Annotated in this window: 233 protein-coding genes, 2 tRNA genes and 8 pseudogenes (2 of these 243 only partly in view); 94 read left to right on the top strand and 149 right to left on the bottom strand. The window is 63.4% G+C overall.

Going from position 1 to position 219861, the window contains the following annotated elements; genetic code table 11:
* The 5 genes and pseudogenes from U5A82_RS07245 to U5A82_RS07225 all read left to right on the top strand — a co-directional run.
* A protein-coding gene (locus tag U5A82_RS07245) for a LysR family transcriptional regulator (protein WP_326289781.1) crosses the window boundary here: on the top strand, positions 1-701 show its 3' portion. Its footprint begins 169 nt before the window's first position; the window shows 701 of its 870 coding nt (coding positions 170-870); the start codon falls outside the window, past its left edge; the stop codon is at positions 699-701.
* Positions 698-1852, top strand: coding sequence for a TDT family transporter (locus U5A82_RS07240; RefSeq protein WP_326289779.1), 1155 nt, complete (start codon positions 698-700; stop codon positions 1850-1852). Before U5A82_RS07245 ends, U5A82_RS07240 begins: the two co-directional genes overlap by 4 nt.
* Positions 1853-1937: 85 nt before the next feature.
* Positions 1938-3188, top strand: a complete 1251-nt coding sequence (locus U5A82_RS07235) for a molybdopterin-dependent oxidoreductase (RefSeq protein ID WP_326289777.1) — start codon at positions 1938-1940, stop codon at positions 3186-3188.
* An 11-nt stretch (positions 3189-3199) separates the two neighbouring features.
* A complete protein-coding gene (locus U5A82_RS07230) occupies positions 3200-3676 on the top strand; it encodes a hypothetical protein (protein WP_326289775.1) in 477 nt (158 codons plus the stop codon).
* A 292-nt stretch (positions 3677-3968) separates the two neighbouring features.
* Positions 3969-5378: pseudogene (locus tag U5A82_RS07225) on the top strand (IS1182 family transposase).
* A gap of 252 nt (positions 5379-5630) precedes the next feature.
* Here the strand turns inward: U5A82_RS07225 and U5A82_RS07220 are convergent.
* The 7 genes from U5A82_RS07220 to U5A82_RS07190 form a co-directional block, all read right to left on the bottom strand.
* Positions 5631-6869 carry a tyrosine-type recombinase/integrase gene (locus U5A82_RS07220; protein WP_326289773.1) on the bottom strand — a complete coding sequence of 413 codons (1239 nt, stop codon included), beginning with the start codon at positions 6867-6869 and terminating at the stop codon, positions 5631-5633.
* A 49-nt stretch (positions 6870-6918) separates the two neighbouring features.
* Positions 6919-7089 (bottom strand): hypothetical protein, encoded by a 171-nt coding sequence (locus U5A82_RS07215; RefSeq protein WP_326289772.1) that lies wholly within the window; start codon positions 7087-7089, stop codon positions 6919-6921.
* Between the two features lie 12 nt (positions 7090-7101).
* Positions 7102-8127, bottom strand: coding sequence for a phytanoyl-CoA dioxygenase family protein (locus U5A82_RS07210; RefSeq protein ID WP_326289770.1), 1026 nt, complete (start codon positions 8125-8127; stop codon positions 7102-7104).
* Between the two features lie 111 nt (positions 8128-8238).
* Entirely contained in the window at positions 8239-9858 is a 1620-nt protein-coding gene (locus U5A82_RS07205; RefSeq protein WP_326289767.1) for an NAD(P)/FAD-dependent oxidoreductase, read from the bottom strand.
* Positions 9859-10019: 161 nt separating this feature from the next.
* Complete coding sequence (locus U5A82_RS07200; protein WP_326289765.1) at positions 10020-10328, bottom strand: hypothetical protein; 309 nt, start codon at positions 10326-10328, stop codon at positions 10020-10022.
* Between the two features lie 10 nt (positions 10329-10338).
* The gene (locus tag U5A82_RS07195) at positions 10339-12360 is read right to left on the bottom strand and encodes a TonB-dependent receptor family protein (protein ID WP_326289763.1); all 2022 of its coding nucleotides are present in this window, start codon (positions 12358-12360) and stop codon (positions 10339-10341) included.
* Between the two features lie 119 nt (positions 12361-12479).
* Positions 12480-12899 (bottom strand): DUF2946 family protein, encoded by a 420-nt coding sequence (locus tag U5A82_RS07190; protein WP_326289761.1) that lies wholly within the window; start codon positions 12897-12899, stop codon positions 12480-12482.
* Positions 12900-13005: 106 nt separating this feature from the next.
* Here U5A82_RS07190 and U5A82_RS07185 point away from each other — a divergent pair, with 106 nt between their 5' ends.
* Together U5A82_RS07185 and U5A82_RS07180 are read left to right on the top strand one after the other, a co-directional pair.
* Positions 13006-13416 carry a MerR family transcriptional regulator gene (locus U5A82_RS07185; protein ID WP_326289759.1) on the top strand — a complete coding sequence of 137 codons (411 nt, stop codon included), beginning with the start codon at positions 13006-13008 and terminating at the stop codon, positions 13414-13416.
* A 50-nt stretch (positions 13417-13466) separates the two neighbouring features.
* Entirely contained in the window at positions 13467-15269 is a 1803-nt protein-coding gene (locus tag U5A82_RS07180) for an acyl-CoA dehydrogenase C-terminal domain-containing protein (protein WP_326289757.1), read from the top strand.
* Between the two features lie 85 nt (positions 15270-15354).
* On the opposite strand, the gene U5A82_RS07175 is transcribed toward U5A82_RS07180, so the two are convergent.
* On the bottom strand, positions 15355-15501 hold the full coding sequence (locus U5A82_RS07175) for a hypothetical protein (protein ID WP_326289755.1): 147 nt from the start codon (positions 15499-15501) through the stop codon (positions 15355-15357).
* A 444-nt stretch (positions 15502-15945) separates the two neighbouring features.
* On the opposite strand from U5A82_RS07175, the gene U5A82_RS07170 reads away from it, so the two are divergent.
* Complete coding sequence (locus U5A82_RS07170) at positions 15946-17250, top strand: amino acid permease (RefSeq protein ID WP_326289753.1); 1305 nt, start codon at positions 15946-15948, stop codon at positions 17248-17250.
* A 94-nt stretch (positions 17251-17344) separates the two neighbouring features.
* Here U5A82_RS07170 and dnaJ read toward each other — a convergent pair whose 3' ends face one another.
* Together dnaJ and dnaK are read right to left on the bottom strand one after the other, a co-directional pair.
* Positions 17345-18490, bottom strand: a complete 1146-nt coding sequence (gene dnaJ / locus U5A82_RS07165; protein WP_326289751.1) for a molecular chaperone DnaJ — start codon at positions 18488-18490, stop codon at positions 17345-17347.
* A gap of 137 nt (positions 18491-18627) precedes the next feature.
* Positions 18628-20529, bottom strand: coding sequence for a molecular chaperone DnaK (gene dnaK, locus U5A82_RS07160; protein ID WP_326289750.1), 1902 nt, complete (start codon positions 20527-20529; stop codon positions 18628-18630).
* Between the two features lie 174 nt (positions 20530-20703).
* Here dnaK and U5A82_RS07155 point away from each other — a divergent pair, with 174 nt between their 5' ends.
* The 4 genes from U5A82_RS07155 to U5A82_RS07140 are packed head-to-tail and all read left to right on the top strand — an operon-like array spanning position 20704 to position 22214.
* Positions 20704-21192 carry a copper chaperone PCu(A)C gene (locus U5A82_RS07155; RefSeq protein WP_326289748.1) on the top strand — a complete coding sequence of 163 codons (489 nt, stop codon included), beginning with the start codon at positions 20704-20706 and terminating at the stop codon, positions 21190-21192.
* Positions 21189-21647 (top strand): vgr related protein, encoded by a 459-nt coding sequence (locus U5A82_RS07150; protein WP_326289746.1) that lies wholly within the window; start codon positions 21189-21191, stop codon positions 21645-21647. The genes U5A82_RS07155 and U5A82_RS07150 overlap by 4 nt, the downstream gene beginning before the upstream one ends.
* 31 nt (positions 21648-21678) lie before the next feature.
* Positions 21679-21921 carry a type II toxin-antitoxin system ParD family antitoxin gene (locus U5A82_RS07145; protein ID WP_326289745.1) on the top strand — a complete coding sequence of 81 codons (243 nt, stop codon included), beginning with the start codon at positions 21679-21681 and terminating at the stop codon, positions 21919-21921.
* A complete protein-coding gene (locus U5A82_RS07140) occupies positions 21918-22214 on the top strand; it encodes a type II toxin-antitoxin system RelE/ParE family toxin (protein WP_326289743.1) in 297 nt (98 codons plus the stop codon). Before U5A82_RS07145 ends, U5A82_RS07140 begins: the two co-directional genes overlap by 4 nt.
* A gap of 53 nt (positions 22215-22267) precedes the next feature.
* Here U5A82_RS07140 and sdhA read toward each other — a convergent pair whose 3' ends face one another.
* The 3 genes from sdhA to sdhC are packed head-to-tail and all read right to left on the bottom strand — an operon-like array spanning position 22268 to position 24866.
* The gene (gene sdhA / locus U5A82_RS07135) at positions 22268-24082 is read right to left on the bottom strand and encodes a succinate dehydrogenase flavoprotein subunit (RefSeq protein WP_326289741.1); all 1815 of its coding nucleotides are present in this window, start codon (positions 24080-24082) and stop codon (positions 22268-22270) included.
* Positions 24079-24471: a succinate dehydrogenase, hydrophobic membrane anchor protein gene (gene sdhD, locus U5A82_RS07130; protein ID WP_326289739.1), complete on the bottom strand. Its 393-nt coding sequence runs from the start codon at positions 24469-24471 to the stop codon at positions 24079-24081. Before sdhD ends, sdhA begins: the two co-directional genes overlap by 4 nt.
* A complete protein-coding gene (gene sdhC, locus U5A82_RS07125; RefSeq protein WP_326289737.1) occupies positions 24471-24866 on the bottom strand; it encodes a succinate dehydrogenase, cytochrome b556 subunit in 396 nt (131 codons plus the stop codon). Before sdhC ends, sdhD begins: the two co-directional genes overlap by 1 nt.
* A gap of 238 nt (positions 24867-25104) precedes the next feature.
* Between sdhC and U5A82_RS07120 the strand changes: the two genes are divergently transcribed.
* Genes U5A82_RS07120 through U5A82_RS07110 form a run of 3 tightly spaced genes read left to right on the top strand, consistent with a single transcriptional unit; the run spans position 25105 to position 28183 of the window.
* Complete coding sequence (locus U5A82_RS07120; RefSeq protein WP_442802206.1) at positions 25105-26397, top strand: methyl-accepting chemotaxis protein; 1293 nt, start codon at positions 25105-25107, stop codon at positions 26395-26397.
* 38 nt (positions 26398-26435) lie between these two features.
* Positions 26436-27446: a 50S ribosomal protein L11 methyltransferase gene (locus U5A82_RS07115; RefSeq protein ID WP_326289733.1), complete on the top strand. Its 1011-nt coding sequence runs from the start codon at positions 26436-26438 to the stop codon at positions 27444-27446.
* A gap of 20 nt (positions 27447-27466) precedes the next feature.
* Complete coding sequence (locus U5A82_RS07110; RefSeq protein ID WP_326289731.1) at positions 27467-28183, top strand: dienelactone hydrolase family protein; 717 nt, start codon at positions 27467-27469, stop codon at positions 28181-28183.
* A 61-nt stretch (positions 28184-28244) separates the two neighbouring features.
* On the opposite strand, the gene ruvC is transcribed toward U5A82_RS07110, so the two are convergent.
* The 5 genes from ruvC to U5A82_RS07085 all read right to left on the bottom strand — a co-directional run bounded on the left by ruvC (position 28245) and on the right by U5A82_RS07085 (position 30532).
* Entirely contained in the window at positions 28245-28736 is a 492-nt protein-coding gene (gene ruvC / locus U5A82_RS07105) for a crossover junction endodeoxyribonuclease RuvC (RefSeq protein ID WP_326289729.1), read from the bottom strand.
* 37 nt (positions 28737-28773) lie between these two features.
* Positions 28774-29517: a YebC/PmpR family DNA-binding transcriptional regulator gene (locus U5A82_RS07100; protein WP_326289727.1), complete on the bottom strand. Its 744-nt coding sequence runs from the start codon at positions 29515-29517 to the stop codon at positions 28774-28776.
* 69 nt (positions 29518-29586) lie between these two features.
* Positions 29587-29913, bottom strand: a complete 327-nt coding sequence (locus tag U5A82_RS07095; protein ID WP_326289726.1) for a heavy metal-binding domain-containing protein — start codon at positions 29911-29913, stop codon at positions 29587-29589.
* A gap of 26 nt (positions 29914-29939) precedes the next feature.
* The gene (locus U5A82_RS07090) at positions 29940-30182 is read right to left on the bottom strand and encodes a DUF2312 domain-containing protein (protein WP_242931271.1); all 243 of its coding nucleotides are present in this window, start codon (positions 30180-30182) and stop codon (positions 29940-29942) included.
* 50 nt (positions 30183-30232) lie between these two features.
* Positions 30233-30532 carry a DUF1244 domain-containing protein gene (locus U5A82_RS07085; protein ID WP_326289723.1) on the bottom strand — a complete coding sequence of 100 codons (300 nt, stop codon included), beginning with the start codon at positions 30530-30532 and terminating at the stop codon, positions 30233-30235.
* 119 nt (positions 30533-30651) lie between these two features.
* On the opposite strand from U5A82_RS07085, the pseudogene pyk reads away from it, so the two are divergent.
* Positions 30652-32108: pseudogene (pyk, locus tag U5A82_RS07080) on the top strand (pyruvate kinase).
* Between the two features lie 287 nt (positions 32109-32395).
* Here the strand turns inward: pyk and ykgO are convergent.
* Entirely contained in the window at positions 32396-32521 is a 126-nt protein-coding gene (gene ykgO, locus U5A82_RS07075; RefSeq protein WP_004210176.1) for a type B 50S ribosomal protein L36, read from the bottom strand.
* Between the two features lie 212 nt (positions 32522-32733).
* On the opposite strand from ykgO, the gene U5A82_RS07070 reads away from it, so the two are divergent.
* Both U5A82_RS07070 and U5A82_RS07065 read left to right on the top strand, forming a co-directional pair.
* Positions 32734-33348: a DUF4136 domain-containing protein gene (locus U5A82_RS07070; protein ID WP_326289721.1), complete on the top strand. Its 615-nt coding sequence runs from the start codon at positions 32734-32736 to the stop codon at positions 33346-33348.
* Complete coding sequence (locus tag U5A82_RS07065) at positions 33345-34475, top strand: M14 family metallopeptidase (protein ID WP_326289719.1); 1131 nt, start codon at positions 33345-33347, stop codon at positions 34473-34475. The genes U5A82_RS07070 and U5A82_RS07065 overlap by 4 nt, the downstream gene beginning before the upstream one ends.
* A 35-nt stretch (positions 34476-34510) precedes the next feature.
* Here U5A82_RS07065 and U5A82_RS07060 read toward each other — a convergent pair whose 3' ends face one another.
* The 6 genes from U5A82_RS07060 to U5A82_RS07035 all read right to left on the bottom strand — a co-directional run bounded on the left by U5A82_RS07060 (position 34511) and on the right by U5A82_RS07035 (position 39204).
* Positions 34511-34789, bottom strand: a complete 279-nt coding sequence (locus tag U5A82_RS07060; RefSeq protein ID WP_326289717.1) for a DUF2218 domain-containing protein — start codon at positions 34787-34789, stop codon at positions 34511-34513.
* 2 nt (positions 34790-34791) lie between these two features.
* The gene (locus tag U5A82_RS07055; protein ID WP_326289716.1) at positions 34792-35421 is read right to left on the bottom strand and encodes a PadR family transcriptional regulator; all 630 of its coding nucleotides are present in this window, start codon (positions 35419-35421) and stop codon (positions 34792-34794) included.
* Between the two features lie 299 nt (positions 35422-35720).
* On the bottom strand, positions 35721-36962 hold the full coding sequence (locus U5A82_RS07050) for a threonine synthase (protein WP_326289715.1): 1242 nt from the start codon (positions 36960-36962) through the stop codon (positions 35721-35723).
* Between the two features lie 93 nt (positions 36963-37055).
* On the bottom strand, positions 37056-37610 hold the full coding sequence (grpE, locus tag U5A82_RS07045; protein ID WP_326289714.1) for a nucleotide exchange factor GrpE: 555 nt from the start codon (positions 37608-37610) through the stop codon (positions 37056-37058).
* Positions 37607-38650, bottom strand: coding sequence for a heat-inducible transcriptional repressor HrcA (gene hrcA, locus U5A82_RS07040; RefSeq protein ID WP_326289713.1), 1044 nt, complete (start codon positions 38648-38650; stop codon positions 37607-37609). The genes grpE and hrcA overlap by 4 nt, the downstream gene beginning before the upstream one ends.
* A gap of 41 nt (positions 38651-38691) precedes the next feature.
* Positions 38692-39204, bottom strand: a complete 513-nt coding sequence (locus U5A82_RS07035) for a DUF6438 domain-containing protein (protein WP_326289712.1) — start codon at positions 39202-39204, stop codon at positions 38692-38694.
* 144 nt (positions 39205-39348) lie between these two features.
* Here U5A82_RS07035 and rph point away from each other — a divergent pair, with 144 nt between their 5' ends.
* Positions 39349-40065, top strand: coding sequence for a ribonuclease PH (gene rph / locus U5A82_RS07030; protein ID WP_326289710.1), 717 nt, complete (start codon positions 39349-39351; stop codon positions 40063-40065).
* An 87-nt stretch (positions 40066-40152) separates the two neighbouring features.
* A complete protein-coding gene (gene rdgB / locus U5A82_RS07025; protein WP_326289708.1) occupies positions 40153-40782 on the top strand; it encodes an RdgB/HAM1 family non-canonical purine NTP pyrophosphatase in 630 nt (209 codons plus the stop codon).
* A gap of 18 nt (positions 40783-40800) precedes the next feature.
* Here the strand turns inward: rdgB and U5A82_RS07020 are convergent, their stop codons facing one another.
* Both U5A82_RS07020 and U5A82_RS07015 read right to left on the bottom strand, forming a co-directional pair.
* The gene (locus U5A82_RS07020; RefSeq protein ID WP_326289706.1) at positions 40801-41571 is read right to left on the bottom strand and encodes a hypothetical protein; all 771 of its coding nucleotides are present in this window, start codon (positions 41569-41571) and stop codon (positions 40801-40803) included.
* Positions 41572-41632: 61 nt separating this feature from the next.
* The gene (locus U5A82_RS07015; protein ID WP_326289704.1) at positions 41633-42343 is read right to left on the bottom strand and encodes a CAP domain-containing protein; all 711 of its coding nucleotides are present in this window, start codon (positions 42341-42343) and stop codon (positions 41633-41635) included.
* On the opposite strand from U5A82_RS07015, the gene hemW reads away from it, so the two are divergent.
* Positions 42342-43517, top strand: a complete 1176-nt coding sequence (gene hemW, locus U5A82_RS07010) for a radical SAM family heme chaperone HemW (protein WP_326289702.1) — start codon at positions 42342-42344, stop codon at positions 43515-43517. The two genes, U5A82_RS07015 and hemW, sit on opposite strands and share 2 nt — an antisense overlap.
* A gap of 41 nt (positions 43518-43558) precedes the next feature.
* Here hemW and U5A82_RS07005 read toward each other — a convergent pair whose 3' ends face one another.
* From U5A82_RS07005 to U5A82_RS06970, 8 genes are all read right to left on the bottom strand, one after another.
* Positions 43559-45280 carry a M56 family metallopeptidase gene (locus U5A82_RS07005; protein ID WP_326289700.1) on the bottom strand — a complete coding sequence of 574 codons (1722 nt, stop codon included), beginning with the start codon at positions 45278-45280 and terminating at the stop codon, positions 43559-43561.
* Positions 45277-45645, bottom strand: coding sequence for a BlaI/MecI/CopY family transcriptional regulator (locus tag U5A82_RS07000; protein WP_326289699.1), 369 nt, complete (start codon positions 45643-45645; stop codon positions 45277-45279). Before U5A82_RS07000 ends, U5A82_RS07005 begins: the two co-directional genes overlap by 4 nt.
* A gap of 482 nt (positions 45646-46127) precedes the next feature.
* Entirely contained in the window at positions 46128-46457 is a 330-nt protein-coding gene (gene grxD, locus U5A82_RS06995; RefSeq protein WP_326289697.1) for a Grx4 family monothiol glutaredoxin, read from the bottom strand.
* A gap of 56 nt (positions 46458-46513) precedes the next feature.
* On the bottom strand, positions 46514-46747 hold the full coding sequence (locus tag U5A82_RS06990) for a BolA family transcriptional regulator (RefSeq protein WP_326289696.1): 234 nt from the start codon (positions 46745-46747) through the stop codon (positions 46514-46516).
* A gap of 13 nt (positions 46748-46760) precedes the next feature.
* Positions 46761-47084: a DUF1476 domain-containing protein gene (locus U5A82_RS06985; protein WP_326289695.1), complete on the bottom strand. Its 324-nt coding sequence runs from the start codon at positions 47082-47084 to the stop codon at positions 46761-46763.
* 56 nt (positions 47085-47140) lie between these two features.
* Entirely contained in the window at positions 47141-47746 is a 606-nt protein-coding gene (gene leuD, locus U5A82_RS06980) for a 3-isopropylmalate dehydratase small subunit (protein ID WP_326289694.1), read from the bottom strand.
* A 109-nt stretch (positions 47747-47855) separates the two neighbouring features.
* Positions 47856-49307 carry a 3-isopropylmalate dehydratase large subunit gene (leuC, locus tag U5A82_RS06975; protein WP_326289693.1) on the bottom strand — a complete coding sequence of 484 codons (1452 nt, stop codon included), beginning with the start codon at positions 49305-49307 and terminating at the stop codon, positions 47856-47858.
* A gap of 99 nt (positions 49308-49406) precedes the next feature.
* Positions 49407-50093 carry a glutathione S-transferase family protein gene (locus U5A82_RS06970; protein ID WP_326289691.1) on the bottom strand — a complete coding sequence of 229 codons (687 nt, stop codon included), beginning with the start codon at positions 50091-50093 and terminating at the stop codon, positions 49407-49409.
* A 292-nt stretch (positions 50094-50385) separates the two neighbouring features.
* Between U5A82_RS06970 and U5A82_RS06965 the strand changes: the two genes are divergently transcribed.
* On the top strand, positions 50386-52194 hold the full coding sequence (locus U5A82_RS06965; RefSeq protein ID WP_326289689.1) for a DUF885 domain-containing protein: 1809 nt from the start codon (positions 50386-50388) through the stop codon (positions 52192-52194).
* A 330-nt stretch (positions 52195-52524) separates the two neighbouring features.
* Here U5A82_RS06965 and U5A82_RS06960 read toward each other — a convergent pair whose 3' ends face one another.
* On the bottom strand, positions 52525-54117 hold the full coding sequence (locus tag U5A82_RS06960) for an isocitrate lyase (RefSeq protein WP_326289687.1): 1593 nt from the start codon (positions 54115-54117) through the stop codon (positions 52525-52527).
* 172 nt (positions 54118-54289) lie between these two features.
* Between U5A82_RS06960 and U5A82_RS06955 the strand changes: the two genes are divergently transcribed.
* Positions 54290-55702 (top strand): helix-turn-helix domain-containing protein, encoded by a 1413-nt coding sequence (locus tag U5A82_RS06955; RefSeq protein WP_326289685.1) that lies wholly within the window; start codon positions 54290-54292, stop codon positions 55700-55702.
* Between the two features lie 132 nt (positions 55703-55834).
* Here U5A82_RS06955 and U5A82_RS06950 read toward each other — a convergent pair whose 3' ends face one another.
* The 7 genes from U5A82_RS06950 to U5A82_RS06920 all read right to left on the bottom strand — a co-directional run bounded on the left by U5A82_RS06950 (position 55835) and on the right by U5A82_RS06920 (position 63388).
* Positions 55835-56029 (bottom strand): hypothetical protein, encoded by a 195-nt coding sequence (locus U5A82_RS06950; protein WP_326289683.1) that lies wholly within the window; start codon positions 56027-56029, stop codon positions 55835-55837.
* 37 nt (positions 56030-56066) lie between these two features.
* A complete protein-coding gene (locus U5A82_RS06945) occupies positions 56067-57005 on the bottom strand; it encodes a right-handed parallel beta-helix repeat-containing protein (RefSeq protein WP_326289682.1) in 939 nt (312 codons plus the stop codon).
* A gap of 94 nt (positions 57006-57099) precedes the next feature.
* Positions 57100-57534, bottom strand: a complete 435-nt coding sequence (locus U5A82_RS06940) for a DUF488 domain-containing protein (RefSeq protein WP_326289680.1) — start codon at positions 57532-57534, stop codon at positions 57100-57102.
* Positions 57535-57671: 137 nt separating this feature from the next.
* Positions 57672-60272 carry a methionine synthase gene (metH, locus tag U5A82_RS06935; protein ID WP_326289678.1) on the bottom strand — a complete coding sequence of 867 codons (2601 nt, stop codon included), beginning with the start codon at positions 60270-60272 and terminating at the stop codon, positions 57672-57674.
* 98 nt (positions 60273-60370) lie between these two features.
* Entirely contained in the window at positions 60371-61417 is a 1047-nt protein-coding gene (locus tag U5A82_RS06930) for a homocysteine S-methyltransferase family protein (protein ID WP_326289677.1), read from the bottom strand.
* Between the two features lie 97 nt (positions 61418-61514).
* Entirely contained in the window at positions 61515-62420 is a 906-nt protein-coding gene (gene metF / locus U5A82_RS06925) for a methylenetetrahydrofolate reductase (protein WP_326289675.1), read from the bottom strand.
* Positions 62417-63388, bottom strand: coding sequence for an ArsR/SmtB family transcription factor (locus U5A82_RS06920; RefSeq protein ID WP_326289673.1), 972 nt, complete (start codon positions 63386-63388; stop codon positions 62417-62419). The genes metF and U5A82_RS06920 overlap by 4 nt, the downstream gene beginning before the upstream one ends.
* A 229-nt stretch (positions 63389-63617) precedes the next feature.
* Between U5A82_RS06920 and U5A82_RS06915 the strand changes: the two genes are divergently transcribed.
* Together U5A82_RS06915 and U5A82_RS06910 are read left to right on the top strand one after the other, a co-directional pair.
* Positions 63618-63833, top strand: a complete 216-nt coding sequence (locus tag U5A82_RS06915) for a circumsporozoite protein (RefSeq protein ID WP_326289672.1) — start codon at positions 63618-63620, stop codon at positions 63831-63833.
* Between the two features lie 76 nt (positions 63834-63909).
* Positions 63910-64149, top strand: coding sequence for a hypothetical protein (locus tag U5A82_RS06910; RefSeq protein ID WP_326289671.1), 240 nt, complete (start codon positions 63910-63912; stop codon positions 64147-64149).
* Positions 64150-64223: 74 nt separating this feature from the next.
* Here the strand turns inward: U5A82_RS06910 and U5A82_RS06905 are convergent, their stop codons facing one another.
* On the bottom strand, positions 64224-64667 hold the full coding sequence (locus U5A82_RS06905) for a glycine zipper 2TM domain-containing protein (RefSeq protein WP_326289670.1): 444 nt from the start codon (positions 64665-64667) through the stop codon (positions 64224-64226).
* Positions 64668-64837: 170 nt separating this feature from the next.
* On the opposite strand from U5A82_RS06905, the gene U5A82_RS06900 reads away from it, so the two are divergent.
* The gene (locus U5A82_RS06900) at positions 64838-65845 is read left to right on the top strand and encodes an esterase-like activity of phytase family protein (protein ID WP_326292871.1); all 1008 of its coding nucleotides are present in this window, start codon (positions 64838-64840) and stop codon (positions 65843-65845) included.
* Between the two features lie 298 nt (positions 65846-66143).
* Here the strand turns inward: U5A82_RS06900 and rpmB are convergent, their stop codons facing one another.
* Entirely contained in the window at positions 66144-66437 is a 294-nt protein-coding gene (gene rpmB, locus U5A82_RS06895; protein ID WP_326289669.1) for a 50S ribosomal protein L28, read from the bottom strand.
* Positions 66438-66603: 166 nt separating this feature from the next.
* Between rpmB and U5A82_RS06890 the strand changes: the two genes are divergently transcribed.
* Both U5A82_RS06890 and U5A82_RS06885 read left to right on the top strand, forming a co-directional pair.
* A complete protein-coding gene (locus U5A82_RS06890; protein ID WP_326289667.1) occupies positions 66604-66825 on the top strand; it encodes a hypothetical protein in 222 nt (73 codons plus the stop codon).
* A gap of 53 nt (positions 66826-66878) precedes the next feature.
* Complete coding sequence (locus U5A82_RS06885; RefSeq protein WP_326289665.1) at positions 66879-67337, top strand: nucleoside deaminase; 459 nt, start codon at positions 66879-66881, stop codon at positions 67335-67337.
* Here U5A82_RS06885 and U5A82_RS06880 read toward each other — a convergent pair.
* Positions 67299-69197 carry a hypothetical protein gene (locus tag U5A82_RS06880; RefSeq protein ID WP_326289664.1) on the bottom strand — a complete coding sequence of 633 codons (1899 nt, stop codon included), beginning with the start codon at positions 69195-69197 and terminating at the stop codon, positions 67299-67301. The two genes, U5A82_RS06885 and U5A82_RS06880, sit on opposite strands and share 39 nt — an antisense overlap.
* A 44-nt stretch (positions 69198-69241) precedes the next feature.
* On the opposite strand from U5A82_RS06880, the gene U5A82_RS06875 reads away from it, so the two are divergent.
* On the top strand, positions 69242-69658 hold the full coding sequence (locus U5A82_RS06875) for a GtrA family protein (RefSeq protein WP_326289663.1): 417 nt from the start codon (positions 69242-69244) through the stop codon (positions 69656-69658).
* Here U5A82_RS06875 and U5A82_RS06870 read toward each other — a convergent pair whose 3' ends face one another.
* The 5 genes from U5A82_RS06870 to U5A82_RS06850 all read right to left on the bottom strand — a co-directional run bounded on the left by U5A82_RS06870 (position 69659) and on the right by U5A82_RS06850 (position 72920).
* On the bottom strand, positions 69659-69940 hold the full coding sequence (locus tag U5A82_RS06870; protein WP_326289661.1) for a type II toxin-antitoxin system RelE/ParE family toxin: 282 nt from the start codon (positions 69938-69940) through the stop codon (positions 69659-69661). It lies immediately after the preceding gene.
* Positions 69937-70215 (bottom strand): CopG family ribbon-helix-helix protein, encoded by a 279-nt coding sequence (locus tag U5A82_RS06865; protein WP_326289660.1) that lies wholly within the window; start codon positions 70213-70215, stop codon positions 69937-69939. The genes U5A82_RS06870 and U5A82_RS06865 overlap by 4 nt, the downstream gene beginning before the upstream one ends.
* A gap of 58 nt (positions 70216-70273) precedes the next feature.
* Complete coding sequence (locus tag U5A82_RS06860) at positions 70274-71074, bottom strand: LytR/AlgR family response regulator transcription factor (protein ID WP_326289658.1); 801 nt, start codon at positions 71072-71074, stop codon at positions 70274-70276.
* Positions 71071-72183, bottom strand: coding sequence for a sensor histidine kinase (locus U5A82_RS06855; RefSeq protein ID WP_326289657.1), 1113 nt, complete (start codon positions 72181-72183; stop codon positions 71071-71073). The genes U5A82_RS06860 and U5A82_RS06855 overlap by 4 nt, the downstream gene beginning before the upstream one ends.
* Positions 72184-72437: 254 nt before the next feature.
* Positions 72438-72920, bottom strand: coding sequence for a winged helix-turn-helix transcriptional regulator (locus tag U5A82_RS06850; RefSeq protein WP_326292870.1), 483 nt, complete (start codon positions 72918-72920; stop codon positions 72438-72440).
* Positions 72921-73030: 110 nt separating this feature from the next.
* On the opposite strand from U5A82_RS06850, the pseudogene U5A82_RS06845 reads away from it, so the two are divergent.
* A pseudogene (locus U5A82_RS06845) lies at positions 73031-75135 on the top strand (RelA/SpoT family protein).
* A 46-nt stretch (positions 75136-75181) separates the two neighbouring features.
* Here U5A82_RS06845 and U5A82_RS06840 read toward each other — a convergent pair.
* The 3 genes and pseudogenes from U5A82_RS06840 to U5A82_RS06830 form a co-directional block, all read right to left on the bottom strand.
* On the bottom strand, positions 75182-75610 hold the full coding sequence (locus U5A82_RS06840) for a protein tyrosine phosphatase family protein (RefSeq protein WP_326289656.1): 429 nt from the start codon (positions 75608-75610) through the stop codon (positions 75182-75184).
* Between the two features lie 369 nt (positions 75611-75979).
* Positions 75980-77750 (bottom strand): annotated as a pseudogene (gene recQ / locus U5A82_RS06835) (DNA helicase RecQ).
* 415 nt (positions 77751-78165) lie between these two features.
* Positions 78166-78486 (bottom strand): hypothetical protein, encoded by a 321-nt coding sequence (locus tag U5A82_RS06830; protein WP_326289654.1) that lies wholly within the window; start codon positions 78484-78486, stop codon positions 78166-78168.
* A 37-nt stretch (positions 78487-78523) separates the two neighbouring features.
* Here U5A82_RS06830 and U5A82_RS06825 point away from each other — a divergent pair, with 37 nt between their 5' ends.
* Complete coding sequence (locus U5A82_RS06825) at positions 78524-79645, top strand: serine hydrolase domain-containing protein (RefSeq protein WP_326289653.1); 1122 nt, start codon at positions 78524-78526, stop codon at positions 79643-79645.
* Between the two features lie 116 nt (positions 79646-79761).
* Here U5A82_RS06825 and U5A82_RS06820 read toward each other — a convergent pair whose 3' ends face one another.
* From U5A82_RS06820 to U5A82_RS06790, 7 genes are all read right to left on the bottom strand, one after another.
* A complete protein-coding gene (locus tag U5A82_RS06820) occupies positions 79762-80556 on the bottom strand; it encodes a PhzF family phenazine biosynthesis protein (RefSeq protein WP_326289651.1) in 795 nt (264 codons plus the stop codon).
* Between the two features lie 307 nt (positions 80557-80863).
* Positions 80864-81946 carry a chorismate synthase gene (aroC, locus tag U5A82_RS06815; RefSeq protein WP_326289649.1) on the bottom strand — a complete coding sequence of 361 codons (1083 nt, stop codon included), beginning with the start codon at positions 81944-81946 and terminating at the stop codon, positions 80864-80866.
* Positions 81943-82296 carry a DUF2442 domain-containing protein gene (locus U5A82_RS06810; protein ID WP_326289647.1) on the bottom strand — a complete coding sequence of 118 codons (354 nt, stop codon included), beginning with the start codon at positions 82294-82296 and terminating at the stop codon, positions 81943-81945. The genes aroC and U5A82_RS06810 overlap by 4 nt, the downstream gene beginning before the upstream one ends.
* Entirely contained in the window at positions 82289-82528 is a 240-nt protein-coding gene (locus U5A82_RS06805; RefSeq protein ID WP_326289645.1) for a DUF4160 domain-containing protein, read from the bottom strand. Before U5A82_RS06805 ends, U5A82_RS06810 begins: the two co-directional genes overlap by 8 nt.
* A 4-nt stretch (positions 82529-82532) precedes the next feature.
* Complete coding sequence (gene fabI / locus U5A82_RS06800; protein ID WP_326289643.1) at positions 82533-83339, bottom strand: enoyl-ACP reductase FabI; 807 nt, start codon at positions 83337-83339, stop codon at positions 82533-82535.
* 17 nt (positions 83340-83356) lie between these two features.
* On the bottom strand, positions 83357-84301 hold the full coding sequence (locus tag U5A82_RS06795; RefSeq protein ID WP_326289641.1) for a YihY/virulence factor BrkB family protein: 945 nt from the start codon (positions 84299-84301) through the stop codon (positions 83357-83359).
* Between the two features lie 15 nt (positions 84302-84316).
* Positions 84317-85237 carry a J domain-containing protein gene (locus U5A82_RS06790; protein ID WP_326292869.1) on the bottom strand — a complete coding sequence of 307 codons (921 nt, stop codon included), beginning with the start codon at positions 85235-85237 and terminating at the stop codon, positions 84317-84319.
* Positions 85238-85374: 137 nt separating this feature from the next.
* On the opposite strand from U5A82_RS06790, the gene pdxH reads away from it, so the two are divergent.
* Positions 85375-85962, top strand: a complete 588-nt coding sequence (pdxH, locus tag U5A82_RS06785) for a pyridoxamine 5'-phosphate oxidase (RefSeq protein WP_326289639.1) — start codon at positions 85375-85377, stop codon at positions 85960-85962.
* A 166-nt stretch (positions 85963-86128) separates the two neighbouring features.
* Complete coding sequence (locus U5A82_RS06780) at positions 86129-87460, top strand: dicarboxylate/amino acid:cation symporter (RefSeq protein WP_326289637.1); 1332 nt, start codon at positions 86129-86131, stop codon at positions 87458-87460.
* A gap of 68 nt (positions 87461-87528) precedes the next feature.
* Here the strand turns inward: U5A82_RS06780 and U5A82_RS06775 are convergent, their stop codons facing one another.
* Positions 87529-88413, bottom strand: coding sequence for a bestrophin family protein (locus U5A82_RS06775; protein WP_326289635.1), 885 nt, complete (start codon positions 88411-88413; stop codon positions 87529-87531).
* A 132-nt stretch (positions 88414-88545) separates the two neighbouring features.
* Between U5A82_RS06775 and U5A82_RS06770 the strand changes: the two genes are divergently transcribed.
* Positions 88546-89151 carry a Pr6Pr family membrane protein gene (locus U5A82_RS06770; RefSeq protein WP_326289633.1) on the top strand — a complete coding sequence of 202 codons (606 nt, stop codon included), beginning with the start codon at positions 88546-88548 and terminating at the stop codon, positions 89149-89151.
* Here the strand turns inward: U5A82_RS06770 and U5A82_RS06765 are convergent.
* From U5A82_RS06765 to U5A82_RS06740, 6 genes are all read right to left on the bottom strand, one after another.
* Positions 89129-89704: an NADPH-dependent FMN reductase gene (locus U5A82_RS06765; protein WP_326289631.1), complete on the bottom strand. Its 576-nt coding sequence runs from the start codon at positions 89702-89704 to the stop codon at positions 89129-89131. The two genes, U5A82_RS06770 and U5A82_RS06765, sit on opposite strands and share 23 nt — an antisense overlap.
* 102 nt (positions 89705-89806) lie before the next feature.
* Positions 89807-89989 carry a hypothetical protein gene (locus tag U5A82_RS06760; protein WP_326289630.1) on the bottom strand — a complete coding sequence of 61 codons (183 nt, stop codon included), beginning with the start codon at positions 89987-89989 and terminating at the stop codon, positions 89807-89809.
* A gap of 5 nt (positions 89990-89994) precedes the next feature.
* Entirely contained in the window at positions 89995-91284 is a 1290-nt protein-coding gene (locus U5A82_RS06755; RefSeq protein ID WP_326289628.1) for an adenylosuccinate synthase, read from the bottom strand.
* 145 nt (positions 91285-91429) lie between these two features.
* Positions 91430-92560, bottom strand: coding sequence for an ATP phosphoribosyltransferase regulatory subunit (locus U5A82_RS06750; RefSeq protein ID WP_326289626.1), 1131 nt, complete (start codon positions 92558-92560; stop codon positions 91430-91432).
* A gap of 179 nt (positions 92561-92739) precedes the next feature.
* Positions 92740-94320, bottom strand: coding sequence for a phosphoglycerate dehydrogenase (gene serA, locus U5A82_RS06745; RefSeq protein WP_326289624.1), 1581 nt, complete (start codon positions 94318-94320; stop codon positions 92740-92742).
* Positions 94321-94446: 126 nt separating this feature from the next.
* On the bottom strand, positions 94447-95607 hold the full coding sequence (locus U5A82_RS06740) for a phosphoserine transaminase (RefSeq protein WP_326289622.1): 1161 nt from the start codon (positions 95605-95607) through the stop codon (positions 94447-94449).
* A gap of 158 nt (positions 95608-95765) precedes the next feature.
* Between U5A82_RS06740 and U5A82_RS06735 the strand changes: the two genes are divergently transcribed.
* From U5A82_RS06735 to dapD, 4 genes are all read left to right on the top strand, one after another.
* The gene (locus tag U5A82_RS06735; RefSeq protein WP_326289620.1) at positions 95766-96458 is read left to right on the top strand and encodes an extensin-like domain-containing protein; all 693 of its coding nucleotides are present in this window, start codon (positions 95766-95768) and stop codon (positions 96456-96458) included.
* A gap of 78 nt (positions 96459-96536) precedes the next feature.
* Positions 96537-97409 carry an LOG family protein gene (locus tag U5A82_RS06730; protein ID WP_326289619.1) on the top strand — a complete coding sequence of 291 codons (873 nt, stop codon included), beginning with the start codon at positions 96537-96539 and terminating at the stop codon, positions 97407-97409.
* A 109-nt stretch (positions 97410-97518) separates the two neighbouring features.
* A complete protein-coding gene (locus U5A82_RS06725; protein WP_326289618.1) occupies positions 97519-98190 on the top strand; it encodes a pyrimidine 5'-nucleotidase in 672 nt (223 codons plus the stop codon).
* A complete protein-coding gene (gene dapD / locus U5A82_RS06720) occupies positions 98187-99026 on the top strand; it encodes a 2,3,4,5-tetrahydropyridine-2,6-dicarboxylate N-succinyltransferase (RefSeq protein WP_326289617.1) in 840 nt (279 codons plus the stop codon). Before U5A82_RS06725 ends, dapD begins: the two co-directional genes overlap by 4 nt.
* Before the next feature lie 94 nt (positions 99027-99120).
* Here the strand turns inward: dapD and U5A82_RS06715 are convergent, their stop codons facing one another.
* The 12 genes and pseudogenes from U5A82_RS06715 to U5A82_RS21705 all read right to left on the bottom strand — a co-directional run.
* Positions 99121-99699, bottom strand: coding sequence for a LuxR C-terminal-related transcriptional regulator (locus U5A82_RS06715; protein ID WP_326292868.1), 579 nt, complete (start codon positions 99697-99699; stop codon positions 99121-99123).
* A 108-nt stretch (positions 99700-99807) separates the two neighbouring features.
* Complete coding sequence (locus U5A82_RS06710) at positions 99808-100401, bottom strand: nitroreductase family protein (RefSeq protein ID WP_326289616.1); 594 nt, start codon at positions 100399-100401, stop codon at positions 99808-99810.
* Positions 100402-100466: 65 nt separating this feature from the next.
* Complete coding sequence (locus U5A82_RS06705) at positions 100467-100649, bottom strand: hypothetical protein (RefSeq protein ID WP_326289614.1); 183 nt, start codon at positions 100647-100649, stop codon at positions 100467-100469.
* Between the two features lie 191 nt (positions 100650-100840).
* Entirely contained in the window at positions 100841-101323 is a 483-nt protein-coding gene (locus tag U5A82_RS06700; RefSeq protein WP_326289612.1) for a MarR family winged helix-turn-helix transcriptional regulator, read from the bottom strand.
* A 113-nt stretch (positions 101324-101436) separates the two neighbouring features.
* The gene (locus tag U5A82_RS06695) at positions 101437-104490 is read right to left on the bottom strand and encodes a UDP-N-acetylmuramoyl-tripeptide--D-alanyl-D-alanine ligase (protein ID WP_326289610.1); all 3054 of its coding nucleotides are present in this window, start codon (positions 104488-104490) and stop codon (positions 101437-101439) included.
* Positions 104487-105674, bottom strand: coding sequence for a beta-barrel domain-containing protein (locus tag U5A82_RS06690; RefSeq protein WP_326289608.1), 1188 nt, complete (start codon positions 105672-105674; stop codon positions 104487-104489). The genes U5A82_RS06695 and U5A82_RS06690 overlap by 4 nt, the downstream gene beginning before the upstream one ends.
* Positions 105671-107839, bottom strand: a complete 2169-nt coding sequence (locus U5A82_RS06685; RefSeq protein ID WP_326289607.1) for a type I secretion system permease/ATPase — start codon at positions 107837-107839, stop codon at positions 105671-105673. Before U5A82_RS06685 ends, U5A82_RS06690 begins: the two co-directional genes overlap by 4 nt.
* A complete protein-coding gene (locus U5A82_RS06680) occupies positions 107836-109167 on the bottom strand; it encodes a TolC family protein (RefSeq protein WP_326289605.1) in 1332 nt (443 codons plus the stop codon). Before U5A82_RS06680 ends, U5A82_RS06685 begins: the two co-directional genes overlap by 4 nt.
* Before the next feature lie 117 nt (positions 109168-109284).
* Positions 109285-114486: a BapA/Bap/LapF family large adhesin gene (locus U5A82_RS06675; RefSeq protein ID WP_326289603.1), complete on the bottom strand. Its 5202-nt coding sequence runs from the start codon at positions 114484-114486 to the stop codon at positions 109285-109287.
* Positions 114483-118070 (bottom strand): annotated as a pseudogene (locus tag U5A82_RS06670) (Ig-like domain-containing protein); the annotation flags it as partial. The pseudogene U5A82_RS06670 and the gene U5A82_RS06675, both read right to left, overlap by 4 nt.
* A gap of 38 nt (positions 118071-118108) precedes the next feature.
* A complete protein-coding gene (locus U5A82_RS06665) occupies positions 118109-119620 on the bottom strand; it encodes a hypothetical protein (RefSeq protein WP_326293018.1) in 1512 nt (503 codons plus the stop codon).
* A 142-nt stretch (positions 119621-119762) separates the two neighbouring features.
* Positions 119763-119978, bottom strand: a pseudogene (locus tag U5A82_RS21705) (BapA/Bap/LapF family prefix-like domain-containing protein); the annotation flags it as partial.
* On the opposite strand from U5A82_RS21705, the gene U5A82_RS06660 reads away from it, so the two are divergent.
* Entirely contained in the window at positions 119883-120125 is a 243-nt protein-coding gene (locus U5A82_RS06660) for a hypothetical protein (RefSeq protein WP_326293017.1), read from the top strand. The pseudogene U5A82_RS21705 and the gene U5A82_RS06660 sit on opposite strands and share 96 nt — an antisense overlap.
* A 245-nt stretch (positions 120126-120370) precedes the next feature.
* Here the strand turns inward: U5A82_RS06660 and U5A82_RS06655 are convergent.
* Positions 120371-120460: transfer RNA gene (locus U5A82_RS06655), tRNA-Ser, on the bottom strand.
* Positions 120461-120584: 124 nt separating this feature from the next.
* Between U5A82_RS06655 and hspQ the strand changes: the two genes are divergently transcribed.
* The 4 genes from hspQ (at position 120585) to U5A82_RS06635 (ending at position 124004) form a co-directional block, all read left to right on the top strand.
* Positions 120585-120956: a heat shock protein HspQ gene (gene hspQ, locus U5A82_RS06650; RefSeq protein WP_326289602.1), complete on the top strand. Its 372-nt coding sequence runs from the start codon at positions 120585-120587 to the stop codon at positions 120954-120956.
* Positions 120913-121701 carry a GDSL-type esterase/lipase family protein gene (locus U5A82_RS06645; RefSeq protein ID WP_326289601.1) on the top strand — a complete coding sequence of 263 codons (789 nt, stop codon included), beginning with the start codon at positions 120913-120915 and terminating at the stop codon, positions 121699-121701. The genes hspQ and U5A82_RS06645 overlap by 44 nt, the downstream gene beginning before the upstream one ends.
* A gap of 121 nt (positions 121702-121822) precedes the next feature.
* The gene (locus tag U5A82_RS06640; protein ID WP_326292866.1) at positions 121823-123763 is read left to right on the top strand and encodes an OPT family oligopeptide transporter; all 1941 of its coding nucleotides are present in this window, start codon (positions 121823-121825) and stop codon (positions 123761-123763) included.
* 79 nt (positions 123764-123842) lie between these two features.
* Entirely contained in the window at positions 123843-124004 is a 162-nt protein-coding gene (locus tag U5A82_RS06635; RefSeq protein WP_326289599.1) for a DUF3606 domain-containing protein, read from the top strand.
* Between the two features lie 75 nt (positions 124005-124079).
* On the opposite strand, the gene U5A82_RS06630 is transcribed toward U5A82_RS06635, so the two are convergent.
* A complete protein-coding gene (locus U5A82_RS06630) occupies positions 124080-126893 on the bottom strand; it encodes a TonB-dependent receptor (protein ID WP_326289598.1) in 2814 nt (937 codons plus the stop codon).
* A gap of 180 nt (positions 126894-127073) precedes the next feature.
* On the opposite strand from U5A82_RS06630, the gene U5A82_RS06625 reads away from it, so the two are divergent.
* The gene (locus U5A82_RS06625) at positions 127074-128150 is read left to right on the top strand and encodes a phytase (protein WP_326289596.1); all 1077 of its coding nucleotides are present in this window, start codon (positions 127074-127076) and stop codon (positions 128148-128150) included.
* A gap of 136 nt (positions 128151-128286) precedes the next feature.
* Here the strand turns inward: U5A82_RS06625 and U5A82_RS06620 are convergent, their stop codons facing one another.
* Positions 128287-130938, bottom strand: a complete 2652-nt coding sequence (locus tag U5A82_RS06620) for a M1 family metallopeptidase (protein ID WP_326289595.1) — start codon at positions 130936-130938, stop codon at positions 128287-128289.
* A gap of 267 nt (positions 130939-131205) precedes the next feature.
* A complete protein-coding gene (gene queF / locus U5A82_RS06615; protein ID WP_326292865.1) occupies positions 131206-131643 on the bottom strand; it encodes a preQ(1) synthase in 438 nt (145 codons plus the stop codon).
* A gap of 111 nt (positions 131644-131754) precedes the next feature.
* On the opposite strand from queF, the gene U5A82_RS06610 reads away from it, so the two are divergent.
* The 7 genes from U5A82_RS06610 (at position 131755) to U5A82_RS06580 (ending at position 138232) form a co-directional block, all read left to right on the top strand.
* Positions 131755-132546 carry an LPXTG cell wall anchor domain-containing protein gene (locus U5A82_RS06610; RefSeq protein ID WP_326289594.1) on the top strand — a complete coding sequence of 264 codons (792 nt, stop codon included), beginning with the start codon at positions 131755-131757 and terminating at the stop codon, positions 132544-132546.
* Positions 132516-133025, top strand: coding sequence for a hypothetical protein (locus U5A82_RS06605; protein ID WP_326289593.1), 510 nt, complete (start codon positions 132516-132518; stop codon positions 133023-133025). The genes U5A82_RS06610 and U5A82_RS06605 overlap by 31 nt, the downstream gene beginning before the upstream one ends.
* A gap of 97 nt (positions 133026-133122) precedes the next feature.
* Positions 133123-133968: a sulfurtransferase gene (locus tag U5A82_RS06600; protein ID WP_326289591.1), complete on the top strand. Its 846-nt coding sequence runs from the start codon at positions 133123-133125 to the stop codon at positions 133966-133968.
* Positions 133965-135194, top strand: coding sequence for a cystathionine beta-lyase (gene metC / locus U5A82_RS06595; RefSeq protein WP_326289590.1), 1230 nt, complete (start codon positions 133965-133967; stop codon positions 135192-135194). Before U5A82_RS06600 ends, metC begins: the two co-directional genes overlap by 4 nt.
* 61 nt (positions 135195-135255) lie before the next feature.
* Positions 135256-135777: a sterol desaturase family protein gene (locus U5A82_RS06590; protein WP_326289589.1), complete on the top strand. Its 522-nt coding sequence runs from the start codon at positions 135256-135258 to the stop codon at positions 135775-135777.
* A gap of 534 nt (positions 135778-136311) precedes the next feature.
* A complete protein-coding gene (gene lgt, locus U5A82_RS06585; RefSeq protein ID WP_326289588.1) occupies positions 136312-137178 on the top strand; it encodes a prolipoprotein diacylglyceryl transferase in 867 nt (288 codons plus the stop codon).
* Positions 137168-138232 carry a class I SAM-dependent methyltransferase gene (locus tag U5A82_RS06580; RefSeq protein WP_326289586.1) on the top strand — a complete coding sequence of 355 codons (1065 nt, stop codon included), beginning with the start codon at positions 137168-137170 and terminating at the stop codon, positions 138230-138232. Before lgt ends, U5A82_RS06580 begins: the two co-directional genes overlap by 11 nt.
* A 50-nt stretch (positions 138233-138282) precedes the next feature.
* Here U5A82_RS06580 and gmk read toward each other — a convergent pair whose 3' ends face one another.
* The 4 genes from gmk to U5A82_RS06560 all read right to left on the bottom strand — a co-directional run bounded on the left by gmk (position 138283) and on the right by U5A82_RS06560 (position 141475).
* Positions 138283-138948 carry a guanylate kinase gene (gene gmk / locus U5A82_RS06575; RefSeq protein ID WP_326289584.1) on the bottom strand — a complete coding sequence of 222 codons (666 nt, stop codon included), beginning with the start codon at positions 138946-138948 and terminating at the stop codon, positions 138283-138285.
* An 89-nt stretch (positions 138949-139037) separates the two neighbouring features.
* Complete coding sequence (locus U5A82_RS06570) at positions 139038-139385, bottom strand: hypothetical protein (RefSeq protein WP_326289582.1); 348 nt, start codon at positions 139383-139385, stop codon at positions 139038-139040.
* A 49-nt stretch (positions 139386-139434) separates the two neighbouring features.
* Positions 139435-140820 (bottom strand): class II fumarate hydratase, encoded by a 1386-nt coding sequence (gene fumC, locus U5A82_RS06565; RefSeq protein WP_326289581.1) that lies wholly within the window; start codon positions 140818-140820, stop codon positions 139435-139437.
* Positions 140821-140998: 178 nt separating this feature from the next.
* Positions 140999-141475, bottom strand: coding sequence for an SspB family protein (locus U5A82_RS06560; protein WP_326289580.1), 477 nt, complete (start codon positions 141473-141475; stop codon positions 140999-141001).
* Between the two features lie 85 nt (positions 141476-141560).
* Between U5A82_RS06560 and hisB the strand changes: the two genes are divergently transcribed.
* The 8 genes from hisB to U5A82_RS06520 all read left to right on the top strand — a co-directional run bounded on the left by hisB (position 141561) and on the right by U5A82_RS06520 (position 146144).
* Entirely contained in the window at positions 141561-142148 is a 588-nt protein-coding gene (hisB, locus tag U5A82_RS06555; protein ID WP_326292864.1) for an imidazoleglycerol-phosphate dehydratase HisB, read from the top strand.
* Between the two features lie 21 nt (positions 142149-142169).
* On the top strand, positions 142170-142454 hold the full coding sequence (locus tag U5A82_RS06550) for a YciI family protein (protein WP_326289578.1): 285 nt from the start codon (positions 142170-142172) through the stop codon (positions 142452-142454).
* The gene (hisH, locus tag U5A82_RS06545; protein ID WP_326289576.1) at positions 142451-143062 is read left to right on the top strand and encodes an imidazole glycerol phosphate synthase subunit HisH; all 612 of its coding nucleotides are present in this window, start codon (positions 142451-142453) and stop codon (positions 143060-143062) included. Before U5A82_RS06550 ends, hisH begins: the two co-directional genes overlap by 4 nt.
* 31 nt (positions 143063-143093) lie before the next feature.
* Positions 143094-143831, top strand: a complete 738-nt coding sequence (gene hisA, locus U5A82_RS06540; RefSeq protein WP_326289574.1) for a 1-(5-phosphoribosyl)-5-[(5-phosphoribosylamino)methylideneamino]imidazole-4-carboxamide isomerase — start codon at positions 143094-143096, stop codon at positions 143829-143831.
* Positions 143832-143931: 100 nt separating this feature from the next.
* Entirely contained in the window at positions 143932-144696 is a 765-nt protein-coding gene (gene hisF, locus U5A82_RS06535; protein WP_326289573.1) for an imidazole glycerol phosphate synthase subunit HisF, read from the top strand.
* Positions 144697-144871: 175 nt separating this feature from the next.
* Entirely contained in the window at positions 144872-145129 is a 258-nt protein-coding gene (locus U5A82_RS06530) for a PEP-CTERM sorting domain-containing protein (RefSeq protein WP_326289570.1), read from the top strand.
* A 41-nt stretch (positions 145130-145170) separates the two neighbouring features.
* Positions 145171-145491: a phosphoribosyl-ATP diphosphatase gene (locus U5A82_RS06525; RefSeq protein WP_326289568.1), complete on the top strand. Its 321-nt coding sequence runs from the start codon at positions 145171-145173 to the stop codon at positions 145489-145491.
* Positions 145492-145568: 77 nt separating this feature from the next.
* Positions 145569-146144 carry a hypothetical protein gene (locus U5A82_RS06520; protein WP_326289567.1) on the top strand — a complete coding sequence of 192 codons (576 nt, stop codon included), beginning with the start codon at positions 145569-145571 and terminating at the stop codon, positions 146142-146144.
* On the opposite strand, the gene U5A82_RS06515 is transcribed toward U5A82_RS06520, so the two are convergent.
* Complete coding sequence (locus tag U5A82_RS06515; protein WP_326289565.1) at positions 146141-147037, bottom strand: histone deacetylase family protein; 897 nt, start codon at positions 147035-147037, stop codon at positions 146141-146143. The genes U5A82_RS06520 and U5A82_RS06515 overlap by 4 nt on opposite strands.
* 57 nt (positions 147038-147094) lie before the next feature.
* Here U5A82_RS06515 and U5A82_RS06510 point away from each other — a divergent pair, with 57 nt between their 5' ends.
* From U5A82_RS06510 to U5A82_RS06500, 3 genes are read left to right on the top strand one after another with little or no spacing between them, the layout of a single operon-like run.
* A complete protein-coding gene (locus U5A82_RS06510; protein WP_442802159.1) occupies positions 147095-148543 on the top strand; it encodes a L,D-transpeptidase family protein in 1449 nt (482 codons plus the stop codon).
* A gap of 3 nt (positions 148544-148546) precedes the next feature.
* Positions 148547-148861 (top strand): hypothetical protein, encoded by a 315-nt coding sequence (locus U5A82_RS06505; RefSeq protein ID WP_326289563.1) that lies wholly within the window; start codon positions 148547-148549, stop codon positions 148859-148861.
* 53 nt (positions 148862-148914) lie between these two features.
* Positions 148915-149607 (top strand): murein L,D-transpeptidase catalytic domain family protein, encoded by a 693-nt coding sequence (locus U5A82_RS06500; RefSeq protein WP_326289561.1) that lies wholly within the window; start codon positions 148915-148917, stop codon positions 149605-149607.
* A gap of 21 nt (positions 149608-149628) precedes the next feature.
* Here U5A82_RS06500 and U5A82_RS06495 read toward each other — a convergent pair whose 3' ends face one another.
* The 8 genes from U5A82_RS06495 to U5A82_RS06460 all read right to left on the bottom strand — a co-directional run bounded on the left by U5A82_RS06495 (position 149629) and on the right by U5A82_RS06460 (position 155642).
* The gene (locus U5A82_RS06495) at positions 149629-150363 is read right to left on the bottom strand and encodes a hypothetical protein (RefSeq protein WP_442802205.1); all 735 of its coding nucleotides are present in this window, start codon (positions 150361-150363) and stop codon (positions 149629-149631) included.
* A 211-nt stretch (positions 150364-150574) separates the two neighbouring features.
* A complete protein-coding gene (locus tag U5A82_RS06490) occupies positions 150575-151267 on the bottom strand; it encodes an ATP12 family chaperone protein (RefSeq protein WP_326289557.1) in 693 nt (230 codons plus the stop codon).
* Positions 151264-151521 (bottom strand): hypothetical protein, encoded by a 258-nt coding sequence (locus tag U5A82_RS06485; RefSeq protein WP_326289555.1) that lies wholly within the window; start codon positions 151519-151521, stop codon positions 151264-151266. Before U5A82_RS06485 ends, U5A82_RS06490 begins: the two co-directional genes overlap by 4 nt.
* The gene (locus tag U5A82_RS06480) at positions 151518-152177 is read right to left on the bottom strand and encodes an HAD-IA family hydrolase (protein WP_326289554.1); all 660 of its coding nucleotides are present in this window, start codon (positions 152175-152177) and stop codon (positions 151518-151520) included. Before U5A82_RS06480 ends, U5A82_RS06485 begins: the two co-directional genes overlap by 4 nt.
* A gap of 13 nt (positions 152178-152190) precedes the next feature.
* Entirely contained in the window at positions 152191-152808 is a 618-nt protein-coding gene (locus U5A82_RS06475; protein WP_326289552.1) for an FMN-binding negative transcriptional regulator, read from the bottom strand.
* Between the two features lie 10 nt (positions 152809-152818).
* Positions 152819-154240, bottom strand: coding sequence for an RluA family pseudouridine synthase (locus tag U5A82_RS06470; RefSeq protein WP_326289551.1), 1422 nt, complete (start codon positions 154238-154240; stop codon positions 152819-152821).
* Entirely contained in the window at positions 154237-154623 is a 387-nt protein-coding gene (crcB, locus tag U5A82_RS06465) for a fluoride efflux transporter CrcB (protein WP_326289549.1), read from the bottom strand. Before crcB ends, U5A82_RS06470 begins: the two co-directional genes overlap by 4 nt.
* Before the next feature lie 44 nt (positions 154624-154667).
* Positions 154668-155642, bottom strand: coding sequence for a DMT family transporter (locus U5A82_RS06460; protein WP_326289547.1), 975 nt, complete (start codon positions 155640-155642; stop codon positions 154668-154670).
* Between the two features lie 124 nt (positions 155643-155766).
* On the opposite strand from U5A82_RS06460, the gene U5A82_RS06455 reads away from it, so the two are divergent.
* Positions 155767-156921: a DUF2157 domain-containing protein gene (locus U5A82_RS06455; RefSeq protein ID WP_326289545.1), complete on the top strand. Its 1155-nt coding sequence runs from the start codon at positions 155767-155769 to the stop codon at positions 156919-156921.
* Positions 156918-157460, top strand: a complete 543-nt coding sequence (locus U5A82_RS06450; RefSeq protein WP_326289544.1) for a GDYXXLXY domain-containing protein — start codon at positions 156918-156920, stop codon at positions 157458-157460. Before U5A82_RS06455 ends, U5A82_RS06450 begins: the two co-directional genes overlap by 4 nt.
* Here U5A82_RS06450 and U5A82_RS06445 read toward each other — a convergent pair.
* From U5A82_RS06445 to lepA, 5 genes are all read right to left on the bottom strand, one after another.
* Positions 157457-158140, bottom strand: a complete 684-nt coding sequence (locus tag U5A82_RS06445) for a hypothetical protein (RefSeq protein ID WP_326292862.1) — start codon at positions 158138-158140, stop codon at positions 157457-157459. The two genes, U5A82_RS06450 and U5A82_RS06445, sit on opposite strands and share 4 nt — an antisense overlap.
* Positions 158141-158305: 165 nt before the next feature.
* Complete coding sequence (locus U5A82_RS06440) at positions 158306-158692, bottom strand: PH domain-containing protein (protein WP_326289543.1); 387 nt, start codon at positions 158690-158692, stop codon at positions 158306-158308.
* Between the two features lie 124 nt (positions 158693-158816).
* Entirely contained in the window at positions 158817-159896 is a 1080-nt protein-coding gene (locus U5A82_RS06435) for an alpha/beta hydrolase (RefSeq protein ID WP_326289541.1), read from the bottom strand.
* A gap of 162 nt (positions 159897-160058) precedes the next feature.
* Positions 160059-160535 (bottom strand): hypothetical protein, encoded by a 477-nt coding sequence (locus U5A82_RS06430; protein ID WP_326289540.1) that lies wholly within the window; start codon positions 160533-160535, stop codon positions 160059-160061.
* A gap of 4 nt (positions 160536-160539) precedes the next feature.
* On the bottom strand, positions 160540-162348 hold the full coding sequence (lepA, locus tag U5A82_RS06425) for a translation elongation factor 4 (RefSeq protein ID WP_326289538.1): 1809 nt from the start codon (positions 162346-162348) through the stop codon (positions 160540-160542).
* Between the two features lie 177 nt (positions 162349-162525).
* Between lepA and U5A82_RS06420 the strand changes: the two genes are divergently transcribed.
* A complete protein-coding gene (locus U5A82_RS06420) occupies positions 162526-163296 on the top strand; it encodes a CsgG/HfaB family protein (protein WP_326289537.1) in 771 nt (256 codons plus the stop codon).
* A 57-nt stretch (positions 163297-163353) separates the two neighbouring features.
* Here the strand turns inward: U5A82_RS06420 and U5A82_RS06415 are convergent, their stop codons facing one another.
* The 28 genes from U5A82_RS06415 to rpsL form a co-directional block, all read right to left on the bottom strand.
* Entirely contained in the window at positions 163354-164397 is a 1044-nt protein-coding gene (locus tag U5A82_RS06415; protein ID WP_326289535.1) for an acyltransferase family protein, read from the bottom strand.
* Positions 164398-164657: 260 nt separating this feature from the next.
* Positions 164658-165314 (bottom strand): adenylate kinase, encoded by a 657-nt coding sequence (locus tag U5A82_RS06410; protein WP_326289533.1) that lies wholly within the window; start codon positions 165312-165314, stop codon positions 164658-164660.
* Between the two features lie 42 nt (positions 165315-165356).
* On the bottom strand, positions 165357-166721 hold the full coding sequence (secY, locus tag U5A82_RS06405; protein ID WP_326289532.1) for a preprotein translocase subunit SecY: 1365 nt from the start codon (positions 166719-166721) through the stop codon (positions 165357-165359).
* 207 nt (positions 166722-166928) lie between these two features.
* Positions 166929-167462 carry a 50S ribosomal protein L15 gene (rplO, locus tag U5A82_RS06400; protein WP_326289531.1) on the bottom strand — a complete coding sequence of 178 codons (534 nt, stop codon included), beginning with the start codon at positions 167460-167462 and terminating at the stop codon, positions 166929-166931.
* 366 nt (positions 167463-167828) lie between these two features.
* Positions 167829-168008, bottom strand: coding sequence for a 50S ribosomal protein L30 (gene rpmD / locus U5A82_RS06395; protein WP_066560520.1), 180 nt, complete (start codon positions 168006-168008; stop codon positions 167829-167831).
* 5 nt (positions 168009-168013) lie between these two features.
* Positions 168014-168736, bottom strand: a complete 723-nt coding sequence (gene rpsE / locus U5A82_RS06390; protein WP_056691670.1) for a 30S ribosomal protein S5 — start codon at positions 168734-168736, stop codon at positions 168014-168016.
* Between the two features lie 2 nt (positions 168737-168738).
* Positions 168739-169092 carry a 50S ribosomal protein L18 gene (rplR, locus tag U5A82_RS06385; protein WP_066606453.1) on the bottom strand — a complete coding sequence of 118 codons (354 nt, stop codon included), beginning with the start codon at positions 169090-169092 and terminating at the stop codon, positions 168739-168741.
* A 1-nt stretch (position 169093) separates the two neighbouring features.
* Positions 169094-169627, bottom strand: coding sequence for a 50S ribosomal protein L6 (gene rplF / locus U5A82_RS06380; RefSeq protein WP_326289528.1), 534 nt, complete (start codon positions 169625-169627; stop codon positions 169094-169096).
* Positions 169627-170022, bottom strand: a complete 396-nt coding sequence (gene rpsH / locus U5A82_RS06375) for a 30S ribosomal protein S8 (protein WP_066606458.1) — start codon at positions 170020-170022, stop codon at positions 169627-169629. The genes rplF and rpsH overlap by 1 nt, the downstream gene beginning before the upstream one ends.
* Before the next feature lie 12 nt (positions 170023-170034).
* Positions 170035-170340 (bottom strand): 30S ribosomal protein S14, encoded by a 306-nt coding sequence (gene rpsN / locus U5A82_RS06370; protein ID WP_088184262.1) that lies wholly within the window; start codon positions 170338-170340, stop codon positions 170035-170037.
* Between the two features lie 52 nt (positions 170341-170392).
* Entirely contained in the window at positions 170393-170968 is a 576-nt protein-coding gene (gene rplE, locus U5A82_RS06365; protein WP_224550562.1) for a 50S ribosomal protein L5, read from the bottom strand.
* A complete protein-coding gene (gene rplX / locus U5A82_RS06360; protein ID WP_326289523.1) occupies positions 170968-171279 on the bottom strand; it encodes a 50S ribosomal protein L24 in 312 nt (103 codons plus the stop codon). The genes rplE and rplX overlap by 1 nt, the downstream gene beginning before the upstream one ends.
* Entirely contained in the window at positions 171279-171647 is a 369-nt protein-coding gene (gene rplN / locus U5A82_RS06355) for a 50S ribosomal protein L14 (protein ID WP_056691686.1), read from the bottom strand. Before rplN ends, rplX begins: the two co-directional genes overlap by 1 nt.
* Before the next feature lie 166 nt (positions 171648-171813).
* Positions 171814-172077 carry a 30S ribosomal protein S17 gene (gene rpsQ, locus U5A82_RS06350; RefSeq protein WP_006960320.1) on the bottom strand — a complete coding sequence of 88 codons (264 nt, stop codon included), beginning with the start codon at positions 172075-172077 and terminating at the stop codon, positions 171814-171816.
* Between the two features lie 12 nt (positions 172078-172089).
* Positions 172090-172293: a 50S ribosomal protein L29 gene (rpmC, locus tag U5A82_RS06345; RefSeq protein WP_326289522.1), complete on the bottom strand. Its 204-nt coding sequence runs from the start codon at positions 172291-172293 to the stop codon at positions 172090-172092.
* 4 nt (positions 172294-172297) lie between these two features.
* Positions 172298-172729, bottom strand: a complete 432-nt coding sequence (rplP, locus tag U5A82_RS06340) for a 50S ribosomal protein L16 (RefSeq protein ID WP_056691692.1) — start codon at positions 172727-172729, stop codon at positions 172298-172300.
* Positions 172730-172750: 21 nt separating this feature from the next.
* A complete protein-coding gene (gene rpsC, locus U5A82_RS06335; RefSeq protein ID WP_326289520.1) occupies positions 172751-173446 on the bottom strand; it encodes a 30S ribosomal protein S3 in 696 nt (231 codons plus the stop codon).
* Between the two features lie 4 nt (positions 173447-173450).
* A complete protein-coding gene (gene rplV / locus U5A82_RS06330) occupies positions 173451-173837 on the bottom strand; it encodes a 50S ribosomal protein L22 (RefSeq protein ID WP_004208717.1) in 387 nt (128 codons plus the stop codon).
* Positions 173837-174112: a 30S ribosomal protein S19 gene (gene rpsS, locus U5A82_RS06325; protein WP_007707899.1), complete on the bottom strand. Its 276-nt coding sequence runs from the start codon at positions 174110-174112 to the stop codon at positions 173837-173839. The genes rplV and rpsS overlap by 1 nt, the downstream gene beginning before the upstream one ends.
* A gap of 6 nt (positions 174113-174118) precedes the next feature.
* Positions 174119-174955 (bottom strand): 50S ribosomal protein L2, encoded by an 837-nt coding sequence (gene rplB / locus U5A82_RS06320; RefSeq protein WP_066606476.1) that lies wholly within the window; start codon positions 174953-174955, stop codon positions 174119-174121.
* A 1-nt stretch (position 174956) separates the two neighbouring features.
* Positions 174957-175274 carry a 50S ribosomal protein L23 gene (locus tag U5A82_RS06315; protein WP_326289516.1) on the bottom strand — a complete coding sequence of 106 codons (318 nt, stop codon included), beginning with the start codon at positions 175272-175274 and terminating at the stop codon, positions 174957-174959.
* Positions 175267-175890 (bottom strand): 50S ribosomal protein L4, encoded by a 624-nt coding sequence (gene rplD / locus U5A82_RS06310; protein ID WP_326289514.1) that lies wholly within the window; start codon positions 175888-175890, stop codon positions 175267-175269. Before rplD ends, U5A82_RS06315 begins: the two co-directional genes overlap by 8 nt.
* Before the next feature lie 3 nt (positions 175891-175893).
* Positions 175894-176649 (bottom strand): 50S ribosomal protein L3, encoded by a 756-nt coding sequence (rplC, locus tag U5A82_RS06305; protein ID WP_326289512.1) that lies wholly within the window; start codon positions 176647-176649, stop codon positions 175894-175896.
* A gap of 271 nt (positions 176650-176920) precedes the next feature.
* Positions 176921-177229: a 30S ribosomal protein S10 gene (gene rpsJ, locus U5A82_RS06300; RefSeq protein WP_007686587.1), complete on the bottom strand. Its 309-nt coding sequence runs from the start codon at positions 177227-177229 to the stop codon at positions 176921-176923.
* 209 nt (positions 177230-177438) lie between these two features.
* Positions 177439-178629 (bottom strand): elongation factor Tu, encoded by a 1191-nt coding sequence (tuf, locus tag U5A82_RS06295; RefSeq protein ID WP_326289510.1) that lies wholly within the window; start codon positions 178627-178629, stop codon positions 177439-177441.
* A gap of 137 nt (positions 178630-178766) precedes the next feature.
* Positions 178767-180839, bottom strand: coding sequence for an elongation factor G (fusA, locus tag U5A82_RS06290; protein ID WP_326289509.1), 2073 nt, complete (start codon positions 180837-180839; stop codon positions 178767-178769).
* 162 nt (positions 180840-181001) lie between these two features.
* On the bottom strand, positions 181002-181472 hold the full coding sequence (gene rpsG, locus U5A82_RS06285; protein ID WP_056691721.1) for a 30S ribosomal protein S7: 471 nt from the start codon (positions 181470-181472) through the stop codon (positions 181002-181004).
* Positions 181473-181485: 13 nt separating this feature from the next.
* Positions 181486-181857, bottom strand: coding sequence for a 30S ribosomal protein S12 (gene rpsL / locus U5A82_RS06280; RefSeq protein ID WP_088184308.1), 372 nt, complete (start codon positions 181855-181857; stop codon positions 181486-181488).
* 484 nt (positions 181858-182341) lie between these two features.
* Here rpsL and U5A82_RS06275 point away from each other — a divergent pair, with 484 nt between their 5' ends.
* Together U5A82_RS06275 and U5A82_RS06270 are read left to right on the top strand one after the other, a co-directional pair.
* The gene (locus U5A82_RS06275; RefSeq protein ID WP_326289506.1) at positions 182342-183514 is read left to right on the top strand and encodes a M23 family metallopeptidase; all 1173 of its coding nucleotides are present in this window, start codon (positions 182342-182344) and stop codon (positions 183512-183514) included.
* Positions 183495-183878 carry a bactofilin family protein gene (locus U5A82_RS06270; RefSeq protein ID WP_326289504.1) on the top strand — a complete coding sequence of 128 codons (384 nt, stop codon included), beginning with the start codon at positions 183495-183497 and terminating at the stop codon, positions 183876-183878. Before U5A82_RS06275 ends, U5A82_RS06270 begins: the two co-directional genes overlap by 20 nt.
* A 193-nt stretch (positions 183879-184071) precedes the next feature.
* On the opposite strand, the pseudogene U5A82_RS06265 reads toward U5A82_RS06270, so the two are convergent.
* Positions 184072-184572, bottom strand: a pseudogene (locus tag U5A82_RS06265) (magnesium chelatase subunit ChlI family protein); the annotation flags it as partial.
* Between the two features lie 56 nt (positions 184573-184628).
* Between U5A82_RS06265 and U5A82_RS06260 the strand changes: the two are divergent.
* Positions 184629-186245 carry a recombinase family protein gene (locus U5A82_RS06260; protein WP_326289502.1) on the top strand — a complete coding sequence of 539 codons (1617 nt, stop codon included), beginning with the start codon at positions 184629-184631 and terminating at the stop codon, positions 186243-186245.
* Between the two features lie 85 nt (positions 186246-186330).
* Here the strand turns inward: U5A82_RS06260 and U5A82_RS06255 are convergent, their stop codons facing one another.
* Positions 186331-186516: a hypothetical protein gene (locus U5A82_RS06255; protein WP_326289500.1), complete on the bottom strand. Its 186-nt coding sequence runs from the start codon at positions 186514-186516 to the stop codon at positions 186331-186333.
* 205 nt (positions 186517-186721) lie between these two features.
* Between U5A82_RS06255 and U5A82_RS06250 the strand changes: the two genes are divergently transcribed.
* A complete protein-coding gene (locus tag U5A82_RS06250; protein ID WP_326289498.1) occupies positions 186722-187051 on the top strand; it encodes a hypothetical protein in 330 nt (109 codons plus the stop codon).
* Positions 187052-187366: 315 nt separating this feature from the next.
* Positions 187367-187777 (top strand): hypothetical protein, encoded by a 411-nt coding sequence (locus tag U5A82_RS06245; protein ID WP_326289496.1) that lies wholly within the window; start codon positions 187367-187369, stop codon positions 187775-187777.
* Positions 187778-187803: 26 nt separating this feature from the next.
* On the opposite strand, the gene U5A82_RS06240 is transcribed toward U5A82_RS06245, so the two are convergent.
* Together U5A82_RS06240 and U5A82_RS06235 are read right to left on the bottom strand one after the other, a co-directional pair.
* Positions 187804-188106, bottom strand: coding sequence for a Flp family type IVb pilin (locus U5A82_RS06240; RefSeq protein WP_326289495.1), 303 nt, complete (start codon positions 188104-188106; stop codon positions 187804-187806).
* 81 nt (positions 188107-188187) lie between these two features.
* On the bottom strand, positions 188188-188361 hold the full coding sequence (locus U5A82_RS06235) for a Flp family type IVb pilin (RefSeq protein ID WP_326289493.1): 174 nt from the start codon (positions 188359-188361) through the stop codon (positions 188188-188190).
* A gap of 217 nt (positions 188362-188578) precedes the next feature.
* On the opposite strand from U5A82_RS06235, the gene U5A82_RS06230 reads away from it, so the two are divergent.
* A complete protein-coding gene (locus tag U5A82_RS06230) occupies positions 188579-188917 on the top strand; it encodes a DUF2958 domain-containing protein (RefSeq protein ID WP_326289492.1) in 339 nt (112 codons plus the stop codon).
* Positions 188918-189012: 95 nt separating this feature from the next.
* On the opposite strand, the gene U5A82_RS06225 is transcribed toward U5A82_RS06230, so the two are convergent.
* Together U5A82_RS06225 and U5A82_RS06220 are read right to left on the bottom strand one after the other, a co-directional pair.
* A complete protein-coding gene (locus U5A82_RS06225; protein ID WP_326289491.1) occupies positions 189013-189477 on the bottom strand; it encodes a hypothetical protein in 465 nt (154 codons plus the stop codon).
* A gap of 116 nt (positions 189478-189593) precedes the next feature.
* Positions 189594-190010 (bottom strand): hypothetical protein, encoded by a 417-nt coding sequence (locus tag U5A82_RS06220; RefSeq protein WP_326289490.1) that lies wholly within the window; start codon positions 190008-190010, stop codon positions 189594-189596.
* A gap of 289 nt (positions 190011-190299) precedes the next feature.
* Between U5A82_RS06220 and U5A82_RS06215 the strand changes: the two genes are divergently transcribed.
* Genes U5A82_RS06215 through U5A82_RS06195 form a run of 5 tightly spaced genes read left to right on the top strand, consistent with a single transcriptional unit; the run spans position 190300 to position 191668 of the window.
* A complete protein-coding gene (locus tag U5A82_RS06215; protein ID WP_326289489.1) occupies positions 190300-190656 on the top strand; it encodes a hypothetical protein in 357 nt (118 codons plus the stop codon).
* Positions 190653-190895 carry a hypothetical protein gene (locus U5A82_RS06210; protein ID WP_326289488.1) on the top strand — a complete coding sequence of 81 codons (243 nt, stop codon included), beginning with the start codon at positions 190653-190655 and terminating at the stop codon, positions 190893-190895. Before U5A82_RS06215 ends, U5A82_RS06210 begins: the two co-directional genes overlap by 4 nt.
* Positions 190892-191146: a hypothetical protein gene (locus U5A82_RS06205; protein WP_326289487.1), complete on the top strand. Its 255-nt coding sequence runs from the start codon at positions 190892-190894 to the stop codon at positions 191144-191146. Before U5A82_RS06210 ends, U5A82_RS06205 begins: the two co-directional genes overlap by 4 nt.
* Positions 191143-191370, top strand: a complete 228-nt coding sequence (locus U5A82_RS06200) for a hypothetical protein (protein WP_326289486.1) — start codon at positions 191143-191145, stop codon at positions 191368-191370. The genes U5A82_RS06205 and U5A82_RS06200 overlap by 4 nt, the downstream gene beginning before the upstream one ends.
* 19 nt (positions 191371-191389) lie before the next feature.
* Positions 191390-191668, top strand: coding sequence for a hypothetical protein (locus U5A82_RS06195; RefSeq protein ID WP_326289485.1), 279 nt, complete (start codon positions 191390-191392; stop codon positions 191666-191668).
* Positions 191669-191798: 130 nt separating this feature from the next.
* On the opposite strand, the gene U5A82_RS06190 is transcribed toward U5A82_RS06195, so the two are convergent.
* Together U5A82_RS06190 and U5A82_RS06185 are read right to left on the bottom strand one after the other, a co-directional pair.
* Positions 191799-192248 (bottom strand): hypothetical protein, encoded by a 450-nt coding sequence (locus U5A82_RS06190; RefSeq protein WP_326289483.1) that lies wholly within the window; start codon positions 192246-192248, stop codon positions 191799-191801.
* Between the two features lie 618 nt (positions 192249-192866).
* Positions 192867-193661 (bottom strand): hypothetical protein, encoded by a 795-nt coding sequence (locus U5A82_RS06185; protein ID WP_326289481.1) that lies wholly within the window; start codon positions 193659-193661, stop codon positions 192867-192869.
* A 167-nt stretch (positions 193662-193828) separates the two neighbouring features.
* Here U5A82_RS06185 and istA (U5A82_RS06180) point away from each other — a divergent pair.
* Both istA (U5A82_RS06180) and istB (U5A82_RS06175) read left to right on the top strand, forming a co-directional pair.
* Positions 193829-195349, top strand: a pseudogene (gene istA, locus U5A82_RS06180) (IS21 family transposase).
* The gene (istB, locus tag U5A82_RS06175; protein WP_326289479.1) at positions 195339-196118 is read left to right on the top strand and encodes an IS21-like element helper ATPase IstB; all 780 of its coding nucleotides are present in this window, start codon (positions 195339-195341) and stop codon (positions 196116-196118) included. Before istA (U5A82_RS06180) ends, istB (U5A82_RS06175) begins: the two are co-directional and overlap by 11 nt.
* A 66-nt stretch (positions 196119-196184) precedes the next feature.
* Here the strand turns inward: istB (U5A82_RS06175) and U5A82_RS06170 are convergent, their stop codons facing one another.
* On the bottom strand, positions 196185-196712 hold the full coding sequence (locus tag U5A82_RS06170; RefSeq protein ID WP_326289477.1) for a hypothetical protein: 528 nt from the start codon (positions 196710-196712) through the stop codon (positions 196185-196187).
* Positions 196713-197160: 448 nt separating this feature from the next.
* Between U5A82_RS06170 and U5A82_RS06165 the strand changes: the two genes are divergently transcribed.
* Positions 197161-197496: a GrlR family regulatory protein gene (locus U5A82_RS06165; RefSeq protein WP_326289475.1), complete on the top strand. Its 336-nt coding sequence runs from the start codon at positions 197161-197163 to the stop codon at positions 197494-197496.
* A 115-nt stretch (positions 197497-197611) separates the two neighbouring features.
* On the opposite strand, the gene U5A82_RS06160 is transcribed toward U5A82_RS06165, so the two are convergent.
* On the bottom strand, positions 197612-197776 hold the full coding sequence (locus U5A82_RS06160) for a DUF5818 domain-containing protein (protein ID WP_326289473.1): 165 nt from the start codon (positions 197774-197776) through the stop codon (positions 197612-197614).
* Positions 197777-198453: 677 nt separating this feature from the next.
* On the opposite strand from U5A82_RS06160, the gene istA (U5A82_RS06155) reads away from it, so the two are divergent.
* From istA (U5A82_RS06155) to U5A82_RS06135, 5 genes are all read left to right on the top strand, one after another.
* The gene (istA, locus tag U5A82_RS06155; RefSeq protein ID WP_326287824.1) at positions 198454-200007 is read left to right on the top strand and encodes an IS21 family transposase; all 1554 of its coding nucleotides are present in this window, start codon (positions 198454-198456) and stop codon (positions 200005-200007) included.
* Positions 200008-200049: 42 nt separating this feature from the next.
* Complete coding sequence (gene istB / locus U5A82_RS06150) at positions 200050-200799, top strand: IS21-like element helper ATPase IstB (RefSeq protein ID WP_442802142.1); 750 nt, start codon at positions 200050-200052, stop codon at positions 200797-200799.
* 139 nt (positions 200800-200938) lie between these two features.
* Complete coding sequence (locus U5A82_RS06145) at positions 200939-201820, top strand: nucleoid-associated protein (protein WP_326289471.1); 882 nt, start codon at positions 200939-200941, stop codon at positions 201818-201820.
* Positions 201775-202803 carry a GTP pyrophosphokinase gene (locus U5A82_RS06140; RefSeq protein ID WP_326289469.1) on the top strand — a complete coding sequence of 343 codons (1029 nt, stop codon included), beginning with the start codon at positions 201775-201777 and terminating at the stop codon, positions 202801-202803. The genes U5A82_RS06145 and U5A82_RS06140 overlap by 46 nt, the downstream gene beginning before the upstream one ends.
* Before the next feature lie 145 nt (positions 202804-202948).
* Positions 202949-203296, top strand: a complete 348-nt coding sequence (locus U5A82_RS06135; RefSeq protein WP_326289467.1) for a polyhydroxyalkanoic acid system family protein — start codon at positions 202949-202951, stop codon at positions 203294-203296.
* 356 nt (positions 203297-203652) lie between these two features.
* Here U5A82_RS06135 and U5A82_RS06130 read toward each other — a convergent pair whose 3' ends face one another.
* Positions 203653-204303 carry a hypothetical protein gene (locus U5A82_RS06130; RefSeq protein ID WP_326289466.1) on the bottom strand — a complete coding sequence of 217 codons (651 nt, stop codon included), beginning with the start codon at positions 204301-204303 and terminating at the stop codon, positions 203653-203655.
* A 259-nt stretch (positions 204304-204562) separates the two neighbouring features.
* Between U5A82_RS06130 and U5A82_RS06125 the strand changes: the two genes are divergently transcribed.
* Positions 204563-204898 carry a hypothetical protein gene (locus U5A82_RS06125; protein WP_326289464.1) on the top strand — a complete coding sequence of 112 codons (336 nt, stop codon included), beginning with the start codon at positions 204563-204565 and terminating at the stop codon, positions 204896-204898.
* Between the two features lie 141 nt (positions 204899-205039).
* Here the strand turns inward: U5A82_RS06125 and U5A82_RS06120 are convergent, their stop codons facing one another.
* On the bottom strand, positions 205040-206098 hold the full coding sequence (locus U5A82_RS06120) for an HNH endonuclease (RefSeq protein ID WP_326289462.1): 1059 nt from the start codon (positions 206096-206098) through the stop codon (positions 205040-205042).
* A gap of 299 nt (positions 206099-206397) precedes the next feature.
* Here U5A82_RS06120 and U5A82_RS06115 point away from each other — a divergent pair, with 299 nt between their 5' ends.
* The 5 genes from U5A82_RS06115 to U5A82_RS06095 all read left to right on the top strand — a co-directional run bounded on the left by U5A82_RS06115 (position 206398) and on the right by U5A82_RS06095 (position 209468).
* Positions 206398-206811, top strand: a complete 414-nt coding sequence (locus tag U5A82_RS06115) for a hypothetical protein (protein WP_326289460.1) — start codon at positions 206398-206400, stop codon at positions 206809-206811.
* A gap of 21 nt (positions 206812-206832) precedes the next feature.
* Positions 206833-207084 (top strand): hypothetical protein, encoded by a 252-nt coding sequence (locus U5A82_RS06110; RefSeq protein ID WP_326289458.1) that lies wholly within the window; start codon positions 206833-206835, stop codon positions 207082-207084.
* Entirely contained in the window at positions 207081-207725 is a 645-nt protein-coding gene (locus tag U5A82_RS06105; protein ID WP_326289456.1) for a hypothetical protein, read from the top strand. Before U5A82_RS06110 ends, U5A82_RS06105 begins: the two co-directional genes overlap by 4 nt.
* Before the next feature lie 233 nt (positions 207726-207958).
* A complete protein-coding gene (locus tag U5A82_RS06100; protein WP_326289455.1) occupies positions 207959-208753 on the top strand; it encodes a hypothetical protein in 795 nt (264 codons plus the stop codon).
* Between the two features lie 16 nt (positions 208754-208769).
* Positions 208770-209468, top strand: coding sequence for a recombinase family protein (locus tag U5A82_RS06095; RefSeq protein ID WP_326289453.1), 699 nt, complete (start codon positions 208770-208772; stop codon positions 209466-209468).
* Between the two features lie 100 nt (positions 209469-209568).
* Here the strand turns inward: U5A82_RS06095 and U5A82_RS06090 are convergent, their stop codons facing one another.
* A complete protein-coding gene (locus tag U5A82_RS06090; protein ID WP_326289451.1) occupies positions 209569-209850 on the bottom strand; it encodes a DUF427 domain-containing protein in 282 nt (93 codons plus the stop codon).
* 117 nt (positions 209851-209967) lie between these two features.
* Between U5A82_RS06090 and U5A82_RS06085 the strand changes: the two genes are divergently transcribed.
* Positions 209968-210306 carry a hypothetical protein gene (locus U5A82_RS06085; RefSeq protein WP_326289449.1) on the top strand — a complete coding sequence of 113 codons (339 nt, stop codon included), beginning with the start codon at positions 209968-209970 and terminating at the stop codon, positions 210304-210306.
* A 44-nt stretch (positions 210307-210350) separates the two neighbouring features.
* On the opposite strand, the gene U5A82_RS06080 is transcribed toward U5A82_RS06085, so the two are convergent.
* Positions 210351-210434: transfer RNA gene (locus U5A82_RS06080), tRNA-OTHER, on the bottom strand.
* A 333-nt stretch (positions 210435-210767) separates the two neighbouring features.
* Positions 210768-212330 (bottom strand): reverse transcriptase domain-containing protein, encoded by a 1563-nt coding sequence (locus U5A82_RS06075; protein WP_326289448.1) that lies wholly within the window; start codon positions 212328-212330, stop codon positions 210768-210770.
* Positions 212331-212724: 394 nt separating this feature from the next.
* On the opposite strand from U5A82_RS06075, the gene U5A82_RS06070 reads away from it, so the two are divergent.
* The gene (locus U5A82_RS06070; RefSeq protein ID WP_326289447.1) at positions 212725-213156 is read left to right on the top strand and encodes a DUF1810 domain-containing protein; all 432 of its coding nucleotides are present in this window, start codon (positions 212725-212727) and stop codon (positions 213154-213156) included.
* A 68-nt stretch (positions 213157-213224) separates the two neighbouring features.
* Complete coding sequence (locus U5A82_RS06065) at positions 213225-213470, top strand: hypothetical protein (RefSeq protein WP_326289446.1); 246 nt, start codon at positions 213225-213227, stop codon at positions 213468-213470.
* Positions 213471-213532: 62 nt separating this feature from the next.
* Here the strand turns inward: U5A82_RS06065 and U5A82_RS06060 are convergent, their stop codons facing one another.
* From U5A82_RS06060 to U5A82_RS06050, 3 genes are read right to left on the bottom strand one after another with little or no spacing between them, the layout of a single operon-like run.
* Positions 213533-214426 carry a plasmid partitioning protein RepB C-terminal domain-containing protein gene (locus tag U5A82_RS06060; RefSeq protein WP_326289445.1) on the bottom strand — a complete coding sequence of 298 codons (894 nt, stop codon included), beginning with the start codon at positions 214424-214426 and terminating at the stop codon, positions 213533-213535.
* Positions 214423-215316 carry a plasmid partitioning protein RepB C-terminal domain-containing protein gene (locus tag U5A82_RS06055; RefSeq protein WP_326289443.1) on the bottom strand — a complete coding sequence of 298 codons (894 nt, stop codon included), beginning with the start codon at positions 215314-215316 and terminating at the stop codon, positions 214423-214425. Before U5A82_RS06055 ends, U5A82_RS06060 begins: the two co-directional genes overlap by 4 nt.
* On the bottom strand, positions 215313-216884 hold the full coding sequence (locus U5A82_RS06050) for a recombinase family protein (protein WP_326289442.1): 1572 nt from the start codon (positions 216882-216884) through the stop codon (positions 215313-215315). Before U5A82_RS06050 ends, U5A82_RS06055 begins: the two co-directional genes overlap by 4 nt.
* Before the next feature lie 58 nt (positions 216885-216942).
* On the opposite strand from U5A82_RS06050, the gene U5A82_RS06045 reads away from it, so the two are divergent.
* On the top strand, positions 216943-217329 hold the full coding sequence (locus U5A82_RS06045; RefSeq protein WP_326289440.1) for a hypothetical protein: 387 nt from the start codon (positions 216943-216945) through the stop codon (positions 217327-217329).
* A 510-nt stretch (positions 217330-217839) separates the two neighbouring features.
* On the opposite strand, the gene U5A82_RS06040 is transcribed toward U5A82_RS06045, so the two are convergent.
* Positions 217840-219861, bottom strand: the 3' portion of a protein-coding gene (locus tag U5A82_RS06040) for a PriCT-2 domain-containing protein (protein ID WP_326289438.1). The gene runs 507 nt beyond the window's last position; the window shows 2022 of its 2529 coding nt (coding positions 508-2529); its start codon lies off the right edge, out of view; it ends in the stop codon at positions 217840-217842.

Genomic DNA, 219861 nt, shown 5'->3' with positions numbered 1-219861 from the left:
TGACCGAGGCGGGTCGCATGTTCCTCGACGAAGCACGCGCTGTCCTTGGCCGCGCCGCAACGGCGGAACTGACGCTTGCCGAGTTCGGTGGTCTGAAGCGCGGAACCCTTCGCCTTGTCGCCAGCCAGACCATAGCCAGCTACTGGCTGCCCTCACGCCTGGCCCAATTTCATAGCCGGCACCCCGCGATCCGCGTCGAATTGGCAATCGACAACACCGAAGGTGCGGCAGCGCGGGTACTGGATGGCCGCGCGGAACTGGGCTTTGTCGAAGGTTCGATCGACCAGCCCGCACTCGCCCACTGGAAAGTCGGCGAGGACCGGATGCTGCTGATCTCGGGGCAGGCTGTTGATACCATCGACGAGGACTGGGTGCGCGGCGCCAACTGGATTGTGCGGGAGCACGGATCCGGCACACGATCGAGTTTCGAGGACGTCCTGCGACAGCGAGGCATCGATCCGGCAGGCCTCAACATCGCCATGACACTGCCGTCCAACGAAGCGGTTCGTTCTGCTGTCGAGGCCCGCGCTGGCGTCGCGGTCCTGTCCGAACTGGTGGTGCGCCGCGCGCTTGCAGCGGGGCATCTTCACGAATTGCCGCTCGCGATGCCTGCCCGTCCATTTGAAGCGTTACGCCACAAGGAGCGGTATCGCACTCGGGCGGCCGACGCGCTGACCGAACTGGTCAAGGAGTTTGGATGATGACCACGGATATCAAGCCCATCCTCGAAGGGATGCGCCCACTCAGCCGGCTCGATCACCCGCGCGAGATGATCCGCCAGTTCACGCCCAACTGGTTTGCGGCCACCATGGGCACCGGCATTCTCGCGCTGGCTCTGCCGCAGGTGCCGGGCATCGGCGCTTCGCTCAAGCCGGTGGGAGAAGTGCTGTGGTTCTTCAACATCGGGCTCTTCAGCCTTTTCACCGCGCTCTATACCGCCCGCTGGATCCTGTTCGGCCACGAAGCGCGGCGCATCTTCGGGCACAATACCGTATCGATGTTCATCGGCACGATCCCCATGGGCCTCGCCACGATCATCAACGGCTGCCTCGCATTCGGTATCGCGCGGTTTGGCGAGGTCATCGTGCCTGTCGCCACGGTCTTGTGGTGGATCGACGCCGCCATGGCGGTGAGCTGCGGTGTGCTGATCCCGTACTTCATGTTCACGCGCCACCAGCATTCGCTCGACGGCATGACGGCGGTATGGCTGCTGCCGGTCGTGGCCGCCGAAGTGACCGCTGCCAGCGGAGGACTGTTGGCGCCGCATCTGGCGCAAGGCAGCGCGCAGTTCGGGATGCTCGTCACGTCCTACATCCTGTGGGCCTATTCGGTCCCGGTAGCTTTCAGCATCCTGGCATTGCTGATCCTGCGCATGGCGCTACACAAGCTGCCGCATGAGGGCATGGCCGCATCAAGTTGGCTGGCACTTGGCCCGATCGGCACCGGCGCGCTGGGCATGCTGGTTTTGGGCGGCGATGCCCCTGCGATCATGGCTGCGCATGGGCTGGCAGATGTCGGCGCTGTCGCTCAGGGTATCGGCACAATCGCCGGCCTGTTGCTCTGGGGGTTTGGCCTCTGGTGGCTGGCACTCGCCTCGCTCATCACCTGGCGCTACTGGCGGGCAGGTATCCCGTTCAACCTTGGCTGGTGGGGCTACACCTTCCCGCTAGGCGTCTTCAACGTCGCAACCTTTCGCCTTGGCACGACCCTGCACCTTGCCTTCTTCGGTATCGTCGGCACCGTTCTGACCCTGGCGCTCGCCCTGATGTGGATGGTGGTCGCCGCCAAGACCCTGATTGGCGGATGGCGCGGCAATCTGTTCGTATCGCCCTGTATCGCCGCCACAAACTGATCGGGCATTGCGATCAGTCACAGCGTTCTGATCGCTTGCTTCTCACAGCAGCACCCGCCACCATTTTGCCCGAGAGGATACGACCATGGACAGACTGGATGCCGAGCTCGCGGCCGAAACAAGCCGCCGCCGTTTCCTGCAGAATGCCGCTCTCGGCGGGGCAGCTATCGCCGCCGCGCCCGCTCTGGCGCAAGGCATCACGCAGGGGCTTACCGACTTGCATCTGCCCGGCGGCAATGCGCAGCGCCCGATGACGAGCGCTTTTCCTGGCAAGGGCAGCATGATCCTCCAGCGCGTCCATCCGCCGTTGCTGGAAACGCCGATGGATGTGTTCGACCGAGATGTGTTCACCCCCAATGACCAGTTCTTCGTGCGTTGGCATTGGGCGGACATCCCGACCTCGATCGACGTCGATGCCTTCCGCCTCAACGTGCGAGGTCATGTCAATAAGCCGATCGCGATCAGCCTCGAACAGCTTATGCGCCTGCCACGGGTCGAGATGGCCGCCGTGAACCAGTGCTCGGGCAATTCGCGCGGGCTGTTCCAGCCCCGCGTCCCCGGCGCGCAGTGGGGCAACGGGGCGATGGGCAATGCCAAGTGGCTCGGCGTGCGCCTGCGCGATGTGCTCGATCTGGCCGGGGTGAAGGCGGGGGCGGTCCAAGTCCGGTTCGGGGCGCTCGATCAACCTGTGGTCGTCGGTGCCCCGGACTTCGAGAAGGCGCTCGATATCGATCATGCCCGCGACGGCGAAGTGATGATCGCCTTCGGCATGAACGGCACGCAGTTGCCGCTCCTCAACGGTTTTCCGATCCGGTTGATCGTGCCGGGCTGGTACTCGACCTATTGGGTCAAGATGCTGAACGACATCGAGGTCCTGCCCGGGCCTGACGATGAATACTGGATGGCCAAGGCCTACAAGATCCCGGCAACGCCCGGCGCCAATGTAAAGCCCGGCGCCAAGGACTTCCCGACCGTTCCGATCAACCGCATGATCCCGCGTTCGTGGGTCACCAGTCTGGGCGAAGGTCAGCGGATCGCACACGAGGCCTCGATCCCGCTCGGCGGCATCGCCATGGGCGGCGACTGCGCCGTGGCACGAGTCGATGTGTCCACCGACGGCGGTCGCCACTGGTTCGCGACGAAGCTGGGTCCGGATCATGGCAAATACAGTTTTCGCCGGTGGGACGCGCAGGTTCCCTTGCCCGGCCCCGGACAGACTGCGCTCATGTCGCGCTGCTGGAACGCGGCAGGCGTTGCACAGCCGATGGCACCGATCTGGAACCCCGGCGGTTTCATGCGCGGCAACATCGAAACCACCACCATCGTGACGGCATAAGGAGCTTTGGCATGAAAGCGCCAACCCCAGGCATGCTGGCCGCCGGACTGCTCGGCGTCACTGTCTTCACCCTCATGATGGTGGGCCCTCCCGGCAGCTACACCCCGCCGCCCGAACCCCAATCGACTGGCCCTGCGTCCAGCAGCATTTCCGTGAACGGCTTTACCCTGACCTCCGATACTGTCGATCTTCCTATTGATGAGCAGCAATATCCCGATGGCCCTCATGCCGATGTCATCAATGCGAACTGCACGTCCTGCCATTCGGCCAGCATGGCGATGACCCAGCCCGTGCTTTCAGCGGACCAGTGGAAGGCCACGGTCACCAAGATGAAGGATGTCTACAAGGCTCCCGTCGCGGAGAAGGACATTCCGGCTATCGTCGACTATCTGACGGCGATGAGTGCAGCGCAGGATAGGGTGCCGATCGGAAAGGATCAGAATACTGCGCCCGGCACCGCGCCGGATGTTTCTGGAGGAACCGGTTGAGGCGCAAAACTGCATAACATCTGCTTTCGGGCGCTACCCTCGGAGCATTGAGCGGCGGGAATGGGCGCGCAGCTGCCCGGCCGTTCAGTAGAATGGTAATGGCGGGTTTCGGCACGCGAGGTCATTCAGATGCGCGCCGGTGAGCGGCAAGAGTTGGTCGACAGCCGCCGGAATAGCTGCCGGTCCGCACCTGGGGACCGACAATCGCCCTCTGAACGGCGACAAAGGGTCGAGGCTGTGTAAAAACGCCCATTTATGGTAGAGTTTTTCCTGGGTTTCGGGAGGCTTTGAGATGGGCCGTTTCGTTGAAGGGGAAGATCCGCGGCAGGGTTTTTTACTGCCTGCATCAATTGACGATTATGTTTCTGAGGACAATCCAGTGCGGGTGGTCGAGGCCTTTATTCATGAGCTGGACCTAGCGGCTCTGGGCTTTAAAGGCATGGAGCCAGCGACGACAGGACGGCCTGCCTATCATCCGTCCACGATGCTGAAAATCTACCTGTATGGTTATCTCAACCGCGTTCAGTCGAGCCGTCGGCTGGAGCGGGAGGCAGGCCGCAACATCGAGCTGATGTGGCTGACGGGTCGGCTGGCTCCCGACTTCAAGACGATCGCGAATTTCCGGCGTGACAACGGCGCTGGCATTCGGGCGGTTTGCGCACAGTTCGTGCTGCTATGCCGGGGCATGGGCTTGTTCACCGGCGCCATGGTCGCGGTGGATGGCAGCAAGTTCAAGGCCGTGAACAACCGGGATCGCAACTTCACGGCGCATAAGGCGGCCAAGCGGATCGAACAGGTCGAGGCCAGCATCGACCGCTACCTGGTCGCGCTTGATCGCGCCGATCGTGAGGACAGCGACGTCCCTGAGATGCGGACCAATAAAATCCGGGAGAAGATCACCGAGCTGCGGTGCCAGATGCAATATCTGAAGGATATGGAGGCCAAGGTGAATGCTGCCCCCTAATGTTTGATGGCTACCACCGGCCGTGGCACTGGGATAGTCGGCTATAATGTGCAGGCGGCGGTCGATACAGAGCATCACCTCATCGTCGCGCATGAGGTGCTGAACGAAGGGCATGATCGTACCCAGTTGGCACCGATGGGACGCGCTGCACTGGAGGCTACAGGTTCTGACGAGCTGACGGTCTTGGCGGACCGGGGCTACTTCAACGGTGAGCAGGTGCTGGATTGCGAAGGCACTGGCGTCCTGCCTTGCGTGCCAAAGGTCGATACCTCAGGCCGGGCGAAGCACGGTCACTTCACAAGACCCGACTTCGTCTATGATGCCATCCATGACCATTATATCTGCCCGGCGGGCGCACATCTGACCCGAGGAAGGGTCCGCGTCGATCATCATGGGGATATCGACCAGTATCGCAACCTGACCGCCTGCCCTGACTGCCATCTCAGGCCACGCTGTACACCCGAAAAGGTAAAACGGGTAAAGCGATGGACGCACGAGGCGGTGCTCGACGCTATGCAACAGCGGCTCGACCAACTCCCTGATGCGATGGGTCTGCGCCGACAGACCGTCGAGCATGTCTTTGGCACGCTCAAGGCCTGGATGGGCAGTACGCCCTTCCTCACCAAGACCCTCAAAAACGTCAGAACGGAGATGAGCCTGGGCGTTCTGGCCTATAATATGAAGCGCATGATCCAGATCTTCGGCGTCCAGCCTCTCATCCAGTTGATCCGGGCCTGATCGTCCTATGCCGCCTAGCCGGCGCTGCTATTTGGCAGCCCTGAAATCGCGTTTTTACACAGCCTCGGTCGCCTGATGCCGGGCAGCTATCCCACCCGGAACCGGACAGGCGGCATAGTGGGTACGCGGATCGATATTTGTGCCCGGCACGGTGGCGACGGATGGGTAGCGGAATGTCCGCTGCCGGTTAGCAGTCGCCAGAAAGCGGCCAGCAGTTTGGGCGTTTACAGACTTGATGCTGCGCTGCCAGTTTCACAAGACTGCCCTCTCAATCAGAAAAGCTGCCCAACTATCAAGCAGCGCCCGCCTCATCTCCAGAAAGTTCGTACGCTTATAAGCCGCCACCACTTTGTCCGGCACGGTGTGCGCCAGCGCAGCTTCCGCGACGGCGTCGGGAATATGAGACATCTGTTCGGCCGCCCAATCCCGGAAGGTCGAACGGAAGCCGTGCGGAACATAGGGCAGCTTTGCATCCCGCATGACCTTCGACACGGTCATATCAGACATCGCCTTGCCGGAAGGCGACGGAAACACCAGCGCATCCTCTTCGTCTGATCGCCTGTGATGCTTCGCTCTTCCAAGGATCACCAGCGCCTGTTCGTTCAGCGTGACAGTGTGGGATTCTCGACTCTTCATGATCGTCGCTGGTCGGTTCCATAGCTTGCGATCAAGATCGATCTGCCCCCAACACGCCTGGCGAACCTCGCCACTACGCGCAGCCGTTGTGATCACGAACATGAGCGCAAGCCGGCCCATGGTTTCCGCTGCGTCCGACAACTCCTGGAAATAAACGGGAACATCCGCATAGGGCATGGATGGCATGTTGCCGCCCTTCCGCTGTTTGCCCAGCAGCAGCGACAATTCTTTGCTCGGCGCTTCGGAAAGCCGCCATTTTTTCACCTTGGCGTAGTTCAGGACCTTCACGATCCGCTGCCGAACCTTTCGTGCCACTTCGGGCTTGTCGGTCCAGATCGGTTTGAGCGCGGCGGCAATGTCATTTGCATCGATATGATCCACCCGACGCTTGCCCAGGCTCGGATTGGCGTGCTGCTTCAGCGATGCAAGGAAAGCATCAGCCTCTCGCTTGCCCCAGTTGCCCTCTAGCGCCTTATGGGCCTTCGTCACGGCAACAGAGAAGATCGGGGATGCAGCGCGATCCTTATCCCGCTCGGCTACCGGATCGCGCCCGGCTTTGGCAACACGGCGGAGCAGCAGCGCTTTCTCCCGCGCCTCACCCAAAGTCAGCAATGCCCGTTCCATGACGGTCAGGTCGTCGCCAATAAGACCTTTCGCCGTGTCAGCTTTCAACCGTTCCAGCTTAGTCGACACATCAACGCCGCCCAATCCGATGTCCCGACGCTGGCCGGCATATTGCACGCGCAGAACCCAGGACCGCGCGCCGCCAGGCTTGACCATCAAATATAGTCCATCACCATCGGCATGCCTTCCCGGCCCTGCCGCTTTGACGATAGCTGGCGTGAGCTTGCCCATTTTTGTTCCCTCAGCTGTTCCCACACTTTTACACGGACAACTGCGATTTTCAATGGATAATGGCGGAGAGAACAGACGGAGAAAACACTGTTAATTCTGCTGATTTATGGAAGTTGGCGAACAACCCTGAACAAGTGGTTACGCTCCTTGTCGGGCATCCAAATCCACCCATCGCCGCTTCACTGATCTCCGCGAGCCACGCCTTATCGGTGATCTGCATGGGCGAAGCGGATCAATCCTCGCCCGGTCTTACGATCCCCCGCTTCGCCCATGGCTGGCCCATGATCGCGCTCGCCATGTCGCGCAGGCGCCAGCGCAGGTCGATGCGGCGCTCCGCGATGCCGGGCAGGCTCCACAGGTCGCCGCCGGTCATCACGCGGAACGGATTGCGGCGGCCATAGGCCCATAGTTCGATACGCGTGCTGCGTTGGGCGCTCTCGCCGCGCGCGTGAAAGCCGAACGTATCGGCAATGACCAGCGTATTGGCAGGCACGGCGAACGCCGTCGGTGCGGGCAGCCCCATGGCGACCAGTTCATGGGACTGGACCCGCAGCGATCCGCGGGCCGAGAGACGACATGGCCCGTCCCGGACCGTCAGGCTGCGGCGATGCTCCCAATCCAACCGCTCGGGCGTCAGGCGATGGGAACCTGCGACATAAGTGAACGGCCCGGAATCGAGATCCACATCCTCCAGAAACAGCCACGCCTTCATCGACGGGTGGAAGGTGTCGGCGTGCAGATCCACCTGCGGATCGGGTGGCGCGTCGTGGCGGTGGGTCAGGATCGACTGGATGTAGAGCAGGGGTTCGACATTGAAGCCGGTGACGTAGCGCGCGATGGCCCGCCAGCGCGCGTGGCGGCGGAAGGCGGCCAAAGCGGGTATCCGCTGGAGCGCATCGGGACCGACCGCGTAGCGCCGGGTGATGGTATGGCCCTGCACCGTTTCGCGCGCTTCGCCGGCATAGGCCATGACGCCATCGCGCAACTGCGTGAACATCTCTGGCGGCAGGAAGTCGCGAATTTCCACATAGCCGTTACGATCGAACTCTTCGCGATCGGCCGCCTTTACGGCAGACGCCAGACGGGCGCGGCGACGGGCAGACATCGCATGGGCGACGCGCACACGGGCACGGTGAAGTCCCCAGCCATTCAGCCGTGTCGATCCGATGAAGAGATTGTCGCGAAAGGATTTTTCGCCGGTGAACAGCTGCGCGAACGCCCAGGGCAGCAGCATCATGCGCGTAGCGAATCGGACCATGCGCCGCTTTTAGGTGAGCAGGTGCAACATGCCAGCACCAATCTGATGCAAAAGCGATGCGTTCGCGATATGGTAGGCCGAACCGACCGGTTATTCAGTCGAGCGGGCGCGTCAGCGCAACAGTCCCTGGGCCACCGCCTCCGCCACTTTGATGCCGTCGATCGCGGCGGAGAGAATGCCGCCTGCATAGCCCGCGCCCTCCCCCGCCGGATAGAGTCCCGCAACGTTGAGGCTTTGAAAAGCCTTGTCGCGGGTAATCCGTATCGGCGAGGATGTCCGCGTTTCCACCCCGGTCATGACGGCGTCGGGATGGTCATAATGGGCGATCTGGCGGCCGAAAGCGGGCAGCGCTTCATGGAAGGCCTCCACCACATAGTCAGGCAGGCAGCGGGACAGGTCGGTAGGAGTCACGCCCGGTTTGTAAGAGGGAACGACCTCACCCAGCCGGGTCGAGGGACGGCGCGCGAGGAAATCGCCCACGGTCTGGCCCGGCGCCCAGTAGGAGGAGCCACCCGCGACATAGGCCAGGCTTTCCCAATGGCGTTGCAGGTCGATCCCGGCGAGTGGGCCATCGGGATAGTCGCGCGCCGGATCGATGCCGACGACCAAACCCGAATTGGCGTTGAATTCGGCGCGGCTATACTGGCTCATGCCGTTGGTGACGACGCGCCCTTCCTCCGACGTGGCGGCGACGACGCGGCCGCCCGGACACATGCAGAAGCTGTAGACGGTGCGGCCATTGGCGCAGTGATGGGCGAGGCTGTAGGCCGCCGCGCCCAGATCGGGATGGCCCGCGCAATTGCCGTAACGGGCGCGATCGACCCAGCTTTGCGGATGTTCGATCCGCACGCCGATAGAGAAAGGCTTGGGTTCGATATGGACGCCGCGATCGTGGAGCATGGCGAACGTTGGGCGGGCGCTGTGGCCGACGGCCAGGACGACATGATCGGCGTCGATCACGCCGCCATCCTGCAGCACCAGTCCGCGCAGTTGCTGTACGCCCTCTCCCGAGCGTTCGAGCACCAGATCGTCGACACGGCTTTCCCAGCGATATTCGCCGCCCAGCGCCTCTATCTGCCGACGCATGGCTTCAACCATCGTGACGAGGCGGAAGGTGCCGATATGGGGATGCGCTTCCCAGAGGATGTCGTCGGGCGCGCCGGCGGCGACGAATTCCTCCAGCACCTTGCGGCCCAGGAAACGCGGGTCCTTCACCCGGCAATAAAGTTTGCCGTCGGAGAAGGTGCCTGCCCCGCCCTCACCGAACTGGACGTTGCTGTCCGGGTTCAGTTCCGCGCGCCGCCACAGGCCCCATGTGTCCTTGGTGCGTTCGCGCACCGGCTTGCCGCGATCGAGGATGATTGGGCGGAAACCCATCTGGGCGAGGATCAGCCCGGCGAACAGGCCGCACGGCCCCGCGCCGATCACGACCGGTCGCTTGCCCTGCCAACCGTCGGGGGCATGGGTGACGAAGGTGTAACGGGTGTCGGGTGTCGGGCGGACATCATGGTCGTTCGCGAAGCGGGCCAGCACCGCCGCTTCGTCCGCGACGTCGATATCGAACGTATAGACCAGCTGGATGGCGGAACGGCGGCGCGCATCATTGCCGCGCCGCACCAGGCTGTGCCCGCGCAGCGCTTGCGGTTCCAGGCCGAGGCGGGCGCAGATGGCGACGGGGATCGCCTCGGCCGGGTGGTCGAGGGGGAGTTTCAGGCCGGACAGACGGATCATGGGATCGCCCATAAAGGCTGCGGGCGGAAATGGGAAATCCTCCGTTCGGTTCGCGTGGGGCTGAGAGGCTCCAGCAAAGCTTCTCGACAGGCGCGAACCGAACCGAGGTGAGTGGCTAGACCCGCCGCATTCGCGCCACTAGCCGTTGCCAGTCGGGCCGGTCAGCGCCAGGCTGGGCAGATCCTTGACCTTTTCATGAGGCCGCCTTGGCGCATCGTGCCGTCAAATGCGTCAACGAAGTAGACAGTTGTTTCGCTATTTTCACCTTTGCTGTTGCCCCGCCAGCTATCGTTGCGATTGGCGGGAATCAGCGGTTGCGTGGCCGGATGAGCGCATATCATTTCGATATCGTAATGATATGCGCTGATGACAGCGTGGGCGCGTCCGGCGGTGCGGCGATCCGCACGGGATAGGGCCACGCCTCGACCTCCGGCTTGTAGAGATAGAGCCTTCCGTTCGTCCTGGATCATCCTCCTGCGGTCAGAAGTGCGCGCGGACGCCGCCATAGATGGCGCGGCGTTCGATGGGGTAGACGATGGCCTGTCCGGCCGGGGCAAGCCGGGCGTAATCGACGACGGCGCTGATGTCTCCGATCGCGCGGCGGGCGGCAAGGTTGCGCGCGTCGAGGAAAAGCGTGACGGCGTCACCCACCTGCGCCTGCGCACCGAGGTTGAGCAGCGCATAACGGCCGACGCGTTTGCTGTTGGCATAGTCGACGAACGCACCCTGCGGCAGCCATTCGACCGAAGGGGACAGGCTGAACCGGTCGGTGCCCAGCCGGAGTTCCGCGCGGTAGACGTGGCGCGGGACCACGGGCAGGCGGTTGTCGCCGAACTGCCGGTCGTCGCGAAAGCGGAAGTCGCTATATTGATAGACCTGCCGCAGCATGGCCCATGGCGCAAGGGTGAGGTCCAGCCCTGCCTCGATCCCCTGATGCCGGGTGCGATCCGCGTTGAAGGTGGCGGCGGGAATGACGCCCGCGACGACGCTATATTGCAGCATCTCCCCCTTGATGTCGGCGCGATAGAGGCTGATGTCCCAGGCGGCGATGCCCAGACGACCGCGGGTGCCGATTTCGGCCGTCCATGCCCTTTGCAGCCCGACCGGCGTGAAGCCGGGCGCGCCGCCTGCGGGCGTCTGGCTCAGTTCGCCGAAGCCGGGCATTTCGACCGAGCGGCTGTAGTTGGCGTAGAACTGCATGGTCTGGACCGGTTGATAAAGCAGCCCCAGCTTGGGCGAGACACTGTCGAAGCGGGCGTCGCCGCTGCGCGCGGGGATCAGGCGATTGGCGATCCGTCGCTCGCCATGGCTGTAGAGGCCGCCGACGATCAGCCAGAGGTTCGCCAGCGGGGCGATGCGGGCTTCGCCATAGCTATTGATCGTCTGCGCCTTTTGCAGCGCGTTGGCGGTCAGTGCGCCCGGCCTGCCGTTCAGGTTGACGAACTGGCGCGCGACCGTTCGGCCGAAGCGCGCCTGGCTGCCCAGCGTCAGTTCGACCGACATGCCACCCAGTTCGCCCGCAAGGTCGAGACTGGCGAAGACGCCGCGATCCTCCGACCTCTGGTCGATCAACTGGTAGATCGGATGGGACAGCGACTTGGCATTGTAGAAGAGGCCGAAGGCAAGCGCGCCGCCGCCAAGATCGATCGTGGTGCGATTTTGCAGGCGGATGGAATCGATGTCGCGGGCCTGATTGCCTATGGCGTTGCCCTTGGCCGGGTTGGTGAGGGCATCGCGTTCGCTGAGGGCGCCAGCCAGATGCTGGCGGATCGTCTGGGCGCTGGCATAGAAACGGGTTTCGACGCCCTCCCCCAGTGCCAGCCCGACATTGCCGTTGAAGCGCAGCGCCTTGCGATCGCCATGAGCGCGGTCGCTGTCGGAACGGTCGGCGGTGATCGCGGCATAGGCGTCGCCATGATCGTCAGCATAGCCATAGGCGATCTTGCCGCGCTGAGTATCGAAGCTGCCGCCGTCCAGGCGCAGTTCCGTGCCCGGGTCGCTGCGGCCGGTCGGCGTCACCGCATTGATCGCGCCGCCCAGCGTCGATCCGCCCAGGCGCAGCGCGTTGCCGCCGCGATAGACCTCCAGATGCTGGAAGACCTGCGGGTCCAGTTCCTGGAAATCGCCATTGTCGTCGGCCGCGTTGATGGGGATGCCATCCTGCAGGAGGGTGAGGCCGCGCATATGATAGCCGCGCGACAGGCCGGACCCGCGGATCGATATCCGCACCTCCTGCCCGAAGCGTGGCTGGGTATAGACGCCCGGCGAAAAAGCCAGCGCATCGCGCAGGGACACGGCGAGGCGGCTTTCGAATTCGCGCGCGGCGACGACATCGACGCCGCCGGGGGTGCGCTGGACACGGGCGGCGGCCGCCTCGATCACGGGGCTGGCGGTGACGATGATCGCGCTCTGGTCGGCATCTTCGGCAAAGGCGTGCGTGGCGGACAGGGCGAGGATGAGGGCGCACAGCGGCAGGCTGCGCGCGGCATGGAAATGAAGCATGGATGGAGCAACTTTTCTGAAAACAGGCAGGACGGTCGCGCCTGACGGCGGCGACGGCACGGCGCATCCTATCCTTTCGTTCGCAGCGAGCCCGAACGAGGAGAGGCAGCGATATCGTTTCAGTGGGTCGCAGGCGGTCCGGATGAAGGCGGCGGTGGCGCGGCCAGACGGGCGATGACGCCGGTCTTGAGCGCGAAAGCGATGGGGCCGAACGCCAGTTGCCAGGCGGGCAGCGGCAGGTCGGCCGCCACCAGCGGAGGCACGACCGGCTGGACCGCTGCGGCGAAGGGGCAATGTTGCTGGCCGGTCATGCCGTCGTCGGGACGATCGCTGGAATGGCCATTGCCTTCGGGCGCGTGGCCGCGCGGGACCACGACGTTGACCGCGCCCTGCCCGGTACATAGCGTCACCACGACGCCGCGTTCGGTCCGCACCGGCATGAAACCGGACGGCGCGATCAGTTGGATGGCGAGGACGAGCAGGGCCAGCGCCGCCAGCAGGCCACGCGCGCCATCCGATTGTCTGATCGCCCCCATCATTCCTTTTCCCTAGCGGCGACGAAGCGACCTGTCATCCGGTCAAAAGGTCCACGCACTGCCCCGCATCACCTTGACGTAAACGTAAAGCGCTATTACATCCTATGGCATGGACAAGCGCAGCAGCATCGCCGGCATCGAACTGCCCGACCATAGCGAACGGCAGAGTTACAGCATCACCGACCTTTCCGAAGAGTTCGGCGTTACCGCGCGCGCGCTGCGCTTCTATGAGGATGAAGGGCTGATATCGCCCGAACGGCAGGGATTGGCCCGTATCTATTCGCGGCGGGACCGCGCGCGGCTCGCCTGGATCCTGCGTGGCAAGCGGGTTGGGTTCAGCCTGACCGAGATTCGCGAGATGATCGACCTGTACGACGCGGACGAAGAGCATGAGGAACAGCGGCGCGTGACCGTGGCCAAGTGCGAGGCGCGTATCGACCTTCTGACCCGGCAGAAGGACGATATCGATGCCGCCATCGCCGAGTTGAACGCGTTCGTGGACACCATTGCCCAGAAATAGGCGCGCGATGCCGCCCCTACCCCATCGATAAATATATTCAGGAGAAGATCATGCCCAGCTACGCCGCCCCCGTCCGTGACACTCGATTCGTGCTGGATCATGTCCTTGGGCTGGACCGCTACGCCAACCTGCCCGGCTTCGAGAACGCCACCCCCGACCTGGTCGAGGCGATCCTGACCGAAGGCGGCAAGATGGCGGCCGAAGTGCTGTTTCCGCTGAACGCGGTGGGCGACAAGGAAGGCTGCACCCGGCATGCCGATGGCAGCGTGACGACGCCGACCGGTTTCAAGGCGGCGTTCGACCAATTCGTCGCGGGTGGCTGGACCACGATCCACAGCCCGGTCGAATTTGGCGGACAGGGCCTGCCCAGCGTGGTGGCGACGGCGGTGGACGAATATGTGCTGTCAGCAAACCAGGCGTTCGAAATGTATCATGGCCTGACGGCCGGCGCGGTGGCGGCGCTGATCGCCAAGGGCAGCGCCGAATTGCAGCAGCGCTATATCCCCAAGATGGTGTCGGGCGAATGGACCGGCACGATGAACCTGACCGAGCCGCATTGCGGCACGGATCTGGGCCTCATCAAGACCAAGGCGGTGCCGCAGGCCGATGGCAGCTTCACCATCACCGGCACCAAGATCTTCATTTCGGCGGGCGAGCATGACCTGTCGGACAATATCATCCATCTGGTCCTGGCCAAGACGCCCGACGCGCCCGAGGGCAGCAAGGGGATTTCCTTGTTCGTGGTGCCGAAATTCATGGTCGGCGACGACGGATCGGTGGGCGATCGCAATGCGGTGTCGTGCGGATCGATCGAACATAAGATGGGCATTCACGGCAACGCGACCTGCGTCATGAATTATGACGGGGCGACCGGCTGGATCGTGGGCGAGGAGAATAAGGGCCTGGCCGCAATGTTCATCATGATGAACGCGGCGCGGCTGGGCGTGGGCCTCCAGGGGCTGGGCCAGGCGGAGATCGCGTTCCAGAATGCGGTCCATTATGCGAAGGATCGCCGTCAGGGCCGCGCACTGACCGGGCCGAAGGAGCCGAACGAGAAGGCCGACACGCTGTTCGTTCATCCCGACGTGCGCCGCATGCTGATGGAGGCCAAGGCGATCACCGAGGGCCTGCGCGCCTTCATCCTGTGGGGCGCGTTGCAGGTCGACCTGTCGCACCATGCGGCGACCGAGGAGGAGCGGCAGACCGCCGACGACCTGATCGGGCTGCTGACCCCGGTCATCAAGGGCTATGGCACCGACAAGGGGTTCGACGTGGCGGTGGCGTGCCAGCAGGTGTTCGGCGGCCATGGCTATATCTGGGAAAATGGCGTCGAGCAGTATGTGCGCGACGCGCGCATCGCCCAGATTTACGAAGGCACCAACGGCGTGCAGGCGATGGACCTGGTCGGTCGCAAGCTGCCGATGAATGGCGGGCGCGCGCTTCAGGCCTTCCTGAAGATCGTGGCCGAGGAAGTGGCCGACGCCAAAGGGCATGAGAAGCTGAGCGGCTTTGCCGAGGCGTTGGAAAAAGCCAGCGGCCAGTTGGGCGCGGCGACCATGTGGCTGATGCAGAACGCCATGAAGAACCCCGAACATGCCGGGGCCGGCGCGCATCACTATATGCATATCCTGGGCATTGTCGCGACCGGCCTGATGTGGCTGCGCATGAGCAAGGCCGCAGTGACGCTGCTGGATGCGGGCGAAGGCGACACTAAGTTTCTAGAAGCCAAACTGGTGACGGCGCGCTTCTTCGCCGAGCGGATCATGCCAGACGCCGGATCGCTGCGTCGCAAGATCGAAGGCGGCGCGGACGCGCTGATGGCGCTGGACCCGGACATGTTCCTGGCAGCCTGATCGGATCGAGCCGAGCAGACAAGCGAAGGGCGGCCGTAATGGCCGCCCTTTATGCTTTGGGGCAGGCCGCGTGCGGCCTCGCCAATCAGGCTGCGAGCGGCAGGCGCTCTTCTTCATGAACGGGCGTCACATCGTCAGCGACGGGTTGCGTCGACAGGCCAACCATATAGCGTTCGGCGGTAACGACGTCACGGCGATAGGCGAAATAGAGCGAAAGCAGGGAAAACATCATAGACCTCAATTGATTTTGCTGCGTTGCAGCATCGAAATCCATTTGGGCTTTCGTGCGGTTTTTCGCAAATGCAATGCGGGTTGGGGCAATTGCAGAAAATGTATCGTTCGTCGTGCCGCAGGGGACCAGAGTGCAGGTTCAGATTTGGCTGAAGGCGTCCGAAGGCCTCGTTCAGGTTATGTGTTTGCGTTCTGGAAAGATGCCTCTTTAACCGTCACCCAGCGCAGGCTGGGGTCTCAGGCAATGTCGAGATGTCTTAAATAGGCATGCCCAGTTCCGCCGGTTCGCACCATCGCCTGAGATGCCAGCCTTCGCTGGCATGACGATCCGGGGTGACTTTCGTGCAAATTCTGCTGCCAACTCCCAACCCAAACGGGCTGCCCTCCTCGTCACAGGGCGACCGCAATCTAGCAATCGCGCGGACGCGCCACTAGGGTTTCGCCGATGAGCCATTCGTCAAACGAAGCCGTCGCGGCACAGCCCATTCCCGCCGCCGCCCGCACATTGGGCCTGACCGCCTGTATCGCGCTCGTCATGGGCAATATGATCGGTTCGGGCGTGTTCCTGTTGCCCGCGTCGCTCGCGCCCTTCGGCTGGGATGCGGTCGCGGGGTGGGTCTTCACCATCGCGGGGTCACTGGTGCTGGCCTTCGTGATCGCGCGGCTTACCGTTGCCCTGCCCGACGCCAACGCCTCGCAGATGATAACGCGCGCCTATGGGCCGCTGGCGGGCTTTGCTATCGGCTGGATCTATTGGCTGTCGATCATCATCACCAACGTCACCATCGCGGTGGCGGCGACCGCGAACCTGAGCAGCGTGATACCGGTGCTGGCCAAGCCGGGGATAGGCGCCGCCTGTTCCATCGCGTTCCTGTGGGCGATGACGGGCGTCAACCTGATCGGCGCGCGCGCGGCGGGCCTGACGCAGATCGTTACGACGTGCATCAAGCTGGTGCCGATCGCCGTGGTGCTGGTGCTGCTGGTGGTCATCCTGGGCAGCGGGGAGGCGCAGGTCGCGCCCTTCCCGGCGCAGGGATTGACCGAGGCGGGCATCACCGCGTCGGCGGCGTTGACGCTGTTTGCATTGCTGGGCTTCGAATCCGCCAGCGTCGCGGCCGACAAGGTGCGTGATCCAGCGCGCACCATCCCGCGCGCGACGCTGATCGGCACGGCAGCGACGGGGCTGATCTATCTGCTCGTCTGTTCCGGCATTGCCCTGACCCTGCCCGCGGCGGAGACGCAGACCGGTTCGCCCTTCGGCGCGTTCGTCAGCCATTATTGGTCGGCGGGACCGGCCCGCTACATCGCCATTTTCATTGTGGTGAGCTGCCTGGGTGCGCTGAACGGCTGGACCCTGTTGCAGGGGGAAGTCCCGCTGGCGATGGCGCGGGCGGGCGAATTGCCGCGCTGGCTGGCGGTCACGAATGCCAAGGGAACGCCGGTGCGTGGGCTGATCCTGTCGACCGTGCTGGCGAGCCTGCTGCTGGTCGCCAACAGCTTGCAAGGGCTGGTTGCGCTGTTCACGGCGATGGCGCTGCTGGCGACGTCGGCGACACTGTGGCTCTATGTCGGTTGCGCGCTGGCGAGCCTGCGCTTCCGGCTGGTCATGCCAGCGGCGATCGTAGGGCTGGGCTATGCGCTGTGGACGCTGTGGGGCGCGGGCGTAGTGGCGAGCGGGTCCAGCATCCTGCTGATGGCCGCGGGGCTGCCGATTTATTGGTGGGCGCAGCGGGAGCGAAAGGCCTTATAAGATCCGTTCGGTTCGAGCCTGTCGAGAACTGTTCTCGATACGCCTTCTCGACAAACTCGAAGGCTACTCGAACCGAACGGTATTTTTAAAATGGTCAATCCGCCCACAAATCCTTGAGCTTGGAGAAGAAACCGCTCGTCTGCGGGCATTCCTCGCCCGTTTCGGTCTCGCGGAAGGCTTCAAGCAATTCCTTTTGCTTGGCTGTCAGCCGGGTCGGCGTTTCCACCTCGACCTGGATCACGAGGTCGCCATGACCACGACCGTTCAGCACCGGCATGCCGCCGCCACGCTGGCGGATCTGCTTGCCCGACTGGATGCCGACCGGGATCTTGATCTCATGCCGGACGCCATCGAGGCCGGGCACTTCGATCGATCCGCCGAGCGCGGCCGTCGTGAAGCTGACCGGTGCGCGGCAGAAAAGCGTCGTGCCGTCGCGCTCGAACAGGGAATGGCGCTTCACATGCAGGAAGATGTAGAGGTCGCCGGCCGGTGCGCCGCGTGCGCCCGCCTCGCCTTCCCCCGACAGGCGGATGCGCGTGCCTTCATCGACGCCGGCGGGCACATTGACCGACAGCGTCTTGGGCTTGTCCACGCGCCCTTCGCCCCGGCAAGAGCGGCAGGGGCTTTCGATCACCTGGCCCGCGCCATGGCAGGACGGACAGGTGCGTTCGACCACGAAGAAGCCCTGCTGCGCACGGACCTGGCCATGGCCCTTGCAGGTGCCGCAGGTCTTGACCCCGGTGCCGGGCTGCGCGCCCGACCCTTCGCAGGTGTCGCAGGCGGCGGAAACGTCGATCTGGATCTCGGTCTTCTTGCCGTGATAGGCTTCGTCGAGCGTGATTTCCATGTCGTAGCGCAGGTCCGCGCCGCGACGATTGGCCTGACGCCCGCCGCCGCCCTGTCCGCCGAAGCCGGACTGGCCGAAGATCGTCTCGAAAATATCGCCAAGGTCGGAAAAGCCGCCTGCGCCGCCTTGGAAACCACCGCCACCACCGCCGCCCGATTGGGCATTGGTATAGGCCGCATGCCCATAGCGGTCATAGGCCGCGCGCTTTTGCGGATCTTTCAGGCAGTCATAGGCCGCCGATACGGCCTTGAACTTGGCTTCGCTGTCGGCACAGCCCCCGGTTTTGTCCGGGTGATATTTCATCGCCATCTTGCGATAAGCGCTCTTGATCGACGCGCCGTCAGCGGTGCGCTCGATTTCGAGCAGTTCGTAATAGTCGATTTCGGTCGTCATTAAAAAGCCCTCTTCCCGTCAGGGAAGAGGGCTGGAAAAGCGGCGTGGCTGGATCGCTGAATAATCACCGTCGTCACCACCGCCGCTAAACCCCTCTCCCCGGCCCTCTCCCCGGACGGGGAGAGGGAGGGAGGTGTTTACGCCTTGTTGTTTTCGTCGACTTCCGAGAATTCGGCGTCGACCACGTCGTCGTCAGCCTTGGGCGCGTCGGCGCCCGGAGCCGCCGCATTGGCCTGCTCCTTCTCGTAGATCGCCTGGCCGAGCTTCATCGCGACGGTCGCGAGTTCCTGCGCCTTGGTCTTCATCGCTTCGGCGTCGCCACCTTCGATCGCCGTCTTGGTATCGGCGATCGCGGTTTCGATCTCGCTCTTCAGGCTCGCATCGACCTTGTCGCCATGTTCGGCCAGCTGCGCCTCGGTCGTGTGGACCAGGCTTTCGGCATTATTCTTGGCTTCGGCCAATTCGCGACGCTTCTTGTCGTCTTCGGCGAAGCGTTCGGCATCCTTGACCATCTGATCGATGTCGGCGTCCGAAAGACCACCCGACGCCTGGATGCGGATCTGCTGCTCCTTGCCGGTGCCCTTGTCCTTGGCCGACACGTTGACCAGGCCGTTGGCGTCGATGTCGAAGGTGACTTCGATCTGCGGCACGCCGCGCGGTGCGGGCGGGATGCCGAGCAGGTCGAACTGGCCGAGGATCTTGTTATCCGCCGCCATTTCACGCTCGCCCTGGAACACGCGAATCGTCACCGCTTGCTGATTGTCGTCGGCGGTCGAATAGACCTGGCTCTTCTTGGCAGGGATCGTCGTGTTGCGATCGATCATGCGGGTGAACACGCCGCCCAGCGTTTCGATACCCAGCGACAGCGGGGTCACGTCGAGCAGCAGCACGTCCTTGACGTCGCCCTGGAGCACGCCCGCCTGGATCGCCGCGCCCATGGCGACGACTTCGTCGGGGTTCACGCCGGTATGCGGTTCCTTGCCGAAAAATTCCTTCACGGCTTCGCGTACCTTGGGCATGCGGGTCATGCCGCCGACCAGAACGACTTCGCTGATCTCGCTCGCCGAAACGCCTGCGTCGGCCATCGCCTTCTTGCAGGGCTCCATCGTGCGCTTGATGAGGTCGGCGACCAGACGCTCCAGATCAGCGCGCGTGATCGTCTTCACCAGATGCTTGGGACCATTCTGGTCGGCGGTGATGAAGGGCAGGTTGACTTCGGTCGTCTGGGCCGAAGACAGTTCGATCTTCGCCTTTTCAGCCGCTTCCTTCAGACGCTGGAGCGCCAGCTTGTCCTTAGTGAGGTCGATGCTCTCGGCCTTCTTGAAGTCTTCGGCCAGATACTGAACCAGCTTGGCGTCGAAATCTTCGCCGCCCAGGAAGGTGTCGCCGTTGGTCGACTTCACTTCGAACACGCCGTCGCCGATTTCGAGGATCGAAATGTCGAACGTGCCGCCGCCAAGGTCATAGACAGCGATCGTCTTCCCGTCCTGCTTGTCGAGGCCATAGGCCAGCGCCGCTGCGGTCGGTTCGTTGATGATGCGCAGCACTTCCAGGCCGGCGATCTGGCCGGCGTCCTTGGTCGCCTGACGCTGGGCGTCGTTGAAGTAAGCGGGAACGGTGATGACCGCCTGCGTGACCGTTTCGCCCAGATAGGACTCGGCGGTTTCCTTCATCTTCTGAAGCGTGAATGCGCTGATCTGCGACGGGCTGTAATCCTCGCCACCGGCCTTGACCCAGGCGTCGCCATTGGGACCCTTGGCGATGTCGTAGGGGACGAGCTCCATGTCCTTCTTGGTCAAGGGATCGTCGAAGCGGCGGCCGATCAGGCGCTTCACCGCGAAAATCGTGTTGTCCGGGTTGGTGACAGCCTGACGCTTGGCCGGCTGGCCGATCAGACGCTCTCCATCCTTGGCGAAGGCGACGATCGAAGGCGTCGTGCGCGCACCTTCCGCATTTTCGATGACCTTGGGCTTGCCGCCGTCCATGACAGCAACGCAGCTGTTGGTGGTGCCCAGATCGATACCGATAACTTTTGCCATCTTTTCCTCTTGTAACCCCAAATATACTCAGCGGTTGACGGCCCCATACCTCACTAAAGCGCCAAGGCAAGGCCAGTCTGCAACGGGGATATAGGCGCGCTTTCGCTTGGCACAAGAAGCTGTGGCGTTTACCTGATGGATCGACCGGAAACGAGACAGTCATGGAGCCAAGTCATGCGCGCGCCCTTCCCCCTTTTCGCCCTGGCCGCGTCGCTGGTGCTGCCGATGGCGCTGAGCGCATGCGGCGACCCCGCGCCATCCTATATCGACCAGGCCTGGGTGCGCCTGTCGCCAAACAAGGAAACGCCTTCGGCCGGCTATTTCGTCATCCATGGCGGGGACGCGGGCACGCAGTTGCGCGGGGTGCTGACCGACTATGCGCTCAAGGTCGAGATGCATGAGAGCATCGACAAGGACGGGATGATGACGATGGAGCGGCTCGACCGCGTCGACGTGCCGCCCAAGGCGCAGGTGGCCTTCGCGCCGGGGGGCAAGCATCTGATGATCTGGGGCGTCAACGACACCGCGATCAGCCGGGGGAAGATGCAGTTCACCTTCCTGATGGGCAATGGCGACCGGCTGCTGGTCGACGCGGTGATCCGCAAGCCGGAAGCGGCGGGTGCGCCTGCCACGGCCAAGCCGGAAGGGCATGACGGCCATTGAGCAGCCGGGCGCTGACGGCGGCCGAGGTCGCGCTGGCGCGGGGCGTGTTCGGGCGGGCGATCGATTATGGCCGGGTGCGAGTGCATGAGCGCAAATGGTGGCCGTTGCAGCCGCGCAATGTGACGATAGCCCCGGACGGCGACCTGTGGTTTCACCCCTACGGCGGCCTGTTCTGCGCGGATTTTTGTGAGGAGCCGCTGCATCTGCAGGGACATTTCATCCATGAGATGACCCATGTGTGGCAGGCGCAACGGTCGGGAAAGTGGTGGCTGCCGCTGATGCGGCACCCTTTCTGCCGCTATGGTTATGACGTCGTGCCGGGGCGGCCGTTCGCGCGCTATGGGATCGAGCAGCAGGCAGAGATCGTGCGGCATACGTTTTTGTTGCGGCGGGGCGTCGCGGTGGCGGGGAAGCCTGGGCTGGCGGTTTATGAGGGGTTGTTGCCGTTCGGTTGAAGCGGTTACCAATATTTGGTAGCGTTGGACCATGAGCAGCAAGACCACCTCCATCGCCCTCAGCGATCATTTCCGCGAATTTGCCGAGCGCAAGGTCAGTGAGGGCCGTTATGGATCGACTAGCGAGGTCGTTCGCGCAGGCCTTCGCTTGCTGGAGGCGGAAGAGCAAAAACTGGAGCAATTGCGCGCGGCACTGATTGAGGGCGAGGAAAGCGGTTTCCTTTCCGACTTTGACATGCGGGCATGGATTGATCGCCGGTTTTCTGAGGCGTGACCGTTACCGTCAGGTTCGCCGCTGCGGCCGAACGCGATCTGGCTGAAATTGCGACTTATACGGAAGCTGAGTGGGGGCCATTACAAGCCAGAGCCTATCTGGTTGCGATTGCCGATGCCGTTGATCGGATCGCCGCCTTTGCGGGCATTGGTAGCCCGATCGGGGATGTTCGCAGCGGATATCGCAAGCTCCGTGTCGAGCGGCACAATATATATTATCGCCACCAGGGGACAGGGATAGAAATCGTCCGCATTCTGCATCAACGCGCAGAGCATCTACCAAAGTTGCAATAAAAAAGGCGGACCTTAAGGCCCGCCCTCTTTACTTCTTGATCCCGCTCGCGCGCCTAGTAAACGCGCGCCTTGGGCTTCACATATTCCGCTTCGTCGGTCATCGTATAGTCGTGGACCGGCCGGTAATCGAGCGTCACCTTGCCGCCCGACCCACCCCAGCCTTCGAACCAGCTGATGGTGTGCTTCATCCAGTTTTCGTCGTCGCGGTTCGGGAAATCCTCATGCGCATGGGCGCCGCGCGATTCCTTGCGGGCTTCGGCGCCTTCCATCGTGCAGATGGCCTGGCTCATGAGGTTGTCGAGTTCCAGCGTTTCGATGAGGTCGGTGTTCCAGATCAGCGAGCGATCCGTGACCTTGACGTCCTGGAGCCGCTTGTTGACGGCCTGCATCTGGCTGACGCCTTCGGACAGGAGCGCGCTGTCGCGGAACACGGCGGCGTGCTTCTGCATGGTGCGCTGCATGTCGAGGCGGATGTCCGCCGTCGGGGTCGAGCCATTGGCGTTGCGATAATGGTCGAGGCGGCTGAGCGCCAGGTCCGCCGCGCCCTCCGGCAAGGCGCGATGCGGCGCGTTGGGCTTGAGATTGTCCTTGAGGAACAGGCCCGTGGCGCGGCCGAACACGACAAGGTCGATGAGGCTGTTGGAGCCGAGGCGGTTCGCGCCATGGACAGACACGCAGGCCGCTTCGCCAACCGCGAACAGACCGGGGACGACGACTTCGGGATCGTCGCCCACCTTGGTCACGACCTGACCATGATAGTTACAGGGGATGCCGCCCATATTGTAATGGACGGTCGGCGTGACGGGCAGCGGTTGGCGGGTGAGGTCGACGCCCGCGAAGATCTTGCCGCTTTCGGTGATGCCGGGCAGGCGTTCAGCCAGCACCTTGGGATCGATATGATCGAGGTGCAGGAAGATATGATCCTTATGCTCGCCGACACCGCGCCCTTCGCGCATTTCCATCGCCATCGAGCGCGATACGACGTCGCGCGACGCCAGATCCTTGGCCGACGGGGCATAGCGTTCCATGAAACGCTCGCCTTCCGAGTTGGTGAGGTATCCGCCCTCGCCCCGTGCGCCTTCGGTGATCAGCACGCCCGCGCCGTAGATGCCGGTCGGGTGGAACTGCACGAACTCCAGATCCTGGAGCGGCAGGCCCGCGCGCAGCACCATGCCGCCACCGTCGCCGGTGCAGCTATGCGCCGAAGTGGCGGAGAAATAGGCGCGGCCATAGCCGCCCGTCGCCAGCACGACGGCATGGCTGCGGAAGCGGTGGATGCTGCCATCCTCCATGCAGATGGCGATGACGCCGCGGCATTCCTTGCCGTTCGGGCCATCTTCCATGATGAGGTCGATGGCGAAATATTCGATGTAGAAGTCCGCGTCATATTTCAGCGACTGCTGATAGAGCGCGTGCAGCATGGCGTGGCCGGTACGGTCGGCCGCGGCGCAGGTGCGCTGCACCGGCGGGCCGGCGCCCATATTCTGCATGTGACCGCCGAAGGGACGCTGGTAGATGGTCCCGTCCTCGTTGCGGCTGAACGGCACGCCGGCATGTTCCAGTTCGATCACGGCGGCGGGCGCTTCGCGCACCATATATTCGATCGCGTCCTGATCGCCCAGCCAGTCGGACCCCTTGACGGTGTCGTACATGTGCCAGGTCCAGTGGTCGGGCGAATTATTGCCCAGCGACGCGGCGATGCCGCCCTGCGCCGCCACGGTGTGCGACCGGGTCGGAAACAGCTTGGTGATGCAGGCGGTCTTGAGGCCCGCTTCGGCGCTGCCCATGGTCGCGCGCAGGCCGGAGCCGCCCGCGCCCACGACGACCGTGTCGTAGGTGTGGTCGATGATCTTATAGGCTTCGGTCATGGCTTGACGACCCCAATGAAGGCGATCTTGGCGATCGCGAAGACGCCCGCGGCCGCGCCGCCAAAGGCATAGAAATTGAGCAGGAGCATGGAGAAGAAGGCCAGACCCTTGTCATGGACATAATCCTCCAGCATCACCTGCATGCCCAGACGCAGATGCCAGAAGATGCTGACGATCATCAGCATCAGCGGCACGGCGACCAGCGGGTTGGCAATCCAGCCGACGACGCTTTCATAATCCAGGCCGGGCAGGCTGAGCAGGCTGAAGAGCAGCCACAGGGTCAGCAGCAGATTGCCGACGGCCGTGTAGCGCTGCGCCAGCCAGTGATGGGCGCCGTGACGCGCCGAACCCAGGCCACGGACGCGGCCGATACCAGTACCGTTGCCCATTAGAAGGCCTTTCCGAAGATGAAGAGCCAGACAAGGCCGGTGACGAGCAGCGAGGCGACGAAAGTCGCGAGCGACCACATCTTGTTATTCTTCAGCTCATAACCCGCGCCCATATCCAGCACGAAGTGCCGCAGACCCGAGAAAAGATGCTGGAAGAAGAACCAGCTGAGGCCGATCATCACCAGATAGCCGATCGGCGAGGTCGCGCATTTCACGAAGGTCGCATACGCTTCCGGCCCGGTCGCGGCGGCCATCAGCCACCAGATGAGGCCGAGCGCGCCGGCGGTCGCCAGCCCGTTGCCGGTTACGCGGTGCATGATGGAGACGGCCATGGCCGGTCCCCATTTCCAGATCGTCAAATGCGGCGAGAGCGGCCGGCTGTTGGAACGCGCCATGTCTACCCTAGTCCTTAGCTACTTACCCTGAGTCCGCCCCCCTTAAGAGCGATACGTCCATAGGGCAAGAAGCGGAGCGTAGAGATTGCCCCGATCGCTTTCGACCATCCTGCCCGCCAAGCATAAGAAGTGATTAACCAACCGGCGTTAAGATCAGGCCCGAACCGATCACGTCATCAGCAAGGGCCGACCCCGCATGCCGTTCAGCCTATCCACCGCCGTCGCCACATCCGACTATATGGCGGAAGTCGATCCTAGCGGCGCGATCGCCCGTAACGCCCGTGAAGTGGGCGAATTGATCGGGGACGATCTGGGCAGCGTGGGCGCGGCCTTCTTCGCCAGCTATATGCAGGAAACCGGTTTGAAGGACCGGCTGGGCAGTGCGATCATCGCGCGGATCGAGCGGGAAGCGGACAATTATGTGCGCGAAAAGCTGCTGCATTTTGCGGAGGGGCGCTGGGCGCGGTCCGCCGCCGACTGTGTGCGGCATGCGCGCAAGCACGACGTGTCGGTGCGCGCGGTGCTGAACGCGGTCGCCGCCGCCAACGAACGCGTCACCGACCTGATCTGGGAACGGTGCCATGCCGATGACGCGCGTTGCCGCCGATTGCTGCGTATGATGCTGCAGGTCGCGATGATCGATTCGGGTTTCATGAGCAATGTGCTGGCGAACGACCTGGCCGAGGCGCAGCGCATCGAGCGCCAGCGCTATGGCACTTTGTTCGAACAGCGAATCGTCGGCGAGATCGACGGCGCGTCCAAATTGGGCGAATCGCTCCGCGAACAGGCCAAGGACGCGTCCGCCGCCACGCGCGGCATGCTGGGCAAGGCGTCCGAAGTCGCCGCTGCCGCCGAACAGTCCGCGCTCGCCATGCGCGAAGCCGCCCGCACCTCCGCCGGCCTCATCCGCGCGATCGAGGACGCCCGCACCGAAGTGGAAAGCGCGGCCGAAGTGGCCCAGCGCGCCTCCACCCAGTCGGGCGACGCGGTGTCGATGTCGTCCACTTTGTCGGACCACGCCAAGTCGATCGAATCGATCCTGGGCCTGATCCGCGACATTGCCGGGCAGACCAATTTGCTGGCGCTCAACGCCACGATCGAGGCGGCGCGCGCCGGGGACGCGGGACGCGGCTTCGCCGTCGTCGCGCAGGAAGTGAAGAGCCTGGCGAACCAGACCGCGCGCGCGACGGACGAGATTGCGGGCAAGATCGCCGACATCCAGGCGTCGACGCGCCAGTCGGTGGAAACCAACGAGCGTATCCGCGATACGGTGGGCGAAGTGAAGGCGAGCGCCGAACGCATCCGCCACGCCATGGACGCGCAGGCGCAGACCGTCACGATGATCACCGCCGCCGTGGACGAAACCGCGCTGGCGGCCGATTCGATGTCGACCACCATTTCGGCGATCCGCCAGGATACCGAGGTCGTGGCGTCGGAAATCGACCAGCTGGAGCGCGGCTTCGTGAGCGTGGAGGGCAAGCTCGCCAGCCTGCGCAACGCGTCGTCGGACTTCGGGCGCCAGGTGGCCTGACGCTTCCCCTGCCCCGTTCGCTGGGGTAAAGGCGCGGGATGAACGATGTCGCATCCCCCAATCTGACTAATCCAGCACAAAGCTGGAAAGTCACCCTGCCCTGCACCCGCGCCGAAGCCGAAGCGCTCGACGGCGATATCGCGGCTTTCGCGATGATGGAGCATCCGCCGGTGCTGATGACCAGCGAGGCGACGCCCGACGACGACACGATGTGGCAGCTCGACGCCTATTTCGAAGGCGAACCAAGCCCTGCAGCGATCAAGCTTCTCAAGACGCTGGCGCCCAGCGCGGCGCGGATCAAGCCGGTGGTCGAGGCGCTGCCCGAACAGGATTGGGTTACGCTGAGCCAGCAGGGGCTGGAGCCGGTGACGGCAGGGCGCTTCCACGTGCGCAATATCGCCAGCGATCCGGAACTGCCCGGCCACGTCAACCTGCTGATCGAGGCGGGCCGCGCCTTTGGCACCGGGCAGCATGAAACGACCGCAGGCTGCCTCGCCATGCTGGACCGGATGCGCCGCGTGGGCATGCGCTTTCGCCATGTTGCCGATATCGGCACCGGCACCGGACTGCTTGCCTTCGCCGCGCTCAACCTGTGGCCCCACGCCCATGCGATCGCGTCGGACATCGACGCCGTCGCGGTGGAAATCAGCGCCGACAACGCCCGCGCCAACGGCGTCGCGCTGGGCGATGGGGCGGGGCGGCTGGCGCTGGTGACGGCGGCGGGTGGCAATCACCCGGCGCTGATCGGCCGCGCGCCCTACGACCTGCTGATCGCCAATATCCTGGCCGGGCCGCTGATCGAACTGGCGCCGACGCTCTGCGCGCTGGTGGAGGATGGCGGCACCATCGTGCTGGCCGGGCTGCTGAACCAGCAGGCCGACGCGGTGATCGCCGCCTATCGCGCGCAGGGCATGCGCCTGGCCGAACGCAGCGACCGCGGCGAATGGCCGACCCTGCGCCTGCGCAAGCGGCCAAGCATCGGGTGGAAGCGGCCCAAACGCATCGACGCCGGCGCGCGGGGTGAAGCGCCCGGTTTCGGCAGCATCTGACCTTCACCAAGGAATTGATCATGACCATCACGCGCACCGTCATCGTTCAGGACATGGGCGGCGAACCCTTCGAGCATGTCGCCATATCGGATGACGCCGCTGGCGCGCGCCCCGGCATTCTGCTCTTCCCCAATGTGCTGGGCGCCAAGGAAGCCGATTTCGTCTATGCGGAGAAAGTCGCGGCGCTGGGCTATGCGGTGCTGGTCGCCGACATGTTCGGCCAGGGCAAGCGCTCCAGCCGCGCCGATGCCGATGCGGCGCGTTATATGAACCTGCTCAACGCCGACCGCGCACTGCTGCGCGACCGGGTGAACGGCGCGCATGCGGCGCTCAAAGGGTTGGCGCAGGTCGATGCCAGCCGAACGGCGGCGATCGGCTTCTGCTTCGGTGGCAAGTGCGTGCTCGACCTGGCGCGATCAGGCGCGGACATCGCAGGCGGCGTCAGCTTCCATGGTGTCTATGATGCGCCGCCCTTCCCCTCTGCGACGATCGGCGCGAAGCTGCTGGTCTGTCACGGTTGGGACGATCCGATCGCGCAGCCGCAAGCGACGGTCGGGCTGGCGAAGGAACTGACGGAAGCGGGATGCGACTGGCAGATCCACGCCTATGGCCATACCGGCCACGCCTTCACCGACGAAGCCGTCAACATGCCGGGAAAGGGGCTGGCCTACAGCCCCGACGCCGACCGGCGCAGCTTCCGGTCGATGGTGGATTTTCTGGGCGAAGTGTTCGGGTAACAGGGGAACATCAGTTGCCGAAATCGGTTCGGGCCATACCGGATAGGAGGTCGGCTGACTTTTAGCGTGTCGGGATGCGGCGCGCGCTCGCCAGATGATGGGCGTGGGTGATCGCCACGGCCAAGGCGTCCGACGCGTCCGGCCCCGCGATCTTCGCGCCGGGCAACAGGCGCTGCACCATGGCATGGACCTGATCCTTCGACGCGTTGCCGACGCCCACGACCGATTTCTTGACGAGACGGGCGGCATATTCGCCCACTTCCATGCCCGAACGCGATGCGTTGAGCAGGATCACGCCGCGCGCCTGACCCAGTTTGAGCGTCGATTGCGGATTGACGTTGACGAACACCTCCTCGACCGCCGCGCCATCGGGCCTATGCTCCAGGATCAGGTCCGTCAGCGCCAGGTCGAGCGCCAACAGGCGCGTCGCCAGCGCCATTGCGCTGTCCGTCTTGATCTGGCCATTGGCGATATGGGTCAGCCGATTGCCGTCCGCCGCGATCAGGCCCCAGCCGGTCGTGCCGAGGCCGGGGTCGAGCCCAAGAAGGATCATGATCTATCCTCTCCCCCAAAGGGAGAGGGCAAGATCATCAACCCAGTTTCTCCATCACGTCGTCGGACACTTCATAATTGCCCCAGACGGTCTGGACGTCGTCGTCATCCTCCAGCGCGTCGACCAGCTTGAGCAGGGTCGCGGCGTTGGATTCATCGACTTCCATCGTGGTCTGCGGCTTCCAGGCGAGCTTGGCGCTGTCGGCAGCGCCGAGCGTGGCTTCCAGGCCCTTGGCGACTTCGTGCAGTGCGTCCATCGCGGTCCAGATTTCATGCTCGTCCTCGTTGGACGACACATCTTCCGCGCCCGCTTCCAGCGCGGCTTCGAAGATCGCGTCGGCGTCCCCGGCGCTGGCGGGATAGGTGATCAGGCCCACCCGGTCGAAGCCGTGGCTGACCGCACCCGACGCACCCAGATTGCCACCATTTTTCGAAAAGGCGGTGCGGACATTGGTCGCGGTGCGGTTGCGATTGTCGGTCAGCGCCTCGACGATGATGGCGATGCCTGCGGGACCATAGCCCTCATAGCGCACCTCTTCATAATTCTCGCCGCCCGCCGCGTTCGCCTTGTCGATCGCGCGCTGGATATTATCCTTGGGCATGGACTGGGCCTTGGCGGCGTTGACCGCCAGGCGCAGACGCGGATTCATGTCCGGGTCGGGCATGCCCATCTTGGCCGCGACGGTGATTTCGCGGCTGAGCTTGGAGAACATCGAGGAGCGCTTCTTGTCCTGCGCGCCCTTGCGATGCATGATGTTCTTGAATTTGGAATGGCCGGCCACGGCCTTCTCCCCAATATTTCTGTGAAAGCGAAGGGCGCTCTCTAGCGAGCAGCGCCCGTTCGCGCAACTTTAGACGAGGATCGCCGTGCCGGACGCCGACACCATCAGCATCGATCCGTTGGAACCGATCACTTCATAATCGAGGTCGACGCCGACTACGGCATTGGCGCCCAGGGCGGCGGCGCGGGTGCGCATTTCACCGATCGCCTGTTCGCGGGCGCGTTGCAGCACATCTTCATAGGCGCCCGATCGCCCGCCCACGATATCGCGGACGCTGGCGAACAGGTCGCGGAACAGGTTGGCGCCCACGATCACCTCTCCGGTGACGATGCCGAGATAGTCCTTCGCAGGTCTCCCCTCCAGACGGCTGGTCGTGCTGACGATGACTTCGGCCATGGGCGCTTCTCCTGCTATATCCAATATTATTCCATACCCAGGGCAGAAAGATACGTCTGGAGGATGGCTTCCATTTCCTGCCGGTCATGCGGCTGCATCTTCCGCAGGCGAATGATCTGGCGCATGATCTTGGCATCATAGCCGGTCGCCTTGGCCTCCAGATACACGTCCTTGATATCGTCGCCGATACCCTTTTTTTCCTCTTCAAGACGCTCGATGCGCTCGATGAGAAGACGTAGCTGGTCGGCGGCGACATTGGGTTCGCTCATGGGAATCTCCGTGTAAAAAGTGCGAATATGAATCGGGCTGGCGGACGCCTCTAATGCCTGTCCGCGTTCTTCGCCACACTCTCCTGCATCTTTGCGATCTGCTGTGGCGTCGCTTCACCCTGATAGCGTTCTTTCCACTGTGCAAAGGGCATGCCGTGGATGATTTCGCGCGCCTGATCGCGGGTCAGATCGCCATCCGCTTCGGCGATCCAGTCGGCCAGGCAGTTGCGGCAAAAGCCCGCCAGACCCATCAGGTCGATATTTTCCACATCCGATCGATGCTGCAAATGCATCACCAGACGGCGGAAGGCGGTTGCGGCGACCGCATCTGTGACTATGGTGTCGGTCATCGGTGGGAGGAGCCTTTCACTGATCTACATCATCCTGTCGTGCAGCACGGATAACCCATAACGACGCACTGGCAAGGCCCATGGCCCGCCGGTATCGATCATGACGGCCAGGAGAAGACATGACCAAGTTACCGCCCCGTTCGCGCAAGGTTCGCATCCTGGCGACCCTTGGCCCCGCGAGCGATACGCATGAAATGATTCGGGCGCTGTTCGTCGCCGGGGCCGACGCCTTCCGCATCAATATGAGCCATGGCGCGCATGAGGATCATGCCGCGCGCATCGCCACCATCCGCGAACTGGAAAAGGAATTTCATCGGCCCACCACGATCCTGGGCGACCTGCAAGGCCCCAAGCTGCGCGTCGGCACCTTCGAAAAGGGCCTGGCCATCCTGGAAACGGGGGCGCGCTTCATCTGGACCGGGACGAGACGCCCGGCGACGCGCGTCGCGTGAACCTGCCCCACCCGGAAATCTACGCCGCCCTGATGCCCGAAACCCGGTTGCTGCTGGACGACGGCAAGCTGGTGTTGCGGGTAAAGGCCGTGGGCGAGGATCGGATCGACACGATCGTGGAGGTCGGCGGCACGCTGTCGAACCGCAAGGGCGTCAACGTGCCAGACGTGGTGGTGCCGGTGCCTGCGCTGACCGACAAGGACCGGCGCGACCTGAGCTTCGCCATGCAACAGGGGTGCGACTGGATTGCCTTGAGCTTCGTGCAACGGCCCGAGGATCTGGCCGAAGCGCGCAAGCTGATGGGCGGCTATGGCGCGTTGATGGCGAAGATCGAGAAACCGTCGGCCGTGCAACGGTTGGAGGAGATCATCGAACTGGCCGACGGCGTGATGGTGGCGCGCGGCGACCTGGGCGTCGAATTGCCGCCTCAGGCGGTGCCGCCGCTCCAGAAGCAGATCGTCGCCACGGCGCGGCGCATGGGCCGCCCGGTGGTGGTCGCAACGCAGATGCTCGAATCGATGATCAAGTCCCCCTCCCCCACGCGCGCCGAAGTGTCGGACGTGGCGACGGCGGTCTATGACGGCGCGGACGCGATCATGCTGTCGGCCGAGACGGCGGCGGGCGACTGGCCGGTCGAGGCGGTGGCGATGATGGACAGCATCGCCAACAGCGTGGAGCGCGACCCGGGCTATCTGGGCCGCCTTCACTATACCGAAACGAAGCCTGATCCGACGACGGCCGACGCGCTGGCGGAAGCTGCTGGCAATATCGTCGATGTCGTGGGGGCCAGCGTCATCACCTGCTTCACATCATCGGGCAGCACGGTGCGCCGTGTGGCGCGTGAACGGCCTTCCGCGCCGATCCTGGCGCTGACGCCGCGATCGGACACCGCGCGCAAACTGGGCCTCACCTGGGGCGTCCATGCGATCCGCACCAAGGATATCGGCACGTTCGAGGAGATGATCGGCAAGGCGCGCCGCATGGCGCTGCGCCACGACATGGCGCAGAAGGGCGGCAAGATCGTCGTGCTGGCGGGTGTTCCGTTCGGTACGCCGGGATCGACCAACGTTCTGCATGTCACGGCGATTCGCGGCGATGAATTGAAGGGCCGCGACGAGGGGTGAGGCGCGCTGCGAGGAGGCATGCGCCTCCTCGCCCGTCCGGGCCGTTCGAGCGAACCACTTACCTGGCCTGAAATATAGGCAGGCCCGCTCTGTCCTTGCCACCCTAGCAGGAAAGGCCAGCCCCCTTCGACTGCCTGTCAGCAGCAATCGCTCAAGACGAACGGGGCACAGACCCGTGCACGAATCAGCACATTGAGGCCAACGCGGAAAAGCGCCCGATCATCGATCGAGCGCTTGCCACGCTGTATCAAGACCTGTCGCCCCGAACAGGGCGGCAGCGTCGGCTTTTAGCCTTGGCGGGCCTTGAAGCGACGGTTGGTCTTGTTGATGACATAGGTACGGCCGCGACGACGGATCACGCGGTTGTCCCGGTGGCGGCCCTTGAGCGACTTGAGCGAGTTGCGGATCTTCATGGCTATGGGCCTTCGATAAGTCTGGTGTTTGCGAATTTGGAAGCGCAGCCCCTATGGGCAGGGCAGGCCAAAGTCAAGGGTGGGGCCTGCTCTTTTGCCGTCGTTCACATTCCATGCAGCAAGTTCGTGCCTTCACGCGTTTGAAGGGATTATGTTCACCACACCGTCTTTACGGTGCCGTCCCTACGGTGAATGCCCGTTGGAGTTGAACCATGTCGAAGCGTCTCTTTCTGCTCGCTGCCCTCGCCCTTCCCTTGAGCGCCTGCGCGACCGCCGCGCCGCGCGTGGAGGTGACGCAATTCCATCTGGGCAACCCCGCGCGGTCCGGCACCGTGGCGGTCGAGGAAATGCCCGGCAACCCGGACATCAGCCTGGAGTTTCGCACCTATGCCGACGCGGTGTCACAGGAATTGCAGCGCGTGGGCTTCAGCCCGGCGAACGGCGCGCCAAGCGATTATGTGGCGCAGGTCAGCTTCAGCCGCAGCTTCCGCCCGTCGGGCGTCGATCGCAGCAGCGACCGGCCGGTCAGCGTCGGCGTGGGCGGCGGCTTTGGCAGTGGCGGCGGTCGGCGCGGCGGCAGCTTCGGGGGACTTGGCCTGGGCATCGGGATCAACCTGTCGGGCAAGCCCAAGGATATCGTGACGACGCAGTTGCACGTGCAATTGCGCCGCCGGTCCGATTCGCAGGCGATCTGGGAAGGACGCGCATCGACCGAGGCGAAACAGGGTTCGCCCGCCGCGCAGCCTGCCGCAGCCGCGCAGAAACTCGCCGCCGCACTGATCGGGGGCTATCCGGGTGAATCGGGGCGCACTATAATGGTCAAATGACCATCAGCATCTCAAGCGGCTTCGACAGCGGCAACATTCGCGTCCTTTCCATCACCGATACCCCGGACGGCGTCCGCGCCGAACTGGAGATCGTGACCGATCACCAGAGCGACTTCTATCAATGGTTCCATTTCCGGGTCGCCAATGCGGCCGGACGGGCAGTGGAACTGCGAATTGTCAATTGCGCCCGGTCCGCCTATCCCGATGGCTGGACGGGCTATAGCGCGCGGGTCAGCGAGGATCGCGAGAATTGGCTGCTGGCCGACACCAGCTATGCCGACGGGACGTTGACCATCCGCGTGGAGCCGGACAGCGGTGCCGTGTGGGTCGCCTATTTCGCGCCCTATTCGATGGAGCGCCACCATGACCTGATCGCCTGGGCGGCCAGCCAGCCGGGCGTCGCGCATCGCGAACTGGGGCTGACGCTGGACGGCCAGCCGCTCGACCTGCTGACGATCGGCGAAGGGCCCAAGCAGGTCTGGCTCTATGCGCGCCAGCATCCCGGCGAATCGATGGCCGAATGGTGGATGGAAGGCGCGCTGGAGCGGCTGTGCGATGACGAGGACGCCGTCGCCCGCCTGCTGCGGCAAAAGGCGACGATCCATCTCGTGCCCAATATGAACCCGGACGGCAGCCGTCGCGGCCACCTGCGCACCAATGCGGTCGGCGTGAACCTGAACCGCGAATGGCATGAACCGACCGCCGACCGCAGCCCCGAAGTTCTGCTGGTGCGTGATGCGATGGACGCGACGGGCGTGGACTTCGCGATGGACGTGCATGGGGACGAAGCGATCGCCGCCGTGTTCATCGCGGGGTTCGAGGGGATACCCTCGATCACCGATCGGCAGGTCGCTCTCTATCACCGCTATCGCGACACGCTGGCCGCGCGCACGCCCGATTTCCAGACGCGGCTGGGCTATCCGGTGGCAGGCGCCGGGCGCGCCAACCTGTCCATGTCCACCAACCAGGTCGCCGAACGCTTCGGCGCGGTGGCGATGACGCTGGAAATGCCGTTCAAGGATAATGACGACCTGCCCGACACCGATTTCGGCTGGTCCCCCGCCCGGTCGATCCAGTTGGGCAAGGATTGTCTGGCGGTGCTGGCGGAGATGATCGGGGATATTTAGGTCTTACATGTTCCCGCGAAGGCGGGAACACGGGACTATTTCCAGTCGAACGACAGCGGCGCTTCCTTGAATGCGAAGCGGTCGAGGTGATCGGCGACCACCTGCTTGAACCGCTCCACATCGGCATCCGGCGTCGGTTCGATCGTCACGACCAGCGCCTGCGGCTGCGCCGCCATGCGTATCGGTCCCATGGGAAAGGCGATCTCGCCCTTCTCCGCATCGAAATCGACTGCGAATTTGTGGCTCCAATGCTTGCAAAGCTGCTGGAGATAGCGGCTGCCGTTAGTGGTCGGCACTGTGGCGGTCAAAGTCATGGTCAGAGCCTTTCGATCTTGTTGACGGCTTCGTCGATCAGGGCGGCGATGTCGAACAGGGTCTGGTTATCCGCCCCGTCCTTTTCAAGCCGCTGCTGCACGGCGAAGCGCAGATTATGCATCGCGCGGCGAACCGGACCGGCGTCGACCCGTTCCGCCTTCTGCGCCAGCCCCGCCAGCCGCTCCAGCGCCAGGTCGAGCGCGGCCTGCCGTTCGGCGATCTGGGCCTGGCCCGCTTGCGTGATGGCGAAACGCTTGCGGCTGCCTTCGCTCGGCTCCTCGACGATCAGGTCCATGTCCGACAACAGGGTCAGCGTGGGGTAGACGACGCCGGGGCTGGGCGCATAGACCTCGCCCGACAGCGCCTCGATCGCGCGGATCAGTTCATAGCCGTGACGCGGCGCGTCGGCGATCAGCTTGAGCAGGATCAGCCGCAACGTTTCATTGTCGAACAGCCGCCGACGACCACCGCCGCCGCGCCCGCCCCGGCCACCGCCGCGGGGGCCATCTTCGCCGAAGGGATCGTCGCCGAATCCGCCGCCACGACCAGAGCCGTCACGCGAACCAAATCGGCCAGCGCCGGGATGATGACCGCCATGGCGGCCGCGATGAGAATGGAAAAAATGCATCATTGAGTCTTTCATATATGTCATGATGCATTGCGATATATCTTAAAAATACTCACTGTCAAGAGTTACGATAGATCTTAAGTGCATCAATCTGTATCTCAGAGTGCCGCCGGATGTAGAGATAGATGGGTTCCCGCCTGCGCGGGAACACGGCATCTAACATTATAATGCGTGATGCTGACCCATAAGGCGGTTCCCCGGCGTAGGCCGGGGTCCAGTTCTAAGCGCGCGACTGGACCCCGGCCTACGCCGGGGAACAACGGGCTATGGGTTCCTATCAATGCAACTTAGCATCACCATATTCAGAGCGCGGCGAAATCGATGGGCGCGTGGCGGTCCAGCGTTCGGCTCTGGTCTTCCAGCGGATATTTGAGGCCGCTTGCGCAGTTGAACAGCACCGCGCGTTCGTCGCGTCCGATCAACCCTTCCTCCAGCGCGCGGCTATAGGCCGCCAGCGTTGCCCCGCCCTCCGGACATAGCAGCAGCCCGTCGTCCCGCGCCACGTCGCGCACCGCCGCTGCGATAGCATCATCCGACACGGCGAGCGCCGCGCCGCCGCTTTGCCGGACGGCCCGCAAAATCAGGAAATCGCCCACCGCGCGCGGCACGCGGATGCCCATGGCGATGGTGTGGGCGTCCTCCCAGCGCTCGGCGAACTCGACGCCCTGCTCAAACGCCCGGACCATCGGTGCGCAGCCCTCTGCCTGCACCGCGAACATCTTGGGGCGTTTGGAGCCGATGAAGCCGATCTTTTCCAATTCATCGAACGCCTTCCACATGCCGATCAGGCCGGTGCCGCCGCCGGTGGGGTAGAAGATCGCGTCGGGCAATTCCCAGCCAAGCTGCTCGGCCAGTTCCAGACCCATCGTCTTCTTGCCCTCGATCCGGTACGGCTCCTTGAGGGTCGAGAAGTCGAACCAGCCGCGCGCCTTCGCGCCCTGCCCCACGATCGCCCCGCAATCATCGATCAGCCCGTTGACGCGATAGACGCGCGCGCCTTGCGCCGCGATTTCCCGCACGTTGATGTCGGGCGTGTCGTCGGGGCAGAAGACGATCGCCTCCATGCCCGCGACCGCCGCATAGGCGGCCAGCGCTGCACCCGCATTGCCGTTGGTCGGCATCGCGACCTGCGTCACGCCCAGTTCCTTGGCCATGGACACCGCCATGACGAGGCCGCGCGCCTTGAACGATGCGGTGGGCAGGCGGCCTTCATCCTTGGCCAGGAGGTGCGCCCCGCCCAGCCGCGCCGCCGTGCGCGGCAAGGGGATGAGCGGCGTCGCATTCTCGCCCAGGCTCACGATATTGGATGTCTGCCGCACAGGCAGCAATTCGCGCCAGCGCCACAGGTCCATCGGCCGCTGCGCCAAGGCCTCCTTGGTCAGGGTCGCGCGCACACCATCCAGATCATAGCGGACCAGCAACGGCTTTCCCGCCGCAGACAGGCCATGCAACTGGTCCGCCGCGTAACGCTCACTAGTCAGCGAACATTCGAGATGAGTGACGAAGGTGGGGCGATCGGTGGTGAGGTTGAGGTCGTGGCGCACATGCAATCCCCGTTCGCCCCGAGCCTGTCGAAGGGCTTCACTTCCTGAAGAAAGAAAGGGCTTCGACAGGCTCAGCCCGAACGGGTGAGAGCGTTATTCCGGCTTCTTCGCCACGCTAACCATGGCGGGGCGCAGCAGGCGATCCTTGATCATGTAGCCGGCCTGCATCTCGATGAGAATGGTCCCCGGTTCGGCGTCGGCCGAGGGGACTTCCATCATTGCCTGATGCTTGTTGGGGTCGAGCGGCTGGCCGACCAATTCGATCTTCGTGATGCCATTGCGGCCGAACACGCTGTCCAGTTCACGCCCAGTGGCTTCCAGGCCAACGACCAGCCCCTTGAACTTCTCATCCTCGCGCAGGTCCGCGGGGATGGCGGCGAGCGCGCGGCTCAGATTGTCGGCGACCGACAGGACATCGCGGGCAAAGGCCGTGGCGGCATAGGCGCGGGTGTCGGCCAGTTCCTTTTCCAGCCGCCGACGCACATTCTGCGTGTCGGCATGGGCGTAGAGAATGTCCTGCTTGGCGGTGGCGAGTTCCGCCTCCAGCGCGGCGACCTTCTCCGCCACGGCATCTCCCACGGGAGCCGTATCTTCCGGCAGGGCGTCCACGACTTCGGTGTTTTCGATAGTGTCTTTGTTTTCGCTCATCTCATCAATCTCGATAGCGTCTGTGCTGTGAAATCCACCATGGGGATCACCCGCGCATAGTTCAAGCGTGTGGGGCCGATCACCCCGACCACGCCGACGACCCGGCCGTCCGCGCCACGGTAGGGGGCGGCTATGACCGAAGAACCCGACAGGGAAAAGAGCTTGTTTTCCGAGCCGATGAAGATTTTGGTCGCGCTGCCCGCCAGCGCGCTTTCCAGCAGGCGCGAAATTTCCTGCTTCCCCTCCAGATGCTCCAGCAATTGCCGCACCCGTTCCAGGTCGGCGGCGGTGCCGTCATCTATCAAATGGGCCTGCCCCCGCACGATCAGCACCGGCCGGTCGTCGGCGTCATGCGACCAGATGGCGATACCGCGTTCCACCAGTTCGCGCGCCGCGCCGTCCAACGCACTGCGCTCCGCCTCCATCTCCCGCGCCAGATGATCGCCCGCCTGGCGCAGGGTCATGCCCGCAAAGCGCGCCGACATGAAATTGGCCGCCTCGTTCAGCATCGATGGCGTGACGCCGGGCGGCAGGTCGAGCACACGATTTTCGACCGACCCGTCCTGCCCCACCAGCACCGCCAGCGCCTGCCTGTCGTTCAGGGGCACGAAACCGAACTGCCGCAGCACCGGTTCGCGGCGGGGCACCATGACGATCCCCGCGCAGGCCGACAGGCCGGAGAGCGCAGCGGTCGCGGCGGACAGCGCTTCTTCGATCGGGCCGCTTTCGACCAGCCCCGCCTCGATCGCACGCCGTTCCTCGATCGAGGGTTCGGCCGCCTGCATCATGCCATCGACGAACAGGCGCAGGCCCGTCTCGGTCGGCATGCGCCCCGCCGAGGTATGCGGCGCGGCGAGCAGGCCCAGCTCCTCCAGATCCTGCATGACGTTGCGAATCGACGCCGGCGACAGGCTGAGCGTCGCCAGTTTGCTGATCGTGCGCGATCCCACCGGCAGGCCGGTGCCGAGATAATTTTCCACCACAAGGCGAAAGACGTCGCGCGCGCGATCGTTGAGTTCGGAGATCGGGGTGACCGACATGCCGTCTATCTAGGCACGCCGGGCCACAGGCTCAAGCCAGCTCATTTCTTCGCAGCCGGGGCTTTGAGCATCTTTTCGATCTCCAACAGCTTGGGGATGGCCGCGATCGCGGTGCGCAGGCGGCCATAACGCGGGTCCATGCAACCGGACTGGAAATTCAGCCGGGTCGTCTTGCCCGGCATGCCGCCGGTCCATTCGACCGCGTAGGTCGGCATGTCGGTGGCGAAGCGGGTGCAGTTTTCATTATGCCCGATCCGTTTTTCCGTCCCCGTTTCGGGACGATAGGGCGCAAGCGACGCGCGCAGCTTGCGATACTGCAACGGCGTCACGGTGAAGCGCGTCGGCCCCGGCACGGCGGTGAACTTTTCCGGCTCCAGCAGCCCCGACCCGTCCGGCGTCACGCGCAGGCTATAGGCCGGGCAGGCGCCGAAGCAGCGCCCCGCCGTAAAGCGGATCGTCTCGCCGGGCGCCTTGGGCGTCTCCAGTTCGGTATCGGCAGCGGTGCAGCCTGTCAGCAACAGCAGGCTTGCCGCGATCATCATTCGCATCGTCATGCCCCCCTCTTATCGCCTTATTGTCGCCGTGACACTGGCAAGAAACGTCTTGCGGCGCTAAGCGGCCAATTAAATGTGCCGTCTGGCGCATTGGTGGCGCCCGCGACGGCGACGCTGCCGCCTGAACGTTTCGGAGTAAAAATTATGCGTCCTTCCGGCCGCGCGCCCGACCAGATGCGCGACATCACCATGGAGCCTGGCTTCACCATCCATGCCGAGGGCAGCTGCCTGATCAGCTTCGGCGACACCCGCGTGCTGTGCACCGCATCGATCGAGGAAAAGGTGCCGCCCTTCCTGCGTGGCAAGGGGGCGGGCTGGGTCACGGCCGAATATGGCATGCTGCCCCGCGCCACCCACACCCGCGGCAGCCGTGAGGCGGCCAAGGGCAAGCAGTCGGGCCGCACCCAGGAAATCCAGCGCCTGATCGGCCGGTCGCTACGCACCGTCGTGGACCTGAAGAAACTGGGCGAACGCCAGATCGTGGTCGATTGCGACGTGATCCAGGCGGATGGCGGCACGCGCACGGCGGCTATTTCGGGCAGCTGGGTCGCGCTGCGCATCGCGGTGGACAAGCTGTTGGCGTCGGGGGCGCTCAGCGAAGACCCGATCATCCAGAAGGTCGCGGCGATCAGCTGCGGCATTTTCGAAGGTACGCCTGTCCTCGACCTCGACTATGCCGAAGACAGCAATGCCGAAACGGACGCCAACCTGATCCTGACCGGCGACGGCAAGTTCGCCGAAGTGCAGGCGACGGCCGAAGGCGCAGCCTATGACGAGGAAGAACTGCTCCGCCTGCTCCGCCTCGCCCGCATCGGCTGCGCTAAGATTTTCGCGGCGCAGGATGTGGCGACGGGACGTTAAGCACAACCGTTCGGTTCGAGCCTGTCGAGAACCATTTCTTGAAACCGCTTCTCGACAAGCTCGAAGTGAACGGAGATAGTAACCTGCATGAGTGACGATTTCGGACAGGAACAGGCGATCCGCAGGCTGAAGCCGGGCAAGCTGGTCATCGCCAGCCATAATCCCGGCAAGGTGCGAGAAATCGCGGCGCTGCTCGGCCCTTATGGTATCGAGCCGATCTCCGCCGCCAGCCTGGACCTGCCCGAACCGGAGGAAACCGGCACCACCTTCATCGCCAATGCGGAATTGAAGGCGATGCAGGCGGCCGACCTGTCCGGCCTGCCTGCGCTGGCCGACGACAGCGGTCTGTGCGTCGAGGCGCTGGGCGGCGATCCCGGCCTGTTTTCCGCGCGCTGGGCCGGACCGACCAAGGATTTCGGCTTCGCCATGCAGACGGTGTGGGACGGGGTTCAGGCCAAGGGGCCGGACGCCAGCCACAGCGCCCATTTCGTCTGCGCCCTGGCCCTCGCATGGCCCGACGGCCATGTCGAGGCATTCGAAGGCCGGATCGACGGCACGCTGATCTGGCCGCCACGGGGCGACAAGGGCTTCGGCTACGATCCGATGTTCGTGCCGCTGGACCACGATATCAGCTTCGGCGAGATGGACCCGGACGCCAAACATGCCATGAGCCACCGCGCCAAGGCCTTCGAAAAACTGGTGGCGGCGGTTATCTGATGCCGGTGCGCCCGTGCCTTATCGCACGGGCACCGGCTTCAGCTTCGCCTGGCCGATATGCCAGCGCAACTGGCTGGCCGACGCGCCATCCACATCATTGACCCGCCGCACGACATAATCGCCGACGAAGCGCTGGCGGGTGCCGTCCTGTAGCTGCGAATCCACCGTCACCGGCACCGTCTGGTAGATCGACCCGGCGCCGCCGCTGCCCGGTTCCAGCCTGCCGATCGTCACGCGCGTCGAGCGCGTATCGGCAAAGCCTGCCTCGAATGTGTCCAGCGGCTGATTGGGTGGGCCATCGTCGCCCCATTGCTGCCAGGCCGTGCCATAGTCGCGGGCGTTGAGCGCCGCATAATAACGCTGCACCACGGCAGCGGCGGCCTCCATGCTCTTGGGCGCGGGATCGCATCTCTGCATCGGTTCGCCCTTGCCGTCGAACAGGGCGCAGCTCCGCGCAATTTCGTCATCGATCATTGCGCAGCTGTTGGCGACATTGCAGGGCGGATGGGTGGCGGGCGACACGTTGCGGCAGATGGCGACGCGCCTGGCGGCGGCGGCCGAGCCGATATCGGCGGCACAGGACAAAGGCGTCGCCGACGGGGCGTCCGCAACAGGCGGCGCAGCGGGCAGCGGGCTTTGCGCGCTGTTGCTGGCGGATGCCATCGGGGCTGGGGCCGCTGCATTGCCGGTTGCGTTGTCGGCCTTGGGCTGTGTCGGTTGGCCGCAGGCCGCAAGGCTTATCAGCGCGCAACCCGACAGGGCCAGTGTCATCAAGCGGCAGCGCATCATGTCTCTCCTTCGGCGGGGCTGTCTGTCCAATGCCCATCACCCGAAGAAATATCCCTGCACCCTATCGCGCGACGCTCGCCACCTGGGTGCCGCCGATCGCCGTCGGCGCATCGTCCGCGTCCAATGGCCCCTTGCCGAACGCGTTGCCGGCCGGGAAATAACGACAGACCAGATAGTCGGCATTCGTCCCCTCGCCTAGCGCGCAGCCGACCTTGCGCGTGCCGCGCCAGATCATCTGGGTATAATGGCCCACATCCTGCCAGCGGCCCGTGCGGCTGAGATCCGGCAATTTGCCCTCGATCCTCGTCAATGGCTTTTCGTCCAGGAACGATCCCACCATGACCTGATAGCCATAGAGGCGGCGCGGCCCCATCCAGAGATTCTCGCCGCTTGGGATGACCCGGCTGGTCCGCGCGGAATGGCGGAAGAGGCCGGTGCGCGCCATATCATCGGCGTAGCGCGCGGCGTCGGCCGCCAGCGCATCGTCCCAATCGAGCCGCGGCAAGCCCAGCGACGCCCGTTCGCCATTATGCGCGTCCAGCATCACGGCGCGCAGCAGCGCCGTGCCACGGGGCGCTTCGCTCATGCCATAATAGGCCGCTGGCATCACTGCGCCCACAGCGGCGGCTGAGGCAGGGGCAAGCGCCGACGATGCGGTCGGCCCGTCGCTGTCCGACGTCGCCCGTGCGCTTCCCGCCATCGACAGCATCGCCGCGCATAGCGGCGCCCATAGCGTCGCGCACAAAAACCCTTTAGGGCTGCCCCCAGCCATGTCGTCCCAAACCCCCGAAAGTCCGTCGATCACCGCCGACGCCCAAGCCTTATATATCCATTGGCCCTTTTGCGTTTCCAAATGTCCTTATTGCGATTTTAACAGTCATGTTCGCGACGGCGTGGACGTCGCAGCCTGGGAGAAGGCGCTTCTGGCCGACATGATGCATGAGGCGGCTCTCACGGCAGGCCGTCCCCTTGCCTCCATCTTCTTCGGCGGCGGCACGCCATCGCTGATGCCGCCTGCGCTGGTCGAAACGCTGATCGCGGCGGCGCAGCGTCATTGGGGCTTCACCCCGGACATAGAGATTACGCTGGAGGCCAATCCCAATTCGGTCGAAGCGGCGCGCTTCGCCGATCTGGCCGTCGCCGGCGTCAACCGCACGTCGCTTGGCCTCCAGGCGCTCGACAATCAGGCGCTGCATTTCCTCGGCCGCGCCCATGACGTGGACGAAGGGCTGGCCGCGCTCGATACGGCGCAACGCGTGTTCGACCGGGTCAGCTTCGACATCATCTATGCGCGACCGGACCAGAGCGAGGCGGACTGGCAGGCAGAACTCGCCCGCGCCCTGTCGTTCGGCACCGGGCATCTTTCGCTCTATCAGTTGACGATCGAGCCGGGCACGCGCTTCGCCACGCTGGTGGCGCAGGGCAAGCTGACGCCCGCCGATCCGGACCATGGCGCGACCCTCTATGAACTGACCCAGGCGATGACCGGCGCGGCGGGCATCCCCGCCTATGAGATCAGCAACCATGCCCGGCCGGGACAGGAAAGCCGCCATAACCTGACCTATTGGCGTTATGGCGATTATGCCGGGATCGGGCCGGGCGCGCATGGACGGCGCGGCGGCATGGCGACCATGCGCCACAAGAAGCCCGAAAACTGGATGGGCGCGGTCGCGCGCAACGGCCATGGCGCGCAGAGCGAGATGCCGCTGTCCGGCGAAGACCGCGCGCGCGAAGCGCTGTTGATGGGATTGCGCCTGGGCGAAGGCGTGGATTTGGGGCGCATCGCTGCCCTGTCGGGGATCGTCATCGACCGCCTGATCGATCAACGGGCGATCGATCAATTGACTGGCCTGGGCCTTGTCCACCTGACCGGCAGCCGGTTGCAGGTGGCGCCTGCGGGCATGTTGCTGCTCGACGCCATCCTGCCGGAAGTGGTGGCGGTTTAGGCCGAAACCCGCGCCCCTTTGCGCAGGCAAATGCAGGGACGTCAGGGCTGGTCGCTGTCCAACTGGGCGATGGATGCATCGATTGAACGCAGCGCCTGTGCGCGGGCAAAGGCCGGCATGGACGTATTGCGGGTGATCCGGCCGCGCGCGGTGCGAAGACCGTTCAATGCAGACATATGGTGGGTGCGTGCCGCACGTTCGGCGCGGGCTTCGGCCATGTCCGCCTGCTGCTCTGCCTGATCCGCCTGCAGGCTTGCGGCCCGTGCCGAACGCTCCGCCGCCCGTTCGGCGCGCGCCCCGGCGAGTTCGGCCTGCCGCGCGGCCCGCTCCGCTTGCAGGCTCGCCAGATCGGCGGAACGCTGCGCCGCCCGATCGATCGCCGCGTTGCAGATGCGTACGCGAATATGGCGGCGGCCATCGGCATCCACCGTCTCGCGCTGGGTGGTGACGCCCTTGCCACCCTCACACCCGTCGCGCACATCGACCACCGGCACCATGCGGGCGATGTCCGCCTCGGTCGGAATGCGGTGCGTTTCCACCCGGCCGTCGGCATAGGTGACGGTGATGCGGTTGTTCACCGTGCGCACGGTGACGGGCGGCACGGGTGGAATTGGGGCAATCATGTCGGCGGCCGGCGCGATCGGCGCAGACGGCGCGGCGGGTGCAGACGGCGCGGTGGGCGCTGCCGGTGCCCATCTTTCGGACGCCGCCTTTACCGCAGGCGTTGCAGGCACGGCCGGAACCGACTGAACGGGCGCGACCGGGGCCACGCTGACGGCGGCAGGCTTTGTCACCAGATCGGACAGGCGGGTGAAGTCGGCGCTTTCCACCTTTTCGGTGATCGCCGCCATCTGTTGCGCGGCGCGGCTACCTGATGCGGTGAGCGCAAGGCCCGCGGCGGTGACAACCGCGACGGCGGCCATGCCCCAGCTGATGCGCTGGAGCGACAGATCATGGTTGGACAGCATTTTCAGCCTCCCCTTGAGCGTGGTGATGCGGGTGAGATGGCAGGCGCCGGCAAATTGCCGCCCGCCCGCCGCCTTCAATATGGCGCGGCCATAGATATGGGCCTGATCGCGGCCGTAGAGCGACAGGACGCGCGCGTCGCAGGCGGTTTCTTGGTCGGCGCGATAGGCGCGATAGGCGATCCAGGCGAGCGGGTTGCACCAGTGGATCGCCAGCAGCAGCAGCGCGGTCATGTTGGCGGCCAGGTCCCCGCGTTCATGATGCGCCCGTTCGTGGGCGATCGCCATATCCTGTTCCTGCGCGTCGTAGCGGATCGCGAAATCGGCGGGCAGAACGATGTACGGGCGTAGCACGCCGAAGGCGAGCGGTCCCGACGCATGCGGGCTGGTGACAAGGCGGATGCGCCCTTCCTCCCCGATCGGGGTCGCACCATCCAGCATGTGACGGCGAAACCGGGCGTAGCCGACGGCCTGGATCAGCAGGAAGAGCATCATCCCGGCAAACCAGAACGACAGGCCGATTTCCAGCCAGGGGATCGACGGGGCAGCCTCCGCCACCGCCATAGTCGGCTGCGCCGCCAGCAATTCGGCCAGTCCGGCCTGGTCGACCGCGACGTGCAATGGCGAGGGATCGACGTCGCTCGGCAGCGCGGGCAGCAGCATCCGCATCAGCGGCAAGGCCCAGAGCCAATAGGCCGCTCCCGCCCCCAGCCAGCGCGCAACCGGCCGCCGCACCATCATGACCATCGCCATCAGCAGGGTGGTTGCGATCAACGTTTCGGCCAGCCAGACGCTCATGATTTCAGCCCTTTCAGGATGGCCTCAAGCTCGGCGATATCGTCCGCCGTCAATTGATCCTGCTCCGCCAGTTGCGCGACCAGCGGCGACACCCGCCCCCCGAACAGCCGCTTGACCAACCGCCCGGATTTGCCCGCGACATAGTCTTCGCGCGCCACCAGGGGGCGATAGATGAAGCGGCGGCCATCCTGGTCGGCAGCGATGATATCCTTGGCCATCAGCCGCGACAGCAATGTCTTGACGGTCTGGAGGCTCCAGTCGCGTTCCGGGGCGACCCGATCGGATACATCGTTGGCGGTCTGCGGCGCAGCTTCCCACAGCGCCTCCATCACCACCAGTTCCGCTTCGCTGATCTTCTCGCTCACGTGGTTCAACCCGACTCGCATGTTTAACAACTACAGACGTAGTCGCATCGATTACAGATGTAGTCAATGGCATTATGTCGGTATCGGAACAGAACCTTCATGGTTGAAAACAGCCGATATGTCGGGAATTTTGACAAGATGGTTGCGGCGGCGTCGTGCGTTAACCTTTGAAACAACCGCTTTCCCGCGATCGCGCCATATTGGCACGGCGATTGCGACCTTCATCACGTTCCCACCGTTCAACTATCGGGGGATGCAGGCCGTCTCCGCCAGCATCCCCCACCCGGTGAACCTTTTCCCTCATCACATCTGGCCGGACGCGACGCCGCGACAACCCACCCGCTGCGACTAACGCGCTTCCTCGCGCAAGTCTCGCTGCCCCTCCCGCCTGCGGGAGGGGAATGGCAGGAAGCCACCCCAACCAGACACGAAAAAGGGCGGCCCGACACCGGACCGCCCTCCCCATTCGCAATTCGTGCGCCTTAGCTGGCAGCGACGTTCTGGTCGGCCATCAGCTGCTGCAATTCGCCCGCTTCATACATTTCCATCATGATGTCGCTGCCGCCGACGAATTCGCCCTTTACATAGAGTTGCGGGACGGTCGGCCAGTCGGAGAAGGCCTTGACGCCCTGACGAATAGCCTGGTCCTGCAACACGTCGACCGTGTCATAGGCCACGCCCAGATGCTCCAGGATCGCGATGGCGCGGCTGGAAAAGCCACATTGCGGGAAGAGGGGCGTGCCCTTCATGAACAGCACCACATCATGGGCGCCCACAAGTTCGGCAATCCGCTGGTGCACGGCGTCGGTCATGTCAAAGTCCAGTTCTGTCTGGCGCCCCGTCCACGGAGCGCAAATCCATCGACGTGTTAATTAGGAATGGCGGTGGTGAGTTGCAAGGCGTGGAGCACGCCCCCCATCCGTCCGCCCAGCGCCGCATAGACGGCGCGCTGCTGCGCGACGCGGCTCATGCCCCGGAAGCTTTCCGCCACGACGCGCGCGGCATAATGATCGCCGTCCCCGGCCAGGTCGGTGATTTCGACCTGCGCATCGGGAATGGCGGCGCGGATCATGTCCGCAATATCGTCGGCTGCCATCGGCATGGAATATACGACCTTATTGGGGTTCGATGAACATGCGGCGGGCGATCACCGCCTGTTCGTCCAGCGCGGCGCGCACACCCGCTTCGTCGATGTCGATCCCGGCGGAGGTCATGTCGCCCACCAGCTTGCGGATGACATCCTCGTCGCCCGCTTCCTCGAAATCGGCCTGCACGACCGCCTTGGCATAGGCGTCGGTTTCCTCTGGCGTCAGCCCCATCTTCACGGCCGCCCATTCGCCCAGCAGCCGGTTGCGGCGCGCCTGGATGCGGAATTGCAATTCCTGGTCGTTGGCGAACATATTCTCGAACGCACGTTCGCGATCGTCAAAGGTGGTCATGCGTCAAAGCCCCGCTGAAATACCGTCTGGCAACAATAGTAGGAAGAAGCGCGCCGTTACGCAACGGTAGCAAGAGGGGCTGGCACGATCCAGGGGCGATCCTGCGCCTGGTGGGCTTCATATGTGTCGATCACGTCCGACTGGTCCAGCGTCAGGCCGATCTCGTCCAGACCGCCGAGCAGGCAATGCTTGCGGAACGCATCGATCTCGAACGCGAAGCGGTCCTGGAACCGGGTGGTGACGGTCTGCGATTCCAGATCGACATGGATCGGGTCCGTCGTGGCGACGTCCAGCAACCGGTCAACCGCATCCTGCGGCAACACGACAGTCAGGATGCCGTTCTTGAACGCATTGCCCGAAAATATGTCGGAAAAGCTGGGCGCGATCACCACTTTGACACCCATGTCGCCCAGCGCCCAGGCGGCATGTTCGCGGCTGGAGCCGCAGCCGAAATTGTCGCCCGCGATCAGGATCGGGCTGCCGACATAGTCGGGGTCATCGAAGACATTGCCCGGTTCCTTGCGCAGCACCTCGAACGCGCCGCGACCCAGGCCGTTGCGCGAAATCGTCTTGAGCCAATGCGCCGGGATGATGATGTCGGTGTCGACATTCTTCATCCCGAACGGATAGGCCCGGCCGTCGACGGTCGTCAGCTTGTCCATCAATGAACCTTCTTGGCGGCGGCTGGCGGCGTATCTTCGGCGCGACCCAGGCTGGCGGCCATCGCCGCGCTGGCCAGCGCGCCCAGCGTCAGCAACCAGAAAATCTTCTTCACAGCGCCATCCCCTCTTCCTTATTCAACAATTCACGCACGTCCGTCAGCCGACCGGTGATCGCCGCCGCCGCCGCCATGGCCGGCGACACCAAATGGGTGCGCGCGCCCGGACCCTGACGACCCATGAAATTGCGGTTGCTGGTCGATGCGCAGCGCTCGCCCGCAGGCACCTTGTCCGGGTTCATGCCCAGGCACGCCGAACAGCCCGGTTCGCGCCATTCGAACCCGGCGTCCAAGAAGATACGGTCCAGCCCCTCTTCCTCCGCCTGACGCTTGACCAGGCCCGAACCCGGTACGACCATCGCATGCTTGATCCCGCTGGCGACATGCCGCCCCTTCAGCAGCGAGGCGGCAGCGCGCAGATCCTCGATCCGGCTGTTGGTGCAACTGCCGATGAAAATATGTTCGATCGCGACATCGGCCAGGCGTTGCCCGGCGGTCAGCCCCATATAGTCGAGCGACTTCTGCGCCGCCGCCTGCTTGGACGGATCGGCGAAGCTTTGCGGATCGGGCACCACGCCGGTCACGGCCACGACGTCTTCGGGGCTGGTGCCCCAGGTGACGTTGGGGACGATGTCGGACGCGTCGATGACCACCGTCTTGTCGAACACCGCGCCTTCATCGGTGACCAGCGTCTTCCACCAGGCGACCGCAGCATCGAAATCCGCGCCCTTGGGGGCCATCGGGCGGCCCTTGATATAGGCGAAAGTCGTTTCGTCGGGCGCGAACAGGCCTGACCGCGCGCCCGCCTCGATCGACATGTTGGCGACGGTCAACCGACCCTCGATCGACATGTCGCGGAAAACCGAGCCGCGATATTCCATGACATAGCCGGTGCCGCCCGCCGTGCCGATCGTGCCGCAGATCGCCAGCGCGACATCCTTCGCCGTGACGCCGGGCGCCAGTTCGCCATCGACCACGACCGCCATCGTCTTGGACTGTTTCAGCAACAGCGTCTGGGTCGCCAGCACATGTTCGACCTCGGACGTGCCGATGCCGAAGGCCAGTGCGCCCAGCGCGCCATGCGAACTGGTATGGCTGTCGCCGCACACCAGCGTCGTGCCAGGCAGCGTGAAACCCTGTTCCGGGCCGACGACATGGACGATGCCCTGCTCCACATCAGCGTCGCCGATCAGGCGAACGCCAAATTCCGGCGCGTTCTTTTCCAGCGCGGCCAGTTGCTGCGCGCTTTCGGGGTCCGCGATCGGAATGCGATTGCCGTCCGCGTCGCGGCGTGGCGTGGTGGGCAGATTATGATCCGGCACCGCCAGCGTCAGATCGGGCCTGCGCACTTTGCGTCCCGCAAGGCGAAGCCCCTCGAACGCCTGCGGACTCGTCACTTCATGGACGAGATGCCGGTCGATATAGATGAGGCAGGTGCCATCGGGACGCCGTTCGACGACGTGCGCGTCCCAGATTTTTTCGTAGAGGGTGCGAGACTGAACCATAGACCCCACCCCCTAGACCCGTACGGCCGATCGGAAAAGGGGTGAGCGACCGAAATCAGCTGTTTTTACCATCAGGCGGGCAAGAATGTTACGGGGCGGTCAAAGCGCCCGATAGTCCGCGACGATCTTTCCGGCCGCGCCGATCTCCGCCTCATGACTATCCTCTCGCCATGTTTCGGCGAGCGCTTCCGCCTCCCACTGCCGCATGGCGGGGTGAGCGAGCATATGATCGACCCATATCTGCGCGGTAGGCCCGACATCCAGGCCGTAGGTGCGGACGCGAAAGGCGACCGGCGCGTAGAAGGCGTCCAGCGCGGTAAAGTCGGCGCCGGCCAGGAAAGGCCCGCCGAAGCGATCCAGCCCTTCCTCCCACAATTCGCGCAGACGCGCGATATCGCGGCCCAGAGCGGGCGAATGGAGGTGCGGTTCGACCCGGACGCCGATATTCATGGTGCAGTCGTTGCGCAGGTTCGTAAAACCGCTGTGCATTTCCGCCACCGCACATTGGGCGAAGCTGCGCGCATCCTCATCCGTCGGCCAGACGCCGGGATGGCGGTCGGCAAGATAGAGGATGATGCCCAGCGAATCCCAGACCGTGCGTGCCCCGTCGATCAGTGCGGGCACCTGACCCGTCGGCGAAAAGCTGCGGAAGGCGGCATAATTGGCGGCGGACGCGAAGGGTTCGATCCGATCGTCGAACGGGATCCCCAGCGCCGTCATCAGCACCCAGGGGCGCAGCGACCAGCTGCTGTAATTGCGGTTGGCGGTGATGAGCGTGTAGGACATGCGGTTCCTCCCTTGGCGATGGTTGGGCGACTTACCGTATCGCGTGGCGGCGATACAGCCGCAACGATCCGGGCAGCTTACAAGCTGGGCTTATCAGACAAGAGATCCGTTCGGTTCGAGCCTGTCGAGAACCCTGCCCCGTTCTCGACAAGCCTGTCCTGAGCGTGTCGAAGGGCTCGAACCGAACGGAGGTTGCGAGTGGGCCTAGCCAAGATGTTGAACGCACGTCAAAAGAACGCATCACGGGCGACGCCCCCTTGCCGCCCTTCCCAGATCCATGGAGCCTCATGTCGTGAACCGACGCCAATTCCTCGCCACCAGTGGCGCATCCGCTGTCGCCGCCGCCACGCCCAACGCCTTTGCCCAGTCGGGTAGCGCCGACGTCCGCTTCCGCGCGATGCTGGACGATTTCTTCTACGGACGCCTCGCCGAATCGCCCGAAAGCGCGACGCGCCTGGGTCTCGACACCGGCGCGCGCGCGGCGTTGCGAGGCAAACTGTCCGACACCAGCGCGGCGGGGGCAGCGCGAGACCTGGCCCGGACCAAGGCCCAGGTGCAGCAGCTCAAAAGTGTCGATCGGGCGAAACTCAGCCAGGCGAGCCAGCTTGATTATGACGTGGTCGCCTATCAGCTCGACCGGGCGGTCGGCGGCGAACGCTTCGGCTATGGCGAAACGGCGGGGCGGTTCGCACCCTACATCCTCTCGCAACTGACCGGCAGCTATCGCGAAATCCCGGACTTCCTCGATTCGCAGCATCGGGTGAAGGACGCGGCCGACGCGGACGCCTATCTGTCGCGCCTGGAAGCCTTCCCTGCGGCGCTGGACGGCGAACTCGACCGACAGAAGGCCGACGCGGCCAAGGGCGTGTTCGCGCCCGACTATATCCTCGACACGGTGATGAAGATGCAGGCGTCGCTGCGCGACCAGCCCGCCGCGCAGACCGTGCTGGTTGCCTCCTTCGTGAAAAAACTGGCCGCCGCAGGCCTGCCGCCAGAGCGCGCAGGACAGGCGGAAAAGATCGTGGCGGAAAAAATCTTCCCGGCCGTCGATCGCCAGATCGCGCTGGTGCAGGAATTGCGCGCGAAGGCCAGCCATGACGCGGGCTGCTGGCGCCTGCCCGATGGCGACGCCTTCTACGCCGCCGCGGCCGAAGCGGCGACCACCACCCGGTTGACCGGCGATGAAATCCACACGCTGGGCCTCGACCAGGTCGCCGATATCTCCAGCCGGATCGATACCATCCTGAAGGCCGAAGGGATGAGCCAGGGGAGCGTCGGCGACCGGCTGGTCGCGCTGAACAAGCGGCCCGACCAGCTGTTCCCCAATACCGATCCCGGCCGCGAGGCGCTGCTGGCACAATTGAACAGCCAGATCATCGCGATGAGCAAGCGCCTGCCCGAAGCGTTCAACACCGTGCCTAAGGCTCCGGTCGAGGTACGCCGCGTACCGGTGACGATCCAGGCGGGCGCGCCGGGCGGCTATTATCAGAACGCCTCGCTCGACGGGTCGCGCCCGGCCATCTACTTCATCAACCTGCGCGATACGTTCGATCGGCCGAAGTTCGGCCTCGCCACGCTGACCCATCATGAAGCCGTGCCGGGCCATCATCTGCAGGTGTCGGTGGCGCTGGAATCCGACGCCATCCCCATGATCCGCCGTCGCGGATTCTACAGCGGCTATTCCGAAGGCTGGGCGCTCTATTCGGAGCAATTGGCCGACGAGATGGGCATGTATGACGGCGATCCGCTGGGCCAGGTGGGGTATCTCCAGTCGCTCCTCTTCCGCGCCACCCGCCTTGTGGTGGATAGCGGCATGCACGCCAAGCGCTGGAGCCGGGAGAAGGCGACCGATTATCTGATCGCCACCACCGGCATCGCGCGCGGCCGCAGCCAGGGCGAGATCGATCGCTACACCGTCTGGCCGGGCCAGGCGTGCAGCTACAAGATCGGCCATACGGTGTGGACGCAGCTGCGCGACGAGGTGAAGGCAAAGCAAGGCGCGCGGTTCGACCTCAAGGCCTTTCATGACGTGCTGACGCTGGGCGCGATGCCGCTGGATATATTGAAACAGACGGTGCGGCAGCGAATGGGGATTGCCTGAGCGACTGCTGCAAGCAGGCAGTCGAAGGGGGCTGTCCCTGTTGCAGAAGAAAGCTGGGCTTCGAAAAGCTCAGCCCGAACGGGTCGAGGAGTAAGCACCAAGAACAAAAAACGACCCGGCGGTGTGCCGCCGGGTCGTCCAGTTTCTTCCACCCAAATCGCGGAGCGCTCTGCACGCGCCCGCGAACTGGCTCGGTAGCGGCCAAGGCCACAAAGTTCGTCAGCTATCAAATCCGTTCGCCCTGAGCATGTCGAAGGGCTTCTCTTCTCACAGAAGAGTGCAGGGCTTCGACAGGCTCAGCCCGAACGGATTTGAATTTCCCGCTATATATCACGCCGCAAACTGGTTCATCGTATTGTGCGCGCCGCCGGCCTTGAGCGCGGCTTCCCCGGCGAAATAATCCTTGTGATCGTCGCCGATGTCGCTGCCGGACATATTCTGGTGCTTCACGCAAGCGATGCCCTGGCGGATTTCCTTGCGCTGGACGCCTTCGACATAGCCCAGCATCCCGGCCTCGCCGAAATAGTCCTTCGCCAGATTGTCGGTGCTGAGCGCGGCGGTATGATAGGTCGGCAGGGTGATGAGGTGGTGGAAAATCCCCGCCCGCGCCGCCGCATCCTTCTGGAAGGTGCGGATCTTCTCGTCCGCTTCCAGACCCAGATCGGTCGCGTCATAGTCCGCGCTCATCAGCTTTGCCCGGTCATAGGCGCTGACATCGCGGCCCGCATCGACCCAGGCGTCGAACACCTGTTGGCGGAAGTTCAGCGTCCAGTTGAAGCTGGGCGAATTATTATAGACCAGCTTGGCGTTGGGCACGACGTCGCGGATACGATCGACCATCGACGCGATCTGCTCGATATGCGGCTTTTCCGTCTCGATCCACAGCAGGTCCGCGCCGTTCTGAAGGCTGGTGATGCAGTCGAGGACGCAGCGGTCCGCGCCCGTGCCTTCGCGGAACTGGAACAGGTTGCTGGGCAGGCGCTTGGGCCGCAGCAGCTTGCCATCGCGGTTCAAGATGACATCGCCATTCTTCGCCGTCGCCGGATCGATTTCCTCGCAATCGAGGAAGCTGTTATATAGGTCGCCGATGTCGCCCGGCTCCTTGCTGACCGCGATCTGCTTGGTCAGGCCCGCGCCCAGCGAGTCCGTCCGCGTGACGATGATGCCGTCATCGACGCCCAGTTCCAGGAAGGCGTAGCGGCAGGCGCGGACCTTCGCCAGAAAGTCCTCGTGCGGCACGGTGACCTTGCCGTCCTGATGCCCGCATTGCTTCTCGTCGCTGACCTGATTTTCGATCTGGAGCGCGCAGGCGCCCGCCTCGATCATCTTCTTGGCCAGCAGATAGGTCGCCTCCGCATTGCCGAAGCCCGCGTCGATATCCGCGATGATCGGCACGACATGGGTTTCATAATTGTCGATAGCGTGGGTCAGGCGCTGTGCCTCGACTTCGTTGCCCGTTGCCCTCGCCGTGTCGAGATCGCGGAACAGCATCCCGAGTTCACGCGCATCTGCCTGCTTGAGGAAGGTGTAGATTTCCTCGATCAGCGCCGGGACGCTGGTCTTTTCGTGCATCGACTGGTCGGGCAGCGGACCGAAATCGCTACGCAGCGCCGCGATCATCCAGCCGGACAGATAGAGATATCTGCCCTTGGTCGTGCCGAAATGCTTCTTGATCGCGATCATCTTCTGCTGGCCGATGAAGCCGTGCCAGCAGCCCAGCGACTGGGTGTAGCGCGCCGGATCGGCATCATAAGCGGCCATGTCGGCGCGCATGATCTTCGCGGTGTAGCGCGCGATGTCGAGACCGGTGTGGAAACGGTTCTGGGTCCGCATCCGGGCCACGGATTCCGCGGCGATGCCGCCCCAATTGGCTTGGGCAGCGATCAGGTCGTCGGCCTTCGCGATGGCGCTTTGATAAGTCATATCGTCAGTCCTTAGTGGGGCGATGGCCGTTGGTCGGCCGTGGCCTTCGTGCGGGAATGGACAGCGAAGTAGACAGGTGAATCGCTTTTTCGCACCCCTGCCGAAGTCCAGTTGTCGATCTTTACAAGAAACTGGTGTAAAGTTGTCATACCTGCACAGGAGCACATGATCGATGGCCAAGGATCGCCCGGTTTACATGGGGCCGCGCCTGCGGCGGTTGCGGCGCGACCTGGGCCTGACGCAGGCGGACATGGCCGCCGACCTGGATATCTCCGCCTCCTATGTCGCGCTGCTGGAACGCAACCAGCGACCGCTCACCGCCGACATGCTGTTGCGTTTGGCGCGCACCTACAAGCTGGACATGGCGGAAGTCGCGGGCGACGGCGGCGCGGAACAGACGGCGCGGTTGCAGGCGGTGCTCAAAGACCCGATGTTCGCGGACATCGACCTGCCGACCCTTGCCACCGGGGACATGGCGGTCAATTATCCCGGCATCACCGAAGCGCTGCTGCGGCTCTATACCAGCTATCGTGAGGAGCATCTGGCGCTGGCCGACAGGGGGGCCTATCCTGGCGCCGACCTGGACCAGCAGAAGGACGCCGCCGCCGATCCCGTGGCCGAATCCCGCCGTTTCCTCGCCGCTCGGCGCAACAGCTTCCCGCTGCTGGACGATGCGGCGGAAAAGCTGGCGGCGGAGGCGCAGGTGGAGGGCGGCCTGACCGGCTGGCTGAAATCGCGGCACAATTTGCGCGTCCGCCGCCTGCCCTCCGATATCATGGCCGGTTCCATGCGGCGGCTCGACCGCCATCGTGATGCGGTGCTGCTGGACGATACGCTCGACGGGGCGAGCTCCGCCTTCCAACTGGCGCTCCAGATCGCTTATCTGGAGATGCGCAAGCTGTTCGACGCGATCCTGAACGAGGGCCAGTTCACCGGCGCGAGCGGCCGCAGCCTCGCCCGCCGCGCGCTGGCGAGCTATGGCGCGGCGGCGATCCTGATGCCCTACACCGCCTTTGCCAAGGCGGTCGAAGCGCGCCGCTATGATGTGGAGGCGATCGCCCGCCAGTTCGGGACCAGTTTCGAACAGACCGCGCATCGCCTGACCACCTTGCAAAAACCGGGGCAGGAACGCGTCCCCTTCTTCTTCCTGCGCGTCGATCCGGCGGGCAATGTGTCCAAGCGGCTGGACGGGGCAAGCTTCCCCTTCGCCCGCCATGGCGGCTCCTGTCCGCTCTGGTCGGTGCATCGCGTGTTCGAAACCCCGCGCGAGGTGGTGACGCAATGGCTGGAACTGCCCGACGGGGAGCGTTTCTTCTCGATCGCGCGCACGGTGACGGCCGGCGGCGGCGGCTGGGGCGCGCTGCGGGTGGAGCGCGCCATCGCGCTATGCTGCGCGGCAGACCATGCCCATCGGCTGATCTATACGCAGGATGCGGCGACGCCCGCGCCCACGCCGATCGGCGTCACATGCCGCCTGTGCCACCGCGCCCAGTGCATGGCCCGATCCGCCCCGCCGATCGGCCGCGACATGCTGCCCGACGATTATCGGGGAACGCGCGCGCCTTTCGGTTTTGCGGATGGGTGAGGGTCGACTGTCCTATTGCGCCCCGGCACGATAGGATCGTTCGCACTCACTATCTGGCGCAACATGATTTCCAACTATCGTAACACAATGTCGAAACTTGCGGGAAATGTGCGAAGTTAAGCGGCCCGGTTCCTATTCCTCGATCAGGTCGAGATAGGCGACGACGTCATTGTCGGTCGCCAGATACAGGCCGTCCTGTACCTCCGCCGGCTGCTGATCGGCGACGCGCAACGCTTCGGATAGGGGGCCGTACATCAGGGTCGTCGCCCCGCCATCGTCGCCCAGATGGTAGAGGCGGACGGTCGCGCTGTCATAGGTGGTTCGCATGGCGGCGACTATCGCGCCGGGGCGCCGCTATGGCAAGTCAGCGCCGGTCCTTGACCTTCATCGATGGGGCCAGTTCGTTCGCGCCGATCCGCACCGCGTCGTCGGTGAAGTTGGCGACAAAGGTGGAGCCGCGCTCCACGCCGGGGACGAAGCCCGCCTTGTTGCCTTCTATCACCAATCCTGCGCTGCTATGCTCGCGACCTTCCGGCGCGACGGTGATGAAGGCGGACCAATTATCCTTGTCCTTGCCCTGCACCATTTCATTGCCGGTGATCGTGCCGGTCGCGCCGTTGGACAGGTCGATCATATAGTTGGTCAGATGGCCGCCGCTGTCGTCGAAGCTGTTGCCGCTGATGGTGACGCGGGCGGTGCGGGTTTTCAGATAATGGCCGCCATCGCCCTGGTCGAAGCGGCTGTTGGTGACGCTCAGGCTGGCGAGGCGGCCGATATAGACGCCATGCGCGCAATCGAGGTCGCGGTCGCAGCGGCCGAGCTTGCGGAAGGTCGATTTGTCGATGACGACCTGCCCGCCATCAAAGTCGCCGGTGAGGATGCCTTCCTCGCTGTTGCGGAACAGGCTGTTGCGGACGGTGAGGTTGCCATTCTCCAGCCGGATGCCCGCGCCATTGCCGTCGGGCACGCGGATATTCTGGAAGATGATGCCATCGACGGTGCTGGACCGGCCCCGCAGCACCAGCGCGCCCTTGCCCTCGCACGGGACGCCATCGAAGATGACCGTACCGGGCGTCGCCGCACGGATGGTGACGTCGCCGCCCTGCTGCACCGCGCACTGGCGATAGCTGCCCGGCGCGACCACCACCGTACCGCGCCCGTCGCCGATAGCCCCGATCGCGTCGCCCAGCGCCGCATAGCTGCGCCCCGTTTCGGCGACGGTGAAGGGCGCGCCGCTGCCCTGGGCAAAGGCGGTGGCGGTGATCGCTACGGAGAGCAGGAGAGTCGTGGAGAGGATGCGCATACATGCTGGATAGGCGCGTCCGACGCCTTGACCAAGGCGCGGGCGGGATCAATCGCGCGATGGCCCGTTATGGGACAAAGACGGAGCGCTTCCTTTACGCGGGGAAGAGGTCGATGCGTTCGGCGTCAGGCAGGATCGCGTCGAGCAGCAACGAGCGGTGACAGCCCGACGGATCGCGCTCGAAACAGAGCAGCGCGGTGGGGGTCTCGGCCGCCATGTCCTTCAATCGTTCGGCCTGGACGATGGCTTCGGGCAGGTCCAGCTGGCGACCGTAGATTTCAGCCAAGCGGGCATGCTGATGCTTGCGCGCGGCTTCCCGCCCCTCCGCGGGGGTGCCGAGCGCTTTCAGACCGACATAGTCTATCCCCGCCTCGCGCAGGCCGGCCGCCAGGATATTCTTGGAAAAGCCGGGGCGGCGCGACAGCGGCACCGCGCGGACATCCGCCAGCAGGCGCACGCCTGCCTGGACGAGCGTGGCGATCAGCGCGTCCTGGGTCGTGCCTTCATAGCCGATGGTGAAGATCTTCATGGGGGAGTAGATGGGGTGTCGATGGGGCGTTTACAGCGGCCCACGCTTTTGAACCGTTCCCCGGCGCAGGCCGGGTCCAGGATTGCACCCGCCGCACCCAAAATCCTGGACCCCGGCCTGCGCCGGGGAACATGTTCTTAGTCCAGGTTGGGCCGCAGGTAACGCTCCGCCGTGTCCAGGTCGATGCCGCGCCGTTGGGCATAATCTTCCAGCTGGTCGCGGCCGACGCGCGCGACACCGAAATATTCGGCCTGGGCATGGCCGAAATAGAAACCGCTGACCGCCGCCGTCGGCAGCATCGCGAAGCTTTCGGTCAGGGTCGCGCCCGTGGCATGATGCGCGTCCAGCATCTCGAACAGGATCGGTTTCAAACTATGTTCCGGGCAGGCGGGATAGCCGGGCGCGGGACGGATGCCGCGATATTGTTCTTTGATGAGCGCTTCGTTGGTCAGCTGCTCGCCCTCCGCATAGCCCCAGAGCGCGGTGCGGACATAATGGTGCAGCCGTTCGGCGAAGGCTTCGGCGAGGCGATCGGCCAGCGCTTTGAGCAGGATGTCCGAATAGTCGTCGATGGCGTTCTTGAAGCGGGCCAGATGCGGTTCGATGCCGTGGATCGACACGGCAAAGCCGCCCATCCAATCGCCGTCATGGCTGATGAAATCGGCCAGGCACATATTGGCGCGCCCTTCCCGCTTCTGGATCTGCTGGCGCAGCATGGGGAGGGTATAATGTTTCTCGTCCTCGACATGGACGATGATGTCGTCGCCTTCGCGGCGGCAGGGCCATAGGCCCGCCACGCCGCGCGCGGTCAACCATTTGTCGGCGACGATCTTGTCCAGCATCGCCTGCGCATCGGCGAACAGGCTCGACGCGCTTTCGCCGACCACTTCATCGGTCAGGATCGCGGGATAATTGCCCGCCAGTTCCCAGGCGCGGAAGAAGGGCGTCCAGTCGATATAGGGCACCAGATCCGCCAGATCCCAGTTTGGAAAGCGATGCACGCCGGGCAGGCGCGGACGCGGGGCCTTGAGGCTCTCGTCGATCTCGAACCCGTTGGCGCGGGCATCCTCGATCGGCACCAGCGCGCTCTGCCCCTTGTTGGCGCGGGCGACGCGGACATGTTCATAATCGTCCTTGGTCTTGCTGACGAAGGCGTCCTTCTGCGTTTCGGAGACCAGCGCGGTGGCGACGCCCACGGCGCGGCTGGCGTCCAGCACATGCACGACCGGCCCGGTAAAGGCCGGATCGATGCGCAGTGCGGTGTGGACGCGTGAGGTGGTCGCCCCACCGATCAGCAACGGCATCGTCATGTTGGCGCGCTGCATTTCCTGCGCGACCGTCACCATCTCGTCCAGTGACGGCGTGATAAGGCCGGACAGGCCGATCATGTCGGCGTCATTCTCGTTCGCGGCCTTGATGATGTCCTGCCAGGGGACCATCACGCCCATGTCGATGACATCGAAGCCGTTGCACTGGAGAACCACGCCGACGATATTCTTGCCGATGTCATGGACGTCGCCCTTGACCGTCGCCATGATGATCTTGCCCTTGCCCTTGGCGCCCGGTTCCTTGGCGGCCTCGATATAGGGCAGAAGGTGCGCGACCGCCTTCTTCATGACGCGGGCGGACTTCACGACCTGGGGCAGGAACATCTTGCCCGCGCCGAACAGGTCGCCCACCACGTTCATGCCGTCCATCAACGGCCCTTCGATCACCTGGATCGGCTTTTCGGCGGACAGGCGGCATTCCTCCGTATCCTCCACCACATACATGTCGATGCCCTTGACCAGCGCATGTTCCAGCCGCTTGGCGACCGGCCAGCCGCGCCATTCCTGCGCCGCCTTCTCGACCGCCGCATCCTTGCCGCGATAGCTTTCGGCCAGGGTGACGAGGCGCTCCCCGGCGTCGGGATCGCGGTTCAGCAGCACGTCTTCGCACGCCTGACGCAGCGCGGGGTCGATGGCGTCATAGACGTCGAGTTGCCCGGCGTTGACGATCGCCATGTCCAGCCCGGCGGGTATCGCATGGTAGAGAAAGACGGAGTGCATCGCCCGCCGCACCGGCTCATTGCCGCGGAAGGAGAAGGAGAAGTTGGACAGGCCGCCCGAAATATGGACATGCGGGCAGCGCTTCTTGATCTCGCGGCAGGCTTCGATGAAGTCGACGCCGTAATTATTATGTTCCTCGATCCCGGTCGCCACCGCGAAGATATTGGGGTCGAAGATGATGTCCTCAGGCGGAAAGCCGATGGTCATGAGCAGCTTGTAGGCGCGCTCGCAAATCTCGACCTTGCGCGCCTGCGTGTCGGCCTGACCCGTCTCGTCGAAGGCCATGATGACGGCGGCGGCACCATAGGCCATGCATTTGCGGGCGTGGCCCAGAAAGGCTTCCTCGCCCTCCTTCATGCTGATCGAATTAACGATCGGCTTGCCGCTGACGCATTTCAATCCCGCCTCGATCACATCCCATTTGGAACTGTCGATCATCACCGGCACGCGGCTGATGTCCGGTTCCGACGTCATGAGCTTGAGGAAGGTCGTCATCGCCTCGACCGCGTCGAGCAGGCCTTCGTCCATGTTGACGTCGACGATCTGCGCGCCATTCTCCACCTGCTCGCGTGCGATGTCGATCGCGGCGGCATAGTCGCCCGCCATGATGAGCTTCTTGAACTTGGCGGAGCCCGTGACGTTGGTCCGTTCGCCGATATTGACGAAGGTGGCGGTGGAGGTCTTGGTCATTTTGCGTTCGTCACCCCAGCGAAGGCTGGGGTCTCCCGATTTAGAGCGCGCGCCAAGAGGCACGAGATCCCAGCTTTCGCTGGGACGACGGTTATGGATCAGGCCGCGATATGCATCGGCTCCAGCCCGGCAAGGCGCGTAACCACCGGCAGGTCCGGCACGATGCGTGGGCGATGCCCTTCCAGCGCCTTGGCCACCGCACCGATATGGGCGGGCGTGGTGCCGCAGCAGCCGCCGACCATATTGACCAGCCCCTCGTCCACCCAGTCGCGGATCAGCCGCGCGGTGGTTTCGGGCAGTTCGTCATATTGCCCCAGTTCGTTGGGCAGGCCCGCATTGGGATAGGCCAGGATCAGCGTGTCGGCATTTTTCGACAATTCGCTTAAGTAAGGCCGCAACAGGTCCGCGCCGAACGCGCAGTTCACGCCGATGGTCAGCGGCTTCAAATGACGCAGCGAATACCAGAAGGCGTTGATCGTGTGGCCCGACAGGTTGCGGCCCGACATGTCGGTGATGGTGAAGCTGAGCATCAGCGGCACGGAGCGGCCCGCCGCTTCCTCCGCCTCGCGCGCGGCCATGCCTGCGGCCTTGGCATTGAGCGTATCGAAGCAGGTTTCGACCAGCAGGAAGTCCACCCCGCCCGCGATCAACGCCTCGCACTGTTCGCGATAATCGGCCTTGAGCGTGTCGTAGTCGACCTCGCGATAGGCGGGGTCGTTGACGTCGGGCGAGATCGAGAGCGTCTTGTTCGTGGGGCCGATGGAGCCGCATACGAAACGCGGCTTGCCGTCTTTGGCGGTCGCCTTTTCGCACGCGCTGCGGGCCAGCTTGGCGGCCGCGATGTTGATGTCCCACACCAGATGTTCGCAGCCATAATCGGCCATCGCGATCTTGGTTGAGCTGAACGTGTTCGTCTCGATCATGTCCGCGCCCGCTTCCAGATAGGCGCTGTGAATGCCCTCCACGATATCCGGGCGGGTCAGGCAGAGCAGGTCGTTATTGCCCTTCTGGTCCTTGAACAGGTCCAACTGCCCCCGATAATCGGCTTCGGTCAGGCCGTGTTTCTGGATCGACGTGCCATAGCCGCCGTCAAAGATCAGGATCTTGTCCGCCGCCAGGGCGCGTAATTGGGCTTCGGCCGTCATAATCTTTCCTCTCGTTCCGTTCGGTTCGAGCCTGTCGAGAACCCTCGCGCGACCGGTTCTCGACAGGCTCGAACCGAACGGAGGGGATGGTGCAATATCAAGCGTCAACTGTCGCCTTGGCTCTCAAACCCAGCAGATGGCAGATCGCAAAGCTGAGTTCCGCCCGGTTGAGCGTGTAAAAATGAAAGTCGCGCACGCCACCGACATAGAGGCTGCGGCACAGGTCCGCCGCGATCGTCGCCGACACCAGTTGCCGTGAGGCGGGGTGATCGTCCAGCCCGTCGAACAGGCGCGCCATCCAGTCAGGGACCTGCGTGTTGCACATGGCGGCCATGCGCCGGGTCGCGGCGAAATTACCGATGGGCATGATCCCCGGCACGATGTCCGCGGTGATGCCCGCCGCCGCCGTCTTGTCGAGAAAGCGGAAATAGGCGTCGGGCGAGAAGAAGAATTGCGTGATCGCGCGGGTCGCCCCGGCGTCCAGCTTGCGCTTGAGATTGTCGAGGTCGCTTTGCGCGCTGGCCGCTTCGGGGTGAACCTCCGGATAGGCGGACACCGAAATCTCGAAGGGGTGACGCTTCATGAGGCCCTCGACCAGGTCGGCCGCGCCCGTATAGCCTTGCGGATGCGGCTCGAACTTGCCGCCCACTTCGGGCGGGTCGCCGCGCAGCGCGACGATGTGGCGTATGCCCGCGTCCCAATAGGCGTCGGCGATCTCTGCAATCTCGTCCTTGCTCGCGGCGACGCAGGTCAGATGCGCGGCGGCGGCCAGCGGCGTTTCCTGTGCGATCCGCGCCACCGTATTATGGGTGCGCTCCCGCGTGGAGCCGCCCGCGCCATAGGTGACGGACACGAATTGGGGCGCCAGGGGCGCCAGCGTCTCGATCGCCGACCAGAGCTGCGCTTCCATCTTTTCCGTCTTGGGCGGGAAAAATTCGAAGCTGACGCGGGCGTCACCCGCCAGATCCGCGTAGAGCGGCGCTGCTGGATCATGGAATGTCATGCGGAAATCCGTCCTTCGATCGGTAGGACATTGGCGTTCCGACGCCGTCCCAGCCACAATTGCACCGTCAATTCCTGGCCGGGCAACGTCTCCACCGCCTCCAGCGCAAGCCCTGCCTGCGCAAACCAGCTGTCTATCTGTTCGTCGGAAAAGCCCAGTCGCGCATGTTGATCGCGCAACCGCAACTCCTCCCGTTCATGCGCCGCGAAATCGGCGATCAGCACCCGGCCGTTCGGCGCCGTCACGCGCGCGGCTTCGGCGATAACCAGTTCGGGGGCCTGCGCATAATGCAGCACCTGGTGCAGCAGCACGGTGTCGGCACTGCCCGGCTCCAGCGGCAAGGCGGAAAAATCGCCCAGCAGCAGCGCATATTTGTCGCCCGCATCCTGCGGCAGCTTCGCGCGCGCCAGGCGGAGCATGTCCGGGCTGCGATCCAGCGCCGTGACCTGACGCGCCGCATCGCCGAACAGCTCGATCATGCGCCCGGTGCCGGTGCCGATGTCGAGCAGATGGCCGACCGGTTCGGATGCAAGCAGTGCTACCATGGCGGATTCCACCTCCGCTTCGGCGACGTGGAGCGACCGGATCGCATCCCATTCCTCGGCATGTTCGGCGAAATAGACCTCCGCCGCGCGCGCCCGGTCCGCGCGCACCGCCGCCAGCCGTGCCAGATCGGCGGCCTGCCACAATGCTTCGCCTTCCGACGGCTCCAACTGGTCGAAAAGGGTCAGGAATGGGGCGACCGACCGCGCCTTCCCCAGGCGCAAGAACACCCAATTGCCTTCCTTGCGGCGATCCACCAGACCGGCCTCCGCCAGGATGCGGACGTGACGCGACACGCGCGGCTGGCTCTGCCCCACGACCTGCGCAATTTCCCCGACGGCCAGCTCCATCGCCCGCAACAGGTACATGATGCGCAGGCGGGTCGGGTCGCCAAGTGCCCGTATGATATCAAGTGCCGCATGCATGGGAGCATCATATAAAGAAATCTTTATATGCGTCAAGGACGGTCATTTTTCCGGGCGCTTTTCGATGAGGACGCGACGAAATGGCGCACATCCGCCCTTTAATCCGCAGGAATGGGATTGCCTTGCCCGGCCCAACTCATTACGAATCGGCGCGCAGGCGCAATGGGGGGTGAGCTTTTCTCCGAGAGTGGTCTGCATTTTTATTTTTCTCAGAGAGGGGTTTTAACCCATGACCAAGTCGATTGCTCTTTCGCTCGTTCTCGCCGCTTCGCTCGGCCTGGCTGCTTGCTCGGGCGGCGCTGAAAATGCCGCCAACAACGCCGCCAACTCGGCCGAGAACGCGTCGAACGCTGCCGACAACGCTCTGAACGCTGCGCTGAACGCAGCCGACAATGCCGCGAACGCTGCGTCGAACGCGACCAACAACGCGTCGAACGCGATGTAATTTTCGCGTAAGCGAAGATGTTCGAAGGGGTCGCACCGGCAACGGCGTGGCCCCTTTTTGTTTTGGAGGGGCTTTGATGATCCGCACCACTATTGCGCTGGCTTCCATCATGATGCTGGCGGCCTGCGGATCGGGATCCCAGGATGGCGTGGGCGGGGTGAGCGCGGGGGAGGCGCAGGCGCTGAACGACGCGGCGGCCAGGCTCGATGCGCAGACGGGGGCAGCGACGCGTGCCGATCCCGGCCTCAATCCCGCAGCGGTCACGGCGGCGCAGGCCAACCGAAACCGGACTGCGCCGAACGCACCAGCGCCGTAATCACTGCGGCGGCGCATAGAAAAAGGGCCGCCCCACAGGACGGCCCTTTCCGTTATATTCAGTTTGTCGATCGCTTAGCAGTTGCGATCGATCGCCCGGCCGGCAAGGGCGCCTACGCCCGCGCCGATGATGGCGCCGGTCGTGCCGTCGCCACGGCGGCCATAACGGCCCGAACCCCGGCCGACTTCATTACCGAGCAGGCCACCGGCGATCGCGCCGATAATGGTGCCGCCCGTGCCATTGTCCCGGCAGCGATAACCGCCGCGATAGCCACGATAGCCATTGTTGCGGTAATAGCCGTCACCGCGATAGCCGCGGTCGTAACCGCCACGATAATAGCGGTCCCCGCGATAACCCCGGTCATACCCACCGCGATCATAGCCACCGCGATAATAGTCGCCGCGGTCGTAGCCGCGATAATAGCCGTCACGCGCCATCGCCGGGGTCGCCGTGATAGCCATGGAGGCTGCGCCCATCGCCAGCGCCGCGCCCAGATTTACAAGAAATTTCGTCTTCATGGCGTTACTCCTCCAAAAGCCATCCTCTTGGGTGTCACCCGTCGATTAAGCCCTTTATGGACGAGTCGCCTTGAGCCGAGCCTGAATGGCGCTGACAGCCGCCGTTCAGATGCAAACGGTCCGGCACTGCGCTGCTGCGCCCTGACGGATTATGTCCTATGGCAGGCACGATGCAGCAAATCCTGATCGTCCTTGTCCTTGCCGTCCTGTTGCTGCCCGCGCCCCATATGAGCAAGCCGGAGGCAGTTCAGGCCGGGGCGCTGCTGGTCACGGCCCGCGCGCTGCCGCTTAGCAGCATCGATCCACAGCTGAACCATGTCGGCACTCTCTCCTATCTGGGCGGATGGGAACTGACGAGCGCGAACCCGGGATTTGGCGGCATTTCCGCCCTGCTGCTGTCCCCGGCGGGCGATATGCTAGGCCTGAGCGATTCAGGCATTTTGATGGGCTTCCGCGTCGGGCCGGGCGATGGCGACGGGCACCCCTTCATCGCGCCGCTCCCCATTCGTGCGAAGGACCGCCACCGCCCCTGGTGGGCGTGGGATTCGGAATCGATGACCCACGATCCGACGACGGGTCGTTATTGGGTGGGGTTCGAGCTGCAACAGGCAATCTGCCGCTACGCCCCCGGTTTTTCGCGGGTGGAGGCGTGCCGGACCTGGCCGGAGATCATGGCCTGGCCCAAGACCGGTTCGATCGAATCGTTGGCGCGCCTGCCCGACGGGCGGTTTCTGGCGATCGGCGAGATGGGCATGACCCCGGACGGGCGGCACGACAGTCTGCTCTTTGCCGGCGATCCGGCGGAGGCCAGCACGCCAGCGCCGATGCATCTGCGCTACACGCCACCGCCCGGCTATCGGCCGACCGACGTGGTGGCGCTGGACGATCGGCACCTGCTGGTGCTGAACCGCCGCCTGACACTGGAGCGACTGTTCACCACGACGATCGCGATTATCGACCTGCCCGAACGGTTGGAGCCGGGCGCGGAGCTCAAGGCGCGCATCCTTGCCCGTCTGGCTCCGCCGCTGCTTACCGATAATTTCGAGGGGCTGGCGGTGAGCCGCGAAAAAGGGCGGCCGATCGTCTGGATCGTGTCCGACGACAATCACGAATTCTTCCAGCGGACGCTGCTGTTGAAATTTGCGATGGATGAGGCGGCGACTGCGAAGGGGCGTTGAGACGGACACGGCCGTTCATGCTTCGATCTTGCATGTCTAAATCCAGCATCCCGCCGTCACCCCAGCGAAGGCCGGGGTCTCAGGCGACGGCAGAATATGATAGGTCCGCGCACGAAATTCTGCCGGTGCGCGCCTTCGCCAAAGATGCCAGTCTTCGCTGGCATGACGATATTCTAAAGCGGCATTGGTGCGAAAATCCTGCAATGCGGATGGCCTGGCTACCGACCCATGCCTCGACCAACGCAAAAAAGCGGCCCGGTTAGGGGCCGCTTCTTATGCCGAAACGAATCGGGGAAAATCAGGCTGCGACGGCAGCCTTCTTCTTGACGATGTCGCGCTTCAGGCGGCGAGCCTTGAGCGACAGCTTGTCGTCGCTGGTCTTGACCAGCCAGTTGTCCAGGCCGCCATTATGCTCGACCGAACGCAGACCATGGGTCGACACGCGCAGCTTGATGCTGGTTTCCAGGGTTTCGGAGATCAGCGACACGTTCTGCAGGTTCGGCAGGAACACGCGCTTGGTCTTGTTATTGGCGTGGGAAACATTGTGACCCACCTGGCGACCCTTGCCGGTCAGCTCGCAAATGCGCGACATAGTCAATCAACCTTTGAATTCGGGTTCGTTCGGAAAGCCGCGCCGATAAACAGATTCGCGGCCAGCGTCAACCACGCGCGTAAATTTGGCCGTGCCGATCGTGGCACTTGCGCAACCATTTTGTCGCGCCCGGCGTTCAATCCCCCAACGGACAGAGGAGGATATCATGCGTTTCATCGGCGGACTGTTGCTCATCGCGCTTATCGTCGTGGGCGTCGGCATTGCAACCGGATTCATCGACCTGCAACGGACGAGCGAGGGCCGTCTGCCCGAAATCGCGGTCAAGGAGGGCGCTTTGCCCAAATATGAGGCGAATGTCGCCAAGGTGGAGGTCGGCACCCGCAACGAAACGGTCGAAGTGCCGACCGTCGCGGTGAAGAAGCCCTAAGCCCGGTTTGGCGTGCCTTTCGCAGGCGCGCGCTATCCTGTAACGGCGGTGCCATGGCACCGCCCTTCCCCCTGCCCGCGCCCATGCGCCGCGCCCTCGACCTTGCGCGCATGGCGCAGGCGGCGGGCGAGGTGCCGATCGGTGCGGTCGTCACGAAGAACGGCGCGATCATGGGCGAAGGCGAAAATCGCAATCGCCGCGATAAGGATCCGACCGCCCATGCCGAAATCGTCGCGATGCGCGCGGCGGCCATCCATCTGAACGACTTCCGCCTGACCGGCTGCGACCTGTGGGTTACGCTGGAGCCGTGCCCGATGTGCGCGGGCGCCATCTCTCACGCGCGGATCGCCCGGCTCTATTATGCGGTGGGCGATCCGAAAGGGGGCGCGATCGAACAGGGACCGCGCCTCTTCGCGCAGCCACAATGCCTGCACCGGCCGGATGTCTATGGCGGCCTAGCCGAAGCGGAAGCTTCAGCGTTGCTGCGCGACTTTTTCGCCGCCCGGCGCTGAGTAATCGATCCGATAGAGCTGATAGGGGAGCGTCATCCCGGTCCTGAGCGTCACCGGCGCCAGCCAGGCCGGTATCGTCCCACGCATCAGCCCGGCATAAAAGCCCTGCGGGCTGCGCGACTGGTAGATGGTGCCTTCGGGGAAATTGGGGCAGACCAGCAGATAGGTGGCGTGATGCTTCGCCGCGATCGGGCGGAAGGCGTCGGCCGGGCCGTCATAGGCGTGATGCATGTCCAATATGGTCGCGCCATTGCGGTGATAGGGTCCGGCGAGCGCGCTGTGGTGCGTAGTCGCGATCAGGCGCGGTCCGAGGTCGACCATGGTGAAGATGGTCGCCGGCGGCAACTGGTCCAGCACCTCCAGCGCGGGCAAGGTGCGACAGCGCCCGTTCGCCTTCTTGATCGCATCGTTGCGCGCCACCGCCGATGGCCGCCACGGCTTTGGCCTGGTGCCGGTGGCGTTCTGATAGGCTTTCACGATCTGCGGATAGAGCGGATAGGCAAAGGCGATCGCGGCCAGCACCGCCACGCCCGCACCCGCCGCGATCCGCACCCGGCGCGTGCCGGTCAGGATGGCGGCGATCAGGCGATGCGCGGCCCAGGCGGCGGGCGGGATCGCCAGCAATTGCGCGGCCGGGCCAGCGCGCAGCTGCCAGAACAGCAGCGCGGTGGAAAAGACCATCATCAGGCCGACCGTGGCCCAGGCCCAGAGCCGCTCGCCATTGCGGCGTGCATCCCACAATGCCCAGAGGAGGCCGATCAGCCCCGCCGCCGGGATCGCCAGCAGCGGCACGACCATGCTCTGCGCCTGCGCCGTGATCGGCTTGGCCTCGCGAATGTTGGCGAGCCACAACCGCTCCAGCTCAGGCGAAATCTGATAGGGGGACAGGCATTGCGGCCAGTTCATGTAAAAAAAGATGGCGACAGCGCCGCCGACCACTGCGCCCGCCGCCAGCCGCGCCGCCCAGCCGCGTAAGGGGGCCAGCGACAACAGCACCATGCCTGCGCCCGCCGCCCCGAACACCGCGACCCAGATGGGCGACAGGGCGTCGCAGACCATCTCTCGATTGGCGGTGCTGGCGAACAGCAGATAACAAAGCGACGTCGCACCCGCGAGGCTCAGCGCATAGGGCAGCATCCGCCGTTCCGCCCCTTCGCGAAAGACCCAGCGCAGCGCGATCAGACCGCCGCCCGCCGCCAGATAGACGATCATCTCCATGCCGATCGCGATCGACAGCGCGCTGCTGACCCCCGCCATCACGCCGCCACGCAGCCGGTTGGTGTCGATCACCCCGGCCAGCATGGTCACGGCCAGCGCCAGTTGCCAGCCATGATGATCGATCCGCATCGGCGCATACATGCCCAGCCCCATCTGCGCGGCGAGCGGGGCGAGGATGGCGAAGAACCAGCCGTTCGGCCCGGCCAGCCGCCGCCCGATAAAGCCTAGGCTCAGCATCAGCAGCAGGAGCGGTAACAGTGGCGCGATGCCGCAGGCCAGCCGATCGGCCAGCCCCTGGTCGACGAAGGCGCGGAAGAACAGGATCAGGCCCGCGAACGGCAGGTCGACCAGCCGCGACCAATGGATGTTCGCGCCGCCCGGCGGATCGAGCCTGTATTGGCGCAGATCATACCAGCCCTGCCCGGCCAGCCAGTCCTTCACCTGCACATAGCGGATATTGTCGTCGGTATCGCTGAGCACCAGCCAGTGGATGGCGGGCCAGCGGGTAACGACGAAGACGACCGCGATGACGATCCAGATCAGGAAGGTCAGCCATTTCCAGTGCCGCTGGCTGTAGGTCGTCAGCAACGCGGCCCAGTGGAGGGCGCGGGCGCGCAGGGTATCGCGGCTATGCAAGGTCATGATGGTCGATTAGACGCTCCGCATCAAAGCGCAACGGGGTGCCCATGAAAATCCTGTCCCGACTGACATATGAGCAGCAGGCCCTGTTGTGGCAGATCGTCCGCTATGGCGTGACCGGCCTGTTCGTGACCGCGTGCCAGGCGGTGATCTACTGGACCCTCGCCGCACCGATCGGCCTGCATCCGCAGACCGCAAATTTCATCGGCTATGTCGCGGCGGTCGTGATCGGCTATGTCAGCCACAGCGCCTTCACCTTTCGCGGCCAGGGCGGGCGCGACACCCATGGCGCACGCGGCGTGAAGTTCGTGGCCGTCTCGCTCATCAGCTATGCGCTCAATGCGCTGTGGGTCTATCTGTGCGTCAGCCATATGCGATGGCCGGAATGGTCGCCCATCCCGGCCATGATCTTCGTGACACCGGCCGCGGTGTTCGCGCTCAATCGGCAATGGGTGTTTCGGTAGTTAACGAACAGGTGGCCAAAGGCGCATGGCGTGGACCAGCGTCAATATCCAGACCGTGTCGCCATCCACTTCATAGACCAGACGATAACCGGGATGTGGTGTCAGTTCCCGCGTGCCCGGCATTGCACCTTCATGGCCAAGCATCGGAAAGTCCGCCAGCCGCGCTACAGCGACGCTGAACTGCTCGTCCATCCGCATGGCAGCGCATGGATCAAGCGCAACCAGATAATCCCAGATGTCCGATCGGTCCTGCCGCGCCTCCGGCGTCCAACGGACGATCACGCCCGATCGGCAACCCGCGCACGTCGCGCGGCGAATTCCGCCTCGACCGCGTCATGGGAAAAACCCTGCCCAGACTGGACGGATCTTCGCGCCACCCCAACCTTCTGCTCCAGAAAGTCTGCGTGGTCGCGCGCATGGCGCTGCCGATCGACAAAGTCCCGCATCAGTTCACGCACAAGCTGCGATGCCGGGCGATGCAGGGCATCGGCCTCCGCCATGAACTCGTCGCGCAGGTCTGATTCCAGTTTCATCGTAAAGACTGCGGCTTTGACCATATTATCTCCGGGGATAGTGACGATGTATATACGTCGTCACTATCCCCGTATCAATGTGTCAATGCACGAACCGGGCGACGACGTCGCGATAGGAGCGGCTGACCTTCACCTGCGCGCCGCTTTCCAACACCAGGAAACATTCGCCATTGGTGTGGGGCTTCACCTGCCGCACCTGGGACAGGTTGACGATGGTCGAACGATGGACGCGCTGGAAGTTGCGGGGGTCGAGCCGCTTTTCCAGATCCTTCATCGTTTCGCGCAGGATCAAAGAATTGTCGGCGGTATAGATGCACATATAGTCGCCTGCCGCGTCGATCCGCTCAATCGAATCGACATCGACGCGGAAGATCTGACCGCGATCCTTGATGTTGATGAGCTTTTCGAAGCGGTTTGACGCGGGTGCATCATCGTCGTTGGCGAAATCGGTCATCGCCTGGGGCGCGACTTCGGCCAGCACTTCGCGCAGCTTCTCCACTTCGTGCACCTGCCGCTTTTCGTTCAGGCGCTGGCGCACCCGGTCAAGTGCGTCGGCCAGTCGGCCTTCATCGACCGGCTTCATCAGATAGTCGACCGCCTGCGCTTCGAACGCGCGGATCGCATGGTCGCTATAGGCGGTGCAGAAGATAACGAGCGGCGGCTCCACCTCCATCAAACCCTGCACGACGGAAAAGCCGTCGAAGCCGGGCATTTGAATATCGAGGAACACAAGGTCGGGTTTATGCGTCTTGATCGCGCGGATCGCTTCACGGCCGTTGGTGCAGGTTTCGATAATGTCGACATCCTCATGCGCTTGCAGACGCAGCTGGAGGCCCTGAATGGCCAGGCTTTCGTCGTCGACGAGGATTGTTCTGATGGTCATGCGGCCACTTTCGATGTTTCATCCATATTCAGCGGAATTTCGATGATGACCGAAAATCCGCCCGGCGTGGAACGCGTCTCGAAGCTCTGTCGTTCCCCGAAAGCCTGAATTAACCGGTCCCGGATGTTTGGCAGGCCGATACCGGTCCCCTCGCTGACGGGGATGTGCGGCCTCATTCCGCTTTCATTCAATCCCGGTCCGCTGTCCGATACGACGATCCGGACATTATCCCCGGCAGGCTGCGCGCTGACTGCGATTTCCGCGCCTTCCTCCTTGGGCGTCACCGCATATTTGATGGCATTTTCGACCAGCGGCTGAAGCAGGAGCGAAGGCAGGCGCGCCTGCGCGACCGCCGGATCGATGGTGAAGGACGGGCGCAGCCGCTCCTCGAACCGCATCTTCTCTATTTCCAGATAGAGTTTGAGCGTCTCTATCTCCTGCTCGATCGTCACCTGCGCGGTCGGCTCGTTGATGAGGGTGTAGCGCAGGAAGGAGGACAGGCGCGAGAGCATCGCATTGGCGCGATCCGTCTGCTTGAGCAGCACGAGGGTCGAGATGGAATTCAGCGTATTGAACAGGAAATGCGGGTTGAGCTGATAGCGCAGCATCGCCAGTTGCGCGTTCGCCGCCTGGTTTTCCAACCGCAGGAGCTGGTCCGCCTGTTCCTCCACCGTCAGGTAGAAGTTGATCGCGTAATAGAGCGCGGACCAGGCGCCCAGCAAGGTGGTCGACAGGTAGAAGGCGCCCAGGAAGAGTTGCAGGCCCGCCGTCTCGCTCGCCCGGTTCTGAGTAGAGAAGACCCAGGCGTCGATGAAGGCGACCAGGCCCGCCGCCGCGACGACGGTGACGATCGACACGCCCCAGGTCACGATCGGGCGCTTTTTGACCAGGAAACGGAACATCACCGCGATCAGCAGCGTCACCGAATAGCCGGTAACGGTGGAGATCAGCACCGGCACCAGGCTGGAAAGCGGCTGGCCATTGGCGATGGTGGACGATCCGCGCAGCAGGAACGCCCCGGCCCATCCGACCGACTGGAGGTTCCAGAAAGCGCGGTTCTTGTCAGCGAAAAAGGGCTGAGGCTTGATGCGGGGCACGGTGACGGACATTGCGTGCAGGCTTAAGCGATTTGCGCCGTTGGTCAAAGATGCTTTGCGTCCGGGTGGCTCGGATCAGCTGAGCGCTTCGCGTTAAGCAGGGTCGCGCAGGATGGTGGCTTCTTTAAATTGTGGGCAGCCCTGAACTGCGTCACCCCGGGCTTGACCCGGGGTCCCGCTAACTTCTCAAAGCGAGGGTAGGAAGAAAAGCGGGATCCCGGGTCAAGCCCGGGATGACGATATCGCTTCTAGCCAACCCCAACCGCTCAGGCCGCCACAGCCGACTCCTCGGCCCTTGAGGTCACTTCGTCGGTGCAGAGCCAAACCAGGTCGGCCAGTTCCAGCGTGCGGCCGTCATGCGCCACGATGCCGATCGGGCGGATCGGCTGGCCGTCGCGCTTGTCCGCCAGCACCTGGCAGGCGGGCGTGCCGCAACCCCATTTTTCGCCCCATTGGCGCAGGGCGATCATGGCGGGGGCCAGGCCCTGCCCTTTTTCGGTCAGCCGATATTCCACCTTGCGCCGGTCGCACTGCATCGGCTGGCGCACCAATATCTCGTTTTCCACCAGCCGGGCGAGCCGGTTGGCCAGGATGTTGCGAGCGATGCCCAAGGTCGACTGAAATTCCTCGAAATGGCGGATGCCCGACAACGCGCCGCGCAGGATGAGGAAGGACCAGCGTTCACCCATCATCTCCAGCGCGCTGGGCAGCGCACATTGTTCAAGATCCTGAGCAAGATTATATGTCATGGTCGCCACGCATAGCGCAAAGCCTCCGGCGTTGCAAAATCGCCACCTTATTCACGTAAATGGGATTTTTTTGTTGCACGACAAGGCTGTTCCAACACAATCGGGACAGGATGCTACGCCAATATGAACTTGTCGAACGGGTAAAGCGCTACGATCCGCATGCGGATGAAGCGATGATCAACCGCGCCTATGTCTTTTCCGTCCAGAAACATGGCAGCCAGAAACGCGCCAGCGGCGATCCCTATTTCAGCCATCCGATCGAGGTGGCGGGCATATTGACCGACTTCAATCTGGACGACCAGACGATCGTGACCGCGCTGCTGCACGACACGATCGAAGATACGCTGGTCACCTATGAGGAGATCGAGAGCGCGTTCGGCAAGGATGTCGCGCGCATGGTCGACGGCGTGACCAAGCTCAGCAAGATCGAGGCGATGAGCGAGAATGAGCGGGCGGCGGAAAATCTCCGCAAATTCCTGCTCGCCATGTCGGACGATATCCGCGTGCTGCTGGTGAAGCTGGCCGACCGGCTGCACAATATGCGGACGCTGCATTTCATCAAAAATCCCGACAAGCGCCGCCGCATCGCGCGCGAGACGATGGATATCTACGCGCCGCTGGCCGAGCGGATCGGCATGTATGATTTCATGCGCGAGATGCAGCTGCTGTCCTTCCGCGAGATCGAACCGGAAGCCTATGCCAGCATCACCAAGCGGCTGGAGCAGTTGAAGGAAGGCGGCCATGACAAGGTCGACCGGATCGGCGCCGAGCTGCAACTGCTGCTGGCGGGCAAGGGCATGTCGGTCAGCGTGTCGGGCCGGGAAAAACATCCCTTCTCCATCTGGAAGAAGATGCAGGAACGGCACATCAGCTTCGAACAGCTGACCGACGTCATGGCGTTCCGCGTCATCACCGACAATCATGAGGATTGCTACCGCGCGCTGGGCATCATCCACCAGACGTTCAAAATGGTGCCGGGGCGGTTCAAGGATTATATCTCCACGCCCAAGCGCAACGGCTACCAGTCGCTGCACACCACGGTCATCCATCAGGACAATGCCCGGATAGAGGTGCAGATCCGCAGCCGCGACATGCATAACGACGCCGAGCTGGGCCTCGCCGCGCACTGGGCCTATAAGCAGAAGGGCGACGCTACCGACCATCATGCGGCCTGGCTGCGCGATCTGGTCGAAATCCTGGAGCAGAGTCAGGATGCGGACGAACTGCTCGAACATACGCGCATGGCGATGTACCAGGATCGCATCTTCGCCTTCTCGCCCAAGGGCGAACTGCACCAGATGCCCAAAGGGTCGACCACGGTCGATTTTGCTTACGCGGTGCACACGTCGCTGGGCAACCAGACGGTCGGGGCCAAGGTCAACGGGCGGGTCGTTCCGTTGCGCACCACATTGGAAAATGGCGATCAGGTCGAAATCCTGAAATCCGAGGGGCAGGAGCCGCAGCCCGGCTGGCTGACCTTTGCCATTACCGGCAAGGCGCGCGCCGCGATCCGCCGCTATATCCGGCAGAAGCAGCGCGGCGAAGAGATCAAGCTGGGCGAAAAGCTCTATGAAGAGATCGTCGGCCGCTTTTCCCGGACCTGGCCAAGGAATTGGGCGACAAGGCGCTGACCGCCGCGATCAAGCGGTTGAAGCTGGAGGATCGCGCCGCGCTGATGGTCGCGATCGCGACTCATCGCCTGCTCAATTCAGAGGTGATGGAGGCGCTGATGCCCGGCTCCACCAGCGCGGAGGGCATGGCGGAGGCGCATCCGCGCCAGCATGAGCCGGTGTCGATCCGTGGCCTGACGCCGGGTATCGCCTATAACCTCGGCGATTGCTGCCATCCCGTGCCCGGCGACCGGATCGTGGGGGTGCGGCGGACCGGCGAGCCGATCGAGGTGCATACGATCGATTGCCGTTCGCTGGAGGTCGATCAGGATGACGACTGGGTCGACCTGAGCTGGGACAGCAAGTCGAAGGGCGGCACCGCGCGCCTCTCCGTCATCGTCAAGAATCAGCCCGGTGCGCTGGCGGCGGTCGCCAACCTGTTCGGCGCGACCAAGGCGAATATTTTGAACCTGCAATTGGTGAACCGCGAAGGCCCGTTCCACACCGACGTCATCGACCTGGAAGTGGCCGACGCGCAGCATCTCAACCGGATATTGTCGGCGTTGCGGGCGATCGATGTCGTGGTGCAGGCGGACCGGGTTTAGGGCTGCGACGCACGAAGCGCCGTAGGCGTTCCGGCAAAACCTGACGTCACTGTCCCGCGAGCGCGTCCATGATCTGGCGGACGGGGGCGATGTCGTAGCCGGCGGCGGCGGCCTGCGCGGCCAGGACGTCGCCATTATCGCCAGCCCGTGCGCGGGTCAGCGCCCAGAGCAAGGTGCTGCGCGTGCCCGAGCGGCAATAGGCGAGCAGCTTGCCGTCCCCTGCCTGTTCCAGCGCCTGCGCCATGTCGTCCAGCTGCCAGGGGGCAAAGCCGCCATGGGCGACCGGCACGGCGAGATAGGCGATGCCCGCCGCCTTGGCCGCGGCTTCGATCTCGGCCCCGTTCACTTGGCCCGGTTCTTCGTCGTCGGGGCGATTGTTGATGATGAGGGTGACGCCCTGCGCCTTCGCCTCTGCGACCTGATCAACGCTGATCTGCGGGGATACGAGAATGCGGTCGGTCAGCTTGCGGAACATGAGATGCGGTCTCCTTCGGCGCGAGCCATGCGCGCTGGCCGCGCCGGTTTCAAGATATTTGGTGCGCGCAGAGGCGCAAAGGACGCAGAGGAAAATAGGATTTGCATCGCTTAACTTCCCACATTTCCCGCCAGTTAAGACATTAACTTTCCTATTCCCGACATATCGTTACCCTGGATCACGCTGATGATATTGCAGGGCACCCCTTGAACGTTCCCCGGCGAAGGCCGGGGTCCAGGCCCGCACTCTCAACTGGACCCCGGCCTTCGCCGGGGAACAGCTGTTATCAGCGCGATGATGCCCTGCCCACCTCTCGACCTGACGATCATCCTAGCGGCGTGACAGATGATAGGACACATGTAAGCCTGGTCAAAGATAGGGCCGGATCGTCACCAGAAACGCGTCGCCCCAGGCGTCCAGCTTCTTCTGGCCGATGCCGCTGATATGGCTCATTTCGCGGATGGTCGAGGGGCGCTGTTCGGCCATTTCGCGCAGCGTCGAATCGTGGAAGATGACATAGGGCGGCACGCCCGCTTCCTGCGCCAGTTCGCGGCGGCAGGCGCGCAAGGCGTCGAACAGCGGATCGCCGACCGGATTGGCGTCCGCGCCGTTGCGGGCATTGCGGCCACGTCGTTCGCGCTTGGGCGGCATGAGGATGCGGACCTCCTCCTCCCCCGAAGGATCGTGCGGGCATTGGGGCCGAGCATCAGCCCGCCATGTTCGGTCGTCTCCAGCGCGTCGCGCACCAGCAGCGCGCGCGACACCGGGCGTAGCAGCGCGGTTTCATCACCCGATACGATGCCATGGACGGAAATCTTGTCATGGCCGCGTTCGCGCACCTTGTCGTTCGCCGCGCCGGTCAGCACCGCTTCGATATGGCCCGCGCCGAAACTCTGCCCGGTGCGATAGACGGCGGAGAGATATTTGCGCGCCACCTGCGTGGCGTCGACGCTGGCGGGGGCGAGAGGCAATTGTCGCAATTGCCGCAGGTGGCGGGCGGGTCTTCGCCGAAATGGCGCAGCAGGATCGCGCGGCGACAGGTAGCGGTCTCCACCAGCGCGCCCAAGGCGGCGATGCGGGTGCGTTCACCCTGCTGGCGGCTCTGCTCCAGTTCGGCGATGCGCATGCGGGCGCGGGCGAAATCCTCCGCGCCCCAGAAGAGATGCGCGACCGCCGGTTCGCCGTCACGGCCCGCGCGGCCCGATTCCTGATAATAGCCCTCGATGGATTTGGGCAGGCCCGCATGGGCGACGAAGCGCACATCGGGCTTGTCGATGCCCATGCCGAAGGCAACGGTGGCGACCATCACCATATCTTCGCTGGCGATGAAAGCGGCCTGATTACGCGCGCGCACCGCCGGGTCCAGCCCGGCATGATACGCGCGCACGGCGCGGCCGCCCTTGCCCAGCGTTTCGGCCAGCTTCTCGGTCGCGGCGCGGGTTTGGGCATAGACGATGCCGGGACCGGGATTGGCGGCGACGAGGTCGTTCAACTGGCGGGTGAGGCCGTCACGCGGGTAGACGGCGTAGCGAATATTGGGCCGGTCGAAGCCCGAGATGATGAGGCCGTCGCGCGGGATGCCGAGCTGGACGAGGATATCCTCGCGCGTGTGCGCGTCGGCTGTCGCGGTGAGCGCCAGGCGCGGGACATCGGGAAATTCGTCCAGCAGCGGGCGCAGCAGGCGATAGTCGGGGCGGAAATCATGGCCCCATTCGGAGACGCAATGGGCTTCGTCGATGGCGAACAGCGCGACCTTGGCCGCGCGGAGCAGGTTGCGGAACGGTTCCTGGCTGGCGCGTTCGGGCGCGACATAGAGCAGGTCGAGATCGCCGTTGCGCAGGCGGTCCTGCGTCTCGCGCCAGTCGGCGTCGACGCTGGTCAGGCTGGCGGCGCGCAGGCCCACGGCATTGGCCGCGCGCAACTGGTCGTGCATCAGCGCGATCAGCGGCGAGACGACGACGCAGCAGCCATCGAGCGCGGCGGAGGGCAATTGATAGCAGAGCGACTTGCCCGCGCCGGTCGGCATGATCGCCAGCGTCGGTCGCCCCGCCATGACGCGGCCCACCACCTGTTCCTGCACCCCGCGAAAAGCGGTGAAACCGAATATGTCGTGGAGAAGCGTGGGAATGTCGGGCCGCATGGGGGAGCCTTAGCGGTTGGGGGGTGGTGGGGCTAGGGGGTTGGACGATGTTGACGGGAGACTGGGTGGAGGCGCCTTTCCATGAAAGCCGTCTTCACATCTCGTCATGCCAGCGAAGGCTGGCATCTCAGGCAGAGGCGCGCGACGGTATAATATCAAGTTGCATCGATAAGAACCTATAGTCAGTTGTTCCCCGGCGCAGGCCGGGATCCAGTTTTGAGCGCGGGACTGGACCCCGGCCTGCGCCGGGGAACTGCTCTATGGGTCAGCATCATCGCGTTTTGATATAAGTCGCTGCGCAGCCTGATCGCATCTCGCCGGCGCCTGAGACCCCAGCCTTCGCTGGGGTGACGACCAAGCGGCACTGTGAGGACGGCTTAGAAGGCAAGCAGGCGTGGCGCGTGAGACCTTCCCATCACTCCACCGGATCGAGCAAACACCCCCAGCCGGGCTTGAACCGCGCGGTGCGGCTGGCGAGCAGGGGGACGCTGCCTTCCACGGCGCGCTGGTCGGGCAGGTCGGTCAGGCGCACTAGGCCCATGCCCGGTTCCTTGTCGTCGTTGCAGCTGCCCATGGCGCGCCCTTCGACATAGCGGCACGAACAGCCGATGCGTGCCCCATAGGCCGCACCAAGCTGCGCGCGGGCGTTGAGGCTCGTGCCTTGCCACGCGACAAGCGCGAGTAGCGCCAGAACGAGCAGCCCGGCCAATATCCACCATTTGCGTCGAACCACCATGGCCCTTTTCATTCCCATTTAGTAAGGGCGCCGGCTTATGCAGATCGATAGCCGAATCGTAAAGCGTCTTGGACTGGCGCTGGGCGCAGCCTGCGTCGTGGGGGCAGGCACGCTGGTCGTGCGTGCGGCGCCGACGGCCGACCCCGTCTATGCCGTCGCGCGCGACGCGGCGGTGGGCGAAGGCGCGCTGCGCGCGGCGATCGATCCGCTGTTTACCGACGATATGGGCGACACCCGCGCGCTGCTGGTCATGCGCGACGGGGAGGTGATTGCGGAACGCTATGCGCCGGGCTTTGGCCCGGACAGCAAGCTGCTGTCCTGGTCGATCGCCAAGAGCGTGACGGCGGTGCTGGTGGGACTGATGGTGGCGGACGGGCGGCTGGCGCTCGATTCGCCGGTGCCTGTCGCGGCGTGGAGCCAGCCGGGCGATCCGCGCGGGGGCATCACCCTGCGACAATTGTTGCAGATGCGGTCGGGGCTGGACCATGTCGAGGATGGCGAGCCGATCACAAGCGGCGACACGCCGCGCATGCTGTTCATGGGCGGCGCGCAGGACATGCGCGCCTATGCCGAGGCCAAGCCGCAGGCGCATGCGCCGGGCGCGGTCTTTTCCTATTCGACCGGCAGCAGCATCATCCTGTCGGACCTGATGACCCGGATGCTGACCGGCAGCGCCGATCCCGACGTGCGGCGGCGCGCGATGCAGACCTTCATTGACGGGCGGCTGAAGGCGCCGGGCAAATTGCCCAGCCTGACGCCCGAATATGATGCGGCAGGCACGATGATCGGCGGCAGTTTCCTGCACATGACCGCGCGCGACTATGGGCGCTTTGGCGAATTGTTGCGCAATCATGGGCGGTCGCCCAACGGGCACCAGATATTGCCGGAAAAATGGGTCGATTTCATGCGATCCCCCTCCCCGCGCAATCCCGCCTATGGCGCGCATCTCTGGCTGAACCGGGAGGGGGGCGAAAGCGCGTTGATGCCCGAGCTAGCCCCCGCCAGCCTGTTCGGCTGCATCGGGCATAATGGGCAATATATCCTGATTTCGCCGTCGCAGCGGTTGACGGTGGTGCGGATCGGCATGTCGCCGCGCAAGGAACAGCGCGCGGCGGTGCGCGGGGCGCTGGCGCGGTTGATCGGGTTGTTTCCGGGTTAGGGAGACGGCCCCAACCCTGTACCCGTTCGGGCTGAGCTTGTCGAAGCCCAACACCTCTCCCAGTGCAGGAAGAGAAAAAAGGCCCTTCGACAGGCTCAGGGCGAACGGAATTGGGGTTAGAGGTGGAAACGACCCTCGATCACCGTGCGGCATGCGCCGGTCAGGACGACGCGATCACCGGCGAGCGTGCAGCCCAGGCGGCCGCCCCGCGATGATGCCTGATAGGCGCTGAAGTGCGTCTTCCCCAGCCGCGCCGCCCAGAAGGGGGTGAGCAGGCAATGGGCCGATCCGGTGACGGGATCTTCGTTCACGCCGCCGCCGGGCACGAAGACACGGCTGACGATGTCGCTATCTTCTCCGGGTGCGGTGGCGATCAGCATCGTGTCGCCCAGCACCTTGAGCGCGGCATAATCGGGCGTCAGCGCCCGCACGGCGGCGGCGTCGGGGAAGAGGAAGAGGCTGTAGCCACCGTCGCGCCAATGCAATTCGGCCGGATCGCCCCCCAGCCCCGCTGCCAGATCCGGCAAAGATTTGGGCGCCATGTCCCAGGCGGGCAGCGACAGGGCATAGCCGTCCGCTTCGCGCGTGACGGTGAGGATGCCGGCGTGGCGCGTGCGGAAACGGATGCTGTCGCCCCCCTTTTCCGCCATCAGCACATGGCCGCTCGCCAGCGTCGCGTGGCCACACAGCCTCACCTCGACTGCGGGCGTGAACCAGCGCAGCGCATAGTCGGCGTCGGGATCCTCCGGGGTCGGCACGGTGAAGGCGGTTTCGGACAGGTTGTTTTCCTCGGCGATCGCCTGAAGCATCGCGTCGTCGAGCCAGGCGTCGAGCGGCATCACCGCGGCCGGGTTGCCGGTGAAGGGGGCGTCGGCAAAGGCGTCGACCTGAGTGAAAGGCAGGCTGGTCATGGGGCAATCCTATGCGATGGTGCAGCCTCGATGCGCCATCCCCTGCTTTCGACATAGGGCCGCGCGCGCCGGATTGGCCCTCAAGCGGACACGAAATGGGCCAGCCATGGGGGACATGGCTGGCCCGTGTCGCGGCTTTGAGGGGACGTTTTGACCGTCAGTCCGCGCGTGATGCGTGGTGACGCTCCCCAGGCTTACGCTCTGCCGCTCGCCCACCCGCGGGCGATGAAAAGCATATTATCCTAATGCATGCGAGTCGTCTTGGCCTGCGGCGGCGTTGAGCGCACGATTGGCGCGGTTCGGCGCGTCAGTCCTCCGTCAACTCGCCACATTGGGCGCGGTGGAGCAGTTTCTGGTCGGCCAGCACCAGCGCCATCATCGCTTCGACGACCGGCACGCCGCGAATGCCGACGCAGGGATCGTGGCGGCCCTTGGTGATGATGTCCGATGCGGCCCCTTCGCGCGTGACGGTTTCGACCGGGATCAGGATCGAGCTGGTCGGCTTGAACGCGACGCGAACCTTGACCGGCTGGCCGGTGGAGATGCCACCGGCGATGCCACCGGCATGGTTGGCGAGGAAGACGGGGCCGTCATTTCCGGGTCGCATGGGGTCTGCATTCTGCTCGCCGCGCAGGCGGCCGGCTGCGAAACCGTCGCCGATCTCCACGCCCTTGACCGCGTTGATGCTCATCATCGCGGCGGCCAGTTCGCTGTCGAGCTTGGCGTAGAGCGGTGCGCCCCAGCCGGCGGGGACGCCGCTGGCAACGCATTCGACCACGGCCCCGAGCGACGAGCCTTCCAGACGTGCGCCGTCAACAAGCGCTTCCCAGCGCGCGGCGGCTTGCGCGTCGGGGCAGAAGAAGGGGTTCTGGCCAATCTGCGACGGGTCGAAATGGGCATAATCGATCGCATCGCCGCCGATTTCGCTGACATAGGCGAAGATATCGACCTGCGGGATGACAGCGCGGGCGACCGCGCCCGCCGCAACCCGGCTGGCGGTTTCGCGCGCGGAGGAGCGCCCGCCGCCGCGATAGTCGCGGAAGCCATATTTGGCGTCATAGGCATAGTCGGCGTGGCCGGGGCGATAGGCCTTGGCGACGTCGGAATAGTCCTTCGACCGCTGGTCGGTATTCTCGATCATCAGGCTGATCGGGGTGCCGGTGGTGCGCCCTTCGAATACGCCCGACAAGATGCGGACCTCATCTGCCTCACGCCGCTGCGTGGTGAATTTCGAAGTGCCGGGCTTGCGCAGATCGAGCCAGGGCTGGATGTCGGCTTCGCTTAAGGGCAGGCCGGGAGGACAGCCGTCGACGATCGCGCCGATGGCAGGACCATGGCTTTCGCCCCAGGTGGTGAAGCGGAATATGCGACCGAAACTGTTGAAACTCATTCTGCTGCTTCACTATCCCAATCGGAGCCGAACCGCTGCGCCATATAGCGCACACTACCGAAACGGCCAGCCATCAAGCCTTCGACGGTCAGATCGGCGTCCAGTTCCTCCCAATGCAGACCAAAGCCTGCGCCAGCGATTTCGACTTTTTCAAGTTGATCCGCGCTCGCCTGCTCCAGACCTTGCGCAAGGTTGGCCGGGAAGGAAAAGGTCGCGCCGCTGACCAGGTCGATCACGATATGGCCGATTGCCCGATCATAACGGGCGGCGCGGGCGCGCGGCCTGATCGCCAGATCATGCGCGCCGCGCTGCACGGCCTCGTCAAATTGGGACTGGGTCAGCTCACCCATGAATGGCCTTCCACCTTTCGAGCAGATAATCGCGCTTTTCTCGCACGATTTGCAGCGCGCGTCGACTCTCGCGCCGGTCGGCGCCCACGATCCGCACTACATCCGCGCCGCCTTCCGGTGCGAGAAGGGCGATCTTGGTTTCGCCCTCCCCGAACACATGGACGTGGGGCGGTGGGTGGTCGTCCGTATAAATCACAACCCGCAAATTGCCTTCACGCAGGACCGTGGGCACGCGATCACTTATCCAGCGCGATATCCGGGGCGTCTTCGGCCTTCATGCCGATGACGTTGTAGCCTGCATCGACATGGTGGATTTCGCCGGTCACGCCCGACGCGAGGTCCGACAGCAGATAGAGGCCCGCGCCGCCGACATCCTCGATCGTCACGTTGCGGCGCAGCGGGGAGTTCAGTTCATTCCACTTCAAAATATAGCGGAAATCGCCGATGCCGCTGGCGGCCAGCGTCTTGATTGGGCCGGCGGAGATCGCGTTGACGCGGATATTTTCCGGACCCAGGTCCATCGCCAGATATTTGACGCTGGTTTCCAGTGCCGCCTTCGCCACGCCCATGACGTTATAATGGGGGATGACCTTTTCCGCGCCGTAATAAGACAGCGTCAGGATACTGCCGCCGTTCGGCATCAAAGCGCGGGCGCGCTTCGTCATTGCCACAAAACTGTAAGCAGACACGTTCATGGTCAGCAGGAAGTTTTCCAGGCTCGTGTCGACGTAGAGGCCGCGCAGTTCGTTCTTGTCGGAAAAGCCGATGGCGTGGACGACGAAATCGAGCGTGCCCCAGCGGGCTTCGATTTCGGCGAAGGCCGCGTCGAGCTTGTCCATGTCGGTGACGTCGCAGTCGATCAGGAAGTCCGAGCCGACCTGTTCCGCGAGTGGCCGCACGCGCTTAGCCAGCGCGTCGCCCTGGTAGGAGAAGGCCAGTTCCGCGCCCTGTGCGTGCAATTGCCGGGCAATGCCCCAGGCGAGCGACTTGTCGTTCGCCAGCCCCATGATGAGGCCGCGCTTTCCTGCCATCAAGCCGTTCATATCGTCTTTCCGTTCCCTTAAGTCTTCGTCGCTTCGTCCAGTTCCTCTTCGGGAAATTCCGCCAGCGCCGCATTCAATTCCGCGCCAATTACCACGCCAAGCCCCACGAGAAAGAAAAAAATGAGGGTAATCATCACGCCCGCCAGGCTGCCATAGGTCCGACCATAGCCGCCCAGTAGCGACAAGGTGGGCGGCAACAACAGGACGGTGGCGTACCACCAGAGCGAGGTCGCCACCGCGCCGGGCCATTTGGGGAAGCGGCGCGCCTTGTAGGCGGTGGGCGTCAGCGCCGCGAACAGCGACCATAAGGCGAGGCAGGTTATCCCCATCGGCACCAGCTTGGCAGAGGCGACCAGACCGATGGCTTCGTCCGCCCAGGGCAGGATATTGTGGAGAAACTGGTCGAGGCCGGTGATCGCGACCTGCAAGGAGAAGGCGAACATCAGGGCGAAGACGCTGGAAAGCGTGATGCCGATCGCGCCCAGGCGGTAGCGCCAGAAGGGCTTGGTGCTTTTCGTGCCATAGGCGCGGCGCAAAATGTCGCGGATGGTTTCGATGAGGCTGCCCACGGTCCAAAGGCCGACCAGGCCGCCCAGCCACAATAATGGCCCGCTGCGCGCGGTCAGGACGTCGCCGATCGGCTGGCGCACGACGTCGGCCACACCGCGCGGCACGGTGGTGAGGAAGGCGTTGACCGCCTGAACGCCATCATGGGTGCGGCCGAAGATGCTCGCCACCGCCGCCGCCACGATGAAGAAGGGGAACAGCGTCATCAGCGAAAGATAGGCGAGATTGCCCGCGTGGATGAAGCCGTCGCTATAGGTGCCGACCGCGACGCGCTTCACCACCTCGAATATCTGCGATCCCGGCCGCACCCGGTCCATCTGCCGATTGAACCGCGCGCGCGCGCCATGGCCCACCTGACGACGGGATTCGGGCGACAGGGGCGAAGGCATGGGCATCGGCGGGCTAACGCATCACACGCCCAGATGGGCGCGCACAGGCCGTTCGTCCTGCCAATTTTCCACCAGCGCTTTGATCGCGGGATCGTCGGCCGGCACGTCGATCTGGAGCGTGACGAGCTGGTCGCCACGCTGACCGTCCTTGCCGGTGAAGCCCTTGCCGCGCAGGCGCAGCGTCTTGCCCGATGTCGCGCCTGCGGTGACGCCCAGCATCACCGGGCCGTCGACGGTCGGCACCTTGACCTTGCCGCCCTTCACCGCCTCATCCAGCGTGATCGGCAGGTTAAGCAGGACATTGTCGCCATCCCGGGTGAAATAGGCATGCGGCTTTACGTCGATCGTGACGATCGCGTCGCCCGCCCCGCCCGGTCCCGCCTGCCCCTTGCCCGACAGGCGCATCTGCGTGCCGTTTTCCACCCCGGCGGGCAGTTTCAGGTCGATGGTCTTGCCATCCTGCAAGGTGATCCGCTGCGGCGCCAGCGTCGCGGCGTCCACGAACTGCACGGCCAGACGATAGGCGACGTTCGCGCCCTTTTGCGGTGGCGCCTGTCGGCCGAACCCGCCGCCAAAGCCCGCGCCCCCGCCCCCGCGACGACCCGCGCCGCCGAACAGACCTTCGAAAATATCGCCGAAATCCGCGCCGCCGGATTCGAAGCCGCCACCATGGCCGCGCGGACCACCGCCACCGCCACCAAAGCCGAAGGGCGCGGCCGGATTGCCGTCGCCATCGATCTCGCCCCGGTCGAAACGGGCGCGCTTGTCCTTGTCGGACAACAGGTCGTAGGCGTTGGTGGCGGCGGAAAATTTCTCCGCGGCCTTGGGATTATCCTTGTTCTTGTCGGGATGCAGCTCCTTGGCGAGCTTGCGATAGGCGGATTTGATCTCCGCCTCGGTTGCGCTGCGGGTCACGCCAAGAATGGAATAGGGATCGGCCATCATCTTACCTGTTGCACAAAAGCATCACTTGACGACTATGTGGACGATGCTGCGCCGACATTCAAGACAAGTCGACCGTCGTCCCCGGCGGAAGGCGGCTTATCGACAGCGACGCGGCCACCGCCTAAAGACCGGGGATGACCGATCCCTTTGCCTTGTTCGACGAATGGTATGCGCAGGCGCGCGAAACCGAGATCAACGATAGCAACGCCATGGCGCTGGCCACGGCGGACGCGCGCGGGCGGCCCTCCGTGCGCATGGTGCTGCTGAAAGGGCATGGCCCGGACGGCTTCCTGTTCTACACCAATTTCGAAGGGCGCAAGGCGGGCGAGTTGATCGCGAATCCGCACGCCGCGCTGCTGCTCCACTGGAAATCGCTGCGCCGCCAGATCCGTGTCGAAGGATCGGTCGGCCCGGTCGACGACGCTACGGCCGACGCCTATTTCGCCACGCGCGGCCGCGACAGCCAGCTGGGGGCCTGGGCGTCCGACCAGTCCCGCCCCCTGCCCGACCGACAGACCTTCATGGACCGGTTCGATCAGGCGAGCGCCCGGTTCGAAGGCGGCCCGGTGCCGCGCCCGCCCCATTGGTCGGGCTTTCGTCTGACACCCGAGAGGATCGAGTTCTGGCAGGATCGCGAACATCGGCTGCACGAACGGCGCCTGTTCGCACGCACCTTCGAAATATCCGGAACGGACTGGTCCGAAGGTCTGCTCTACCCCTGACGATCGGCAGGCGGGGCGTGGAAAGACGGGGCTGCTTCGTCTTCCCTTATACGACCGACCCCAAGCGACGGGATGCGCGCCGATTGCGGGCTTCCCCAGCGCCTGTTAGGTGTCGGCTGCCTAGACGATTAACGGAACGGGCGCGGATGCGGCCCGGAGGAACTTGATGCGAAATAGACTGACAGCCTTCATCCTCATCGGCATGGTCATGGGGGTCCTGACCGGCTTCGTGGCCAATCTCTGGGTCGGCGGCGACGAAACGCTGGCAAAGGATGTGGCGGGATATTTCCACCTGCTGGCCGACATCTTCCTGCACCTCATCAAGATGATCATCGCGCCGCTGGTCTTTTCCACGCTGGTGGCGGGCATCGCCCATATGGGCGACAGCGCGGCGCTGGGGCGGATCGGCGGGCGGGCGCTCGCCTGGTTCATCATCGCCAGCCTGATATCGCTGACACTGGGCCTGATCTTCGTCAATTTCTTCGCGCCGGGCGAAGGGCTGAACCTGGTCCGGTCGGGCGCGGACGCAGGCGTCAATACCGAAGCGCTCAATTTCCGCGACTTCATCCTGCATGTCTTCCCGACGTCGATGATCGGCGCGATGGCCGAAAACCAGATCCTGCAAATCGTCGTCTTCTCGCTGTTCGTGGGCGTCGGCCTGACCGCGATCGGCGAGAAGGGCAAGCCGATCATCACCTTGATCGAGGCGATGGTCGAACTGATGTTGCAGGTGACGGGCTATGTCATGCGCGTTGCCCCCTTCGCGGTGTTCGGCGCGCTCGCCTCGTCGGTGACGGTGCAGGGGCTGGGCGTGCTCAAGACCTATGGCGCGCTGGTGGGCGAATTCTACATCGCGCTCTTCTGCCTGTGGCTGCTGCTGTTCGGCGCGGGATCGATTTTCCTGGGCAAGCGGATGTTCACGCTGATCCGCTATGTTCGTGAACCGATCCTGATCGCCTTTTCCACCGCCTCGTCCGAGGCCGCCTATCCCAAGATGCTGGAGCAGCTCGATCGCTTCGGCATCCCGCGCCGCATCTACAGCTTCGTGCTGCCGCTGGGCTATTCGTTCAACCTCGACGGGTCGATGATGTATTCGACCTTTGCGACGATCTTCATCGCGCAGGCCTATGGCATCGACCTGCCGATCGCGACGCAGATCACCATATTGCTGGTCCTGATGGTGACCAGCAAGGGCATCGCCGCGGTGCCGCGCGCGTCGCTGGTGGTGGTCGCCGCGACACTGGGCCAGTTCGATCTGCCGGTCGAGGGTATCGCCTTCATCCTGGCGGTCGACCACTTCATGGACATGGGCCGCACCGCGACCAACGTGCTGGGCAATGCGATCGCCACGTCGGTCATCACCAAATGGGAAGGAATGCTGGAGGTCGAGGAGCCGATCGACGTGCCCCATCCCAAGGCCCCGGCGCATAGTGTGGCGCAGGGTCGTGCGGGCCTGGAACTCGCGCCCGACATGGTGGACGACGACCGGAAGGCGTGACGGCGCGCGCTCTTAGGAGTTCGTCGCCATGACCCCGGGGCAAGCCCGGGGTGACGGTGGAAGGTTGGCTACCAGAGCACCCCACGTGCGGGCGTGACGGGGTCGGGGGACGGGTCGCCGATCGACTGGAGCAGGTCGATCTCGATCGTGCGGCACATGGCGGTCAGGGGCACGTCGTGCACCGTGTTGGCGAAGGGATCGGTCAGATCGTCGCCGATCCGCAGGACCGCCAGAAACATCAGCCCCGCGACGGTTGAGCCGAGCGGCGTCGCCAAGCCCAGCGTCTCGACCAGGCCGATCGGCAGGAACAGGCAGAAGAGGTGGGTGAAGAGGGTCGGCAGATAGCGATATTGCACGGGCAGCGGCGTATTTTTGAGCCGCTCCATGCCGCCCTGCGCGTTGGAAATATCGATCAGCACCGCTTCCATCTGCGCCTGCTGGATGGTGTCGATCCACCCTTCGCGCCGGGCGATGTCGATCCGTCGACCGGTGCTGTCGAGCAGGCCGTTGGCCGCATTGGTCCGCGCGAGGGCATGGGTCTTGTCCCGCTCCTCCAGGAATTTGGTCACCTCTTCGCCGATCGGTTGCCGCCGCAACTGGCTGCGCAACGCATTCACATAGGCGATCTGGCGCTTGACGATTTCGCGTTTCAGATCGCGCGCTTCCGGATCGGGCAGGAAATTGCGGGTGGCGCGCGCCAGGCTGCGCGACGCGTTGATCATCGCGCCCCATAATACGCGCCCTTCCCACCAGCGCTGATAGGCGCTGTTCGACCGGAACCCCAGGAACAGCGCCAGGGCCGTACCGAATATGGTGAGCGGAAGGGACGGCGCCTTGAAGGGCAGCAGATAGTAAGTGATGGTGACGACGCAGTCCCAAATGAACAGGACGCTCAGCGGCTTCCACACTTCGGACGCCATCCGACGCAGGCTGGGAACGGGGTCGACGATCATGCAAGTCTCCGCAAATCAGGACTGGGGCAACGCACCCGGGCGGCAAATGCTCCGTTAGCGAAACGAAATATTGCACTGCACGCAACCCACCGGATCGCAAGTCGTTGAATGGCGACAGAAGGGGAGATGGGGATGACGGGAAAGCGGATCGCGGCGGCGGTGGTCGCGCTGGTCAGTCTGGCGGGGCTGGTGGTTCAGTTCGACGCCACGCTGGGGCAGACCGGATCGATCGCGGAGACGCTTTGGACGCTGCTGCGCTTCTTCACCATATGGGCGAATATCTTCGTCGTCCTGACCCTGGGCGCGATCGCGCTGGGTCGCGCGGTGTCGTCCCGGCGGGTGGGCGGCATGCTGCTGTCCATCCTGCTGGTCGGCATCATCTACGGACTATTGTTGCGCGGGCTGCTGTCCTTGAGCGGCGGCGCGCTGCTGGCCGATACGCTGCTGCACAAGGTGACGCCGCTGCTCGTGCCACTCTGGTGGATCGCCTTCGCGCGCAAGGGGCGGCTGGGATGGCGCGATCCGTGGCTGTGGGCGATCTTTCCGGCCGCCTACCTCCCCTACGCCCTCCTACGCGGGACGGCCGAAGGGCATTATGCCTATCCCTTCATCAACGTGGCAAAATTCGGGATTGGACAGGTTGCGCTCAACGCCGCGCTGATCGCGATCGGTTTCGCTGCCGCGGGGCATGCGCTGGTCTGGATCGACCGGCGGCTTAGCGCTCGCGCGCGGCCTTAGCCGCTTCCGCCCACCAGATCAGGCTTTTCGCGAAACCGGCAAAGCCGCGCTCCAGCGCCGCCCCGCCCTCGCCCTGCGGCTGGGCCGCTTCGTCCAGCGTCTGGCCGATCTGACCGACGCTCAGCCGTTCGGGCACCACCGCCATGCCCATGGCCGACAGCGTCACCGTCCAGTCGGCATGGCTGTTGACCCCGGCAAAGCGCCCCATCGAATAGCTGGCGATGGCGGCCGGGCGGCGATCAAATTCCTTGAGATAATGATCGACCAGATTTTTAAGGCCCGGCTGCATGCCGCGATTATATTCGCCCGCGACGAAGACGAAGGCATCGGCAACGCTCAGCCTTTGCGACAGCCAGGCCATGGCGGCAGGCGCTTCACCCGGCGGATAATCGCTGTAGCGCAGGTCGAGCATGGGCAGATCGATCGCCTTCGCATCGACCAGTTCGGCCTTGTGGCCCAGCCCTTCGAAACCCCGGACCATATAGTCGGCCAGGCGGATGCCCAGTCGGCCGCGTCGATAGGAGCCGTAGAGGACGAGAATGTCGAGCGCCATGCGAAGCCTTCCAATATTATACCAGAGCTTTTCGCATCGCCGTCGGTTGCCGTCCAGCCCCTGTGGCGTGGATCTGGACCCCGGCCTTCGCCGGGGAACAGGTCAGCGCAGTTTGGCGATGTTCAGCCCGTCTTCCTTGGCTCTGGCCTTGACCGATTCCTCAGTGCGGGTCAGCGCCTTGGCTATGGCCTTGAGGCCCATGCCCTTCTTCGCCAGCGTGTGCAGCTTCTGGACCTCATCCTGGGTCCAGGGCTGCTTGTGGCGTTCGAAGCGTTGCTCGGCCATCGTCGTTAATCCGCGAAGGGATCGCGGACGAGGATGGTGTCGTCGCGTTCCGGCGAAGTCGACACGAGCGTGACCGGGCAGCCGATCAGCTCTTCGATCCGGCGGATATATTTGATCGCCTGCGCAGGCAGATCGGCCCAGCTGCGCGCGCCGGCCGTCGTGTCCTGCCAGCCTTCGATATCTTCGTAGATCGGCTGCGCCTTGGCCTGGTCCTGCGCATGGGCGGGGAGGTAATCGAACGTCTGGTCGCCGATCTTGTAGCCGACGCAGATTTTCAGCGTGTCGAACCCGTCCAGCACGTCCAGCTTGGTGAGCGCGATGCCGGTGACGCCCGACACGGCGACCGACTGGCGCACCAGCACGGCGTCGAACCAGCCGCAGCGGCGCTTGCGGCCAGTGACGGTGCCGAATTCATGGCCCCGCTCGCCCAGCCGCTGGCCGGTGGCGTCCTCCAGCTCGGTCGGAAACGGGCCGGAGCCGACGCGGGTGGTGTAGGCCTTCACGATCGCCAGCACGAAGCCTGCGCCATTGGGGCCAAGGCCGGTGCCGCTGGCCGCCGTACCTGCCACCGTGTTGGACGATGTCACGAACGGATAGGTGCCATGGTCGATATCGAGCAGCGTGCCCTGCGCGCCTTCGAACAGGATGCGCTTGCCGTCCGCCTTCGCCTTGTTCAGCGTCAGCCAGACGGGCTTGACGAAGGGCAGGATGAAGTCGGCGATCTCGGTGAGTTGCGCGACCAGCGCGGCACGGTCGATCGGCGCTTCGCCAAAGCCGGCGCGCAGCGCGTCGTGATGCGCGGTCAGGCGATCGATCTGGAGGTCGAGATCGTCCAGATGGGCCAGGTCGCACACGCGGATGGCGCGGCGACCGACCTTGTCCTCATAGGCGGGGCCAATGCCGCGACGGGTGGTGCCGATCTTGCCCGCGCCCGATGCGTCTTCGCGCAGGCCATCGAGGTCGCGATGGAAGGGCAGGATCAGCGGGCAGGTTTCGGCGATCTGGAGATTGTCGGGCGTGATGGTGACGCCCTGCGCGGCCAGCTTGGCAACCTCGTCACGGAAGTGCCAGGGGTCCAGCACCACGCCATTGCCGATGACGCTCAGCGTGCCGCGCACGATGCCCGAGGGCAGCAGCGAGAGCTTATAGACCTTTTCGCCTACCACCAGCGTATGGCCGGCATTATGGCCGCCCTGGAAACGGGCGACGACATCGGCGCGCTCCGACAGCCAGTCGACGATCTTGCCTTTGCCTTCGTCACCCCATTGGGCGCCGATCACGGTCACATTTGCCACAGATACAGTCCTCCGCCCGCCGCGCGGACCGGCCATGCCCTTCGACGGGACTCGGCATGCCGGTGGGATCAAGCGGGCGCGCGCTATCGTTGCGGGCGCCCTGTTACGGGGCGCGCGTTAGCCGCGCTGCCCCGGTGAAGTCAAGTCAGTAGGCGCGTGGCTCTGCGCCATCCAGCCAGTGGGAACAGCGCTGGGCCGCGCCATCCTCCCCTTCGGACAAGGCGGCGACGCTGTGCCAGCCTTCGGCCCGCAACGCGGCGGCGCGGGCGGCGTCATGCCCCAATGGCAGGAACAGACGCCTGGGCGCTTCCCCACCGAAGCCCGCGTCGATCAGCGGATCAGGATAGAGGGAAAAGCCCATGGCCGGTTCGTCCGCCCCGTCGGCGCGGGCGATAGCGTAGCTGCCGCCCCGGCCGATCTCGCCCACGAAGCCTTCGGCGAAGATGGAGAAGCCGAACCAGTTCTGAAATTCGAACCCATGCCGTTCGGTCGGATCGAGCGTGAGGGTGATGTCCCAGCCGATCGGCCTGGCGATGGCGCGCAACCCCACGATGCGGCTGGCGATCGCGCCGCCCAGCCGCGCGTCGAACGCCTCCAGCCGATCCATCGCCGCGTGGAACGGGCCGGTCGCCTCTATGAGCGGCAGATAGGCGGCAGCGCCCTCGCCGATCGCGGCGAGCGCGCCGGCATCCTTGGCGTCCAGCGCGGCGCGGACGGCCTCCAGTTCCTGCGATCCCAGCGGCAGCGGCCCCGCCGCCAGCGCGTCGATCAGGTCGGGCAAGGTGAAATCGATCGTGATGCCGGTGACGCCCGCCGCCTGGAGCGCCTCGATCGCGACGTTGACGATCTCGACCGCGGCGGCGACGCTGTCGCTGCCGATCAGCTCCGCACCCAGCTGCAATGTCTCACGCTCGGGCCGCAGCTGGCTCGCCTTCTGGCGGATGACCGGCCCGGCATAGGACAGGCGTAGCGGGCGCGGGGCGGTCGCCATGCGGGTGGCGGCGATGCGGCCGACCTGTGCGGTCATGTCCGGGCGGAAGGCCAGGCTGCGCTGCGACACGGGGTCCACGGCGCGGACCAGATCCTGCGCCCGCATGGATTTCAGCCGCTGGGTCAGCGTATCCTCGAACTCCGCGAGCGGGGGCATGACCCGTTCATAACCATGGGTCGCGACCGTATCGAGCACATGGCGCGTCAGGCGGGCGGACGCCTGCGCCTGCGGCGGCAGGCGATCGGACAGGCCTTCAGGCAGGAGGCTGGGCGGGATGGTGGTCATGGGACAGGCCCTTTAGCGGAAATTTGGGGCTAGGCCATCCCCATCCGCCGTTCGGTTCGAGCGTGTCGAGACCTGTTCTCGACGACGCTTCTCGACTTCGCTCGAAGCCTGTCCTGAGCGCCTGCCTTGCAGGCAGTCGAAGGGCTGCTCGAACCGAACGGTTTATGTTCTGACCTAGATCAGGCGAAGCGCAGCAGCTTCACCTGCTTCACGCCGGTGAGGTTGCAGATTTCCCAGCGCAACGGTTCGGTGACGGTGCCGTCCACCGACAGCAGCAGAACGGCTTCGCCGCCCTGGTTGCGACGGCCCAGATGGAAGGTGCCGATATTGACCTCCGATTCGCCAAGCTTGCTCCCCAGGCGACCGATAAAGCCGGGCGCGTCCTGGTTGACGATATAGAGCATCGACCCGTCGAGATCGGCCTCCACCTTGATGCCGAACAGTTCGACCAGGCGCGGCTGGGCATGGCCGAACAATGTGCCCGCGACCGACTTGTCGCCATTTTCGGTCGTCACGGTGACGCGCACCAGCGTCTGATAGTCGCCTTCGCGGTCGTGCCGGACTTCGCGGACGTCCAGGCCCCGCTCCTTCGCCAGGAAGGGCGCGTTGACCATGTTCACCGTGTCCGAATAGACGCGCATCAGGCCCGCCAGCACGGCGGCGGTGATGGGCTTCTGGTTCAGTTCGGCCGCATGGCCCTCGACCTCGATCGCGACGCCGGTGATCTGGTCGCCTTCCAGCTGACCGATCAGGCTGCCCAGCTTTTCGGCCAGCGCCATATAGGGCTTGAGCTTGGGCGCTTCCTCGGCGCTGAGCGAGGGGACGTTGAGCGCATTGGTGATGCCGCCGTCGAGCAGATAGTCGGACAGCTGGTCGGCAACCTGCAACGCGACATTGACCTGCGCTTCGTCTGTCGAAGCGCCCAGATGCGGGGTGCAGATGAAGCCCGGCGTACCGAACAGCGGCGACTCCTTGGCCGGTTCGGTCTGGAACACGTCGAGCGCGGCACCTGCGACCTGGCCCGAATCCAGCGCGTCCTTGAGCGCCGCTTCATCGATCAGGCCGCCACGCGCGCAGTTGATGATGCGCACGCCCTTCTTGGTCTTGGCGAGGTTTTCCTTGCTGAGGATGTTGCGCGTCTGGTCGGTCAGCGGCGTGTGCAGCGTGATGAAGTCGGCCTTCGCCAGCAGCGTGTCGAGATCGGCCTTTTCCACGCCCATTTCGATGGCGCGTTCGGGGGTCAGGAACGGATCGAAGGCGACGACCTTCATCTTGAGCCCGAGCGCGCGGGTGGCGACGATCGAGCCGATGTTGCCGGCGCCGATCAGGCCCAGCGTCTTGCCGGTGACTTCCACGCCCATGAAGCCGTTCTTGGGCCACAGGCCCTGCTGCGTCTGGGCGTTGGCTTCGGGCAGCTGGCGGGCGAGCGCGAACATCAGCGCGATGGCATGTTCGGCGGTGGTGATAGAGTTGCCGAACGGCGTGTTCATGACGATCACGCCCTTGGCCGAGGCCGCCGGGATATCGACATTGTCGACGCCGATGCCGGCGCGGCCGATGACCTTGAGGTTGGTGGCGGCGTCCAGGATCGCCTTCGTCACCTTGGTCGAGCTGCGGATGGCGAGGCCGTCATAGTCGCCGATGATGGCGATCAGTTCTTCGGGGGTCTTGCCGGTGATTTCGTCGACTTCGACGCCACGTTCGCGGAAGATCGCGGCGGCGCGGGGATCCATCTTGTCGGAAATAAGGACTTTGGGCATGACGAATTGCCTTTCTGTGCAATTCGTCATCCTGACGAAGGTCAGGATCTCAGGCGGCTGGGTCGTACCTAGGGGCCTGAGATCCCAGCTTTCGCTGGGATGACGGGTATGTAAGGGAGAGGTTGGTTAGGCAGCCTTGGTCTGGGCATAGGCCCAGTCGAGCCACGGACCCAGCGCTTCGATGTCCGCCGTTTCCACGGTCGCGCCGCACCAGATGCGAAGGCCGGCCGGGGCGTCGCGATAGCCTGCGACGTCATAGGCCGCGCCTTCCTTTTCGAGGAGGGCAGCGAAGGCCTTGATGAAGGCTTCGTCGGCGCCCTCGACCGTCAGGCAGACGCTGGTCTTCGACCGCGACGTCGCGTCGGTGGCGAGATGGCCGAGCCAGTCGCGCTCCGCGACGATCTTGTCGAGCGCGGCGGCGTTGGCGTCGCTGCGCGCGATCAGGCCGTTGAGGCCGCCCAGCGATTGGCCCCATTCCAGCGCGAAGATCGCATCTTCGACCGCCAGCATGGAGGGGGTGTTGATCGTCTCGCCCTTGAACACGCCTTCGGCGAGCTTGCCCTTCGCCATCAGGCGGAAAACCTTGGGCAGCGGCCAGGCGGGTGTGTGGGTTTCGAGCCGTTCGACCGCGCGGGGGCCGAGGATCAGCACGCCATGGCCGCCCTCGCCGCCCAGCACCTTCTGCCAGGAAAAGGTGGCCACGTCGATCTTGGCCCAGTCGATGTCATAGGCGAACACAGCGCTGGTCGCGTCGGCGAAGGTCAGGCCTTCGCGATCCGCAGGGATGAAGTCGGCATTAGGGACGCGCACGCCCGACGTGGTGCCGTTCCAGGTGAACAGCACGTCGGTGCTGAAATCGACCGTGGAAAGGTCGGGCAGCTGGCCATAATCGGCGCGGATGACGGTGGGGTCGAGCTTTAACTGCTTGACCGCGTCCGTCACCCAGCCTTCGCCGAAGCTTTCCCAGGCAAGCGTCGTGACAGGCCGGGCGCCCAGCATCGTCCACATCGCCATTTCGAAAGCACCGGTGTCGGAGCCGGGCACGATGCCGATACGGTGGGTGTCGGGCAGGTTCAGCAGCTCACGCATCAGGTCGATGCTGTAAGCAAGGCGGGTCTTGCCGATCTTGGCGCGGTGCGAACGGCCGAGCGAGTTGGTCGCCAGCTTGTCGGCGCTCCAGCCCGGGGGCTTGGCGCAGGGACCGGAAGAGAAAAAGGGGCGGGCCGGACGGCTGGCGGGTTTTGCGACAGGCGCAAGGGTGGCGTCAACGGCAGTCAAATCAGTCATGTAGCGTCTCCTTACAGAGAGCAGCGCGGCGTTGGGACCGCGTGGCCCGTCGGCGGCCCTAGAGATTTCGGCGGGCCTGTCAAGCGCGCCCGAAAAATCGGACGAAGCGAATGCGCCGTTAACCTTCGTAAATATTCGCCCTGCTAACATCCCGACTCATGAGCATTGGGTCGACAAAGATGCGGGCGGCGCGCGGCGCCGGTCTGGCCGTGCTGACGGCAATGGCGTTGAGCGCCTGTAGCGGCGATCTGGTCCCACGCGGCCGGGTGGCACGCGCACCGACGCCCCCATCCCGGCCCGTTCGCGCCCCTGCCCAACCGGCGATGGAGACGCGACAATGTTTCGCGAAACTGGAAAGCCAGGCGGTGGCCTTCACCCCCCTGCCCGACCGGAATTTCGGCGGTGGGTGCAGCGCGGTCAACAGCGTCAAGCTGATCGATATCGGCGTGCCCGCGACCAATCTGGGTGCGATGACCTGCAACCTGGCTGCCAATTTCGCCGCTTGGGCGCGCTATGGGGTGCAGCCTGCCGCCCGCCTGGTACTGGGCGCGGAAATCGAGAGGATCGAGACGTTCGGCACCTATAATTGCCGCCCGATCGCGGGTAGCGGCAAATTGTCCGAACATGCCCATAGCAATGCAATCGACGTATCCGCCTTCGTCCTGTCCGACGGCCGGCGAATCAGCGTGCAAAAGGGGTGGGAGGGCGACAAGCAGACCCGCCAGTTCCTGAAGGTCGTGCATGCCAGCGCGTGCAAGCGGTTCAATACCGTGCTGAGCCCCGATTACAACGCGGCCCATTACGACCATTTCCATTTCGACATGGGCGGGCGTGGCGGGTTTTGCCGCTGAGAAGGTTTAAGCGCTACAGGCGGATTTTGCGGGCAAGCAGACTTGGTTTTGTCATTGCCCCGCACTAAGTTGGTGCAAATGACGAAAAAAGAAATCGAAGAACGCAAATTCCGCCCGGCCCGCCAAGAGGCCGATGATGCCAAGAAACAGGTCGGAACCCCCCAAACACAAAGCGCCGCTTACAAGCTCGCCTTCCAGGATAGCGAATTCCTGCTGCGCGAAGACCTGCGGCCGGTGCGGTTCCAGCTGGAATTGCTGAAACCCCAATTACTGATGGACGAAGCGAAGATCGAATCGACCTTCGTCTTCTATGGTTCCGCCCGCATTCCCGAACCCGACCAGGTGCAGGCACGGATCGACGCCGCCACCACGCCCGAACAAAAGCGCATCGCGGAAAATCTGGGCGCGAAGGCCCATTATTATGAAGAAGCGCGCAGGCTCGCGCGGATCGCGGCGCAATATCCGGTCAATGCGAATGGCGACCGCCATTTCGTGGTCTGTTCGGGCGGCGGCCCGTCGATCATGGAAGCGGCCAATCGCGGTGCGGAGGATGTCGGCCAGACCACCATCGGCATGAATATCGTCCTGCCGCACGAACAGGCGCCCAATCGCTTCGTCACGCCGGAACTCAGCTTCCAGTTCCACTATTTCGCGCTGCGCAAGATGCATTTCCTGCTGCGCGCCCGCGCGCTGGCGGTCTTTCCCGGCGGCTTCGGCACGTTCGACGAGATGTTCGAACTGCTCACGCTGATCCAGACCGGCAAGATGAAGCCCATCCCGATCCTGTTGTTCGGGAAGGATTTCTGGAACCGGGTGGTCGATTTCGAGGCGCTGGCCGACGAAGGCGTGATCTCGCATTCGGACCTCAACCTGCTGACCTGGGTCGAAAGCGCCGAGGATGCGTGGGACGCGGTGCAGGCCTTCTATCAGGACGACAAGGCAGTAGCATAGACCCACTCCTGTGGGGACGAGGGTTTCGTCCTGCCCCCTCTTCCAACTTGACCGAGGAAGGAGGGGTTATTGGGTTGCCCTTCCCTGCCCGCCGGATTAGGGCGCGGCCATGCGCGCGGATATGGCCCATGTCGACACCTGGATCTTCGATCTGGACAACACGCTCTATCCGGCGAAGGCGGACCTGTTCGCGCTGATCGACGTGAAGATGGGCGAGTTCATTCAGGGCCTGCTGGGTTGCGACCCCGTCATCGCGCGCCAGACGCAGAAACGCTATTTCATCGAGCATGGCACGACCCTGTCGGGCCTGATGCATCATCATGGCATCGAACCGCGCGCCTTTCTGGACTATGTTCACGATATCTCGATGGACCGGCTGGAGATCGACGCGGCGCTCAACGCGCATATCGCCGCGCTGCCCGGCCGCCGCCTGATCTTCACCAATGGCGACGCCGCCTATGCGGCACGCGTACTGGCGAAGCTGGGCCTTGCCGACGCGTTCGAACTGATCCACGACATCCACGCCTGCCAATATATCCCGAAGCCCGATCCGTCGGGCTATGCCGATCTGTGCCGGGTGCATGGCGTGGACCCGACCCGCGCCGCCTTTTTCGAGGACATGGCCCGCAACCTGAAGCCTGCCAAGGCGATCGGCATGACGACCATCTGGGTCAATAATGGCTCGGAAAGCGGCGATCATGACCATCATCCCGACTTCATTGATTTCGAAACCGACCATCTGACGCCATTTCTGGCGACCATAATTGGGGAAACTGCATGACCGCCGACCTGCAAGCCACCATCGACGCCGCCTGGGAAGACCGCGCCAATGTCAGCCTGACCACGCAAGGCGCCGTGCGCGACGCGGTTGCACAGGCGCTCGCGTTGCTCGACAGCGGCAAGGGTCGTGTCGCCGAGCCGACCGAAAATGGCTGGCAGGTCAACCAGTGGCTCAAGAAGGCGGTGCTGCTGTCCTTCCGCCTGAACGACAATGCGCTGATCGAAAACGGTCCCGGCAACGGCTTCTGGTGGGACAAGGTGCCCAGCAAGTTCGCAGGCTGGGGCGAGGCGGAGTTCCGCGCCGCCGGTTTCCGCGCAGTTCCGGGCGCCTTCGCCCGCGCCGGCGCGCATATCGCGAAGAATGCGATCCTGATGCCCAGCTTCGTCAATATCGGCGCCTTCGTCGATGAAGGCACGATGGTCGACGCCTGGGTGACGGTGGGCAGCTGCGCGCAGATCGGCAAGAATGTCCATCTGTCGGGCGGCGTCGGCATCGGCGGCGTGCTGGAACCGTTGCAGGCCGACCCGGTCATCATCGAGGATGACTGCTTCATCGGCGCACGGTCCGAAGTGGTGGAAGGCGTCCGCATCGGCAAGGGTTCGGTCCTGTCGATGGGCGTCTTCATCGGCCAGTCGACCAAGATCATCGACCGCACCACCGGCGAAATCTTCATGGGAGAAGTGCCGCCCTATTCGGTCATCGTCCCCGGCAGCCTGCCCGGCAAGCCCCTGCCCGACGGCACGCCCGGCCCCAGCCTCTATTGCGCCGTGATCGTCAAGCGCGTCGACGCGCAGACGCGGTCCAAGACCGGCATCAACGACCTGTTGCGCGACTGATCTGTCAAGAACGGGACGGGCGTCGCGTGTCGCAGCGCCCCGCCCGTCCCCTGGGGTGAGCGGGGGTGGTCCCCTTACGCCATCTTGGGGAGGCCTAAAGCCCCGCCTCTATTGCAAGGCGAATCGCTTCCGCCATGCTGCGCACGCCCAGGGCACGCAGCATGGCCGCGCGATGCATCTTCACCGTGCGTTCGGTGAGGCCCAGTTCATAGGCGATCTGCTTGTTGAGCCGTCCGTCCGCCATGCCCGCCAACACGGCCCGCTGGCGCTCTGTCAGCGTGTCGATCAGGGCGGCGGCCGCATCCCGGCGGCGCTCGCCCCCATGCTCGACCGCCATTTGCGACCCGAGATACCATTCCAACGTGCCGTCCGGGCCAAAGATCGGGGCGATCATCACGGCATTGCGGAAGGCCGAGCCGTCCTTGCGATGGTTGCGCAATTCCACCAGCACCGGCCGCCGGTCGCGCAGGGCGGCGCGGATCATGTTCGTCCCCGCATCCTCCGTCTCAGGCCCAGACAGGAAACGACAATTGCGCCCGACGACCTCCTCCCGCGTGTAGCCGGTCAGCGCCAGGAACGCGGCATTGCAATCCACGATCGGATTGTCCGGCAGGCGCGGATTGGTGACGACCGCGGGCACGGTGCTGTCGGTGATCATTTCGGTCAGGGACATGGACGGCAGGCACTCGATGAATATAGGGAACAACATCAACGCGATGTTCCTTACCCATCGTGGACCATATCGTTCCTCCACTGCAAGGCGAAGGAACGACTTGCCGGTTCAGCCCACGAAATTGCCCTGATGGGCGAACGCTTCGATGGGCTTGCGATCGCTGGGTTCCTCGCGCGCCTGCAAGGCTTCGGGCAGGATGCTCTTGTCGCCCTGCCGACCGATCGCGACCGCCGCTTCGATGCGGAAGCGGTCGGGCACCGCCAGTTCGACGCGCGCCTTGTCGAAATCGACGCCGGTCATGCCATGGGTGTGATAGCCCAGCCGCGTCGCCTGCAAGGCCAGCAAGGCCCAGGCCGCACCCGCGTCGAAACTGTGGCTGTAGGACGGCTTGAAATCGTCCGATCCCGGCGCGGCGGTCAGCGTGTCGGACAGGACGAACAGCACGACGCCCGCATGTTGGACCCAGCTCTGGTTGAAGGGCAGCAGCAGGTCGACGAAGCGCTGCCAATCCGCGCCATCGCGATGGGCGTAGAGGAACCGCCAGGGCTGATAATTGAACGCCGAAGGCGCCCAGCGTGCGGCATCAAGCATAGTGTCCAGGTCGGCCTGTGGAATGGCCGAGGAGTCGAAGGCGCGGGGCGACCAGCGTTCGAGAAACAAGGGGTCGACGGCACGAACCGAGGCGCGAGGATTGCTGGCCATGATATCTCCTGGGAAAATAGAGCGAAGCTGGAAATGGTCGGACTATCGCAAAGGCGCGCCGCCTGTCAGTTGATTATTTCGCACGATGGCGTCTCTGGCGTCCGCCCGGACGGATCGGCTGTTGTATCGGCGTCACGATCGATCAGCACCACGGACGCATCGCGCAGCAGGGTTTGCGCCAGACGCATGCGCCAACGCCCGAACAATCCATGAGGATAGTCCCCGGCCTGCTCCTGAAAATCCTGCATAGCTGCTCCGCGCCGACTCATGCGCGATATCTACCGATAGAATAGACTATCGTCGTGCAAGCAATGCTGGGACAGGCGACAGAAATTTTTGGATCGGCGGGAGATCGGCAAGGATCATGCGCACACCCCTTCGATGATGTTGAACATTGCTGGCGATATATATGCGTATTCCCTGCTGCCGCGCCTTCGGCTCAGGAACGGTCGCGCAGGTCGTCATTGGGCCGACGCGGGGCAAGGGGGACGAATGTCACGGGCTTGACCGGCTGGTCGGCCTTCGACGCGGCCTCGCCCACTTCGAACAGATGGTGCAGGAAGGACACCATCGCCGCCCGGCCCTTTCCGCTCAGTTCCACCAGCATCCGGCGATGGTCGACAGGATCATAGCGTCGCACGATCAGCTTGGCTTCCTCCAGCCCCTCGATCCGGCGTATCGTGCCGGTCGCGCTCTCCCCGGAAATCGCCATCGTGTCCTTGACGCACATCCTGCCCCCTTCTTCGGCCACGATGAACAGTTCCAGCATGATGTCCCAGGCGGAATCGCGGAACACATTCTTGGGGAAATGCTGGGAACAATTGATCCGCGCCTGCTGCGTTTGCCGGGCAAGGGACAGCAACGACGGATCGGCGAAATTCTGTGCCGATACTTCCAATCTGCGTCCATCGCGCGAGGCCATGCCATCATCCTTGCGTTGCTGGGGAGAGCTGAAAGGCTGCCCTCCCGATCTTAACGAATTGTAAAAACAAACCTATTCTTCGGGTCGTAGGATCGGAACCGTCTTCATAATGGTCATGATATCTGCCGGGCATCGGCCTTCAACTGGTCGACCAGTTGATGCACCGCGCTGCCATGCGAGCCTTTGATCAACAGCACATCGTCATCCTCGATCATGTCTTTGAGACAGGTGCGTAACTGCCCGACATCATCGGCGTAAAGCCCCCGACGCGCTCTGGGCAGACCGGCCCATAGCTGTGCATAATGTTTGCCCACGACATGGACGCGATCGATGCCATGGGCGTGGATCAGCGGTTCGAGCGCGCTGTGATAGCGCGTCGCTTCCGGACCCAATTCCAGCATTTCGCCCAGCACAGCGACGCGCCGCCTGCCCCGTCGCGCGCCCAGCAGCGCCAGCGCGGCGGCCATGGATTCGGGGTTGGCATTATAGGCGTCGTCGATCAGGCAAAGCCGTCGCCCCTCGATCGTCAGAGCCAGTTCCTCGCCACGCCCCGCCAGCGGACGGAAGTCGGCAAGCGCATCCAGCCCCCTGCCCGCGTCCAGCGACAGGACGGACAGCGTCGCCAGCACGGCGACGCTGTTGAGCACCATATGTTGTCCGGGCGCCGCCAGCCGATAGTGCAGCGCGCCGCCCGGCGTCTGCACCATGATCGCACCCTCGCGCCGATCGATCAGGCGGAAATCCGCCTCGGGCGACAGGCCATAGGTGACGACGGACAGGTCACGGGCCTGCGCCAGCGCCCGGACGCTGGCGAGTTGCTGCATGTCCGCATTCAGGATGGCGACGCCGCCCGGCGCCATGCCCTGGAAAATCGCACTCTTGCGCCGCGCGACCGTGGTCAGATCATGATGATATTCCAGATGGGCTGCGGCGATGTTGGTGAAAACCGCGATATCGGGACGGGTGAGCATCGCATTCTGCCGCATGCGGCCGATCGCCAGTTCCATCACGATATGGGGCGTATTCCAGGGGATGGACGCCAGGTTCCACCCGATTCCATGGGGCAGGTTCGCGTTCAGGCGCGTCTCGCCGACATCACCCCAGGGGCGCAACGCGCGCGCCAGCATGGCGACCATCGTCGTCTTGCCCGCGCTGCCGGTCACGCCGATCAGCTTGCCGGTCATGGCCGCGCGCGCATATCGACCCAGCGCCAGTATCGCATCGTCATTGTCCTGCACCGCCAGCACGGGAAGGCCGCTGGCTGCGAAACGCTCCGGCGCGCTGGTGATGATGGCGCTGGCGCGCGGCTTCACGCTGTCGATCGCCCGCGGCGCGATGCCGCGCTCGCCTTCCCGTCCCCGCACGACGACCATATCGCCCGGGCGCTGGCTGAGCGGGAAGATGCACAGGCCCTGCGCGCTCCAGTCGGCGGGCGGCGGCGCTATCCAGCGCCCGCCGGTCGCCTGCGCCACGCTGCGCGCGGTCCAGCCGCTTTCGGGCGGGGACACAGGGGCCTGCACCTGACGGTCCAGCAGGTGACGACGATAGGCGATAAGGCCCGACAGATAATGTTCGACATCGTCGATCCGCACGCGGAAGCCATGGTGGCGGATGAAGAAACTGCCGACGATCCGGCGTGGATTGGCGAAGAACATCGCCAGTTCGGGCCAGAAATGGCCGTTGAGCAGATAATGGGCGCGGGCATGCAGCGCCCGATCGAAATGGACGAGATCGATGCTGTCCAGCAGATGGCTGTGGTCCGGGTCGGCGGCCAGGCGCGCGATCATATGCTGCGCCGCCATCATCAGTTCCAGCAAAGTGGGGAAGGTGGTGATGCGCCTTTCCACGAAGTCGAGATAGTCGCGAATAGTGTCCAGCCCGAAGCGATACCAGGTTTCGCTGGGCTGGTGCCGGGTCAGCTCGTTCGCGCAATAGCCCAGCCAATGATCGTGCGCCGATGCATGGCCCGCCGCGATGAAATGGTCGAAGGCCAGCGTCACCGCCGCGATCCAGCGCGGATCGCGGGTTAGGCCGTATAGCCGCATCAGCCCGAACGCCGCTTCGCCATCATAATAGATGATCCGAAATTCCTGCTTCACCGCCAGGGTCGGATAATCAAGGACATGGACGAAGCGGCCGGTCGCGGCGTCCTGCATATACAGGATGCCCGTCGCCAGCCGATCGAGCAGCACGCGATAGCGATCGGTCGCCATCAGTTCGCTATATTTGACCAGCGCCAGCAGGCAGACGGCATTGCCGCCCAGCTTGATCTCGTTGCCCGGATCGATCAGGAACGCCGCCGGCGTCCCGTTCGGCAGATCGACCGACGCGATGAGAACGCGCTCCAGATAGGTCAGCGCCCGCTCGATCGCGGCCAGCAGATCCGGATCGCGCGTCACCTCCCAGCTTTCCAGCATCGCATAGGTGCTGCTGGCATGGCGCAGGCTGTTATAGGCGGCGATCTCCCTGTCGAAACAGGGGTGCCAGCCATAATGGAATCGTCCATCGGCCCGCACCTGCGACGCCAGATAGGCGCTGCCGTCATCGATCAGGCGCAGCAGCAGGTCCGGGTCCAGCCGATCCACCGTCCGTCGCCCGGCATTGCGCCCCTGCCCGCCGATCGTATGAACGACGCCATCCTCGCCCATGAACAGGCCCCCGGTCGAAAAGAGCCAGACAGGCGCATCGTCGCCGAAGTCGATCGCGCCTGCACAGTGGCGCAGCCGGGCATAGCGGCGGATATTGCCTTCGTTGACGATGGCGGTCGGATGCCCCTGGCCGCCGTAGAACATGGCGTTGGCGTTGATCTCCGTTTCCAGGAAAGCCCGTTCCAGCCGCGCGTCGAGCGCTATGCCAAGCCGGAAATAGTTGCGCTTGGTCGCGCCCAGACGCTGGCGCAGGCTGCGCCAGTCGCTCTGTTCGACCGCGCGGACCCAATCGACCCGCAGCCAACGCAACTGATCCGCCGCCGCCATCAATATCGGCACTGCCGACCGCCAGCAGCTTGACCCGTCCGGGCCCGACAAGGTGATCGTCCGCGCCCGCGCCGTGCCGTCGGTGAAGGACAGGAACAGGATCGTGCGTGGCGCGCCGTCGATCGTCACGCTCGGGGCCTGCGCCACCTTTTCCGCGATCGCGGACAGTTTCTGGTCGATCATCGCGTTCATCGCTCGCGCAGTCCTTCACGGGCACGGTTCAGGGGTTTCAGCAGATATTGCATCACCGTCTTGCTGCCGGTGTGGATGTCCACCGTCGCGATCATGCCCGGCACGATCGGGAAATGTTTGCCCGCCTTGTTGACCAGCGACACCGATTTGGTTCGCACGAACACCCGGTAATAATAGACGTCCGGGTTCACCTCATCCCTGATCGTGTCCGGCGATATGCTCGCCACTTCGCCTTCCAGGCCGCCATAGATGGCATAGTCATAGGCGGTAATCTTGACCGTCGCGCGCTGGGCGGGATGAATGAAGGCGATGTCGCGCGGCGCGATCCGCGCCTCGATCAGCAACTGGTCGTCCAGCGGCACGATCTGCATGATCTCGCCATTGGGCGTCACCACGCCGCCGATGGTGGAAACCTCGATGCTCTTCACCACGCCCCGCACCGGCGACCGCAGCGTCAGGCGCTGGAGCGTGTCGGACCGGCCGCGCACGACCGGGGCCAGCGCCTCCACCTCTTCGCTGACCTTCGCCAGATCCTGTTGCGCCTCGACCAGATATTGGGACCGCAGATCGGCTTTCTTGAGCGCGAGTTCGGCGCGCTGCCGTTTCAGTCGCAGCACTTCGACATTGCTCGCCGCGCCGACCGCGATCAGCGATTCGCCGATGGCGACTTCCTTGTTGATCAGCGCCAGTGATTCATCGATCAGTCTGTCCGAACTGGCCAGGCTCTGCCGCCGGTCCTGGTACAGCCGCGCCTCGGCGGCCTTGAGATCGGGATAATCGTCCAGTTCGGAGGGGAAGGCGATGGCGGTCCCGCTGACTTCCGCCCGCAACCGCGCCGCGCTGGCCAGCGCGGCGCGATATTTGGCGGCGCTTTCATCCACCGTCGATCCCGCCTGGGTGGGGTCGAGCTGGGCCAATATCTGCCCCGGCTGCACGATGTCGTCCCGACGAACCAGCAGTTTCGCCATGATGCCGCCTTCGAGCGACTGGATAATCTGTTCCCGGCTGGTCGGCACCACGCGCCCGCTGCCGCTGGCGACCTCATCCAATTTGGCGAACCAGGCCCAGGTGAAGGCGACCACGAATAGCGCCGTCACCAGCCACAGCAGCCGCTTGGCGCCCGTCAGGCGGCTGCGGCCTTCGTCGTCGAACTGCCATTCGTCGTCCATCGCCGCCGCGTTCATGCCACCCTCGCCTTATTGGCCTGCATGGTGCGCAGCGCCGCATCCCTGGGCTGGTCGAGCAGGATCGTGCCATTGTCGATCACGATCACCCGGTCGACCAGTTCCAGCACGCGCATCCTGTGGGTCGCGATCACCAGCGTCCGGTCCTGCGCCCATGTCTTGAGGCCGTCGATGAAGTGTCGTTCGGATACCTCGTCCATCGCCGCGGTCGGCTCGTCCAGCAGCGCGACCCGCGGATGCCGCAGCAGCAGCCGGGCCAGCAGCAACGACTGGATCTGCCCGCCCGACAGGCTCTGCCCGCCTTCCAGGATGACATGCTCCAGCCCGGCGCGCAGGCGGCGGACGAACTGGATGGCCCCGGTCATCGCCAGCATCGAGAGTATTTCCTCGTTCGACACGTCGGGCGCGCCCAGTGTCAGATTTTCGCGGATGGTCCCGTGGAACAGGCGGCTATGCTGCGACAGGAAACTCACGTCGCGGCGCAGGTCGTTGGGGTCGATATGACCCAGCGCCAGATTGTCGACCAGCACTTCGCCCGACACCGGCTGCAACATGCCCGACAGCGCCTGTAACAGGGTCGATTTGCCAGCGCCATTGCGGCCGAGCAGCGCGATCTTCTCACCTGCCGCGATCTCCAGTTCGGGCACGGTCAGGGCGGGCGGGCTGTTCGGGTCGGCATAGCTGAACACGCCCGAATGGATCGTCATCGCGCCCGCAATCGCGTTTACCGAAATACGATGTTCGGCGTGGGGCCGATCGACCGGCAGCGCCATGATCTGGTTGAGGCTGCCGATCGCGACCTTCGATTGCTGGAAACGGCTGAGCAGCGCCGTCACCTGCGACATCGGCGCCATCATCCGCGATCCCAATATGGACGATGCGACCAATGCGCCGGTCGTGATGTCGCCTGCGATCACCATCGGCGCGCCGACGCACACGATCCCGGCATAGACGCCATTTTGCACATTCTGCGTCCAGACCGTCAGGCTGTTGGTCAGGCCGCGTAGCTTCAACTGCGCCTCGCCCGCTTGCGCATTGTAGCGGTTCCAATGCTGCTGGAACCGTTCCTCGGCCTGCAACGCCTTGATATCCTCTATGCCCTGCACCGCCTCCACCAGCATCGCATTACGCAGCGAGGATTCGCGCATCGACGCGGTGGCATAGGTGCGCAGCCGTCGCTGCGCGAGCAGGCCGGGCACGATCAGCAGGAAAAGCGCCGCGATCGGCACCAGCACCAGCGGCCCGCCGATGAACCACAGGATGACGAGGAAGATCAGGAAGAAGGGCAGGTCCGCGATCGCGGCCACGGTGGTGGAGGTCAGCAGTTCCCGCACTTGGTCCAGGTCGCGCAATTGCGCGATGAAGGTGCCGGTGGAAGTCGGTCGCGCCCGGTTGCGCACGCGCAGAGCATGGCCGAACACCTTGTCCGACATGCGCAGGTCCGCCCGCTTGCCCAGCACATCGACGATGTTCATCCGCAGCCGCCGCAGCAGGAAGTCGAAGCCGATCGCCAACGCCACGCCCAGCGCCAATATATAGAGGGTGGGATAGGATTCCGCCGGGACCACCCGGTCATAGACCTGCATGGAAAAGATGACGCCCGACAGGCCCAGGACGTTGGCAATGCACGACGCCACCATCACATGGCCGTAAGAGCGCGCGTCCTGATAAAGGATACGCCGCAGCCAGTTATCCTGATGTTGATGAATATAAGGGTCCACCCGCGCATCGGGTGCCGCGCGCACCGGCCGGGCGATCGCCAGCAGGGTCGCGCCCCGCGCGATGTCAGCCATCGGCATATGCGCACGCAGTCCGCCTTCGCCCGCCAGCGACAGGGTCGCCTCGCCATCCTCCGATATGGCCGTCACCAGCGCCAGCGCGCCGTCGCTCATCCGCACGATCATCGGCAGCCGCCATCCCGACAGCCGCTCCCCGACGCCGGGCACCTTGAACCGGACGGACAGACCCAGCGCGCGCGCCATGCCGCGGACCTTCGCCTGCTCCCCGTCCATCCCGGCCCATAGACCCGCGAGCCTGGCGCCCTGTTCGCTATTGGGCAGACCATAATGATGCGCGACCTGTTGCAGCAATTCCAGCCAGGCGTCGATCGTCCCCGCACTGACGGCCGGGCGGACGGTCGGACGGACCGGCGGCATCATGTTCATAGCGTCACCCCGCGCACGACCGTGCCGGTCAGGCGGAAAGCCGCCCGCATGCGGCCCGAATGATAGAGGCAATCCATCTGGAGCCGCCGCAGGTCGTGGGTGGCGTTGGTCGCTTCGAAGCGGACCTGCTGGAACTCCTGCTCGGCGTTGAGCAGGTCGACCAAGGTGCGGGTGCCCATCTCCAGATATTGCAGGCGATACAGCTTGCCCGTCTCGTTCATATTGTCCTGCCGCGATGCCAGGGTCTTGCGCAGCGCGGCCAGACTGTCGATCTGCTGCTGCGCTTCGGCCAGGCGCTGGGCGGTTTCGTTGCGCGCGCGTTCGGTCGCGGCATCGGCGGCGTCCAGTGCATAGGCCGCGCCGCGCACCCGCGCCTTGGTGATGCCGCCGCCGAACACATTGTTCGTCACGTTGAAGCCCAGCGAATAGGCGCTGCGCCGGTCGGACAAGGGATTGGACACGTCGATCGTGCCCGTGCCGCCGATGGAGATGGTCGGTTTCTGCTCCGCCTTGCTGCGGCGCAGGTCCGCGACCGCGCGATCCCTCTGCGCCTCCGCCCGCATGACTGCGGGCACCATGTCCCAATCGGGCGGGGGTTGCCGACATGCGGCCATCAGCCACCCGGGCACGTCCGCATCGACCTGCGTCGGCGGCGCCGACCGGCCCAGAAGATAAGCAAGATTGCTCGACCAGCGGCGACGCGCCGCCTCGATCTGCGACAGGGTGGCGATCACCGCTTCCACCCGTGCCTGCGCCTGTAGCCCGTCGGACCGGGTCGCCGCGCCTTTGCCGACGCGGCTGTCCACCAGATCGCTGATGGCGCGGACACGCTCCAGCTGTTCCAACGCCACCTGGTGCAGGGCTTCGCCGCGTTGCGCCTCGATCAGCGCATAGCCGATGTCGCGGATCAGGCCATCGATCGCCAGAAGCATGTCGGCAGCGCCGACCCGCGTGCCCGCCTCCGCCGCATCCACGGCGCTGCCGACCTTGCCGAAATCGTAGATCATCTGCGACGCGCTGACCTGCGGGCGCGGACGCCAGTCGCCGGTCAGGCGACTGTCATAGCCTGTCGCCAGGCCTGCGCTGATCTGCGGCGAATAGCCGGCACGCGCGACGTTGACGTCTTCCCCGCGTGCATTGAGATCGCCTGCCGCCTGCGTCAGCGCAGGGTGCCAGGCGATGGCTTCGCGCGCCGCGCTCTCCAGCGTAACCGGCCCGGCGGGATCAACCGTCGCTCCGGTCTGCGCAAACGCAGACGATATCAGCAGGCTGCCTGCCATGAGGAGACAGCCAGTGCCGCTATGGAACCCTTTTTCCATCCCGGTCATACCTTTCAGTCATGACCAGGATGGGTGGCATTGGTTACGAACATACTAATGTTAAGATGTTGTTATGATATTGTCATGATTATGAATTTCATCGTTCTCTATTGTTACAGTGATTGACTATAACACATGAGTATTACTTATGTTATGTTTTTCGATATCATCCGATGTGGACAGATATCCTAGCGGATCCTGCGGTGCATCAATAGGTGTCAGGTCGATGCTGTCCGTTACAGACGCCGCTGTTGCGGTGAGATCGACATGTTCCGGCAATGGCTGGCGATCGAGATAGGCGGACAGCACATCCTCCAACATGCCCTGTCCTTCGAACATCTGATAGGCCAGCTCGCCCAGCACGGCGTCGGACACCGTCGTAGCCGCCGGTTCGGCGCCCGTCGCCACGGGATCGTCCGCCGCCGCCGCCACGAGCGTGTCGGGTTCATGCGCAGGCTCGGTCATCGTCGCAGGCTCCGATGCCGTGGCGACCGCCGGTTCGGACGCTGACCGCGCCAGATGATGCGGTTCGTCGCTGACCGCCGCCGCATCGTCAAAGCGCAAGGTGGCATCCTCCATCGCCATCAGCGACGATATCGTGCCGGTACCGACATTGATCGTCACATCGAGCGTCGCCGTGGCGGCCACCCCATTGGGCTGCACCACCTGATAGGTGAAGCTGTCCACCAGATTGACCGTGGAATGCGCGATATTGGTGTTCGGCGTGTAGCTGTAGTGGCCGGTTTCGTTCACCGTCAGTCGGCCATAGACACCCGTGATGGTAATCGGCGTCTCGCCGACCTCCACGAAGCCGCTGCCGGTGCCGACCTTCACCACCGGGAAGGCCGTGCCGGTCACGTCATTGGCCAACAGTTCGCCCTGCGTGCCAGTGACGCCCGATACGGTGAACTGGTCGAAATGGGTGATCGACTGACCGATATAGACGTTCGATACATAGCTCGCACCCAACGCGTTGGCGCTGGATACGGTGTAGGTATAGGTGCCGGACGGCAGATCGTTGAACGTGTGCGTGATGCCCGACCCCAAGGGAAGCCCGGCAACGGATGTGGCCGAATAAGTGCCGACCGTCACGTTGGCCGCATTCTTCACCGTGATCGTATAGTTGGGCAAAACGCTCAGCAAACCGGTGCGGATAACGGTGAATGTGATGTCCGACTCGCTGTTTGCCGCAACGGTGAAACTGTTCGACTTCGATCCCACGCCGGGATTGAGAAGTATGGCCCCGGCTGTCGTGAACGTCCCGTCCAGCGCGGCCGACACGGTCTGCACCACATTCTGGTAGCGCACGGATGCGGTTGCCGTGTCGTGATTGGCGACCGGCGCGGCCGTGATGTCGGGGCTGCCGATGGCAATGGACAGGGTGGCCGTCTCCGTCTCGCCATCGCTCCGGTCGACCAGCGTATATTGGAACACGTCTGTTTTGCCGATCGCCGCGGCGCTGGCCGACGGCGTATAGCTGTAGCTGCCGTCCAGGTTGATGACTAGGCGGCCGAACGCGCCATTGACCACCGTGCCATTCGCATTGACCGCCGTCGTCACGCCGTTGACGGTCACGCTCTGGATCACGGTTTGCGGGCTGACGATGTCAACATAACCGCCCGGGCTGGGATCGGTGATGACATTGCCCTGGATCTGCTGCGGCACGATCCCGCCGATATCGGTGAAATCGGAATCGGTCCCCGCTACGTTGAGCGCCCCGAGCAGGCCCACGCCCAATGTGCCATCGAACGTCACGAAGGCGCGATACTGGCCGGGCGCCAGCGTTTCAGTGCTGACCAGATCCCCGTTCAGCAGGCTCAGTTGCAGCACGGATGCCCCGCTGCCACCGCCCACGGCCACCCATTGGGTGCCGTTCCAACGCTGCACGCCCACGGAATAGCCGCTCAGAACGCCGATGCTGAGCAGCGCATCGTAGGTGAAGACGGCGTTCAGACTGTGTCCGTCGGCCACGGTGAACTGCACATTGGGGGTCGCCAGCACCTGCGCATCCAGGTTGAGCGCCCCTAGCGACACCAGCGCCGTATAGGTGGCGGTGCCATGATTGACGCTTGTCGACACCGGCAGCAGATCGACCAGCGCGATGGTGCTGTTGTCGAACGCGGCGATATCGAACGGTGCGCCAACGGCGGCTGGAATGGACTGGTTGCCTGCCGCGTCGGTCAGGGTGACGGTCAGATTCTGGCCGCCGATCTGCGGACTGCCCAGCGTGATCGAGAAGCGACCATCCGGTCCCACCAGTCCCGAGCCGATCACCGTACCCGTTCCATCCCGCACCTGGGCCGTGGTCCCGGCTTCGCCGATGCCCGTCAGCGTGGTGCCGGTGCCGTTGACGGCCAGGTTCGCTGGCGCAGACGGCGCCGTGATGTCGGGCGCAAGGACGCTGGTGAGGGTCGACGCATTGCCCGCCGGATCGGTCTGGAAGACCCGCACGGTTTCGCCATTGGCTTGTGCCTGGCTCAGTGTCACCGAATAGGTGCCATTGGCCGCGACCAGCGCGCTGCCGATCGCGACGCCCGCGGCGTTCGTCACCGTAACGGTGGCACCGGCTTCACCTGCACCCGTCACGACTGTTCCGGTAGGGGAAACGGTCGCCGTCGGGGCATTGGGCGCGGTCTGATCGGGCGCGGTGATAGCGATGTTCGGCGAACTGTTGCCGGCCCCGTCCGTCTGCCTGACGGTCAGTTGCTCGCCATTGAGCTGAGCGGGGCTGAGCGTTGCCGAATAGGTGCCGTTGGCCGCGACGATGGCGGTGCCCAGAACGGTGCCACCGGCATTTCTGACGGTAATCGTCGCCCCAGCCTCACCCTGTCCGTTCACCGATCCGCCATTGGCGGCGATGGCGGCGGTCGGCGCCGGGGGTGGCGTCGTATCGGGCGCGGTCAGGGGCACCTGTGGCGACACATTGCCTGCGGGGTCCGCCTGGACCAGCGTCAGCCGCTCGCCATTGGTCTGCGGACTGGACAGCGTCGCACTGTAGGTGCCGTCGCCTGCCACCAGCGCCGTGCCCAGCGTGACGCCGGCCGCATTGGTGATGCGGATGGTCGCGCCGGGTTCGCCACGGCCGGTGACTTCGACACCACCGGCAGCGACCGTGCCGGTCGGCGCGAGTGGCGCGGTGGTGTCGGGCGCAAGCGTCGTGGCCTGCGGCGACACATTGCCCGCCGCATCGGCCTGCCTGATGCCCAGCGTCTGTCCGTTGGTCTGCGCCGTGGTCAACGTCGCGCTATAGGTGCCATTGGCGGCGACCGTGGCGATGCCGATCACCGTCCCGCCCGGATCGGTGATCCGGATCGTCGCGCCCGCCTCACCCGTGCCGTTCACGACCGTCCCGTCGGACGTCACCGTGCCCGTAGGCGCGACAGGCGGCGTGCTGTCAGGCGCGATCGTCGGCACCCGTGGCGACACATTGCCCGCACCATCCGTCTGGGTGATGCCCAGCGTCTGGCCGTTGGTCTGCGCCGTGGTCAACGTCGCGTTATAGGTGCCGTCCCCGGCCACCAGCGCAGTCCCGATCACCGTCCCCGACGGGTCCGTGATGCGGATCGTCGCACCCGCTTCGCCCGTGCCGGTCACAGTCGTGCCGCTGGCCGACACCGTTCCTGTCGGTGCGAGCGGCGCGGTGGTGTCGGGCGCGATGGCATTGACCTGGATGGAGGGATTGTTGGCGGCGTCGGTCTGTACGATGCCCAGCGTCTGGCCATTCAACTGCGGCGGCGTGAGCGTCGCGACATAGCTGCCATTGGCGACTACCACCGCCGTGCCGATCACCGTACCAGCCGGATCGGTGATCCGGATCGTCGCGCCCACTTCGCCCGTGCCGGTCACGGTCGCGCCATTGGACGTCACCGTGCCCGTAGGTGCTGCAGGCGGCGTGATGTCGGGCGCGGCGATCGGCACCTGTGGCGACACATTGCCCGCCGGATCGGCCTGAACCAGGGTCAGCGCCTGGCCATTCGCCTGCACCGGGCTGAGCGTCACGCTATAGCTGCCGTCGCCAGCGACCACCGTCGTGCCCAGCACCGTGCCGGCCGCATTGGTGATCCGGATCGTGGCCCCGGCCTCGCCCGAGCCACTGATCGACGTACCATCGCCGGTGATGACGCCGGTCGGCGCGACAGGCGCAGTGATGTCGGGGGCGATGGCAGCGACCTGTACCGATGGATTATTGGCAGAGTCCGTCTGGACGATCCCCAGCGTCTCGCCATTCACCTGCGCTGGCGTCAGTGTCGCGACATAGCTGCCATTGGCGGCCACGATCGCCGTGCCGATCACCGTGCCTGACGGATCCGTGATGCGGATCGTCGCACCGGCTTCGCCCGTGCCCGTCATCGTCGCGCCATCGGACGTGACCGTGCCTGTAGGTGCAGCGGGCGGCGTGATGTCGGGCGCCGTGATCGGCACCTGCGGCGATACATTGCCTGCCGGATCGGCCTGAACCAGGGTCAGCGCCTGGCCATTGGCCTGCGCCGGGTTCAGCGTCACGCTATAGCTGCCGTCGCCAGCGACCAGCGCCGTGCCCAGCACCGTGCCGGCGGCATTGGTGATCCGGATCGTAGCCCCGGCCTCACCCGAACCGCTGATCGACGTGCCATCGCCGGTGATGACGCCGGTCGGTGCGACAGGCGCGGTGAAGTCCGGCGCGATGGCATTGACCTGCACCGACGGATTGTTGGCCGCATCGGTCTGGACGATGCCCAGCGTCTCGCCATTCACCTGCGGCGGCGTCAGCGTCGCGACATAGCTGCCATTGACCCCGACAGTGGCGGTTCCGATCTGCGCTCCTGACGGATCGGTGATGCGGATCGTCGCGCCAGCTTCGCCGGTTCCCGTCATCGTCGTACCATCCGACGTGACCGTGCCCGTGGGCGCAGCAGGCGGCGTAATGTCGGGCGCCGTGATCGGCACTTGCGGCGACACATTGCCTGCCGGATCGGCCTGGACCAGGATCAACGCTTGGCCATTGGCCTGCGCCGGGTTCAGCGTCACGCTATAGCTGCCGTCGCCGGCGACCAGCGCCGTGCCAAGGACCGTTCCGGCCGCATTGGTAACGGTGATCGTCGCGGCAGCTTCGCCCGCGCCGCTGATCTCCGTCCCATCACCCGTTATGACGCCGGTCGGGGCGATCGGCGCGGTGAAGTCCGGCGTGGGAAGGATTGCTGGACCGGACTCATTGCCCGCGCCGTCGGTCTGCGTCACGCTGATCGGCACGCCATCAATTTGCGGCGCAGCGAGCGTGATCGCAAAATGGCCCTGACCATCGACGGTCCCCGTGCCGATGGTCGTTCCATCGGTATCCCGCACCGTCACCGTCGCGCCCCGCTCCCCGAGCCGGTCACGACAGCGCCGGTCTGATCGATCTGCGCGATCGGTATGCCGGGCGCCGTTATATCCGGCGCGATCACCAGGACGGGCACCGAACTGAAGCCATCGACATCGGTCTGCACGGCCACCAATGTTTCGCCATTGCGCTGCGGCGGGTTGAGGTCGACGCTATAGTCGCCGTTCCCATCCACGATCGCGGTGCCGAGCAGAAGCCCGCCCGGCCCCCTGATGCTGACGGTCGCGCCGATCTCGCCGGTCCCGGTGACGGTTTCGCCATTGCCTGAAACCGTGGCAGTCACGGGGTCGGGCGCATCCGGGCCGTTCAGATTGGGCGCATTGACCTGAAGCTGCGGCGAATCATTCCCCGCACCATCGCTTTGTATCACGCCGAGCGGCTCGCCATGCGTCTGCGGCGGCACGAGCGTCGTCTGCCAGGTGGAATCTTCCCCGACCGTCGCGGTGCCGATCTCGAAACCGGTCGGATCGGTGATGGTAACGGTCGCGCCCGGTTCGCCCGTACCGCTGATGGATGCGCCATCGGGCGCAACGGTGGCGAACGGCACATCGGGTGGCGTGAGGTCCGGCGCGGTTATGTTGGTCGGGCCGGACACATTGACGCCATCGGACTGGGTGACGGTCAACGGCTCGCTGTTGATCTGTGGCGGCGACAAGGTGACGGTGTAATTGCCCCGCGCATTGACGATCGCGCTGCCGAGCGGCGTGCCATCGGTCGCACGCACCGCGATGATCGATCCCGCAACGCCCGTGCCCGTCACGACCCGCCCGGCGTCGTCTATATCGGCTGTCGGTACCGGTGGAGCCGTATAGTCGGGCGCCGTCACGCTGACGCTGGGCGAGGGATTGCCCGCTGCATCGCTCTGGATGACGCTGACGACCTCCCCATCGATCAAGGGCGTATCCAGCGTGACAAGATAATCACCGTTCACGTCCACCTGGGCCGTACCGATCGGCGTCCCCGCAGCGTCGGTCACGGTGACCGTCGCGCCGACCTCACCCCGGCCGCTGATCGTCGCACCATCGAGCGTGATCGTCGCGCTGGGGGCCGCAGGTGGCGTCAGGTCCGGCGCCGTAATTGGTGTGGGCACAGACGGATTGCCCACTTGGTCCAGCTGCACCACGCCCAGCGGTTCGCCATCCACCTGCGGCGTGTCCAGCCGAACCGTGAAATTACCCTGCGCATCCACCACGCCCGTGCCCAGCACCGTGCCATCGGCCGCACGGACCTCGATCACGGACCCGGCAACACCCGTGCCGCTGACGACCGACCCGGTCACCACCGATCCCGTCCCGTCGATCATCGCGGTCGGCGAGGGCGGCGGCGTATAGTCGGGTGCGGTCACGCTGGTGCCAAGCGAGGGATTGCCAGCCGCATCGCTCTGGATGACGCTCACCACCTCCCCATTGATCAAGGGCGTATCCAGCGTGACAAGATAATCACCGTTCACGTCTACCTGCGCCGTGCCGATCGGCGTTCCTGTCGCGTCGGTCACGGTGACCGTCGCGCCGACCTCACCCCGGCCGCTGATCGTCGCGCCATCGAGCGTGATCGTCGCGCTGGGCGCAGCAGGCGGCGTCAGGTCCGGCGCGGTGATCGGCGTCGGCAGCGACGGATTGCCCACCTGGTCCAGCTGCACCACGCCCAGCGGTTCGCCATCCACCTGCGGCGTGTCCAGCCGAACCGTGAAATTACCCTGCGCATCCACTACGCCGGTGCCCAGCACCGTGCCATCGGCCGCGCGCACCTCGATCGTGGACCCGGCAACGCCGGTGCCGCTGACGACCGATCCGGTCACCACCGATCCCGTCCCGTCGATCATCGCGGTCGGCGAGGGCGGCGGCGTGTAATCGGGCGCCGTCACGCTGGTGCCGAGCGAGGGATTGCCCGCAGCATCGCTCTGGATGACACTGACGACTTCCCCGTCGATCAAGGGCGTATCCAGTTCGACCAGATAGTCGCCATTGGCGTCCACCTGCGCCGTGCCAATCGGCGTCCCCGCAGCGTCGGTCACGGTGACCGTCGCGCCGACCTCACCCCGGCCGCTGATCGTCGCACCATCGAGCGTGATCGTCGCGCTGGGGGCAGCAGGTGGCGTCAGGTCCGGCGCTATAATTGGTGTGGGTACAGACGGATTGCCGACCTGGTCCAGCTGCACCACACCCAGTGGTTCGCCATCCACCTGCGGCGTGTCCAGCCGCACCGTGAAATTGCCTTGCGCATCGACCACGCCGGTGCCCAGCACCGTGCCGTCGGCGGCGCGCACCTCGATCATGGACCCGGCAACGCCGGTACCGCTGACGACCGACCCGGTCACCACCGACCCCGTCCCGTCGATCATCGCGGTCGGCGACGGCGGCGGCGTGTAATCGGGTGCCGTCACACTGGTGCCGAGTGAGGGATTGCCCGCCGTATCGCTCTGGATGACACTGACGACCTCCCCGTCGATCAATGGCGTATCCAGTTCGACCAGATAGTCGCCATTGGCGTCCACCTGCGCCGTGCCGATCGGCGTCCCCGCAGCGTCGGTCACGGTGACCGTCGCGCCGACCTCGCCCCGGCCGCTGATCGTCGCGCCATCGGACGCGATTGTCGCACTGGGCGCAGCGGGTGGCGTCAGGTCCGGCGCGGTGATCGGCGTGGGCAGCGACGGATTGCCTGCGGGGTCCACTTGAATGACGGTCAAAGCCTCGCCATCGATCAAGGCGGGCGTCAAGGTCACCGTGTAGCTGCCGTCGGGCCGTACGACATCGCTGCCGATCACAAGCCCCTGCGTATCGCGCACTTCGACTACGGCACCTGCCTCACCGCTGCCGGTCACGATGGAGCCATCGGGGGAGATGCTGGCCCCGGGCATGGCGGGCGCATCACTGTCCGGCGCGGTAAGGCTGGCGGGGAGGGATAGATTGCCTGCCGCGTCCGCCTGCGTCGCGGTCAGCGCCTGGCCGTTGGTCTGCGCGACGTCCAGCGTGGCTGAATAGGTGCCATCGCCCTGGACCGTGGTCGTTCCGATCAGCAGGCCGCCCTCATCATAGATACGAACCGTCGCGCCCGCTTCGCCGGTGCCCGTGACGGTCAGCCCGTCATCGGCGATCGTAGCGACCGGCGCATCGGGCGCCGTTCCGTCAGGCGCGGTCAGATAGGCGGGTTGCGATCCGTTGCCCGCAGCATCGGTCTGAGTAACGCTCAGCGTCTCCCCATCATTCTGTGGCGTGCTGAGCGACACGATATAGCTGCCATCGCTCCCAACCTGGCCCGTGCCCAGCACGGTACCGGCGGCATTTTTGACGGTAACCGTCGCACCGGCTTCGCCGGTTCCCACGACGCTGCTCAGCGTATCAAGAACTGCTGTAGGCGCTTGGGGTGCGGTAAAATCAGGCGCGAAAGCGAGCGTAGGGGGCGACACATTGCCCGCCGCATCGATCTGCGTGACACGCACCGTCTCGCCGTTGGTCAGCGGCTCGGCCAATGCAATGGCATAGCTGCCGTCCGCCTCGGCCGTACCGCTGCCGATCAGATTGCCATCGACATCGCGGATCTCGACCGTGGCGTTGGCCTCCGCCGTACCGGAACAGACCGATCCCTGCGCGTTCAGGCTGGCCGTCGGTGGCGCAGGCTCGTCGACATCGGCGTCCGCATCGGCATCGGCATCAGCATCAGCATCAGCATCAGCATCCGCATCAGCGTCAGCGTCAGCATCGGCATCAGCATCAGCATCCGCATCTGCATCTGCATCGGCATCCGCGTCAGCATCAGCATCCGCATCAGCGTCAGCGTCAGCATCAGCATCCGCATCTGCATCTGCATCTGCATCGGCATCCGCGTCAGCATCGGCATCAGCATCGGCATCAGCATCAGCGTCAGCGTCAGCGTCAGCGTCGGCATCAGCATCTGCATCAGCGTCAGCGTCAGCATCGGCATCAGCATCGGCATCAGCATCAGCATCGGCATCAGCATCTGCATCGGCATCAGCATCAGCATCCGCGTCAGCATCCGCGTCAGCATCGGCATCCGCATCCGCATCCGCATCCGCATCCGCATCAGCATCTGCATCTGCATCAGCATCAGCATCAGCATCAGCATCAGCATCTGCATCCGCGTCAGCATCAGCATCGGCATCGGCATCAGCGTCAGCATCAGCATCAGCATCTGCATCTGCATCTGCATCCGCATCAGCGTCAGCATCGGCATCAGCATCCGCATCGGCATCGGCATCGGCATCGGCATCTGCATCTGCATCGGCATCAGCGTCAGCGTCAGCGTCAGCGTCAGCGTCAGCGTCAGCATCGGCATCCGCATCAGCGTCAGCATCAGCGTCTGCATCCGCATCGGCATCGGCATCAGCGTCAGCATCAGCGTCTGCATCGGCATCGGCATCTGCATCAGCGTCTGCATCCGCATCGGCATCGGCATCGGCATCGGCATCGGCATCAGCGTCAGCATCTGCATCTGCATCTGCATCTGCATCTGCATCTGCATCTGCATCAGCATCCGCATCCGCATCCGCATCAGCATCAGCATCCGCGTCTGCGTCTGCGTCTGCATCGGCATCAGCATCAGCATCTGCATCTGCATCGGCATCGGCATCGGCATCGGCATCAGCATCTGCATCAGCATCAGCATCTGCATCAGCATCAGCATCAGCATCAGCATCTGCATCCGCATCCGCATCCGCATCCGCATCCGCATCAGCATCAGCATCAGCATCTGCATCTGCATCTGCATCTGCATCTGCATCAGCATCTGCATCTGCATCTGCATCCGCGTCAGCATCAGCATCAGCATCTGCATCTGCATCTGCATCAGCATCTGCATCTGCATCTGCATCAGCATCAGCATCAGCATCAGCATCAGCATCTGCATCCGCGTCAGCATCAGCATCGGCATCGGCATCAGCGTCAGCGTCAGCATCAGCGTCAGCGTCAGCATCAGCGTCAGCGTCAGCATCAGCATCAGCATCAGCGTCAGCGTCAGCATCCGCATCAGCGTCAGCGTCAGCGTCAGCATCCGCATCAGCGTCAGCATCAGCGTCTGCGTCAGCATCAGCATCAGCGTCAGCGTCTGCATCAGCGTCAGCATCAGCATCAGCATCTGCATCTGCATCCGCGTCCGATGCGCTTGCAGTCGCCACGCCAGCAACGCCTACGCCGCCGATGATGGCCGGCAATATCAGGGACGATCCCGCTGCACTGCCGCCGCTCGCAGCGCCAATGAGTTCGTCGAGGTCGTTCAACAAGGAAAAGCGCGGGAAGCGGCTTCCCGATCGGGCCAGCCACTGGTTGCCGTCGGTGTCGCGCAGCACCAGATCGTTCGTGCTGCCGTCGATCCGCTCGTAAAAATTGCCAACACGGATGATGTTGCCATCTTGCAACCGGATGATCAGATCATCGCCATTCTGCTCCAGCGCAACAATGGCCTCTCTGTCCAATTGCAGGCGGACGACGCTTGGCTCGTTCAACATGATGGCATCGACAGGGGCCTCGGCAGTGGCGCCGGTCACTTTATCGATTATTTCGGCCGCCATCGTCGATCCCTTTCGATCTGCCCTGCCGTCATGGCGCTCACCCTGGATGTGGAGAGGGCGCGCGAAGGGCTACGCAGCCGATAGAACGGACTTTATTTGATGGGCGGTACAAGGATTCCGAATTCGGATGTGATTTCACGCATTTGGCCCATGTGGCCGCACATAATTCGACGCGAAGACGGGCGCGACCTGCCATGATGTGAAAAAGGGATACTCGGCCTTATGGCGGATGCCCCTATCGCCCATGATAGCGGGCGCGGAAGGCTCAACCAAGCTTGCCGATCGACAGCGATCTGGTCATGTTCGTTTGGGATTATTTCAGGAAGAATTGGCGGAGAGGGAGGGATTCGAACCCTCGGTACCCTCTCGGGCACGCCGCATTTCGAGTGCGGTGCATTCGACCACTCTGCCACCTCTCCGCAGAAGGGTCGGCATGGCGCCGTCCCGGTCGAGGGGCGGCCATTAGCGAATGAAATCACCCTTGCCAAGCGCCCTTTCCGGTATTTTTCTTGTGTCGGCGCAAGACGCTCCTAAATTGGATGTATGAGAGACACGATTCAGATTTTCGGCGCTGGCGTCACCGCCCCGCCGATCGTCCATGCCTGCTTCAGCATCGGCGATGTGGTGCAACACCGGATGTTCGGTTTTCGCGGCGTCGTGTTCGATATCGACCCGGTCTTCGCCAATAGCGAGGAATGGTATGAAGCGATCCCGGAAACCGCGCGGCCCGACAAGGACCAGCCCTTCTATCACCTGCTCGCCGAAAATGGCGAATCCAGCTATGTCGCTTATGTCAGCCAGCAGAATCTGGTCGCCGACGACAGCGACGAGCCGATCGACCATCCCGCCATCACCGGCCTGTTCGGCGCCTATGCGGACGGCAAATATCGCCTGCGCCCGCTCCACCGCCATTAAGGGCACGGCGCCTCGCCCGCGCGCGCGCTTCGCGGCGTTGCTACTCGCCTGCGCGATGCCGACCGCCGTTCTGGCGGCGCCGCCGCCCGCCGCGATCCCGCCTGCCCGTGCGCCCAATGCCGATCCGACCTTCCCCTTCGCCAATGAAGTGGAAGCTTTTGCCAGGGCTAACAGCGCCGGAGCGCCGGTCCGCAACGCCACGCTGTTCCTGGGCAGTTCCAGCATCCGGCTGTGGGACATAGCGGGCAGCTTCACCGATATCGGCACGGTCAATCGCGGTTTCGGCGGGGCGACAACCGCCCATGTGCTGCATTATTACAAGCGCCTGCTGCCGCCCGTCCCGCCCCGCTCCGTGGTCGTCTATGTAGGCGAGAATGATCTGGCCGCCGGTACGACGCCGCAGGCCGTCTCCCGCGATATCCTGTCGCTGCTCAAGCAGCTGCGCGCCGATTATCCGCGCGCGTCGATCGCCTGGCTGTCGCTCAAGCCCAGCCCGATGCGCTGGACGCTGTGGCCCAAGATGGCGCAGGTCAACGCCGCCATCGCCGCGCGGGCAAGTTCGGGCAGCTTCGATTATATCGATGTCGGCACGGTGTTGCTGGCGCCGGACGGCTTGCCCGACGCGTCGCTGTTCCGCCCCGACGGGCTGCATATGAACGCGCGCGGCTATCAACGCTGGACCAGCCTAGTCGATGCCTGGCTGGACCATCTGCCGCCGACCGCGTCGGCGCGAAACGCCTCCTGACCCACTTTCCGATTGATCCACGACCCGGCAACATTATTACCAGTCGTTTAGGACAAATACCAAGCCAAGGGGATAAAGGGTGACAAGCGACGTGACGGGCCAGGGGGCACAGACCCATGGCATGGCCGAACTGACGCTGCGCGGGGTCATCCTTGGCGCGCTCATCACCCTGATCTTCACGGCGGCGAACGTCTATCTGGGGCTCAAGATCGGCCTGACCTTCGCCACGTCGATTCCCGCCGCCGTCATCTCCATGGCGGTGCTGCGGCTGTTCGCAACCGGCACGATCCTGGAAAACAACATCGTCCAGACCATCGCGTCGGCCGCGGGCACGCTGTCGGCCATAATCTTCGTGCTGCCGGGCCTGGTCATCATCGGCTGGTGGCAGGGCTTTCCCTATTGGCTCTCCGCCTGCACTATCGCGCTGGGCGGCATATTGGGGGTCATGTATTCGGTGCCGCTGCGCCGCGCGCTCGTGACCGGGTCCGACCTCCCCTATCCCGAAGGCGTCGCGGCCGCCGAAGTGCTCAAAGTGGGCGCCGGATCGCGCGAGGGACTGGAAGAGAACAGGCGCGGCCTGGCCGCCATCGTCGCCAGCGCGATCGCGGCCGCTGGCTTCTCCATCATCGCCAAGACGCGTATCCTGGCGGAGGAAGCCGCCACCTTCTTCAAGTTCGGGGCGGGCGCGACCTCCGTCTCCACCAGCTTTTCGATGGCGCTGATCGGCGTGGGTCATCTGGTCGGCCTGTCGGTCGGCGTCGCGATGTTCATCGGCCTGCTCATCAGCTGGGTCGGCCTGGTCCCCTATCTCACCGCTCCCTTGCCGACGGGCGCAGAGCTGTCCGATATCGTGGGCACCGCCTTCCGCATGAAGGCGCGCTTCATCGGCGCGGGCACGATCGGCGTGGCGGCGATCTGGACCCTGCTCAAAATACTCGGCCCGATCGTCAGCGGCATCCGCTCCGCGCTGGTCGCCAACGCCACCCGACGGTCCGGCAACGCCGCCAGCCTCGACATTACCGAGCGCGACCTGCCCATCTCCATCGTCGGCGGCACCATATTGGCCGCCCTGCTCCCCATCGGCGTGCTGCTCTGGATCTTTGCGCAGGGCGGCCCGATCGCCGCCAATCCGGTGCCGGTCATCGGCCTGACGCTGGTCTATGTGCTGGTCGCGGGCATCGTGATCGCGTCGGTCTGCGGCTATATGGCAGGCCTGATCGGCGCGTCGAACAGCCCGATTTCGGGCGTCGGCATCCTCGCCGTGCTGGGCGCGTCGCTGATGCTAGCCGCGATCTACGGATCGGGTAGCAATGATCCGTCGCAGACGCAGGCGCTGGTCGCCTATGCCCTGTTCACCACCGCGATCGTGTTCGGCATCGCCACCATCTCCAACGACAATCTCCAGGATCTCAAGACCGGGCAGCTAGTCGGCGCGACGCCGTGGAAGCAGCAGATCGCGCTCATCCTGGGCGTGTTGTTCGGTGCGCTGGTGATCCCGCCGGTGCTGGACCTGCTCAACAGCGCCTTCGGTTTCGCCGGAGCGCCCGGCGCGGGCAAGAATGCCCTGCCCGCCCCGCAGGCCGCGCTGATTTCGGCGCTGGCCAAGGGCGTGCTGGGCGGCGATCTCGACTGGGGCCTGATCGGCATCGGCGCGGGGATCGGTGCGGTCGTCATCCTGATCGACGAACTGCTGGGCCGCTCAGGCAAGTTGCGCCTGCCTCCGCTCGCGGTCGGCATGGGCATCTATCTGCCGATGGCACTCACCCTGCTGATCCCGGTCGGCGCGGTGGTCGGCCATTTCTACAATCGCTGGTCGCTGCGCCAGTCGAACCCCGAATTTGCCGAGCGCATGGGCGTGTTGATGGCGACCGGCTTCATCGTGGGCGAAAGCCTGTTCGGCGTCGCCTTCGCAGGGATAGTCGCCAGCACGGACAGCGACGCGCCGCTGGCGCTGGTCGCCGAAAATCCTTGGGCGGTGCCCTTATCGGTGCTGATCTTTGCAGGCGTGATCGCGGGCCTCTATGCAAAGCTCAAAAACTGGGCGAGCAGCCCGCTGGCCTGATAGATATGGCCTGACCTGTCCTAAAGGGAAGCGGAAAAGCGCCGCCATCTGTGCCTTCTAACTGTCTATGAGACAGGACATGCAGGACCGGGATGCCGATCGGGTCGATCTGAACAGCGAAGCGGCGATCCTATACTGGACCTACCGCTTCGACGTTTCGCCGGAAGAGTTGGCGGAAGCCGTCGATATCGTCGGCGACAGCATAGACGCAGTCGCTGCCTATCTGAATATGGGTCGATAGGCTCGTCTGACTCTGCAATAAAAAGGGCCGCGCACTGCGCGGCCCTTGTCTTTTGAAATGTCGTTGGGGATCGGATCAGAAATTGAACCGGATGCCACCTGTGTAGCGGCGGCCGAACCGTTCCCATTCGATCGTCTGGTTGCTGGTGCCGCCATTAGGCGTACCGGCCGCAGCCAGCAGGCTGCCCGGATCGGAGAAACGACGACCCGGATGGTTGAGCAGGTTCGACGCGTCGAAATAGATTTCGAAATTCTTCGTCACGGTATAGCGCGCCGAGAAATCCAGTTCGTCGTCATTATCCCAATAGGTATCGCCAGCATCGACCAGCGTGTCCGCAATGCTGTCCAGCCACTTGCTGCGATTCTGATATTGCAGGCGCAGCGACACGCCATATTTTTCATAATAGGCGCCGACATTATACACATAGTCGGACGTGCCGGGCAGCCGCACGTTGCGGCGCGGAACCACGACCACCCCGTTTGTGACCACGTTGGGCTTTTCGACCTTGCTATCGTTCAGGGTGATATTGGCCGAGATGCCAAAGCCACCCATGAAGTCGGGCAGGCCCAGTTCCTGCGTCCACGGCTCCAGCTGCAACTGCGCCGCCGCTTCCAGACCGACGATGCGACCGCTGCCGCCATTGACGATGCCGCTATAGGTATAGTCCGACCGATCGAAGCCGTTGCTGTTGAGTGCGGGCGAATTGAACGTGCGCGACGAGGTGTAGAGCACATCCTCGATCTTCTTGTAGAAGGTGCCGATCATCAGATAGCCCTGCGGCCGCAAATACCATTCGAAATAGGCGTCGACGCCATAGGCACGCTCCGGCTTCACCGCCGGGTTGCCACCCGAAATGCTGCCGGCCGTGTCGTTGATGACCACATTGGGACGCAGTTGGTCATAGTCGGCCCGCGCCGCGCCGCTGTTGAACGACAGGCGCAGCTTCTTGGTGTCATCGACATTATAGTTGACGTGCAGGCTGGGGAAAGCGAGCGTCTGCGATGCTTCGGCGACGATCAGGCCTGGCGTGGTGCCGACCGTACCGATGGCGCGACCCATATTCTTGATATGCTCGACACGTACGCCGCCGACGACCGAACCCCAGTCGTACCGCACCGTCCCCATCAGGAAACCGGCGAACACTTCCTCGCGCACATTGTAATTATTGCCGGTGTTGGGCGTGAAGGCGTAGGCCTGCTGCGCGGCTTCCGACGCGGCCCGCATCTTGTCCAGATCGAAATAGCGGAAAGTATAGCCCATCGGAATTTCGCCGAGGAATTTCTGCCCGGTCGAAAACTGGTTGTAGTCAGCGGGCAGGATCGTTGCCGCTTGCGCGGCGTTCAACGAAATCTGGTTCTCGTCGGCGATCTTGTTGCGGCGGTCATATTGGAAACCGGCCTTGAGCGTCGCATTGTCCAGTTCACGGGTCAGCACCAGCTTGCCGGTATAGGCCTTGGTCGTGTCGACCGCGTCCAGCACGGTGAAGCCGGTCGGCGTCTTGGCGAAATTGTCCACCGCCGTCACCTGATCGCCGGCCGTGTAGCGCGTCGCTGCGCCGGTCCCGGTCACGAGCGTGCGGAACAGGGTCAGGCGCGACCGGTTGGGGTCGGTGAAGTCATAGGCCACCGTCGGGCGCAGGTTACGCGCGGACGGGCTTTCATAGCTCGCCTCGCCCGTGACCGATCGGTCATCCTTCGATTCGGTATAATTGCCGACCCAGTTCAGTTTCCAGCCGTCGGCAAATTCATGGCTGCCTTCCAGCGTGTTGGTGAACACCGACTGGCGGAACGCGCGCAGCGTCGAACGCTGGCGGATGTCGATGCCGTAGATCGTGCCCTTCTGCGGCGTGTTGCCTGCGCAGATATCCGCATAGCCCGACGTCGTGTTGGCGGTGCTGGCGCCGCAAGCAGCGGTGCTGCTGACGAGATCGCCTTCCTTGTCGTCCAGATCGAAACGATAATTGTCGCGAGCTTCGTCGTCGGTGAAGATGGTGTAGATCGACCGCGCCGAAATCATGTTCTGATCGTCCGGCTTCCAGTCCAGACGGCCCGACACCGACCAGTTCTTGCGGGTCAGGCGATAGAGCTTATTCTCGGTTTCATGCGCCCAGAAACGCGTGCCGTTGCCGGGACGGCGGTCGCCGGTGGTCACACCATTGCCGACGCGCTCATAATCATTCTCGAAATTGTCGGTGATCATGTTGCGTTCGTAATAACTGCCCGACAGCAGCACGCCGATTTCGCCGATACCGGTGTCGAACCGGTTCGACACGATCAGATTGCCTTCATATTCTTTGCGGTCGCCCAGTTCCGCCAGGCCGCCACCGGCCTTGCCCGCCAGATGGAAGCCATCATAGTCGAACGCCGACCGAGTGATGACGTTGACGTTGCCGGCGACCGTCTCGCCCGGCATGTCGGGGGTCACCGCCTTGGACACGATGATCTTGCCCGCGATCGCGGACGGGATCGAATCGAACCGGGCGTCGCGGCCTTCGGGGCTGACGACGTTGATGCCGTCGAACGACAGGGTGGTCCAGGTCTTGGGCGACCCGCGCAGGTTGATGTAGCGCGCCTGGCCCTGGTCGCGTTCGACGCTGACGCCTGGCAGACGGCTGGTGGCCTGGGCGATATTCTGGTCGGGCAGGCGGCCCACCGAATCGGATGCGATCACGGCGACCAGCGAATCGCTGTTCTTCTGCACGTCCAGCGCGGCGGCTTCGGATTCGGCGATCGGGCGGCTGCCGGTAACGACGATGGCTTCCGCTTCTTCTTCCAGCGGCGCCTGCGCCAGCGCATCCGACGATGCCATCGCGCCGCAAGCGATGCCGCACGTCAGGGCCAGACGAACGAATTTGATACCGGCGCCGGGCCGGCTGGATGAACGCACCATGATTTCCCCCTTGAACATGCGCCGTTCGGCGCTCGATGGGGCAAGTAGGGACAACAAAAGTCAGCACCATGAAGATGGGATGACATTTCGGTTACAGCATCAAAGGCATTTCAAGCCCTTTTCGTCATTCATCTGTCATCGATCGCGTCCAATGCGCGCCCATACATAAAGGGGGACATCATGACCGGACTTCATCTTTACGGCAGCCTTGGCGCTGCCCTGCTGCTCGCGGGATGTGCGACCGCGCCTGCCGAACCGCCGCTGGCGCAGCGTATCGCCAACGCCACCCCGGCCGTCACCGTCACCGCACGCGGCGAAACCACCCCGGTGGGCACACCCAATGCCGACGCGGCGGACGATCCGGCGATCTGGCGCAACGCGGCCAACCCCGCCCAAAGTCTGATCGTGGGCACCGACAAGAAGGCGGGCCTCTATGTCTATGGCCTGGACGGCAAGACCCGCGATTTCCTGGATGCAGGCCGGGTCAACAATGTCGACCTGCGCGATGGCGTGGCGATCGGCGGCGCGCCGGGCATCCTGGTCGTCGCGAGCGACCGCAACGATGTGGCAAACGCGAAACTCGCCCTCTTCCGCCTGGACCCCGCCACCGCCAAGCTGACGGCGCTCGGCAAGGTCGATGGCGGCAAGGGCGAAGCCTATGGCGTCTGCCTGTACCGCGACGCGCAAGCGACCTACGCCTTCATCGTGTTGAAGGACGGCACGGTGAACCAGGTCGCACTTGATGCATCGGGCGCGACGCCCAGCGGCAGGATCGTCCGCACGATGAAACTGGGCACCCAGTCGGAAGGCTGCGCAGTCGATGACCGCACCGGCATCCTCTATGTGGCGGAAGAAGATGTCGGCCTTTGGCGCTTCGACGCGCGCGCGACCGGCGCGACCACGCCCACCAAGATCGCCGCGGCGGACGGCAAGAATCTGGTGATGGATGCCGAAGGCGTCGCCATCGCCCCGATCGGTGAAAAGGACGGCTATGTCCTCGTCTCCAGCCAGGGCGACAACGCCTATGTCGTCTATCGCATGCGCGACGACAGCTATGTCGGCCGCTTCCGCGTGGTCGACGGCGCCATTGGCGGGTCGGAGGAAACCGACGGTATCGACCTGATGCTGGGCGATTTCGGCCCCGCTTATCCCGGCGGGCTTTTCGTGGCGCAGGACGGCCACAACGCCGCCGCTGCGCAGAATTTCAAGCTCGTCGCCTGGGACGATATCGTCAAAGCACTGGGATTGCCCGACTAACGCACCAAGGGCGATATACCATTCCCCGGCGCAGGCCGGGGTCCAGAAGCCTCGACGCTATGCCAGGAAGGCTGGGTCCCGGCCTGCGCCGGGAAACGACGGCGGGCGGTGGATCGCGGTCCACCGCCCCGCCCGCTTATTTCTTCCCCGCGAACCAGGCCGTGACCGGCGCCTTCAGCCGTGTGCGCGTTTCGATCCGCGTCTTGATCGCGGAAATGGAGCGGTCCACCACCTTGCGCGATTGCGGCGTCAGATATTGGGTCGCATAGGCGTCCAGCTTGGTCGCCATCGCCGGGTCTGCCGATCCGCTGCCCAGCCGGGCGAGCGCCTGGCTGCGCGCCGACACGTCGATCAACGCTTCATATTGCGCGCGGTGCGCCAGCACATAGTCCACCGCCAGCATCGGATGCGCAGCCCCGACCTGGCTGATGATCGCCGCGCTGGTGGTCTTGCCCGGCTCGTCGGTCAATGCCAGGTCCAGCGCCTGCTGGCTCAGCTTCTCCTCCTTCGCCGCGCCCAGCAGCGCATAGACGGTGCTCTTTTCCAGGTCGCTCTTTGCGCCCTTCGCCATCGCGCGCAGCTTGTCCCAGGTCGCCTGATCGGCGTTCTTGGCGATGATCGTCAGCCAGACGTTGCGCAGCGGCCCGTCCAGCGCGGCGGGATTGCTGGCCAGCGCCGCGAAGCGCCTGTTCGCTTCGCCCACCACTGCCTTGTCGCCCATATCGCCGAGCGTCGACACAAGCGCCGACCGCAGCACCGGCACCTGCGCGCTCTCGCCCGCCTTGCCGTCGTAGCCGATCCCGGTCAGCACCGGCGTCAGCTTGGCCGATGCATAGGCCGCGACGCGTGCCTGCGCATTCTTGTCGCTTTCCACCAGGGCATAAGCGCTGGCCAGATAGTCGGGCACTTCGGCCAGAACGGCGGGCGTGGCGGTCGCGGGCACCGCGTCAACCAGATCCAGCGCCAGGCCGATCGGCTGATAGCCGCCCAGCCCCAGCTGGAAATTGTCCGCCAGCAGGCCGGTCTGGTCGATGCTCGCCAGCTTGGTGAAATCCTTCGCCAGCGCCTTCACATTCGCCGCCGGATAGAGCGAGCGATAATAGCCCGTCTGCCCCGCATTGATGACATAGGCGCCGCAGCCCGGCAGCGTCACCGTGCCCTTGCCAGCCAGGATCAGCCGCTGCGCCTCGCCGCCCTGCACCTGCGCCTTGACCGGCACGTTCCAGCTCAGCGGCGCCTTATTCTTCTGGTCGCGGCTGAACTCGCTTTGGCTCAGCGTCAGGACGGTGGACCCGCCCTTGCACACGGCGCTGTCCACCCTGACCAGCGGGATGCCGGGCTTGGACGTGAAATCATGCGCGATCGACACCAGCCCCGTCGCGCCCGCGCCCTCGACTGCCTTCCACAGGTCGTCGGTCACGGTGTTGCCATAGGCATGGGCCTTCATATAGGCCTGAATACCCGCCTTCCACGCATCCTCACCCGCATAGCCTTCCAGCATGGTGATGACCGCTTCACCCTTTTGATAGGTGATCGCGTCGAACGCCTGGTTCACCTGATCGACGGTGGTGATCTTCTGCACGACGGCATGGGTGGTGGCGAGCGAATCGAGGCTCATCGCCGCTTCGCGCCCGTCAACGCGGGTCAGCAGCATTTCCCAGTCGGGTTGCAGCTTGTCCGTCACCTTGGTCGCCATCCAGCTGGCGAAGCCTTCGTTCAGCCACAGATCGTCCCACCAGGCCATGGTGACGAGGTCGCCAAACCACTGATGCGCCATTTCATGTGCGACGGTTTCATAGATGCGGCGCTTGGTCGCTTCCGACGTGAAGCGGGGATCGACCAGCAAGGCCCGCTCGAAGGTGAAGATCGCGCCCCAATTTTCCATCGCGCTGAAAAACTGGCTCTGGCCGGGGCCAGCGACATTGTCGAGCTTGGGCAGCGGATAGGGCACGCCGAAATAGTCGTTATAATAGGGCAGGATGCTGGCCGACGCGTCGAGCGCCAGTTGCGCCTTCCCCGTATTGCCCTTGCCGGTGATGACCCCGACTTCGGTATTGCCAGCCATCTTCGTCGCGCGGTCCAGTTCGCCCAAGCCGAAGAACAGGAGGTAGGACGACATTTTGGGCGACGTGCCAAACGTCACCAGCTTCTTGCCGCCGCCCAGATCCTTCGTCGTCTTGACCGGCATATTGCCGACCGCCAGCTGATCGGCGGGAACGACGGCGCTCAGGTCGAACGTCGCCTTATAGCTCGGCTCGTCCCAGCTCGGCACGAAACGGCGGGCATCGGGCGCTTCGAACTGGGTGAACAGCGCCCGCTTCGCCGCGCCCGCATTGTCGGTATAGTCCAGCGCGAACAGGCCGTTGGCCTGCTGGTTGATGACACCCGCATAGGCGATATCCACCTTGTAGCGGCCGGGCTGGATCGGCTTGCCGAAATCCAGGCTGACCGTCTGCGCGTTCGCATCGACCTTGGCCGTGCCCTTGACAGCCTTGCCCTGCGCGGGCGTCAGCGTGACGGTCGAAAAGCTCAGGTCCGCCGCGTTCAGCACCAACGTCGGCAGGGGCGTCGCGACAGTCACGTCGATCGTCACCTTGCCGGAAAATTTCAGGTTGGCCGCATCAGGCGTAACCTCGATCGCATAATGGCTGGGCACAGCGCCGCGCGGCAGCTGGGTGGTGATGCCCGCGCCGGGGCCGGTAGGCGCAGGGGCCTGCGCCAAGGCGGGAGCGGCCAACGCGACCGGGGCGGCCGCGATCAACAGCGGCAGGATTTTCTTGAGCGACATAATAGGCGGACTCCGACACGTCTGGGGGCGCATGAGACACTATCTCGCGCGCAATAACGCGGGATCACCCGTTTCGCTGCATCGGTCAAGCGCAGCCTATCCGACGCGATGTCGTTGGTCGAAGCCTGATGGCGGTTGGTCAGATGAGCAAACTACCAAGCGCCGCAGGCCAATCTATGTCTCGGCGTCCTCTGCGCCTCTGCGCGAATATTTTTGGCGCGCCGAGGCGCAGAAAAGAAAGGGCGTCTCCCGACGCCAACCCCTAACTTAACCCCGTCCGCGATAGCCCGGCACATCCTGCGGCGGCAGCCACAGGCCTGCGGGCGGCTCGCCCGATTGCCAAAAGACGTCGATGGGAATGCCCCCGCGCGGATACCAATATCCACCGATGCGCAGCCAGATCGGGTCCATTTCGGCGAACAGCCGCTCGCCGATGCCCACGGTACAGTCTTCGTGAAAGGCCGCATGGTTGCGGAACGCGCCCAGAAACAGCTTCAGCGATTTCGATTCGACGATCGTCGCGCCCGGCGCATAATCGATCACCAGATGCGCAAAATCGGGCTGGCCCGTCACCGGGCAGAGCGACGTGAATTCGGGCGCGGTGAAGCGCACCAGATAGGGTTTGCCGGGGCGCGGATTGGGCACATAATCCAGCACGGCCGCTTCGGGACTGGCGGGAAGGGCGCTGGTCTGGCCCAGGTGCAGGGGGGAATAGGAAGGTCGGTCATGCCGCGCATCTACGCCATTGCACGTCTGATGTCATCGCCTTCGCATTGTTCACTTGCGGTTCAGCCATTCTTGTGCCTTGGCAGGCCCATGGGGTCCATCATTCGTCCGTTGCTTATCGCCGCGCCGCTGCTGCTGGCCGCGCCCGTCCATGCCCAGCAGGCGCAGGAATCGCCCCCCGGTTTCCAGCTGCCCCCCGCCAGCACCACCCCCGCGCCCAACCCCAACCAGCAGGGCCCGGAACTCAACGTCTATCGCGATCCGGCCACACCCCGCGCCACGCCGCCGGTCGTAACGCCGCCCGTCGTCGTCCCGACCGTGACACCGCCCTCCACCACGGTGCAGCCGACCCCGCAACCCAGCCGCCCCAGCCAGACGCCCGCGCAACCGCGGGAGCCGCGCCCCACCGAACGCGCGACGCCGCCGCCCTCGGCTGCGCCTGCGCCATCCACGCCGTCCCCGACGGCACCGTCCGCACAGGCGCCCGCCGCCACCGAACCTAGCAACGGCATCGCCCCCCAGCCCCAAACGTTACCCACACCTGCGCCCAAAGCGGCCGACTCGCCCGAACCCACCACGCCGTCACCGGCTACGGCGGAAGAGAGCGACACCACGCCCTGGCTGATTGGCGGCGCAATCGCTTTGATCGCGCTCATGGCGCTCTTCCTGCTCCGCCGCCGTCGCCGATCGGCCCCCTCGCTGGTCGAAGACACCGCCCAACCCGTCGCCAGGCCCGCCCCCCAATACCAGCCGCCGACGCTCTGCCGCCCGCACCGGAACAAGGCGCACCGCTGCACACGCCCACCCCCGCGCCCACCGCCACGCGCGACCGCCCCTGGCTCGACATGGACATGGCCGTCGCCCAGGCGCGCTATTCGCTGATGGGCGTGACGATCAGCTACCGCCTCATCCTGCACAATCGCGGCGACCGTCCGGCGCAGGACGTGCTGGTGCGCGGCATGCTGGGCAATGGCGGCGCGCAGCAGCAGGCGGTGCTCCAGGGCTTCTTCACCGGCCAGGACGGCTTGCCGCTCCACAGCGCCGTGGGAATCGCACCTGGCGAAACTGTCCAGTTGACCGGGGAACTGCGCCTGTCGCCCGATCAGATCGTGCCGGTCGCCATGGGCCAGCGCAGCCTGCTGATCCCGCTCGCCGCTTTCGACACCGCCTATCGCTGGGGCGCGGACGAAGGCGAACCGAACGGGCAGCCGGAGGGTCAGGGCCGCACCGCCCGCGCCTTCATCGTCGGGCAGGAGCAGGAGCCGCCCGCCGAAAGGCTCGCGCCGCTGCGCCTGGATCAGGGGCCGCGCCAATATCGCCGCCCCGCCGCCCGCGCTGCCGCCGAACTCACGCCCGCCTGACGGAAGCCCTGTCTGCGCCTTCGACAGGCTCGCGCGCGCTTGTCGAAGCCCCTTCCTTTCGTCAAAGACAGAGGCGAGCAGATTATAAGGACGTCGCATGACCATTTTCCTGTCCACGGCCGACCTCGCCGCCCAACTGGGCGCCCCCGACCTGCGCATCCTTGACGCCACGCTGTTCCTGCCCGGCACCCCGCGCGACGCCCGCGCCGAATTTGAGGCCGCCCATATCCCGGGCGCGGCCTTCCTCGATCTCGACACGCTGGCCGATCCGAACGACCCCGCGCCCCACACATTGCCGCCCGACGATCTGATGACGCAGCGGCTCCAGGCACTCGGCGTCGATGCCGACAGCCGCGTCATCCTCTACGACAACAGCCCGATCCGCAGCGCCGCGCGCGCCTGGTGGATGCTGCGCCTCTACGGCGTGGGCGCGTCCGCCGCGATCCTCGACGGCGGCCTGCCCAAATGGCTGGCGGAAGCCCGACCCATCGCCAGCGGCCCAGCCACCCCAGTCCCCGGCAACGCCATCGCCCGCATCGACCGCACGCAGGTCCGCACCAAGGCCGACCTGCGCGCCAATATCGACAGCGGCGCGGCGCAAGTGCTGGACGCGCGGGGCGCTGGCCGCTTCACCGGCACGGAGGCGGAACCCCGCCCCGGCATGGCGTCCGGCCATATCCCCGGCAGCCGCAACCTGCCCTATGCGGCGCTGTTCGCGCCCGACAACAGCCTGAAATCGGACGAAGAGCTGCGCGCCCTCTATGCCGATGCGGGCATCGCCCTCGACCGCCCGGTCATCACCACCTGCGGCAGCGGCGTCACCGCCGCCATCCTGCTCGCGGGGCTCGAGCGGCTCGGGAAGACCGACGTCAGCCTTTATGACGGCAGCTGGTCGGAATGGGGCCTCGACCCTGCGACACCGAAAGCGACAGGTGCGGCATGAGCGACGACGCGTCTGAGCAGGACGGGCGCCGCCCCCTCACCAAACTCGCCCAGGCGGGGCGCAAGCCCGAATGGACCGGCATGCCGGGGCAACCCGGCGGCATCGTCAGCCCGCCGGTCTGGCGCGCCTCGACCATCCTCTACGACGATGTCGGCCACTTACGCAAAGCCGCGGGCAGCAGCACCCACGAACGCCTCTTCTACGGGCGCAAGGGCACGCCGACCGCCTGGTCCCTGGCCGACGCCCTCACCGAAATGGAGCCGGGCGCGGAGGGCACGATGCTGTTCCCGTCCGGCGTGGCCGCGATCGCCTGCGCATTGATGGCGGTGTTGAAACCGGGTGACCGGTTGCTGATGGTCGACAGCGCCTATGACCCGACCCGCAACTTCTGCGAGCAATTGCTGAAAAGTTACGGTATAGAAACGATATATTATGATCCGACAACCGTCTCACTCGATGTGTATCTCGCCGACGGCCCGATCCGCGCGCTCTTCCTCGAAAGCCCCGGCAGCCTGACGTTCGAGGTGCAGGATATCCCGGCCCTCACCGCCTGGGCGAAGGCGAACGATGTCGTCACCTTGGCTGACAATACCTGGGCGACGCCGCTCTATTTCCCGGCGCTGTCGCGCGGCATCGACATCACCATTCTTGCCTGCACCAAATATATCGTCGGCCATAGCGACGTGATGCTGGGCAGCGTCACCGCGACGGCCGACTGGTTCGCGAAGGTCCGCCAGACCGCCTATCTCTTCGGCCAGATGACCAGCCCCGACGACGCCTGGCTCGCCTCGCGCGGCCTGCGCACATTGGGCATCCGGTTGGCGCAGCATCAGGATAGCGCGCTCGCCGTCGCGTGCTGGTTGGCCGAGCAGCCCGATGTCGCCCGCGTCCTGCATCCCGCTTTGCCCGACTGCCCCGGTCATGCGCTGTGGCGGCGCGATTTCAGCGGATCGACCGGCCTGTTCAGCTTCATCCTGCACGGCGGCGACGACCGGGCGCGCGCCGCGCTGATCGACGGCCTCGCCCATTTCGGGATCGGCTATAGCTGGGGCGGCTTCGAAAGCCTCGCCCTCCCCATCGACCCCGCCCGCTACCGCAGCGCAACGACGTGGTCGGCGCAAGGCCCCGCCGTCCGCCTCCATATCGGCCTGGAAGACCCGGCCGACCTGATCGCGGACCTCGACGCCGGCCTCGCCCGCTTCCGCGCGATCCGGGATGGCGGCTGAGGGGATCGACTGCCGACGATAGGGGGTCGCCTACGCCCCTGACTGCGCCTATATCGGGGCCATGTCGCCCATCGCCCTTCTGCTGATCTTCGTCGCCACCATCGCCGCGATGGAGGGGTTCGCCTATGTCATGCACCGCTGGGTGATGCACGGTCCGGGCTGGTTCCTCCACGCCAGCCATCACCGCCCGCGCACGGGCCTGTGGGAAGCCAACGACCTTTATTTCGTGATCTTCGCCCTGCCCTCCATCCTGTTGCTGCTGGGCGGGGTGCAATGGGGCTGGGGCAATTGGGCGACGGCTTGCGGCGCGGGCATCGCCGCCTATGGCGCCATCTATCTGGGTTTCCACGACATTATCGTCCATCAACGGGTCAGGCACCGCTATGTCGCCCGCTCGCGCTACATGAAGCGCATCGTCCAGGCCCACCGCCTGCACCATGCGGTCGAAACGAAGGAAGGCACCGTCAGCTTCGGCTTCTTGGTCGCCCCCCACCCCACCGCCCTGAAACGCCAATTGGCCGATCGCGGCAGGGAAGGCGTCCGCGCGGCAAAGGGGCGGGAGGATGTAGGGGTAAGCGGGTGATTTTTAGGGTAGGGAGTGGTCATTCCACCATCAGGCTCCGTTCGCCCTGAGCCTGTCGAAGGGCCTCTCCTTTTTAAACGCTAAGGGCTTCGACAAGCTCAGCCCGAACGGATGTGTAATGCCGGTAAGTGGTCGCTTCCAGCCTCCTCCCCCCAAAGCCCGCCCTTTCCTACCACGCCATTCCCTGATCTACTCTCCTCGATGCAACGCCCACCCCACGCCCGCACAGCATCGCAACCCGCCGCAGCCCTGACGCACGACCATGACCCAGGCGGCGCGCCGTCATGACCTACAAGGCGCGTCGCCGACGCGTTACCGTGGCGCACCAGACGCGTCGCTGTCGCTTCACAGGCGCAACACACCCGAATACGCCCGCAAAAATCATCGCACGACGGTGTGAACTTCGACGGTGTGACCCGACCGTGACCCAAAATGCTCCGCCACCCCGCGAATCCCGCCTCTCTTCCATCTCCCCCTTCATCTTGGCCGCCGCTTGCTCTATGCCCGCAATCCAATTCCCAGAAGGACGCCGTTTTGATCCTGGACCTTGCCGCCGCCGCTGCCAGCGCCATTCGCTTCGAAGATCTGGGGCTTGACCCCGTTGCCCTCAACCTGGGCTTCTTCACGCTGAAATGGTACAGCCTCGCCTATCTGGCGGGTATCTTGATCGGCTACTGGTATCTGCTGAAACTGGTGGACCAGCCGGGTTCGCCGATGGCCCGCCGCCACGCCGACGACATGATCTTCTACGCGACGCTGGGCATCATCATCGGCGGGCGGCTCGCCTATGTGATCTTCTACCAGCCCGAAATCCTCGCCCATCCGCTCGACATCTTCAAGCTATGGAATGGCGGCATGTCCTTCCATGGCGGCGCGGTGGGCGTGTCGCTCGGCATCCTCTACATGGCGTGGAAGGAAAAGCTCAGCTGGCTGCGCATCCACGACTATGTCGCCTGCGTCGTGCCCTTCGGCCTGTTCTTCGGCCGCCTCGCCAATTTCGTGAACGGGGAATTGTGGGGCAAGGAAACCGACGTGCCCTGGGGCATAATCTTCCCGACCGGCGGCCCCTTCGCCCGGCACCCCAGCCAACTCTATGAAGCCGCGCTGGAGGGCGTCCTGCTGTTCCTGATCCTCGCCTTCGCCTTCTGGAAGACGAAAGCGCGCTACAAGCCGGGCATGTTGGTCGGCATCTTCATCCTGGGCTATGGCTGCTTCCGCTTCGGCGTGGAATATTTCCGCGAAGCCGATGCGCAACTGATGGAGTTCGCCGCGCGCACCGGCCTGCATATGGGCCAGTGGCTGTGCCTGCCGATGATCCTGGGCGGCCTCTACCTCATCGCCACGGCCAGCCGCCGCCGGGTGCGGGTGGAGCCGATCGCCGGGGCGAACAGTGTCGCCTGAACCGACCTCGCTGGCCCAGCGGCTGGCGGGGCAGATCGCTTCGGGCGGCCCGATTTCGGTCGCCCATTATATCGGCGAAGCGAACCAGCATTATTACGCCAGCCGCGATCCCCTGGGCGCGGCTGGCGACTTCACGACGGCCCCGGAAATCAGCCAGATGTTCGGCGAATTGCTGGGCCTCGCCCTCGCTGACATCTGGATGCGGTCGGGCCGTCGCCCCAACCCGACCTATGTCGAACTGGGGCCGGGGCGCGGGACGCTGGCGGCGGACGCCCTGCGCGCCATGGAGCGCGCCGCGCTCGCGCCCAAGGTCCATCTGGTCGAAACCAGCCCGACATTGCGCGAACGGCAACGCGCTTTGCTCCCCACGCTCGTCCATCACGACAGCATCGACACCCTGCCCGAAACCTGCCCGCTGCTGGTCGTCGCCAATGAATTTTTCGACGCCCTGCCCGTCCGACAATGCATCCGCGTCGGCGACGAATGGCGCGAACGGGTCGTCATCCGCCGCGAAGAGGATGGCCGCTTCATGGCCGTGCCCGGCTATCGCCGCATTGAATTGGGCCTGCCGCCCTTCGCCGTCGATGCGCCAGAAGGCGCGATCCTGGAATCGCCGATCGTGGGCGCGGGCATCGCCTATGCCCTGGCCCACCGCATCGCCAAGCAGGGCGGCGCGATGATCCTGGTCGATTATGGCTATGCCGGCCCAGCGCTTGGCGACACGCTGCAGGCAGTGAAGGCGCACCAGTTCGCCGATCCCTTCACCGATCCGGGCGACGTGGATCTCACCACGCATGTCGATTTCACGGTGCTGGGCAATATGGCGCTGCAAGCCGGATTGCGCGTCCATGGCCCGGTCGGTCAGGGCGACTATCTGCGTCAGCTGGGCATCGACGCCCGCGCCGATCAGCTCGCCCGCACCAGCCCCGCCCGCGCGGCGGAGGTCGAGGCCGCCCGCCACCGCCTGACCGACGACGCGGAAATGGGGACATTGTTCAAGGCGATGGTGTGGACGCATCCCGATTGGGCCGACCCGGCCGGGTTCGAGACATAGGCTTTCCTACCCGTGCGCTTCGGGTGCAAAACGCGGCAATGGCAAAAGGCTCAATCGTCCTGGTGGTAGCGGCCCAGCTTGCGGATGAAGCCGATCAGCCCGGTCTGGCGGCTGCGCTTCATGCGTTCGGCATGCAGGATGGTCTGGACCCGCTCGAAACAATCCTGCGCATCGACATTGCACAGAACATAGTCGTAACCGTCCCAATGCGCGATTTCGCCCGCCGCGCGCGCCATGCGGCCGTCGATCACCGCGTCGCTGTCGGTCGCCCGCCCGCGCAGGCGGCGCTCCAGTTCCTCCATGGACGGCGGCAGGATGAAGATGCGGACGACGTCGCCGCCAGCGATCTGGTGCAACTGCTGCGCGCCCTGCCAGTCGATGTCGAACAAGACGTCCTTGCCGGACTTGAGCATCGCTTCGACGGGCGCACGCGGCGTGCCGTAGCGCTGGCCGAAGACATGCGCCCATTCCAGAAATTCATGATCCGCCGTCATCCGGCGAAATTCTTCCAGATCGACGAAATGATAATCCTTGCCGTCCACTTCGCCCGGCCGCATCGGCCGCGTCGTGGCCGACACCGACATGGACAGATCGGTTTCCGCCGCCAGCAGTTTGCGCGCGATGGTGGATTTGCCCGCACCCGACGGCGAAGACAGGACGAAAAGGACGCCCCGCCGCTTGAAATCGGGAGTCTCTGAAGAAATGCTATCGGCCATGGCCGCTAGTGACGCCTGAGACGCGCTTTTGCAAGAGGGCGCAAAAGGGGAGCAGGATGATGGCGAAATGCAGTCGGCCGCGTAACCCTTTAGGGTCGGCCAACCTTGCGCGCGGTTTCGATCGAAATCGGCTCGCCACTCTTGTCGGGAAGCAGCTTGAGGTTCCGCTTGCGTTCCGCCTCCCGCTTCGCCTCGTACAGCTTACCGGCCATATAGGCGCCCGTGACGAACAGCGCGCCAGCGGGGTAGCGCATGATGACGCGCTTGGCGCCAGCCCCGGCAAGCAGGCCGAACACGCCCTTCTTGCCGGTCGCGGCCGCCACGCGCGCGGCCACCACAGTAGCACCTATGCGCGCGGCTTTTCGCAGCAGTCCGGCTTTTTTGGGCGGACGGATCGTCACCAGCGGTGCGGCGGGGCCAAGCGTTTTCTTCTTCATACAGGGTTAATGTATCGAACGCCCGCCGGTTCCGCCATCTTCATGTGGATCACACCATATTTTCAGGGCGCACGAGGCGATCGAACGTGGCGCTATCCACCAGCCCCAGGTCGAGGCCCGCCTGTTTCAGGGTCAGACCCTTTTTGTGCGCATGTTTGGCGATGGCGGCGGCGTTGTCATAGCCGATTTCCGGCGCCAGCGCGGTGACCAGCATGAGCGACCGATCGACCAGTTCGGCGATGCGTTCCTCATTCGCCTTCAACCCGTCGACACAACGTTCGGCAAAGCTTTGCATGCCCACGCTCAACAGATGGATCGACCGCAGCACCGCCGCGCCGATCAGCGGCTTGAAGACGTTGAGTTCCATATGGCCCTGCATCCCGCCTACGGTGACGGCCTGATGATTGCCGATCACCTGCGCGGCGACCATGGTCAGCATTTCGCACTGGGTCGGGTTGACCTTCCCCGGCATGATCGAGCTGCCCGGCTCATTGGCGGGCAGGTCCAATTCACCCAGCCCGGATCGGGGACCACTGCCCAGCAGGCGGATGTCGTTGGCGATCTTCGTCAGCGCCACGGCGATCATGTTCAGCCGTCCGGAAAAATCGACCAGCGTGTCGTTGCTGGCCAGCGCCTCGAACTTGTTGGGGGCGGTTTCGAACGGGAAGCTGGTCAGTTGCGCGATTTCCGCCGCGACGTCCTCGGCGAAACCCTGCGGGGCGTTGAGGCCGGTGCCCACCGCCGTGCCGCCCTGCGCCAGTCTGGACAGCCCATGTTCGACCAGCGGCATGGTGCGTGTCCGAGCGAGGCGGATCTGCGCATAATAGCCCGAAAATTCCTGGCCCAGCGTCAGCGGCGTCGCATCCTGCAAATGGGTGCGGCCGATCTTGACGATGTGATGCCAGACCTTGGACTTTTCCAGCAGCGCATTTTCCAGCCGTTCCAGCGCGGGCAAAAGCTGGCGCGTTGCGGCGAGTGCGGCGGCGATGTGCAGGGCGGTGGGAAAGCTGTCGTTGGAAGACTGCCCGGCGTTTACATGGTCATTGGGATGCACCGGCGATTTGCCGCCGCGCGTCCCGGTCAGGATTTCATTGGCGCGCCCGGCGATCACTTCGTTGACGTTCATGTTCGACTGGGTGCCGCTGCCCGTCTGCCAGATGACGAGCGGAAACTGGTCGTCATGCTGCCCGGCCGCTACTTCGGCAGCGGCGGCTTCGATGGCGTCGGCGATCTTCGCGTCCAGCCCGTGCCGCCGATTAACCCGCGCCGCCGCCTGCTTCACGATGGCAAGCGCGTGGACGATGCCGATCGGCATGCGTTCGGTGCTGCCAAAGGGAAAATTCTCGATACTGCGCTGCGTCTGCGCGCCCCAATAGGCATCGGCCGGAACCTCTATGGCGCCGATGCTGTCTGTTTCGGTGCGGGTCGCAGTCATGAAGGCACTCCCATTGTTCCTGAGAAAGGATCGCAATAAGAGTGTCATGTAGGAGGAAGGCGATGGAATCCAATGGCAAGGTTGGAATTACATGATCCAGCGGCAGACGGCCACACGCCCGCCCAGGCCGCCCTGCGCAAGCGTAAGGAAATCCGGAATGTCCGCTTTGGGACGCGCCTTATTTCTTCTTGCCGAAGTCCACCGTCACCACATTGGAGCCATCTTCGGCCGTGACCTGCGGGCCGTCATTTTCGGCCTCGTCATGCGGCTGCGGCAATTCGTCGGCCTGGACCTGGAACTGGAGCGCGAAATTGACCGCAGGATCGACGAACGCGGTGATCGCCGAAAAGGGAATGGTGAGTTGCGCCGCCACCTGGTTGAAGGTCAGGCTGACCTGGAACAGGTCGCTCTGCACCTTGAGATCCCAATATTTATTCTGGAGGACGATCGTCATTTCGTCCGGGAAGCGTTCAGTCAGATGCTTGGGGATATCGACGCCCGGCGCATGCGTCTTGAAGGTGATGTAGAAATGGTGCGCGCCCGGCAGCCCGCCGGACTGCTCCACCTCCCCCAACACGCGGCCGACGACCGCGCGCAGGGCCTCCTGCACGATTTCGTCATAGGGAATCAGGCTGTCGGGCAGGTTATCGCTCATGGCGCAATGTCCTAACGGCGCGAAACATGGGGTCAAGCCTGCATCCACAGATTGCATGACGGGCGCTACACGCTATAGGGCGGCCATGCGCACGGCCGAGATTCACCGCAACACGGCGGAAACCCAGATCGACGTCACCGTCAACCTCGACGGGACCGGCCTCTATACCGTATCGACGGGCATCGGCTTCCTCGACCATATGATCGAGCAGTTGTCGCGCCATTCGCTGATCGACATGGACGTGAAGACGGTCGGCGACCTGCATATCGACCAGCATCACACCACCGAGGATACCGCGATCGCGATCGGCGAAGCGGTGGCCAAGGCGTTGGGCGACAAGCGCGGCATCAGCCGATATGGCAGCGTCTATTCGCCGATGGACGAGACGTTGAGCCGCGTGGCGCTCGACATTTCGGGCCGACCCTGGCTGGTGTGCAAACTGCCCTTCACGACGCACAAGGTCGGCGAATGGGACACGGAGATGGTGGAGCATTTCTTCCACAGCTTCGCCCAGACGGCGGGTATCACGCTGCACATCGAACTGCTCTATGGCAGCAACAACCACCATATCGTCGAAAGCGCGTTCAAGGGCCTGGCCCGCGCGCTGCGGCAGGCGGTGGAGATCGACCCGCGCAAGGCGGACGCCATTCCGTCGACCAAGGGCATGTTGTAAACGACAGGAAAGGCCCAACCCATGTTCATCGTGTCTCTGCACTATATCGTCGATCTGCCCACCGTGGATTCGCATATGGACGCGCATGTGGCCTGGTTGAAGGCGGGCCTGGCCGACGGATGGCTGCTGGTCGCCGGGCGCAAGGTTCCGCGCGAGGGCGGCATATTGATCGCCCAAGGCGAAAAGGCCGACATCGAAGCCAAGGTGGCGACCGATCCCTTCGTTCTGAACGGCGTGGCGGAGATCACGCTGACGGAATTCAATCCCAGCTTCGTGGCTTCGGGTCTGGAATTCCTCAAAACATGATCGCCCTTATCGATTATGGCGCGGGCAACCTGCATTCGGTCCATAATGCCCTGCGCAAGGCGGGGGCGGACGATGTGACGATCACGGCCGACGCCGATGTGGTCGCCAGGGCCGACCGCATCGTGCTGCCCGGTGTGGGGGCGTTTCGCGCCTGCCGCGACGCGCTGGTGGCGATACCGGGCATGGTGGACGCCATGACGCAGGCTGTCGACGAACGCGGCACCCCTTTTCTCGGCGTGTGCGTGGGCATGCAGTTGCTGGCGGATGCAGGCGAGGAGTTTGGTCGACATGAAGGGCTGGGCTGGATCCCCGGCACGGTGCGGCGGATCGAACGGGCCGACGCTGCGATCAAGGTGCCGCATATGGGCTGGAACGATGTCGTGCTGAACGGCGCGCATCCCTTGCTGGACACGGGCGAAGCCTATTTCCTGCACAGCTATCATTTCGAAGCCACGAACCCCGTGCATGTCGCCGCGACGACCGACCATGGCGGGCCGCTGGTGGCCGCGGTCGCCCGCGACACCATCATCGGATGCCAGTTCCACCCGGAAAAGAGCCAGCGCTACGGGCTTGCGTTTCTTGCGCGCTTTCTGGACTGGCGGCCGTGAATCAATATCCCTCCGAACGGATGTCAGTCCTATGTCCCTGATCGTCTTTCCCGCCATCGACCTGAAAGGCGGCCAGGTCGTCCGCCTCGCCGAAGGCGACATGGACCGCGCCACCGTCTATGGCGACGATCCTGCTGCTCAGGCGCTGCTCTTCTCCCAGGCGGGCGCCCAGCATCTGCATGTGGTCGATCTGGACGGCAGTTTCGCGGGCCATGCGGTGAATGCGCAAGCGGTCGAGGCGATCGTGGAAGCCTTTCCCGGCCATGTCCAGTTGGGTGGCGGCATCCGCAACCGCGAAGCGGTGGAGCGCTGGTTTGACCTCGGCGTATCGCGCATCGTGATCGGGACCGCCGCGCTGAAAGACCCCGCCTTCGTCAAGGCGGCGGCGCGCGACTTTCCCGGCGGCATCGTCGTGGCGGTCGACGCGCGCGACGGTTTCGTCGCAACCGATGGCTGGGCGGAAAAGAGCGACATGCCGGTGATCGATCTGGCCCGCCGGTTCGAGGATGCAGGCGTCGCGTCGCTGCTCTTTACCGATGTCGGCCGCGACGGCATGCTCAAGGGCTGCAATATCGACGCGACCGTCGACCTTGCGCGTGCCACCGGCATCCCGGTGATCGCCAGCGGCGGCGTGGCGGGAATTGCGGACATTCGCATCTTGAGCCTGCATACCGAGGATGGGATCGAGGGCGTCATTACCGGTCGCGCGCTCTATGACGGGCGGCTGGACCTGAAGATCGCGCTGGCGGTTGCGCAGGCGGCGGCTTGAATACGAACACTTGTCCCTCCGTTCGGTTCGAGCTTGTCGAGAACCATTGCGCGCGGGTTCTCGACGAACTCGAGCCGAACGGATTTTGGAGCCTTATTCGATGACCGTCCGCACCCGCGTGATCCCCTGTCTCGACGTCGCCAATGGCCGAGTGGTCAAGGGCGTCAATTTCGTGGACCTCAAGGACGCGGGCGATCCGGTGGAGCAGGCGAAACTCTACGACGCGGCGGGGGCCGACGAATTATGCTTCCTCGACATCACAGCTACGCATGAGGCGCGCGGGACGATCCTGGACGTGGTGCGCCGCACGGCCGAAGTGTGCTTCATGCCCGTCACCGTGGGCGGCGGCGTACGCAGCGCGGAGGATGCGCGCGCATTGCTGCTCGCCGGTGCGGACAAGGTCGCGGTCAACAGCGCAGCCGTCGTCCGGCCCGAACTCGTGGCCGATATTGCCGACCGCTTCGGCAGCCAGTGCATCGTGGGATCGGTCGACGCCCGGCGCGTGGGCGAGGACCGGTGGGAAATCTTCACCCATGGCGGGCGCAAGCCGACCGGCATCGACGCGCTGGCGCATGCGTTGCGCTTGGCTGAATTGGGGGCGGGCGAACTGCTCGTGACATCGATGGACGGGGACGGCACCAAGCAGGGCTATGATCTGGCGCTGACCCGCACGATCGCCGATGCGGTGTCCATTCCGGTCATCGCCAGCGGCGGCGTCGGGACGCTGGACCATCTGGTCGAAGGCGTGGTGCAGGGCCATGCCAGCGCCGTCCTAGCGGCATCGATATTTCACTTCGGTCAACACACTATTGCTGAAGCGCATCAGGCTTTAGCCGCCGCGCATATCCCCGTTCGCCACCATTAGAGCGCAAAAACGCGTGCCGCTGTCGGGTTAATTTACATTTACCATAACCGTTCAGTGTCTCTGATGTCGATCAATCGCGGAAATGCGTCATTCGGCAAAATTGGCATGCAAACTGCGTAGGAAAGTACCGGGTCGTTTCACAACGATAGCGTCTTTTCGAAACGGGGTAATGAATATGACAATCTGCAAAACTCTTCTCATGCTTGGCGCTGCCGGCCTGATGGGCGTCGCGGTGCCCGCGCCCGCCAACGCCACCTGGTGCTGGTTCGGCAAGTGCGGCGGTTCGTCCACCGGTGGTTCGACCAGCACCGGCGGCAGCTCGTCAGGCGGCACGCCGACCCCGGTGCCCGAACCCGAACAGATGGCCCTGTTCGGCATGGGCGCGGCGGTTCTGGCCGGTCGCATGTTCCTGGCCGGTCGCAAGCGCAAATAATTCTGTTGACGGGTCGCGCGCGCGGCGCTTCATGCCGTGCCATGCGCGCGACCCTTCACACCCTTGAACAGACCATCCGCCAGCGGCGAGAGGCCGATCCTTCGATCTCCTATGTCGCCAAGCTGACTGCCCGCGGCCGCGCCAAGATCGCGCAGAAGGTCGGCGAGGAAGCGGTGGAGACGGTGATCGCCGCCATGGCGAACGACCGCGCGGAAGTCGTAGGCGAGAGCGCCGACCTCCTTTTTCACCTGCTGCTGCTGCTGGCCGACATGGACGTCCCGCTCGACGCCGTGCTGGACGAACTGGACCGGCGCGAAGGCGTGTCGGGGATCGCCGAAAAGGCCGCGCGCGCGGCTGACTGAATCCTGTCTTCCCCGGATAGATGTCGATGCTTCGTGCGTTGGCACGCCGACATGATGTGACAGAAGGGCAGGAATTGATGGTTCGCGTGATTTTGGGCGGCCTGTTAGGCGGGCTGGCGATGTTCATCACTGGCTTTCTCTTCTGGGGCACGCCGCTCAGCGCCTTGGCGCTTAGCCGTACCGACGAACAGGCCAGCGCCAATTTGCAGGCGTCTCTTGCGCAGGCACTCAGCCCCGGCGGCACCGGCGTCTATGTGATCCCCGACCCTGCGACGGCGCAGGGCACCATCCTCTACGGCAAAGGGCCGGTGGCCCAGATCTTCTACAATGAAGGCGGGTTTCCGGTGATGGACAGCGCCGCGCTGATCGGCGGGTTGATCCTGGCGCTCGTGGTGGGCGTGCTCATCGCGCTGGCGTTACGCTTCGCACTGGCGGACTTTGCGAGCCGGGTGCGCGTCTCCATCCTCTTCGCGCTAGCGGCAGTGCTATGGCTACATATCGGCCAAGCCGTCACCAACCATGCGCCATGGGGCTATATCCTCTATCTGGCTTTCAGCGATTTCGTGGCGCTCGCGCTCGCAGGGCTGATCGCGGCCAAGCTGATGGACAGCAGGATCGCGGCGGATCTGAGCGACCGCAGCAATATTCACTAATCGGCTTCCTCCGCCATGCGGATCATGCAGGCGGCATGGCGGCGCGCGACCGCCATGCGGTCGGCACCATAGCCGCCGCCCATGGTGCTGGCGACGGGTATGGCCCGCGAACGCGCCTGCCGCATGACATAGCGATCGCGCGCGTCCAGGCCTGCGTCGCTGAGCGCCAGCCGTCCCAATCGGTCGTCCATGTGCGGATCGACACCCGCCTGATACAGGATCAGATCGGGTTCGAAATCGTCCAGGATGCGCGGGAGGGTGTCGGCCAACACTGATAGATAGGCCGTGTCGCCGATCCCGTCGTCCAATCCGATGTCGAGCGTCGAGCGCGCCTTGCGCACCGGGAAATTCTTTTCCGCGTGGATCGACAGGGTGAATATGTCCCCCCGCCCCGCCATCAGCGACGCGGTGCCATCCCCCTGATGCACGTCGAGGTCGAGGATCAGGATGCGCGCTGCGTCGCCTTCCGCCACCAGCCGGTTGGCGGCGATGGCGAGGTCGTTGAACACGCAATAGCCTGCGCCTGTATCAGCCAGCGCATGATGACTGCCGCCCGCTGCGTTGGCGGCATAGCGATGGACCATCGCCAGCTTGGCCGCCGCCCAAGTGCCGCCGGGCGACAGGATCGACCGGCGCATCACCCTCTCCGTCACGGGAAATCCGATCCGGCGCGCTTTTTCAGTTGGTACGGACAGGGTCAGCACCTCGTTGACATAGGCCGGATCATGCACCGCGTCGATCCAAGCGCGCGGCATGGGTTGCGGCGCAACGATCTGAAAATCCACGCCGGTTTCGCTCAGCGCATCGATTACCAGACCATATTTATCGAAACGAAAATGGCTGCCCGGTGTTGCAGGGGAGACATAGGCGGGATGGTGAACAACGTGCAGCATGATCTTTTCCCGCTATCGCGATTTGAACAGTGGCGGCTTTGCGCTATCTGGTCCAGCATGAACCACCCGATGATGATCCGTGTCCCGCTGCTGGCGCTCGCTGGCTTCGCTACGCTGCCGCTGGCGGCGCAAACCCCGCCGCCAGTCATGGCCCCGACCCTGCCCGCCCCCACGGTGCAGCCGATCCCCGTGCCCCCGCCCCCCGTGCCGATCCCGGCGCTGTCGTCCGCGCAGGAGGCATGGGCCAATGACTGGCTGAAAAGCGGCGCGGCGCAGGGCCTGATGGCCCGGCAGAAGGCGAGCGGTCCGCTGCATGGCGAGGCGCTGGTCAACGCGCTGATCGACCGCGCCAAGGCTTTGAATACCGGCCGCGTCGATACCGCCGACTTCCTGAACATCTGGGCCTTGCGTCCCGCCGCTTTCGATCCCCGCCCCGGCCTCGCCAAGGCGGTGAGCGAGGATCGGCTTGCATCCTGGTCCACCGGCCTGACGCCGCCCTGGGCGGGCTATGATACGCTGCGCAAGGGCCTGGCCAAATATGAGGCGATCCGCGACAAGGGCGGATGGCCGACCCTGACCGCCGCGTCCGCGCCCGACGTGGTGCGCGCGCGCATCGCGCTGGAAGATCCTGCCGTTACGCCGAACGAGAAGCTGGTCGACGTGATCCAGCGCGCGCAGCGCCGCTACGGTCTGGAGCCTACCGGCCAGCTGGGCGCGCGCACACTGGAAGCGCTCAATGTCGGCGTGGACGATCGCATCGCGGCGATCATGGCGAATATGGAGCGTTGGCGCTGGATGCCGCGCAGCCTGCCGGTCAACCGCGTGCAGGTGAACATCGCCGCGGCCGTGCTGACCGTGTTCGAGGGCGACCAGCCGATCAGTTCGATGCGCGCCGTCACAGGCAGCCCCGACAATGCAACCCCGATGCTGTCGTCCAGCATCCATTCGATCGTCGTCAACCCGCCATGGAACGTGCCAATGTCGATCGCCAAGCGGGAATTGTTCCCCAAGGGACGCGCGACGCTGGCCCGGCAGGGTTACAAGATCATAAAGACACCGGAAGGCGGCGAGCGTATCGTCCAGCCGGCCGGGCCGAACAGCGCGCTGGGCCGGTTGAAGTTCGATTTCAACAATCCCTTCGCCGTCTATCTGCATGACACGCCTTCGCGCGGAAAATTCTCCAGCTACGATAGGCTCGCCAGCCATGGCTGCATCCGTCTGGAAAAGCCGGTGGCGCTGGCCGAGCAGATGGTTGCGGCCGATCCCAATCTGAACGGCCAGATCCAGACCCTGATCGATGAAGGCAAGACCCAGCGGGTGTCGTTGCCTAATCAGGTGGCGGTCTATCTGCTCTACTGGACCGCCTTTGCCAGCAACAATGGCACGGTCAGTTTCCGGGCCGATCCCTATGGCTGGGACAAGCTGCTCGCGCAGAAGATCGAGGCGTCGAGCCGCCGCGTCGATCCCACTGCCGCGCCCTCTTCCGCTATCGCACTGAAGGATTGATCCATGCGTAAAATCGCCCTTTTCGCCCTTGCTGGCGCGCTCATCCTTTCCGCTTGCGGCAAGAAAGAGGAAGAAGCTCCCGCTGCCACCAACAATCTGGTCGAGCCGCCGGTCGAAAACGTCATTATCGAAGAACCCGAAGCGCCGCTGCCCGAGCCGCAGAACAACGCGGTCGCGACTCCGGCTGCGCCGCCGCCTACGGTGTCCGAACAGCAGCAGATATTGGATGACGCCGAAGCGACCGGCATGACGTCGCGCCTGCCCGAAGGCGGCGAACAGAGCCAGCCAGCGGACGGAACGAGCAAGTCGGACGAGTAAGGCCCTGCGCCCCGGTCTTGGACCGGGGCGTCAGCTTTGCTATAGGGCGACACATGGATCGCCGCAATTTCACGAAGTTCGCTTTGAGCGGACTCGCCTTTTCGTTTCTGTCGGACAGCATGGGTCGCGCCGCGCTGTCCACGACGGGGCCTCAATCCCTGAACCCGGCCCCAGTTCCGGCAGCCCCGACCTCCAGCGTTCCGGCGACGCCGCGCGCAATCGCGCAGATGCCCTATGCCGACTTGCTGGAACGGGCGAAGGCCGCGCTGGACCGTCACGCCGACGCCTTCGCCCTGCGTGATCGACTTGCGATCGTCGATTTCGATGCGCCGTCGAAAAATCCGCGCATGCATATCGTGGACCTGATCGGCGGACAGACCAGCAGCTACCTCGTATCCCATGGCCGCGGTTCCGACCCCGCCCATTCCGGCTGGCTACACAGCTTTTCCAACGAGTTCAATTCGCTGGCCAGCTCGTCCGGCGCGTTCAAGACGGGCGACATGTATTTCGGCCAGCATGGTCGCTCGATGCGCCTGCTGGGCCTGGACCCGCAGAACAACAATGCCGAATCGCGCGCCATCGTCATCCATGGCGCGGATTATGTGAGCGAGGATCATGTCGCCGCCTGGGGTAAATGCGGCCGATCCGAGGGTTGCTTCGCGGTCGCCCCCCATATCGTGCCGCAGGTGCTAGGCCTGCTGGGCCCGGGCCGGATGCTCTATGCCGACAAGATCGGCAATAGCTGAGCCTGCCTAGCCGCCATTTGGCTATTGTGCCGCTGGCGCGCCCGTCATGGTTTCGATCGATCCCTTGTTGGTCGCGTCGATCGAGCCGTCTGCGATCATCCTCTTACCCAGCGCAATGGCTTCGTCGCGAATGCCTTCCTGCGTGGTCGTCTGGCTCGACCCGACCAGCGCTGCCAGCAGTACGTTTTTGGATACGGCGTCGTCGGGCTGCTCCGTCACGCTCTGACGCGCTATAGTGACCGCTTCCTCGAAAAAGGGATCGGCGCCGCCACGATCATGGTCGCGCAGATTCTGGTTGCCCAGCTGGATCAGAATGCCGGCCAGGATATTGCGGCTGGCGAGATCGGTGGGCTTGGCCTCCACGACCTTGCGCCAATGCGGAACTGCTTCGGCGTAGAGCGTGATGACCTTGTCCATCTGCCCCAGCGCGCCATAGGCGGCAGCATCGGCGTAGAGCGCGTTCGCCAGGAAATTGACATTGTCGGCCTTGGACGGATCGGCCTCCACCGCCGTGCGGATCGCGGGAAGAGCACCGTCATATTTGGCGACGGCGGTGGCGTTGTCACCCCTCTGCTGGGCAGCCTGGCCCGCGGTGAAATCGGTCACGGCCTTGTTGAAGGCAGCGATTTCCGCAGGCGTCAATTCGCGCGCGACGGCCGCTGCATCGGCGGCGGCGCTATCCTCGACCGGCGGCGCTTCGGGCGGCGGCGCGTCCGGCGTGGCCTGCTGCGCCAGCGCGGCAGGCGCGAGCGGCATGGCGAAGGCGATGAGGGGCGTCAGAACGAATTTTGCGAACGTCGAAGCCAACGTCTGGTCTCCCTAGGTCGATGCAGTGGACATAGCCGGACATAGACTGCCCGTGCTGGCGAAAGAATGAACGAAGGCGCTTCCGGGTTCCGGCACCGTGTCTGTGCAAAACCTGCGCTGTCCTGGAATCGCTAAAGCAACGGCGCGCAACCGCGAAATATTACCGGCATAGCGCGCAGAAATCGGCCGCCATGGCGAAGTCGGCGGCGCGACGCATGGCACGGACGGCGGCATCGGCATCCTCGCCCCATTGTTCGACTTGCCAGGCTTCGTCGATTTCCGCCGCCTGCCAGACGGTGGAGACATCATGCCCCCCTTCGATCACGGCCAGCCCGCAGACCAGCGAACCGCTAAGCGTCACCAGCGTCGACAAGCCGACCAGCGTGAAGGGATCGAGCGCCGCGACGACGGCCGCGAGCCGGGCAAGCGCATCTTCGGGCTGCGGCACCGGCAGGATGCCCTGCGTCACCACGAAAGCAACATCGTAGCGCGCCTGCGCCCAGTCGAGCAACGGGTTCCACGCCGCCGCCTGCCGCGCGACCAGCGTTTCGGGGCCGTTGGCGCGATAACAAAGCAGGTCGGACTGGGCGTAGCGCGCGACCCCTGCGGCAAAATCCGTCGGTTTGGGCGCGACATGATCGATCGCCGCATTGGCAAGGCCGGTCATGGGCATCGATGCGGGGTCGACGCTTTCTCCTTGCGCGCGCCATTCCTGCGCCACGGCCTGCGCCAGGGCAGCCGACGGCAGCGCGAGCGACGCGCGGGCCGGGGTGCGGACGGGGCGACCATCCAGCCGGATGGCGAAACCCGCCTCATCCGCGACAACGGTCACATCGGTGTAGAAACGCTTCATTGCGGCGGCCGCGTGCGGAACAGCGCCAGCAGCAGGCGGGGCACGAGGATGAACTGAAACAGGCCGGTGACGACCATGATCGCGCCGAAGGCCTTGGCCTTGTCCCCCTGCACCCAGGTGAAGCGCTGCATAATGGCGAGGAAGCCAGACATCACGATGAACGCGCCCGACAGGCGGAACAGGCCGATCGCGAAATGCCGCTGGCGGGCCACCGAATCGGGATTGGGTTTGGGAGGCGGAGGGAGGTCGGTCATGGCGCGCCGATATGGCCGCGCAATTCCATGCTGTCCATCGCCACGGCATGCGCGCCCGCAGCGACCAGTTCGTCCGGCAGATGATAGCCCCAGGCGACCCCGATGCTGCGCACCCCGGCCGCCCGTCCCATGTCGATGTCGAAACTGGTGTCGCCGATCATGATCGTGCTGTCGGGCATGGCGCCCGCCTCCGCCATGGCGGTCAGCAGCATGGAAGGATGCGGCTTGGACGGGTGGCGATCGGCGGTCTGGAGCGTGACGAATCGATCGAGGATGCCATGATGGGTGAGGCACAGGTTGAGGCCGCGATCCGACTTGCCCGTCGCCACGCCCAGCAGCCATCCTGCGGCGACCAGATCATGCACCAGATCGGCGATGCCGGGATAGAGCGGTTCCTGCACGCCCTGTTCCCGCCGCATCGCCTGGAACGCCAGCTTGTAGCGATCGGCCAGATGATCGTGAAAGTCCGGCTCCGCATCCGGCAACAGCCGCGCCATCGCGACCGGCAACGACAGGCCGACCGCTGACAGGATCGCGGGCCGTTCGGGCGGGGGAAGTTTCACCGCCTCGAACGCGTGGACCATGGCGGCGCAGATGCTATGCTGGCTGTCGACCAGCGTGCCGTCGCAATCGAGAACGACGAGCTTGTTGGTCATCGGCGCGCCTCCTTCATTCGGTGACGGCCCCTGGCAGCGTCGCCCGCATGAGCGTGGCGATCGCGGCGTCGCCTGCTGCGGCCATGCCGTCCGCTGCGGCCGCCAGGGCAACAGGCGGCTTGTTCTGACCCAGCTTGCGCGTCCCGCGCCACTCGACCACCTGCATGTCATAGCCGATGATAGCGCTGGCCATGCGATCGAACAGACCGGGCGTCATCTTGTCGCGGGTCCAGACGGGCTTGGGCGCCAGTCGCGCCTCGCTGGCCAGCGACAGCGCGTCGATCAGGTCAGGCAAGGCGGTGGCGGGCAGCGCGCGAACATCGCCTTCCAGTTCGGCGGCGACATAATTCCATGTCGGCACCTGATCGTCCAATCCGTACCAGTCCGGACTGACATAACCGTGCGGCCCGTTCACCACGAACAACGCCCGTGCGCCGTCGAGGTGGCTCGCCAGGCGATTGCCACGCGACAGGTGAAAACCGATCCGCTGTTCGTCCAGCCAGACCACCGGGACATGGGCGACCGCCGGTCCATCGGGCGTCTGCGCGAAGAGCATGCCGAATGGCTGTGCGGTCACGAAAGCGCGCAGCGCCTGCTGGTCGCGCCAGCCGAACTGGGGATCGGGATGCATCGCTACCCCTTTATGGGCGGGATCCGCGCGATCGCCGCTCGCCCTTGCGATCCTTGCGCACCTGCTTGGCGTGCTGCCGCGCGAACTTCTTTTCGTCCTCGCGCGTCGGAGTCCGGTCGATCTCGTCGTCCAGCGGCATGTCGCCCAGGCTCAGGTCGAAACCGAGTTCGGAGATGCTGTTGGCGAAATGGGTCGGCAGTTCCGCCATCACGTCCACCCGTCCGCCATCGGGATGATCGACGCGGATGCGGCGCGCATGCAGATGCATCTTGCGGCTGATCGATCCGGACAGGAAGCTGTCCTTGCCGCCATATTTGCCGTCACCCACAATCGGATGGCCGATCGCGGCCAGATGGACGCGCAGTTGGTGGGTGCGGCCGGTATAGGGTTGCAGCTCGACCCATGCGGCGCGGTTCCCTGCGCGTTCGATTACGCGGTAACGCGTGCGGGCAGGCAGCCCTTCCGCCTCATCCACATGCATCTTCTCGCCGCCGGTGCCGGGTTGCTTGGCCAGCGGCAGTTCGATCATGCCGTCGTTGATCGATGGCACGCCGATCACCAGCGCCCAATAGACCTTGCGCGCGGTGCGGCTGGAGAAGGTCTTCGCGAAATGGGCGGCCGAGCGGCTACTGCGCGCCAGCAACAGCGCGCCCGACGTATCCTTGTCGAGTCGATGGACCAGCTTGGGCCGCGAATTGGCGTCGAACAACAGTGCGTCGAGCAGCTTGTCGACATGCTCGTCGGTCTTGGTCCCGCCCTGCGTGGCGAGGCCGGGCGGCTTGTTGATGACGATCGCCTGATCGTCCCTGTGGATCACCATCTCCTGCGCATAGGCGATTTCATCGGGGGTCAGGTCGATGACGCGGACGCGCTTCACGCGTTCAGGGACGTCGGGCTTGGCTTCGGCCGGGGGCACGCGGATCGTCTGCCCTTCCAGGATGCGGTCGCCCGGGGCAGCGCGCGCGCCGTCGACCCGCAACTGGCCGGTGCGCGACCAGCGCGACACCAGGTTGAAGCCGACATCGGGCAGATGCCGCTGGAACCAGCGGTCGAGCCGGATGCCGTCATCATCCGCCTGAACGCGATACTGACGCACGTCGAGCGAGACGCCCTTGGATGCGCCGGACTTGGCGGCGACGGGCTTTGCGGGCGCTGGCGCGGCTTTGGCAGCGGCGGGCGCGGGGGACTTGGTCCGGGGCTTGAAGGGTGGCTTGCCGCCCTCCCCCTTGCGCGCGGTGGCAGCCTTGGCCGCGCCGCGGGCGCGACCGGGCGCACCGGGCTTGCCGTCACCGAACTTACCGCTGGGTTTCTTGTCGCCGAAGCGCTTGTCCGCAGGCTTGCCGCTGGCGGAGCGGCCCGCAGGCTTGCCGTCGCGTGGTCCCTTGCCGGACGGCGCGCCTGCGCCGGATTTGCCGGGAGGACGCCCCTTCACGCCGTGACACTCCGCATGACCGTGAGGCCCAGCGCCAGTGCCGCAACTGCGCCGACCACCGACGCCAGCGCATAGCCGCTCGCCAAAGCGATGTCGCCGCGCTGGATCATCAGCAGGGTTTCCAGGCTGAAGGCGGAAAAGGTGGTGAAGCCGCCCAGCACGCCCACGCCCAGCAACAGCCGGATCGGTTCGCCCGCTACAGTCGTACCGCGCGCCAGCCATCCGGCCAGCAGCCCCATGGCGAACCCGCCGATCAGATTGGCAGCGAAGGTGCCCCAGGGCCAGGCCGTGCCGGGCGTCATCTGCCCGACGAAACGCCCCAATTGATAGCGCAAGGCGGCACCCACGGCGCCGCCGCCCATCACGAGAAAGATATTGGTCATGAAACCCGCCCTATAGCGATTCCGCCAAAGGGGAAAGCGCGCAATCAGGGGATCGCGGCCCCTTCAAGCGGGCGGCGATGCGCGGCGATGCAACTGATGACGCTCAGCACGACCAGGAGGAAGGCGCCGCTTTCCAGTCCCGTGGGCAGACGGCGCTCCCACGCGAACGCGTAGAGCAGCGCGAAACCGGTTTCGAACAGGATCATCTGCCCCACCATGGTCAGCGGCAGCAGCCGACACGCCCGGTTCCACAGGGCGTTACCGACGATCGAGGCGAACAGTGCGACACCGATAGAGACAGTTGTAAACAATATCCACGCGTCCGCATCATGATGCGCCACGCCCATCCATAACAAGCCCGGCGACAGGAGAAGCGCCTGCGCGCCGGCCATAAGGCCGATCGCCAGATTCCAGTCCGGCGCGGAGACATGTTTCAGGCGGACCAGCCAGCGGCTGTTGCCCACGGCGAAGGCGGTCCAGGATAGCAGCGCCCCGACCGCGCAGGCCAAACCGACAAGCTGCGGGCCGACCGCCCTGCCATCCGGCACACCCACCGCCTGCCAGCCGACGCAGAGCGACCCGGCCACGCACAGCAGGAGCGACGGCGCGAGCCGTCGCAGCGGCAAGGCCCCATGGTCGCGGCTGCCGATGATCGTAACGGCGACCGGCAGGAAACCGATCACCAAGGAGGTTATGGCGATGCCGCCCATCTGCACCGCGGTGGCAAGCAGCACATAATAAAGGAGATTGCCCGTCAGCCCGAGCCAGCCGAGCGCCCACCAGGCAGCAGCATCCAGCCCGGCCACCAAGGCGCGCCAGCGCGGGACGATCAGCAGGCCCGACATCAGGCCATAGGCAAGGTAGCGCCCGACGGCGAGGTCGATCGGCCGGAAATCCCGCACCAGCGCCGGGGCGAGTAAGACCAGGCCCCACAGCCCACCTGCGCCTGCGCCGCATAGGATACCGACCAGATGCTTGTCGTGGCCAGTCCCGATAGCGATGTCATGCCTTTTGCTCATCCGGCGACATCTATCATCCCCGAGCCTGTCTTTGCCCATGATTTCGTCATGCGCTTCCACCAGCCTGCTCGCGCCGCCCGAACAATCCCATTGCCCTTCGCGCCCGCCGGGCTAGTGTTCCCCCATGTCGGAGCGGAAACTCAGGGCGTGGCAGGCGGCGGGATTGATCGACGCCGACACCGCCAGTCGCATCAGCGCGTGGGAAAACGCGCATGCCCGCCCGATCGGCGTCTGGGCGATCGTGGGACTGGGCGCGCTGGCGATCGGCCTGGGGCTGGTGTCTCTAATCGCGGCGAACTGGGATGCGATCCCTGGCGAAACCCGCCTCGCCATCCATATGCTACTGATGGCCGCTCTTGCCGCGCTGATTTGGTGGCGATTGCCCAAGGGCGGGTTGCACGATCAGGCCAGCGACGCCCTGCTGTTCGTTGCGGCGGTGCTGGGCCTGACCTTCTTCGGGCATATCGGGCAGGTATATCAGACCAGTTCGCCGCTGTGGCAGCCGCTGCTTGCCTGGCTGTTGCTCTTTTCGCCTTTGTTGCTGCTGTTCGGCCGCGGCTGGCCGGTCGCGGCGCTGTGGATGGTGGGCCTTTTTGGCACCGCCTGGGCGCATGCCGACGACTATGGGCATCTGTGGACCTTCGGTCGGACGGAGCCGGTATATCCCGCGCTGTACTGGGGCCTGATCGCCTGCCCACCCATGGCCGTCGCCGGTTGCGCCGCGCTGATGCGGGGCGTGAGCGATCGACCCGATTTCTGGAGACTGCTCGAACAGATCGCGCTCGCCACTATCTTCGCCGCTATCAGTCTCTTCATGCTGATATTGGGCTGGGACGGCCATGCCGGCGTCCTGTCGGGCAGCATCGCCCTGCAGAGCATCGCCATGATCGGCGCGGCGGCCGCCATCGCCCATGCGCGACGCACGGCGTCCGGGCGGGCGACGGCCGCGCTGCTTGTGGTCGCGGCGGCGCTACATATGGGCCAGATGCTGCTTCCCGCCTTGCATGACACGGCCCGCACCGCGACCGCCACGCTGTTCTTCCTCGCCTTGTGGGGTGCCGTCGCCGCTGCAGCGATCCATGCGCACTGGCGGCGCATCTTCCAGGCGGCGGTGGCGCTGGTCGCGCTGCGCATCATCATCCTGAGCTTCGAACTGAATGACGACCTGCTGGGCAGTGGCGTGGGCCTGATCCTGTCCGGCCTGTTCGCCATGGCAGTCGCCTGGGCATCGATCCGGATATCGAAGCGCTATGCCCCGACGCGGGCCGGTGTCGCATGACGCCCGCGCGCCATCGCCTGTTGCTTGCCGTGGCGCTGCTCTTGCCGCTCGTGCTGCTGGCTGCGAGCTGGGCGACGACATATCGGCAGGCACAGCAGGGGCAGGACTGGCTGATCCCGATAGAGGGCTATGATCCACGCGACCTGTTGCGCGGCCATTATGTGCAATATCGCTATGCCTGGCCGACACCACCGGCGCGCGACGGGGAACCGCAGGGTGATGTCGGCGGTGCCGACGCCTTGTGCGTCGTCGGCACCGCGCCACATATCCGGTCGGTCCGGCCGCTGGCCCAGCCTGCGGGTCGTCCCGATCCGGCAGCGGCACAAAAGTGTGCTGTCATCCTGCGCGCGACGATGGGCGCGCGGCGCGAAGTTCGCGGCCTGAATAGCGGCATTTTCTATGCGTCTCAGGGGCAGGCGATTGCCCTGTCGCGCAAGCTGGCCGATCCGCATCTGCAAGGGCTGGTTCGCGTCCGGGTACGCGCCGATGGCGTCATGCGGCCGGTCGCGCTGGAATTTCGGCGGCGGCGCCTGCCCTAAAGTTCCAGGCCGATCAACGTCCCGCTGCCGATCCGGTCGACATGGCGCTTGCCGTCGATCTCCAGCCAGTCTGGCGTCACTTCCAGCCGCCGACCATTGATGGTGGTGCGCAGATGCTCCACCGCGATCCGATTGCGCGCGACGACGCGCAGCACCGCCAGTCCGTCCCCGCGCGCCGCCATCATGCTGTAGCGGTCCCCGCGCAGCAGGAAATGCCAGCTGCCATCGGTCGGTTTCCATTCGTTGCCGTCGATGACCTGCGTCGCCTGCCCTTCGGGCGACCCCAGCCGCACGCTGATACGGGTCGCGCCGTTGGTCCGGCGCGGCGGCGCGAAGATGAGGATCGGCTCCCCTTCCAGCGTGATCGGGATCGGCGTGTCGCGCAGCAGGCGGGATCCGCCGACGATCAGTTGCGGCAATTCCGCCGAGAAAGGCAGCCGGTCGCGCGCGAAGTGACGCTGCCGCACCACGGGATTGGCATGGAAGCTGTGCACCTGCGTCGCGGTCAGCCGTCCTTCCTCCACCAGACCATGGCAGGTCGGACAGAGCAGGGTCGCTCCCGCCGCATCGGGCAAGCCCAGATAGCGATAGATGGTAACGCCGCACCGCACACAGGCGAACCCGCATGCCTGGCGGATATCGGCCCGCTGTTCGGCTGTCAGGTCCGTCAAAGACGGCATCACGCGCAAGCCCACCATGGACGACCCCTTTTAGCGCCGCCCACACCTTTGCGGACGGACGTTCCTGACATGGCGTCCTCTTGCAATACAAGGCTCTGCGGCCTCTTATTCAGTCACCTATCGTTGAAATAAATCGGTCCAAGTCAAGGGGCTGGTCGAAATTGTCTATCTTTGCGGCAATAGGTCGAGGTTGCGCGCGGCGGCGATCGCGCGGATGCGATCGGGCCGCGGCATGTTCTTGATCGCGATTTCGGCGATGTCGCCCGCGCTGAACAGTTCGACATGGCCGACACCGAAGATGCGCTGGCCCAGACTTTGGGTGATGCGCACCGACCGGATGCTGGTCAGCGCGACCTCCGTCCGCTGCTTGGCCAGCAATCCGCGTTCCAACAAGACTTCCCGCTCGCTCAGCGCCAGCCGTTCGCCCTTGTGCAGCACCCACCAGATCGCGATCCCGACGATGCCCACCACCGACACGAGCAGCAGCAGGAACAGCATAGGATGCGCCCGGAACATGGCGGGATGTTCGTCATACAACCAGATGTCGCTCACGCCGTCTCCCTCGCACCAGCATGCCGACTTGACCATGGCCCGGCCCAGCCGTCAAGGCGCACGCCCGGTTCCTGATGCAGATCAATCGGTTGGCGAAACGGCTGCCGATGGAATCCGGCCAGGGTCAGCGTCCCAGATGCCGATCGAAAAATTGCCAGATGATGGCATAGGCATCGGCCGTTTCGGGGGTATCGACCATCGTGTTGAACTCACCATGGCCCGTCCCTTCTAGGACCAGCAATTGCGTATCCACCCCGGCCTTGAGCAGGGCGACATTCGTGACCAGCACGTTGCTCATGGCGGTGTCGCGCGTGCCGGTGACGAGCAGCGTGGGCGGAAATTGCGCCAGGACATCGGGGAAAAGGCCCGGCGTCACGAGTGGATCATGCGGGTCGGTGCCGGCGAGATAGGCATGGCCCGGACTTGCGTCCCTCTGTTCGGGCGTCGGGGCGATCCGTCCGTTCAACATCGGCGCAACGGCCGACGAATCGCCGCCATACCAGAAGGTCGGCATCGCGCCCGCGCAGAAGATGCCCGCAGCGCCGAGCCGCGGCAGCGCATGTTTCTGAAACCATGCCAGGGATTGCGCCACCAGCGCGCCGCCGGCGGAACATCCATATAGACCGATATTCTCAGGCTTATAGTTTTCCAGCAGCTTGCGATACACCTGCGCCACATCCTGGCTGGCGGCCGGGAAGCGATGTTCCGGCGCCAGCCTGTAATCGATCGCGATGACCTTTATCCGGCCTTGCCCGGCCAGCGGCAGAGCTTCGGCCTGCCCGCCTGCGCCCGATCCGGTGAAGAAGCCGCCGCCATGCAGGTTGATGAGGACACGATGGGCATTTTCCGGAGCGATCCCTTGCGTGGGTATGATCTCGTCGACCTTGACCCCGTTCATCGTTAGCGAACGGATGGTGGCGGGATGGAGCCGCTGCCATTTATCGACGACGGATTGGAGGAAAGCGTCGGACAGGGCGCGCGTGGCCGACAGGCTGGGCGCGGATGTGGCCGAAGGCGTGGCACGCGCCAGCTTCTGTTCGATCTGCGACCGGGCCGGAGCGCTGAGAAGATCGGAGGGCGGCACCTTCACGCCATGGGCGGTGATGACGCCGTTGCTGTCCGCCGCGACGCTTTGGGTTTGAGCGTTCGCATCGCCGATACTGCCACATGCGATCAACGTCGCCATGATGGCCACGCGCGTCATAGAAGGATGTAGAGGCGGGCGTGTCCAGGGGCGCATGGCAGGTCCTTGAGATCGATACGGCTTCGGGCGACTGTCGGCCTTCCGTCCCATGCGGCGATGGCCTATGCCATCCCTGTCGCCGGTCTTCCTGCCTGTCGGAAACCGGGGCTGTCGGAAACCGGGCTAGCCCGCCCGCGCCTTCACCGCCGCCAATATGTCGCCCGCCAGCTTCGCATAATCGGCGCACGCCCTTTGCAGGGCGGCTTCGGCGCCCTCTCCTCGCAGCCTTCCGAAACATTGCCGGTTCTGCGACGCGCGCATTTCACGCAGTCTGATGCGTGTTTCCGCCGCCAGCCCGAGTTGCGGACCGGTGCGTCGCCACGCTTCGGCCGCGCTGTAGATGCGGCGACCCGGATGGATGCCGGGATCGCCCCCCGCCGCTGCGCCCAGTCGGTCGACCCGGCCTGCTTCCACGATCAGGTCGGTCAGGAACAGGTCCAGTTCGCGCAGGCCGTTGCCGAACAATTTGGCAGGCATGGCGTCGCGCCTGCGGTCCGCGGCATTGGGGCAGAGGCCCAGCGACATGCCGTTCGCCAGAAACGCCGCGGCCCGCTCTATCCGTGCGACCTGCCCCGCAAGCTCTGCGTAGCGGTCGCGCATCGGATCAGCTCTCGTCGCCCATGCGCAGCGCGGCGATGAAGGCTTCCTGCGGAATCTGGACGCTGCCATATTCGCGCATCCGCTTCTTGCCTTCCTTCTGCTTGTCGAGCAGCTTCTTCTTGCGGCTGATGTCGCCGCCATAGCATTTGGCGGTCACATCCTTGCGCATCGCCGCGATCGTCTCGCGCGCGATCACCTTGCCGCCGATCGCCGCCTGGATCGGGATCTTGAACAGATGGCGGGGGATGAGGTCTTTCAGACGCTCGCACATGCCGCGTCCGCGCAATTCGGCGGTGCCGCGATGGACGATCATGCTGAGCGCATCGACCGGCTCGCTGTTGACCATGATGCTCATCTTAACGAGGTCGCCCTCGCGATAGCCGATCTGGTGATAGTCGAAGCTGGCATAGCCGCGGCTGATGGACTTCAACCGATCGTAAAAGTCGAACACCACTTCGTTGAGCGGCAGTTCGTAGGTCACCTGCGCGCGGCCGCCCACATAGGTCAGATTCTTCTGGATGCCGCGCCGGTCCTGGCAGAGCTTAAGGATCGAACCGAGATACTCGTCGGGGCAGTAGATGATCGCCTCGATCCACGGTTCCTCGATCTCGTCGATCTTGGTGGGATCGGGCATGTCGGCCGGATTGTGCAGTTCGATCTCGCCCGCGCCGTAGGTCAGCTGGATCTTGTAGACCACCGACGGGGCGGTGGTGATGAGGTCGAGATCATATTCGCGGGTCAGCCGCTCCTGGATGATCTCCAGATGGAGCAACCCTAAGAACCCGCAGCGGAAGCCAAAGCCCAGCGCCGCGCTGCTCTCCATCTCGAAGGAGAAGCTGGCGTCGTTCAGGCGCAGCTTGCTGATCGAATCGCGCAGCTTGTCGAAATCATTGGCATCGACCGGGAAGAGGCCGCAGAACACAACCGGCTGGACTTCCTTGAAGCCCGGCAACGGCTTGGCCGCCGGATTCTTGACGGTGGTGATGGTGTCGCCGACGCGTGTCTGGCTGATATCCTTGATCTGGGCGGTGATGAAGCCGATCTCGCCCGGCCCCAGTTCGGGCAATTGCTCGATCTTGGGCCGCATGCAGCCGACGCGGTCGACCAGATGCTCGGTGCCGCCGATCATGAACTTGACGTTCTGGCCCTTCTTGATGACCCCGTTCATCACCCGCACCAGAATGACGACGCCCAGATAGGGGTCGTACCAGCTGTCGACCAGCATCGCTTCCAGCGGGGCGTCGCGGTCGCCCTTGGGCGGGGGGATCTTTTTCACGATGGCTTCGAGGATATCGTCGATGCCGATGCCCGATTTCGCGCTGGCCAGCACGGCTTCGGAGGCGTCCAGGCCGATCACTTCCTCGATTTCCGCGCGCACCTTTTCCGGCTCGGCGGCAGGCAGGTCGATCTTGTTGAGGACCGGCACGATCTCATGATCATGCTCGATCGACTGATAGACGTTGGCCAGGGTCTGCGCCTCCACGCCCTGCGCTGCGTCCACGACCAGCAGCGCGCCCTCGCACGCGGCCAGGCTGCGCGACACCTCATAGGCGAAGTCGACATGGCCCGGCGTGTCCATGAGGTTCAGCTCATAGGTCTCGCCATTTTTCGCGACATAGTCGAGGCGCACCGTCTGCGCCTTGATCGTGATGCCCCGCTCCTTCTCGATATCCATATTGTCGAGCACCTGCGCGCTCATCTCACGGTCCGTCAGGCCGCCCGTCCGCTGGATCAGGCGGTCGGCCAGCGTCGATTTGCCATGGTCGATATGGGCGATGATGGAAAAATTGCGGATATGGCTGAGGTCGGTCATCGCGCGCCGATAGCAGTGATTTCATGCGCTGTCAGCAGGATCGCGCAGCGCGCACACAGGATGACAAAGGCCGTCATCCTGACGTGGCTTTGCTTGGAAGCGACCCCGGCTTGTGATAGGCGTTCGCAGGAACGGGGCAACATATCTCAACATCAAGCAACAAACGGGGTTCTTGACATGCGTGGATTGAAAAAGCTGACCGCAGCCATGGTCTGCCTGACGCTGGTCGCGCCGCAGGCGATGGCCGCGGACAAGGGATCGTCGGGCCGTCAGGCCCAGACCAAGAAGCAGATGGAAATCCCGCGCTGCACCAAGCGGCTGGGCACCGTCGCGATCGTGGAGCCGGACAATCAGTGGTGGCGCGAACTCAATCTGGGCAGCCCCGAAGCGATCATCAAATTGTTCGTCCAGCAGTCCGGCTGCTTCGGCATCGTCAATCGGGGCCGTTCGATGGCGAGCCGCAACATGGAACGCGCCATGGCGGATTCGGGCGAATTGCAGGCCGGATCGAACCTGGGCAAGGGTCAGGTCAAGGCGGCCGACTATTTCATCCAGCCCGATATCGTGACGACCAACAAAAATAGCGGCGGCAACGCCATCGGCGGTCTGGTCGGCGGCTTCCTGGGCGGGCGGACGCTGGGCGCGCTGGCAGGCGGCATCTCGATCAAGAAGAGCGAGGCCAATGTCATGCTGTCGGTCGTGAACGCGCGGACGACCGAGGAAGAGGTCATGGCCGAGGGCTATTTTCGCAAGTCGGACCTCAGCTTCGGCGGCGGCGGCGGCCTGGGCTGGATGGGCGGCCTGGCGGCGGTCGGCGGCGGCGGATATCAGAATACCGATATCGGCCAGGTGATCGTGCTCGCCTATCTCGACGCCTATACCAAGATGGTCACGCAGATGGGCGGCCTGCCTGCCAACGCGGCCGCTGCGGCGCCCGTCGCGCAATAAGGCGCAAATCTATCGAATGGAAAGGGCGCAGCCGGTGACGGCGGCGCCCTTTCTGATTCAGCCCTGGATGGTGGCCGCCTTCGCCGTGCCGAGGCGCGCGTCACGGCGTCGCTTCCACCAGGCGATGATCGCTTCGCCTGCGGGCCGCTCCACCCATCGGTTGATCGCTGTGCCCAGCACCAGCGCGACCAGGAAAGCGGCGGCAAAGCCGATCCAGGGGCTGTAGCCCGCCCGCGCACATTCCAGCATCACGACGAAGCCGACATGCTGGTGGATGAGGTAGAAGGAATAGCTGATCCCGCCCAGCCACAGGAGCGGACGGACGGCAAGAAAATGCAGGCGGCCGTGGATCAGGGCGACGAAGGCCGCGAGCAGGACACAGCCGACCAGCGTCACGTCCCATGTCTCCATGGTCGCGACTGACAGCAGCGCGAGCGCGGCATAGGGCGCCTGCTGGCGCAGGCTGCGCTGGCCGGACCAGACGCGATAGCTGAGCATGCCGATGACGAAGAAGGGCGTGTAGCGCAGGACCAGCAGCATGACGATTCGTTCCGGCATGTCCGGCCAGAGCCAGAACAGCCAGCGGATCGCGAGCCACCCGGCCAGCACCGGTTCCAGTCGCCGGACGCCCGCGAATTTCCAGATGGCGATCATGCAGAAGTAGAAGGCGATCTCCACCGTCAGGGTCCAATAGGCCCCGTCGACTTCGGGCAGGAAGGCGAACCCCTGCAACATCGTGAAATTCGCGAGGATCGCGACGGGACCGATCAGCAGCCGCGTCGCGTGGGCCAGATATTCGATCGAGAGCGTCAGCAGCATCGCGACCAGATAGGCCGGATAGAGACGCGCGAAACGATTGACGACGAAATCGGCGACCGTGCGAATGCGATCGAGCGTGAAGAAGATCGCAAAGCCCGAAATGGTAAAGAACAGCAGCACACGATAATTGCCGCCCGGGAAGCTGAAAGGCACATGCGCCGCCTGCGGGAACAGCTCGTGAAAGCGGGTCGAATAGTGGAAGATCAACACGCACAGCGCGCCGATGCCCCGCAAGGCGTCCAATTCCGTCAAGCGGCCACGGGAAGGCGGCGATCCAACCATGAGGCCCTATAGCAACAGCCGAGCAATAAATCCGTTAAGATCGTGGTTAACGGGAAGAATTGACCTGATTTATTACGCCATTTTGACTGTATCGGCCATGGTCGCCGTCGTTGCGAATATCGGTCGCAAAGTGGCGCGTGCATGATGTTCGGCTTATGGGCACGCAGCAGCATCAAAAACGGGCCGACGCAGCCATTGCCGCGTCGGCCCATCATGTCATCCGGTCCTGCGCCTGCGCGTCATCGCAGGAGCCGCGTAGCTTAGGCCGTCTTGTCGTCCAATATGCCCGCAATGGCGGCGGTCACGTCGTTCATGTCCGCCATGCCATCCACGCGGGACACGATATTGCGCGCTTCGTAGATCGGCAGGATCGGCGCGGTCTTGGCGCGATATTCGGCCATGCGCGTGCGAACCGTTTCCTCGTTGTCGTCAGGGCGGCGCTTGAACTCATGCCCGTGGCACTTGTCGCACTCGCCCTCGACCTTGGGCAGCTTGAAGCGGTCGTGATAGCCCGCGCCGCAGTTGGCGCAGGTGAAGCGGCCGGTGATGCGGTCGACCAGCGCGTCCTCATTCACTTCCAGTTCGATCACATGATCGAGGGTGCGGTCGCGCTCCCCCAATATGGCGTCGAGCGAATGGGCCTGCGCCTGCGTCCGGGGATAGCCGTCGAAGATCACGCCGGTATCGGGCGACAATTGGTCGAGCGCCTCACCGATGATGCCCGACACCACTTCGTCGGGCACCAACGCGCCCGATTCCATCAGCGCCTTCGCCTGGAGGCCCACGGGCGTCCCGGCCTTCACCGCCGCGCGCAGCATATCGCCCGTCGACAGTTGTACCATGCCACGGTCATCGACCAGACGCGTGGCCTGCGTACCCTTCCCGGCTCCCGGAGGGCCAAGCAGAATGATGTTCATTGTGCGCATACTCCCCTGTTGTGCGCCCATTATCCGGTCGTCTTAGCGCAGACGCCCCTTGAGCTTCGCCTTCTTGATCAGATCGCCATATTGATGGGCGAGCAGATGGCTCTGGATCTGGGTCACGGTGTCGACCGTGACGTTGACGACGATCAACAGGCTGGTCCCGCCCAGATAGAAGGGGATGCCCGCGCGCGCGATGGCGAATTCCGGCACCAGGCAGATGAAGGCCAGATAGGCCGCGCCGATGACGGTGATGCGCGTCAGCACATAATCCAGGTAATTTTCGGTATTCTTGCCGGGACGGATGCCGGGAATGAAACCGCCGTTGCGCTTGAGATTGTCGGCCGTTTCTTCCGGGTTGAACACCACGGCGGTGTAGAAGAAGCAGAAGAAGACGATGCCGAGGCCATAAAGGCCCATATAGACCGGGCTGCCATGCGACAGATACTGGTTGAGCGAGAGGACGAAGTCGCCCCACTTGCTCTCTCCCGCGACGGTCTGGCCCGCGAACTGCGAGATGGTGAGCGGCATAAGCAACAGCGACGACGCGAAGATCGGCGGAATGACGCCTGCGGTATTGACCTTGAGCGGCAGATGGCTGCGGTCCGCCTGCATCAGGCCCTGGCGCGTCTGGCGCTTGGGATATTGGATCAGCACGCGGCGCTGCGCCCGCTCCATGAAGCAGATCAACAGGACCAGGCCCACCGCCATGACCATGACCAGGAAGATCAGCAGGCCCGAGATCGACCCTTCGCTGCCCGACTTGAACAAGTTGCTGAGCGTCACCGGCAGCTGGGCGACGATGCCCGCCATGATGATGAGCGACACGCCGTTGCCGATCCCGCGCGAGGTGATCTGTTCACCCAGCCACATCAGGAACATCGTGCCGCCGATCAGCGAGACGACTGCGGTCAGCCGGAACAGTAGGCCGGGTTCGATGACCGCCTGCATGCCCTGCTGCGCGCCGAAGCCTTCCAGGCCGACGGCGATGAAATAGCCCTGCACCGCAGTCAGGCCGACGGTGCCGTAGCGGGTCCACTGGTTCAGCTTCTTGCGCCCGCTTTCGCCTTCCTTCTTGATCGCCGCAAGTTGCGGCGAGAGGCTGGCGCCCAGCTGCACCACGATCGACGCGGTGATGTAGGGCATCACGCCCAGCGCGATCAGGCTCATGCGCGAGAGCGACCCACCCGAGAAGGTGTTGAAGATGTCGAGGATGCCGCCGTTCGTCTGGCTGTAAAGCTGCGACAAGGCGGTCGGATCGACGCCGGGCAGCGGCACGAAGCTGAGGAAACGGAACACGATCAAGGCGCCGAGCGTAAACCACAGGCGCTTCTTGAGGTCGGTCGCCTGGCTGAACTTCGCGAGGCTGAGATTGGATGCGAGCTGGTCGGCTCTCGATGCCATGGTGGCTGCCCTTCAAATCACTCTAGCCGGAGTATCATGCTCCGGATCGGAATCGCTCATCCCTTAGCGGGACGGGTCCAGCGTGTCGAACGGGGAGTTGCCGCCTGCGCGACAAAAGACGTCCCCCCATACGCATGACCCCGCCGACCCATATCGGGCAGCGGGGCCGTTGTTGCAAGTCTGGCTTGCACGTCTGCGAAAGGCGGATCAGCCCTTGCGGGCGGCCTTCTTGGCGGCGAGGGTCGCGCCCTTCTTCGCCTTGGCCTTGTCCGCTGCGGCAACGACTTCGATCACGTCGACCTTGCCACCGGCCTTTTCGACGGCATCGATCGCGCTCTTCGACGCGCCGGCCACCAGGAAGCTGACCTTGGCGGTCAGTTCACCCTTGGCGAGCAGACGGACGCCGTCCTTGCCACCGCGGGTCAGGTTGGCGGCGTTCAGAGCCGCCTGGTCGATGGTCGCGGCCGCGTCCAGCTTGCTGGCGTCGATCGCCTTCTGCACGGCGCCCAGGTTCACGATCGCATAGTCGTTCGCGAAGATGTTGTTGAAGCCACGCTTCGGGATGCGCATGTGGAGTGGCATCTGGCCACCTTCGAAGCCGTTGATGCTGACGCCCGAACGCGCCTTCGCACCCTTCTGGCCGCGACCGGCGGTCTTGCCCTTGCCGGAGCCGATGCCGCGTCCAACGCGCATACGGCCCTTGCGGGCGCCATCATTGTCGCGGATGTCATTGAGTTTCATATCGTGCACTCGCTTTCGCTTGGTTCGCGCTAAGTTGGGAAGCGCGCGCCATAGCCGGGCGGGGAGGCTTTGTCACCCCCCTATTGCTGTCGTGCCGGATCCGCCTGTCCCATCGCGCGCCCGGCCCGGACGTACAGGGCGGCCTGCGCTTAACTTCGCACATTTCCCGCCGATCTCGACATTTCATGGCGCAAGTGGGATATTATATTACACCGACCCAAGCCTATCCTGCATCTGGCCGGTCGGGATATTGCCATGGTGAAGTCCCATAGGACAGCCGCCGTTGCCCTAGGCACGCGCGCATAAAGAAAGGGCCGATCCGCCTGCGCGAATCGGCCCTTCCCTATTCTTCCGGCAATCGGGGGATTAACCCTCGACGACCGCCACCATGTGCGGCAGCTTCTTGATCGCACCGCGGACTTCCGCCGTGTCTTCAAGTTCCACCACGCGGTGCATCTTGCCAAGGCCCAGGCCGATCAGAATCTTCTTCTGGTCGGCGGGACGGCGGATCGGCGAACCGATCTGCTTGATCTTGATCTTCGCCATATCAGTTACTCCGCAATCGCTTCGGCGTCAGCCTGCGCGACGTCAGCGGACGCACCACCACGACGCAGAAGGTCGGCGACCTTCTTGCCGCGACGCTGCGCCACCGACTTGGGGCTGGTCTGTTCGACCAGCGCCGCGAAGGTCGCACGGATCATGTTATATGGGTTCGACGTGCCGTTCGACTTGGTCACGACGTCCGCGACGCCGAGGCTTTCGAACACGGCGCGCATCGGACCACCGGCGATGATACCCGTACCGGCCGGCGCCGAACGGACGGTCACCTTGCCCGCACCGAAATGGCCCAGGCCATCATGATGCAGCGTACGGCCTTCCTTGAGCGGAACGCGAACCATCGCCTTCTTGGCAGCGGCAGTCGCCTTGCTGATGGCTTCGGGCACTTCCCGCGCCTTGCCATGGCCGAAGCCCGCACGACCCTTGCCGTCGCCCACGACGACCAGCGCCGCGAAACCGAAGCGCTTGCCGCCCTTGACGGTCTTGCTGACGCGGTTGATGTGAACCAGCTTCTCGATCAGTTCTTCGCCCTGATCCTCGTCACGGTTGCCGCCACGACGATCGTCGCGACGGCCACGGCCGCCACGCTCGCCACGGTTGCGATCGCCACCGCCACGGTTGCCACGGCCACGGCCGGGACCACGACCTTCGGTCGGTGCAGTCGCTTCGGCGCCCTCGACGGGAGCGACGACTTCGTTGGTGTTTTCGTCAGCCATGATCAGAACTCCAGCCCGGCTTCACGGGCCGCATCGGCCAGCGCCTTGACGCGGCCATGGAACAGGAAGCCACCACGGTCGAAAACGACGCGGGTGACGCCGGCAGCCGTCGCCGCAGCGGCGACGCGCTTGCCGACATCGGCCGCCGCTTCGGACGTGGCGCCGGTCTTGCCGCGCACGTCCTTGTCCAGGGTCGATGCAGCGGCAACGGTCTTGCCTTGCGCGTCATCGATGACCTGGGCGTAGATGTGACGGCCCGAACGGTGGACGCTGAGGCGCGGGCGGGTGCCCGACACAGCCTTGAGCGCGGTGCGAACGCGGCGACGACGCCGCGCGAAGAGGGAAAGCTTTGCCATCTTACTTCTTCTTCCCTTCCTTGCGGAAGATGAATTCGCCGGCGTACTTGATACCCTTGCCCTTATAGGGTTCGGGCTTGCGCCAGCGACGGATCTCGGCCGCTACCTGACCGACCTGCTGCTTGTCGATGCCGCTGATCTCGACCGTGGTGTTATCCGGGGTCTTGATCTCGATCCCGTCGGGGATCGCGAAATCGACGTCATGGCTGTAGCCAAGCTGCAACTTCAGGTTCTTGCCCTGCGAGTTGGCGCGGTAGCCGACACCGGTGATGAGCAGCTTCTTGGAGAAGCCCTCGGTCACGCCGGTGATCAGGTTCTGCACCAGCGTACGCTGCATGCCCCAGAAGGCGCGCGCCTGCTTGGTCTTGTTGGCCGGCTGGACGGAGATGCCGTCATTTTCCAGCGTGTAGCTGATCTCGTCGCGCAGCGGCATGGCGAGGGTGCCCTTGGGCCCCTTCACCGAGAGCTGCCCGCCCTCGATGGTCGCGGTCACCCCAGCGGGGATCGCGACCGGCTTTTTACCGATGCGGCTCATTAGAACACCTCCGCCAGCACTTCGCCGCCGACATTCTGCTCACGCGCTTCGGCGTCGGACAGAACGCCGCGAGGCGTCGAGACAATGGTGATGCCCAGGCCGTTGCGCACGATCGGCAGTTCTTTCGAACCCGAATAGACGCGGCGGCCAGGCTTGGACACGCGCGCGACATGCTTGATCGCGGGCTGGCCTTCGAAATATTTCAGCTCGATGCGCAGGCCAGGATGGCTGCCCAGGGCTTCTTCGGAATAGCCACGGATATAGCCTTCACGCTGAAGCACGTCGAGGACGCGCGCGCGCAGCTTGGACGCGGGGGACATAACGCTGTCCTTCTTCGCCTGCTGCCCGTTGCGGATGCGGGTGAGCATATCACCCAAGGGATCGGTCAATGCCATGAGATGATATCCTTACCAGCTCGACTTGGTGACGCCGGGGATCAGGCCCTTATTGGCCAGATCGCGCAGCTGAATACGGCAGAGCCGGAACTTGCGGTAATAGGCACGCGGACGGCCGGTCATCTCGCAACGGTTCCGAACGCGGGTCGGGTTACCATTGCGGGGAATTTCCGCCATCTTCAGACGCGCGATCAGACGATCGCTGTCGTCGGCCGCGTTATCATTCGCGATCGCCTTGAGCTTTGCATAACGGCCGGCATATTTCTTCACCAGCTTCTTGCGGCGCTCGTTCTTGTTGATCGAACTCAGTTTCGCCATGACTTAAGTTCTCTTCCTTAGCTTTAGCGTTGGGAGAGAAGCGGGGCCTGTATCAGGCCGCCTGCTTCTCTTCTTCCTGCGGGAAGGGGAAGCCGAAGAGGCGCAGCAGTTCGCGCGCTTCGTCGTCCGTCTTCGCCGTGGTGGTCACGATGATGTCCATGCCGCGCACCTTGTCGACACGGTCATAGCTGATCTCGGGGAAGATGATCTGCTCCTTGATGCCGAAGGCATAGTTGCCACGGCCGTCGAAGCTCTTCGGATTGAGACCACGAAAATCGCGGACGCGGGGCAGAGCGATGTTGATCATGCGGTCCAGGAATTCATACATGCGCTCGCGGCGCAGCGTGACCTTGGCACCGATCGGCATGCCTTCACGCAGCTTGAACTGCGCGATCGACTTCTTCGCCTTGGTGATGACCGGCTTCTGGCCGGCGATCAGTTCCATTTCCTCGGCGGCCTGCGTGACCTTCTTCTTGTCCTGGGTCGCTTCGCCCACGCCCATGTTGAGCGTGATCTTGTCGATCTTGGGGACTTCCATGACGTTCTTGTAACCGAACTTCTCGGTCATCGCCTTGGCGATTTCAGCGTCATACTGCGCCTTGGAGCGCGGGATATATTTATCGGCCATTACAGCACCTCACCGGACTTAACGGCGACGCGGACCTTCTTGCCGTCGCGGTCCTCGAAACGGACGCGGGTCGGCTTGCCATCGGCGCCAGCGACTGCGACGTTCGAAATGTGCAGCGGCGCGGGCTTGCGCTCGATGCCACCCTGCGGGTTCGCCTGGTCGGGCTTGCGATGCTTGGCATGCACGTTGATGCCTTCGACAAGAACCTTGTCGTCCTTGGGCATCACCGCCAGGACAGCGCCGGTACGGCCCTTGTCCTTGCCAGCCAGGACGACGATCTTGTCGCCCTTCTTGATCTTAGCAGCGCTCATTACAGCACCTCGGGAGCAAGGCTGATGATCTTCATGTGCTTCTTGGCGCGCAGTTCGCGAACGACCGGGCCAAAGATACGGGTGCCGATCGGCTCCTCGTTCTTGTTGATCAGCACAGCGGCGTTGCCGTCGAAACGGATGACCGAACCGTCTGCACGGCGGATATCCTTGGCGGTACGCACGATGACGGCACGATGCACGTCACCCTTCTTCACCTTGCCCCGCGGCGCAGCTTCCTTGATCGAGACGACGATGATGTCGCCTACACCAGCGAAGCGACGCTTCGAGCCGCCCAGCACCTTGATGCACTGGACGCGCTTGGCGCCGCTGTTGTCAGCGACGTCAAGATTGGATTGCATCTGGATCATAGATCCGGTTCCTTCTCATTTGGCCTACCGGGTCAATTCCCGGCGGTTCCGAATTTCTTGGCCTAGAGCCCGGTGACTCTACGCGAAGCGCGGGCCTGTAACCCTTTCCAAAGGAAAAGGCCAGCCCCGCGTCGCATTTAGAGTCAAAAGCTCAGCGAGCTTTCCCTCAGGCCGCCGTTTCCGGCGACTTGTGGGTGTCCACGCGCTCGATGACCTTCCAGGTCTTGAGCTTGGAAATCGGCGCGGTCTCTTCGATTCGGACCGTTTCGCCTTCCTTGTAGACATTGCCCTCGTCATGGGCGTGATACTTTTTCGAACGGCGGATGATCTTGCCGTAGAGCGCATGCTTAACCTTGCGCTCTACACGAACCACCACCGTCTTGTCGGTCTTGTCGGAAACCACCGTTCCCGTCAGCACGCGCTTGGGCATCGTGTGTTTCCTTTACTTCGCGACGGAGCTGTTACGCTCCGTCTGCAGGGTCTTGATCTGCGCGATCGACCGACGGACTTCCTTGACCCGGCTGGGCTTTTCCAGCTGGTTGGTGGCCGCCTGGAAACGCAGATTGAACTGCTCGCGCTTCAGGTTGTTGAGTTCGGTCGACAGTTCGTCGTCCGTCTTGGTCTTCAGGTCTGCAACATTCGCCATGTGCTTAACCCTCCAGATGCGAGGTGTCGCCGAGGCGGGCGACGACCTTGGTCTTGATGGGCAGCTTCATCGCGGCGCGCGAGAAGGCCTCTGCTGCGAGCGGACCCGGAACACCGTCCAGTTCGAACAGGATGCGGCCCGGCTTCACGCGAGCGGCCCAATATTCGACCGAACCCTTGCCCTTGCCCTGACGGACTTCGGCAGGCTTCTTCGACACAGGCACGTCGGGGAAGATGCGGATCCACAACCGGCCCTGACGGCGGATGTGGCGGGTGATCGCGCGGCGAGCCGCTTCGATCTGACGCGCGGTGACGCGCTCGGGTTCCATGGCCTTCAAGCCATAGGAACCGAAGTTCAGAGCCGAGCCACCCTTGGCATCGCCCTTGATCCGACCCTTGAAGGTCTTGCGGAACTTCATTTTCTTCGGTTGCAGCATGACGCTATTACCTTCTTATCTTCAGCGCGCCGGGCGCACGCCGGAGGTCTGAGCCTCCAGCATCAGCCGGTCGGTCGCGAACGGATCATGGCCGAGAATCTCGCCCTTGAAGATCCAGACCTTGATGCCGCACACGCCATAGGCGGTATGCGCCGTGGCTTCGGCATAGTCGACGTTCGCACGCAGCGTGTGCAGCGGCACGCGGCCTTCGCGGTACCATTCGACGCGCGCGATCTCCGCGCCGCCCAGACGGCCGCCGCAGGTGATCTTGATGCCTTCGGCGCCCAGACGCAGGGCCGACTGCACCGCACGCTTCATCGCACGGCGGAAAGCCACGCGGCGTTCCAGCTGATCGGCGATGCCCTGTGCGACGAGCTTGGAATCGACTTCCGGCTTGCGGATCTCGACGATGTTCAGCGACACGTCGGACGAGGTCAGCGCGCCCAGCTTCTTGCGAAGCTTTTCGATGTCCGCGCCCTTCTTGCCGATGATCACGCCCGGACGGGCGGCATAGATCGACACGCGGCACAGCTTGGCCGGACGCTCGATCACGACCTTGGAGATCGCGGCCTGCGGCAGGTTCTTGAAGATGAACTGGCGGATCTTGAGATCTTCCAGCAGCAGGCGACCATAGTCGGCGCCTTCGGCGAACCAGCGGCTGTCCCAGGTACGGTTGATCTGAAGACGCAGACCGATCGGATTGCTCTTGTGACCCATGTGCTTACGCCTCCGCTTCTTCGCCAGCTTCACGTACGACGATGCGCACGCGGCTGAAGGGCTTGAGGATCCGGGTCGACTTGCCGCGACCGCGGGCATGGAAGCGCTTGAGCGTGAAGCTCTTGCCGACCGATGCTTCCGCGACGACGAGCGCGTCGACGTCCAGATTGTGGTTGTTTTCCGCGTTGGCGATGGCCGAAGCCAGCACCTTGCGCACGTCGACAGCCATCGCCTTCTTCGAGAAGGCGAGGATGTTCAGCGCGTCCTCGACCTTGCGGCCGCGGATGAGCGTGGCGACCAGGTTCAGCTTCTGGGCCGAACCACGGATCTGCGTGCCGACGGCCAGCGCCTCATTGTCGGCGACGCGACGGGGAGCCTTTTCCTTGCTCATCAGCGCTTGCCCTTCTTGTCGGCGGCGTGGCCGGGGAAGAAGCGGGTCGGGGCGAATTCGCCCAGCTTGTGACCCACCATATCCTCGTTCACGGAGACCGGAACATGCTTGCGGCCGTTATAGACGTTGAACGTCAGGCCAACGAACTGGGGCAGGATGGTGGAACGACGCGACCAGGTCTTGATCGGGGCGCGGCCACCGGCGTCCTGCGCCGTTTCTGCCTTCTTTAGAAGGCTGAGGTCCACGAAAGGACCTTTCCAGACGGAACGAGCCATCGCGGATTACCTCTTCTTCTTGGCGTGACGCGACCGGATGATCATCTTGTCGGTCGACTTGTTGTGACGGGTGCGGGCACCCTTGGTCGGCTTGCCCCAAGGCGTAACCGGATGACGGCCGCCCGAGGTGCGGCCTTCACCACCACCATGGGGGTGATCGACCGGGTTCTTGGCGACGCCGCGCGTCAGCGGGCGGATGCCGTTCCAACGGTTGCGGCCAGCCTTGGCGAGGTTGGTGTTGCCATTGTCCGGGTTGCTGACGGCGCCGATGGTGCCCATGCAGTCCGAACGGATGTAGCGCTGTTCGCCCGAGGACAAACGCACCATCACCATGCCGCGATCGCGACCGACCAGCTGGGCGTAGGTGCCTGCCGAACGGCAGAGCTGACCGCCCTTGCCCGGCTTCATCTCGATGTTGTGGATGATCGTGCCGACCGGCATCTGACCCAGTTCCATCGCGTTGCCCGGCTTCACGTCGGTCTTCTTGGCCGCGATGACCTTGTCACCGGGGGCAAGACGCTGCGGCGCCAGAATATAATTCTGGGTGCCGTCGGGATAGTTGACCAGCGCGATGAAGGCGGTGCGGTTGGGGTCATATTCCAGACGCTCGACCGTACCTTCGACATCCCACAAGCGACGCTTGAAGTCGATGATGCGATAGCGCTGCTTATGACCGCCACCGATGCCGCGCGAGGTCACATGACCCTTGTTGTTGCGGCCACCGGTCTTGCGCTTGCCTTCGGTCAGCGCCTTGACGGGCTTGCCCTTGTGCAGGCTGGACTTGTCGACCAGGATCAGGCCACGGCGGGCCGGGCTGGTCGGGTTATAATGCTTAAGAGCCATCTTAGCGGACTCCCTCGGTGATATCGATCGACTGGCCTTCGGCCAGGCGGACGATCGCCTTCTTCACATCGTTGCGCTTATAGGGCTTGCCCTTCCAGCGCTTCGTCTTGCCCTTCACGACCAGCGTGTTGACGCTCTTGACGTCAACGCCCCAGATCGCTTCGACAGCGGCCTTGATCTCAGGCTTGGAGGCATCGCCCGCCACCTTGAAGACCACGGCATTGTTTTCGCTGAGAAGGGTCGACTTCTCGGTGATGTGCGGCGCGACGACGACGTCATAATGACGGTTGTCGACGGTCGCGGCTTGCTTTTTAGCCATTGAAACGGGCCTCCAGCTTTTCGACCGCGGCGCGGGTAAGCACCAGCGAGTCGGCCTTGAGGATGTCATAGACATTGGCGCCAACGGCAGGGAGCAGGTCCACGCCGATGATGTTGGCCGATGCCTTGGCGAAGCTGACGTTCACCGCATCGCCGTCGATGAACAACACCTTGGTGAGGTTCAGCTTGGCGAGGTTGGCGACCAGCGCCTTGGTCTTGCCTTCGGCAACGTCCAGGCTGTCGATGATCGTGAGCGTTCCCGCCTTGACCTTCGACGACAGCGCCATCTTCAGACCCAGCGCACGAACCTTCTTGTTCAGCGAGGGGTTGAAGTCACGGACGCGGGCGCCGTGCGCCTTACCACCGCCGATGAAGACGGGGGCGCGGCGATCGCCGTGACGCGCCGTACCGCCGCCCTTCTGGCGACCGAACTTCTTGCCGGTGCGGGCAACGTCGCTACGCTCGCGCGTGCCGCGGGCAGTGCCACGACGCTTTTCGAGCTGCCAGGTGACGACGCGGTGCAGGATGTCGGCGCGGGGCTCGATACCGAACACGGCATCGTTAAGCTCCAGATCGCCAGCTTCCGCTGCGTCGAGGGTCTGTACCTTGACCTTCATGGTTTAGCCCTCCTGGCCTTCGGTCGCTTCGGGAGCCGCGGCGTCTTCCGCCGGGGTGTTCGCCGGAGCGTCATTGCTGTTGTCAGCCTTCTTCAGGCTGGCGGGGTACGGCACGTCGGCCGGACGGGGAACCTTGACGGAGTCCTTGACGGTCAGCCAGGTGCCCTTGGCGCCCGGAACGCTGCCCTTCACGAAGATCAGACCACGCTCCACATCCGTGCGGACGATTTCGAGGTTCTGCTGCGTGCGTTCGCGGTCACCCATGTGGCCGGCCATCTTCTTGTTCTTGAAGACGCGACCCGGATCCTGGCGGTTACCCGTCGAACCGTGCGCACGGTGGCTGATGGACACGCCGTGGGTGGCGCGCATACCGCCGAAGCCCCAACGCTTCATGGCGCCTGCGAAACCCTTACCCTGGGTGTGACCCGACACGTCGACCAGCTGGCCGTCGATGAAATGGTCAGCGGCGATTTCAGCGCCGACGTCGAGGAGCGCATCCTCGGCGACGCGGAATTCGACCAGGCGAGCCTTCGGCTCGACCTCAGCCTTGGCGAAGTGGCCACGCTGCGGCTTGGCGACATTCTTCACCTTGGCGACACCGGCGCCGAGCTGAACGGCGACATAGCCGTCGCTGTCGACATCCTTGCGCGCCACGACCTGATTGCCCTCAAGGGCCAAAACCGTAACCGGAATATGACGTCCGTCCTCTTGGAACAGACGGGTCATCCCGACTTTCTTAGCGATCACGCCTGTGCGCATCACTGATTACTCCCATAGAGGCCCGCGAAAAGCCGCGGGCGTATCCAACGAAAAAACCGCTCCGGATTTCTCCTTCGCGGCCCAACCCCATGTATAGATCACCCCGTCCGGGTTGGATGCCACCCCCTCTCGGGAACGGCGACGGGGGACCAGAACCACAGACCCGCTGGTTGCCCAGTGCTGTGCGGTATCCCTTGTGTCGTTTGAGCTTCCGGTCTCCCGAAATACCCGATACCCTGCTTTCCTTTCGGAGAGCAGGGACTTGTCGGCTTTAGGCCAACTTGATCTCGACGTTCACGCCGGCAGCCAGATCCAGCTTCATCAGCGCGTCGACCGTCTGCGGCGTCGGCTGCACAATGTCAAGCATACGCTTGTAGGTGCGGACCTCGAACTGCTCGCGCGACTTCTTGTCGATGTGCGGGCCACGGTTGACCGTGAACTTTTCGATGCGCGTCGGAAGGGGAATCGGACCGCGAATAAGGGCGCCGGTGCGGCGGGCGGTATCGGCGATGTCGCCGGTCGCCTGATCGAGCACGCGATGATCGAACGCCTTGAGGCGAATGCGGATGTTGCTGTCCATAGTTCCTGTACCGATGCGAAAGAGCCAAAAACGTAGCGCGTTTTCAAAAATCAGCCGGAGCAGCCGATGACTTGTAAAAATGCGCCAACCAAAAAATATCCGCCCCGTAAACTGCCCTTCTAGCTCTGACGAGCCGGAGAAAGGCGATCCGGGGCGGTTAAAATCCTCAGCGGCGCGAATCGGGTGATTCGCGCCGCTGCGGTCCTATATTACTTCGAGATCGTGCCGACAACCCCTGCGCCGACGGTACGACCGCCTTCACGGATGGCGAAGCGCAGACCGGCGTCCATGGCGATCGGGGCGATCAGCTTGACGCCGAGCTTCACGTTGTCGCCAGGCATGACCATCTCGGTGCCCTCGGGGAGGATCACTTCGCCGGTCACGTCGGTGGTGCGGAAGTAGAACTGCGGACGATAGTTCGCGAAGAACGGGGTGTGACGGCCGCCTTCTTCCTTCGACAGCACGTACACTTCGGCGTCGAATTCGGTGTGTGGGGTGATGGTGCCGGGCTTCGCCAGAACCTGGCCACGCTCGACTTCTTCACGCTTCGTGCCGCGCACCAGGGCGCCGATGTTGTCGCCTGCACGACCTTCGTCGAGCAGCTTGCGGAACATTTCCACGCCGGTGACGGTCGTCTTGGTGGTGTCCTTGAGGCCGACGATCTCGACTTCTTCACCAACCTTGATGATGCCGGTTTCGACGCGGCCGGTGACGACCGTGCCGCGACCCGAGATCGAGAACACGTCTTCGATCGGCATCAGGAAGGGCTTGTCGACCGGACGCTCGGGCTGCGGGATGAAGCTGTCGACAGCTTCCATCAGCTTGAGAACGGCGTCGTGGCCGATTTCAGGCGTCTTGTCCTGCAGGGCGGCAACAGCCGAACCCGGGATGACGGGGATGTTGTCGCCGTCGAAATCGTAGCTGCTGAGCAGTTCGCGGATTTCCAGCTCGACCAGCTCGAGGATTTCGGCGTCGTCGACCAGGTCGACCTTGTTCATGAACACGACGAGCTGCGGAACGCCAACCTGACGTGCCAGCAGGATGTGCTCGCGGGTCTGGGGCATCGGGCCGTCGGTGGCCGACACGACCAGGATCGCGCCGTCCATCTGGGCGGCACCGGTGATCATGTTCTTGACGTAGTCGGCGTGACCCGGGCAGTCGACGTGCGCATAGTGGCGCGCTTCGGTTTCATATTCGACGTGGGCGGTCGAAATGGTGATGCCGCGCTCGCGCTCTTCAGGCGCCTTGTCGATGTTGTCGTACGACGTGAAGGTCGCGCCGCCGGTTTCGGCCAGCACCTTGGTGATCGCTGCGGTCAGCGAGGTCTTGCCATGGTCGACGTGACCGATGGTGCCGATGTTGCAGTGCGGCTTATTCCGCTCAAACTTAGCCTTAGCCATTTTATCCTACCTTCTAATCAAAATCAGCTTGGGTCTGACCGCTCGGCCGCGCCTCGCGAAGGCGCGTCCATAGCAGCAAATTTACAGATTACCAGCCCCTAACCGAGCCGCTTGCACGGCTCGGCACGGGAAAGTCATCAGGCCATCTTCGCCTTGACTTCGTCCGCCACATTCTGCGGCACTTCATCATAGTGCGAGAAGGTCATCGAATAGTTCGCACGCCCCTGGGTGAACGAACGCAACGAGTTCACATAGCCGAACATGTTGGCCAGCGGCACCATGGCCTCGACGATCTGCGCGTTGCCGCGCGTGTCGGTGCCCTGGATCTGACCACGACGGCTGTTCATGTCGCCGATGACGTCGCCCAGATATTCTTCCGGGGTGACGACTTCGACCTTCATAACCGGCTCGAGCAGGGTGATGCCCGCCTTCTGCGCCGCTTCGCGCATCGCGGCGCGACCGGTGATTTCGAACGCCAGAGCCGACGAGTCGACGTCATGATAGGCGCCGTCGTACAGGTTGATTTCGAAATCGATGATCGGGAAGCCGATGAGCGAGCCGGTGGCCGCCGTTTCGCGCATACCCTTTTCGATCGCGGGAATATATTCCTTGGGAATATTACCGCCCTTGATCTCATCCTTGAAGATGATGCCCGCGCCACGCTCGCCCGGCGTCAGCTTCACCTTGATGCGGCCGAACTGGCCGGTGCCGCCCGACTGCTTCTTGTGGGTGTAGTCGATGTCGACGGGCTTCTTGAGATATTCGCGATAGGCCACCTGCGGCGCACCGACATTCGCCTCGACCTTGAACTCGCGCTTCATGCGGTCGACCAGGATTTCGAGATGCAGTTCGCCCATGCCCTTGATGATGGTCTGGCCCGATTCATGATCGGTTGACACACGGAAGGACGGATCCTCGGCGGCCAGGCGATTGAGCGCGACGCCCATCTTTTCCTGGTCGGCCTTGGTCTTGGGTTCCACCGACAGTTCGATGACCGGCTCGGGGAACTCCATCCGCTCCAGGATGATCGGCTTGCGCTCGGCGCACAGCGTGTCCCCGGTGGTGGTTTCCTTCATGCCGGCCAGCGCGACGATGTCGCCTGCGTAAGCCGCATCGATGTCTTCACGGCTGTTCGCATGCATCAGGAGCATACGGCCGATCTTTTCCTTCTTGTCCTTGACCGAGTTCAGATAAGTGCCCTTGGTCAGGGTGCCCGAATAGACGCGCAGGAAGGTCAGCGAACCGACGAAGGGATCGTTCATGATCTTGAACGCCAGGCCCGAGAAGGGCGCGTCGTCCGACGTCGCGCGGCTGTCCGGCTCGTCCGTGTCGGGATTGATGCCCTGCACGTCTTCGATGTCGAGCGGCGAAGGCAGATAGTCGACGACGGCGTCGAGCAGGGGCTGAACGCCCTTGTTCTTGAACGCCGAACCGCACAGCACCGGCACGAACGACTGGTTGAGCGTGCCCTTGCGGATCAGCGCCTTGAGCGTCGCGGTGTCGGGCAGATTGCCTTCCAGATAGGCTTCCATCGCGGCATCGTCCTGCTCGACGGCCAGCTCGATCAGCTTTTCGCGATATTCGGCAGCCTTGTCGGCCAGATCGTCGGGGATCGCTTCATAGCTGAATTCCGCGCCGAGATTTTCATCCTTCCAGATGATCGCGCGATCTTCGACCAGATCGACCAGACCACGGAAATCCAATTCTGCACCGATGGGCAGATAGAGGACGGCCGGGGTGGCGCCCAGGCGATCGATGATCGTCTGTACGCAATAATAGAAGTTGGCGCCGGTGCGGTCGAGCTTGTTGATGAAGCACATCCGCGGAACCTTATACTTGTCCGCCTGGCGCCACACAGTTTCCGACTGCGGCTCAACGCCGGCAACGCCGTCGAACGCGGCGACCGCGCCGTCGAGCACGCGTAGCGAACGCTCGACTTCGATGGTGAAGTCGACGTGGCCGGGGGTGTCGATGATGTTCAGGCGGTGATCGTTCCAGATGCAGGTCGTCGCAGCCGAGGTGATGGTGATACCACGCTCCTGCTCCTGCTCCATCCAGTCCATGGTCGCGGCGCCGTCATGGACTTCGCCGATCTTGTAGGACTTGCCGGTGTAATAAAGAATACGCTCGGTCGTGGTGGTCTTGCCGGCGTCGATATGCGCCATGATGCCGAAATTGCGATATTTCTCGAGCGGATGGCTGCGGGCCATGATGCTTCTCCGTTGCCGGCGCACCGGCGGTTGGGGATTCGTTTGATCTGGGGTGGCCCCTAAACCAATCCGTCCGCCATGGGTAGGCCCACGACGAACGGATGGATTTTTAGAGCGATAAACGGGACGGACACCCGAAGGCGACCGTCCCGTCGATCCTTTTTACCAGCGATAGTGCGAGAAGGCGCGGTTCGCTTCCGCCATGCGGTGCGTGTCTTCGCGCTTCTTCACGGCATTGCCGCGGTTGTTGGCGGCATCCAGCAACTCACCCGACAGGCGCGCGGCCATCGTGGTTTCGCTGCGGTTGCGCGCGGCCGTGATCAGCCAGCGGATCGCCAGGGCCTGCGAACGTTCGGGACGAACTTCGACAGGAACCTGATAGGTCGCACCGCCGACGCGGCGGCTGCGGACTTCGATGCCGGGCTTGATGTTGTTCAGCGCGTCATGGAACATGCCGATCGGATCTTTCTTGGCGCGGGTCTCGACAGTTTCGAGAGCGCCATAAACGATCGATTCAGCAACGGCCTTCTTGCCGTCCTGCATGATGCTGTTCATGAACTTGGAAAGCACGATATCCCCGAACTTGGGATCGGGCAGGATGATGCGCTTTTCGGGGCGACGACGACGTGACATATTCTAGTCTCCCTTACTTCGGACGCTTCGCGCCGTACTTCGAACGGCTCTGCTTACGATCCTTGACGCCCTGGGTATCCAGAACGCCGCGAAGAACGTGGTAACGCACGCCCGGAAGATCGCGGACACGACCGCCACGGATCAGCACGACGCTATGTTCCTGAAGGTTATGGCCTTCACCCGGAATATAGGTGATGACTTCGCGCTGGTTGACCAGGCGAACCTTGGCCACCTTGCGAAGCGCCGAGTTCGGCTTCTTCGGAGTCGTCGTATAAACACGAGTGCAAACGCCGCGCTTCTGCGGATTTGCCTCCATCGCAGGGACCTTGCTCTTGGCCTTCTGCGGATCGCGGCCATTGCGGACCAGCTGATTGATTGTTGGCATGAAGCCCTTCACCTTTTTCAGTTACTTTACCTGGGCATCCCCGCGTCTCGCGCCGCTTGCACGAAGATTCGTCCAAACGGCAAAGGCCCCGGTAGGCATAAGCCCCCTGGAGCCGCAAGAGCACCCGGCAATGTTCAGCTCTAGTGTCGCCCAGCCTTGCATGGCGGAAAAAGACGAGTCTTTGTAACGACAGACCGCTGGGCAGCCGCGCCTATAGCGATGCAGGCCCCACGGGTCAAGCGAGCAGGCTTCGCGCGCTTTTGCTTTGCCCGGGTGGGCCAGGACGGGGCCGAAGCCTTCTCCTGTCGTTCATCGCAACGGCCGCGATCGGATCGAAATAGTCATCCACGCGGGGAACAAAAAGCTTCGATGGTCATTTTGACGCGAAGATCGCTCGACTCGTCACGAGTCGCCCGCGATGGATTCGCGCGCACTCTAAAGCTTTGTTACCGGCCCCCTCGCATAACGAAGAGTTGGGGTTGCATTGTCTTATCGAAGTAAGAAGGGCGCTGCCCTGTGGGCACGGCTCCTTGCCTTGTGCCCCGAACGCGAGATTTTCCTGCGGTCCGGCGGAAAGGTCAAGTTCGTCCGCATTACCCGCCGGATGCAGATCGCCGCCATCGGTCTGACATCGGCCCTGTTGCTCGGATGGATCGGGATCACCGTGTCGATGCTGGTCGGCCGCGCCAACGTCGCCCAGCAACGCGCCGCCTTGACGCAGCAGAGCCGGTCGGTCGCCACGGCCGCCACCAAGGTGGCAGGCTATCGCCAGTCGGTGGAGGAACTGGCGCAGGATCTGGAAGCGCGCCAAGACTTTATGGACGATCTCTACAAGACCCATTTCGGCGACGAAGAGGGCAAGGGCCAGGCGCCCGACATGGCCGCACCGACCAAGTCCGAACAGAGTGAGGCTGCCAAGATCAGCATGGCACCGGAAGCTGTTCCGCTCGTGCGCCTGGCGCAGCGCCAGCGCCGGTTCGCCGCGTTGCTGACCAGCGCGGTCGAAAGGCGCGCCGACAAGGCGGCGGCCGCGATCAAAAGCTTCGGCCTCAACCCCGATCGCCTCGCCCGCAGCGCCGCCCGCGCCCAGGGTGGTCCCTTCGTCCCGTGGAAGGGCGACAAGGGTGCGCTGACCGACGAGCTGGAGCAGCTGGCCGACGCGCTGACGCGGATGGAGTTTCTGGAACGCAGCCTGCTGACGATCCCGTCGGGCAAACCCACGACCGCACCGATGGAAACCAGTTCCTACGGCTATCGCCGCGATCCCTTCAACGGCCATGCCGCCTTCCACGCCGGCATCGACTTCCCCGGCCGCATGGGCCAGCCGATCGAAGCCGCCGCCGCCGGCAAGGTCAGCTATGTCGGCCAGCGTCAGGGCTATGGCAATGTCGTCGAGGTCGACCATGGCAACGGCCTGATGACCCGCTACGCCCATCTGTCCCGCTTCAATGCCCGCGTGGGACAGAAGGTCGCGCGCGGGGACACCATCGCCCGCATGGGATCGACCGGCCGGTCCACCGGCACGCATCTGCATTTCGAGGTCCGGGTCAATGGCCAGGCCGTCAACCCCCGCCGCTTTCTGGAGGCTACCCAGGATGTTCTCCAAGTCCAGCAAATCGCCAAGGCCCGTTTCGCCGATGTCGGCAACCGGGGCTAAACATACCCCCTTCTCGCTGATCGGCAGCGATGTGACGATCAACGGCGATCTGGCCGCGACGGTCGACCTGCACGTCGATGGCATGATCGACGGCGACATCCGTTGCGCCGCGCTAGTGCAGGGACCCGACAGCCGCATTACCGGCCACGTCACCGCGCAGAGCGCGCGGCTCGCCGGTCTGGTCGACGGATCGATCAGCGCGGGCGAACTGGTGGTGGAAAGCAGCGCCCGAATCACCGGCGATGTCGTCTATGAGCGTATCACGATCGAGCCGGGCAGTCGCATCGAGGGCCGCTTTCGCCCCAAGGATAGCGACGCGCCTGCCGCAGAACTGAAGCTGATCGCGAACGACAGCGCCGGGTGACGGGGTTGATGGCGCGATTGCGCCATCATAGGTGGCTTGCCAACATAAAAGTCCGTTCGCCCTGAGCTTGTCCAAGGGTCTTACTGCTCGTTGCAACATGAGGTTAAACGGGAAAAAAGGGCTTCGACAAGCTCAGCCCGAACGGCTTCTTATGGGCAGAATTTCTGCCTACACCCACCGTCCCGCATAACCCTCAATTCACCGGAGGCCGCCGCCTGTAGCTCAGCGCTTCGGCGACATGCACCCGCCCGACCCGATCGGCCCCTGCCAGATCGGCGATCGTCCGCGCGACGCGCAATACGCGGGTATAGCCCCGCGCCGACAGCTTCATCGCTGCGGCTGCCTGCGCCAATAATTGGCGTCCCGCCTCATCCGGCCCGGCGACCTCCTCCAGACGTTCGCCATCCACCTCGGCATTGGTGCGCAGCTTGGTGCCGGCATAGCGCGCCGTCTGGACCGCGCGCGCCGCCGCGACGCGCGCCGCGACCTCGGCCGATCCTTCGGTGGGCGGCGGCAACACCAGGTCGGCGGCGGTCACCGCCTGCACCTCGACATGCAGGTCGATGCGGTCTAGCAGCGGTCCCGACACCTTGGCCTGATAATCCGATGCACAGCGCGGCGCGCGCGAACAGGCCAGCGCCGGATCGCCCAGATGGCCGCAGCGGCACGGGTTCATCGCGGCGATCAACTGCACGCACCCTGCGACGCACGTAAACAAAAGGACAACAATCACCCAGCTACGGTGCGCTCATGTCCCATACTGCAATCATTTACGCCCGCTTCTCAAGCGCCGAACAGAGCAAGGGCTACTCGCTAGAACGGCAGCGCACGCACGGTCTTCAGTTCGCAACCGACAAGGGGTGGTCTGTCGAGAAGACGATCACTGACGAGGGCCGTAGCGCCTTCCATGGCGCAAACCGGCTTGAGGGTTCTGCCCTGCACGAATTCGAGTTGGAAGCCCGCAATGGCCTGCACCGGGGCAAAGTGCTGCTCGTTGAGAACGTCGATCGGCTGTCCCGTCAGGGAGCGAAGGCGGCAGCGCAGCTTATCTGGGCGCTGAACGAGCAGGGCGTGGACGTTGCAACGTGGCAGGACGGCTATGTTTATCAGGCAGGCAATAACGGCGACCTGATGGAGTTGTTCTCCGTCATCATCAAAGCCCAGATGGCGTTCGAGGAAAGCGACAAAAAAAGTAAGCGGACCAGCGCGTCGTGGAAAAAGCGGTTCGAGCAGATCGCGGAGGGCACACACAAGGGACCGATGCCCAACACGCCAAACTGGATCGACCACACTGACGAGGGCTTCGTCCTCAACCCCGAACGCACCGCCGTGCTCAACCAGATTTTCGACTTCTACATCGACGGCATGGGCATCCACCGCATCGTCACCATCCTGCACGAACGCAACGTGCCGAGTTGGACGCCAGCCGAGCAGGAGCGCGGAAACAACGGGTGGTTCTACAGCTACATCTATCGGCTCCTCACCAAGCGCGCCGTGTTAGGTGAATACGTGACCAGCGACGGCACCACGCTTTCCCCGGATTATTACCCACAGGCCGTGACCGCCGAGAAATGGAACCGCGCACAAGCTGCGCTGTCGATGCGGAAGGGCAACCAGACCAACGTCAAGGTGTTCGGCAACCGCAACCTGCTCAGTCAGATGATCGTCTGCGAGAAGTGCGGTGGTGGTGCTCACTTCGGCCACACCACCGACACCGTGCAAAAATACACAAAGGTCAGCGGCGAGGTCGTCAACTACCGGCGCAAGACCTACCGCAAGCTGCGCTGCGATCGGGCACGTCGCAAGCATAACTGCGATAACCCCACGATCCTGAACTACGACGTCGTTGAAGCGACCATCCTACAAGAGATGCTTCCACAACTCGTGCGGAAGCCCGACGCAAACGCGCAGGCGACCAAGCTGCGCGAGCAGATCGCCGACATGGCGCGCGCTCAGGATGTCGAACAGGGCAAGCTCAACAATCTCATTGATGCCCTTGCCGATGGCGGCTCCAAAGCGATCGTTCAGCGCGTGGCAGCGGTCGAGGCAGAGGTCGAACGCCTATCCGCCGACATTGCAGCGGCGCAGAAGGCCCTTGCGATCGAGACCGCCAAACCGGCCGGTGACGACGACGTTGCATTGGTCGAGAGCCTGATGACCGAATTGACCAGCGAGGACGACGAGGTTCGCATCTACGCACGGGGGCGGGTAAACATGAGCCTGCGTCGGCTTATCCAGCGCATCGTCATTACGGAGGTCGGGACGTTCCGCGTAGAGCCTGACGCATATTCGGCTTGGACCTTCGACGCAGAGGGCAACCTGCTTGAGGGGGGCTGGACCCTTAGCCCTGAGGAGATGGCAGCGTAAGACGCCCTGCTAGGGGTTAGACAGGAAAGCTGCGCCATGCAGCGCAGCTTACCAATTTGGCCCCCTGTGGCCCCTTGCTGAACACTCAGCAGCGCGGCAGCTTGATCTTCTCCGAACCGACATGGATTACGAACATGCTGCGCTTGCGCTCGCAGTAGAGGCGCTGACCTGCAAACTCGAAACCAAAGGCGTCGTCCTCGTAGGCTTCGTTGAAGTCGAACGTGTCGAGTGCAAAAACTGCCAGCGCCTGCGTGTCGATCTGTGCGTGCATTGTGTGTCTCCGTTTCCGATGACCACACTAACGACATCGCCTGAACCACATTCCTAGTCCAGATTTCCAGAATAATCAGATTTCTGGACCACAGATTTAACCACCGAGATAATCACCAGAAAAACCACAAACACAGTTAATCAGGTGTTGCTCTCCCATTCACCTGAACACAGAACGAGCAGGCAACACACAAAGGAGACGACACATGCAGGCTCGCAAACAGATCGATCGCAACGACATGCTGCTCAACAAGCGCCCCGTTGAGCAGGGTTGGATTAAGACCCGCATTGTAGAGCACGGCGAGAAGCCAGTCCGCGCAGTGTTTTTGATCGAGTGCGAGGTCGATGACCCCAATCGGTTCGGGTTCCTGAACGGGACGTGGTGGAAGCTGGAAGGCGCGAACTTCGAGCAGCCCGCAACGGCAAAGCGCACGTTCCACGACGCAATGGGCGGCTACACGCTGACCGAGTGCGACGCGCAGGACCCCGACAAGGTGTTCTACATGCACGGCACTAACTGGAAGAGGGAGGGCTGACCGATGCCGTGGAACCTCGCTTTTATCGGCTTCTACTTGATGGAGTGCGAACCCACGGACCCGCGCTGCTGGTTCGTAGACGCAAGCGGTCAGGGCTGGCGCAACGCACGGGGGAGGATGAACCTCGTGCAGCCCGACAACCCAGACGATCGCGGCCTTCCCATCCAGTTGACTTATCCCAATCCGGGCGAGAAGAGCGCTTAACAAGGAAGCGGGAGGCAACTCCCGCTTCAACCATCTGTGGTCCACCTGTCTATTCGGTTGACTAACTGCCCAACTGGCTGTTGGTAGAGCCTCGACACGAAAGGGGCACAAATGGGCAATAGGTCGATTGAGGTAACGCACGTCGGAGGTTTCAGGGAGTTGCTTTACAGCACTGTTCTGGACACCAAGGACAGCAGGAACGTGGTCCCCGACGCAGGCACGCTGGCGCGCATCAAGGCCGCTGGCATCGCGTATATGGAACGTGCGGTGAACCTCATGGACGGCGATGCCGTGCCCTACTGCGCTATTTCGTGGCCCGAGGAGGGACCGCCGGTGCGCGGCATGATCTTCGCCATGAACCCACGGCACCACACCGATCCCACAAGTGGTGAGGTCGGCTTCTTTCGGGAGTTCACGGAGACGGAGGAACCGGCTGGCGATGTGATCGCGTGGCATGATGCTGACGAACAGCTTGCCAAGTATGCGGTTGCTCACTTTGGACGCCCCAAGGCAGTCGAGTAACGGGGAGGGCAAGGCGCCCTCCCCTTTTAGTTCTCGAAGCAGGCCATCGCCGCGACGAGGTTGTCGGGGTCCGTATTGACCTTGGCAAACGGACTGCCGCCATTCGACCTACACAGGACGATGTAGGCCCTGAATTGGGCGTTGACCTCGTTTGTGTCCGACATGATTGCTGCTACGGCATAGGGGCTTCGCAATACGTCGGCGGTCGTGAAGCCCTGATAGCGCGCTACAGGCGTGGTCAGCCCCACGGCGAGCGTAACGCCGATCAGCGCAGCGCACAGGCTGTATTCGATCGCGGTCGCGCCCTTCCGATCCTTCAATAAGCGCATGTCATTCCCTCCAAATACGAAAAGGGCCGCCAGCTTTCGCTGACGACCCCCGGGCGTGAAGCTGTAGGAGACCGTTACAGCTTACGAAACGTGCGCCGCGAGCGTGTCGCTTGCGTTCTGGAACGTCTTGTTGACGTTGCCACCGACTGCGGTCAGCGCGCCGATTGCGGCCACCGAAATCAGGGCCGCGATCAGGCCGTATTCGATTGCCGTTGCGCCCTTGCTGTCGCGCAGCAGCGTCTTGAACTTCTTCATAGTCGATCTCCAGTGTGTTGCATTTGCTTTGCGCTTCCTCGCTGTTGCGTGTCTGCGCTTGGCCTCCTCTATCTGCGTTCAGGGTGTTAAAGGGACCTTACCCACTGTGCATGTTTTTGTGCCTGCACTGTGCCTCTTTTCGGTTGCCCTTTGTGCTCGCAGGCGCATTCGTGCGCGTGCAACACACGCACGGAGGACAAGCATGGATTGGTTACGGATGATCCGCCCTGAGGACGTTCAGCGCCTCGTTATCAACGGGCAAGAACAAGCGAAGGTCAAAGGGACGCGCTCGGAACGCGATTTTGAACCCGCTGTCCGATTACATATTGAGGGCACGGATATGCAATGGCTGCTCACCGAGTTGGAGGACACGGAGATCGCCTTTGGCCTGTGCCAGATTTTTGTCGCTGAACTCGGCAGCGTATGGCTACCCGAGTTAGCCGACATGGACGTTCAGGGATTGAGGGTGGTTCAGGACTTGGCGTTCAAGCCGACAACCACGTTGCGTGGTTACGCGCAGCAGGCTCGCGCTAACGGCGGGCTATTGATCGTTTGAGCTAAATAGGAGCGGACGGGAGGTTATCTCCTTATCGCCCGTCTGGGTTTCTTTTGGGTGCCGGTGGTCGATCAACACCACCGGCACTTTCCACGTCAGGCTTCCGCAGAGCCCTTCTTAGCCGCCTCACGGCGCAGCGCAGCTTGGCGCATGTTCTCCTTAGCAGCATCGCTCATGGGCGCTCTCTTGCGCGCAGGCTTGATGATGACGCTGGCATCGCCGTTGCCCTTGTTCTTCAACTCGTCATCGAAGTCACCTGCCTCGACAGCGGCCTTGAACTTGTCAAGGAACTCGACAAAACGATCCTCAGGCATGTGGTTGGTCGCCACGCCGTTTATGTCGAAGGTGTCACCGGCTACCTTGACCGTCAGAGCAACCACACCGTTGCTGACTTTCCACCAACGGTTCGGGGCTTTAGTCTGGCCTGTCTCGAACTGCCGCTTGGCGTTGTCTATGCCCTTGAGCAGCGGCTTCCGCGCAGCTTCGGCGTTCCATGCGGGGCGGTGGAACACCTCCTCCAGCTTATTGTCGATAAAGCCGAACAGGTCTTTGATAGCCATTGCGTCCTCCACAGTTTGTGGGGCGACTTTAGGCACACAGGCTTACCAGAGTGTCAAGCGCAGACGCAAAAAGGGCGCCCCGAAAGGCGCCCCGGTAGGTAGTAGGGAACGTGCTGTTACTTGCCCGCTTCCGGCTTTGCGTCCTTCTTCGCAGCGCGCGTGGTCTTCATCTTGGCCTTGCGCGCATCCATCGCGGCGGTCGCCTCGTCCAACTGCGCGTCCAGCTTGCCGGTGCTGATTTCCTTGGCGAAGTAGTCCATCGCGGCCTCGAAGTCCTTAGTCTCCACGGCCAGCTTGGTCTCCGCGCCCGACAGCTTGAGCGGCTTGTTAGCTACGCGGATCGTGAACGCCGTGTGGGTAGCGCCCGACGTGAACCAGCGCCGACCTTCGACCTTAGGGTCCTTAAACAGCGCAACCTGACGCTTGATCCCGTCGAGAACCACGGCCTTTGCCGTCCGTGCGCCAGCGGCCTTGTCGGCGAATTCCGCGATCTGGGAAGCCGGCTTGAGCGAGGTGGGGTTGAAGTTAGCCATTGTGTGTCTCCGATCTACAGCAGCGCCCTAGTTGCCCTGCTCCAATCGTATGTTGTCGCTAGAACCACAGAGCAACACCAGAAAAGCCACTCAGGTGAGATTTCTGCACCAGAATAAATAGGAGCACAGAAACTCGCGTTGGGAGGCGCAATTCTATGATCCACCACATCGTTATTATCACCACCCTTGTCCTAGCCACCCTTGGTCTCACCATGCTCCGAGATTGGATTGATGACTACAGATGGCGTCAGAATATGGGACGTCAGTATGGCGCGCTTAGGTGCCTGCGATGACCCGCGACGAAGCACGAAAAGCCCGCGACCTCCTGCGTGTCGAACTGAACGCAGTCAGGAAACGCGACGAGGCGATCACGCACATTCTTTACAGCAACGGCAATTACCGCACGAGCGTGACCATCGAGGAGCGCGAAGCTCTCCTTGCCGAACACTCAATCGTCTGGCGGGAACGATCGCGCCTTGCCCGCTTCGATCGCGCCTACAATGACATCATCGCCTACAGACCAGATGCTAAACTCGATCCAGCAGACCGCGACCACGAGACCCGCTGGGAGGCATGGGACGGGCAGGATTGGAAGCAGGAGAAGGCCGAAGCGGCGCAGGCTTGGCTTGCTGAGGTGGCTGCATGAGCGCCGTCACACTCGAAATGCTACTCGACCGCTTCTACGGTGAGATTGATAGGCTGTGCCAGTTGCAAGACCAGCCCGCCACGAGAGCCGCAATCCTGCAACTCACACCCGCGATGGCGCTGCTCTATCTGCCTGAGGGCAACTCCGCTTGGAACGCGGCCAAGGTCTATGAGCTATTCGCGGCGGGCGACCCAAAGGGTGCAGTGCTGTTTAAGCTACAGCATGGTGGTGCCCTATGAAGCGGCTCGTCTCGTTCCCGCATATCGCAGTCGTGTTCACCGCCTACAATGACCATGCCTCCGATATGGTGTCGTGGTGTGAGGCTAATGCCAAGGGCCGCTGGTATGAGCCTATGGGCGGCGACCACGAGTTTCAGTTTGACGAGGTGCTCGATGACGGGTCCGATCAGGATACCACTTACGCCCACTATTTCGTCTTCCGCGAAGCCTCAGACCTCATGCTGTTCAAGCTGACGTGGGGTGGTGCATGATCGTTCTTCCACCACCTACGTCTATTCGTCCCGCTGACGATATCGCTGCCATGCTACGTGGGCTTGCTGACGACGTAGAGACAGGCGCGGACATTCTGAACCTCTTTATCGTGATCGAGCATGAGGAAGAGGACGATGCAGACGTGCGGGTCTTTGGTCCGTGCGACGATCCTTATCGCGTCGCCGGCTTTCTGACGAAGGGCGCAAGAGACGTGCTGCCATGAAGACAGCGCACCTATTGCAATGACAGACCTCCACAAAGTCAGATTGAAATATCCAGCAGTGGCTTGGTCCGACATGGCGTTCGCGCAGCAGATTGGGAAGTCGCAAGCCCGCTACCTCAACAGCGATGCGGCCCTCCAGAAATTAGCAGAGATATATGACTGGCTAGAGCAGTCGGATCGCAAAACCCATTACGTCAACGTCTATGACAACACGGACGACGACACAGGGCATGGCGAGCTTATCGTCGTCCTGAACGACCGAAACACAGCCCTCATGATGAAGCTGGCGCTTAGTTAGGCGTCCAATGCCTTCAACCTCCCGACGAGCCGGTCACGCCGCTGCTCAATCGTCGGCTGGTATTCGGCGCGCTCCTCCGGTTTGAAGTCGCCAGCGTGATTACCTGGCCCTGCCATCCAGCCCGGCCCATTCACGACGCGCAGATCGCGGCAATAGCGGGCGATCGCCATAAAATCGTTTCGTGCAACCCTCGCCTCGTCATCATGCCAGACGTCGTGGTCACGCTCCAACGTGGGATAGCGGGCTTCCATTCCCCCACCCTGAGCGCGCCCTGTTCCAGCAGGATCGAGGCGATTTGGTTCGCGGCGTAAATGAGGTCCTTGATTGAGCGACCCTTTGCAGGCGCGATCACGATAGGCAGCTCGCCCTTCAATTCCTTACTCGCCCGCCCCTGAGCAAACGCGAACGCCGCCACGGCATAGAGGACGAGAAACCCGGCCAGAACATAGAACGCAGGAAGCCACCGCTTGAATGCGTCCGCGACCTCGCCGGGTTTGTGATCGGCCATGACGGGGATGGCTACGACGACGACCGCGCCAACAAAGCTGAGGACCGCTTTCCGATTAGTCAGCAGGTCCATTCATCGCTCCACCCCGTTTTGCCCAAGATGCCCTCCGCGAACGTGCGAGTAAACCACTCAGATAACTATCTGGGTGACGGACAAAAAGAAAACAGGCCGACCCCGAGGCATCAAGGCGATCCCAAGGCGGCATCGCACTGACTTACCAATTTGCAGCGTAGAGGGATGCACAAATCTCAGGAAAGGCGGTCCCGCTTATTGCCACACTCATCAGGCAGTCTGGCAAAGACAACGCCGCCGCGAACGAGTAGCAGCGGGCCTTATTATCCCCATCGTTGTCCCTGCAAAGCTGATCGTTAGACCCGATGGCTATGTTCATGGATACGCGCCCGATCATCCCCTAGCAATGACGAGCGGCTACGTCCTGCAACACAGGCAAATCGCCTATGACAAATACGGACCGGGTGAACAGGAATGCCACTGGTGCAAAACGGCTCTTGAGTGGAAAGCGGTTGAGATAGACCACTTGGATTGGAACCGGGCTAACAACGCACCGGACAATCTCGTCACGAGTTGCACAGATTGTAACGTGGTTCGCAAAGCACCTAAGGCGGATCGCCTTGCCGTGGCAATCGAGGAGCGAACTAAGCTGCGAAGCCTAGTCAGGCGATTGAACGACTAAAAGGGCACGTCGTCGTCTATCTCGTCAGCGAAGCCAAACCCGCCAAACCCAGTAGGGGCTTTGGGTAGAGCACCAGCGGGCAATTGGGTGTTGGATGCAATGAAGAGATTGAGGATATCGTCACGGTCCATGAACATGATGCGACTGCGCTGTTGGGGTGCGAGATTGCGAGCCAGCCACATTTGCGCCGACTTGGTGATCTTACCTCCAGCGACAATGAATGCGTGATCGACAAGCCGAGTGCTGTTGAACTCGGGGTCCCAAACGGGGCTATCGAGCATCATTAAAACCTGATTGTGTATGACGGCGATGTTCGTGTTGGGGCCATCCCGCTTTGTGCTGTCCGCGCTGGCGTCGAGCTTGCCCTTTTTGACCTGCAAACCAAAGTAGAGCATGTGCTGGCTTGGCAACATGAACCTCATCCACACGTCCTTGCCGTGCTCTAGGTTCTTGTCCTCATGCCCAGCAGCCGTGATCCTATGATAGCCGAGTTGCCGATAAAGAGGCAGAAGGACCTCCTCGATAAGCTGGTCCTCAGAGCATGTATCTAGGTATGACGATAGTTGATCACGTCGAGTTATCTCTTCGGCAGTAAAGGGCTTATGGGGATCGGGCTTAGCCGAGATTGTCTGAGAACCGATATGCTTGAAATAGAGGTGGTCGTCATCGCCATAAAAGGCCTCAAACCCCTCTCGCTTCAACGGCACATTCAGGGCCAATAACGCCAATGCACGATCGGGATCACCCTGTGCGGCATCCTCTTTAATCATCATGCCACGCAGCAAAGCCACGAAGTCGTCGGGTAGCTGGTTTGGACGTGCGGGGGATTTTTCGAGAATTTCCTCGATTGTTGATTGCCACTGAGATGTGACCCGGGGGCGCTATAAGTTTCCACTGAGAATTGACCCATGTTTCCCTCCCCTCCGGCTGTCAGTCGGAGGGTCTCGGAGTGATCAACATGGACTTACTCAGTGTGATCCGCCGATGGCATTTCCGGCAGGAGATTTCCATTCGGGAGATCAAGCGACGGACCGGCCTATCGCGCAACACCATTCGCAAATACCTGCGTTCCGATGCGGTGGAGCCCAGTTTCAAAGTTCCGGTGCGCCCCAGCAAACTCGATCCCTTCGCGGACAAGCTGTCGGCTTGGCTGCGGGTGGAATCCAAGAAATCCCGCAAGCAGAAGCGGACCGCCAAGCAACTCTACGTGGATCTAGTGGAGCTGGGTTACGATGGCTCCTATAACCGGGTGGCCGCCTTTGCCCGCCGATGGCGGACCGAGCTTCAGTATGAACAGCAGACCAGCGGACGCGGGACGTTCGTTCCTTTGGTTTTCCAGCCTGGCGAGGCCTTCCAGTTCGACTGGAGCGAGGATTATGCCGTGCTGGACGGCAAAGTGACGAAACTGCAGGTCGCTCATACCAAACTCGCGCATAGTCGCGCCTTCATCGTCCGAGCCTATCTGCTTCAAACCCATGAGATGCTGTTCGACGCGCTGACGCAGGCATTCCGGGTGCTGGGCGGTGTGCCGCAGCGCGGCATCTTCGACAACATGAGGACCGCTGTCGACAAGATCGGGACGGGGAAGGCGCGGCAGGTCAATGCCAGGTTCGCTGCAATGGCCAGCCATTACCTGTTCGAGACCGATTTCTGCAATCCGGCTTCAGGCTGGGAGAAGGGTCAGGTCGAGAAGAATGTCCAGGATGCTCGGCGCCGGTTGTGGCAACCGATGCCCAGCTTCCCTGGTCTGGCTGAACTGAACGCTTGGCTGGAAGCTCAATGCATCGCCCAATGGAGCGAGATTTAGCATGGCGTCATGCCCGGCACTGTGGCCGATGTGCATACCGAGGAGGCGTCCTGCCTGATGCCGCTGGGCCGGCCCTTCGATGGCTTTGTCGAGCAGATCAAGCGCGTATCGCCAACCTGCCTTATCGCCTTCGACCGCAACCGCTATTCGGTGCCTGCTTCGTTCGCGAACCGTCCGGTCAGCCTGAGGATTTACCCGGATCGTCTTGTCATAGCGGCCGAAGGCCAGATCGTATGCGAACATGCCCGGCTTATCGATCGTTCTCATAACAAGCCGGGACGCACAATCTATGACTGGCGGCATTATCTGGCGGTGATCCAGCGCAAGCCCGGCGCCCTGCGCAATGGTGCACCCTTTCTCGAGATGCCCGAGGCTTTTCGGGAGTTACAGGGCCATCTGCTCAAGCGCCCAGGCGGCGACCGAGAGATGGTCGAGATCCTGTCCCTGGTTCTTCATCACGACGAGCAGGCTGTCCTGAGTGCGGTTGAGTTAGCCCTGGAAGCTGGTGTCGCCACCAAGACCCACGTTCTCAACGTGTTGCACCGACTGATCGATGGCAAGGCGCCTCCAGTAGCGCCGATCGATGCGCCTCATGCACTGCGTCTGACGCAGGAGCCCGAGGCCAATGTCGTTCGCTATGACAGGCTGAGGGAGATCCGCCATGCGTCATGACCCTGCCAGCGCTGCGGTCATCGTCATGCTGCGCAGCCTCAAGATGTTCGGCATGGCTCAGGCCGCCGACGAATTGATCCAGCAGGGCGCGCCTGCCTTCGATGCTGCCTTGCCGATGTTGGCTGGGCTCCTGAAAGCAGAAATGGCCGAGCGGGAGGTCAGGTCCATCGCCTATCAGATCAAGGCGGCCCGCTTCCCGGCCTACAAGGATCTGGCTGGCTTTGATTTTGCCGCCAGCGAGATCAATGAAGCACTAGTGCGTCAGCTTCACCAGGGCGACTTCATGGAAAACGCCGACAACGTCGTGCTAATCGGCGGGCCCGGAACCGGCAAAAGCCATATCGCAACGGCGCTGGGCGTCCAGGCTGTCGAACATCACCGCAAGAAAGCCCGCTTCTTCTCCACGGTCGATCTCGTCAATGCGCTTGAGCAGGAAAAGACTTCGAACCGATCCGGCCAACTGGCAGAACGCCTGCTACGCCTCGACCTGCTCATCCTTGATGAGCTGGGCTACCTGCCCTTCAGCCCATCAGGCGGCGCCATGCTCTTCCATCTGCTCAGCAAGCTGTACGAGCGCACCAGCGTCGTCATCACCACCAACCTGAGCTTCAGCGAATGGTCCGGCGTGTTCGGCGATGCCAAGATGACAACCGCGCTGCTCGATCGGCTTACCCACCACTGCCACATCCTGGAGACCGGAAACGATAGCTTCCGCTTCCGCGCCAGCACCGCTGCGCCCAAATCCAGAAAGGAGAAGCCAGCATCTTGAACCTGCCGGTCATCGGCCGCACATAACCCATACCCACCCGGGTCACTTCTCAATGGAAACCCCGGGTCACATCTCAGTGGCAATCAACACCTTAATGTAGTCGTCACGGAAAAAGTCGAGCTTACGAATAACGAAGGCGCGAAGCGACTCCCATCGTTTGCCGCGCTCGAACGTCTTAAAGAAAATCCATTCATGCCCGTTGGTGATCGCAGCAAACTCGCATCCGGTATCGATGCAATAGGTCCGCACCTGCTGCATGGCATCCTTGATATTGGCATCAGACATGAGCTGCTGGATGCCGATATAGGCGAAGCGCTCGTTCGCGTTGTGGGCGATCGGCAACGTGAAGAAAATGCCTGATCGCTTCGCTTCGACAAAGAGGAGATCGTCGCCATTTGACTTCTTGAGCACATAGTCGGCGAAACCGGGGCGGATATATTCTTCAACGGAGGTGCGGTTTCGCGGCCAGCCGAGGATGTCGTGCAGGACCACGTCAATGACTTTGTGCCGCGTTTCGGCTTCATTCTCGGCTCGGCCGTCTAGTTCGGACGCGGTTTCGAAAAGCTTCTTCAAAGCCTCGTCGGTGTTGCTCAATGTTATTTCCCCCAACCGGTCCGGCAAGCTCACCCAGCATTATTCTGCGTGACGTCGCACACTCTGAAGCATCTTGTTCCGAACCTTCAAGTATCCGACCTTCCTTATATTTCCTGCTGGCGCAGGCCAACCCGTTTCGTCCGAAAGGATCCTTTCTGGATGCAGATTTTGCCCGTCTCAGCGATGTAGGGGCGCCCATAGCTGGTCGACCGAACGCAGTGTTTCCAACGGCCGAGCGACGCACGCCAATGCCGTCGATGTCATGGGTGGCAGCTCTCTCCCTGACGGCAACAGAAAGAGGCCTGTCAGCAAACGGCCAGACTTGCCATCACTGGTCCCCACCACCCCATCCCGCTATCGATATTCCAGCACATCCCCAGCCGGTCCGGACCCGGCCGCCGCACGCCCAGCCGCTCCGGCCCAACTGCCCAATAGCAGGAGCCCGAGAATGTCCCTACCCACCGGCCTGTACAAGATAGCCTTCACCTCCACCTACGGCACCGACTTTGGCGTGCTGGTCCTGCAGGAGGGCGGCAAGCTGCGCGGCGGCGATAGCGGCAACGCCTATGTCGGCACATATGAGGAGGACGGCGACGTGCTGACAATGCAGGTCAGCGTGACGCAGCATCGGCCCATTCCGGGCGTTGTCAGTGTCATCGGATTCAACAACGTGGTCGTCGAGATGGCGGGCAGGGCCGACGACGGCGCGCTGCGGATGCGCGGCACCTCGAAGCAGGTGCCGGGTGTGCGGTTTGACGCGCGGCTGACGCATATTGCGGATTAAGCCGTTTACCCACTCCATTGCTTCGACATACGCCGCTAGAACTGGAGCTGCGCGCTACCCATGTTGACGCAGGAGCATGGAAGCAGCGCCCCACGCACCTGACCCTGAGTCAGCGTCACGCGGGCGCGATGCTGTTTACAGCGGCCACGTCATGATCGTCTCTCACGCCCTCAACGCGCACCCTGCGGCCTAGCAGACGGTCGTGGCGGCCCAAGGCCAGCAGTTGCCACTGCCCGCCGTCCAGCATTTGTAGGATCAGCTGAGGACCGTCCAGCAGCAAGCCGTCCAGGGTTATGGGTCGTTCGCGGGACGTGAGTTGGCGGGCCTGTTACGTTGTTACAGTGCGTCAGGAGATCGAGACACCTCTGTAAATATGGCGATCCTGCTAGCCTGATCCCCTCATTAAAATCGAATGTCGACAGGAGGTATTAACGTAACAACGTAACAGAAGGTCGACGTGATCGGCTTTGCATGGCTGGTTTGCGCCCCATCCCGAACGTTTAACTCATTCAATGATGACCTCCCAACCTGTCGATTACTTAGCTCATGGAAGTGAGAAGCACCTTGCATATAGATACCAACTGATTCATGTGACTTTGGCACTCGGAAAGGTGCTGTCGGGAGATTTGTAGAACATGCCTCTTGAAAATGTCACCATTGGACGAGTTTGCCTGCATGAGGTCCACCGCCGTCCAGAGGAAGGCCCTCAACTGGTTCCCACTTTTGGTACTGGTCTACTGGCACTCGATGCGGAAGCCGAGGCCGCATTTCGCAGTAGGGTTGCGTGTTTCGGAAAATCCCGGACAGTTATTTCACTAAATCGCGGACAGGCATTTCGGTAAATACGGGACAGTGATTCCGCTAAATCCCGGACAGGGTTTGGGACAGGATCAAGGTTAGGTTTTGTGATGCGCCGCTCTGGCATTGTTGCTCCTCATCGTTGCGATGGGAGGGGTGATGCCAAGGCGGAAGCAGACGAGACGAACCGACGTGAAGGACATGCGATCGATCCTCCGGCTGACCTACGATCAGGGTTTGTCGGTACGGGCCGTGTCAGAGCGGCTGAAGCTTAGCAAGACGACGGTGTCGACCTATTTACTGCGGGCGCGCGAGGCTGGGCTGACAGGCTGGCCGTTGCCGGCCGGCTACGACGATGACACAGCGATCGAACGGTTGGTGTTCCGCCGTGTCGGCCGCCCTCCTCAGGATCTGGGCGAGCCGGACTGGCCAGTGGTTGCGCGGGAGATCAAGCGCAAGGGCGTGACGCTGGTTTTGCTGTGGCAGGAATATCGGGCTGCCCATCCCAACGGCTATGGCTATACTTGGTTTTGCGATCGGTTCCTGTCCTTCCAGCGGCGGACCCATGTCAGCTTTCGCAATCGGCATGAGGCTGGAGCTGTCCTGCAAACCGATTATGCTGGGCAGACTGTGCCGCTGATCGATCCTGTGACCGGCGTCATCACCCAGGCACAGATCTTCGTAGCGGTGCTGGGTGCTTCATCCTTCACCTTCGCAATGGCTAGCTTGAGCCAGCAGTTGCCGGACTGGATCGACGCGCAGTGCCGGGCATTGGCCTTTGTTGGCGGCGTTCCGCGCGCGATCGTGTGCGACAATCTGAAAGCGGGCGTTGCCAAAGCGCTATGGTTCGAGCCCACGCTCAGCGCGACCTTTGCGGCGATGGCCGAGCATTACGATACGACGATCCTGCCTACCCGGAGCCGGCGGCCGCGCGACAAAGGAAAGGTCGAGGGCGCAGTGTTGATCGTGGAGCGCTGGATCCTGGCGCGGCTGCGCAATCGGCGCTTCTTCAGTCTGGCGGATCTCAATGCCGCGATCGCAGACTTGCTGGTTGATCTCAATGATCGGCCCATGCGCCATGTCGGCAAATCCCGTCGCGCAATCTTTGACGAGATCGAACGGACGGCATTGGCAGCGTTACCTACGTCGGTGTTCGAATATGCCGAGTGGAAACGCGCCAAGGTCCATCCTGATTATCATGTCGAGGTCGACAAGACCTTTTACTCCGTGCCGCACGGACTGATCGGTCGGCAGGTCGATATCCGCCTGACGCATCGAGTAGTCGAGATCTTCTACGATCATGCGCGGGTCGCCAGCCATATGCGGACATCGCAGCGCCGTGGGCACGTTACCGTGAATGAGCACATGCCCAAAGCGCATCAGCGCTACGCGAATATATCGCCAGCGAGCCTGATCGAGCGCGCCAGGAAAACGGGTCCTAACACAGCGACGTTCGTGGAAAGGCTGATGGTCGACAAGCCGCATCCCGAGCAGGGCTATCGCTCCGCCATGGGCATCCTCTCGTTGGCCCGGCGCTACGAACGCAATCGGCTTGAAGCCGCCTGCGATCGGGCGCTGGTGATCGGCGCTGTCACCTACTCATCCGTCAACGCCATCCTCAAGGCCGGGCTCGACAAGATCCAGCCGGCAACGGGGCCACTCAAACCGACACCGGCGCACGGCAACATCCGTGGTGGGTCCTATTATCAATGAAGAAAGGACGATCTTGTGCTGACGCATCCTACCCTTGATCAAATGCATAGCCTGGGGCTAGCAGGCATGGCGGCCGCATGGCGCGACATTGCCGAGCAGGACACCGCTGGCGATCTGACCCGAGACGAATGGCTCGGGCTCATGCTTGACCGCGAGATCGCCACTCGCGCCGATCGACGGCTGACCAATCGTCTTGCCAGCGCGAAACTGCGCTTTGTCGACGCCTGTGTCGAAAATATCGACTTCGGGGCGCACCGCGGACTGGATCGCCGCAATATCCTCTCTCTCGCACAGGGCGCCTGGCTCAAGGCAAATGAGAATCTCATTATCACCGGCCAAACCGGCACGGGAAAAACGTGGCTGGGATGTGCGGTCGGGCGACAGGCAGCGCGCCAGGATCACTCCGTCTTATATCTGCGCATGCCGCGACTCTTCGAGGATCTTGCTCTTGCGCGCCTCGACGGTCGCTTCCCACGCGTCGTTGACAAGCTTGCCCGCGTTCAGCTGCTCATTCTGGACGACTGGGGTACCCATAGCCTCAACGATCAGCAACGCCTTGATCTACTCGAAATCTTCGAGGAACGGTATCGCCGTAGATCCACACTCATCACCGCCCAGCTCCCGGTGGCGGCCTGGCACGAAATGATCGGCGAGCCCACGATCGCCGATGCTATCCTCGACCGCATCGTCCACAATGCCCATCGCATCACGCTAAAAGGTGACAGCATGCGGCGACAAAAAGCTCCGCATGGCTTGACCCAGGACGCAAATATCGAAATCACTCAACCATGACAGCAACCAGGCATCCACTGCCTACACCAGCTGTCCCGGATTTACTGAAGCGCTTGTCCGGGATTTAACGAAGCAGCTGTCCGGCTTTTGCGAAATACGCAGTAGGGTCGTAGCCGCCTTCAAGAGCACTGCTCAGTGCATGGAGATGGACATCCGGGAATTTGGGCCGGGCAGCGCGCTCGACATTGGCGCCGAGCTCGTCAAGCAACGTGACCCACAATTCATAAATCAGTCCCGTCAGTTTGCCGAAGCACTCGCAACCGCCCAGATCTCACGTCAAATACCAGGCGGTCTCATGGTTGTCTTCGATGGCACGTTGGGAAATCCAGCAACCCCATTCTTTGGCCTGATGAAGGCGGAGTTGCACGAGGGATTCGTCAAAACAGCCAACCTACAGGCTCGCTTTGTGAACGACCTGTTTTTGAGTCCGAAGACAAAACTGTACAAAATTGGCATCTTCATCAGTGATGGGGCCAATCCGCGACCTGCTCTTCCGGAGGGCTGGCGAACTGTTGTTTACGACAGCGCGATGTCCGCGTCGCATCGAGATGCAGCAGCCACATATTTTTATAGCAACTTCCTTGGGCTGAACATTCCAGAAAACGCTGCTCATCAGGTTAAAAAATTCTTTGAAGAAACAAAAGCTTTTATCAAAGCGCAGAATATACCCGAAAAAGACAAGGTTGATCTGTACAATGGTCTGTATGCTTATCTGAAGATAGATAAGGGGAATACCATCCAAACATCGAGATTCGCCAAAACATATATGGCCGCTGATCTCGGTGACGACTACCTTGCCCATATGAAGCGCAAGCGCTTCCCGGCAGCTGCGATCGCCAAAGACATTTCCGAACTCTCTGGCGTTCTGCGTTGGCGGAAGTTCAAGTTTCCTCGCGCTATCACGCTCTCGGGACCGCCGGACGCTATTAAGGATTTGGTGACCGTGGATTCGGTCAACGGAGACGGTGGGCAAACATGGACCCAGATTACGGTTCGGGCACAACTGCAAAGCCAGGAATGAGCAAGGAGTCTGATTTCCTTAACAGGTGGGCTTCTGAAAAGCCCGCCTACGAGGCATGGGGTCGCCTGATTTCGACAGCGGTGCAACAGGAGTTGGCGCCGCTGATCACCCCGGTTAATGTGGGCTATTTTCTTCGTGTTGCGGTCGCCCCTCGTGCGAAGGATGACCTGAAGCTCGTCGAAAAAGCCTTCTATCGAAACAAGAGCTACGGGGACCCATACGCCGACATCACCGACAAGGTCGGTACTCGTTTCGTGGTCCTGCTCGGCAGCGATATCCGCATGGTCGAACGCGCGCTCGCCTCAATACCAGGCTGGACTTTATCGAAAGACCGGGACTATGAAGAGGAACAAAAGAGGAACCCTCTCGCATTTGACTATGCGGCGGTCCATTTTGTCGTTCGCCCAGATAATGATATCGAGTTCGAGGGAATTCAAATTCCCAAAAACACGCCATGCGAAGTCCAGATCAAGACACTCCTACAGCATGCCTACAGTGAACTGACACATGATACCATATATAAGCCACAAATTGCCGCTACCCACAATATGCAGCGCAATGCTGCAAAAGCGATGGCGCTTCTCGAGGCTACCAATGATTACTTTGAGAAGGTTTCAACGGATGTCAGCGCAGCCCTCGCTTCTGTCAGGCGGATGACGGCTGATCTCTCCACAATTTATCGTAATATTATCGGCTTCGAACCTAAGCCGACTGTGTTGGAAGGCATGCTCCTTAGCGCTTATGAAACTGTCGCAGGCGACGACCACACAGGAACGCTAAGGCAGTTCATTGAGGAGAATCCCTTCGTCGCGGATCGGATCAAAGCTCATGTCGCCGATAGAAATCCCATTTTCAGCCAACCATCTGTCCTGCTTGCATATTACGCAGTTTACCGATCCGTTCGGAAGGCGACGTCCGTATGGCCGCTCACGCCAAGGGAGATGGAGCCGCTACTCAATGATCTCGGCGAAAGCGTAAACTGAAGCAAAGATCAAGCATCGGCATCGTGGGGAGGTTTCACGCATCGATACCTACGGTGACACCGCCTTTCGATGCCCGATAACAACGTAAAAACGTAGCTAAAACTGCCCCACGCCCCCGAAGCATCCGCCCCCGCCATAACAACCCTTGTCCCCGCGCGTTGTCTTGCCTAATCCAACCATAATCGACATTTACCACAACCTCGGCCGCGAGGAGGCCCGCCGCCGCATGGCCAAGGGTGTTGGCAAGCTCGCCTCTCATATCCCCGGCGGCGCGGCTACCGTCAAACACTCCTGGCCCAGCGCCGACCGCCTGGCGCTGACCGTGGCCACTATGGGCGTGGAGGTGCAGTGCACGGTAGACGCAGAGGATGCCCGGCTTCGCGTCACGCTGAAACTGCCTGGGATGCTTAGCCTAATGGCAGGGCCAATTGCCGCGATCGTCAAGTCACAAGGCGAGAGGCTGATGCTGGGTGACGGGACGGCAAAGGCCTGAGCCAACCGCCGAGTTAAGGCCGGGCAAACATCCCCGCCCCAACGTCAGGCCCGTTTTCGCCTTGCGTAAAGCAGCGCCGCAACGATTGCCGCTGACCCGATGCCTACCGCCGCGCCCAGAACGCTGACGGGTCCAGGCGACAGGCCTGCCGTCTTGCCGTCCTCGGCGTTGGCCGAGAGTGGGTCTGCCTGCAAGCTCTCTGCGTGCGGCGCGGGGTGGGCTGGATAGGGCGGCGTGCTGCCGGGCGGAACGGCGGGCTTGTGGGTCATGATGCCTCTCTAGTTATTAAGAGGGTCAACGATGCGGAAAGCGGGCGGTTGCCAGCTTTTGTCTCAGGTCGTCGCTCCAAGCGCGCGTTACATCACCGTCTCGGTCTTGGCGTTCATGTATATCTTGTTGGCGGCGGTCATGCCTCCGCAGTATGTAAAATATACGGGCTCGTCGCGCTGGTTCACCGACTTAACCCAGCCGCCCTGCTCTTTAAAGTCCCCAGCGGTGCAACGGCCCTTGGCGATCAATTCCCGCGCCACCTTTGCGAACGCCGCGCGATACTGAGTGAAATCATCGGAGTCGGCGACGATTCTCTCGTCATCGCTCGCCGACTCGGCTGGGTCAGCTGGTCGTGTGGCCGAAAGCTGGCTTTCTTTTACCCACTCCGCGAACTGCCCATTCTTGATTCCATTAGCGGTGGTGCAGGCGGCATTGCCCTTGTCCACATACTGGCTCTTGCCATTCATGCACGACGCGTCGTAGACCTTGGTTACCCGTACCCAGCCGTCCTTGATTTCCATCGGCGTCGCGGCCTCTCGAAAAAACAGGCGTCCGACGATGCCGCACTTGTCGGAGGGACAGGAATGGCGGTCTGCATATTGGGTAGTCACCCAAAGCTTGCCCGCATCCGTGGTTGACTGCGTTGCTTCGGTCGACTCGACCGCTGTGTCGTTCTGCGGGGGCTGACTGCAGCCAGCCAACATGAAGCTCGTAGCTAAAATTACAAATCCGCGCATTATTCGCTCTCCCCCGGCTTTACATCAGCGTCGACGCGGCGGCTGTCCACGTCAACTAGGCCGGCTACTATTTCCGTCATGCGGGGGATGATATCGCTCTACTTGGTTCTCCCTTTGACTGCGCGCCAGAGCGTGGCCACGCTGGTCAGCACTGCCGCCACTCCGAGAAGAAACGATCCGTCGATTATCACCATTGCCGACTCCTTTCTTGTCCTGCATGTTCGCTATATGTTCTCATGTAGGAAAGAATGATTCTACGATGTGCGTCTCGATCCATCCCATTCCAGATAGCGTGCGGCTGAAGGTCAGCGGTGACGTGGAAACGGTGCTGACGGTGCCGCACGACACTGACGAGCGTTTCTTGGTCGGCCTTAGCGACGGCACATTGTTGCTGGGCTGGTACGACGACGACATGCGGTGTCGGTGGGAAGTAGCGCGCGACGGGGCGGGCATCGTCCGCTTCGACGGCGATCTGGCCCGCTTGGGGTGGAGGGTCGAGTGGGTGACGGTTGCGACCTTCGATCCGCGCGTTGTCGAGCCTGATGTTCCGCCAGCGCTGCCGCTGTTTCCCGACCTGGACCGATGGGCGGCTTAGGTCTGCTACGCTGTTACGATACGTCAGGAGATCGACAAGCGTCCTGTGAGGGGTTGGGAAGGTAAGCTTCCAAGTCTCCTCATTAAAATCGAATGTCGATCAGGGCTAACAACGTAGCAACGTAACAGGCCGTCCAGGATTTTAGGCGGCTGCTATTTCACGGTGAGTGATCCGATGGCAGTTGGCACAAAGGCACATTAAGTCGGCCAGCCTTGTCACATGCCCCATCGCCATGGCGGCCACCTGAACCTTGGCGTGGTGCACTTCGATCACCGCGTCGCCGTGCTGACCAAGTTCCTGACTCGGCACCATTTTGCATCGCTCGCACTGGAGGTATCCCAGCTGATCGATCATGGCCCTTCGCTTGGCCGCAGCCAGAGCCGGTCTGCGTTCACGCTTAAGATGAGTGACCAATCGCTGGTTTCCTTCCGCCGCCGCAAGATCGGGATCGACGGGGACAGAGGGTGGCGTCACCGCCTGACCCTTGGTAACGATGGGGTAACCGGCCGCCTCTAAAATCTGAAAACAAGGGGTACCGAGACCTGCAGAGAAGTGGCCGGGAAACGCCACAATGCCCAGCGCTTGCTCCAGCGCAAAGCCAAATACCTTCTTGGGCGCGAGTCGCTCGTCGCTGGGCCCAAGCAAGTCAAAGTCGCGGGACGGCGCGAAGTTAGGCGCGTCGTCGCCCTTCAGCAGCCTTGCGACCGCCTTGTCCACGTGCTCGGCAGTGACTTTTCGCAACTGCTCGGTCGGAAGCCTGGAAACAGACGCGCTCTCCAGATCACCTGTCCCATTGGCGACGGTGACCAACTGACTCCTTGTGAGGCCGGCGACCACGAAAAGCACGCGACGCCTAGCCCCGTTGCTAGAGCTGTTTGCGTTCATGGCCCGCACCAGCGGGTTAAAGCGCTCTTCCACTGGCCCGCTACGCGGAAACGCGAGGCGACGTTGGTTCAGCGGCAGGTGGTGCACAGGCGCACTGTCTAGATACGCCTCATAGGGGTGGCCGGCCTTATCCAGCCGCGTCAACAGCAACTCCATAGCTTCCCGGTAGTCCCGGTTGCGATCCACGCCGCTGCGGCTGTGGACGATGATGCCCTGCTCGTCGGCCTCGACGCGGGCGTTTAGCGGTTGGCCGGCAGCGGTGCGCATGACGATGGGCGTTGGCATTTTTACCTTGTCGCTGGTGACGCCCGTCAAAGCAATGATGCTGTTCAGCTTGCCCTATCACTTGCAAAGCTTCCGCCAGCGCGCCTAAGGTCAGCCGGCACCCGCGACACTCGGGTGTGGGGCTTAGTAACCTCCTTTGAGACACCTCGGTCACCAGATTTTGGAGGCCGGGTGGCATGCGCGCATGTCCAGCCGGCTTGCCGGTAAAGGCGCATGCGCTCGTTGTCTCAGCGGGTTACTAACATCCGGCTTGGCCGTCGCCCCGAACTAAACATTTGGGGCGGCGCCGAACATGGGGTTACTAGCGTCGTCCCTAACAGGGGACGAGCATGATCAGACTTTCCATTGCATTATCAGCGGCTGCCGTTGCCATTACCTGCGCCCAGCCAGCTAGCGCCGCAGAGCGCAAGGTGGGGCAGAAGCCCGAGCCTGGTATAGAGGCCACGGTCACCGTGGGCACGCCGCTGCTGGAGAAGTACAACATGGTGGCGGTCACCGCACCGCGCCTGCGCGACGACCTGGCGGTGCCCCTGGGCATCCAAGGCAAGATCGTCATCCCCAATAATGCCGTTTTTCGGGTCACGCGCGACAAGCCGCTCAAGGCCTGCACCGTGGCGGAGGACACCTATGTGGACCACTTTGCTGGGCCGCGCGGCGCTGCGTGTCTGCAGGACAGCGACGGGGATGGGAAGTTCGACAAGGCCTCTGCCGAAAGCGTCTTGTTCACCACTAAGAAGATTTAACCGCCCGCACCCTACGATCTGGTGGACGCGCCAGCCGCGCCCGGCAGCGACTATTTCCGTCAGACGCTCGTCTATCTAGGCGCGGCGCAGGGAGTGTTGCGGCTCAGCTATCGTGAGTTCTCGCACGACATGGCGCGGCCCGCCTTTACCGAAGAGCTGTCCTTCCCCCTGGAGGCCACATATCCGCAGACCATCACGTGGCGCGACACGCGCATTTCGTTATTGGGCGTCAGCAACGCTGGCCTGCGCTACAGGGTGGAACCCGGCCAATGATCGGCCTGCTGCTCACCATCATGGGCGCAGTACTGCTGTTCTGCTTCCTCTCGCTCCGAGCGACCAACGAAGTCCGCGACAAGGCCGCAGCCCGGTCCAGCGAGGCTAAAGCGGACGAAGACCAACACCGCTTGTATGAGGAGAGCCTGAGGCCGAAGTGGCCGGTCGTCCACGCCGGGCGCAGCCGGCCGGAGCGGGAGTACTTCATGATCAGCGCGGATCGGACCCGCTTGCGGTGGACGCGGGTGCAGCTTCGCCCGTCCTACTCGGTAGTGGAGGAGCGGGAGGTCCATCTCGACACTGTGCTGTCGGTGGAATTGCAGCAGTCCAGCCGAACAGTGATGCGGCTGGAGACGCAGGCCGTGACTAGAAAGTCCGGCGCGCTGGGGCGTGCGGTGGTGGGCGGCGCGCTACTGGGCGGAGCTGGCGCAGTAATCGGTGCTGCGACGGCTGGCGGCAAAACTACGGCAACCACAAAGAGCAAGAGTCACACTCGCGATGGGCCGACCTATGTTGTCATCGGTACCACCGACCTTGAGCGGCCCATGCTCAAGGTCAAGATGAGCGGCGTCACGGCTGGCGAGGAATGGGTCCATAGGATCAAAGCGTCGCTAGAGATGCAAAAGGGTGATCGCCTTTGACGCTTGACGGTCGTCGAGAAATTCGAAAATCGACATCGACAGATCGACGCGGGGGCAACCGAGCGTGCCGGTCCCCGCACAGGTAATACCCTGACTAGGTACCATGCGCATTTCACGATAGAAATGCGGTAGACCGTTCCGAAATCGAAACAAAGGAGTTGCAACTGTCTGGCATCCGGGCATCGAATGTTCGCCACCGAGACTGTGGCGCACCGTAGACTGGAGCGAACAGCATGACACAGACCGCAGCCCAAGCCGCGCGCAAGACCCTATCCACGCGTCTGGGCACCAGCCCGAAGACCCTTCACCGCAAGGCAATGGCCAAGGCCGCCGCCGCGCCCGCGCCCGCGCCCGAAGGTGGGGCGCTAGAGGAGCTGTTTCCCACGCCGCCAGTCGGTGCCGACGTTGGTCCTGTTCCCGGCCATGCCGCGCCGCCTGCTGTCGCCACGGCAGTGGCTGAACACGCGCAATCCACCGACGACAGCGCCTTCACCGCCGACGGGGCGGCCGCCAGCGCCGAACAGGCATCAGCAGCGCCCGTCGTCGATATAAAGGAGTCGAGCGCCGCCGCTGCGCTGGCCGCCGAGCCTGCCGCAACTCCCCCCTCCATCGTTGTCGAGGATCAGTCGGCACCCGCTGCGCCCGCGTTGCCCGCATTCGCGTCGTCCTGGTCTGACGCTGACGAAAAGGCGTTTCAGGCCATGTCGGCGCGTCGCAAGGCGGCTGGTTTCCAGCGTCGGGGCCGCGACGTGTCGGCGCAGCGCATCCGGCTTGGCGCTATCCAGCCCAACGCCAACACCGTTGTCGCCACCATCGTCGCCATCGTGGGGGAGAAGGGCGTGGTTACCAGAGGCGAGCTGATCGACCTGATGGCGACCGCCACCTTCGCCAACGCCAAGGCCAAGCCAACAGACCGCGACTGGTGCACTGGCTATATCGCTGGGGCCGTGCGTGACGGGTTCCTTTCGGCTCAGAATGGGGATGGCGTGGGCGAATGCTCGCCCGACCAACAGGCGGCTCTGGCGTAAGGCGAGGACTCGCCCGATGGTCGCCATCGTCGCCTATTACAGGGTCTCGACAGACAAGCAGAATCGCTCTGGATTGGGGTTGGACGCGCAGCGCGCCGCTGTCGAGGGTTACGGCCTGGGCGGCGGCCATCGCATCGTCGCAGAGTATGTGGAGGTCGAGTCTGGCAAGCGGGCGGATAGGCCAGAATTGGCAAAAGCTCTGGCCGCGTGCAGGCTCCACCGAGCAACGCTGTGTATTGCAAAATTGGATCGGCTGAGCCGCGATGTTTTGACCATCGCGACGCTTATGAATGGTGGGGTGGATTTTGTTGCGGTCGATATGCCCCATGCCAATCGGCTTACTATTCACTTACTGGCGGCCATCGCCGAGCACGAGCGGGAAATGATCAGCCAGCGGACCAAGGCCGCCCTTGCCGCCGCCAAAGCACGCGGCGTGCGGCTGGGCAATCCCAATGGGGCGGCGGCGCTGCTGCCAGGATGCAGGGAGGCGGCGGCAAAAGCTGGAGCCTTGCTTGCCCAAAAGGCGGATCAGCGGGCCATCCAGATTATGCCGCTGCTGCGGCAGCTTGAGGCGGATGGTTGCACAAGTGCCAGGGCGATGGCGCATGCGCTTAATCTGCGAAGCGTGCCCGCGCCCAGCGGTCGCCCGCTGTGGTATCCCGAGCAGGTGCGTCGCGTGATGCGGCGGGGCGCAAATCTGGAGCGTGCGGATTGAAATGTCGGTTGCTGGGCATCGTCGCCCTATTCGCTATCGTTAGGATCGCGATCTGCTTACGCGGATGTGGGCAACGGTATCCCCCGATTCCCGTCTCAAATCAGCCTACCTCCACACCCTTCCAAAAGGCGACCCGACCGCGGATATTCTCCGCCGCGGATTTCGGATCGGGGTAATACCAGGCGGCGTCGCGATTCTCCGCTCCCTCAACCTGCAGGCTGTAGTAGTGCGCCGTTCCCTTCCACGGGCAGACGGTTGTCGTCTCGCTCGGCTGCAGGAACGCGGAATTAACGGCGTCGGCGGGAAAATAGTGATTGCCCTCGACGATGATCGTGTCGTCGCTGGTAGCGATCACCGAGCCGTTCCATCTTGCTTCGACCATTTTCACTCTCTTCCAAACTTCCCAGGTCGGGCGCGCCGCAGCGTGTTTCAAGGAGTGCCGCTCCAGGCCAGTACCCAGCCGAAAGAGCGGACGGTCGAGAATCGACCACTTGCGGACATGACGGACACGCCTTTAGATGCGCGGATGGCTGATGCGATCCTTACGCTAGACCAAATGGATAACGACGTGATGTTCTACCATCATGCGGATGAACGTGCATATTTCGAATGGCTTGAACGTATACCGTGCGTGGCAAGCGTAAAGGGTGAGGGTTCGAGAGGGTTGGTCGTCAAGCTAAAGCGCAGGCCGGGTAATGATGACTTGCGTCAATTTCTTGCGCTAGCCTACCGATACAAGCTCGACATGAAAAAGTTTGCCAAATTCGAGACGGAGACCAACCGTGAGTGGTTCCGAGATCGTCGAATGTTTTGGTATAAGCATGTCTTCTCCGATTGACGTATAAACAGATTTTACGTCCGCTTCCCACCCAACGTAGCCTTTCCAGCGGCCGGGGATCGAACCCGGCACCCCGTCCGTCGACGAAGACCATTGCAATGGTGCGTCTACCAATTCCGCCACGCTGGCTTGGCAGGAATAGCACGTCTTCCACCTTTGGGGAGCGGACAGTCTGAAGATCGCCAGTCATCAATTGTTTCGCACACGGAATATTTTCCCGTTTCGGACGTTAGGGCTGGCGTTTCGGGCAATTCGATAAAGGCGAACAATGGCCGGAAACAGACCGTCTGCTCTGAACTGCGGAACCTTGGAAACCGGTCTTTTGGCATTGCGACACTATCGGTTGTCCAATTACCACCGCCGCTTTCTAGAATGTGCTGTTCCCCGCAGCGCCATGTCTCCTGATGATTGTCGACAGTTTCGCGCTGCAAGCATTGCTTGGTGACGGCGGGAGTCTTCTGTCAGATCGTCTGAGCGATCAGCATATTGATTGCATTGTGCCCGCCCCAAGCCCGCTTGCAGGTCTTTTTCTCCACAGCGGTGAGGTACCTTGAAGAGTAGAGGATCGCGCTCCGGACATAGTCAGAGGGCTCATCCTCATAGGAGGTGCGCACCGTCCGCTTCTGCTGCGCCACGCCATGCTTAGCGGCGAAGATGGCGGCTATAGCTCGGGTCTCTTTCGCGACAGTACGGTTCTGAAGCCACTGCAGGGCTGTGTTCACCGTCGCTCGGCTCACAGTCTTTGCCCTGATTAGCGCAGCCAGCAGGAACATCCGCTGGTAATTAGACACAGTGTCGTCGGCGACGAGCGCCTCCAACGCGTCAACCACATCCCCGTTCGTCCGAACAAAGGTTGATATGTAAGAGAAGTACAGCCGGGTCTGGTGGGGCTTCTCCTTCAGTTTTCCAAGCACGTGCTCGATCGCAGTGTCCGACTGGGCCGAACGCAGGATTGGCAGGCAAAACTTTTCAATCTGGTCCTCCTGGTTCGGGTAGTCCCCGATGTTCCCTATCAGGCGTTCGACGGCGGCGTTCTGGAGGTCCTCGTCGCCATTGTCGTCTTCTTCCTCTTCGTCGGCTTCGTCATCCTCGTCTTCCCACTCCACCTCGAAACCGTACGGACTGGCGCGATGGTAAATTTCGTCGTCCGCCAACTCATCGCGAACCTCGTCGAACAGCCGGTCGATCGCGGTCTCCTCGCGCATGACATCGTCGGCGGGCATGATCTTGGACTTGTGCTCGTTTAAGTGCAGGCCGTCCTTGCGCAACGTCTCGATAAGATCGGCAAGGCCCTTCCGCGCCTCGGCTTCCGATTGAAAGCCCATGTAGATGTCGTCCACGTAACGCGCAGAAAGGACCTGATCGAGTTCGCAATGGGCGTCGAGGGCAGACAGGTAAAAATTACCCAGCGCATCCGACGGATACACACCTTGGACAATGCCAAACGAATTCCGCTCGCGGAACGCTAGGAGCATCTCCTCCAGCAAGCTGACCGCCTCCGGCGCACAGCCCGCCGCCGACATCAGGTTTATTAGGTTATGTTGAGGCAGCCGCTCGAAATAATTCGATATGTCCGCCTTGAGGATAAATTCGCTCTCACCGCAGATTTCGGCAATTCGCTCCTGAAAGCTTTCCCAGGACTCGTGGTTGGGTTCGAACATCTTCCCCGCCTCGTGCGAGGGGACGTGGCTAAACGAGCGACTGCGGTCATGCCCTTCTTCCAACTGTTCCATAACGTTGTCGATGAGCGCTTGGTACATGAGGCGGTCTAACGGCCGAAGGATGCTGCCCGGCCTCGTGAAGAAGCGTTCCTTCGGTACGCTCATGGTGATCGGCAGTTCAGGCTGGTACGTGCCCGCGCGTAACTGCTGCTTCAACTGTTCCCAAAGCTCGTCGTCCGCCCGGTTGAAGATGGCGTTGTAGTGAGGAGCTAGGATGAAATCGCTGCGTATATCGGCCTTCACGTGAGCGATGACGCTCTCGTGGTCGATCTGCGCGATTATCTTCCTATCAAGGCCGGGCATGGATAAATCCGCTTAGTTGACTGGCCCTCATAACGGTCAGCGGTGGGGAGTCCATCCCGCGATGGAGTTTCAGTCCCCGCGAGCCAAAAGGCTCAATCGTGTCGACGAAACGGCAGGTCCCACATATCGGAGCCCCAAATGAACCTTGAGCTAAGGAAAGATGGTCGCCACGCTCACGTGAATTGAAGTTCTGACATGCGTGTTGTTCGCACCGGTGAATTCCGCGAGAGATTTGTCCGGGTAGCGGCGGAGCTTCAGTGCTGACCTTGGTACATGCTGATTGACGGCTATATAGAATGCCCAATTCCGGGAGTGATGCCCGGCATTTCGAACGGCGGAGATGGACGCAATCCAGTCATGCGGAACGACCGACCGCCGTCGGAGTCTTAGCCGCATGACCAGCGAATCCCATCATTTTAAGCGCTTCCTCAACGCCCAACAAGACACCTACACGGAAGCCCTGGCCGAGCTGCGCCGGGGCCGAAAAACCAGTCACTGGATGTGGTTCGTATTCCCGCAGCTGGCGGGACTGGGCCGCAGTCCGGTGGCGCAGCACTATGCCATCGCGTCGCTAGACGAGGCACGGGCGTATATGGGGCACCCTACGCTGGGCCAACGCCTGCGGGATTGCGTGCGCGCACTGCAGGATCTGCCGCAAGGCCACAGCGCTGCGGGCGTACTGGGCGATGTAGACGCCATGAAGCTGCGGTCTTCCCTGACCCTGTTCGAAGCGGCGGGCGGCGGCGTCTTGTTCAGCGCCGCATTGGATCGATGGTTCGGGGGTGTGCGTGACGATTCCACGCTTGCGTTTCTGGCGCGTCGATAACGTTGTCGCTGCTCATAAGCGGCGTGCAAAGTTGGTCAACGTTGCTGACGGCCTGTAAAGTGGCGGACATGACAAACGACACAACCCACCCCGTCACCTTCGATGGCATCACCCTCCAGGCCGAGCGCGTCTGCGATGATCCCGATGGCTACGATCGCATCACTGCCTGCGACCCGGACACCGGGCAGCGCCTGGTCGAGATCAGTTGGCACCGCGACACGCGGAAGCTGGGCGTGATCCTGCACGGCGACCGGCGCTGGTCGTTCGAGGCGGTGGCGTACATGCAGGTAATGGGTATCGACGCTTTGGCTTGAACCGTTCGAAAGGTTGCGGCGTGGTGGCGCTGCATCACTCTATGTGCGAATTGAACATCTGCTCAAGCGGCTTTCTGCCAATCCGCAACTTTTTGGAATTCAGCAAGTAGGTCACTATGGTGTTGTGCAAGATGGCGAACAACAGCAGCATTATCGAGTAGATTTGATACATATCCTACCGCTACCGCCAAATCCAGATTGTCGACACCATAATCCTTTGTGATGAGGTTGAACTGCCTCCCCACCATGTCGGATTCTCTAGCCATCATTTCAATTTGGTCGTTACTCATACCAAGTTTAGTACGTGGTTTTCGACCTGGGACGAAATGGTCGTCAGGCGTAGATGCCACCATTGTTTTCACATATCCGACAGAATAGCGGTTCATCGCGATCATCGCCATTGCCACTTCCATCTGCCGTACTTCCTTGAGGCGACGAAGTTCCGAAAAGGTGTTGATCGGAACGTGGCGATCCCTCAGTAAGTCGGCAACCTCTGGGCATATGCCAACAAGCAAATTTCGTTTAAGGCGAATATTATGAATGTCTACATTCAACGCGCGTGCTAATCGTTCCTCTGACACTCCTTTCTTAATGGCGTTCAAGATCATCTTATGCTCTTGGATGGTAGCTATTCGGCTTATCCGCTTGTTATAAGTGAAAGCCTCATCGTCTATGGCGATCAAGCACACGACTTCCGCCTCACCGCGCGCGCGAAGAATGTCGAGGCGCAGATGGCCGTCTAACAGATGGAATTTGTTCCGGTCGGTTGCGTCGCGTGCCACGGCTGGAGGTTCGATTATCCCTACCTCTGCAATAGCTGCGGCGATCTGCCCATACTTCATTGATTTTCGTACATTTTCGGACACTTCGCGGAGAGGCAGGATGGCGTCGATCGGTATGCGAAGGCTAGTTTCTTCAAATCCGATCTTCACTGGAATATATGGCCGCCGGGTCATGACGCTACCCCCAGTACATCCACACGTTGCGCTAAGCGCTCGGGCATAGATGACATGCCCTCCCGCTCCAGAAGTGCGGTAAAGGAAGTGTCATTTTTAAGCTGCCGAACGGCCTCTACGATGATCATCAGCCGGCTTCGGGTGGCATTTGCACGACGGATCATATCTTTTTTCCGCGTCACATCATCCTCATAGGCGCGCATTAGTGCAGCAGAAGACATTCGTTCGCCATGAGGCGAGGCTTGTTTCACCACCTCGCGTCCATAGCGACGACGGGTTTCCACGATGCGCTTTGCAGCTAGAAGCCGTTTGCCCTTCAGCTGACCTGTCTCATATGCTTCTTGGAGGGCCCGTTGAACCTCATGTTCCTTTGCGTTCGCAATAGCCAGTGCAGTACTCACAGGAATTACACGGGCCTCGACCGCGCGCAAAAGCCGCTCCTCTCCTTGCTCCAATAGCCGAGAAACCCCGCTGACATATTCGAACGTCAGCCCGGTTTTTCTCGCGATTTCCGAGCAGCTGTGGCCGCGCTCCCGCATGCCGCCAATGTCATGGAGGAGATCGAGAGAGGTGTGTTGGCGGCGTGCGCAGTTCTCAACTAGGCTCGCGATTAGGCAATCTTCTGGATCGGCTGAAACCACCAAAGCGGGCACTTCCTTTTGGCCTAACGCCAAGTAAGCCTCAAGTCGGCCTTGTCCACATACGAGGTCATAAAAGGGGCCGTCAGCCTCAACTCTACGTGTCACCGTGATTGGTCGCTTGAGGCCAATCTGTGCAATATTGTCGACTATTTCCTTGAAGACCTTTTTGTTGCGTACGCGCGGATTTACCACGGTAATGCGGTCCAAGGCGATCCATTCCACTTTTTGAGCGGGGCGTGCATTCGTCATGCGATCCTCCGAAGGTCACGGCGTCGGCAGAGATTGAAGAATGTGTCGAGTTCATCAAAACGATAGGCGTCCAGCGATAGACCGTTCCATTCACATAGCCGCAGGACTGCGTCGCCTAAGTCCAGGCGCGGTAAGACATAATAGTCGCGTATCGCCACGTTATCGGTGTTCATTCGCACCGCTACGGTGATATCCGGATGAAGGTCGGTATCGAGACGCAGTTTCCACCTTGGCGCGCCACCCGAAGTGGATATGCAACGCGCGATTACCACCGAAACTGTAAATTCCGAATTGATCGTCAGGAGATCGCTCCTGGCATCTCGCCGTATTTGGCCGCCGCACGCTTCCACGCCGAGCATTAACTTTTGTAAAACGGCGGGGAAACGTGACCGCAGTTCGCGATTTATTTCCAAGTAGCGATAGTCTCGATCTGGAGCGAAGCCGACCAAAGCATAGGCTCTCAACAGACTTCCAAACCGCGTCCGGTATGCGCTGCTGGAAGGGGCATCATCATATTCGTCGATGATGATGCCGGACAGGACGCCGGTGTGCTGCAGTATTTCCGACAGCTTTTGCAACAGCTCTTCATCGGAAAGACGAACAGTTCTTGCGCTTATGATTGCCTGCGCCTCATCGAAGATGTTTTGATCCACAATGGCTGGAAAGGCGTTGTCCGCTCTGATCCATTCTCTCGGATCATTGGCGACATGTCGCTGCTTTAGCTTGAAAGATGTTCGAGCCCAAACATTATGGCCGGCATATTTCTCGTTGATAAGGATTTGATGGACGGTACCTCGCGTCCAAGGCCGGTTTAGATCCGTCAGCTTGCCAACGGAGTTCAGCCAATCCGCAATCTCCTGCTCGTTTTGGCCGTTTTGCACGAAGCGCCTGTAAATCGCTCTGACGATCTCGACTTCCTCATCTGGACCAGAGGCGAGAACGACGCGATCGGTTGCGATGCTTTTCTGTTGTCCTCGATCAAGCGTACCTTTCTGTTGTCCCGTGCGGTCGATGAGCACCCGGCGCAGTCCGTAACCTGCGGCGCCACCTTGCCGGTAACCCAGACGAATGAGATTAGCTTGTCCCGCGAAGACCTTGATCGACAGATCGTGGCTATATGCACCCGCCATGACCCGCTTGACCGTTTTTATCAACGAGGACGGTATGCTACCGTCATTGTCGAACTGGTCGGCGCAATATTGCACAATCACGCCAGCATGACGGAGGCGCAACTCGTAGCTGGCCGCCTCGTCAGCATCTTGGAAGCGCCCAAACCTGCTGACGTCATAAACCAGGACCGCCGCAAAGTCAGCGTTGCCGCTTTCGGCATCGTCTATGATCTGGCGCAAACCAGGGCGGCCTGCGATTGTGAGGCCACTCTTTCCCTCGTCCGCATAGGTTCTAACGATAGTGTATCCATGGCGCTCGGCATATTGGCGGATGACCACGCTTTGGTTATCTGTCGAATATTGCTGATGCTCCGTCGACATCCGTACATATTCTGCAGCCGGAATAAGCGGCCGTTCGATATCGCCGGCAGAATGTGTTGAGTTCCAATTGATGACCATGGCCGCTTGGAATCCTGGAGTCGGGCTGAGCCTTTTCTAGATGGAAAGGTACGGAAACATGTTTCCAAATACTCCCAATGGATTTCCGAACGATCCTGCGCGCCTGACAGAGAGGGAATTTGTCGATCGTATCAGCGCGGCTCTGCGGGACGAACTCGGCACGACAGCGGCTTCCGCGAAAACCATCATGAAATGGACAAATGCCTCAGATCACACTGCTCGCAACTGGATAAATGGAGCCACAGGACCCAATGGGCATCATCTCGTTGCGTTGTCCGCGCGGTCAGAGCGCGTGTTGGCAGTATTCCTGCAAATGTGCGGCCGTGAAGAGTTGTTGCTGACACTTGACATTCATGCAGCAGAGGTGGCGCTGGCAAAGGCCAGTGGAGCATTTGAAGTGCTGCGGCGACAAAGGGCCATGACCACCCGACCGCGTGGAAGATGAGATATCAGGCACTGGCTCGGCATAGTGAGATTCAGGCAAGGATAGGGGGCGCAGGACTGACTGTGCAGATTGCCGGCGTCCGGCCGACACATGCGCTCTTGATCCACAAAAAAGGTTACTTCACCGATCGAAAATCTCTGTCCCATCAGCTGCGAACGGGTAAATCCGCATGTCATGCGCAGCGGCGGGTACTTGGCGTGCACTGTGATGGGCGGGTGCCCGCCCCAAAAACCGAGCTTTTCTGCCATTCGCGGGTATGGCGGGTACTGCGGGTGTCCGACCAGAGGTTTTGCCTGGCGACGCAGGTATGGCGCAGGGGCACGCCTGGCGGGCACGGCGTGCCCTGCCCCTATTCTCTTACTGAACATTGAAAAGAGTACCCGCAGTACCCGCTATACCCGCCAGCCCAGCATTTGCGCGGGTTTCGACAGCGGGTACGGATAAGATGGAGTGCCCGCCAGTACCCGCCAGTGGGCTTAGCGGCGCGCCGGAACCAAGCCCCACATATGGTTAGAAGGGCAGCGGACCATCGTTGTTGACGCTGGCGGCTGCGGGGTGGCCATGATTATCATCAGCCGGCTTGCGCTCGAACGCGTCGTTCGTTGCGATGCTGAACGTTGTCACCTTGCGTTTGCCATTCCGGCCCTCCGACACGTCGAATCCTGACGTGCGCAGGCCTTCAGCCATCCGACGGAACATGGCTGAGAACTGATTGACCGCAGGTAGGCTGTTCGTCCGGTCGTACGGGGCAAGCATGTCCCGCAGCTCGCGTGCTGTCTTACCCTCTATCTTCGCTTCCTGGTTCTGAAAGTAAGCCGCCAAGGCGTCGATCAACGGATGCCCGTCCACCGCTTTGCGTTGCATGCTTTCCTGCTCCTCGTTCAGCAGCGCGGCAAAATCGCCTGGCTCCAGCCCCATGGGCTCGCCTGTCGCCTCCACCCAAGCAGCAAAGTCGGCTAGGCGCGGCAGCGCCAGTTCGCCGCCCTCTATCCGCGTGGCCACCGCCGCCCGATTGCGCAGGCCCGCCGACACGCAGTCCAGCAGGAAGCCGACCATCTTTCCGGCGTCGGCGTTGAACGCCCGCCAGACGGCCGCCTCGGTCTGCCGCTTCTCCAGCCTGGTCGCCGTAACCCTAAGCGATCGGCTCAGCAGGTCGCCCCGACTGCTTGGCGTGGCGATACAGCTGACGATACAAGGCCGGCGGACGAAGAACAGCTGCTCGGCATCATTGCTATGAAGAACTCGATGTGACGACGCAGCGCCCGACGCTAGGCGGCAAAGCTGATCGGCCACGTCTGCGGAAAACACCGAAATATTGTCCAGGTACAGCATGGAGCAGCGCGAAGCCTGGATGTGCAGATTGCGCTCCTCCTCGGCCATGCTGAACCGCGCTGCCTGCCGATCGCCAATGGGTGGGTCGATCAACGCCAGCGCCTTGTCGCCAAGGTTGCTTTTTGCCGATCCGGCGACGCCCTCCACCAGCAGGATGGGATAAGCCCCCTCGTCATTGAACATGGACAGCAGGAAGCCGATGACCCGGTTCAGGTCCTCCGGGCTGACGTTAAAGTGCCTCGCAAACGTCGCCTTTGACCCGCCGGACTGCGGCATCGGCAGCGGTCCACGGCTGCCGGCGACGAAGTGCACCGGCGGCTCCTCGTCCATAATGCGCCAGCCGATCGGGTCGATCACCGCCACCACGCCTTTGTCGGGATCGAGATTGATGTACACCCGGCCCTCATGGTGCGCCACCCGCAGATATACAGGATGGCGCACGTCGGCCTGACGAGCGCGGGCATGCAGGATGCCGACGGCGGCGCTGACCTGATCCTTGGGCGCGGTCTTGACGACCTGCTGCTCGTGATAGCGCAGGCACAGGATGCCACGATAATCGTCGCCGCCAAGGGCCAGCGTCACGTGCCGGGCCTTGCCCGCCTGCTCTTGCGCAATCTGGACATAGGCTTTGCCATCAGGCGACAGGAACACCTCGTCTCCGGCCGCTGCGGCCTGGTCGAGGATGATCGAAGCCGCGTCGGGCTTGACCTTGCCGCCGCCCGCGCCGCTGATAGCCGCTTGCTCAGCGGCGTCGATCCAGCCTGCATCTTTGGCCTTGGCAAAGTAGGTGGCAATGGTGAGCTGCTGATCTTTGGGACGATTGGTCTTGACGCCGTCCCAGTGCTTGCGAACGTCATCCTCGCCATTGAACGAAGCGTCTTCGGACGAAACCTGAAGGAACAGCGCGAACCCGTCTTCGCCATAGCTATTCTTCAGCGCGATACCCAAGCGACTCCAATCGCTATAGTCGCCGATTGCCAGCGCGTCCTTGTCGATCAGATGGCGGAGCGCCGCCTCCGCCCGCGCAAGCTCGGCTTTGCCCGCCTTGGGCTGAGCCAGAGCGGCTATGGTATCAGCCTTGCTTCTGCCTTCGGATGCGCCGGTCCCGTGCGCTATTTCTGCCTCAGAGAGCGCCATCATGAATTCCGAGATGGAATAAGGTGCCAACCCCTCCATCACCGTGCAAGTGACCAAGGTTGG

Origin of the sequence: Sphingobium sp. CR2-8, assembly GCF_035818615.1 — a bacterium.
GTDB lineage: Bacteria > Pseudomonadota > Alphaproteobacteria > Sphingomonadales > Sphingomonadaceae > Sphingobium.
The sequence above is the reverse complement of the archived record's forward strand: the minus strand, read 5'-3'. Positions and strand labels throughout refer to the sequence as shown.

Excerpts from the sequence above, each read along its gene's own strand:
- U5A82_RS06880 (WP_326289664.1), bottom strand. The coding sequence starts at position 69,197 with ATGACCTTGCATAGCCGCGATACCCTGCGCGCCCGCGCCCTCCACTGG.
- U5A82_RS06955 (WP_326289685.1), top strand. The coding sequence starts at position 54,290 with ATGGCCAAGGATCGCCCGGTTTACATGGGGCCGCGCCTGCGGCGGTTG.
- U5A82_RS06220 (WP_326289490.1), bottom strand. The coding sequence starts at position 190,010 with ATGGCTAACTTCAACCCCACCTCGCTCAAGCCGGCTTCCCAGATCGCG.
- U5A82_RS06945 (WP_326289682.1), bottom strand. The coding sequence starts at position 57,005 with ATGCGCATCCTCTCCACGACTCTCCTGCTCTCCGTAGCGATCACCGCC.
- U5A82_RS06970 (WP_326289691.1), bottom strand. The coding sequence starts at position 50,093 with ATGTCCTACACGCTCATCACCGCCAACCGCAATTACAGCAGCTGGTCG.
- U5A82_RS07110 (WP_326289731.1), top strand. The coding sequence starts at position 27,467 with ATGACCATCACGCGCACCGTCATCGTTCAGGACATGGGCGGCGAACCC.
- leuD (WP_326289694.1), bottom strand. The coding sequence starts at position 47,746 with ATGGACAAGCTGACGACCGTCGACGGCCGGGCCTATCCGTTCGGGATG.
- U5A82_RS06125 (WP_326289464.1), top strand. The coding sequence starts at position 204,563 with ATGTGCGTCTCGATCCATCCCATTCCAGATAGCGTGCGGCTGAAGGTC.
- sdhC (WP_326289737.1), bottom strand. The coding sequence starts at position 24,866 with ATGGCGCGTTCCAACAGCCGGCCGCTCTCGCCGCATTTGACGATCTGG.
- U5A82_RS06515 (WP_326289565.1), bottom strand. The coding sequence starts at position 147,037 with ATGCTGCACGTTGTTCACCATCCCGCCTATGTCTCCCCTGCAACACCG.
- U5A82_RS07205 (WP_326289767.1), bottom strand. The coding sequence starts at position 9,858 with ATGATCCGTCTGTCCGGCCTGAAACTCCCCCTCGACCACCCGGCCGAG.
- U5A82_RS06710 (WP_326289616.1), bottom strand. The coding sequence starts at position 100,401 with ATGGCCAGCAATCCTCGCGCCTCGGTTCGTGCCGTCGACCCCTTGTTT.
- U5A82_RS06730 (WP_326289619.1), top strand. The coding sequence starts at position 96,537 with ATGACGAAAAAAGAAATCGAAGAACGCAAATTCCGCCCGGCCCGCCAA.
- aroC (WP_326289649.1), bottom strand. The coding sequence starts at position 81,946 with ATGAGTTTCAACAGTTTCGGTCGCATATTCCGCTTCACCACCTGGGGC.
- U5A82_RS06830 (WP_326289654.1), bottom strand. The coding sequence starts at position 78,486 with ATGGTGGTTCGACGCAAATGGTGGATATTGGCCGGGCTGCTCGTTCTG.
- metC (WP_326289590.1), top strand. The coding sequence starts at position 133,965 with ATGAGCGACGACGCGTCTGAGCAGGACGGGCGCCGCCCCCTCACCAAA.
- U5A82_RS06875 (WP_326289663.1), top strand. The coding sequence starts at position 69,242 with ATGAAAATCCTGTCCCGACTGACATATGAGCAGCAGGCCCTGTTGTGG.
- U5A82_RS06505 (WP_326289563.1), top strand. The coding sequence starts at position 148,547 with ATGCGTAAAATCGCCCTTTTCGCCCTTGCTGGCGCGCTCATCCTTTCC.
- U5A82_RS06525 (WP_326289568.1), top strand. The coding sequence starts at position 145,171 with ATGCGCGCGACCCTTCACACCCTTGAACAGACCATCCGCCAGCGGCGA.
- U5A82_RS06890 (WP_326289667.1), top strand. The coding sequence starts at position 66,604 with ATGCGTTTCATCGGCGGACTGTTGCTCATCGCGCTTATCGTCGTGGGC.
- U5A82_RS06850 (WP_326292870.1), bottom strand. The coding sequence starts at position 72,920 with ATGACATATAATCTTGCTCAGGATCTTGAACAATGTGCGCTGCCCAGC.
- U5A82_RS06260 (WP_326289502.1), top strand. The coding sequence starts at position 184,629 with ATGTCCCATACTGCAATCATTTACGCCCGCTTCTCAAGCGCCGAACAG.
- U5A82_RS06885 (WP_326289665.1), top strand. The coding sequence starts at position 66,879 with ATGGCACCGCCCTTCCCCCTGCCCGCGCCCATGCGCCGCGCCCTCGAC.
- U5A82_RS06750 (WP_326289626.1), bottom strand. The coding sequence starts at position 92,560 with ATGACCACCATCCCGCCCAGCCTCCTGCCTGAAGGCCTGTCCGATCGC.
- U5A82_RS07210 (WP_326289770.1), bottom strand. The coding sequence starts at position 8,127 with ATGGTCCGATTCGCTACGCGCATGATGCTGCTGCCCTGGGCGTTCGCG.
- U5A82_RS07175 (WP_326289755.1), bottom strand. The coding sequence starts at position 15,501 with ATGATGTTTTCCCTGCTTTCGCTCTATTTCGCCTATCGCCGTGACGTC.
- dapD (WP_326289617.1), top strand. The coding sequence starts at position 98,187 with ATGACCGCCGACCTGCAAGCCACCATCGACGCCGCCTGGGAAGACCGC.
- U5A82_RS06700 (WP_326289612.1), bottom strand. The coding sequence starts at position 101,323 with ATGGCCTCGCGCGATGGACGCAGATTGGAAGTATCGGCACAGAATTTC.
- U5A82_RS06435 (WP_326289541.1), bottom strand. The coding sequence starts at position 159,896 with ATGACGCGCGTGGCCATCATGGCGACGTTGATCGCATGTGGCAGTATC.
- U5A82_RS06810 (WP_326289647.1), bottom strand. The coding sequence starts at position 82,296 with ATGGGTGAGCTGACCCAGTCCCAATTTGACGAGGCCGTGCAGCGCGGC.
- U5A82_RS06635 (WP_326289599.1), top strand. The coding sequence starts at position 123,843 with ATGCAGGACCGGGATGCCGATCGGGTCGATCTGAACAGCGAAGCGGCG.
- U5A82_RS07005 (WP_326289700.1), bottom strand. The coding sequence starts at position 45,280 with ATGAGCGTCTGGCTGGCCGAAACGTTGATCGCAACCACCCTGCTGATG.
- istB (WP_442802142.1), top strand. The coding sequence starts at position 200,050 with ATGCATAGCCTGGGGCTAGCAGGCATGGCGGCCGCATGGCGCGACATT.
- rpmD (WP_066560520.1), bottom strand. The coding sequence starts at position 168,008 with ATGGCGAAGATCAAGATCAAGCAGATCGGTTCGCCGATCCGCCGTCCC.
- U5A82_RS07090 (WP_242931271.1), bottom strand. The coding sequence starts at position 30,182 with ATGAGCGAACCCAATGTCGCCGCCGACCAGCTACGTCTTCTCATCGAG.
- U5A82_RS06195 (WP_326289485.1), top strand. The coding sequence starts at position 191,390 with ATGACAGACCTCCACAAAGTCAGATTGAAATATCCAGCAGTGGCTTGG.
- rplP (WP_056691692.1), bottom strand. The coding sequence starts at position 172,729 with ATGCTGCAACCGAAGAAAATGAAGTTCCGCAAGACCTTCAAGGGTCGG.
- U5A82_RS06780 (WP_326289637.1), top strand. The coding sequence starts at position 86,129 with ATGCGAAATAGACTGACAGCCTTCATCCTCATCGGCATGGTCATGGGG.
- U5A82_RS06600 (WP_326289591.1), top strand. The coding sequence starts at position 133,123 with ATGACCATTTTCCTGTCCACGGCCGACCTCGCCGCCCAACTGGGCGCC.
- rplV (WP_004208717.1), bottom strand. The coding sequence starts at position 173,837 with ATGAGCAAGGAAAAGGCTCCCCGTCGCGTCGCCGACAATGAGGCGCTG.
- dnaK (WP_326289750.1), bottom strand. The coding sequence starts at position 20,529 with ATGGCAAAAGTTATCGGTATCGATCTGGGCACCACCAACAGCTGCGTT.
- U5A82_RS06695 (WP_326289610.1), bottom strand. The coding sequence starts at position 104,490 with ATGAACGCGATGATCGACCAGAAACTGTCCGCGATCGCGGAAAAGGTG.
- U5A82_RS06705 (WP_326289614.1), bottom strand. The coding sequence starts at position 100,649 with ATGCAGGATTTTCAGGAGCAGGCCGGGGACTATCCTCATGGATTGTTC.
- U5A82_RS07240 (WP_326289779.1), top strand. The coding sequence starts at position 698 with ATGATGACCACGGATATCAAGCCCATCCTCGAAGGGATGCGCCCACTC.
- U5A82_RS06570 (WP_326289582.1), bottom strand. The coding sequence starts at position 139,385 with ATGAAGAAGAAAACGCTTGGCCCCGCCGCACCGCTGGTGACGATCCGT.
- U5A82_RS06910 (WP_326289671.1), top strand. The coding sequence starts at position 63,910 with ATGATCCGCACCACTATTGCGCTGGCTTCCATCATGATGCTGGCGGCC.
- ruvC (WP_326289729.1), bottom strand. The coding sequence starts at position 28,736 with ATGATCCTTCTTGGGCTCGACCCCGGCCTCGGCACGACCGGCTGGGGC.
- U5A82_RS06480 (WP_326289554.1), bottom strand. The coding sequence starts at position 152,177 with ATGACCAACAAGCTCGTCGTTCTCGATTGCGACGGCACGCTGGTCGAC.
- U5A82_RS07095 (WP_326289726.1), bottom strand. The coding sequence starts at position 29,913 with ATGGCCGAAGTCATCGTCAGCACGACCAGCCGTCTGGAGGGGAGACCT.
- U5A82_RS06940 (WP_326289680.1), bottom strand. The coding sequence starts at position 57,534 with ATGAAGATCTTCACCATCGGCTATGAAGGCACGACCCAGGACGCGCTG.
- fusA (WP_326289509.1), bottom strand. The coding sequence starts at position 180,839 with ATGGCCCGCAGCCATCCGCTCGAGAAATATCGCAATTTCGGCATCATG.
- U5A82_RS07215 (WP_326289772.1), bottom strand. The coding sequence starts at position 7,089 with ATGCAGATCACCGATAAGGCGTGGCTCGCGGAGATCAGTGAAGCGGCG.
- rpmC (WP_326289522.1), bottom strand. The coding sequence starts at position 172,293 with ATGGCGAATGTTGCAGACCTGAAGACCAAGACGGACGACGAACTGTCG.
- U5A82_RS07055 (WP_326289716.1), bottom strand. The coding sequence starts at position 35,421 with ATGATGCATTTTTTCCATTCTCATCGCGGCCGCCATGGCGGTCATCAT.
- U5A82_RS06200 (WP_326289486.1), top strand. The coding sequence starts at position 191,143 with ATGATCGTTCTTCCACCACCTACGTCTATTCGTCCCGCTGACGATATC.
- U5A82_RS07200 (WP_326289765.1), bottom strand. The coding sequence starts at position 10,328 with ATGATCCAGGACGAACGGAAGGCTCTATCTCTACAAGCCGGAGGTCGA.
- U5A82_RS06410 (WP_326289533.1), bottom strand. The coding sequence starts at position 165,314 with ATGAACATCATTCTGCTTGGCCCTCCGGGAGCCGGGAAGGGTACGCAG.
- dnaJ (WP_326289751.1), bottom strand. The coding sequence starts at position 18,490 with ATGACGACCGAAATCGACTATTACGAACTGCTCGAAATCGAGCGCACC.
- rpsE (WP_056691670.1), bottom strand. The coding sequence starts at position 168,736 with ATGGCTGACGAAAACACCAACGAAGTCGTCGCTCCCGTCGAGGGCGCC.
- rpsS (WP_007707899.1), bottom strand. The coding sequence starts at position 174,112 with ATGGCTCGTTCCGTCTGGAAAGGTCCTTTCGTGGACCTCAGCCTTCTA.
- U5A82_RS07185 (WP_326289759.1), top strand. The coding sequence starts at position 13,006 with ATGGACAAGCGCAGCAGCATCGCCGGCATCGAACTGCCCGACCATAGC.
- metF (WP_326289675.1), bottom strand. The coding sequence starts at position 62,420 with ATGACATTCCATGATCCAGCAGCGCCGCTCTACGCGGATCTGGCGGGT.
- U5A82_RS06130 (WP_326289466.1), bottom strand. The coding sequence starts at position 204,303 with ATGCGCGGATTTGTAATTTTAGCTACGAGCTTCATGTTGGCTGGCTGC.
- U5A82_RS07060 (WP_326289717.1), bottom strand. The coding sequence starts at position 34,789 with ATGACTTTGACCGCCACAGTGCCGACCACTAACGGCAGCCGCTATCTC.
- U5A82_RS07015 (WP_326289704.1), bottom strand. The coding sequence starts at position 42,343 with ATGGCTGGGGGCAGCCCTAAAGGGTTTTTGTGCGCGACGCTATGGGCG.
- sdhA (WP_326289741.1), bottom strand. The coding sequence starts at position 24,082 with ATGACCGAAGCCTATAAGATCATCGACCACACCTACGACACGGTCGTC.
- hemW (WP_326289702.1), top strand. The coding sequence starts at position 42,342 with ATGTCGTCCCAAACCCCCGAAAGTCCGTCGATCACCGCCGACGCCCAA.
- U5A82_RS06460 (WP_326289547.1), bottom strand. The coding sequence starts at position 155,642 with ATGAGCAAAAGGCATGACATCGCTATCGGGACTGGCCACGACAAGCAT.
- U5A82_RS06055 (WP_326289443.1), bottom strand. The coding sequence starts at position 215,316 with ATGACGAATGCACGCCCCGCTCAAAAAGTGGAATGGATCGCCTTGGAC.
- U5A82_RS06950 (WP_326289683.1), bottom strand. The coding sequence starts at position 56,029 with ATGCGAACCACCTATGACAGCGCGACCGTCCGCCTCTACCATCTGGGC.
- U5A82_RS07190 (WP_326289761.1), bottom strand. The coding sequence starts at position 12,899 with ATGATGGGGGCGATCAGACAATCGGATGGCGCGCGTGGCCTGCTGGCG.
- U5A82_RS06795 (WP_326289641.1), bottom strand. The coding sequence starts at position 84,301 with ATGCCCATGCCTTCGCCCCTGTCGCCCGAATCCCGTCGTCAGGTGGGC.
- U5A82_RS07155 (WP_326289748.1), top strand. The coding sequence starts at position 20,704 with ATGCGCGCGCCCTTCCCCCTTTTCGCCCTGGCCGCGTCGCTGGTGCTG.
- istA (WP_326287824.1), top strand. The coding sequence starts at position 198,454 with ATGCCAAGGCGGAAGCAGACGAGACGAACCGACGTGAAGGACATGCGA.
- U5A82_RS06495 (WP_442802205.1), bottom strand. The coding sequence starts at position 150,363 with ATGCCGCTCGCGCCTGCCGCGCTGGCGCAGCAGGCCACGCCGGACGCG.
- U5A82_RS06820 (WP_326289651.1), bottom strand. The coding sequence starts at position 80,556 with ATGACCAGCCTGCCTTTCACTCAGGTCGACGCCTTTGCCGACGCCCCC.
- U5A82_RS06530 (WP_326289570.1), top strand. The coding sequence starts at position 144,872 with ATGACAATCTGCAAAACTCTTCTCATGCTTGGCGCTGCCGGCCTGATG.
- gmk (WP_326289584.1), bottom strand. The coding sequence starts at position 138,948 with ATGGCCGATAGCATTTCTTCAGAGACTCCCGATTTCAAGCGGCGGGGC.
- U5A82_RS06590 (WP_326289589.1), top strand. The coding sequence starts at position 135,256 with ATGTCGCCCATCGCCCTTCTGCTGATCTTCGTCGCCACCATCGCCGCG.
- rplO (WP_326289531.1), bottom strand. The coding sequence starts at position 167,462 with ATGAAACTCAATGACATCCGCGACAATGATGGCGCCCGCAAGGGCCGT.
- U5A82_RS06665 (WP_326293018.1), bottom strand. The coding sequence starts at position 119,620 with ATGCAGATGCAGATGCTGATGCTGATGCTGACGCTGATGCAGACGCTG.
- U5A82_RS07120 (WP_442802206.1), top strand. The coding sequence starts at position 25,105 with ATGGCGGAAGTCGATCCTAGCGGCGCGATCGCCCGTAACGCCCGTGAA.
- U5A82_RS06455 (WP_326289545.1), top strand. The coding sequence starts at position 155,767 with ATGTCGGAGCGGAAACTCAGGGCGTGGCAGGCGGCGGGATTGATCGAC.
- hspQ (WP_326289602.1), top strand. The coding sequence starts at position 120,585 with ATGAGAGACACGATTCAGATTTTCGGCGCTGGCGTCACCGCCCCGCCG.
- U5A82_RS06900 (WP_326292871.1), top strand. The coding sequence starts at position 64,838 with ATGCAGCAAATCCTGATCGTCCTTGTCCTTGCCGTCCTGTTGCTGCCC.
- rplB (WP_066606476.1), bottom strand. The coding sequence starts at position 174,955 with ATGGCTCTTAAGCATTATAACCCGACCAGCCCGGCCCGCCGTGGCCTG.
- lepA (WP_326289538.1), bottom strand. The coding sequence starts at position 162,348 with ATGACCGACCTCAGCCATATCCGCAATTTTTCCATCATCGCCCATATC.
- U5A82_RS06445 (WP_326292862.1), bottom strand. The coding sequence starts at position 158,140 with ATGCCGTCTTTGACGGACCTGACAGCCGAACAGCGGGCCGATATCCGC.
- U5A82_RS06255 (WP_326289500.1), bottom strand. The coding sequence starts at position 186,516 with ATGCACGCACAGATCGACACGCAGGCGCTGGCAGTTTTTGCACTCGAC.
- rplR (WP_066606453.1), bottom strand. The coding sequence starts at position 169,092 with ATGGCAAAGCTTTCCCTCTTCGCGCGGCGTCGTCGCCGCGTTCGCACC.
- U5A82_RS06225 (WP_326289491.1), bottom strand. The coding sequence starts at position 189,477 with ATGGCTATCAAAGACCTGTTCGGCTTTATCGACAATAAGCTGGAGGAG.
- U5A82_RS06685 (WP_326289607.1), bottom strand. The coding sequence starts at position 107,839 with ATGAACATGATGCCGCCGGTCCGTCCGACCGTCCGCCCGGCCGTCAGT.
- rpsQ (WP_006960320.1), bottom strand. The coding sequence starts at position 172,077 with ATGCCCAAGCGCGTGCTGACGGGAACGGTGGTTTCCGACAAGACCGAC.
- U5A82_RS07170 (WP_326289753.1), top strand. The coding sequence starts at position 15,946 with ATGAGCCATTCGTCAAACGAAGCCGTCGCGGCACAGCCCATTCCCGCC.
- U5A82_RS06510 (WP_442802159.1), top strand. The coding sequence starts at position 147,095 with ATGAACCACCCGATGATGATCCGTGTCCCGCTGCTGGCGCTCGCTGGC.
- U5A82_RS06245 (WP_326289496.1), top strand. The coding sequence starts at position 187,367 with ATGGGCAATAGGTCGATTGAGGTAACGCACGTCGGAGGTTTCAGGGAG.
- grpE (WP_326289714.1), bottom strand. The coding sequence starts at position 37,610 with ATGAGCGAAAACAAAGACACTATCGAAAACACCGAAGTCGTGGACGCC.
- U5A82_RS06045 (WP_326289440.1), top strand. The coding sequence starts at position 216,943 with ATGTTTCCAAATACTCCCAATGGATTTCCGAACGATCCTGCGCGCCTG.
- U5A82_RS06250 (WP_326289498.1), top strand. The coding sequence starts at position 186,722 with ATGCAGGCTCGCAAACAGATCGATCGCAACGACATGCTGCTCAACAAG.
- U5A82_RS07220 (WP_326289773.1), bottom strand. The coding sequence starts at position 6,869 with ATGGGCAAGCTCACGCCAGCTATCGTCAAAGCGGCAGGGCCGGGAAGG.
- hisF (WP_326289573.1), top strand. The coding sequence starts at position 143,932 with ATGACCGTCCGCACCCGCGTGATCCCCTGTCTCGACGTCGCCAATGGC.
- U5A82_RS06990 (WP_326289696.1), bottom strand. The coding sequence starts at position 46,747 with ATGCCGATGGCAGCCGACGATATTGCGGACATGATCCGCGCCGCCATT.
- U5A82_RS06610 (WP_326289594.1), top strand. The coding sequence starts at position 131,755 with ATGGGGTCCATCATTCGTCCGTTGCTTATCGCCGCGCCGCTGCTGCTG.
- U5A82_RS07035 (WP_326289712.1), bottom strand. The coding sequence starts at position 39,204 with ATGACGATGCGAATGATGATCGCGGCAAGCCTGCTGTTGCTGACAGGC.
- U5A82_RS06100 (WP_326289455.1), top strand. The coding sequence starts at position 207,959 with ATGACACAGACCGCAGCCCAAGCCGCGCGCAAGACCCTATCCACGCGT.
- U5A82_RS06625 (WP_326289596.1), top strand. The coding sequence starts at position 127,074 with ATGACCGGACTTCATCTTTACGGCAGCCTTGGCGCTGCCCTGCTGCTC.
- U5A82_RS07195 (WP_326289763.1), bottom strand. The coding sequence starts at position 12,360 with ATGCTTCATTTCCATGCCGCGCGCAGCCTGCCGCTGTGCGCCCTCATC.
- U5A82_RS06115 (WP_326289460.1), top strand. The coding sequence starts at position 206,398 with ATGATCAGACTTTCCATTGCATTATCAGCGGCTGCCGTTGCCATTACC.
- sdhD (WP_326289739.1), bottom strand. The coding sequence starts at position 24,471 with ATGGGCAACGGTACTGGTATCGGCCGCGTCCGTGGCCTGGGTTCGGCG.
- rplD (WP_326289514.1), bottom strand. The coding sequence starts at position 175,890 with ATGAAGGTCAAGGTACAGACCCTCGACGCAGCGGAAGCTGGCGATCTG.
- U5A82_RS06085 (WP_326289449.1), top strand. The coding sequence starts at position 209,968 with ATGACGGACACGCCTTTAGATGCGCGGATGGCTGATGCGATCCTTACG.
- U5A82_RS06070 (WP_326289447.1), top strand. The coding sequence starts at position 212,725 with ATGACCAGCGAATCCCATCATTTTAAGCGCTTCCTCAACGCCCAACAA.
- U5A82_RS06905 (WP_326289670.1), bottom strand. The coding sequence starts at position 64,667 with ATGAAGACGAAATTTCTTGTAAATCTGGGCGCGGCGCTGGCGATGGGC.
- U5A82_RS06715 (WP_326292868.1), bottom strand. The coding sequence starts at position 99,699 with ATGTCCCTGACCGAAATGATCACCGACAGCACCGTGCCCGCGGTCGTC.
- U5A82_RS06235 (WP_326289493.1), bottom strand. The coding sequence starts at position 188,361 with ATGAAGAAGTTCAAGACGCTGCTGCGCGACAGCAAGGGCGCAACGGCA.
- U5A82_RS06605 (WP_326289593.1), top strand. The coding sequence starts at position 132,516 with ATGGCCGTCGCCCAGGCGCGCTATTCGCTGATGGGCGTGACGATCAGC.
- U5A82_RS06760 (WP_326289630.1), bottom strand. The coding sequence starts at position 89,989 with ATGGCCGAGCAACGCTTCGAACGCCACAAGCAGCCCTGGACCCAGGAT.
- U5A82_RS06315 (WP_326289516.1), bottom strand. The coding sequence starts at position 175,274 with ATGGCTAAAAAGCAAGCCGCGACCGTCGACAACCGTCATTATGACGTC.
- U5A82_RS06985 (WP_326289695.1), bottom strand. The coding sequence starts at position 47,084 with ATGACCACCTTTGACGATCGCGAACGTGCGTTCGAGAATATGTTCGCC.
- U5A82_RS06735 (WP_326289620.1), top strand. The coding sequence starts at position 95,766 with ATGAGCATTGGGTCGACAAAGATGCGGGCGGCGCGCGGCGCCGGTCTG.
- U5A82_RS06775 (WP_326289635.1), bottom strand. The coding sequence starts at position 88,413 with ATGATCGTCGACCCCGTTCCCAGCCTGCGTCGGATGGCGTCCGAAGTG.
- U5A82_RS06060 (WP_326289445.1), bottom strand. The coding sequence starts at position 214,426 with ATGACCCGGCGGCCATATATTCCAGTGAAGATCGGATTTGAAGAAACT.
- U5A82_RS06740 (WP_326289622.1), bottom strand. The coding sequence starts at position 95,607 with ATGACTGATTTGACTGCCGTTGACGCCACCCTTGCGCCTGTCGCAAAA.
- rpsC (WP_326289520.1), bottom strand. The coding sequence starts at position 173,446 with ATGGGTCACAAGAGCAATCCGATCGGTCTGCGTCTTCAGATCAACCGT.
- serA (WP_326289624.1), bottom strand. The coding sequence starts at position 94,320 with ATGCCCAAAGTCCTTATTTCCGACAAGATGGATCCCCGCGCCGCCGCG.
- U5A82_RS06430 (WP_326289540.1), bottom strand. The coding sequence starts at position 160,535 with ATGCGCGACCGCTACGCAGAGCTTGCGGGGCAGGTCGCACGGATAGAG.
- rpsL (WP_088184308.1), bottom strand. The coding sequence starts at position 181,857 with ATGCCAACAATCAATCAGCTGGTCCGCAATGGCCGCGATCCGCAGAAG.
- pdxH (WP_326289639.1), top strand. The coding sequence starts at position 85,375 with ATGACCGATCCCTTTGCCTTGTTCGACGAATGGTATGCGCAGGCGCGC.
- U5A82_RS06490 (WP_326289557.1), bottom strand. The coding sequence starts at position 151,267 with ATGAAGCGTTTCTACACCGATGTGACCGTTGTCGCGGATGAGGCGGGT.
- U5A82_RS07115 (WP_326289733.1), top strand. The coding sequence starts at position 26,436 with ATGAACGATGTCGCATCCCCCAATCTGACTAATCCAGCACAAAGCTGG.
- U5A82_RS06630 (WP_326289598.1), bottom strand. The coding sequence starts at position 126,893 with ATGGTGCGTTCATCCAGCCGGCCCGGCGCCGGTATCAAATTCGTTCGT.
- tuf (WP_326289510.1), bottom strand. The coding sequence starts at position 178,629 with ATGGCTAAGGCTAAGTTTGAGCGGAATAAGCCGCACTGCAACATCGGC.
- metH (WP_326289678.1), bottom strand. The coding sequence starts at position 60,272 with ATGACCAAGACCTCCACCGCCACCTTCGTCAATATCGGCGAACGGACC.
- U5A82_RS06840 (WP_326289656.1), bottom strand. The coding sequence starts at position 75,610 with ATGTTCCGCAAGCTGACCGACCGCATTCTCGTATCCCCGCAGATCAGC.
- U5A82_RS06865 (WP_326289660.1), bottom strand. The coding sequence starts at position 70,215 with ATGGTCAAAGCCGCAGTCTTTACGATGAAACTGGAATCAGACCTGCGC.
- secY (WP_326289532.1), bottom strand. The coding sequence starts at position 166,721 with ATGGCATCGAGAGCCGACCAGCTCGCATCCAATCTCAGCCTCGCGAAG.
- U5A82_RS06500 (WP_326289561.1), top strand. The coding sequence starts at position 148,915 with ATGGATCGCCGCAATTTCACGAAGTTCGCTTTGAGCGGACTCGCCTTT.
- U5A82_RS06210 (WP_326289488.1), top strand. The coding sequence starts at position 190,653 with ATGAGCGCCGTCACACTCGAAATGCTACTCGACCGCTTCTACGGTGAG.
- U5A82_RS06620 (WP_326289595.1), bottom strand. The coding sequence starts at position 130,938 with ATGTCGCTCAAGAAAATCCTGCCGCTGTTGATCGCGGCCGCCCCGGTC.
- U5A82_RS07020 (WP_326289706.1), bottom strand. The coding sequence starts at position 41,571 with ATGATGCGCTGCCGCTTGATGACACTGGCCCTGTCGGGTTGCGCGCTG.
- U5A82_RS06790 (WP_326292869.1), bottom strand. The coding sequence starts at position 85,237 with ATGGCCGATCCCTATTCCATTCTTGGCGTGACCCGCAGCGCAACCGAG.
- U5A82_RS06415 (WP_326289535.1), bottom strand. The coding sequence starts at position 164,397 with ATGGTTGGATCGCCGCCTTCCCGTGGCCGCTTGACGGAATTGGACGCC.
- istB (WP_326289479.1), top strand. The coding sequence starts at position 195,339 with ATGCGTCATGACCCTGCCAGCGCTGCGGTCATCGTCATGCTGCGCAGC.
- U5A82_RS06270 (WP_326289504.1), top strand. The coding sequence starts at position 183,495 with ATGTCGGCAACCGGGGCTAAACATACCCCCTTCTCGCTGATCGGCAGC.
- rpsN (WP_088184262.1), bottom strand. The coding sequence starts at position 170,340 with ATGGCGAAACTGAGTTCGATCAACAAGAACGAGCGCCGCAAGAAGCTG.
- U5A82_RS06860 (WP_326289658.1), bottom strand. The coding sequence starts at position 71,074 with ATGACCATCAGAACAATCCTCGTCGACGACGAAAGCCTGGCCATTCAG.
- U5A82_RS06915 (WP_326289672.1), top strand. The coding sequence starts at position 63,618 with ATGACCAAGTCGATTGCTCTTTCGCTCGTTCTCGCCGCTTCGCTCGGC.
- U5A82_RS06920 (WP_326289673.1), bottom strand. The coding sequence starts at position 63,388 with ATGCATGCGGCACTTGATATCATACGGGCACTTGGCGACCCGACCCGC.
- crcB (WP_326289549.1), bottom strand. The coding sequence starts at position 154,623 with ATGACCAATATCTTTCTCGTGATGGGCGGCGGCGCCGTGGGTGCCGCC.
- U5A82_RS06075 (WP_326289448.1), bottom strand. The coding sequence starts at position 212,330 with ATGCCCGGCCTTGATAGGAAGATAATCGCGCAGATCGACCACGAGAGC.
- rplX (WP_326289523.1), bottom strand. The coding sequence starts at position 171,279 with ATGAGCGCTGCTAAGATCAAGAAGGGCGACAAGATCGTCGTCCTGGCT.
- rpsG (WP_056691721.1), bottom strand. The coding sequence starts at position 181,472 with ATGTCACGTCGTCGTCGCCCCGAAAAGCGCATCATCCTGCCCGATCCC.
- rpsJ (WP_007686587.1), bottom strand. The coding sequence starts at position 177,229 with ATGGACAGCAACATCCGCATTCGCCTCAAGGCGTTCGATCATCGCGTG.
- hisA (WP_326289574.1), top strand. The coding sequence starts at position 143,094 with ATGTCCCTGATCGTCTTTCCCGCCATCGACCTGAAAGGCGGCCAGGTC.
- rplC (WP_326289512.1), bottom strand. The coding sequence starts at position 176,649 with ATGCGCACAGGCGTGATCGCTAAGAAAGTCGGGATGACCCGTCTGTTC.
- U5A82_RS06690 (WP_326289608.1), bottom strand. The coding sequence starts at position 105,674 with ATGAACGCGGCGGCGATGGACGACGAATGGCAGTTCGACGACGAAGGC.
- U5A82_RS06725 (WP_326289618.1), top strand. The coding sequence starts at position 97,519 with ATGCGCGCGGATATGGCCCATGTCGACACCTGGATCTTCGATCTGGAC.
- rplN (WP_056691686.1), bottom strand. The coding sequence starts at position 171,647 with ATGATCCAGATGCAATCCAATCTTGACGTCGCTGACAACAGCGGCGCC.
- rplE (WP_224550562.1), bottom strand. The coding sequence starts at position 170,968 with ATGGCCGATAAATATATCCCGCGCTCCAAGGCGCAGTATGACGCTGAA.
- U5A82_RS06485 (WP_326289555.1), bottom strand. The coding sequence starts at position 151,521 with ATGACCGACCTCCCTCCGCCTCCCAAACCCAATCCCGATTCGGTGGCC.
- U5A82_RS07230 (WP_326289775.1), top strand. The coding sequence starts at position 3,200 with ATGAAAGCGCCAACCCCAGGCATGCTGGCCGCCGGACTGCTCGGCGTC.
- U5A82_RS06450 (WP_326289544.1), top strand. The coding sequence starts at position 156,918 with ATGACGCCCGCGCGCCATCGCCTGTTGCTTGCCGTGGCGCTGCTCTTG.
- U5A82_RS06230 (WP_326289492.1), top strand. The coding sequence starts at position 188,579 with ATGATCCGCCCTGAGGACGTTCAGCGCCTCGTTATCAACGGGCAAGAA.
- U5A82_RS06420 (WP_326289537.1), top strand. The coding sequence starts at position 162,526 with ATGCGTGGATTGAAAAAGCTGACCGCAGCCATGGTCTGCCTGACGCTG.
- hrcA (WP_326289713.1), bottom strand. The coding sequence starts at position 38,650 with ATGTCGGTCACCCCGATCTCCGAACTCAACGATCGCGCGCGCGACGTC.
- U5A82_RS06770 (WP_326289633.1), top strand. The coding sequence starts at position 88,546 with ATGACGGGAAAGCGGATCGCGGCGGCGGTGGTCGCGCTGGTCAGTCTG.
- U5A82_RS06095 (WP_326289453.1), top strand. The coding sequence starts at position 208,770 with ATGGTCGCCATCGTCGCCTATTACAGGGTCTCGACAGACAAGCAGAAT.
- rdgB (WP_326289708.1), top strand. The coding sequence starts at position 40,153 with ATGAGTGACGATTTCGGACAGGAACAGGCGATCCGCAGGCTGAAGCCG.
- fabI (WP_326289643.1), bottom strand. The coding sequence starts at position 83,339 with ATGAACGGCTTGATGGCAGGAAAGCGCGGCCTCATCATGGGGCTGGCG.
- U5A82_RS06960 (WP_326289687.1), bottom strand. The coding sequence starts at position 54,117 with ATGACTTATCAAAGCGCCATCGCGAAGGCCGACGACCTGATCGCTGCC.
- fumC (WP_326289581.1), bottom strand. The coding sequence starts at position 140,820 with ATGACTGCGACCCGCACCGAAACAGACAGCATCGGCGCCATAGAGGTT.
- leuC (WP_326289693.1), bottom strand. The coding sequence starts at position 49,307 with ATGGTTCAGTCTCGCACCCTCTACGAAAAAATCTGGGACGCGCACGTC.
- U5A82_RS06190 (WP_326289483.1), bottom strand. The coding sequence starts at position 192,248 with ATGGACCTGCTGACTAATCGGAAAGCGGTCCTCAGCTTTGTTGGCGCG.
- U5A82_RS07085 (WP_326289723.1), bottom strand. The coding sequence starts at position 30,532 with ATGACCGACACCATAGTCACAGATGCGGTCGCCGCAACCGCCTTCCGC.
- U5A82_RS06050 (WP_326289442.1), bottom strand. The coding sequence starts at position 216,884 with ATGGTCATCAATTGGAACTCAACACATTCTGCCGGCGATATCGAACGG.
- hisB (WP_326292864.1), top strand. The coding sequence starts at position 141,561 with ATGCGCACGGCCGAGATTCACCGCAACACGGCGGAAACCCAGATCGAC.
- U5A82_RS07065 (WP_326289719.1), top strand. The coding sequence starts at position 33,345 with ATGACCATCAGCATCTCAAGCGGCTTCGACAGCGGCAACATTCGCGTC.
- ykgO (WP_004210176.1), bottom strand. The coding sequence starts at position 32,521 with ATGAAGATCCGCAACTCGCTCAAGTCGCTCAAGGGCCGCCACCGGGAC.
- rpmB (WP_326289669.1), bottom strand. The coding sequence starts at position 66,437 with ATGTCGCGCATTTGCGAGCTGACCGGCAAGGGTCGCCAGGTGGGTCAC.
- U5A82_RS06475 (WP_326289552.1), bottom strand. The coding sequence starts at position 152,808 with ATGCATCCCGATCCCCAGTTCGGCTGGCGCGACCAGCAGGCGCTGCGC.
- U5A82_RS07180 (WP_326289757.1), top strand. The coding sequence starts at position 13,467 with ATGCCCAGCTACGCCGCCCCCGTCCGTGACACTCGATTCGTGCTGGAT.
- U5A82_RS06520 (WP_326289567.1), top strand. The coding sequence starts at position 145,569 with ATGGTTCGCGTGATTTTGGGCGGCCTGTTAGGCGGGCTGGCGATGTTC.
- U5A82_RS06645 (WP_326289601.1), top strand. The coding sequence starts at position 120,913 with ATGCGGACGGCAAATATCGCCTGCGCCCGCTCCACCGCCATTAAGGGC.
- U5A82_RS06240 (WP_326289495.1), bottom strand. The coding sequence starts at position 188,106 with ATGCGCTTATTGAAGGATCGGAAGGGCGCGACCGCGATCGAATACAGC.
- U5A82_RS07235 (WP_326289777.1), top strand. The coding sequence starts at position 1,938 with ATGGACAGACTGGATGCCGAGCTCGCGGCCGAAACAAGCCGCCGCCGT.
- rpsH (WP_066606458.1), bottom strand. The coding sequence starts at position 170,022 with ATGGCATTGACCGATCCCTTGGGTGATATGCTCACCCGCATCCGCAAC.
- U5A82_RS06215 (WP_326289489.1), top strand. The coding sequence starts at position 190,300 with ATGACCCGCGACGAAGCACGAAAAGCCCGCGACCTCCTGCGTGTCGAA.
- rplF (WP_326289528.1), bottom strand. The coding sequence starts at position 169,627 with ATGAGCCGCATCGGTAAAAAGCCGGTCGCGATCCCCGCTGGGGTGACC.
- U5A82_RS06140 (WP_326289469.1), top strand. The coding sequence starts at position 201,775 with ATGGACCCAGATTACGGTTCGGGCACAACTGCAAAGCCAGGAATGAGC.
- U5A82_RS06105 (WP_326289456.1), top strand. The coding sequence starts at position 207,081 with ATGATCGGCCTGCTGCTCACCATCATGGGCGCAGTACTGCTGTTCTGC.
- U5A82_RS06930 (WP_326289677.1), bottom strand. The coding sequence starts at position 61,417 with ATGACGGCCGAAGCCCAATTACGCGCCCTGGCGGCGGACAAGATCCTG.
- U5A82_RS07145 (WP_326289745.1), top strand. The coding sequence starts at position 21,679 with ATGAGCAGCAAGACCACCTCCATCGCCCTCAGCGATCATTTCCGCGAA.
- U5A82_RS06165 (WP_326289475.1), top strand. The coding sequence starts at position 197,161 with ATGTCCCTACCCACCGGCCTGTACAAGATAGCCTTCACCTCCACCTAC.
- U5A82_RS06065 (WP_326289446.1), top strand. The coding sequence starts at position 213,225 with ATGACAAACGACACAACCCACCCCGTCACCTTCGATGGCATCACCCTC.
- U5A82_RS06090 (WP_326289451.1), bottom strand. The coding sequence starts at position 209,850 with ATGGTCGAAGCAAGATGGAACGGCTCGGTGATCGCTACCAGCGACGAC.
- U5A82_RS06765 (WP_326289631.1), bottom strand. The coding sequence starts at position 89,704 with ATGGCGCTCGACATTCTCGTCCTCTACGGCTCCTATCGACGCGGCCGA.
- U5A82_RS06550 (WP_326289578.1), top strand. The coding sequence starts at position 142,170 with ATGTTCATCGTGTCTCTGCACTATATCGTCGATCTGCCCACCGTGGAT.
- U5A82_RS06640 (WP_326292866.1), top strand. The coding sequence starts at position 121,823 with ATGGCCGAACTGACGCTGCGCGGGGTCATCCTTGGCGCGCTCATCACC.
- hisH (WP_326289576.1), top strand. The coding sequence starts at position 142,451 with ATGATCGCCCTTATCGATTATGGCGCGGGCAACCTGCATTCGGTCCAT.
- U5A82_RS07070 (WP_326289721.1), top strand. The coding sequence starts at position 32,734 with ATGTCGAAGCGTCTCTTTCTGCTCGCTGCCCTCGCCCTTCCCTTGAGC.
- U5A82_RS06145 (WP_326289471.1), top strand. The coding sequence starts at position 200,939 with ATGGAGATGGACATCCGGGAATTTGGGCCGGGCAGCGCGCTCGACATT.
- U5A82_RS06680 (WP_326289605.1), bottom strand. The coding sequence starts at position 109,167 with ATGACCGGGATGGAAAAAGGGTTCCATAGCGGCACTGGCTGTCTCCTC.
- U5A82_RS06825 (WP_326289653.1), top strand. The coding sequence starts at position 78,524 with ATGCAGATCGATAGCCGAATCGTAAAGCGTCTTGGACTGGCGCTGGGC.
- U5A82_RS06855 (WP_326289657.1), bottom strand. The coding sequence starts at position 72,183 with ATGTCCGTCACCGTGCCCCGCATCAAGCCTCAGCCCTTTTTCGCTGAC.
- grxD (WP_326289697.1), bottom strand. The coding sequence starts at position 46,457 with ATGACCGACGCCGTGCACCAGCGGATTGCCGAACTTGTGGGCGCCCAT.
- U5A82_RS06560 (WP_326289580.1), bottom strand. The coding sequence starts at position 141,475 with ATGAGCGATAACCTGCCCGACAGCCTGATTCCCTATGACGAAATCGTG.
- rph (WP_326289710.1), top strand. The coding sequence starts at position 39,349 with ATGCGTCCTTCCGGCCGCGCGCCCGACCAGATGCGCGACATCACCATG.
- U5A82_RS06205 (WP_326289487.1), top strand. The coding sequence starts at position 190,892 with ATGAAGCGGCTCGTCTCGTTCCCGCATATCGCAGTCGTGTTCACCGCC.